The sequence below is a fragment of the Piscinibacter gummiphilus genome (assembly GCF_032681285.1).
GTDB lineage: Bacteria > Pseudomonadota > Gammaproteobacteria > Burkholderiales > Burkholderiaceae_C > Rhizobacter > Rhizobacter gummiphilus_A.
On record NZ_CP136336.1, the window covers coordinates 2,620,485 to 2,851,170 of the forward strand.

Annotated in this window: 200 protein-coding genes and 3 pseudogenes (2 of these 203 only partly in view); 128 read left to right on the forward strand and 75 right to left on the reverse strand. The window is 65.3% G+C overall.

Features of this window, described 5'->3' with window-relative positions; all coding sequences use genetic code 11:
* From tmk to RXV79_RS12405, 17 genes and pseudogenes are all read left to right on the forward strand, one after another.
* Window positions 1–462: the 3' portion of a dTMP kinase gene (tmk, locus tag RXV79_RS12325; RefSeq protein WP_316703707.1), read on the forward strand. Its footprint begins 150 nt before the window's first position; 462 of the gene's 612 nt are visible here — the last part of the coding sequence; its start codon lies beyond the left edge, outside the window; its stop codon occupies window positions 460–462.
* Complete coding sequence (gene holB / locus RXV79_RS12330) at window positions 456–1,493, forward strand: DNA polymerase III subunit delta' (protein WP_316703709.1); 1,038 nt, start codon at window positions 456–458, stop codon at window positions 1,491–1,493. Before tmk ends, holB begins: the two co-directional genes overlap by 7 nt.
* Window positions 1,490–1,882: a PilZ domain-containing protein gene (locus RXV79_RS12335; RefSeq protein WP_316703710.1), complete on the forward strand. Its 393-nt coding sequence runs from the start codon at window positions 1,490–1,492 to the stop codon at window positions 1,880–1,882. Before holB ends, RXV79_RS12335 begins: the two co-directional genes overlap by 4 nt.
* Window positions 1,883–1,910: 28 nt before the next feature.
* Entirely contained in the window at window positions 1,911–2,699 is a 789-nt protein-coding gene (locus RXV79_RS12340; RefSeq protein WP_316703712.1) for a TatD family hydrolase, read from the forward strand.
* 210 nt (window positions 2,700–2,909) lie between these two features.
* Window positions 2,910–3,113: a hypothetical protein gene (locus tag RXV79_RS12345; RefSeq protein WP_316703713.1), complete on the forward strand. Its 204-nt coding sequence runs from the start codon at window positions 2,910–2,912 to the stop codon at window positions 3,111–3,113.
* Between the two features lie 274 nt (window positions 3,114–3,387).
* Complete coding sequence (gene glgB, locus RXV79_RS12350; RefSeq protein ID WP_316703714.1) at window positions 3,388–5,301, forward strand: 1,4-alpha-glucan branching protein GlgB; 1,914 nt, start codon at window positions 3,388–3,390, stop codon at window positions 5,299–5,301.
* Window positions 5,273–7,318: an alpha-1,4-glucan--maltose-1-phosphate maltosyltransferase gene (locus RXV79_RS12355; protein ID WP_413816683.1), complete on the forward strand. Its 2,046-nt coding sequence runs from the start codon at window positions 5,273–5,275 to the stop codon at window positions 7,316–7,318. The genes glgB and RXV79_RS12355 overlap by 29 nt, the downstream gene beginning before the upstream one ends.
* Complete coding sequence (gene treS / locus RXV79_RS12360) at window positions 7,315–10,695, forward strand: maltose alpha-D-glucosyltransferase (RefSeq protein ID WP_316703717.1); 3,381 nt, start codon at window positions 7,315–7,317, stop codon at window positions 10,693–10,695. Before RXV79_RS12355 ends, treS begins: the two co-directional genes overlap by 4 nt.
* 29 nt (window positions 10,696–10,724) lie before the next feature.
* On the forward strand, window positions 10,725–11,417 hold the full coding sequence (locus tag RXV79_RS12365; protein WP_316703719.1) for a mechanosensitive ion channel family protein: 693 nt from the start codon (window positions 10,725–10,727) through the stop codon (window positions 11,415–11,417).
* Window positions 11,418–11,432: 15 nt separating this feature from the next.
* Window positions 11,433–13,577 (forward strand): glycogen debranching protein GlgX, encoded by a 2,145-nt coding sequence (gene glgX / locus RXV79_RS12370; RefSeq protein ID WP_316703721.1) that lies wholly within the window; start codon window positions 11,433–11,435, stop codon window positions 13,575–13,577.
* Window positions 13,574–15,424 (forward strand): malto-oligosyltrehalose trehalohydrolase, encoded by a 1,851-nt coding sequence (gene treZ / locus RXV79_RS12375; RefSeq protein ID WP_316703722.1) that lies wholly within the window; start codon window positions 13,574–13,576, stop codon window positions 15,422–15,424. The genes glgX and treZ overlap by 4 nt, the downstream gene beginning before the upstream one ends.
* On the forward strand, window positions 15,417–20,501 hold the full coding sequence (locus RXV79_RS12380; RefSeq protein ID WP_316703723.1) for a malto-oligosyltrehalose synthase: 5,085 nt from the start codon (window positions 15,417–15,419) through the stop codon (window positions 20,499–20,501). Before treZ ends, RXV79_RS12380 begins: the two co-directional genes overlap by 8 nt.
* 99 nt (window positions 20,502–20,600) lie before the next feature.
* The gene (locus tag RXV79_RS12385; protein WP_316703725.1) at window positions 20,601–20,912 is read left to right on the forward strand and encodes a hypothetical protein; all 312 of its coding nucleotides are present in this window, start codon (window positions 20,601–20,603) and stop codon (window positions 20,910–20,912) included.
* Between the two features lie 121 nt (window positions 20,913–21,033).
* Window positions 21,034–22,248 (forward strand): amylo-alpha-1,6-glucosidase, encoded by a 1,215-nt coding sequence (locus tag RXV79_RS12390; protein WP_316703726.1) that lies wholly within the window; start codon window positions 21,034–21,036, stop codon window positions 22,246–22,248.
* Between the two features lie 73 nt (window positions 22,249–22,321).
* A pseudogene (locus RXV79_RS12395) lies at window positions 22,322–23,530 on the forward strand (glucose-1-phosphate adenylyltransferase); the annotation flags it as partial.
* A 14-nt stretch (window positions 23,531–23,544) separates the two neighbouring features.
* Window positions 23,545–25,005 (forward strand): glycogen synthase GlgA, encoded by a 1,461-nt coding sequence (gene glgA / locus RXV79_RS12400; protein WP_413816684.1) that lies wholly within the window; start codon window positions 23,545–23,547, stop codon window positions 25,003–25,005.
* Window positions 25,006–25,121: 116 nt separating this feature from the next.
* Window positions 25,122–25,652 carry a hypothetical protein gene (locus RXV79_RS12405; protein WP_316703727.1) on the forward strand — a complete coding sequence of 177 codons (531 nt, stop codon included), beginning with the start codon at window positions 25,122–25,124 and terminating at the stop codon, window positions 25,650–25,652.
* Here RXV79_RS12405 and RXV79_RS12410 read toward each other — a convergent pair.
* Window positions 25,649–27,178: a RecQ family ATP-dependent DNA helicase gene (locus RXV79_RS12410; RefSeq protein WP_316703728.1), complete on the reverse strand. Its 1,530-nt coding sequence runs from the start codon at window positions 27,176–27,178 to the stop codon at window positions 25,649–25,651. The genes RXV79_RS12405 and RXV79_RS12410 overlap by 4 nt on opposite strands.
* A gap of 1 nt (window position 27,179) precedes the next feature.
* The gene (locus tag RXV79_RS12415) at window positions 27,180–27,566 is read right to left on the reverse strand and encodes a hypothetical protein (protein ID WP_316703730.1); all 387 of its coding nucleotides are present in this window, start codon (window positions 27,564–27,566) and stop codon (window positions 27,180–27,182) included.
* A 199-nt stretch (window positions 27,567–27,765) separates the two neighbouring features.
* Between RXV79_RS12415 and RXV79_RS12420 the strand changes: the two genes are divergently transcribed.
* From RXV79_RS12420 to RXV79_RS12430, 3 genes are all read left to right on the forward strand, one after another.
* Window positions 27,766–27,993, forward strand: coding sequence for a hypothetical protein (locus RXV79_RS12420; protein WP_316703731.1), 228 nt, complete (start codon window positions 27,766–27,768; stop codon window positions 27,991–27,993).
* A 43-nt stretch (window positions 27,994–28,036) separates the two neighbouring features.
* The gene (locus RXV79_RS12425; RefSeq protein ID WP_316703732.1) at window positions 28,037–28,621 is read left to right on the forward strand and encodes an NAD(P)H-dependent oxidoreductase; all 585 of its coding nucleotides are present in this window, start codon (window positions 28,037–28,039) and stop codon (window positions 28,619–28,621) included.
* 70 nt (window positions 28,622–28,691) lie between these two features.
* Window positions 28,692–28,943, forward strand: coding sequence for a hypothetical protein (locus tag RXV79_RS12430; RefSeq protein WP_316703733.1), 252 nt, complete (start codon window positions 28,692–28,694; stop codon window positions 28,941–28,943).
* 27 nt (window positions 28,944–28,970) lie between these two features.
* Here RXV79_RS12430 and RXV79_RS12435 read toward each other — a convergent pair whose 3' ends face one another.
* Both RXV79_RS12435 and RXV79_RS12440 read right to left on the reverse strand, forming a co-directional pair.
* Window positions 28,971–30,674 (reverse strand): sensor histidine kinase, encoded by a 1,704-nt coding sequence (locus RXV79_RS12435; protein WP_316703734.1) that lies wholly within the window; start codon window positions 30,672–30,674, stop codon window positions 28,971–28,973.
* 117 nt (window positions 30,675–30,791) lie between these two features.
* On the reverse strand, window positions 30,792–31,475 hold the full coding sequence (locus tag RXV79_RS12440; RefSeq protein ID WP_316703735.1) for a response regulator transcription factor: 684 nt from the start codon (window positions 31,473–31,475) through the stop codon (window positions 30,792–30,794).
* 205 nt (window positions 31,476–31,680) lie between these two features.
* On the opposite strand from RXV79_RS12440, the gene RXV79_RS12445 reads away from it, so the two are divergent.
* Both RXV79_RS12445 and RXV79_RS12450 read left to right on the forward strand, forming a co-directional pair.
* Window positions 31,681–33,642, forward strand: coding sequence for a methyl-accepting chemotaxis protein (locus RXV79_RS12445; protein ID WP_316703736.1), 1,962 nt, complete (start codon window positions 31,681–31,683; stop codon window positions 33,640–33,642).
* Window positions 33,643–33,672: 30 nt separating this feature from the next.
* Window positions 33,673–34,902: an HD-GYP domain-containing protein gene (locus tag RXV79_RS12450; RefSeq protein WP_316703737.1), complete on the forward strand. Its 1,230-nt coding sequence runs from the start codon at window positions 33,673–33,675 to the stop codon at window positions 34,900–34,902.
* Window positions 34,903–35,245: 343 nt separating this feature from the next.
* Here RXV79_RS12450 and RXV79_RS12455 read toward each other — a convergent pair whose 3' ends face one another.
* Genes RXV79_RS12455 through RXV79_RS12470 form a run of 4 tightly spaced genes read right to left on the reverse strand, consistent with a single transcriptional unit; the run spans window position 35,246 to window position 39,216 of the window.
* Complete coding sequence (locus tag RXV79_RS12455; RefSeq protein ID WP_316703738.1) at window positions 35,246–36,355, reverse strand: DUF8744 domain-containing protein; 1,110 nt, start codon at window positions 36,353–36,355, stop codon at window positions 35,246–35,248.
* Window positions 36,349–36,684 carry a metal-sulfur cluster assembly factor gene (locus RXV79_RS12460; RefSeq protein WP_316703740.1) on the reverse strand — a complete coding sequence of 112 codons (336 nt, stop codon included), beginning with the start codon at window positions 36,682–36,684 and terminating at the stop codon, window positions 36,349–36,351. Before RXV79_RS12460 ends, RXV79_RS12455 begins: the two co-directional genes overlap by 7 nt.
* A gap of 1 nt (window position 36,685) precedes the next feature.
* The gene (locus RXV79_RS12465; protein ID WP_316704105.1) at window positions 36,686–38,923 is read right to left on the reverse strand and encodes a nitric-oxide reductase large subunit; all 2,238 of its coding nucleotides are present in this window, start codon (window positions 38,921–38,923) and stop codon (window positions 36,686–36,688) included.
* On the reverse strand, window positions 38,923–39,216 hold the full coding sequence (locus RXV79_RS12470; protein WP_316703742.1) for a DUF2249 domain-containing protein: 294 nt from the start codon (window positions 39,214–39,216) through the stop codon (window positions 38,923–38,925). The genes RXV79_RS12465 and RXV79_RS12470 overlap by 1 nt, the downstream gene beginning before the upstream one ends.
* A 240-nt stretch (window positions 39,217–39,456) precedes the next feature.
* On the opposite strand from RXV79_RS12470, the gene RXV79_RS12475 reads away from it, so the two are divergent.
* The 5 genes from RXV79_RS12475 (at window position 39,457) to RXV79_RS12495 (ending at window position 44,648) form a co-directional block, all read left to right on the forward strand.
* Window positions 39,457–39,711, forward strand: a complete 255-nt coding sequence (locus RXV79_RS12475) for a heavy-metal-associated domain-containing protein (RefSeq protein ID WP_316703744.1) — start codon at window positions 39,457–39,459, stop codon at window positions 39,709–39,711.
* Window positions 39,712–39,741: 30 nt separating this feature from the next.
* Window positions 39,742–41,910 (forward strand): copper-transporting P-type ATPase, encoded by a 2,169-nt coding sequence (locus RXV79_RS12480; protein WP_316703746.1) that lies wholly within the window; start codon window positions 39,742–39,744, stop codon window positions 41,908–41,910.
* A gap of 77 nt (window positions 41,911–41,987) precedes the next feature.
* Window positions 41,988–42,239, forward strand: a complete 252-nt coding sequence (locus RXV79_RS12485; RefSeq protein ID WP_316703748.1) for a hypothetical protein — start codon at window positions 41,988–41,990, stop codon at window positions 42,237–42,239.
* 19 nt (window positions 42,240–42,258) lie between these two features.
* Window positions 42,259–43,761, forward strand: coding sequence for a thymidine phosphorylase family protein (locus tag RXV79_RS12490; RefSeq protein WP_316703749.1), 1,503 nt, complete (start codon window positions 42,259–42,261; stop codon window positions 43,759–43,761).
* Window positions 43,758–44,648 (forward strand): ribose-phosphate pyrophosphokinase, encoded by an 891-nt coding sequence (locus tag RXV79_RS12495; protein ID WP_316703750.1) that lies wholly within the window; start codon window positions 43,758–43,760, stop codon window positions 44,646–44,648. The genes RXV79_RS12490 and RXV79_RS12495 overlap by 4 nt, the downstream gene beginning before the upstream one ends.
* A gap of 2 nt (window positions 44,649–44,650) precedes the next feature.
* On the opposite strand, the gene RXV79_RS12500 is transcribed toward RXV79_RS12495, so the two are convergent.
* Window positions 44,651–45,907, reverse strand: a complete 1,257-nt coding sequence (locus RXV79_RS12500) for an MgtC/SapB family protein (protein WP_316703753.1) — start codon at window positions 45,905–45,907, stop codon at window positions 44,651–44,653.
* Window positions 45,908–46,053: 146 nt separating this feature from the next.
* Between RXV79_RS12500 and RXV79_RS12505 the strand changes: the two genes are divergently transcribed.
* The 5 genes from RXV79_RS12505 (at window position 46,054) to RXV79_RS12525 (ending at window position 52,733) form a co-directional block, all read left to right on the forward strand.
* Complete coding sequence (locus RXV79_RS12505) at window positions 46,054–46,464, forward strand: hypothetical protein (protein WP_316703755.1); 411 nt, start codon at window positions 46,054–46,056, stop codon at window positions 46,462–46,464.
* A gap of 81 nt (window positions 46,465–46,545) precedes the next feature.
* The gene (locus RXV79_RS12510) at window positions 46,546–47,820 is read left to right on the forward strand and encodes a TolC family protein (RefSeq protein WP_316703757.1); all 1,275 of its coding nucleotides are present in this window, start codon (window positions 46,546–46,548) and stop codon (window positions 47,818–47,820) included.
* 5 nt (window positions 47,821–47,825) lie between these two features.
* Window positions 47,826–49,277 carry an efflux RND transporter periplasmic adaptor subunit gene (locus RXV79_RS12515; RefSeq protein ID WP_316703759.1) on the forward strand — a complete coding sequence of 484 codons (1,452 nt, stop codon included), beginning with the start codon at window positions 47,826–47,828 and terminating at the stop codon, window positions 49,275–49,277.
* Complete coding sequence (locus RXV79_RS12520; RefSeq protein WP_316703761.1) at window positions 49,274–52,417, forward strand: efflux RND transporter permease subunit; 3,144 nt, start codon at window positions 49,274–49,276, stop codon at window positions 52,415–52,417. The genes RXV79_RS12515 and RXV79_RS12520 overlap by 4 nt, the downstream gene beginning before the upstream one ends.
* Window positions 52,418–52,520: 103 nt before the next feature.
* Window positions 52,521–52,733, forward strand: a complete 213-nt coding sequence (locus RXV79_RS12525) for a hypothetical protein (protein ID WP_316703763.1) — start codon at window positions 52,521–52,523, stop codon at window positions 52,731–52,733.
* A gap of 248 nt (window positions 52,734–52,981) precedes the next feature.
* Here the strand turns inward: RXV79_RS12525 and RXV79_RS12530 are convergent, their stop codons facing one another.
* Window positions 52,982–54,922, reverse strand: a complete 1,941-nt coding sequence (locus RXV79_RS12530) for an FTR1 family protein (protein ID WP_316703764.1) — start codon at window positions 54,920–54,922, stop codon at window positions 52,982–52,984.
* A 734-nt stretch (window positions 54,923–55,656) separates the two neighbouring features.
* A complete protein-coding gene (locus RXV79_RS12535) occupies window positions 55,657–56,565 on the reverse strand; it encodes a hypothetical protein (protein WP_316703766.1) in 909 nt (302 codons plus the stop codon).
* A 158-nt stretch (window positions 56,566–56,723) separates the two neighbouring features.
* Between RXV79_RS12535 and RXV79_RS12540 the strand changes: the two genes are divergently transcribed.
* Entirely contained in the window at window positions 56,724–57,053 is a 330-nt protein-coding gene (locus tag RXV79_RS12540; protein WP_257824300.1) for a helix-turn-helix domain-containing protein, read from the forward strand.
* Window positions 57,054–57,127: 74 nt separating this feature from the next.
* A complete protein-coding gene (locus RXV79_RS12545; RefSeq protein WP_257824297.1) occupies window positions 57,128–57,451 on the forward strand; it encodes a helix-turn-helix domain-containing protein in 324 nt (107 codons plus the stop codon).
* 27 nt (window positions 57,452–57,478) lie between these two features.
* Here RXV79_RS12545 and RXV79_RS12550 read toward each other — a convergent pair whose 3' ends face one another.
* The 3 genes from RXV79_RS12550 to RXV79_RS12560 form a co-directional block, all read right to left on the reverse strand.
* Window positions 57,479–57,811: a CzcE family metal-binding protein gene (locus RXV79_RS12550; RefSeq protein WP_316703771.1), complete on the reverse strand. Its 333-nt coding sequence runs from the start codon at window positions 57,809–57,811 to the stop codon at window positions 57,479–57,481.
* 103 nt (window positions 57,812–57,914) lie between these two features.
* On the reverse strand, window positions 57,915–59,282 hold the full coding sequence (locus RXV79_RS12555) for a heavy metal sensor histidine kinase (RefSeq protein ID WP_316703773.1): 1,368 nt from the start codon (window positions 59,280–59,282) through the stop codon (window positions 57,915–57,917).
* A gap of 14 nt (window positions 59,283–59,296) precedes the next feature.
* On the reverse strand, window positions 59,297–59,974 hold the full coding sequence (locus RXV79_RS12560) for a heavy metal response regulator transcription factor (protein ID WP_257824291.1): 678 nt from the start codon (window positions 59,972–59,974) through the stop codon (window positions 59,297–59,299).
* A gap of 148 nt (window positions 59,975–60,122) precedes the next feature.
* Here RXV79_RS12560 and RXV79_RS12565 point away from each other — a divergent pair, with 148 nt between their 5' ends.
* From RXV79_RS12565 to RXV79_RS12600, 8 genes are all read left to right on the forward strand, one after another.
* The gene (locus tag RXV79_RS12565) at window positions 60,123–60,443 is read left to right on the forward strand and encodes a copper-binding protein (RefSeq protein WP_316703776.1); all 321 of its coding nucleotides are present in this window, start codon (window positions 60,123–60,125) and stop codon (window positions 60,441–60,443) included.
* Between the two features lie 89 nt (window positions 60,444–60,532).
* Window positions 60,533–61,018: a hypothetical protein gene (locus RXV79_RS12570; protein ID WP_316703778.1), complete on the forward strand. Its 486-nt coding sequence runs from the start codon at window positions 60,533–60,535 to the stop codon at window positions 61,016–61,018.
* 108 nt (window positions 61,019–61,126) lie between these two features.
* Window positions 61,127–61,699 (forward strand): hypothetical protein, encoded by a 573-nt coding sequence (locus tag RXV79_RS12575; protein ID WP_257824288.1) that lies wholly within the window; start codon window positions 61,127–61,129, stop codon window positions 61,697–61,699.
* A gap of 10 nt (window positions 61,700–61,709) precedes the next feature.
* A complete protein-coding gene (locus RXV79_RS12580) occupies window positions 61,710–63,155 on the forward strand; it encodes a TolC family protein (RefSeq protein WP_316703780.1) in 1,446 nt (481 codons plus the stop codon).
* A gap of 22 nt (window positions 63,156–63,177) precedes the next feature.
* On the forward strand, window positions 63,178–64,593 hold the full coding sequence (locus tag RXV79_RS12585) for a multicopper oxidase family protein (RefSeq protein WP_257824284.1): 1,416 nt from the start codon (window positions 63,178–63,180) through the stop codon (window positions 64,591–64,593).
* 69 nt (window positions 64,594–64,662) lie between these two features.
* A complete protein-coding gene (locus RXV79_RS12590) occupies window positions 64,663–65,181 on the forward strand; it encodes a cupredoxin domain-containing protein (RefSeq protein ID WP_257824283.1) in 519 nt (172 codons plus the stop codon).
* Between the two features lie 13 nt (window positions 65,182–65,194).
* The gene (locus tag RXV79_RS12595) at window positions 65,195–65,647 is read left to right on the forward strand and encodes a DUF411 domain-containing protein (RefSeq protein WP_257824282.1); all 453 of its coding nucleotides are present in this window, start codon (window positions 65,195–65,197) and stop codon (window positions 65,645–65,647) included.
* Between the two features lie 9 nt (window positions 65,648–65,656).
* The gene (locus RXV79_RS12600) at window positions 65,657–66,016 is read left to right on the forward strand and encodes a copper-binding protein (protein WP_257824281.1); all 360 of its coding nucleotides are present in this window, start codon (window positions 65,657–65,659) and stop codon (window positions 66,014–66,016) included.
* Between the two features lie 30 nt (window positions 66,017–66,046).
* Here RXV79_RS12600 and RXV79_RS12605 read toward each other — a convergent pair whose 3' ends face one another.
* On the reverse strand, window positions 66,047–66,256 hold the full coding sequence (locus tag RXV79_RS12605) for a hypothetical protein (RefSeq protein WP_316703785.1): 210 nt from the start codon (window positions 66,254–66,256) through the stop codon (window positions 66,047–66,049).
* Between RXV79_RS12605 and RXV79_RS12610 the strand changes: the two genes are divergently transcribed.
* The 33 genes and pseudogenes from RXV79_RS12610 (at window position 66,255) to RXV79_RS12770 (ending at window position 99,552) form a co-directional block, all read left to right on the forward strand.
* On the forward strand, window positions 66,255–66,692 hold the full coding sequence (locus RXV79_RS12610; RefSeq protein WP_316703787.1) for a hypothetical protein: 438 nt from the start codon (window positions 66,255–66,257) through the stop codon (window positions 66,690–66,692). The genes RXV79_RS12605 and RXV79_RS12610 overlap by 2 nt on opposite strands.
* 246 nt (window positions 66,693–66,938) lie before the next feature.
* Complete coding sequence (locus RXV79_RS12615; RefSeq protein ID WP_257824278.1) at window positions 66,939–67,316, forward strand: four-helix bundle copper-binding protein; 378 nt, start codon at window positions 66,939–66,941, stop codon at window positions 67,314–67,316.
* 153 nt (window positions 67,317–67,469) lie between these two features.
* The gene (locus tag RXV79_RS12620) at window positions 67,470–68,069 is read left to right on the forward strand and encodes a DUF305 domain-containing protein (RefSeq protein WP_316703790.1); all 600 of its coding nucleotides are present in this window, start codon (window positions 67,470–67,472) and stop codon (window positions 68,067–68,069) included.
* 141 nt (window positions 68,070–68,210) lie between these two features.
* Window positions 68,211–68,468 carry a heavy-metal-associated domain-containing protein gene (locus tag RXV79_RS12625; protein WP_257824276.1) on the forward strand — a complete coding sequence of 86 codons (258 nt, stop codon included), beginning with the start codon at window positions 68,211–68,213 and terminating at the stop codon, window positions 68,466–68,468.
* Window positions 68,469–68,525: 57 nt separating this feature from the next.
* Window positions 68,526–68,771, forward strand: a complete 246-nt coding sequence (locus RXV79_RS12630) for a DUF2933 domain-containing protein (protein WP_316703793.1) — start codon at window positions 68,526–68,528, stop codon at window positions 68,769–68,771.
* Between the two features lie 168 nt (window positions 68,772–68,939).
* Window positions 68,940–71,372 carry a copper-transporting P-type ATPase gene (locus RXV79_RS12635; protein ID WP_316703795.1) on the forward strand — a complete coding sequence of 811 codons (2,433 nt, stop codon included), beginning with the start codon at window positions 68,940–68,942 and terminating at the stop codon, window positions 71,370–71,372.
* Window positions 71,373–71,392: 20 nt separating this feature from the next.
* Entirely contained in the window at window positions 71,393–71,980 is a 588-nt protein-coding gene (locus RXV79_RS12640) for a DUF305 domain-containing protein (RefSeq protein ID WP_257824262.1), read from the forward strand.
* A 156-nt stretch (window positions 71,981–72,136) separates the two neighbouring features.
* The gene (locus tag RXV79_RS12645; protein ID WP_257824261.1) at window positions 72,137–72,460 is read left to right on the forward strand and encodes a hypothetical protein; all 324 of its coding nucleotides are present in this window, start codon (window positions 72,137–72,139) and stop codon (window positions 72,458–72,460) included.
* 194 nt (window positions 72,461–72,654) lie between these two features.
* Complete coding sequence (locus RXV79_RS12650) at window positions 72,655–73,917, forward strand: type II restriction endonuclease (RefSeq protein ID WP_257824258.1); 1,263 nt, start codon at window positions 72,655–72,657, stop codon at window positions 73,915–73,917.
* A gap of 146 nt (window positions 73,918–74,063) precedes the next feature.
* Window positions 74,064–76,484, forward strand: coding sequence for a heavy metal translocating P-type ATPase (locus tag RXV79_RS12655; RefSeq protein WP_316703798.1), 2,421 nt, complete (start codon window positions 74,064–74,066; stop codon window positions 76,482–76,484).
* On the forward strand, window positions 76,481–76,906 hold the full coding sequence (gene cueR / locus RXV79_RS12660; protein WP_257824254.1) for a Cu(I)-responsive transcriptional regulator: 426 nt from the start codon (window positions 76,481–76,483) through the stop codon (window positions 76,904–76,906). Before RXV79_RS12655 ends, cueR begins: the two co-directional genes overlap by 4 nt.
* A gap of 1 nt (window position 76,907) precedes the next feature.
* A complete protein-coding gene (gene fdx, locus RXV79_RS12665) occupies window positions 76,908–77,240 on the forward strand; it encodes an ISC system 2Fe-2S type ferredoxin (RefSeq protein WP_257824252.1) in 333 nt (110 codons plus the stop codon).
* 768 nt (window positions 77,241–78,008) lie between these two features.
* A complete protein-coding gene (locus RXV79_RS12670; RefSeq protein ID WP_316703800.1) occupies window positions 78,009–78,302 on the forward strand; it encodes an alpha/beta fold hydrolase in 294 nt (97 codons plus the stop codon).
* Complete coding sequence (locus RXV79_RS12675) at window positions 78,299–79,561, forward strand: MgtC/SapB family protein (RefSeq protein ID WP_257824249.1); 1,263 nt, start codon at window positions 78,299–78,301, stop codon at window positions 79,559–79,561. Before RXV79_RS12670 ends, RXV79_RS12675 begins: the two co-directional genes overlap by 4 nt.
* Window positions 79,562–79,781: 220 nt before the next feature.
* Window positions 79,782–80,189: a hypothetical protein gene (locus RXV79_RS12680; protein ID WP_257824247.1), complete on the forward strand. Its 408-nt coding sequence runs from the start codon at window positions 79,782–79,784 to the stop codon at window positions 80,187–80,189.
* Between the two features lie 140 nt (window positions 80,190–80,329).
* Window positions 80,330–80,599, forward strand: a complete 270-nt coding sequence (locus RXV79_RS12685) for a hypothetical protein (RefSeq protein WP_316703803.1) — start codon at window positions 80,330–80,332, stop codon at window positions 80,597–80,599.
* A 31-nt stretch (window positions 80,600–80,630) separates the two neighbouring features.
* Window positions 80,631–80,927 (forward strand): DUF2933 domain-containing protein, encoded by a 297-nt coding sequence (locus RXV79_RS12690; protein WP_316703805.1) that lies wholly within the window; start codon window positions 80,631–80,633, stop codon window positions 80,925–80,927.
* Between the two features lie 18 nt (window positions 80,928–80,945).
* Window positions 80,946–81,245 carry a heavy-metal-associated domain-containing protein gene (locus RXV79_RS12695; protein ID WP_316703807.1) on the forward strand — a complete coding sequence of 100 codons (300 nt, stop codon included), beginning with the start codon at window positions 80,946–80,948 and terminating at the stop codon, window positions 81,243–81,245.
* Between the two features lie 54 nt (window positions 81,246–81,299).
* Window positions 81,300–82,922, forward strand: a complete 1,623-nt coding sequence (locus RXV79_RS12700) for a DUF3141 domain-containing protein (RefSeq protein ID WP_316703809.1) — start codon at window positions 81,300–81,302, stop codon at window positions 82,920–82,922.
* Window positions 82,923–82,953: 31 nt separating this feature from the next.
* Entirely contained in the window at window positions 82,954–83,445 is a 492-nt protein-coding gene (locus RXV79_RS12705; RefSeq protein ID WP_316703810.1) for a hypothetical protein, read from the forward strand.
* Window positions 83,446–83,504: 59 nt separating this feature from the next.
* A pseudogene (locus RXV79_RS12710) lies at window positions 83,505–83,618 on the forward strand (enoyl-[acyl-carrier-protein] reductase FabI); the annotation flags it as partial.
* 131 nt (window positions 83,619–83,749) lie between these two features.
* The gene (locus RXV79_RS12715) at window positions 83,750–84,934 is read left to right on the forward strand and encodes a thiolase family protein (protein ID WP_257824233.1); all 1,185 of its coding nucleotides are present in this window, start codon (window positions 83,750–83,752) and stop codon (window positions 84,932–84,934) included.
* A gap of 107 nt (window positions 84,935–85,041) precedes the next feature.
* The gene (locus RXV79_RS12720; RefSeq protein WP_257824231.1) at window positions 85,042–85,506 is read left to right on the forward strand and encodes a MerR family transcriptional regulator; all 465 of its coding nucleotides are present in this window, start codon (window positions 85,042–85,044) and stop codon (window positions 85,504–85,506) included.
* On the forward strand, window positions 85,503–86,663 hold the full coding sequence (locus tag RXV79_RS12725; RefSeq protein ID WP_257824230.1) for a thymidine phosphorylase: 1,161 nt from the start codon (window positions 85,503–85,505) through the stop codon (window positions 86,661–86,663). The genes RXV79_RS12720 and RXV79_RS12725 overlap by 4 nt, the downstream gene beginning before the upstream one ends.
* A 12-nt stretch (window positions 86,664–86,675) precedes the next feature.
* Window positions 86,676–87,995, forward strand: a complete 1,320-nt coding sequence (locus tag RXV79_RS12730; protein WP_257824229.1) for an SAM-dependent methyltransferase — start codon at window positions 86,676–86,678, stop codon at window positions 87,993–87,995.
* Window positions 87,988–89,223 (forward strand): MFS transporter, encoded by a 1,236-nt coding sequence (locus RXV79_RS12735; protein ID WP_316703813.1) that lies wholly within the window; start codon window positions 87,988–87,990, stop codon window positions 89,221–89,223. The genes RXV79_RS12730 and RXV79_RS12735 overlap by 8 nt, the downstream gene beginning before the upstream one ends.
* 316 nt (window positions 89,224–89,539) lie before the next feature.
* Window positions 89,540–91,456, forward strand: a complete 1,917-nt coding sequence (gene ftsH, locus RXV79_RS12740) for an ATP-dependent zinc metalloprotease FtsH (protein ID WP_257824228.1) — start codon at window positions 89,540–89,542, stop codon at window positions 91,454–91,456.
* Window positions 91,453–92,223: an outer membrane lipoprotein-sorting protein gene (locus RXV79_RS12745; RefSeq protein WP_257824227.1), complete on the forward strand. Its 771-nt coding sequence runs from the start codon at window positions 91,453–91,455 to the stop codon at window positions 92,221–92,223. Before ftsH ends, RXV79_RS12745 begins: the two co-directional genes overlap by 4 nt.
* A gap of 60 nt (window positions 92,224–92,283) precedes the next feature.
* Window positions 92,284–92,715: a hypothetical protein gene (locus tag RXV79_RS12750; RefSeq protein ID WP_316703815.1), complete on the forward strand. Its 432-nt coding sequence runs from the start codon at window positions 92,284–92,286 to the stop codon at window positions 92,713–92,715.
* 42 nt (window positions 92,716–92,757) lie between these two features.
* Window positions 92,758–95,187: a phosphoketolase family protein gene (locus RXV79_RS12755; protein ID WP_316703816.1), complete on the forward strand. Its 2,430-nt coding sequence runs from the start codon at window positions 92,758–92,760 to the stop codon at window positions 95,185–95,187.
* The gene (locus RXV79_RS12760) at window positions 95,184–95,897 is read left to right on the forward strand and encodes an ABC transporter ATP-binding protein (RefSeq protein ID WP_316703817.1); all 714 of its coding nucleotides are present in this window, start codon (window positions 95,184–95,186) and stop codon (window positions 95,895–95,897) included. The genes RXV79_RS12755 and RXV79_RS12760 overlap by 4 nt, the downstream gene beginning before the upstream one ends.
* A complete protein-coding gene (locus RXV79_RS12765; RefSeq protein WP_316703818.1) occupies window positions 95,894–98,404 on the forward strand; it encodes an ABC transporter permease in 2,511 nt (836 codons plus the stop codon). Before RXV79_RS12760 ends, RXV79_RS12765 begins: the two co-directional genes overlap by 4 nt.
* Before the next feature lie 11 nt (window positions 98,405–98,415).
* Window positions 98,416–99,552, forward strand: a complete 1,137-nt coding sequence (locus RXV79_RS12770; RefSeq protein WP_316703819.1) for a hypothetical protein — start codon at window positions 98,416–98,418, stop codon at window positions 99,550–99,552.
* Between the two features lie 43 nt (window positions 99,553–99,595).
* Here the strand turns inward: RXV79_RS12770 and RXV79_RS12775 are convergent, their stop codons facing one another.
* The 23 genes from RXV79_RS12775 to RXV79_RS12885 form a co-directional block, all read right to left on the reverse strand.
* Window positions 99,596–100,630, reverse strand: a complete 1,035-nt coding sequence (locus RXV79_RS12775) for a type II glyceraldehyde-3-phosphate dehydrogenase (RefSeq protein ID WP_316703820.1) — start codon at window positions 100,628–100,630, stop codon at window positions 99,596–99,598.
* Between the two features lie 39 nt (window positions 100,631–100,669).
* Entirely contained in the window at window positions 100,670–101,725 is a 1,056-nt protein-coding gene (locus RXV79_RS12780; RefSeq protein ID WP_316703821.1) for an NAD(P)-dependent oxidoreductase, read from the reverse strand.
* Complete coding sequence (locus RXV79_RS12785) at window positions 101,722–102,414, reverse strand: class I SAM-dependent methyltransferase (protein ID WP_316703822.1); 693 nt, start codon at window positions 102,412–102,414, stop codon at window positions 101,722–101,724. Before RXV79_RS12785 ends, RXV79_RS12780 begins: the two co-directional genes overlap by 4 nt.
* Window positions 102,414–103,085 (reverse strand): DUF6629 family protein, encoded by a 672-nt coding sequence (locus RXV79_RS12790; RefSeq protein WP_316703823.1) that lies wholly within the window; start codon window positions 103,083–103,085, stop codon window positions 102,414–102,416. The genes RXV79_RS12785 and RXV79_RS12790 overlap by 1 nt, the downstream gene beginning before the upstream one ends.
* Window positions 103,085–104,014, reverse strand: coding sequence for a carbamate kinase (gene arcC, locus RXV79_RS12795; RefSeq protein ID WP_316703824.1), 930 nt, complete (start codon window positions 104,012–104,014; stop codon window positions 103,085–103,087). Before arcC ends, RXV79_RS12790 begins: the two co-directional genes overlap by 1 nt.
* Window positions 104,015–104,035: 21 nt before the next feature.
* A complete protein-coding gene (gene argF, locus RXV79_RS12800) occupies window positions 104,036–105,034 on the reverse strand; it encodes an ornithine carbamoyltransferase (protein WP_316703826.1) in 999 nt (332 codons plus the stop codon).
* 36 nt (window positions 105,035–105,070) lie between these two features.
* Complete coding sequence (locus tag RXV79_RS12805) at window positions 105,071–106,288, reverse strand: arginine deiminase (RefSeq protein ID WP_316703827.1); 1,218 nt, start codon at window positions 106,286–106,288, stop codon at window positions 105,071–105,073.
* A 43-nt stretch (window positions 106,289–106,331) separates the two neighbouring features.
* Window positions 106,332–107,798 carry an arginine-ornithine antiporter gene (arcD, locus tag RXV79_RS12810; protein WP_316703828.1) on the reverse strand — a complete coding sequence of 489 codons (1,467 nt, stop codon included), beginning with the start codon at window positions 107,796–107,798 and terminating at the stop codon, window positions 106,332–106,334.
* A gap of 60 nt (window positions 107,799–107,858) precedes the next feature.
* Complete coding sequence (locus RXV79_RS12815; protein WP_316703829.1) at window positions 107,859–109,025, reverse strand: S1C family serine protease; 1,167 nt, start codon at window positions 109,023–109,025, stop codon at window positions 107,859–107,861.
* Window positions 109,022–109,921 (reverse strand): ribose-phosphate pyrophosphokinase, encoded by a 900-nt coding sequence (locus RXV79_RS12820; protein ID WP_316703831.1) that lies wholly within the window; start codon window positions 109,919–109,921, stop codon window positions 109,022–109,024. Before RXV79_RS12820 ends, RXV79_RS12815 begins: the two co-directional genes overlap by 4 nt.
* Window positions 109,918–111,441 (reverse strand): thymidine phosphorylase family protein, encoded by a 1,524-nt coding sequence (locus RXV79_RS12825; RefSeq protein WP_316703832.1) that lies wholly within the window; start codon window positions 111,439–111,441, stop codon window positions 109,918–109,920. The genes RXV79_RS12820 and RXV79_RS12825 overlap by 4 nt, the downstream gene beginning before the upstream one ends.
* A gap of 10 nt (window positions 111,442–111,451) precedes the next feature.
* The gene (locus RXV79_RS12830) at window positions 111,452–112,810 is read right to left on the reverse strand and encodes an MBL fold metallo-hydrolase (RefSeq protein WP_316703834.1); all 1,359 of its coding nucleotides are present in this window, start codon (window positions 112,808–112,810) and stop codon (window positions 111,452–111,454) included.
* 21 nt (window positions 112,811–112,831) lie between these two features.
* Entirely contained in the window at window positions 112,832–113,329 is a 498-nt protein-coding gene (locus RXV79_RS12835) for a TPM domain-containing protein (protein ID WP_316703835.1), read from the reverse strand.
* 2 nt (window positions 113,330–113,331) lie between these two features.
* Complete coding sequence (locus tag RXV79_RS12840; protein ID WP_316704106.1) at window positions 113,332–114,177, reverse strand: TPM domain-containing protein; 846 nt, start codon at window positions 114,175–114,177, stop codon at window positions 113,332–113,334.
* 56 nt (window positions 114,178–114,233) lie between these two features.
* On the reverse strand, window positions 114,234–114,848 hold the full coding sequence (locus RXV79_RS12845; protein ID WP_257824189.1) for a LemA family protein: 615 nt from the start codon (window positions 114,846–114,848) through the stop codon (window positions 114,234–114,236).
* 20 nt (window positions 114,849–114,868) lie between these two features.
* On the reverse strand, window positions 114,869–116,170 hold the full coding sequence (locus RXV79_RS12850) for an MFS transporter (RefSeq protein ID WP_316703837.1): 1,302 nt from the start codon (window positions 116,168–116,170) through the stop codon (window positions 114,869–114,871).
* A 20-nt stretch (window positions 116,171–116,190) separates the two neighbouring features.
* Entirely contained in the window at window positions 116,191–116,886 is a 696-nt protein-coding gene (locus RXV79_RS12855; RefSeq protein WP_257824185.1) for a copper resistance protein B, read from the reverse strand.
* Between the two features lie 26 nt (window positions 116,887–116,912).
* Window positions 116,913–118,703 carry a copper resistance system multicopper oxidase gene (locus tag RXV79_RS12860; protein ID WP_316703838.1) on the reverse strand — a complete coding sequence of 597 codons (1,791 nt, stop codon included), beginning with the start codon at window positions 118,701–118,703 and terminating at the stop codon, window positions 116,913–116,915.
* 60 nt (window positions 118,704–118,763) lie between these two features.
* Window positions 118,764–121,244 carry a heavy metal translocating P-type ATPase gene (locus RXV79_RS12865; protein ID WP_257824183.1) on the reverse strand — a complete coding sequence of 827 codons (2,481 nt, stop codon included), beginning with the start codon at window positions 121,242–121,244 and terminating at the stop codon, window positions 118,764–118,766.
* Between the two features lie 77 nt (window positions 121,245–121,321).
* Window positions 121,322–121,972, reverse strand: coding sequence for a methyltransferase family protein (locus RXV79_RS12870; RefSeq protein WP_257824181.1), 651 nt, complete (start codon window positions 121,970–121,972; stop codon window positions 121,322–121,324).
* A gap of 12 nt (window positions 121,973–121,984) precedes the next feature.
* Window positions 121,985–122,284, reverse strand: a complete 300-nt coding sequence (locus tag RXV79_RS12875; RefSeq protein ID WP_257824179.1) for a DUF2933 domain-containing protein — start codon at window positions 122,282–122,284, stop codon at window positions 121,985–121,987.
* Between the two features lie 67 nt (window positions 122,285–122,351).
* Window positions 122,352–122,696: a hypothetical protein gene (locus RXV79_RS12880; RefSeq protein ID WP_316703842.1), complete on the reverse strand. Its 345-nt coding sequence runs from the start codon at window positions 122,694–122,696 to the stop codon at window positions 122,352–122,354.
* A gap of 201 nt (window positions 122,697–122,897) precedes the next feature.
* Entirely contained in the window at window positions 122,898–123,341 is a 444-nt protein-coding gene (locus RXV79_RS12885; RefSeq protein WP_316703844.1) for a hypothetical protein, read from the reverse strand.
* A 127-nt stretch (window positions 123,342–123,468) separates the two neighbouring features.
* Here RXV79_RS12885 and RXV79_RS12890 point away from each other — a divergent pair, with 127 nt between their 5' ends.
* The 6 genes from RXV79_RS12890 (at window position 123,469) to RXV79_RS12915 (ending at window position 131,370) form a co-directional block, all read left to right on the forward strand.
* Window positions 123,469–123,915 (forward strand): MerR family transcriptional regulator, encoded by a 447-nt coding sequence (locus RXV79_RS12890; protein WP_316703846.1) that lies wholly within the window; start codon window positions 123,469–123,471, stop codon window positions 123,913–123,915.
* Window positions 123,916–124,330: 415 nt separating this feature from the next.
* Window positions 124,331–124,843, forward strand: coding sequence for a DUF305 domain-containing protein (locus RXV79_RS12895; RefSeq protein ID WP_316703848.1), 513 nt, complete (start codon window positions 124,331–124,333; stop codon window positions 124,841–124,843).
* 88 nt (window positions 124,844–124,931) lie between these two features.
* Complete coding sequence (locus RXV79_RS12900; RefSeq protein ID WP_316703851.1) at window positions 124,932–125,342, forward strand: hypothetical protein; 411 nt, start codon at window positions 124,932–124,934, stop codon at window positions 125,340–125,342.
* 81 nt (window positions 125,343–125,423) lie between these two features.
* The gene (locus RXV79_RS12905; RefSeq protein ID WP_316703853.1) at window positions 125,424–126,707 is read left to right on the forward strand and encodes a TolC family protein; all 1,284 of its coding nucleotides are present in this window, start codon (window positions 125,424–125,426) and stop codon (window positions 126,705–126,707) included.
* Window positions 126,708–126,712: 5 nt separating this feature from the next.
* Window positions 126,713–128,236, forward strand: coding sequence for an efflux RND transporter periplasmic adaptor subunit (locus tag RXV79_RS12910; protein ID WP_316703855.1), 1,524 nt, complete (start codon window positions 126,713–126,715; stop codon window positions 128,234–128,236).
* Window positions 128,233–131,370, forward strand: a complete 3,138-nt coding sequence (locus RXV79_RS12915; protein WP_316703857.1) for an efflux RND transporter permease subunit — start codon at window positions 128,233–128,235, stop codon at window positions 131,368–131,370. Before RXV79_RS12910 ends, RXV79_RS12915 begins: the two co-directional genes overlap by 4 nt.
* Before the next feature lie 69 nt (window positions 131,371–131,439).
* On the opposite strand, the gene RXV79_RS12920 is transcribed toward RXV79_RS12915, so the two are convergent.
* The 4 genes from RXV79_RS12920 to RXV79_RS12935 form a co-directional block, all read right to left on the reverse strand.
* Window positions 131,440–131,889 (reverse strand): hypothetical protein, encoded by a 450-nt coding sequence (locus RXV79_RS12920; protein ID WP_316703859.1) that lies wholly within the window; start codon window positions 131,887–131,889, stop codon window positions 131,440–131,442.
* 10 nt (window positions 131,890–131,899) lie between these two features.
* Entirely contained in the window at window positions 131,900–132,817 is a 918-nt protein-coding gene (locus RXV79_RS12925) for a permease (RefSeq protein ID WP_316703863.1), read from the reverse strand.
* On the reverse strand, window positions 132,814–133,560 hold the full coding sequence (locus RXV79_RS12930; protein ID WP_316703865.1) for a sterol desaturase family protein: 747 nt from the start codon (window positions 133,558–133,560) through the stop codon (window positions 132,814–132,816). The genes RXV79_RS12925 and RXV79_RS12930 overlap by 4 nt, the downstream gene beginning before the upstream one ends.
* Before the next feature lie 73 nt (window positions 133,561–133,633).
* Window positions 133,634–133,981, reverse strand: coding sequence for an ArsR/SmtB family transcription factor (locus RXV79_RS12935; protein WP_316703867.1), 348 nt, complete (start codon window positions 133,979–133,981; stop codon window positions 133,634–133,636).
* A 572-nt stretch (window positions 133,982–134,553) separates the two neighbouring features.
* On the opposite strand from RXV79_RS12935, the gene czcI reads away from it, so the two are divergent.
* From czcI to RXV79_RS12985, 10 genes are all read left to right on the forward strand, one after another.
* Window positions 134,554–134,919: a cation efflux protein, CzcI family gene (gene czcI, locus RXV79_RS12940; RefSeq protein ID WP_316703869.1), complete on the forward strand. Its 366-nt coding sequence runs from the start codon at window positions 134,554–134,556 to the stop codon at window positions 134,917–134,919.
* Window positions 134,920–135,021: 102 nt separating this feature from the next.
* A complete protein-coding gene (locus tag RXV79_RS12945; RefSeq protein ID WP_316703871.1) occupies window positions 135,022–136,338 on the forward strand; it encodes a TolC family protein in 1,317 nt (438 codons plus the stop codon).
* An 8-nt stretch (window positions 136,339–136,346) separates the two neighbouring features.
* Window positions 136,347–137,954: an efflux RND transporter periplasmic adaptor subunit gene (locus RXV79_RS12950; RefSeq protein ID WP_316703873.1), complete on the forward strand. Its 1,608-nt coding sequence runs from the start codon at window positions 136,347–136,349 to the stop codon at window positions 137,952–137,954.
* A 22-nt stretch (window positions 137,955–137,976) separates the two neighbouring features.
* Complete coding sequence (locus tag RXV79_RS12955) at window positions 137,977–141,156, forward strand: CusA/CzcA family heavy metal efflux RND transporter (RefSeq protein WP_316703875.1); 3,180 nt, start codon at window positions 137,977–137,979, stop codon at window positions 141,154–141,156.
* A 42-nt stretch (window positions 141,157–141,198) separates the two neighbouring features.
* Entirely contained in the window at window positions 141,199–142,176 is a 978-nt protein-coding gene (locus tag RXV79_RS12960; RefSeq protein WP_316703879.1) for a cation diffusion facilitator family transporter, read from the forward strand.
* 50 nt (window positions 142,177–142,226) lie between these two features.
* Complete coding sequence (locus RXV79_RS12965; protein ID WP_316703882.1) at window positions 142,227–142,649, forward strand: hypothetical protein; 423 nt, start codon at window positions 142,227–142,229, stop codon at window positions 142,647–142,649.
* A 211-nt stretch (window positions 142,650–142,860) separates the two neighbouring features.
* Window positions 142,861–143,544, forward strand: a complete 684-nt coding sequence (locus RXV79_RS12970) for a heavy metal response regulator transcription factor (RefSeq protein WP_316703884.1) — start codon at window positions 142,861–142,863, stop codon at window positions 143,542–143,544.
* On the forward strand, window positions 143,541–144,941 hold the full coding sequence (locus tag RXV79_RS12975; protein ID WP_316703886.1) for a heavy metal sensor histidine kinase: 1,401 nt from the start codon (window positions 143,541–143,543) through the stop codon (window positions 144,939–144,941). Before RXV79_RS12970 ends, RXV79_RS12975 begins: the two co-directional genes overlap by 4 nt.
* Window positions 144,938–147,496 carry a heavy metal translocating P-type ATPase gene (locus RXV79_RS12980; protein WP_316703889.1) on the forward strand — a complete coding sequence of 853 codons (2,559 nt, stop codon included), beginning with the start codon at window positions 144,938–144,940 and terminating at the stop codon, window positions 147,494–147,496. Before RXV79_RS12975 ends, RXV79_RS12980 begins: the two co-directional genes overlap by 4 nt.
* 82 nt (window positions 147,497–147,578) lie before the next feature.
* Window positions 147,579–147,959, forward strand: a complete 381-nt coding sequence (locus RXV79_RS12985) for a CzcE family metal-binding protein (protein ID WP_316703891.1) — start codon at window positions 147,579–147,581, stop codon at window positions 147,957–147,959.
* 19 nt (window positions 147,960–147,978) lie between these two features.
* Here the strand turns inward: RXV79_RS12985 and RXV79_RS12990 are convergent, their stop codons facing one another.
* The gene (locus RXV79_RS12990; RefSeq protein ID WP_316703893.1) at window positions 147,979–148,353 is read right to left on the reverse strand and encodes a DUF3703 domain-containing protein; all 375 of its coding nucleotides are present in this window, start codon (window positions 148,351–148,353) and stop codon (window positions 147,979–147,981) included.
* 91 nt (window positions 148,354–148,444) lie between these two features.
* On the opposite strand from RXV79_RS12990, the gene cadR (RXV79_RS12995) reads away from it, so the two are divergent.
* Entirely contained in the window at window positions 148,445–148,912 is a 468-nt protein-coding gene (gene cadR / locus RXV79_RS12995; protein ID WP_316703896.1) for a Cd(II)/Pb(II)-responsive transcriptional regulator, read from the forward strand.
* A gap of 215 nt (window positions 148,913–149,127) precedes the next feature.
* Window positions 149,128–149,466 carry a CzcE family metal-binding protein gene (locus RXV79_RS13000; RefSeq protein ID WP_316703898.1) on the forward strand — a complete coding sequence of 113 codons (339 nt, stop codon included), beginning with the start codon at window positions 149,128–149,130 and terminating at the stop codon, window positions 149,464–149,466.
* A gap of 104 nt (window positions 149,467–149,570) precedes the next feature.
* On the opposite strand, the gene RXV79_RS13005 is transcribed toward RXV79_RS13000, so the two are convergent.
* The 3 genes from RXV79_RS13005 to cadR (RXV79_RS13015) all read right to left on the reverse strand — a co-directional run bounded on the left by RXV79_RS13005 (window position 149,571) and on the right by cadR (RXV79_RS13015) (window position 151,612).
* Window positions 149,571–150,536, reverse strand: coding sequence for a porin (locus RXV79_RS13005; RefSeq protein ID WP_316703901.1), 966 nt, complete (start codon window positions 150,534–150,536; stop codon window positions 149,571–149,573).
* Window positions 150,537–150,804: 268 nt separating this feature from the next.
* Window positions 150,805–151,029 (reverse strand): hypothetical protein, encoded by a 225-nt coding sequence (locus RXV79_RS13010; protein ID WP_316703905.1) that lies wholly within the window; start codon window positions 151,027–151,029, stop codon window positions 150,805–150,807.
* A 112-nt stretch (window positions 151,030–151,141) separates the two neighbouring features.
* Window positions 151,142–151,612, reverse strand: coding sequence for a Cd(II)/Pb(II)-responsive transcriptional regulator (gene cadR / locus RXV79_RS13015; RefSeq protein ID WP_316703907.1), 471 nt, complete (start codon window positions 151,610–151,612; stop codon window positions 151,142–151,144).
* A gap of 83 nt (window positions 151,613–151,695) precedes the next feature.
* Between cadR (RXV79_RS13015) and RXV79_RS13020 the strand changes: the two genes are divergently transcribed.
* The gene (locus RXV79_RS13020; protein ID WP_316703909.1) at window positions 151,696–153,642 is read left to right on the forward strand and encodes a cytochrome c/FTR1 family iron permease; all 1,947 of its coding nucleotides are present in this window, start codon (window positions 151,696–151,698) and stop codon (window positions 153,640–153,642) included.
* On the opposite strand, the gene RXV79_RS13025 is transcribed toward RXV79_RS13020, so the two are convergent.
* Window positions 153,632–154,186 (reverse strand): TlpA family protein disulfide reductase, encoded by a 555-nt coding sequence (locus tag RXV79_RS13025; RefSeq protein WP_316703911.1) that lies wholly within the window; start codon window positions 154,184–154,186, stop codon window positions 153,632–153,634. The two genes, RXV79_RS13020 and RXV79_RS13025, sit on opposite strands and share 11 nt — an antisense overlap.
* A 389-nt stretch (window positions 154,187–154,575) precedes the next feature.
* Here RXV79_RS13025 and RXV79_RS13030 point away from each other — a divergent pair, with 389 nt between their 5' ends.
* Genes RXV79_RS13030 through RXV79_RS13040 form a run of 3 tightly spaced genes read left to right on the forward strand, consistent with a single transcriptional unit; the run spans window position 154,576 to window position 157,922 of the window.
* On the forward strand, window positions 154,576–155,214 hold the full coding sequence (locus tag RXV79_RS13030) for a thiol:disulfide interchange protein DsbA/DsbL (RefSeq protein WP_316703914.1): 639 nt from the start codon (window positions 154,576–154,578) through the stop codon (window positions 155,212–155,214).
* A 39-nt stretch (window positions 155,215–155,253) separates the two neighbouring features.
* Complete coding sequence (locus RXV79_RS13035) at window positions 155,254–157,401, forward strand: protein-disulfide reductase DsbD family protein (RefSeq protein ID WP_316703916.1); 2,148 nt, start codon at window positions 155,254–155,256, stop codon at window positions 157,399–157,401.
* Complete coding sequence (locus tag RXV79_RS13040; RefSeq protein ID WP_316703918.1) at window positions 157,398–157,922, forward strand: DsbE family thiol:disulfide interchange protein; 525 nt, start codon at window positions 157,398–157,400, stop codon at window positions 157,920–157,922. The genes RXV79_RS13035 and RXV79_RS13040 overlap by 4 nt, the downstream gene beginning before the upstream one ends.
* Window positions 157,923–157,947: 25 nt before the next feature.
* Here the strand turns inward: RXV79_RS13040 and RXV79_RS13045 are convergent, their stop codons facing one another.
* From RXV79_RS13045 to RXV79_RS13065, 5 genes are read right to left on the reverse strand one after another with little or no spacing between them, the layout of a single operon-like run.
* Complete coding sequence (locus RXV79_RS13045) at window positions 157,948–158,793, reverse strand: undecaprenyl-diphosphate phosphatase (protein ID WP_316703921.1); 846 nt, start codon at window positions 158,791–158,793, stop codon at window positions 157,948–157,950.
* A gap of 17 nt (window positions 158,794–158,810) precedes the next feature.
* On the reverse strand, window positions 158,811–159,575 hold the full coding sequence (locus tag RXV79_RS13050) for a helix-turn-helix transcriptional regulator (RefSeq protein ID WP_316703923.1): 765 nt from the start codon (window positions 159,573–159,575) through the stop codon (window positions 158,811–158,813).
* The gene (gene lspA, locus RXV79_RS13055; protein WP_316703926.1) at window positions 159,568–160,071 is read right to left on the reverse strand and encodes a signal peptidase II; all 504 of its coding nucleotides are present in this window, start codon (window positions 160,069–160,071) and stop codon (window positions 159,568–159,570) included. Before lspA ends, RXV79_RS13050 begins: the two co-directional genes overlap by 8 nt.
* Window positions 160,052–163,045, reverse strand: a complete 2,994-nt coding sequence (locus RXV79_RS13060; protein WP_316703928.1) for a heavy metal translocating P-type ATPase — start codon at window positions 163,043–163,045, stop codon at window positions 160,052–160,054. The genes lspA and RXV79_RS13060 overlap by 20 nt, the downstream gene beginning before the upstream one ends.
* Window positions 163,046–163,097: 52 nt before the next feature.
* Entirely contained in the window at window positions 163,098–163,736 is a 639-nt protein-coding gene (locus tag RXV79_RS13065; protein WP_316703930.1) for a cation efflux transmembrane domain-containing protein, read from the reverse strand.
* Window positions 163,737–163,941: 205 nt separating this feature from the next.
* On the opposite strand from RXV79_RS13065, the gene RXV79_RS13070 reads away from it, so the two are divergent.
* A complete protein-coding gene (locus RXV79_RS13070; RefSeq protein WP_316703932.1) occupies window positions 163,942–164,754 on the forward strand; it encodes a sterol desaturase family protein in 813 nt (270 codons plus the stop codon).
* A gap of 273 nt (window positions 164,755–165,027) precedes the next feature.
* Here RXV79_RS13070 and RXV79_RS13075 read toward each other — a convergent pair whose 3' ends face one another.
* The 3 genes from RXV79_RS13075 to RXV79_RS13085 are packed head-to-tail and all read right to left on the reverse strand — an operon-like array spanning window position 165,028 to window position 166,191.
* Window positions 165,028–165,243, reverse strand: a complete 216-nt coding sequence (locus tag RXV79_RS13075; protein ID WP_374685009.1) for a GDCCVxC domain-containing (seleno)protein — start codon at window positions 165,241–165,243, stop codon at window positions 165,028–165,030.
* A gap of 27 nt (window positions 165,244–165,270) precedes the next feature.
* Entirely contained in the window at window positions 165,271–165,723 is a 453-nt protein-coding gene (locus RXV79_RS13080; RefSeq protein ID WP_316703937.1) for a MerR family transcriptional regulator, read from the reverse strand.
* Between the two features lie 15 nt (window positions 165,724–165,738).
* On the reverse strand, window positions 165,739–166,191 hold the full coding sequence (locus RXV79_RS13085) for a hypothetical protein (RefSeq protein ID WP_316703940.1): 453 nt from the start codon (window positions 166,189–166,191) through the stop codon (window positions 165,739–165,741).
* A 266-nt stretch (window positions 166,192–166,457) separates the two neighbouring features.
* On the opposite strand from RXV79_RS13085, the gene RXV79_RS13090 reads away from it, so the two are divergent.
* Window positions 166,458–166,793 carry a YnfA family protein gene (locus RXV79_RS13090; RefSeq protein ID WP_316703942.1) on the forward strand — a complete coding sequence of 112 codons (336 nt, stop codon included), beginning with the start codon at window positions 166,458–166,460 and terminating at the stop codon, window positions 166,791–166,793.
* A 94-nt stretch (window positions 166,794–166,887) separates the two neighbouring features.
* Here the strand turns inward: RXV79_RS13090 and RXV79_RS13095 are convergent, their stop codons facing one another.
* The gene (locus tag RXV79_RS13095) at window positions 166,888–168,081 is read right to left on the reverse strand and encodes a tyrosine-type recombinase/integrase (RefSeq protein WP_316703944.1); all 1,194 of its coding nucleotides are present in this window, start codon (window positions 168,079–168,081) and stop codon (window positions 166,888–166,890) included.
* Between the two features lie 110 nt (window positions 168,082–168,191).
* On the opposite strand from RXV79_RS13095, the gene RXV79_RS13100 reads away from it, so the two are divergent.
* Window positions 168,192–169,211 carry a DNA-binding protein gene (locus tag RXV79_RS13100; protein WP_257824100.1) on the forward strand — a complete coding sequence of 340 codons (1,020 nt, stop codon included), beginning with the start codon at window positions 168,192–168,194 and terminating at the stop codon, window positions 169,209–169,211.
* Between the two features lie 123 nt (window positions 169,212–169,334).
* Here RXV79_RS13100 and RXV79_RS13105 read toward each other — a convergent pair whose 3' ends face one another.
* On the reverse strand, window positions 169,335–170,174 hold the full coding sequence (locus RXV79_RS13105; RefSeq protein ID WP_257824099.1) for a hypothetical protein: 840 nt from the start codon (window positions 170,172–170,174) through the stop codon (window positions 169,335–169,337).
* Window positions 170,171–171,241, reverse strand: a complete 1,071-nt coding sequence (locus RXV79_RS13110; RefSeq protein WP_316703948.1) for a ComEC/Rec2 family competence protein — start codon at window positions 171,239–171,241, stop codon at window positions 170,171–170,173. The genes RXV79_RS13105 and RXV79_RS13110 overlap by 4 nt, the downstream gene beginning before the upstream one ends.
* A gap of 231 nt (window positions 171,242–171,472) precedes the next feature.
* On the opposite strand from RXV79_RS13110, the gene RXV79_RS13115 reads away from it, so the two are divergent.
* The 5 genes from RXV79_RS13115 to RXV79_RS13135 all read left to right on the forward strand — a co-directional run bounded on the left by RXV79_RS13115 (window position 171,473) and on the right by RXV79_RS13135 (window position 174,651).
* Window positions 171,473–171,628, forward strand: a complete 156-nt coding sequence (locus RXV79_RS13115; protein WP_257824095.1) for a hypothetical protein — start codon at window positions 171,473–171,475, stop codon at window positions 171,626–171,628.
* 262 nt (window positions 171,629–171,890) lie between these two features.
* A complete protein-coding gene (locus tag RXV79_RS28165; protein ID WP_374685008.1) occupies window positions 171,891–172,046 on the forward strand; it encodes an HD domain-containing protein in 156 nt (51 codons plus the stop codon).
* The gene (dgt, locus tag RXV79_RS13125; RefSeq protein ID WP_257824091.1) at window positions 172,043–173,092 is read left to right on the forward strand and encodes a dGTP triphosphohydrolase; all 1,050 of its coding nucleotides are present in this window, start codon (window positions 172,043–172,045) and stop codon (window positions 173,090–173,092) included. The genes RXV79_RS28165 and dgt overlap by 4 nt, the downstream gene beginning before the upstream one ends.
* A 96-nt stretch (window positions 173,093–173,188) precedes the next feature.
* Window positions 173,189–173,869 carry a DNA adenine methylase gene (locus RXV79_RS13130; RefSeq protein WP_316703950.1) on the forward strand — a complete coding sequence of 227 codons (681 nt, stop codon included), beginning with the start codon at window positions 173,189–173,191 and terminating at the stop codon, window positions 173,867–173,869.
* Window positions 173,866–174,651 (forward strand): 8-oxoguanine DNA glycosylase, encoded by a 786-nt coding sequence (locus RXV79_RS13135; RefSeq protein WP_257824085.1) that lies wholly within the window; start codon window positions 173,866–173,868, stop codon window positions 174,649–174,651. Before RXV79_RS13130 ends, RXV79_RS13135 begins: the two co-directional genes overlap by 4 nt.
* Here RXV79_RS13135 and RXV79_RS13140 read toward each other — a convergent pair.
* The 3 genes from RXV79_RS13140 to RXV79_RS13150 are packed head-to-tail and all read right to left on the reverse strand — an operon-like array spanning window position 174,641 to window position 176,801.
* Window positions 174,641–175,246 (reverse strand): 7-cyano-7-deazaguanine synthase, encoded by a 606-nt coding sequence (locus tag RXV79_RS13140; protein ID WP_257824083.1) that lies wholly within the window; start codon window positions 175,244–175,246, stop codon window positions 174,641–174,643. The two genes, RXV79_RS13135 and RXV79_RS13140, sit on opposite strands and share 11 nt — an antisense overlap.
* A complete protein-coding gene (locus RXV79_RS13145; RefSeq protein WP_316703954.1) occupies window positions 175,243–176,463 on the reverse strand; it encodes a PfkB family carbohydrate kinase in 1,221 nt (406 codons plus the stop codon). The genes RXV79_RS13140 and RXV79_RS13145 overlap by 4 nt, the downstream gene beginning before the upstream one ends.
* Window positions 176,460–176,801, reverse strand: a complete 342-nt coding sequence (locus RXV79_RS13150) for a hypothetical protein (RefSeq protein WP_257824080.1) — start codon at window positions 176,799–176,801, stop codon at window positions 176,460–176,462. The genes RXV79_RS13145 and RXV79_RS13150 overlap by 4 nt, the downstream gene beginning before the upstream one ends.
* Before the next feature lie 393 nt (window positions 176,802–177,194).
* On the opposite strand from RXV79_RS13150, the gene RXV79_RS13155 reads away from it, so the two are divergent.
* The 6 genes from RXV79_RS13155 to RXV79_RS13180 all read left to right on the forward strand — a co-directional run bounded on the left by RXV79_RS13155 (window position 177,195) and on the right by RXV79_RS13180 (window position 184,228).
* On the forward strand, window positions 177,195–178,355 hold the full coding sequence (locus tag RXV79_RS13155) for an AAA family ATPase (protein WP_257824079.1): 1,161 nt from the start codon (window positions 177,195–177,197) through the stop codon (window positions 178,353–178,355).
* On the forward strand, window positions 178,356–180,587 hold the full coding sequence (locus RXV79_RS13160) for a S8 family peptidase (protein WP_316697940.1): 2,232 nt from the start codon (window positions 178,356–178,358) through the stop codon (window positions 180,585–180,587).
* Between the two features lie 23 nt (window positions 180,588–180,610).
* A complete protein-coding gene (locus RXV79_RS13165; protein ID WP_257824076.1) occupies window positions 180,611–182,380 on the forward strand; it encodes a DUF4209 domain-containing protein in 1,770 nt (589 codons plus the stop codon).
* 203 nt (window positions 182,381–182,583) lie between these two features.
* On the forward strand, window positions 182,584–183,255 hold the full coding sequence (locus tag RXV79_RS13170; RefSeq protein ID WP_316697944.1) for a CPBP family intramembrane glutamic endopeptidase: 672 nt from the start codon (window positions 182,584–182,586) through the stop codon (window positions 183,253–183,255).
* Between the two features lie 181 nt (window positions 183,256–183,436).
* Window positions 183,437–183,646: a hypothetical protein gene (locus tag RXV79_RS13175; protein WP_257824074.1), complete on the forward strand. Its 210-nt coding sequence runs from the start codon at window positions 183,437–183,439 to the stop codon at window positions 183,644–183,646.
* 303 nt (window positions 183,647–183,949) lie between these two features.
* Window positions 183,950–184,228, forward strand: coding sequence for a hypothetical protein (locus RXV79_RS13180; RefSeq protein WP_257824073.1), 279 nt, complete (start codon window positions 183,950–183,952; stop codon window positions 184,226–184,228).
* A gap of 31 nt (window positions 184,229–184,259) precedes the next feature.
* Here the strand turns inward: RXV79_RS13180 and RXV79_RS13185 are convergent, their stop codons facing one another.
* The 3 genes from RXV79_RS13185 to RXV79_RS13195 form a co-directional block, all read right to left on the reverse strand.
* The gene (locus RXV79_RS13185) at window positions 184,260–184,550 is read right to left on the reverse strand and encodes a hypothetical protein (protein ID WP_257824072.1); all 291 of its coding nucleotides are present in this window, start codon (window positions 184,548–184,550) and stop codon (window positions 184,260–184,262) included.
* Between the two features lie 126 nt (window positions 184,551–184,676).
* Window positions 184,677–185,048, reverse strand: coding sequence for a hypothetical protein (locus tag RXV79_RS13190; RefSeq protein WP_257824071.1), 372 nt, complete (start codon window positions 185,046–185,048; stop codon window positions 184,677–184,679).
* 141 nt (window positions 185,049–185,189) lie between these two features.
* Window positions 185,190–185,690: a Fur family transcriptional regulator gene (locus RXV79_RS13195; protein ID WP_257824070.1), complete on the reverse strand. Its 501-nt coding sequence runs from the start codon at window positions 185,688–185,690 to the stop codon at window positions 185,190–185,192.
* 567 nt (window positions 185,691–186,257) lie between these two features.
* On the opposite strand from RXV79_RS13195, the gene RXV79_RS13200 reads away from it, so the two are divergent.
* The 7 genes from RXV79_RS13200 to RXV79_RS13230 all read left to right on the forward strand — a co-directional run bounded on the left by RXV79_RS13200 (window position 186,258) and on the right by RXV79_RS13230 (window position 194,377).
* Window positions 186,258–187,025, forward strand: a complete 768-nt coding sequence (locus RXV79_RS13200; protein ID WP_257824069.1) for a hypothetical protein — start codon at window positions 186,258–186,260, stop codon at window positions 187,023–187,025.
* Window positions 187,015–187,458 (forward strand): hypothetical protein, encoded by a 444-nt coding sequence (locus tag RXV79_RS13205; protein WP_257824068.1) that lies wholly within the window; start codon window positions 187,015–187,017, stop codon window positions 187,456–187,458. Before RXV79_RS13200 ends, RXV79_RS13205 begins: the two co-directional genes overlap by 11 nt.
* The gene (locus RXV79_RS13210; protein WP_316697951.1) at window positions 187,455–189,422 is read left to right on the forward strand and encodes a hypothetical protein; all 1,968 of its coding nucleotides are present in this window, start codon (window positions 187,455–187,457) and stop codon (window positions 189,420–189,422) included. The genes RXV79_RS13205 and RXV79_RS13210 overlap by 4 nt, the downstream gene beginning before the upstream one ends.
* A 56-nt stretch (window positions 189,423–189,478) precedes the next feature.
* Window positions 189,479–190,561, forward strand: coding sequence for an ATP-binding protein (locus RXV79_RS13215; RefSeq protein ID WP_316697954.1), 1,083 nt, complete (start codon window positions 189,479–189,481; stop codon window positions 190,559–190,561).
* A gap of 13 nt (window positions 190,562–190,574) precedes the next feature.
* On the forward strand, window positions 190,575–192,128 hold the full coding sequence (locus RXV79_RS13220) for a hypothetical protein (protein WP_316697956.1): 1,554 nt from the start codon (window positions 190,575–190,577) through the stop codon (window positions 192,126–192,128).
* Window positions 192,115–193,350, forward strand: a complete 1,236-nt coding sequence (locus RXV79_RS13225; protein ID WP_316697959.1) for a hypothetical protein — start codon at window positions 192,115–192,117, stop codon at window positions 193,348–193,350. Before RXV79_RS13220 ends, RXV79_RS13225 begins: the two co-directional genes overlap by 14 nt.
* Window positions 193,351–193,462: 112 nt before the next feature.
* Window positions 193,463–194,377 (forward strand): hypothetical protein, encoded by a 915-nt coding sequence (locus tag RXV79_RS13230; protein WP_257824060.1) that lies wholly within the window; start codon window positions 193,463–193,465, stop codon window positions 194,375–194,377.
* Between the two features lie 46 nt (window positions 194,378–194,423).
* Here the strand turns inward: RXV79_RS13230 and RXV79_RS13235 are convergent, their stop codons facing one another.
* Entirely contained in the window at window positions 194,424–195,185 is a 762-nt protein-coding gene (locus RXV79_RS13235) for an ATPase (protein ID WP_316697962.1), read from the reverse strand.
* Between the two features lie 1,553 nt (window positions 195,186–196,738).
* Between RXV79_RS13235 and RXV79_RS13240 the strand changes: the two genes are divergently transcribed.
* From RXV79_RS13240 to RXV79_RS13275, 8 genes are all read left to right on the forward strand, one after another.
* Window positions 196,739–196,945 (forward strand): hypothetical protein, encoded by a 207-nt coding sequence (locus tag RXV79_RS13240; RefSeq protein ID WP_316697964.1) that lies wholly within the window; start codon window positions 196,739–196,741, stop codon window positions 196,943–196,945.
* A gap of 415 nt (window positions 196,946–197,360) precedes the next feature.
* Complete coding sequence (locus RXV79_RS13245) at window positions 197,361–197,942, forward strand: ComF family protein (RefSeq protein ID WP_316697965.1); 582 nt, start codon at window positions 197,361–197,363, stop codon at window positions 197,940–197,942.
* A 4-nt stretch (window positions 197,943–197,946) separates the two neighbouring features.
* Window positions 197,947–198,513, forward strand: coding sequence for a hypothetical protein (locus RXV79_RS13250; RefSeq protein ID WP_316697967.1), 567 nt, complete (start codon window positions 197,947–197,949; stop codon window positions 198,511–198,513).
* A 356-nt stretch (window positions 198,514–198,869) separates the two neighbouring features.
* The gene (locus tag RXV79_RS13255) at window positions 198,870–200,183 is read left to right on the forward strand and encodes a protein kinase domain-containing protein (protein WP_316697969.1); all 1,314 of its coding nucleotides are present in this window, start codon (window positions 198,870–198,872) and stop codon (window positions 200,181–200,183) included.
* A 324-nt stretch (window positions 200,184–200,507) separates the two neighbouring features.
* Window positions 200,508–201,110, forward strand: coding sequence for a hypothetical protein (locus RXV79_RS13260; RefSeq protein ID WP_316697970.1), 603 nt, complete (start codon window positions 200,508–200,510; stop codon window positions 201,108–201,110).
* Between the two features lie 6 nt (window positions 201,111–201,116).
* Window positions 201,117–202,208: a helix-turn-helix domain-containing protein gene (locus tag RXV79_RS13265; protein ID WP_316697972.1), complete on the forward strand. Its 1,092-nt coding sequence runs from the start codon at window positions 201,117–201,119 to the stop codon at window positions 202,206–202,208.
* A 30-nt stretch (window positions 202,209–202,238) separates the two neighbouring features.
* A complete protein-coding gene (locus RXV79_RS13270; RefSeq protein WP_316697973.1) occupies window positions 202,239–202,556 on the forward strand; it encodes a hypothetical protein in 318 nt (105 codons plus the stop codon).
* 131 nt (window positions 202,557–202,687) lie between these two features.
* The gene (locus RXV79_RS13275; protein ID WP_316697975.1) at window positions 202,688–207,274 is read left to right on the forward strand and encodes an NACHT domain-containing protein; all 4,587 of its coding nucleotides are present in this window, start codon (window positions 202,688–202,690) and stop codon (window positions 207,272–207,274) included.
* Window positions 207,275–207,297: 23 nt separating this feature from the next.
* On the opposite strand, the gene RXV79_RS13280 is transcribed toward RXV79_RS13275, so the two are convergent.
* From RXV79_RS13280 to RXV79_RS13325, 10 genes and pseudogenes are all read right to left on the reverse strand, one after another.
* Entirely contained in the window at window positions 207,298–208,989 is a 1,692-nt protein-coding gene (locus RXV79_RS13280; protein ID WP_316697977.1) for a site-specific integrase, read from the reverse strand.
* A 114-nt stretch (window positions 208,990–209,103) separates the two neighbouring features.
* Window positions 209,104–209,535: pseudogene (locus RXV79_RS13285) on the reverse strand (3'-5' exonuclease); the annotation flags it as partial.
* 1,560 nt (window positions 209,536–211,095) lie between these two features.
* Complete coding sequence (locus RXV79_RS13290) at window positions 211,096–218,163, reverse strand: calcium-binding protein (protein WP_316697980.1); 7,068 nt, start codon at window positions 218,161–218,163, stop codon at window positions 211,096–211,098.
* Between the two features lie 360 nt (window positions 218,164–218,523).
* Window positions 218,524–219,969: an HlyD family type I secretion periplasmic adaptor subunit gene (locus RXV79_RS13295; protein ID WP_316697983.1), complete on the reverse strand. Its 1,446-nt coding sequence runs from the start codon at window positions 219,967–219,969 to the stop codon at window positions 218,524–218,526.
* Window positions 219,966–222,119: a type I secretion system permease/ATPase gene (locus RXV79_RS13300; protein ID WP_316704110.1), complete on the reverse strand. Its 2,154-nt coding sequence runs from the start codon at window positions 222,117–222,119 to the stop codon at window positions 219,966–219,968. The genes RXV79_RS13295 and RXV79_RS13300 overlap by 4 nt, the downstream gene beginning before the upstream one ends.
* 285 nt (window positions 222,120–222,404) lie before the next feature.
* Complete coding sequence (locus RXV79_RS13305; RefSeq protein ID WP_316697985.1) at window positions 222,405–223,127, reverse strand: hypothetical protein; 723 nt, start codon at window positions 223,125–223,127, stop codon at window positions 222,405–222,407.
* A gap of 331 nt (window positions 223,128–223,458) precedes the next feature.
* Complete coding sequence (locus RXV79_RS13310; RefSeq protein ID WP_316697986.1) at window positions 223,459–224,121, reverse strand: hypothetical protein; 663 nt, start codon at window positions 224,119–224,121, stop codon at window positions 223,459–223,461.
* Window positions 224,122–224,381: 260 nt separating this feature from the next.
* The gene (locus tag RXV79_RS13315) at window positions 224,382–224,663 is read right to left on the reverse strand and encodes a hypothetical protein (protein ID WP_316697988.1); all 282 of its coding nucleotides are present in this window, start codon (window positions 224,661–224,663) and stop codon (window positions 224,382–224,384) included.
* A gap of 524 nt (window positions 224,664–225,187) precedes the next feature.
* The gene (locus tag RXV79_RS13320) at window positions 225,188–226,309 is read right to left on the reverse strand and encodes an ABC transporter substrate-binding protein (RefSeq protein WP_316697990.1); all 1,122 of its coding nucleotides are present in this window, start codon (window positions 226,307–226,309) and stop codon (window positions 225,188–225,190) included.
* 14 nt (window positions 226,310–226,323) lie between these two features.
* The gene (locus RXV79_RS13325) at window positions 226,324–227,295 is read right to left on the reverse strand and encodes a tripartite tricarboxylate transporter substrate binding protein BugE (RefSeq protein ID WP_316697992.1); all 972 of its coding nucleotides are present in this window, start codon (window positions 227,293–227,295) and stop codon (window positions 226,324–226,326) included.
* 274 nt (window positions 227,296–227,569) lie between these two features.
* Here RXV79_RS13325 and RXV79_RS13330 point away from each other — a divergent pair, with 274 nt between their 5' ends.
* Window positions 227,570–229,417: a sensor histidine kinase gene (locus RXV79_RS13330; RefSeq protein ID WP_316697996.1), complete on the forward strand. Its 1,848-nt coding sequence runs from the start codon at window positions 227,570–227,572 to the stop codon at window positions 229,415–229,417.
* On the forward strand, window positions 229,414–230,686 hold the 5' portion of the coding sequence (locus tag RXV79_RS13335; RefSeq protein ID WP_316697999.1) for a sigma-54-dependent transcriptional regulator. The gene runs 80 nt beyond the window's last position; only the first 1,273 of its 1,353 coding nucleotides appear in the window; it begins with the start codon at window positions 229,414–229,416; its stop codon lies off the right edge, out of view. The genes RXV79_RS13330 and RXV79_RS13335 overlap by 4 nt, the downstream gene beginning before the upstream one ends.

Below are 230,686 nucleotides of genomic sequence, written 5' to 3' on the forward strand. Positions count from 1 at the left end.
GAGCTGGTGCTGCATGCGCCGATGGACGCGCTCACCGAGGCGCTGCTCGTCTTCGCCGCGCGGCGCGACCACCTCCAGCAGGTGATCGCCCCCGCGCTCGCCAGAGGCGCCACCGTGCTCTGCGACCGTTTCACCGACGCCACCTTTGCCTACCAGGGCGCCGGCCGCGGCTTCGACACCGGAGTGCTCGGCGCGCTCGAAACCTGGGTGCAGCAGGGCCTGCAACCCGACCTCACGATCTGGTTCGACCTGCCGGCCGAGACCGCAGCCGAGCGGCGTGCCGCTGCGCGTACCCCAGACCGCTTCGAGCAACTCGACACCGCCTTCTTCAACCGGGTGCGCTCAGGCTATGCCACCCGCTTCGAGCAATCGCCGGAGCGCTTTGCCCGCATCGACGCCTCGCTGCCGCGCGAGCAGGTGTGGGCGCAGGTGGTCGACCACCTGGAGCGACGCGGGTGGTAGGCGCCGACGGCCAATTGCCGCTGCCCTGGCTCGGCAAGCCCTTGCAGGACGCGCTGCGCACCCAGCGCGGCCACGCGCTGCTGGTGCACGGGGCGCAGGGCACCGGGCAGTACGAGCTGTCGCTGTGCCTGGCGCAGGCCTGGCTGTGCGAAGGCGAGGGCGCACAAATGCCCTGCGGCACCTGCGCCAGCTGCCACCTCGTGCAGGCGCGTTCGCACCCCGACCTGCTGGTGCTGGTGCCCGAGGCCTTGCGCGAGTCGCTCGGCTGGGGCGGGGCGGACGATGGCGACGACGAGAAGTCGTCGAAGGCCAAGCCCAGCAAGGAGATCAAGGTCGAAGCCGTGCGTACGGCCGTGAGCTTCGCGCAGAGCACATCGGCACGGGGCCAGGGCAAGGTGGTGGTGATCCACCCCGCCGAGCGCATGAACGCCATCTCGGCCAACACGCTGCTCAAGACGCTGGAAGAGCCGCCCGGCGTTGCCCGCTTCGTGCTCAGCTGCGGGGCGCCCGACGCACTCCTGCCCACCATCCGCAGCCGCTGCCAGGCCGTGGCCCTGGGTCTTCCGCCCGCCGACGTCGCCAGCGGCTGGCTGGCCCAGCACAAGGTGGCGCAGCCCGAGGTGATGCTCGCGGCGGCCGGCGGCCAGCCGCTCGAAGCGCTGGCCTGGGTGCAGGACGGCATCGACGCGGTGAGCTGGACGCGCTTTCCCAAGCAGGTGGCCGGTGGCGAAGCCGCACCCGTGGCCGGCTGGCCGCTGCCGCTGCTGATCGAGGCGCTGCAGAAGCTCTGCCACGACGCCATGTGCGTGGCGAGCGGTGCACCGCCGCGCTACTTCCCGCCGGCCGCGCTGCCCGCCGGCGCCACCTTGCCGGCCCTTGCGGCCTGGTCGAAGGCGCTGCGCGACGCGCAACGCCACGCCGAGCATCCGTGGAATATGCCCGTGATGGCCGAGTCACTCGTGCTGCAGGCCGCGCAGGCACTGAAGTCCCCCTTGGCGGCGAAACCTCCTTCGGTACACTCGGCCAGATGAGCGAAGCGCCTTCAGCCCCCGTTCGAACCGCCGGCAACGCCCCAGCCGGCGCGCGCCCCAGCGTCATCCAGCTGGTGTTCCGCGAGAAGGGCGCGCTCTACGCCGCCTACATCCCGCTCTTCACCGACGGTGGCCTCTTCGTACCGACCACACGCGAGTACAAGCTCGGCGAAGACATCTACCTCCTGCTCTCTCTGCCCGACGACCCGCAGCGCTACCCGGTGGCCGGCAAGGTCGCCTGGATCACGCCGGTCAACGCGTCCGGCGGCCGCACGCAGGGCGTGGGCGTGCGCTTTCCGTCCGACGACAAGACGCGCGTGCTGAAGATCAAGATCGAGGAAATCCTCGGCACCTCGATCCAGTCGGCCAAGCCCACGCAGACCATCTGACGTTTCACGCCGGCCCGACAATGGGCAGATGTACGTCGATTCCCACTGCCACCTCAGCTTCCCCGAGCTGAAAGAAAAGCTCCCCGAGATCCGCGCCGCGATGGCCGCCGCACAGGTCGACCGCGCCCTGTGCATCTGCACCACGCTCGAAGAATTCGACGACGTGCACGCGCTCGCGATGGCCTACGACAACTTCTGGGCCACCGCCGGCGTGCACCCCGACACCGAAGGCCTGCGCGAGCCTTCGCTCGACGATCTGCTGGCCCTTGCCGCAAAACCGCGCGTGATCGGCATCGGCGAGACCGGCCTCGACTACTACCGCTTGAATGGCCGCAGCGTCGCCGACATGGAGTGGCAGCGCGAACGCTTCCGCACCCACATCCGCGCTTCCAAGCAGACCGGCCTGCCGCTCGTCATCCACACGCGCAGCGCCTCCGACGACACCATCGCCATCCTCAAGGAGGAGGGCGGAAACCACGGCGTCTTCCACTGCTTCACCGAAACGATGGACGTGGCCCGCGCCGCGCTCGACCTCGGCTTCTACGTCTCGTTCTCCGGCATCCTCACCTTCAAGAACGCAGCCGACCTGCGCGAGGTTGCGCGCTTCGTGCCCATCGAGCGCTGCCTGATCGAGACCGACAGCCCCTACCTCGCGCCGGTGCCGCACCGTGGGAAGACCAACAACCCGTCGTTCGTGCCCTTCGTGGCCAAGCTGATCGGCGAACTCAAGGGGCTCACCCCCGAGGCGGTGGGCGAACACACGAGCCGCAACTTCGAGCGGCTTTTTCTGCAAGCGAACGTCACCTCGGGCGCGTGAAATAAGCACGACGGGGTTTGCGAGCGATCCGGCCGCAAGCCCTTGTCCGCACAGCGTTTTCGCGCATTCCCAGGCGTCGCTTCGACCCCGCCGCCCTGACAGGCTTGTCAGGGAAATTCCGACCCGCGGTCTGGTGGCGACCTGACTTTCTGCACTCACCCCTTGAGGCCTACATTGGCTCCACTGTCATCGCATTACCTGGAGCACAACATGGCGACCCCCGAAATCCTGTCGAACCCGTTTGCCCTGATGATGAATCCCGCCGAAGTGCTGGAAGCCGTGGCCCGATCCACCCGTCTCGATCACCTGCAGCGCCGCATCTGCCGCCCGCTCGACAAGCCGGTGATCGCGAAGAAGGAGTTCTCGATGGACGACTACGACGTCGCCATCGACAACGAACTCGAAACCGACTGAGACCGAATCCCGTTTGAGCTGCTGCGGGTCCTGGCCCGCAGCGCCCCCGGCGCCGCCAGCAGTACCGCGGCGCCGGACCTTCCTCCCTCCGGCGCCCTGAGCGCGCCGCAGCAGGCACAGCCCTTGCCCATGAAGACTCTCGACGTGAGGGCTTCATGCACCACAGGCAAGGCGCGACACCCAATCCCCCTCCATCAGCGGTAAGGCATGCCGTCAAAGCTGCCTCGGCGACGCACGGCTTTGCCTGCCCATGCGCCTGCGGGGGCGCCGCGTGATGGCCGCTGCAACGCTCGGCGACCACGACGTCTACCTGTTCCGGGAGGGCACCCACGCCCGCCTGTACGACAAGCTCGGCGGCCGGCTCGACGGCGACGGCGCGCGCTTCGCCGTCTGGGCGCCGAATGCGGCCGAGGTCTCCGTCATCGGCGACTGGAACGGCTGGGACCGCAGCATCGACTTCCTCCACCTGCGCCCTGACAGCAGCGGCATCTGGGAGGGCCGGGTGCCCGCTGCGCGCCACGGCCAGGCCTACAAGTTCCACATCGTCTCGCGCCACGGCGGCTACCGTGTCGACAAGGCCGACCCGTATGCGCTCGTCTCGGAGCTGCCGCCGGCCACCGCCTCGCGCCTGTGGTCGCTCGACCACGACTGGCAAGACGCCGAATGGATGGCCACCCGTGCCGCCAAAAACGCCCTCGACGCGCCCGTCAGCATCTACGAGCTGCACCTCGGCTCCTGGCGCCGGCCCGACCCGACGGCGCCGACGCCGTTCTACAACTACCGCGAACTCGCGCACCTCGTGGCCGACCACGTGAGCGAACTCGGCTTCACCCACGTGGAGCTGATGCCGGTCACCGAGCACCCGTTCTACGGCTCCTGGGGCTACCAGACCACCGGCTACTTCGCCCCCACCGCGCGTTACGGCACGCCGCAGGATTTCATGTACTTCGTGGACCACCTGCACCAGCGCGGCATTGGCGTGATCCTCGACTGGGTGCCGTCGCATTTCCCGACCGACGAGCACGGCCTGCAGTACTTCGATGGCACGCACCTCTACGAGCACGCCGACCCGAGGCAGGGCTTCCACCCCGAGTGGAACTCGAGCATCTTCAACTACGGCCGCAACGAGGTGAGGAGCTTCCTGCTCTCGTCGGCGATGTTCTGGCTCGACCAGTACCACCTCGATGGCCTGCGCGTCGACGCCGTGGCCTCGATGCTCTACCTCGACTACGCGCGCAAGGCCGGCGAATGGGTGCCCAACGACAACGGCGGGCGCGAGAACTTCGAGGCCATCACCTTCCTGCGCACGCTCAACGAAGCGGTCTACCGCGAACACCCCGACACGATGAGCGTGGCCGAGGAATCCACCGCCTGGCCGCAGGTCTCGCGGCCCACCTCGGCGGGTGGCCTCGGCTTCGGCATGAAATGGAACATGGGCTGGATGCACGACACGCTCGCGTTCTTCAAGCTCGACCCCATCCACCGCAAGTACCACCACGGCCAGCTGACCTTCTCGCTGGTCTACGCCTTCCACGAGAACTTCGTGCTGCCGCTCTCGCACGACGAGGTGGTCTACGGCAAGGGCTCGCTGATCAACAAGATGCCCGGCGACACCTGGCAGCAGTTCGCCAACCTGCGAGCGCTCTACGGCTACATGTGGACGCACCCGGGCAAGAAGCTGCTCTTCATGGGCGGCGAATTCGGCCAGCGCCGCGAGTGGACGCACGAAGGCCAGCTCGAATGGTTCGTCACGCAGCAGCCGGAACATGGGGGCCTGATGCGCTACGTGCGCGACCTCAACCGCCTGCTGCGCGAGCATCCGGCGCTGTACGAGGTCGACTTCTCGCATGAGGGCTTCGAGTGGGCGGTGTCCGATGACGCCGGTGCCAGCGTGCTCGCCTTCCTGCGCAAGCCGAAGGGGAGGGGCGCCACGCTGCTCGTCGTCTGCAACCTAACGCCGCTGCCGCGCCAGCGCTACCGCATCGGCGTGCCACTGCCGGGCCACTGGCGAGAAGTGCTCAACAGCGACGCTGCCGACTACGGCGGCTCGGGCTGGGGCAACCTCGGCGGCGTTGACGCGCAGACCATCCCGTGGCACGGCCGGCCCTGCTCGGTGAGCCTGACCTTGCCGCCTTTGTCCACCCTCGTGCTGCAGCTGGATGCCCATGGCCCGCGCGAAACTGACTGAGGCGCCGGAAGGCATGCCGCCCGATGGCCGCGTGCGTGCGGTCATCGATGCGGTGCTGCCTTGTGTCGACGGTGGCCGCTTCCCGGCGAAGTGCATCGCCGGCCAGCCTTTCCACGTGACCGTGCACGCCTTCACCGATGGCCACGACGCCCTGCGCGTGATGCTGCTGTGGCACCAGGAGGGCCATGCGGTGCAGGAAGTGGAGATGACGCTCAAGTGGAACGACGAGTGGCATGCGAGCTTCACGCCCTCGGTGCCGGGCCGCTACAACTACGAGGCGGTGGCCTGGGTCGACCACTTCCGCTCGTGGCGCACCGAGCTCGCGCGGCGTGTGGACGCCGACGACATCCGCATCGCCGCACTCGTGGGCGCCGAGCTGGTCGATCAGGCGGCCGCGCGCGTGAATCTCTCGAATGGCGAAGACCGCGAGGCGCTGCTGCGCTTCTCGGCCGCGCTCAAGAAGCCGGCAAACGAGCCGCATGAGGTCGAGGCGCTGAAGGCCCTGGCGCTCGACCCGCTGCAGGCCGCGCTGGTCGACCGCTACCCCGATCGCTCGCTGGGCGTGTCGTCCGGCAAGGTGCTGCCGCTGGTGGCCGACCGCGAGCGCGCCGGCTTCAGCGCCTGGTACGAACTCTTCCCCCGCTCGACGGCAATGGAAGCGGGCGTGCATGGGCGCTTCACTGATGTGGAAAGGCAGCTGCCCCGCATCGCCGAGATGGGCTTCGACGTCGTCTACTTCCCGCCCATCCACCCCATCGGCCGCGACAAGCGCAAGGGCAAGAACAACGCACTCACCACCGAGCCGGGCGACGTGGGCAGCCCGTGGGCCATCGGCGCGGCCGAAGGCGGGCACAAGAGCATCCTGCCGGCGCTCGGCACGCCGGAAGACTTCCGCCGCCTGGTGAAGCGTGCCAGCGAGCTGGGCCTCGAGATCGCGCTCGACATCGCGATGCAGTGCGCCCCCGATCACCCTTACGTGAAGCAGCACCCGCAGTGGTTCCGCTGGCGGCCCGACGGCACGGTGCAGTACGCCGAGAACCCGCCCAAGAAGTACCAGGACATCTACCCCTTCAACTTCGAGACCGAAGACTGGCAGGCGCTGTGGCTCGAACTGAAGAGCATCTTCGACCACTGGATCGGCGAGGGCGTGCGCATCTTCCGCGTCGACAACCCGCACACCAAGGCCTTCGCGTTCTGGGAGTGGTGCATCGGCGAGATCCGCAAGCAGCACCCCGATGTGCTCTTCCTCGCCGAGGCCTTCACCCGGCCGAAGGTGATGCACCGGCTGGCGAAGCTCGGCTACAACCAGTCGTACACCTACTTCACCTGGCGCAACACCGCCGAAGAGCTTACCGAGTACTTCACCGAGCTCAGCCAAGGCCCGGGCCGCCACTACTTCCGCCCCAACGCCTGGCCCAACACGCCCGACATCCTCTCCGAGCACCTGCACGGCCAGGGCCGCCCGGCGTTTGCGATGCGGCTCGTGCTCGCCGCCACGCTGAGCGCGAACTACGGCGTCTACGGCCCGGCCTACGAGCTGATGGAGAACACCCCGCGCAGCGCCGGCAGCGAGGAGTACCTGCACTCCGAGAAGTACCAGTTGCGCCACTGGGAACTGAACCGCCCCGACACCCTGCAGCCGCTGATGACGCGTCTCAACGCCATCCGCCGCGAGAACCGCGCCTTGCAAAGCAACGCCGGCCTGGAGTTCTTCACCACCGACAACGAGCAGCTCCTCGCCTACGCCAAGCGCACCCACGACGGCGAGAACCTCATCCTGTGTGTCGTCAACCTCGACGTGCGTTACCCGCAATCCGGCTGGGTCGAACTCGACCCCACCTGGCTCGGCCTCGCGCAGCCCGGTGATGCCTTCGAACTCGACGACCTGCTCAACCAGCAGAGCTTCATCTGGCGCGGTGCCCGCAACTTCGTAATCCTGCAGCCCGGCCAGGCCCATGTGATGCGGCTGCGCCGCGGCGTGCGCAACGAGCGTGACTCGGAGTCGTTTCAACGATGAACGCGCCGCACACACCCCACCTGCGTGCCGCTGAGAAAGGGCCGACCACGCCGGTCACCAATGCCGCGCTCTGGTACCAGGACGCCGTCATCTACCAGCTCAACGTCAAGGCGTTCGTCGACAGCAACGGCGACGGCGTGGGCGACTTCCAGGGCGTGACCTCGCGGCTCGACTACGTGAAGGACCTGGGCGTCAACACCATCTGGCTGATGCCGTTCTACCCGTCGCCGCTGAAGGATGACGGCTACGACATCGCCGACTACCTCGACGTCAACCCGCAGTACGGCACGCTCGACGACTTCAAGCAGATGCTCGACGAGGCGCACAAGCGCGACTTGAAGGTCATCACCGAGCTCGTCATCAACCACACGAGCGACCAGCACCCGTGGTTCCAGGCTGCGCGCAAGGCACCGCCCGGCTCGCCCGAGCGTGACTTCTACGTCTGGAGCGACACCGACGACAAGTACCGCGGCACCCGCATCATCTTCACCGACACCGAAACGTCGAACTGGACCTGGGACCCGGTCGCCAAGGCCTACTTCTGGCACCGCTTCTTCAGCCACCAGCCCGATCTCAACTTCGACAACCCGCGGGTGCTCGAGGCCATCTTCAAGGTGATGCGCTTCTGGCTCGACATGGGGGTCGATGGTTTCCGGCTCGATGCGATTCCCTACCTGATCGAGCGCGAAGGCACCAACAACGAGAACCTGCCCGAGACGCACGCGATCATCAAGCAGCTGCGGGCGGCCATCGACGCCAACTACCCGAATCGCTTCCTCCTCGCCGAGGCCAACCAGTGGCCCGAAGACGTGCGCGAGTATTTCGGCGAGGGCGACGAGTGCCACATGGCCTACCACTTCCCGCTGATGCCGCGCATGTACATGGCCATCGCGCAGGAAGACCGCTACCCGCTCACCGAGATCATGGCGCAGACGCCCGAGATCCCGCAGAGCTGCCAGTGGGCCATCTTCCTGCGCAACCACGACGAGCTCACGCTCGAGATGGTGACGAGCAAGGAGCGCGACTACATGTACGGCACCTACGCGGCCGACCCACGCGCGCGAATCAACCTCGGCATCAGAAGGCGCCTCGCGCCGCTGATGGACAACGACATCGACCGCATCAAGCTGATGAACAGCCTGCTGCTGTCGATGCGCGGCTCGCCCATCGTCTATTACGGCGACGAGATCGGCATGGGCGACAACATCTTCATCGGCGACCGCAACGGCGTGCGCACCCCGATGCAGTGGAGCCCCGACCGCAACGCCGGCTTCTCGCGCGCCGACCCGCAGCGGCTCTACCTGCCGCCGATCATGGATGCGATCTACGGCTACGAGGCGGTCAACGTCGAGTCGCAACTGCGCGACCCGTCTTCTCTCCTGCACTGGATGCGCCGCATGCTCGCGGTGCGCGGCACGAGTCGCGCCTTTGGCCGCGGCGAACTGCTCTTCCTCAAGCCGGGCAACCGCAAGGTGCTCGCGTACCTGCGCACCTTCGAAGATGAGGTGATCCTCTGCGTGGCCAACATGGCCCGCTCGGCGCAGCCGGCCGAGCTCGACCTCTCGGCCTTCAAGGGCCGCGTGCCCGTCGAGCTGCTCGGCCGCACCGCCTTCCCGCCCATCGGCGACCTGCCGTACATGCTCACGCTGCCCAAGCACGGCTTCTACTGGTTCGAGCTCAGCACCGATGCGGTCGAGCCGAGCTGGCACCAGCCCATGCTGCCCGCCGAAGACCGGCCGGTGCTGGTGCTCTTCGACGGCTGGAACAGCATCTTCCGCGACCAGGTGGTGCCGTGGCGCATCGGCCTGGCGGTGAAGACACGTGCCCAGTTCGAGACCGACACGCTGCCGCGCCACATCGAGCAGCAGCGCTGGTATGGCGCCAAGGGCACGGCCTTGCAGCGCGCGCGACTCGTCGACCACGCGGTGTGGGGCGATGCCGAGCGCGACGCGCTGGGGCGCTCCGACGGCTGGCTGCTGCCGCTGCTCGAACTCGATGGCCCCGCCGAGACTTCGACCTACTTCGTGCCGCTGTCGCTCGCCTGGGAAGACGCCAACCAGGAAGGCGACGAAGAGCGCTACCGGATGCTCGGCACCGCTGCGATTGCCCGAGTGCGCCAGCAGGCGGCCGTGGGCGTGATGGGCGACGCCTTTGCCGACGAGCGCTTCTGCCGCGCCGTGGTCGCGGCCATGGGCCAGCGCCGCGAACTGCGCACCGCCAACGGCACGCTGCGCTTCCTGCCGACCACCGCCTACACCGAACTCGCCGGTGCCGACTTCTACAAGCTGCCCGTCGGCCGCCCGCAGGCCGCGAGCAGCAACACCATCGTCACCTTCGGCGAGCGGCTCTTCCTCAAGGGTTACCGCCGTGTGCGGCCCGGCGTGAATCCGGAGTTCGAGGTCGGGCGCTTCCTCACCGAGGTGGCCAACTTCCCGCACTGCGTGCCGGTCGTCGGCGTGATCGAGTACCGCGGCACCGACGGCGGCCTTATGACGCTCGGCCTGCTGCAGGCCTATGTGTCGAACCAGGGCGATGGCTGGGCCTACACGCTCGCATACCTGCAGCGTGCGCTCGACATGCAACGCACCCATGGCGCGGGGCCCGAAGGCTGGTCGGGCGCGCAAGAAGCCCACGGCGCCTACCTCGCGCTTGCCGAGACCCTGGGCCGGCGCACCGGCGAGCTGCACGTGGCCTTCACCACGCCCAACGCCGACCCGGCCTTCAAGCCCGAGCCGCTCACCGGGAGTGACGTGGTGGCCTGGCGCGACAAGACGCTGGCCGAGGCGCGGCAGACCTTCGCGATGCTCGAGCGCGCGCTGCCCCAGCTCGAAGGCGCGACACTGGCCGACGCGAATACCGTGCTGGCCGCACAGCGCAGCCTGCTCGACCTCATCTCGCAGGCCGCCGCACCCATCGGCCGGGCACTCAAGACGCGCATCCACGGCGACTACCACCTCGCCCAGGTGCTGCTGGTGCGCAACGACTTCGTGGTCATCGACTTCGAAGGCGAACCCGGCCGCAGCTTCGACGAACGCCGCGCCCGCCAGTCGCCGCTGCGCGACGTGGCCGGCATGCTGCGCTCGTTCAGCTACGCCCGTGCCGGCGGGCTGCGCAGCATCACCGCGTCGGCCGACGAGATGGCGCAGCTGGTGCCGTTCGCGGCGCAGTGGGAGTCGGCCGCGCGTTCCGCCTTCCTTCGCGGCTACACGGCGGCGGTGCAGGGTGGGGCGCTCTATGAATCCTTCGACTCGCAACGCGGCCTGCTCGCGCTCTTCGAGCTGGAGAAGGCGCTGTACGAGCTGCGCTACGAACTCAACAACCGGCCCGACTGGGTGGGGATCCCGCTGGCGGGAATCCTGGGGCTCATGCCCCGCTGATGCCTGACGCACCGGACGGAGAAACGACCATGGACCGAGTCGACGTGATGCTGGAGCCCGTGCGGGCCTTCCTCGTGCAGGTGGGAGCCTTCCTGCCCAGCCTGGCAGTGGCGATCGTGGTGCTGCTGGTGGGCTTCCTGCTCGCCAAGGCCGCGCGCTTCGCGGTGCAGCGCGGCCTGCGTGCGATCAACTTCCACATCGTCACCGAGCGCTCGGGGATGGATGGCTTTCTCCAGCGCGGCGGGACGCAGGCCGACACCGCCGCGGTGCTGGCCGCGCTCGTCTACTGGCTCGTGATCTTCGCGGCGCTCGTGATCGCCTTCAACGGCATGGGCCTCGCGCACGTGACCGACCTCTTGAGCAAGGTGATGCTCTTCCTGCCCAAGGTGATCGTGGCGGTGCTGATCATCGCCTTCGGCGCCTACTTCGCGCGCTTCGTCTCCAACGCCGTCGTCACCTACTGCCGCGGCGTGGGCATCCGCGATGCGCAGGCGCTGGGCGTGCTCGCGCGCTACGCCATCCTCGTCTTCGTCGTGATGATCGCCTTCGATCAGCTCGACATCGGTGGCCACATCATCAGTTGGGCCTTCCTCATCGTGCTCGGCGGCCTCGTGCTCGCGCTGGCCCTGGCCTTCGGGCTGGGCGGCCAGGGCTGGGCCGCCGCCCACCTCGAACGCTGGTGGCCCGCGCCCAAGGCCGACGACCGCGACGACCTTCCCTAAGGAGAACCAGAACCCATGGCCCGCGACATGCCCATCACCACCGTCTGGCCGGGCCGGCCGTATCCGCGAGGCGCCACGTGGGACGGCGAAGGCGTGAACTTCGCTCTCTACTCCCAGCACGCCGAGAAGGTCGAGCTCGTCTTCTTCGACGAGCGCGGCCGCCGCGAGCGCCAGCGGGTGAGCTTGCGCGAGCGCACCGACAACGTCTGGCACTGCTACCTGCCGCAGGCGCGGCCCGGCATGGCCTACGGCTACGTGGTGCACGGCCCCTACAAGCCTGAAGAAGGGCATCGCTTCAACCCGCACAAGCTGGTGGCCGACCCCTACGCGCAAGACTTCGTCGGCAAGCTGCGCTGGAGCGATGCGCTCTACGGCTACACCGTCGGCCACCGGCGCGCCGACCTGTCGTTCGACCGCCGCGAGAGCGCGGCCTACATGCCCAAGTGCCGCATCGTCGACCCGGCCTTCACCTGGGACGGCGACCGCCATCCCCAGGTGCCCTGGAGCGACACGGTGATCTACGAGACCCACGTGCGCGGCTTCACCATGCGCCACCCCGGCGTGCCCGAGCAGCTGCGTGGCACCTATGCCGGCCTGGCCAGCGAAGCCTCCATCGACCACCTGCGCCGCCTGGGCGTCACCAGCGTTGAGCTGCTGCCCATCCACTCGTACCTGAACGACCGCCACCTCGACGAGAAAGGCATGCAGAATTACTGGGGCTACAACAGCTTCGGCTTCTTCGCGCCGGAGCCACGCTATGCCTTCAGCGGCGACCCGGTGCGCGAGTTCAAGAGCATGGTCAAGGCGCTGCACAGCGCCGGCATCGAGGTGATCCTCGACGTGGTCTACAACCACACCTGCGAGGGCAACCACCTCGGCCCCACGGTCAGCCTGCGCGGCATCGACAACGCCGTCTACTACGTGCCCGCCGACGACCCGCGCTACTGCGGCGACTACACCGGCTGCGGCAACTCGCTCAACGTGCAGCACCCGCGCGTGCTGCAGCTGGTGATGGACTCGCTGCGCCACTGGGTGGAAGAGATGCACGTCGACGGCTTCCGCTTCGACCTCGCCACCACGCTCGCACGCGAGAACGGCCACGTGGCCCACCGCGGCGCCTTCCTCGCCGCCGTGCGGCAGGACCCGGTGCTCTCGCGCGTGAAGCTCATCGCCGAACCGTGGGACCTGGGCGAAGACGGCTACCAGGTCGGCCGCTTCCCGCCCGGCTGGGCCGAGTGGAATGACAAGTACCGCGACGGCATGCGCAGCTACTGGAAGGGTGACGGCGGCGTGATCGGCGAGTTCGCCAAGCGCCTCACCGGCTCGTCCGACCTCTACGGCTATGCGCGCCGCCGCCCCACGGCCAGCGTCAACTTCATCGCCGCGCACGATGGCTTCACGCTCAACGACGTGGTCTCCTACAACGACAAGCACAACGAGGCCAACGGCGAAGACAACCGCGACGGCCACAACCACAACCTGTCGTGGAACTGCGGCGTCGAAGGCCCGACGGACGACCCCGAGGTGCTCGCCCTGCGCGAGCGCCAGAAGCGCAACCTGCTGGCCACGCTCTTCCTCTCCCAAGGCGTGCCCATGCTGCTGGCGGGCGACGAGATGGGCCGCACGCAAGGCGGCAACAACAACGCCTACGCGCAAGACAACGAGATGAACTGGCTCGACTGGGAGATGACGCCCGAGCGCGAGGCGCTGCTCGGCTTCACCCGCAAGCTCACGGCGCTCCGGCGCGACCACCCGGCCTTCCGCCGGCGCGACTTCTTTGGCGGGCACGAAGTGGGCGAGGGATTGAAAGATCTGGTGTGGCTGCGCCCCGATGGCGAGGAGATGACCGAAGCCGAATGGGCCACCGACTTTGCGCGCTGCCTGGGCATGTACCTCCCCGGCATCGCGCTCACCGGCGACGACCGGCGTGGCCAGCCGCTCTTCGACGACGACTTCCTGCTGCTCTTCAACGCTCATCACGAAGACATGGACTTCCGCATTCCGCCGATTGGCAGCGCGGCGTGGCAGGTGGCGATCGACACCTCGGTGGCATCGGGCACGCCCGAGGCCGCCGCACTCGCCCCCGGCGACACCTACACGATGAAGTGCCGCGCCATGGCCGTCTTCACGCGGCCCGCGCACGGGCGGGAGGCCTCATGAGCCTGCACCGCATGCCGTTCGGCGCCACGCTGCGCGACGACGGCCGCACCGATTTCCGCTTCTGGGCACCGGCCGCGCACGCGGTGGCGCTCGTGTTGGGCGACGGCCGTCGCGTGCCGATGCAGACGCGCCCGAACGGCTGGCACGAAGCCCTCGGCGTGGACGCACCTGCCGGCAGCCGCTACCGCTACGACGTGGGCAACGGCCTGCTCGTGCCCGACCCGGCCTCGCGCCACAACCCCGACGACGTGCATGGCGCGAGCTGTGTGATCGACCCGCGCGCCTACCGCTGGCGCGATGCCGGCTGGCGCGGCCGGCCGTGGCACGAGGCGGTGGTCTACGAGATGCACGTGGGCACCTTCACCCACGAAGGGACTTTCAAGGCCGCCGCGGTGCGCCTGCACGAACTCGCACAACTCGGCATCACCGCCATCGAACTGATGCCGGTGGCCGACTTCCCCGGCCAGCGGGGCTGGGGCTACGACGGCGTGCTGCCGTTCGCCCCCGATGCCGCCTACGGCACGCCCGACGCGCTCAAGGCCTTCGTCGACGCGGCCCACAGCCTGGGCCTCATGGTGCTGCTCGACGTGGTCTACAACCACTTCGGCCCGGAGGGCAACTACCTCCACGCCTACTGCCCGAGTTTCTTCAACGAGGCCAGGCACACGCCCTGGGGCGCAGCAATCAACTTCGACGGCCCGGGCAGCGAGACCGTGCGCGACTTCTTCCGCCACAACGCGCTGTACTGGGTGGAGGAGTTCCACTTCGACGGCCTGCGGCTCGACGCGGTGCACGCCATCCACGACAGCTCGCCGCTGCACATCGCCAGCGAGATCGGCCAGTCGCTGCGCAGCTTCGCCGGCACCCCCGGCGTGGACCGGCAGGTGCACCTGGTGCTCGAGAACGACGCCAACCAGGCCAGCATCCTGCAGCGCGCCGACGACGGCCAGCCGCTCTACGCCACGGCGCAGTGGAACGACGACCTGCACCACGCCGCCCACGTGCTCCTGACCGGCGAGACCGACGGCTACTACGGCGACTATGCCGACGGCCCCATCGGCCGCTTCGCCCGTGCGCTCGCACAAGGCTTCATCTACCAGGGCCAGCCTTCCGCGCACCGCGGCAACGTGCCACACGGCGAGCCGAGCGGCCACCTCCCACCGAGCGCGTTTGTCTCCTTCGTGCAGAACCACGACCAGATCGGCAACCGCGCGCTGGGTGACCGGCTGTCGAACCTCGCCAACCCCGACCGGCTCGATGCCGTCTACGTCTGCCTGCTGCTGTCGCCGCACGTGCCCATGCTCTTCATGGGCGAGGAATTCGCCGCGTCCACGCCGTTCCTCTATTTCTGCGACTTCGGCCCCGAGCTGGCGCAAGCGGTGTCGGACGGGCGCCGCAACGAGTTCGCCCGCTTCGCCGCGTTTGCCGACCCCTCGGCGCGGGCGCGCATTCCCGACCCCAATGACGAGACCACCTTCCGCATGTCCAAGCTGCGCTGGGACGAGCGCGACCAGGGCGCCCACGGCGTGCGCCTCGCCCTCATGCGCCAGCTGCTCGCCGTGCGGCGCGAGCTGCTCATGCCGCACATCGACCCGCGCCTGGGCGATGGTCGCTACCGATTCGACGGCGGGCTGCTGCACGTCGACTGGCCGCTCGCCGACGGCGCGCGCTGGCACCTCGTCGCCAACCTGACCGACACCGAGCTGGTCGGCATCGCAGCGCCCGAAGGGCGGGTGGTGCACCGCCAGCACATCGACGACGCCGGGCGCTGGAAACCCGGGTCAGTGCTCGTGGTGATGGAGGTGGAGACGGAGGCAGCGATGGAGGCCGAGGTGAACCATGGATGATCACCGCCAGGCCGTGGCGCGCTTGTGCGCCGAGCACGGCGTGCTCACCGAGTACCACGACGTGTGGGGCCACCGGCACGAGGCCTCGACCGAAGCCCTGGTGAAGTTGCTGGCCGAGCTGGGCGTCGACGCCAGCAGCGCCGACGCCGCCGCGGTGGCCGAGCGCGAAGCCCGGGCCGCGCGCGAGCGGGAGGTGGTGCCGCCCCTGGTGGCGCTCACCGCGGGCAGCAGCGACTGGTCGGTGCCGGTGCGCCTGCCCAAGCCCATGCGCTCGCTGCAGTGGACGCTGATCGAAGAGGGCGGCCAGGAGCACGCGGGCGAGACGCCGGTCGACGGTGAATCGCGGGACATCCAGCTGCGCATCGCGCGGCCCTTGCCCATGGGCTACCACCACCTGCGCCTGGATGGTCTGGGCGAGGTGGTGCAGCTCGTCTCGGCACCAGCCCATTGCTACCAGCCCCCAGCGCTCGCGGACCTGACCGATGCCGACGCCCCCGGCGCGAGCCGTGGCAACCGCACCTGGGGTCCGGCCGTGCAGCTCTACGCGTTGCGCTCCGAGCGAAACTGGGGCATCGGCGATTTCGGTGACCTCGCCACCGTCATCGAGCAGTGGAGCCGGCATGGCGCCGGCATCGTCGGCGTGAACCCGCTGCACGCGATGTTCAGCCACAACCCGCTGCACACGAGCCCCTACAGCCCATCGTCGAGGCTGCAGCTCAACACGCTCTACCTCGACGTGGAGGCACTGCCCGACCTGCAGGAGTGCGAGCCGGCGCGGCAGTGGATGGCCTCGCCCGAGGTGCAGTCGCGCCGGGCGGCGCTGCGCGCCGCGCCGAGCGTCGACTACGAGGGCGTGGACCGGCTCAAGACGGAGCTTCTGCGCAAGCTCTACCGCAGCTTCCGCCGCCGGCATCTCGCCACGGGCAGCAGCCGCGCCACCGAGTTCCGCCGCTTCCAGGCGGCGCGCTCGCCCGAGCTGCGGCTGCACGCGAGCTTCGAGGCGCTGCAAGCGCACTTCCACGCGCAAGACAGCCTGGTCTGGGGCTGGCCAGTGTGGCCCGAGGCCTACCGTCAGCCCGGGTCGCCCGAGGTGCAGCGCTTCATCGCCGAGCATGAAGACGAGGTCGAGTTCCACGAATACCTGCAGTGGCAGGCCGATCTGCAGCTCGCGCGTCTGTCGCGCCGCTGCCGCGAGCGGGGCATGGCGGTGGGGCTGTACCTCGACCTCGCGGTGTCGGTCGACCGGGCCGGCTCCGATACCTGGGGCCACCAGTCGGCATACGCGAGCGGCGCCACGGTGGGGGCGCCACCCGACGAAGTCAACCCGAACGGGCAGGGCTGGGGCCTGCCACCGCTCAGGCCCGATGGGCTCAAGCGCGACGTGCGCCTCTTCGTTGCCACGCTGCGCGCCGCCATGCGCCACGCGGGCGCAGTGCGCATCGACCATGTGATGGGCCTGATGCGCCTGTACTGGATCCCGCCCGGCGCCTCGGCGCGCGACGGCAGCTACGTGCTGTACCCGCTGCAGGCGCTGCTGGCCATCGTGGCGCTGGAGAGCGAGCGCAACCGCTGCATGGTGATCGGCGAAGACCTCGGCACCGTGGCCGACGAGATGCGCTCGGCCATGCAGCGGCGCGAGCTGCTGTCGTACCGGCTGCTGTACTTCGAACGCGAGCACGGCGGGGGCTTCAAGGCGCCCGAGGCGTACCCGCGCAAGTCGCTCGTGGCGGTGAGCACGCATGACCTCGCAACGCTCGCCGGCTGGTGGCGTGGGCACGACCTCGAGGTGCGGCAGTCGCTCAAGCTCTTCCCCACGCCGCAGATGCACGAGCGGCAGCGCGAGGAGCGTGCCCACGACCGGCTGCGCCTGCTCAACGTGCTGCAGCAGCGCGGCCTGCTGCCGGCCGAAGGTCACATCGACGCGAGCGGCACGCAGCCCATCGCGCCTGCCGTCTCGGAAGCGGTGCACGCCTATGTGGCCAGCACCCCGGCGCAGCTGATGATGGTGCAGCTGGAAGACGCGCTTGGCGTGCCCGACCAGGCCAACCTGCCGGGCACGGTCGACGAGCACCCGAACTGGCGGCGCAAGCTGCCGCTCGGGCTCGAAGCCATGGCGCACAACCCGCGTGTCTCGGCGCTGTGCGCGCGGCTCGCGTCGATCCGCCCATCGCCTGCGCGCACGGCGGCGGCGCGGCCGCAGGGCAGGGCGGTGGCCGTGATTCCGCGCGCCACCTACCGGCTGCAGCTGCACAAGGACTTCAGCTTCGACGACGCCGTGGCTGCGCTGCCCTATCTGGAGCGCCTGGGCGTGAGCCACCTCTACTGCTCGCCGATCTGGCGCGCGCGGCCGGGCAGCCTGCACGGCTACGACGTGGTGGCGCACGACGAGATCAACCCCGAGCTGGGCGGGCGCGATGGTTTCGAGCGCTTCGCCAACGCCGCGCGCGAGCGTGGCATGGGCCTGATCCTCGACATGGTGCCCAACCACATGGGCGTGCTCGGCGCCGAGAACCCCTGGTGGACCGACGTGCTCGAGAACGGCCAGGGCTCGGCCTTCGCCCGCCATTTCGACATCGACTGGCATCCCGTCAACGCCGATCTCGAAGGCAAGGTCCTGCTGCCCGTGCTGGGTGAGCACTACGGCGACGTGCTGGCTGGCGGCCAGCTGAAGCTCGCCTTCGAGCTCGACCGCGGCCGCCTGGTGCTGCGCTACTTCGACCACTGCTTCCCGCTCGCCCTGCGCAGCTACGAGCTGCTGCTCACGCATGCCGCCCAGCGCCTGGGCGACGGCCATGCGCGAGCGCAGGTCGAGGGCCTGGCCGACTCGTTCGCGGCACTGCCTGCACGCATGGGCTTCGACGCCACCGTGGCCCGCACGCGCGAGGAGCTGAAATCGCGCTTCGCCGAGCTGGCCCAGGGCCACGCCGAAGTGGCCGCGGCGGTCGACGCGGCGCTCGCGGCCATCAACGCCGAGGCGAGCCGCGACACGCTGCACGCCCTGCACGAGGGCCAGCACTACCGCCTGGCCTACTGGCGCGTGGCGGCCGACGAGATCAACTACCGCCGGTTCTTCGACATCAACGACCTCGCCGCGCTGCGCATGGAAGAGCCCGCCGTCTTCGAGGCCACCCACTCGATGGCGCTCGACCTCGCGGCGCAAGGCGTGGTCGACGGCCTGCGCATCGACCACCCCGACGGCTTGCACGACCCGGCGCGCTACTTCGCGCAGCTGCAGCAGGGCTACGCCGAGCGTGCCGGCCTCGCGCTGCCCGCGCCGGCGGAGGGCGAGCGGCCGGCCCGGCCGCTCTACGTGGTGGCCGAGAAGATCGCTGCCCCTCACGAAGACGTGCCGGAAGAGTGGGCCATCCACGGCACGACCGGCTACCGTTTCGCGATGGTGGTCAACGGCGTGCTCGTCGACGGCGGCGCCGCCGAGCGCTTCGACCGCATCTGGCAGCGCTTCAGCGGCGAGCGCGAGCCCTTCGCCGAGCTCGTGTACCGCGGCAAGCGCAGCGTGGCGCGCATTGCGCTCGCCTCCGAGCTGACCGTGCTCGCCACTGCGCTCATGCGCATCGCGCGCGCCGACCGCCGCACCCGCGACTACACCTTCAACGCGCTGCGCGATGCGCTGGCCGAGGTGGCGGCGTGCATGCCGGTCTACCGCACCTACATCCTGGGTCGCGCTTCCGCACAGGACATCCGCTTCCTCGACTGGGCCATCGCCCACGCCCGCAAGCGCAGCGAGGCACCCGACCGCTCGGTGTTCGACTTCGTCGGCCGCGTGCTGCGCGGGCAGGGGCCCGACGGTGCGCCGCTGCCGCCCGAGCATGCGGCGTGGCAGTTCGCGGCGCGCTTCCAGCAGTTCTGCGCGCCGGTCGCAGCCAAGGGCGTGGAAGACACCGCCTTCTACCAGTACCACCGGCTGGTGTCGCAAAACGAGGTGGGCGGCGACCCGGGCCCCTTCGGCATGACGGTGCGTGCCTTCCACGGTGCCAGCGGCGACCGCGCGGCGCGCTGGCCGCACACCATCCTCGCCACCTCGACGCACGACAACAAGCGCTCGGAAGACGTGCGCAACCGGCTCAACGTGCTCTCGGAAATGCCGGCCGCGTGGCGGCTCGGCCTGGCGCGCTGGCGCCGGCTCGCGCGCCTGTACAAGACCGAGGTCAATGGCGAGGCCGCACCTTCGCCCGCCGACGAATACCTGCTCTACCAGACCGTGCTCGGCACGCTGCCCGCGGAAGGGCTCGACGAGCAGTCGCTCGGCGACTACCGCGAGCGCATCGTGCAGTACATGCTGAAGGCCGCCCGCGAGGCCAAGCGGCACACGAGCTGGACCACACCCGATGAGGCCTACGAAAACGCGCTCACCGCCTTCGTGCGCAGCCTGCTGGCGCGTGTCTCGCCCAACCCGCTGCTGGGCGACCTGCAGGCCAACGCCACGGCGCTCGCGTGGTTCGGCGCGCTCAACAGCCTGTCGATGGTGCTGATGAAGTTCAGCTCGCCTGGTGTGCCCGATGTCTACCAGGGCAACGAGTTGCTCGACCTGAGCCTCGTCGACCCCGACAACCGCCGCCCGGTCGACTTCGCCCTGCGTGAGCGGCACCTGGCTGCACTGGAGGCGCTGCAGGGCTCGCCCGGCCTTTCAGAACGTCTGCGCGAGCTGGCCGCGCACCCCTTCGACGGACGAGCCAAGCTGTGGCTCACCTGGCGCTTGCTGCAGCTGCGCGCCGAACGGGAGGCCCTCTTTCGCGATGGGCGCTACGTGCCCCTCGCGGTGACCGGCGCCCGGCAGGAGCACCTCGTGGCCTACGCCCGCGAGCATGGCAACGAGGTGCTGGTGGTGCTGGCCGCGCGGCTCTTCTCGCGCTTGCAGCCCGAGCCCGGCGCACTGCCGCTCGGCGAAGCGGTGTGGGGCGACACCGCCGTCGACCTCACGCCGGTGGCACCAGCCGGTGTGCCCTTGAATGCCACCGATGCGCTCACCGGGCGCCCGTTCGATCTCTCGCTTCGCCCGCTGCCCGTGGCACGGGCGTTCGCGAGCTTCCCGGCCGTCGCCCTGCGTTTCACCAAGTGACATGGGCGACACGCGGGCGGCAATCGTTGCGGCAAAAGGGATCCACGGGAACGCCGAATGCCCATTCACAAAGCCCTCGTCGTGTCCGAAGGAGACCCCATGACCAAGGAACGCACCCAGGAACGAACCCGTGACCGGACAGACCGGCCGACCGCCAAGCGCGACCCACGCGCCGTGAAGCAGCCGGAAGAGCGCCTCGAAGGCAAGGCCAGCAAGCCCGCAGAGACCGTGCCCACCTATCAGGAATTGCTCGACGAAGCGCTCGACGAGACCTTCCCCGCGAGCGACCCCATCTCGCCCAGCGCCGCGATGGCCGCCGAGAAGCGCATCAGCACCGAGAAAGACACACACGACTGGACGCTGCGCCCCGGCGCCTGCCAGCCCCCGGAGTGTGACCCGCCGAAAACCTGACACCCCTGCGTGACATCGGTCACGCCGATGTCACCGTTTACGCGACGTAACGCCGGCACGTCGGCAGCAGGGCGGCGTCGCTCCCTACACTGCCCCGCATCGTCTGGATGCAAGGCAGTTCATGAGCAACCACCACGACACCGCGCTGTTGGCCCGCACCTTCTCACACCACGGCACCGACCACGCCACCACGCTGGTCGAGGAATGCAGCGCGCGGTCGCTGCAGTTGCTGCGCGACAACCTCACGCCCCAGGGCATCCTCGCCGCGAGCCGCACCGAAGCGGCCGAGGCCCGCAGCTACACCCGCATCTTCGGCCGCGACGCTGCCATCTGCGTGCTGGCGATGGCCGGCACCGGCGACGAGGCGCTCGAAAACGGGGCCATCGCGAGCATCGAGTCGCTCGCGCTGCTGCAGGCGCCCAACGGGCAGATCCCGAAATACGTCGACCCCGAAGGTCGCGATGCCGACTTCTGGTACCTGGGCTGCATCGACGCCACGCTCTGGTGGCTGATCGCCATCGACCACGTGCGCCGCCACAGCCGCATCGGCGGGCTCGACCAGCGCTGGGGCCCGCAGATCGATCGGGCCTTGCACTGGCTGCTGGCCCAGGAGCACCAGCGCTTCTTCCTTTTGCAGCAAAACGAGGCCAGCGACTGGGCCGACATCATGCCCCGCTCGGGCTTCGTGCTCTACACCAACGCCCTCTGGTACCGGGTGAAGCTGCTCTACGAACTGCCCAACCTGGAGCAGACGCACTACCACTTCAACCACCTCTTCCACCCGTTCAAGAAAGACCTGCCCGAGTACCGACGCGGCCGCCTGCTGGGCCACTATGCCCGCCGCGGCCTGCGCGACCCCGGGCTGTACCTGAGCTTCGTGAACCTGTCGTTCGCGGGCGAGGAGGGCGACGTGTTCGGCAACCTGCTGGCCGTGCTCTACGGCCTGGCCGACGAATCGATGGCGCGCGAGATCATCCAGACCTTCACCGAGGCGCGGGCCTCGGAGCCGTACCCGATCCGCGTGGTCACGCACCCGATCACCCCCGACGACGAGCTGTGGCGCCAGTACATGAACCGCCACCAGCAGAACCAGCCCCACCAGTACCACAACGGCGGCATCTGGCCCTTCGTCGGCGGCTATTGGGCGATGGCCCTGGCGCAGCTCGGCAAGAAAGACGCGGCCCGCCACGAGCTGAGCAAGCTGGCCCAGGTGTTGGCGCTCGACGACTGGCGTTTCACGGAGTGGTTCCACGGCCGTACGCTCATGCCCATGGGAATGGCGGGGCAGAGCTGGAATGCGGCTACGTTCTTGTTGGCGCAAAAAGCCCTCGCCTGAGCGCCGGCAAATCCTCCCGGAGGCTACGGCACGCGGTTTGCCCCTGTTCCGTCATGACGACGAGAACAGACCTATGAAAAACTCCGCCGACAGCGTGCTGGCTTTCGTGATGGCAGGGGGCGAGGGCACGCGGCTGCACGACCTGACGGCCCATCGCTGCAAGCCCGCGGTGCCCTTCAACGGCAAGCACCGCATCGTCGATTTCGTGTTGAGCAACCTGGTCAACAGCGAGATCTACTCGATCTACTTGCTGGTGCAGTACAAGTCGCAGGCGCTGATCGAGCACGTGCGGCAAAGCTGGCAACTGGCGCGCTTTCTTCCCGATCACTTCATCACCGTCGTGCCGCCGCAGATGCGCAACGGCCCGGAGTGGTTCCAGGGCACGGCCGATTCGGTCTACCAGAACCTCCACCTGATGGAGACCTTCAAGCCCGACATCGTGGCCGTCTTCGGCGCCGACCACATCTACCGCATGGACGTGCGGCAGATGATCGCCCACCACAAGGCCAACAACGCCGACGTGACGGTGGCCACGCTGCCGGTGCCGCGCGAGCAGAGCCCGAGCTTCGGCATCGTCGAGACCGACGACAACCTGCGCATCACCGACTTCCAGGAGAAGCCGCAGACCTGCCGCCCCATGCCGGGCAGCAAGACCCACGCACTCGCCTCGATGGGCAACTACATCTTCAACGCCGACGTGCTGATGAAGGAACTGCAGACCGCGCACGACAAGGGCGAGAGCGACTTCGGCAAGCACATCCTCCCGCGCCTGATGAAGACGCACAAGCTGATGGCCTACGACTTCGCGACCAATGTCGTGCCGGGGGTGGCCGACTACGAAGAGCAGGCCTACTGGCGCGACGTGGGCACGATCGACGCCTACTTCTCGGCGCACTTCGACACCCTGGGCGCCACGCCGCGCTTCAAGATGACCAACCCGGAGTGGCCCATCTATGCCAGCGCCGACCAGTCGGAGTCGGCCAAGATCGAATGCGGCGTCATCCGCCGCTCGGTGCTCGGCTCGGGCTGCGTCGTCAACGACGCGCACCTCGACCACGTGATGCTGCGCCGGGCCGTCAGCGTGCAACCCGATGCCGTGCTCGACCACTGCATCGTGATGGACCGCAACGTGATCGGCCGCGGCGCCAAGCTGCGCAACGCCATCGTCGACCTCGACAACTTCATCCCGCCCGGCGAGAGCATCGGCTACGACCTCGAGCGCGACCGCCAACGCTTCCACGTGAGCGAGAACGGCGTCGTCGTCGTGCCGCGCGGCCACTTCCCCGCAGCGCATGCATGAGCGCGCGTGCTGCACTGAAGGTTCTCTTCGTCACTCCTGAATGCGCTCCGTGGGTCAAGACCGGCGGCCTCGGTGACGTGAGCGCGGCGCTGCCCGCCGCACTGGCCGAACTCGGCCACGACGTGCGGGTGTTGATGCCGGCCTACCGCTCGCTCGCGCAACTGGCGAAGGAAGGCACGCAGCGCCTCACGCTCCCCGCCGAAGGCGTGTGGCCTGCGGCTGACCTCGTGCGGGTGAATGCGGAAGGCTTCAGCCTATGGCTGCTCGACTGCCCGGCGCTCTTCGGCCTGCCCGGGGGCCCCTATGGCGACGAGCAGGGCGTGGACCACGCGAGCAACGCCGAACGTTTCGGCCTGCTGAGCCATGTGGCCGCGCGCATTGCCTCGGGGGCGTCACCCTGGGCCGACTGGCAGGCCGACGCGCTGCACGCCAACGACTGGCCCACGGGCCTCGCCGCCGCCTACCTGAGCCGCATGCCCGCACCGCGCGCCCGCAGCCTCTTCACCATCCACAACCTCGCGTTCCAGGGCAACTTCCCGCTCGACCGGCGCGCTGCGCTCGACCTGCCCGACGAGTGGATGCAGGTCGAAGGCGAGGGCCTCCTGCACTGGGACCGCATCTCGATGATGAAGGCGGCGCTGCGCCACGCCGACGTCATCACCACCGTGAGCCCGACCTACGCCCGTGAGATCCAGCAGGAGGCCCTCGGCTTCGGCATGGACGGCATGCTGCGAGCACGCAGCGCCAGCCTGCACGGCATCCTCAACGGCATCGACACCCGTGCGTGGAACCCGGTGAGCGACACGCTGATCCCGGCGCGCTACGGCGCGGGCTGCCTCGACGACAAGGCGGCCAACAAGCGCGCGCTGCAGGCCGAACTCGGGCTGTCGGTGAAGTCGCGCACGCCGCTCTTTGGCGTGGTGAGCCGCCTGACCGACCAGAAGGGCATCGACCTCATCCTCGACAACCTGATGTGGCTCCTCAAGCAGGGCACGCAGCTCGTCGTGCTCGGCAGCGGCGAGCCGCGCTACGAGCAGCGCCTGAACGAGGTGGCGGCCGAGTTCCCGGCGAGCGTGGCGGTGCGCACCGGCTTCGACGAGCGGCTGGCCCACACTATCGAGGCGGGCGCCGATGTGTTTCTGATGCCCTCGCGCTTCGAACCCTGCGGGCTCAACCAGATGTACAGCCAGGCCTACGGCACCTTGCCGGTCGTGCGCGCCACGGGAGGTCTTGCCGACTCGGTGCGAGACGCGTCGGAGCCCGACGGCACCGGCTTCGTCTTCCAGGAAGACAGCGCCCAGGCCCTGCGCGAGACCCTGGTGCGCGTGCTGCGCCTGTACCAGCAGCCCGCCCTCTGGCGCGGCGTGCAGCAGCGCGCGATGGCACAGCCTTTCGGCTGGCTGCAGAGTGCGCAACGTTACGCGGCGCTGTATCGCCAGCGCACGCCCGTGGGTTGAGTGCCGACCATTGGGCGCTGGAGGTCCGGGGAACTACGAGGAGTCGGCCCGTGGTGGCACCGTAGCAAACGATCCGGGGACTCAGAAAGATGGGCCCTTTTCAACGGGTCATTCTGATGAGCCTTCGCGTCAACCTTTTCGCTCATTCGCGCCGAGTGGTTCTCACGGCGTTCATTGCGTTTGCGGCCGCCGGTCTTCCAGCCTGTGGCGGCGGCGACGGAGGCACTGGTGGCGAGGGAAGCGTGACCGACTCGCCCATCGGATCAATCACGCCTTCGGGCGAATTCGGCACACTGACGATTTCGGGTACGGGAACGTCTATCTTCGGCACCACGGTGGCGACACGTTCGCGCGCCACCGCGTCGTCGCCTGACATTTCGCTCACCACGTGGCAAGACACGCCAATGACGTCACCGGCCATTTACCCGGCACGCATCGTGGCTCTGGGGCAAAGCGACGGATCGGTCACTGTCAACGTGGTCTACATCGCCAGCCCGCAGTCCATCCCGGGGTTTTGGGTTGCCTTTGACCCTCCGGCTGGTTCCGTGTTGGTCTCGTCGACCGGCGTGACGTTCGTCAACCTCGTGGTGCTGGATGAAGGTACGTCAGAGACGTCGCTCACGCTGAACGGCACGCTGCGCTTCTAACCCAGCGTTGCCGCCGCAACGACGGAGCCGGTTGACCCCGCTGCCTCGGCCTGCTGGCTGGCCTGGTGCCTGGCCAGTCGCAGGCAGCTGTCGCAATTGCCGCAATCTTCGCGTGGTGCGTCGCCTTCCAGGTGCTCCAGCAGCGCACGCCAGCGGCAATGGCCGCTCTGCGCGTAGGCGACCATCTGTTCGAGCTTGACGCGATCGGCCTCGCGCCGGCCCTGGTACTCGTCGGCCAGGCGGTGCAAGGTCTTGGTGTCCAGTGTGTCCTTCAGCAGGCGAAGGTGGCCCGTGGCATCGGCGCCGACGATGCGCAGGCGGCGCAGCAGGCTCACCGCCACCTGCAGCTTGGTGCGCGGGATGCCAAGGCGTTCCACCAACTGCGAGAGCGACTGGCCCGGCTCGCGCAGCAATGCCGCGTAGAGCGCGTCGAGCTCATCCAGCCCGGGGTAGCGGCCGGCCATGAAGAACTGCTGCACGGCCTTGTCGCGCTGGAGGAAGAGCAGGGTGCAGGTGGCGGGTGAGCCATCGCGCCCGGCGCGGCCCGACTCCTGGTAGTAGGCGTCGAGCCCCGAGGGCATCTGCCAGTGCAGCACGAAGCGGGTGTCGGGCTTGTCGATGCCGAGGCCGAAGGCGTTGGTGGCGACCATCACCCGCGTTTTGCCTTCCATGAAGGCGTCCTGCGCAGCGCGGCGCTCGTCGGCCTTGCGCTTGCCGTGGTAGAGCGCCACCGATTCGCGCGCGAGCAGCAGCGCCTCATAGACCGCCTCGGCCGCCTTGACGGTGGCGCAGTAGACGATGCCCGTGCCTTCCAGGCTGGCCAGCAGCGCCTGCAGTCGCTCGAGCTTGTGCGTGTCGTCGGTGACGAGTTCGACGGTGTAGTGCAGGTTGGGCCGGTAGGCCCCGGTGTTCACGACGCCCGCCGTGGGAATGCCCAGCTGCTGGCGGATGTCTTGCGTCACCTGCTCGGTCGCCGTCGCCGTGAGCGCGAGCAGCGTGGGTTGGCCGAGCGCCTTGGCCGCGTCGGCGATCTCGAGAAAGGCAGGGCGGAAGTCGTGACCCCACTGTGAGATGCAGTGGGCTTCGTCGACCACCAGCAGCCCGATCGGGTGCTGCTGGAGCTGCTCGCGGAAGCCGGGCTGCGCCAGTTGCTCGGGTGTGGTGAAGACGATGCGCGCCGAGCCGTCCGCCACGGCGGCCAGGGCCTCGCGGCTCTCGGCGCCGTCGAGTGCGCTGTTGATCTGCACCGCCGCCACGCCTTGCTCCACGAGCTTGTCGCACTGGTCCTTCATCAGCGCGATCAGCGGCGACACGACCACCGTGCGCCCTTCGATCAGCAGCGCCGGCAGTTGGTAGCACAGCGACTTGCCAGCGCCGGTGGGCATCACGGCCAGCGTGTGCTGGCCGGCGAGCACACGCTCGATGACGGCCTGCTGGCCCTCGCGCAGGCGGGCGATGCCGAAGACCGATTTCAGCGTGCGCGCGAGCCGGCGCGCCGGCGCAGGCTGCTGTGTGCGGCGCGCCACGTCAGTGGCGCAGGTCGTCGGATGCGTCTTCGTCGCCGGCTTCGCCCAGCTCGGGCTCGTCGGCCACCAGCTCGTCGACCTCCAGCCGGTCGGCATCGTCCAGCGCGTCGGCGGTGCGGATCACCCGGTCGGGCAGGATGTCGTCGCCGTCACGCGGCTCGGAGCCGGCTGCCGCGGCGCGCTCGCCGGTGCCGCGGGCATCGGTGTCGCTGTCGAGTTCGGCCGGCACGGCGCCGGTACCGCCGTCGTCGGCGTCGGTGGCGAGGGTGCGTTCGCCCTGCACGTCGCTGCCAGAGTCGGAGCTGTCGCTCGGGCCCAGCAGGTCGGCGCCGGTGCCGCGGGGTCGTTGTGGGGCGGCGCTGCCGCCCAGGATGCTGCTCGTTGCCATGTCGATGTCCTCGATGCGCTGGGTTCAGCGATGAGGCGACTTTCCCGCGCCACGCGGCCGGGGGCCATCGGAGCACAGGGCAAGTGCGTGTCGGGGATGTCCCACGTGGGCCGGGCTTGCGCGAACCCGTGTGAACGGTGCGCGAAGCTTCGGAACGTCACTTGCCAGCCGACAAGCATTGCCACTGAAGGAGTCGCTCATGGATCTCAGCATCGATGAAATCTACGCCCGCCTCACGCGCGGCGTGGGCCGCGAGCTGGTCAACGATGACAACGTATTCGCCCTCATCGAGCGCGCCGAGCGCGACCGCCACGCCATCCTCGCGACCGAGCTGCGCGAGTGGCAGGCGCCGTGCAGCTCGGTGCAGCAGGTGCCCAGCACCATCGCCCCCACGCGGGGCTTCAACCGGGAGAACGTGAAGCATTGAGCCAGCGCAAGGTGGGCTCGCCCGTGCGCTGCAAGCATGGCGCATGGGCAAACGAATCCTCATCCTGCAGGGCCACCCCGACGCGCACGCGCGCCACTTCTGCCACGCGCTGGCCGAGGCCTATGCCGACGCCGCACGCAGCGCGGGCCACACCGTCGAGACCTGCGAGATCGCCCAGATCGATTTCCCCCTCTTGCGCAGCAAGGCCGAGTGGGACGACGGGCCGACACCCGAAAGCCTGAAGCCGGTGCAGGAGGCCATCCTGCGGGCCGAACACCTGGTGCTCTTCTTCCCGCTGTGGTTGGGCGGCATGCCGGCTTTGCTGAAAGGTTTTCTGGAGCAAGTGGCGCGCCCGGGATTCGCGCTGTCGAAGATGGACGGGCAGGGCTTCCCGAAGAAGCTGCTCGCCGGCCGCTCGGCGCGGCTCGTGGTCACGATGGGCATGCCCGCGTTGGCCTACCGCTTCGTCTTCCGCGCGCACAGCCTCAAGGCACTGGAAAGAAACATCCTCGGTTTCGTGGGCATTGCGCCCATCCACGAGACGCTGATCGGCATGATCGAAGGTGACGCGAAGCATCGCGAACGCTGGCTGGTGAAGCTCGGGCGGCTGGGCGCCCGGGGAGACTGAAGGCCTCTGTTCATCCGGAACGTTGCCGACCGGCCGTGATCCCAGGCTGTCCGACGTACAGGAGACCGACATGGACTACAAGCTGCATCTGCTCGACTCGTTTGCCGCACGCGGCGCCGACGGCCAGACGTACAAGGTCTGCGCATACGAGCACCTCGTGCAAGACCGCTCCTTGCCCACCGATGGGCAGGAGCGCTGGGAGCCGAACGGCCAGGTCGAGTACCGGCTGGCCGGAGGAGAAAGCGTCGAGGAACTGCCCGACGGCAGCCTGCGCCTGCGCCACTCGCAGCTGACGCTCACGCCGGTCGGCCTGCGGCACTGACGAATGGACGGCCGCACGCGGTGGCGGCTATTCGTCCGAGTTCTGCTCCAGGGTCAGGCGCATGGTCGTGCCTTGTGCCCCGTTGCGCTCCAGTGTGGCCGTACCGCCGTGAAGTTGCATCACGCGCCGCACGATGTACAGGCCAAGCCCCTGACGGCGGCCCCCGAGGTGGTGCCGCTTGCGCCCCCCGCGATCGAATAGCCGCGGCAACATCTCTGCGTCGATGCCGGGGCCGCTGTCGATCACGTCGAAGATGACCGCGAGCGGGTCGTCCGAATCGGTGATCCGAACGACGACCTCCGAGTTGGGCGGGCTGAACTTGAGTGCATTGGAGAGCAGGTTGCGCAAGGCCAGGCGCAAGAGGTTGGGTTCGCCGGTGGCAGTGCGCGTGCCGCTCAAGCGCTCGATCCGCACACGCGGGGCCTCGCTGGTGGCCATGTCCGCGATGGCCATCGCGACCAGCGCATCGATGTCGAAGTCGACACGACGGATTTGCTTGTCGCCCACCAGTTGCGCTGCGACGGCCAGGGTGTTGTCGATGCTTGCGAGTACCTCGCTGAGCACGCCGTTGGCACGTGACAGCGGAGCGCGAATTTCTGGAGACACGCTGTTCTGGAGCACTCCGTTCGCCTGCTGGAGTGCGGCCGACGCGTTGTTGAGCGGCTGTCGTACTTCGTGCGCCAGCACGTCCAGCATCTCGCCGCGCTGCGCGAGCTGGTCGAGCGCGTCCTGCCGTGCCTCCTCGACCTCGGTAAAGGACTTCGACACCTCGTGGCGAGCGGAGGCCAGAGCCTCCTCGATCTCCCGAACCTCCTTGATGCCGGCGACGGGAGCTCGCCCCGGCGCGCCGCTCACGTGCCAGTCGACCACGCGGCGCAGCTGACGACCGATCGAGCGCGCGGTGTAGATCGCTGCGGCGATGCCCAGCAAGGCGCACAGAGCCCCACCGAGCAGAATGGTCGCCACTGAGTTGCGGACCTGCGCTTCGAGCGCGGCGGCCGGATGGCCGATGACAACGTACCAGCCCGAGCCAGGAACGGGCGCACCATTGGCCACGGTGGCAATGCCATCCTTGGTGATGGCCCGAAACGGCCCCTTGCCTTCGCGCAGGCTTTGCAAGAGACCGGGCGTGGAAGGTTGCCCCACGTACCGTTCGGCGTCGCGCGAGCGCGCGATGATGATGCCTCTCTGGTCGATGATCGCCGCAACGCCGTCGGCAAGCCACTCGACCTCATTGAAGCGGTTGCCGATGGCGTTGAGGCGGATGATGGCGCGCAACGCGAAGACGCCGGCCGGGCCCATGTCGATGCGCCGCGCCACACCAACGACCGGCTGCTGACTGACGGCACCCACGACGAGCGGCGACACGACGCGATCGGCCCGTCCTTCAAACAGCGGTACCAGCATCTCATTGACGTTGGAAGGGGGGAGCTCGGCGCCGAATGGCCGCCATGTGTTGAAGACCTGCCGCCCCGATCGGTCGCTCAGGCTGATCGACGCCAGGCGCGGGTCCGACTTGGTCAGCCGCAGCGCAAGCTCGTAGGTCGCCTTCATGTCACCCTGGCGTGCGTTGTCCGTCAGCGCCAGGGTGTCCAGTGCGATGAGCACGCCATCGAGCTCGTGGCCGATGGCGGCCGCGGTCGTGGCAGCGCGTCGTTCCATCATGGCGAGTTCCCGCTCCTGGCGCTGCGCGATCTCGCGGTACACCATGAAGGCCGAGAACGCCATCATGGGGATCAGCGCGAGAAGGCAAACCCCTGCCACCCAGGTCGTCAGACTCGTGCCGGATCGGGCCGCGCCTAAACCTGAGCCTGAGCCGCGCTCGGTGCGCACCTCTCCTGGCATCGCTCAGATGGCCTTCAGCGAGGCCTTGAAGACATAGCCCACGCCGGACTTCGTCTGCAAGGGGACCGTGACCGGCGTGGCCCGCTCGATGCGGCGGCGCAGCCTGAACACGGTTCCACTGACGCCGTCGGCGCTTGGGTCCTCGGGGCGTCCCAGACGCTGGCGAATGGAATCGCGCGGCACCACCTCACCGCTGGCTTCGAGAAAGCACTCCATCACGACCACGTCGGCCGCACTCAGCTCGACACGTGCGCCATCCGGCGCGATCAGCTGGCCCGCCCGGCGATCGAGCCGCCAGGCGTTCTGCGACTGGTCCGATGCCGAGGCACGCCGATGCACTGCCTTGACCGCCACCACCACCTGTTCGAACTGCACCGGCTTGGAGAGGTACATGTCGGCGCCGGCGTTGACGGCCTGCTCGAAGACGTCCGACGCGACGCGGCCCGACACCACCAGCACGCTTGCGTTGGTGCGCCTGCGCAGGATGTCGATCAGCGCGATGCCGTCGACGCCTGGCAGCATCAGGTCGACCACATAGAAGCCAAACCCGAAGGCATCGCGATGGGCGAGCAACTCGTTGCTGTCGCCGAAGACATCGACCTTCACGCCCAGGGCCTGCAGGTGGCCCGTGAGGGCCTGCGCGTAGTCGTGGTCGTCGTCGATGAGGGCGAGGGTCTTGGGCAGCACGGCGTCAGGGCGGCGGAATGAAGGCGGGACGGAAGGACTCCGCCCGATTCGAGCATGGCAATCGTCAGGTCAATGTCAACAAATGACCTGCCAATTCGTGCTTTATTCGTCACCCGCGAATATTTTCGCTAAAGCCCGGGAATCTTCGTGCCGATGACGCGGGAGTCTCGATTGCGACCTTGTGATGCCCCCCATGACAACTCCCGTGACGCACACGGCGCCTGCACAAGAGCAGAGCATCGCCCCCGGCTTCTTCAAGTTCCACGGGCCTTGGGCCCCAGGCGTGAGGCTCTTCCGCCGGCTCAGCTTCCAGGCGAAGGCGGCGTTGGTGTCCATCGGGTTCCTGTTGCCCCTGCTGATGCTGCTCGGGGCCTATCTAAAGAACGTACAGGACTCCATCGACTTCACCACGCGCGAACGGGCCGGACTGACGTTGCTGGCCAAGATCGAACCGTGGCTGATCGAGGTCCAGAAGCAGCGGCGGCTGGTTTTGTCGGGGATGAGCCCGAAGGTCGACGTTGCCGCGATCGACGCGACGCTGCGGTCGGTGCAGGTGGCGATCGCCGGTCGGCCCGAAGGTGTCGACGTGACCGGCGCGCTGGCGGACGTATTGAAAGTCCATGCGTCGGTGGCCGATGCAGTCGCCGCAGGTGCTGACGCGCGCAGAGGCGGCGTGCCGATTCAGGCCTATGTGGATGCAGTGCGCGCGATGCGCCAGACGGTGCTAGACCGCTCGGGCCTCGCCCTCGACCCGGAGCAGGCCACCTATTACCTGATGCTCGTGTCGACCACGGTCGTATCAGATGTCATCGAATCGGTGTCGCGCAGCCGCGGCCTGGCCGGTGCCGCCGAGCCGGACGGCAGCAACGCACAACAGCTCCGCGAACTCTACGGGGTATGGCACAGCGGAGAGCAGCAATTGCACTCGACCCGTGACGCCCTCGACCGCGCGCAGCAGGCCGAGGCTTCGCTTGCGTCTCGTGTGCCGCACACACAGGCGCTCGGCGCTGCCAGGACCTTCTTCGACCAGAGCCGCGCCGCGTGGTTCGGGCCTGGCTTCCGGCCCGACGTACAGGCACTGAATGGCCCTGGCCAGGTGGCGGTGGACGAACTGCGCGCCTTGTCCGCCAAGGGGCTCGCGGTGCTCGACGACCTGCTCGACCATCGGATCGCAGAGGCACAGCGCTTGCGCAATCTCACGCTGATGGGAACCTTCGTCTCGCTCGCGGCGGTGGGGTATCTCTTCTACTGCTTCTACCTCGTGATGAACGGGGGACTTCGCGAAGTCGAGCGCCACCTCCTGGCCATGACGCAGGGCGACCTCACGACCACGCCGCAGCCCTGGGGTCGCGACGAGGCGGCTGCACTGATGTTGACCCTGTCGGATATGCAGACTGCCCTGCGTGCCATCGTCTCGGAGGTTCGCACGACGGCCAACGGGCTCGTCTTCGCCAGCAACGAGATTTCGAGCGCCTCGATGGACCTGAGCCACCGCAGCGAACAGGCCGCCGCGAATCTGGAGGAATCGGCCTCGGCGATGGAACAGATCTCGGTCACCGTGTCGAACACCGCGCAGTCCACTGAGTCCGCGAGCCAGCTCGCAGCCGACAACGCCAAGGTGGCGTCTGTGGGCGGGCAGACCATTTCGGAGGTCATTGACACCATGTCTGGCGTTCAGGCGGCATCGGGCCGGATCGCCGACATCATCGGCGTGATCGATGGCATTGCTTTTCAGACGAACATCCTGGCGCTCAACGCGGCGGTAGAAGCTGCGCGTGCTGGCGAGCAGGGTCGGGGCTTCGCGGTGGTGGCCAGCGAGGTGCGCGCCCTGGCGCAGCGCTCGGCCAATGCGGCCAAGGAGATCAAGACCCTGATCACCGAAAGCGTGGAGCGGGTGGACAGCGGCAGCCGCATCGTCGCGCAGGCCGGCCAACAGATGGGCCAGCTCGTGGCGACCGCCGACCGCATGAAGTCGCTCATGGTCGATGTGCTGTCGGGCACCACCGAGCAGAGCTCAGGCGTGCGCCTGGTGAGCGACGCGCTGCAGACCCTCGACCAGCAGACGCAGCAGAATGCCGCGCTCGTCGAGCAGACCGCTTCGGCAGCGAGTAGCCTGCACTCGCAGGCCAATGCACTCGCGACGAGCGTGGCGCGCTTTCGCCTCTGAGCGGGGTCGACATCCACCAGGAGCAGCGGCATGCTCAAGAGAATCGCGACCGAGCAGCTGAAGGTCGGCATGTACGTCCACGAGTTCTGCGGCTCGTGGATGGACCACCCTTTCTGGCGCGCGAAGTTCGCTCTCTCGGACGAGGCCGACCTGCGGCGTATCCACTCGAGCAGCATCCGGGAAGTCTGGATCAACACCGCGAAAGGCCTCGATGTGGAGGGTGGGGTGAGCGCAGCCCATGCCAGGGCGGAGGTGGAGCGTGAACTCGAGTTCGCCGCCTCGCAACCGATGGTGTGGTTGCAGAACCCTTCGTCCCTCGTCGAGGAGATCCACCGCGCAAAGGCCATCTGCAGGAAGTCGAAGGCGGCGGTGACGTCGCTTTTTTCCGAAGCTCGGCTGGGCAAGGCGCTCGATGTCGACGAGTGCCTGCCCCTGGTGGAGGAGATCTCGGACTCGGTGCTGCGCAACCCCGCGGCGCTCATCAGCGTGGCGCGGCTGAAAAGCCGGGACGAATACACCTACATGCACTCGGTGGCGGTGTGTGCGCTGATGGTGGCGCTCGGGCGCAATCTCGGGCTCGACGCCGAGCTGTTGCGCGAGGCGGGGCTTGCCGGAATGCTGCATGACGTCGGCAAGACGCAGGTTCCGCTGTCGGTGCTCAACAAGCCGGGCAAGCTCACCGATGAGGAGTTCGGCTTGATGAAGAGCCACCCGGAGCGCGGCCACGAGCTTCTGGGGCACACGAAGATCCTCCCCGCGACGGTGCTCGACGTCTGCCTGCACCACCACGAACGGGTCGACGGCGGCGGGTATCCGCACCGGCTCAAGGGCGACCAGATTTCACTGCTCGCCAAGATGGGCGCCGTGTGCGACGTCTATGACGCCGTGACCTCCAACCGGCCGTACAAGGCCGGCTGGGACCCAGGCGAGTCGCTGCGTCAGATGGCGCAATGGAAGGGGCATTTCGATCCGGTGGTCTTCCAGGCGTTCGTGAAGACCGTCGGGATCTACCCGACGGGCTCGCTGGTGCGCCTGAAGTCGGGCCGTCTGGCCGTGGTGATCGAGCAGAACCCACAGGCACTGCTCACGCCCAAGGTCAAGGTGTTCTTCAGCACGAAGTCCAACCAGCGCATCCCGCCGGAAGAGATCAACCTTGGCGGCCCGTGGGTGCAGGACAAGATCGTGGCGTGCGAGTCGCCATCCGATTGGCCGTTCACCGACCTCGAATTGCTCTGGGGCGGAGATTCGCAGCGCCGCTGAGGCCAGGCCGCCCGATCATGTGCAGCGTCGTCGCCCTTGCGCGCGGCGACCATGACGGCGAAGCGCATCACGGCCAACGTCCACCCCAGCGCGACGGCGCAGAGGCCGATGGCGCCGACGACCTGCGCGAAGGCCGGGTCTCGTGCTTGCACCGAGAGCAGGAAGACGAGCCAGCCCACCAACTGGGGCATCAGGCAGGGCAGGAGCGTGCGTGCGTCGACGGCCGGTCGCTGCAACCACTTCGGGCCGGCGGTGAAGCGCAGTCCGATGAAGAAGATGGGCCGCAGAGGCTAGGGCCGCGCGGGGGTTGGCGCCTTGATCGAAGGCAAGAGGGTGCGTCTTCTCATGGACGCGTGCGCTCGGTTGCGAACTTCGACTTCCACGCAATGGCCGATGCGGCCACCGTCAGCACAAAGGCCACGATCGCCAGCGCATTGAGCGCCGAGCCCATGCGCACCAGCGATGGCTCGGCGTGCGACAGCAGCAGCCTCGCCACCAGCGAGCCGTGCAGCAAGGCGAGCGGCAGGTAGAAGGCCCACGAGAAGGCGATCTTCACGCGCGTGAGCGCCGGCAGGATCACCGGCGCGTGGCCGAGGATCATGCTGAAGACGAAGCCGAGCGCGAGCCCGTGCAGCGCCGCATCGCGCCAGGGCAGGCCGAGCGAGCTGCCGATCCACGCGAGGCCCGCGACGGCCAACCAGCCGTAGCCGAGCAGCAGGCACACCGCCATGTAGCGGCTGAGGCCGTGCGCGAAGAGCGTCTTGCGGGCGATGTCGAAGCGGAAGAGCCAGCCCGAGAGTGCGAGCAGGGCGGCGCCGTAGAAGAGCCCGCCGGGGACGACGCTGCGCTCGAACAACGACAGGCCGCACCCGACCAGCAGCACCACCAGCCCCGCGAGCAGCGTGGGCTGCGCGCCGGGCCGGCGGCGCATGAGCCGCGTCATCTCGAGCCGCTCGGCCGCGATGGTGAGCACGAGGAACGCCAGCCACCACGAGATCGCGCCCTGCGCCATGCCGCCCAGCGCATGGGTGAGGGCGCCGATCCACCAGGCCACGGCGGCGACGAGCAGGAGCACGGTGTGATCGGCACGCTGTCGGCGGACCACCACCACGTTGACCCACACGAAGGCGCTGGCCGCGAGCACCGCAAGCCATGCGGCGAGGTCTGCGAGGCCGCTCACCAGCAGCACACCGGAGAGGCCGGAGGCCGCCGGCGCGGTGAAGGCCGCGGGATGCTTGAGCGCCACCGCCCGCTCCAGCCCGATCACGGTGCCGAGAAAGGCCGACACCATCAGGAAGGCATGGCCGAGCACGGCGCGGGGCAACCAGCTCGTGCCCGACAGCGCCTCCCACGACACGCCGGCGCGCACCAGGCCGCCGGCGATGCCGGTCACGAGCGCAGTGGCCACCAAGGCCAGGAATGCAAAACGCAGCGCCAGGCGCTGCGTCACCATCCCATGAAGGCCTTGGCCCTGGCGCTCATGCGCTCGGGTGTCCACGGTGGTTCCCACACCAGCTCCAGGTCGATGGCCGTGCCGCTGGGGGCGACACGGCTGAGTTCTTCTTCCGCTTCGTCGAGGATGAGGTCGGTGACCGGACAGGCCGCCGAGGTCATCGTCATCACGACGTGCCAGCGGCCGGGTTCGACGTGGACCGAGTACACCAGGCCCACGTCGACGATGGTCATCGCCACCTCCGGATCGACCACGCGCCTGAGCGCGTTGTCGACCGGGGCCAACCACTCGGGCGGGCCGTCGTAGGTGAACGAAGGTTGCACGCTCATCTCACGCCTGCTTGACCTGCACTTGCGGCAGGGCCTGGCGGCCGCGGCGCAAGAGCTTCAGGGCATACACCGCGAGCCACACGCTGCCGGCAGAAAAGACGATGTCTCCTGGCACGCGCAGCCACACCAGCGTCTCCATCACGCTGGAGTGAATGATCTCCGGCGAGCGGGCGTACCACAGCCCTTTGGTGATGCTGGCCCAGGCCTGGTAGATGCCGGCCGGCAGCAGCGACATGAAGACCATCATGCCGAGACCGATGTTGAGGCACCAGAAGGCGGGCTTCAGGAACTGGTCGGCATGCAGCTGGCGCTCGTAGAGGCCGCGCAGGCAGAAGAGCATGAGGCCGATGCCCAGCATGCCGTACACCCCGAAGAGCGCAGCGTGCCCGTGGGCGGCGGTCATGTTCAGGCCCTGCACGTAGTACAGCGAGGCCGGCGGGTTGATCGCGAAGCCGAGCAGGCCGGCCCCCACGGTGTTCCAGAAGCCCACGGCCACGAACGAGAGGATGACCCACTTGTACGCACCGAGCCATTCCACGTTGCGGGCACGGCGCCAGGTTTGCAGCGCTTCAAGACCGATCAGCGTGAGCGGCACCACTTCGAGGGCCGAGAACACCGCGCCCACGGCGATCACCGAGGTGGGCGTGCCCGTCCAGTACAGGTGGTGCAGCGTGCCGAGGATGCCGCCGAAGAGGAACACGATGGTCTCGGCGACGATGGCACGGTTGGCCGAGGCGGCCCGCACCAGGCCCAGGTTGGTGAAGATCAGCGCAACCACGGCGGTGGCGAACACTTCGAAGAAACCTTCCACCCACAGGTGCACCAGCCACCAGCGCCAGTACTCGATCATCGAGTAGTGCGTGTGCTGGCCCCAGGTGAGCGAGGTGGCGTAGAAGCCGCCGATGCAGGTGGCCGAGAGGAAGACCATCGCGATCAGGCCGCGCGTCTCCGAAGCCTTCTTGAGCGCAGGCCACAGCGCACGCCCGAGCAGGAACACCCAGAACAAGAGCCCGATGAAGAGCAGGATCTGCCAGACGCGGCCCATGCTCGTGAATTCCAGACCCTGATTGCCGAGCCAGAAGCTGAAGTCCACGCCACGGCGTTGCATCGTGCCGAGCCAGCCGGTGATCACCGAGCCGAGCACGACCACGATGAGCGCCCAGAAGAGCACATCCACGCCGAGCTTCTGCAGCTTCGGCTCCTTGCCCGAGAGCAGCGGCGCGACGTAGAGGCCGGTGGCCAGCCATGCGGTGGCGATCCAGAAGATGCCGACCTGCGTGTGGATGGTGCGGCTCGTCACGTAGGGCAGGATGTCGGCGAGCGGGAACCCGAAGAACGACTGGCCCTCGACCGCGTAGTGCGCGGTGATCACGCCCATGCCGATCTGCAAGAGCATCAGCCCGATGACCACGAAGAAGTACTTGCGCGTGGCCTTCATCGACGGCGTGGCCTTGGCACCGGCCAGCGGGTCGGTCTTGGGCACCTGCGCTTCTTCTTCATGCTCGCCGCGGCCGTGCAGCCACAGCATGGCGGCGATGCCGGCGATGAGCAGGATGATGCTCACCATCGACCACATCGCGGCCGAGGTCGACATCGTGTTGCCCACCAGCGGCTCGTGCGGCCAGTTGCTGGTGTAGCTCAGGTTCTCTTCGTTCGGCCGGTTGGTGGCCGCGGCCCACGACGACCAGAAGAAGAACGCGGTGAGCGCCTGGCGGTCGGCCTGGTCGGGCAGGGTGCCGTCGGTCATCGCGTACTGCTCGCGCAGCTTGGCGAGCTCGGGGTCGCTGCCGAAGAGGGCGGTGTAGTGGCTGGCGACCTGCTTGATCGCCTGTGCCCGCTCGGGCGAGACCTTCACCGCGCCGCTCAAATCGTCATACGTGTTGCGGCGCATCTCCTCGCGCACGCGCACGGCGACGACGTCCTTGTCGTTCAGTTGCGCGGTGCGGATGGCTTGCAGCGCCAGCGCTTCACGGTGCAGCCAGTCGGCCGACCAGTCGGGCGCCACATAGCTGCCGTGGCCCCACACCGTGCCGAGCTGCTGGCCGCCAGCGGCCAGCCAGGCCTGCTGGCCGCGCTGGATCTGCTCGCCAGTGAAGATCACGTCGCCCTCGGTCGTCACGACCTGCTTCGGGATCGGCGGCGCGTAGAGATAGATCTGCCATCCGAGGTAGCCGAGCGCCCCGAACGACAGCACACAGATCAGCCCCAGCCATCGCCAGAGCCTCGCAGTCTTGTTCATCATGCACCTCCGCACATGCCGCAGCACGGGCCCTTGGCGGGCGACTTGCTGCTCGTCTTGATGATCCGCACGCGCCAGACGTCGGGGCCACCTTGCAGGTAGTCCCAGCGGAACTGGCCTTCCAGCTCGTGGAGGAACTGGTAGTACAGCGGCTTCGGGTTGTGGTCGTTGATCAGCTCCATCGACTCGTTCACGCCGAGGCCGTGGAAGGTCGAGAAGATCAACGGGTGTCGGTCGCGGGGCGCGATCTCGCGCACGTCGACCTGGGTGTGATGGGTGCTTGTCACCGTCATCTGGGGCTCCTTTTCTGGAGGTTCACAAAAGCTGCATTGCAGATGCACCTATGCTAGGAACGAGCCCTCGTGCGCAACTTGATCGACGTCAAGAACGCGTGGATCAGTCGCAACCTCTTGCATTCCGACCGGCGCGGCAAGGCAGCACAGTCAGCAGGGGCAAATGAAGAAAGTGCTGGACTCTCCCATCGTGGGAAGCTTCACAGTCACATCACACCACCACTTCCGATGGAGTTTTCGATGATCGTCTTCAATGTCAACGACATGACCTGCGGCCACTGCGTGGGCGCCGTGACCAAGGCCGTGAAGTCCGTGGCGCCGAGCGCCACGGTGTCGGTCGACCTCGGCACGAAGCGCGTGCAGATCGACGGCCGCGACAGCGACGCGCCGGCGTTCAAGGCAGCGATTGCCGACGCGGGCTACACGCCTGTCGAAGCGGCGCCTGCCGTCGACCCAGTCGCCGCGCGTGGCGGCTGCTGCGGCAGCTGCCACTGAGATCGGCACCACCTGCACGGGTCACAAGGCATGGAACACCACCACCATCACCATCACGCCGCGCACCACCCCGCGCCGGATGTCGAACCCACGCCCGTCGCAGGCGCCATCTACACCTGCCCGATGCACCCCGAGATCCGGCAGGACCACCCCGGCACCTGCCCCAAGTGCGGCATGACGCTGGAGCCGCTGATCCCCGAGGCGGCGGCCGACGACGACAACCCCGAGCTGCGCGACTTCACGCGCCGCTTCTGGTGGACCCTGCCGCTCACCGTTGTCGTCACCGTGCTCGCAATGGGGGGGCACCGCCTCGGCTGGATGCCGCCCGCCACGCAGAGCTGGCTGGAACTGGTGCTGTCGCTGCCCATCGTGCTGTGGGCCGGCTGGCCGTTCTTCGTGCGCTGTGCGCAGTCCTTCGTGCACCGCAGCCCCAACATGTGGACGTTGATCGGCATCGGCACCGGCGCGGCTTTCGTCTACAGCGTGGTCGCCACCGTGGCGCCGCAAGCGTTCCCGCAGAGCTTCGTGGCGCACGGGCGCATCGGCGTGTACTTCGAAGCGGCGGTGGTCATCATCTCGCTCACCTTGCTCGGGCAGATGCTGGAGCTGCAGGCGCGCTCGCAGACCTCGGCCGCCATCAAGTCGCTGCTGGGCCTGGCACCGAAGACTGCGCGCCGCATCGAGGCCGACGGCTCCGAGGCCGACGTGCCGCTGACGCACGTGCACGTGGGCGACCGCCTGCGCATCCGCCCGGGCGAGAAGGTGCCGGTCGACGGCGTGGTGCTCGAAGGCTCCAGTGCCATCGACGAAGCCATGCTCACCGGAGAGCCGGTGCCCGTCACCAAGCGCCCGGGTGACAAGGTCATCGGTGCCACGCTCAACACCTCGGGCACGCTCGTGATGCGCTCCGAGAAGGTCGGCTCGCAGACCATGCTGTCGCAGATCGTGCAGATGGTTGCCCAGGCGCAGCGCTCCAAGGCGCCGATGCAGCGCATGGCCGACCGGGTGGCCGGCTATTTCGTGCTGGTGGTCGTGGCCATCGCGCTCCTGTCGTTCTTCGCCTGGGGCGTCTTCGGCGGCGAGCAGGGCTGGCAATACGGCCTCATAAACGCCGTCTCGGTGCTCATCATCGCGTGCCCGTGTGCGCTCGGGCTGGCCACGCCGATGTCGATCATGGTGGCCACCGGGCGCGCTGCCACGCAGGGTGTGCTGTTCCGCGATGCCTCGGCGATCGAGAACTTCCGTAAGCTCGACACGATGATCGTCGACAAGACCGGCACGCTCACCGAGGGCAAGCCGGCCTTCGAGAAGGCGGTGGCAGTGGGTGGCGGCCGTGACGACGAGGTGCTGCGCCTGGCGGCCAGCCTCGACCAGGGCAGCGAGCATCCGCTCGCGCAGGCCATCGTCGACGCGGCCCGGCAGCGCCGGCTGACCCTGGCCCAGGCGGTCGATTTCGAATCGTCGAGCGGCATCGGCGTGCGAGGCACGGTGGAGGGCCATCGCCTGGCACTCGGCAACACCGCGCTCATGCAGCAGGAGGGCGTCGACGTCTCGCCGCTGCGCGAGCAGGCGGAGCAGCTGCGCCTGCGTGGCAGCAGCGTGATGTTCCTCGCCCGCGACGGGCTGGCGCTCGGCCTGCTGGCGGTGGCCGACCCGATCAAGGCCAGCACCCCCGAGGCGCTGCAGAGCCTGCACCAGGCCGGCATGCGGGTGGTCATGGCCACCGGCGACGGCCTGACCACCGCGCGCTCGGTGGCGCGCGAGCTGGGCATCGACGAAGTGCACGGCGAGGTCAAGCCCGCCGACAAGCTGGCGCTGGTCGACAGGCTGCAGCGCGAGGGGCGTGTGGTCGGCATGGCCGGCGACGGCATCAACGACGCACCAGCTCTCGCCAAGGCCGACGTCGGCGTGGCGATGGGCACCGGCACCGACGTGGCCATGAACAGCGCCCAGGTGACGCTCGTGAAGGGCGACCTGCGCGGCATCGCCCGCGCCCGCGAGATCTCGCAGAGCACCGTGGCCAACATGCGGCAGAACCTGGGGTTCGCCTTCGTCTACAACGCGCTCGGCGTGCCGCTCGCGGCCGGTGTGCTGTACCCGTTCACCGGCTGGCTGCTGTCGCCGATGATCGCGGCGCTCGCGATGAGCTTGTCGTCGTTCAGCGTCGTGACCAACTCGCTGCGCCTGCGTCGCGGTTGATGCGCGTCAAGCGGGGTCTTGCGCAGGCTTCTAAGCTGGCCGTCGGCCCATTTCGGCCGCTTTTCCGGGAGCCCGCCATGAGACCCACTCTCCACCTGCTGCTCGGCGCCGGCCTGGCGGCAACGCTGGCGGGCGGCTGCGCCACGACCGAGCCCACGCCCGCGGCGCCCGGCGCGATGGGGCCGGCCTCCATGTCGCACGACTGCATGGCGATGCCGATGCACGCCTCCGGTGACGACAAGCCCATGCCGATGATGAAGCCGATGCAATGCGCGGCGAAGGCCGCCGACCCGGCCTCTGCCGCTTCGCGCGATGACCACAAGCACTGACCGGCCGAGGAGCGACAGGATGCCGCTGGTCCCCCGGCGCATGGGCATCGACACGCAGCAGGAGTTCGTCGTCTACATGGACCGCGAATGCGTGGTCTGCCGCTCCGAGGGCTTCGACGCGCAGACCCGCGTGCTGGTGCACAACGGCGGTCACCGCATCCTGGCCACGCTCAACGTCACCGACCCTGGGCTGCTCTCACCCGGCGAGGCTGGCTTGTCCAACAGCGCATGGCTCGCCTTGGGCATACGCGCCTCGGACCACGTCCACGTGACGCATGCGCCGACGCTCGATTCGATGAGCGACGTGCGCGCCAAGATCTACGGCCACCGCCTGTCTGCACCGGCTCTCGACGCCATCGTGCAAGACATCGCCAAGGGGCGCTACCCCGACGCGCACATCGCGGCCTTCCTCGCCGCCTGCGCCGGAGGCCGCATGGACCGGCAGGAGACGATCGACCTCACGCGCGCGATGGTCTCGGCCGGGCAGCGCCTGGCCTGGGGCCGAGCGCCCATCGCCGACAAGCATTGCGTGGGCGGACTGCCCGGCAACCGCACGACGCCCATCGTGGTGGCGATCGTCACCGCCGCCGGCCTGACCATGCCCAAGACGTCCTCGAGGGCGATCACCTCGCCGGCCGGCACCGCCGACGTGATGGAAACCATGACGCACGTGGGGCTCGACGTGCCCGCCATGCGGCGCGTGGTCGAACGCGAAGGCGGCTGCTTCGTCTGGGGCGGCGCGCTCGACCTGAGCCCGGCCGACGACGTGATGATCCGCGTCGAGCGGCCGCTCGACATCGACAGCGACGCGCAACTGGTGGCCTCGGTGCTGTCGAAGAAGATCGCCGCCGGCTCGACCCATGTGGTGATCGACGTGCCCGTCGGCCCCACCGCGAAGGTGCGCTCCGACGCCGACTACCTGGCGCTCAAGGCCTTGCTGGAAGACGTGGCCAGTGCGTGCGGGCTCGAGTTGCGCATCGTGCGCACCCTCGGCACGCAACCGGTGGGCCGCGGCATCGGCCCGGCCCTGGAAGCGCACGACGTGCTCGCGGTGCTGCGCGGAGCCACGCACGCTCCCAACGACCTGCGCATGCGCGCGGTGGCGCTGGCCGGGCACCTGCTCGAGTTCTGCGGCCACAGCCGCGCGGGGGAGGGCCACGACCGGGCCTGCCAGCTGCTCGACACCGGCGCCGCATGGGCCAAGTTCCAGGCCATCTGCGAAAGGCAAGGCGGCCTGCGCGAACCGGCCGTGGCCGACATCCGGCACCCCATCCTCGCCGAGACGACCGGGCTGGTGCATGCGATCGACAGCCGCCGCCTGTCGCGGGTGGCGAAGCTGGCCGGGGCACCGGCCGACGCGGTGGCGGGCCTCGAGATGCACGTCAAGCTCGGTGAACACGTGGAGCGCGGCGCGCCGCTCTTCACCTTGCACACCGAAACGCCGGGCGAACTGGCCTATGCGATGGACTACCTGGCCTCGCACCCGCTGGTGACGATCGGCAAACCCGGGGCCGACGCATGAGCGTCGTCGTGCTGGCGCTGCCCGGCAACGAGGCGATGGCCGAGCGTCTTGCAACAGGGCTCGGCGCGCAGCGGGGCAATGCGTCGGTGCGGCGCTTCCCGGACGGAGAGTCGAGCGTTCGGGTGGTGTCGAGCGTCGAAGGCTGCCACGTCGTGATCGTGTGCACGCTCGACCGGCCCGACGACAAGCTCGTGCCCCTCTTGCTGCTGGCAGCGGCCGCTCGCGAAGCGGGCGCGGCATCGGTCGGCCTGGTCGCGCCGTACCTCGCCTACATGCGGCAGGACGTGCGATTCCAGCCCGGCGAAACCATCAGTGCGAAGCATGTCGCCAGCTGGCTCTCGCAAGGGTTCGACTGGCTCGCGACCGTCGACCCGCACCTGCATCGCATTGCCGATCTCGCCGAGGTCTACTCGGTGCCCACTCGCAACGTGCACGCCGCGCAGGCCATCGCCGACTGGTTGCGCGCCAACGTCGGGCGGCCGGTGCTGATCGGCCCTGACGAGGAAAGCCGGCAGTGGGTGGACGACGTGGCGCAGCGGGCCGGCGTGCCATCGCTGGTGTTGCGCAAGACCCGGCGCGGCGACCGCGAGGTCGAGGTGTCGGTGCCCGACGTGGCGCGCTGGCGCGGCCACACGCCGGTGCTGGTGGACGACATCGTCTCCACCGGCCGCACGATGATCGAGACCGTCGGCCACCTGAAGTCGCTCGAGATGCCGGCCCCGGTGTGCGTGGCGCTGCACGCCGTGTTCGCCGGCACGGCTTTCGACGACCTGCTGGCGGCGGGAGCAGCGCAGGTGGTGAGTAGCGACACGATCGCCCACCCGTCGAACCGGATCTCGATGGCCGACGAACTGGCCCGCGCGGTGCGCGAGCTGCTGCCGCGCTGACCTCAGCGCAGGCCGAGGCCGAGAAGCACGCCTGCCACCACCATCGACGCCACGTAGCCGACCCCCAGCGCGCGGCCGAGCAGCCGGCCGCCGGTGGTCCATGCCATCGCGGCCTTGAGCACCATGTTCGACAGCGCCGCCAGGGCGATGGCGACCGCGGCCACCGACGTCGGGACTGACGATGCCGCGTCCATGCGGGCGGCCGAGATGCTGATCGCGTCCACGTCCACCAGGCCCGACAGAAGGGCGAGGCCGTAGAGGCCACCGAACCCGAACCACTGCTTGCTCGCTTCGGTGAGCAGGGCCATCACGCCGAGGAAGGCGCCGAAGCCGAGCGCGGTGCCGAGGTCGAAGACCGGCAGGTCGGTCGCGGGTGCGGGTTGCGCGCCGCGTGGCCGGCGCCGCCAGTGCAGCGCCGCGAACACCATCAGCATGCCCGCCGCCCCGAGCATCGGCAACGGCAAGAGGCGGCCAAGCGCCGGCGACAGGAGCAGCACGATGACCGCCATGCGCAGGAACATGACCGCGCAGGCGGCGAGCGCACCCGCCGCCGTGGGTTCGATGAGTTCCTCGCGGCCCCGCAGCTGACGCGCGAGCGAGAGCGTCGCGGCCGTCGATGACGCCAGCCCGCCCAGCAGGCCGGTCAGCAGCGTGCCGCGCTGCGCTCCGGCGAACCGCATCGCCACATGGCCCGACAGCGACAGCCCGGCGATCAGCACCACCGCCCACCACAGCCGGTAGGGGTTCAAGGCGCCGTAGGGTCCGTAGGGCTGGTCGGGCACCAGGGGCAGGATCACCGCCGACAGCACCAGCATCTGCAGCGCCGCGGTCAGCTCGCGGTGTTCCATGAGCCGCAGCCAGTGGTGCAGGGTGGCGCGCAGGTTGAGCAGCGTTGCCACGATGACGGCGGCGCTCACGGCGAGCAGCGGCTGCCCGGTCGCCGCCAGCGCGCCGAGCCCGAAGGTGAGCAGCTGCGCGATGGCCGAGGTGGCGCTCAGCTTTCCGGAGAGCTTCACCGACTGCCTGTAGCCCACGCTCACCAGGACTGCCAGGCCGAGGCATCCCGCCGTGAGCAGCCACGGGTCAACGAGCGCCAGCACGCCGCCCAGCAGGCCGGTGAGGGCGAAGGTGCGCAGGCCGGCCACGCGCGTGCCGTCGGCAGCCTCACGCTCGCGCCAGCCGCGTTCGAGGCCGACGATGAGGCCCACGGCCAGCGCGGCGAGGATGGGGCCGAAGGCGAAGGGGTCGAGAGCGGTCAAGATGAAGTGAAGGGACAGGGCAACGTGTCGCGGTGCCCGCATATTCGACCATGCGCACACCGCCATGTTGAAGCGGAGGTGCGGGACTTGACCAGGCTCAACCCCGCTGGCCCGCAGCCATGCGCGCCGCCGGCTAGACTGAGCGCATGTCACGCGACAGGACCCACCGCCGCTGGATCGCAACCCTGCTTGCGGCCGTGCTGGTGTGCCTGCAGCTGGCGACGGCGGCCTACGCCTGTGCCACGCCGGGCAAGCCGGCCACCGTCGTCGTGGCCATGCCCGACATGCCCGACTGCCCGGGCATGACCGCGCTCGATGAGCAGTCGCCCCAGCTGTGCAAGGCGCATTGCGACCGCGACAAGCAGTCGGTCAACACCGCGCCCGCGGCCGATCCTGCACCGGGGCTGGCGGTCGACTGGCTGCTCAGCCGCCTCATGGTCTCGCTGCCCGAGGCTGCGGCGCAGACCCACGTGCTTCCGGCCGTGATGGCCGCGCACACCGGCCCGCCGCAGGGCGCGCCACCCGTCTACATCGCCTACCTCGTTCTCCGCCATTGACCCGTCGATCGATGGGGCCCGCTGCTGCACGCAGCGGTGAGCCCCTGTGCGTTCGAGTCACGGGTTCTCTGGAGAAACGACATGGTGATGTTGCGCAAGGCCGGGCAGGGTGCCCGGCCGCATCGGACCGGCACGGGCCCCTCGCGTGTGGCCGCCTTCCTCGTCGCCGGCGCGTTGTGGTCGCCTGCCTGGGCGGCCCCGCTCACATTCGAGCAGGCGCTGTCGCTGGCCGAACAGCAGGCGCCAGTGCTCAAGGCCCGGCAGGCCGCCACCGAGGAGGCGCTGCACAGCCGCACGGCCGCCGGCCAGCTACCCTACCCGAAGCTGGCGGTGGGGGTCGAGAACTACCCCGTCAGCGGCATGGATCGGTTCAGCTGGAACCGCGAATCGATGACGATGCGCCGCGTTGGCGTGATGCAGGAGGTGCCCAACGCCGCCAAGCGCGCCGCGCAGCGTGAAGGCGCGCAGGCGCGGGCCGAGCGAGAGCGGGCGATGCTCGACGCCGAGCGCCTGGCCGTGCGGCGGGAAGCCGCGCTCGCTTGGCTCGCCCAGCACTATGCAGAGCGCAAGCTGAAGACCTTCGCCGCCTTCGAGCACGAGAACCAGCTGCTGCGCGACACGCTGGCCGCCCGCATCGCCGGCGGCAAGGCCATGCCGGCCGACGCGCTGATGGCCCGCCAGGAAGCGCTGATGCTGGCCGAGCGGCGCGACGAGCTGCAGGCCGGGTTCGAACAGGCCCGAGCGGGTCTTGCGCGCTGGACGGGCGCGCCAGCCGAGACAGATGCCGCGGCACCCGTGATCCCGTTCGACGCGCCGACGTTGCTGCCGCGCTTGGAGCGCCACGCCGAGCTGCTGGCGTCGACGCCGATGCTCGCGATGGCGCGCGCCGAGGTGGCCGAAGCGCAGGCCTCGCGCCGCGGCGACTGGGGCTGGGAGCTGGCCTACGGCAACCGCAACCGTGCGTACGGCGACTTGCTGTCGTTCCAGCTCACGTTCGACCTGCCGGTGTCGCCGTCGACACGGCAGGAGCCGCAGGTGATCGCCAAGCAGAAGCAGCTGAGCCGGCTCGAGGCCGAGCGCGACGATGCCCTGAGACGCCTGCGCGCCGACCTGGAAAACCAGCTCACGGAACTGCAGCGGCTCGAGCGCGCGCTCGACCGGCAGACGGCCTCGGCCCTGCCGCTGGCCGCGGAGCGAGTGCAGCTGAGCCTGGCCGGCTACGAGGCCGGCCGCGCCGACCTGGCCAGCGTGCTCGCGGCACGCAAGGACGCCGCGGAGGCCCGCTTCCGCGCGCTCGACCTCGAAGCGCAGCTCATGGGCCAGCGCGCGAAGCTCGCCTACCTGATCGCGGAGTGAACACGATGAACACGATCCTCAAGACCACGATCGCCGCCGCCACGCTGATCGCCCTCGGCGCCGGGCTGGGCTACGGCCTAAGCACCTGGCGCGGCACCCGCACTGATCACCCGGCCCCAACGGCCGGCGCATCGGCCCCGGCGGAAGGGCGCAAGGTCCTCTACTGGTACGACCCCATGATGCCGCAGCACAAGTTCGACAAGCCCGGCAAGTCGCCCTTCATGGACATGCAGCTCGTGCCCCGTTATGCCGACGAAACGCCGGCCGGTGGCGTGGCCGTCGACCCGCGCTTGTCGCAGACGCTCGGCTGGCGCGCGGCCACCGTCGAGAAGCAGCGTGTGGGCGAGGGGGTGGACTCGGTCGCCACCGTGCAGCTCAACGAGCGCGACGTGGTCACGGTGCAGGCGCGCAGCGCGGGCTTCGTGCAGCAGGTGGGCCGCATGGCGCCGGGCGATGTGGTGGCGGCCGGCGCCTTGATCGCCGAGCTGCTGGTGCCGGAATGGACGGCGGCGCAGCAGGAGTTCCTGGCCGTGCGTGCCACCGGCGATGCGGCGCTCACCGCCGCGGCGCGGCAGCGCCTGGTGCTGCTGGGCGTGCCGGCGGCCACGATCCAAGAGGTGGAGCAGAGCGGTCGCCCGCAGGCGCTGATGGCCGTGCACGCGCCCATCGGCGGCGTGGTGCAGGAACTCGGCGTGCGCGCCGGCATGACGGTGGCTCAAGGCATGACGCTCGTGCGCATCAACGGGCTCGCGACCGTCTGGCTGGAAGCGGCCCTGCCTGAGGCGCAGGCCGCGGTCGCGCGGCAGGGCCAGCCGGTCGAGGTGCGCTTCAGCGCGTTTCCCGGCGAGACGCGGCAAGGCCGGGTGACCGCCGTGCTGCCGCAGGCCAATGCCGACACCCGCACGCTCAAGGTGCGCATCGAGCTGCCCAACCCGCAAGGCCGTCTGCGCGCCGGCATGTTCGCGCAGGTGCGCCTGGGGGGCCGCGAGCAGGAGGTGCTGGTCGTTCCGAGCGACGCCGTGATCCGCACCGGCCAGCGATCGCTCGTGTACGTCGTCACCGCGCCCGGCCGCTACCAGCCGGTGGAAGTGCGCGTGGGGCGCGAGTTCGGCAACAGGACCGAGGTGCTGCAAGGCTTGCAGGCGGGGCAGGAGGTGGTGGTCTCGGGCCAGTTCCTGATCGACTCCGAGGCGAGCATGCGAGGCGTCGCCCCGCTCGCGGCTGCCGCCACGCATGAAGGCAAGGGCAGGGTGATCGAGGTTTCCGACAAGGAGATCACGCTCGACCACGACCCCATCGCGTCGATGAAGTGGCCAGCGATGCAGATGCCCTTCAAGCTCGCGTCGCCGGCGCTCGCGCGTCGGGTGAAGGCGGGCGATGCGGTGCAGTTCGGCTTCACCCAGTCGGGTGACGACTACGTCATCCAGCGCATCGAGCGGACCGGAGCCGCCAAATGATCGCCGCGCTCATCCGCTGGTCGGTCGGCAACCGATTCCTGGTGCTGCTGGCCACGCTCTTCCTGGCCGCGGCTGGCGTGCTCTCGCTGCGCTCGACGCCCATCGACGCGTTGCCCGACCTGTCGGACGTGCAGGTCATCATCCGCACCAGCTACGCCGGCCAGGCGCCGCAGATCGTGGAGAACCAGGTCACCTACCCGCTGGCGACCACCATGCTGTCGGTGCCGGGCGCCAAGACGGTTCGCGGCTATTCGTTCTTCGGCGACTCGTTCGTCTACGTGCTGTTCGACGACCACACCGACCTCTACTGGGCGCGGTCGCGGGTGCTCGAATACCTGAGCCAGATGCAAAGCCGCCTGCCGGCCACGGCCAAGCCCTCGCTCGGCCCCGACGCCACCGGCGTGGGCTGGGTCTTCCAGTACGCGCTCGTCGACAAGACCGGCCCGCATGACCTGGCACAGCTGCGTGCGCTGCAGGACTGGTTCCTCAAGTTCGAGCTGAAGTCGGTGGCCAACGTGGCCGAGGTCGCCACGATGGGGGGCATGGTCAAGCAGTACCAGGTGGTGCTCGACCCGGCGCGGCTCGCCGCCTATGGCATCACCCACGCGCAGGTGCGCGAGGCCTTGATGAACGGCAACCAGGAGACGGGCGGCTCGGTGCTGGAGATCGCCGAAGCCGAATACATGGTGCGGGCGAGCGGCTTTCTGAAGACGCTCGCAGATTTCAAGGCGGTGCCGCTCGCCGCGCGCGGCGGTGTGCCGGTGCTGCTGGGTGACGTGGCCACCGTGCAGACCGGCCCCGAAATGCGCCGCGGCATCAGCGAACTCGACGGCGCAGGAGAAGCGGTGGGCGGCGTGGTGATCCTGCGCAGCGGCAAGAACGCGCAGGCCACCATCGCGGCGGTCAAGGAAAAGCTCTCGCAGCTGCAGGCCAGCTTGCCCAAAGGCGTGGAGATCGTCACCACCTACGACCGCAGCGCGCTCATCGAGCGGGCCATCGACAACCTGTCGATGAAGCTGCTGGAGGAGTTCGCGGTCGTGGCCGCGGTGTGTGCGGTGTTCCTCTGGCACCTGCGGTCGGCGCTCGTGGCCATCATCTCGCTGCCGCTGGGCGTGATGGCGGCGTTTCTCGTGATGCAGTGGCAGGGGCTGAACGCCAACATCATGTCGCTCGGCGGCATTGCCATCGCCATCGGCGCGATGGTCGACGCCGCGGTCGTGATGATCGAGAACGCACACAAGAAGCTCGAAGCCTGGCAGCACGGGCATCCGGGCGACGAGCTCAAGGGCGAGGCACGCTGGGAGGTCATCACCCAGGCGGCCATCGAGGTCGGGCCGGCGCTCTTTTTCTCGTTGCTGATCATCACGCTGTCGTTCGTGCCGGTGTTCACGCTCGAAGCGCAGGAAGGGCGGCTCTTCGGCCCGCTCGCCTTCACCAAGACCTATGCGATGGCGGCGGCGGCAGGGTTGTCGGTGACCTTGATCCCGGTGCTCATGGGCTACTGGATCCGCGGGCGCATTCCCGACGAGCAGCGCAACCCGCTGACGCGCGGCCTGATCGCGCTCTACCAGCCGGCGCTCGACTGGGTGCTGCGCTGGCCGAAGGTGACGCTCGTCATCGCCGGCCTGGCCCTGGCCACCACGCTGTGGCCGCTGGCGCGGCTGGGCGGCGAGTTCCTGCCGCCGCTCGACGAAGGCGACCTGCTGTACATGCCGACTGCCTTGCCGGGCCTGTCGGCGCAGAAGGCGTCGGAGCTGCTGCAATTGAGCGACCGGATGATCAAGACCGTGCCCGAAGTGGCCCGTGTCTTCGGCAAGGCCGGCCGCGCCGAGACGGCCACCGACCCCGCGCCGCTGGAGATGTTCGAGACCACGGTGCAACTGAAGCCGCGCAGTGAATGGCGGCCCGGCATGACGCCCGAGAAGCTCGTCGAAGCGCTCGACCAGGCCGTGAGGATTCCCGGGCTCACCAACATCTGGATCCCGCCGATCCGCAACCGCATCGACATGCTGGCCACCGGCATCAAGAGCCCGATCGGCGTGAAGGTGTCGGGCGTCGACCTGCTCGCGATCGATCGTGTGACCGCGCAAGTGGAGCGTGCCGCCAAGGAAGTGCCCGGCGTCAGCTCCGCGCTCGCCGAGCGCCTGACCGGCGGGCGTTACATCGACGTGCAGATCGACCGCGCCGCCGCTGCGCGCTTCGGCCTCAATGTGAGCGACGTGCAGGCGGTGGTGGCCGGTGCCATCGGCGGCGAGAACATCGGCGAGACGGTCGAGGGCCTGGCGCGCTTTCCGATCAACCTGCGCTACCCGCGCGAGTTGCGCGACAGCCCCGACAAGCTGCGTGTGCTGCCGGTGCTCACGCCGGGTGGGCAGCAGATCACGCTCGGCAGCGTGGCGAAGGTGACCCTCGCCGACGGCCCGCCCATGCTCAAGAGCGAGAACGCGCGGCCGTCCGGCTGGGTGTATGTCGACGTGCGTGGCCGTGACATCGCCTCGGTGGTGGCCGACCTGCGCCAAGCCGTGGCGACTCAAGTGAAGCTCGAGCCCGGCATAAGCCTCGCGTATTCCGGCCAGTTCGAATTCCTGGAGCGCGCGAACGCGCGCCTCAAGGTGGTGGTGCCGGCCACGCTGGCCATCATCTTCGTGCTGCTGTACCTGACCTTTCGGCGCCTCGAAGAAGCGGCGCTGATCATGGCCACGCTGCCGCTCGCGCTCACGGGTGGCGTGTGGTTCCTGTATGCGCTGGGCTACCACCTCTCGGTGGCCACCGGGGTGGGCTTCATTGCGCTGGCGGGCGTAGCGGCCGAGTTCGGCGTGGTGATGCTGCTGTACCTGCGGCATGCGCTGGAAGACCGTCTGCGCGATGGCGGGCCGCTCGATGCGGCCATGTTGATCGACGCCATCCGCGAAGGCGCAGTGCTGCGCGTGCGGCCCAAGGCGATGACGGTGGCAGTGATCCTGGCCGGCCTGCTGCCCATCGTGTGGGGCAGCGGCACCGGCTCCGAAGTGATGAGCCGGATCGCGGCGCCCATGCTGGGCGGCATGGTCACCGCGCCGCTGCTGTCGCTCTTCGTCGTGCCGGCGGCCTTCCTGCTGCTGCGGCGACGTGGTCTGGGTGGGCGAGGGGAGTCGCGCTAATCGGCTGATCGAAGTACCGCGGTGCGTCGTGGGCCGGGCTTGACCTTCCCACGCAGGCAAGGCTTTAAATCACGCCAGCCCACGATCCACAAGAGGACTTCTCATGCAGCATGCACTTCCGTTTCGCCTGGAACCCGGCGCCCGCCGGATGGCGCTCGCGGCCTTCAACACCCGCCAAGAGATCGTCTGGTTCGGTTTCAAGGGGGTGTTCGAGGAGCCGTGGGCCGCGGCGATCCATTTCGTTCCGACGCAAGCGGGCATGCTGGGCGGAGGCGGCACCGCAGTTGGGCGACAGAATCTCCCGTACTCGCCTTGACCCGCCTTTCCCAGGTAAGAGCTCGGGCTGGTACGGGGAATGGTGGCGCAGATCTGCGACAACATTGGCCGACCACAGGAGGCTAAGACAGAATTAGCCGACTGTGAGTGGCCAGCCGCGACGCAACCTACCGACTCGGGTGGTCAGCGAAGGCAGGCGGAGCTACACACAGCCGATGTCGGCGCCGCCCTCGCCGATCTGCCTCGTCGAAGTGACGACGCATCGGCGCCCCGCCGCTTAAACACCGGTCAAGCGGGTGCCGCTCGACGAGCTTGCATCGCGTTCAGGCCAAAGCCGAGCAACGCCGCCAACAGCACCGCAACCTGTGCAAGGCTGGTCTGAAGCGTGGGGAAGATGCCCAAGACCGGCACGCGCAGGCTGCCTACCGGCGTTGCGCTGAGCCAGCCGGCCTCCTGCAGACCTGAGACGCCCTTGCCGGCCAGCACTACCGCCAGTACCGCCACCAGGATCGAGCTGAGCGAGAAGAACGTTCCGAGAGGCATGCGGGCGCTCGTGCACAGGAACACGGCAGCGATGATGGCGAGCAGGATCAGGCCGACGGCCAGTCCGGCCAACAGCGCTGAGCCGTGGCCATCGGCTGCCAGCGCCGAGAAGAAGAGAACCGTCTCAAAAACCTCGCGGTACACGGCGACAAACGCCAGCAGGAACAAGGCCCAGGCAGAACGGCGGGTCATGGCGGCCGACAGCTTGTCGCGCAGATAAGCCTGCCAGCGCCCGGCGCTGCTCTTCTGGTGCATCCACAGGCCGACCGACAGCAGCACTGCAGCGGCAAAGAGTGATGACAGCCCTTCGGTGACTTCCCGGCTGGCTCCGCTGACGCCCACCACATAGGTGGCGATCCACCACGTGACACCACCGGCGGCGAGGGCGGTCACCCAGCCGCCGTGGACATAGCGCAGTGCTTGACCCTGGTTGGCCTTTCGGAGGAAGGCAATCATGGCGACTACGATCAGCAGTGCCTCGACGCCTTCTCGCAGCAGGATGGTGAGAGCGGCAATGAAGCTGGTCGTGGCGTCGGCGCGGCCGGCGCTCAGCTCGCCATCCACGCGGGAGAACAGCAGATCAAGTTCGTGGGCCTTGGCCACGACGACATCGGCCTGTTTTGCGGCGATCGCGGAACGGTACAGCTGCATGGTGCGCTCCACCTCGACCAGCAGGTCCTTGTTGCGCGACTCCAGGGCTGCTTCCAGCGGCTCGAACCCGTCGAGGTAGGCTGACAACGCCAGACGGATGGCCTCGGTACCGTTTCCCGTCTCGAAGGCCTTCAAACTCGCTTGCATCTGTGATCGTGCGAGAGGAATGCCGGCCAACTGGTTGCCTGTGATGGCCTGGGGCTGGCTGCGCGCAAAGGCCAGCAGGTCAGTGGCCTGGGCACCCAGGCGCTGCACCAACAAGCTCTCGCTGGCCGTGGTGAGCGCCGCCAGGTCCGGCAGCGCGGCACGCGCCTTGGGGTCGTTCTGAAGCATCGCCGCGCCGCGCTCACGGGCGGCCGCATCGAACGAGAGCGTCCCGACATAGAACGCGAGCGCCCAGCGGTCCTGGTCCGGCAGCGCCTTAAACGACGGCATCGACGTGCCTTCGACGCCCTGCGATGTCACCTGGTAGAGGGCAAGGATCGAGCGCGCACGGGCGCGTCCCTTGTCCGTGAAATCGACGGGCTTGGGGTCGAGCGACTTGGCCGCTGGACCGTCCCCCCCGCCCGTGGGCCCGTGACAGGCCGCGCAATGCACTTGGTACAGCCGCTGTCCCTGTGCCAGATCCGGGGCCACGCGCGGTGCGACCGGGATCGGGTACGCCGTCAGCAAGAGGCCGTTGGCCTGCTGCGCAAGGTCAGCGACGCGGTCCGCAGGCGCCTTCTGCAGGACGGCATTGCGCAGCTGTTCGGCAAGTGACACCAATTGGCCATGTGAACCATGCGGTGGCAAGGCCTTCGCCTGCGCAACGGCGTTGTCGCTGAATTCCCGCATCTCCTGGTACTCACCTTCGCTGGTCACCACCCCATTGGCCACGGCGCCCGGGTAGTCCACCGCCACGTAGTCCAAGAGCTGCCAGAGTTGGCGAACCTGCTGGTCGTTGTCGACCGGCGTGTCGGCGGCCCAGGCAGGAGCGAGGGATGCGCCGAGGCCGACGGCGATCGCCATGAGGCAGCGTCCGAGGAATGCGGTCATGTTGAGTTCAGGATAATGATTCTCTTTCGCATTTGACATCCTTCCCCCATGGGAAGGTCAAGAGCCATGACACCAACATGACGGAGTTGTCATCTTGGCGTTCGGTCTCGGTTAGAAACCGGTTCGTACAGTGGCTCTCGCTGTCGAAACAGACCAGGGGTCGCTTATGAGCGTGGAGAGGTTGCCGCCGGACAACTATGGCGTCCGGGTCATGTGCAAAGACGATCGCGTACGACTCCTCTGGCTGGCCAACCAAGTCGGCGAAGACGCCTTGCGAAACAGCGTGCGCCGGTACCAGCACCGGTTCATTGGCAGCATGCCCTTTGTGTCGAAGATGATTCGCTGGCACAGGCTGGAAGCGTCCCCTGAGTTGTGCGCGTTGCACCGGCCTTAGCCCAGGTTTTGCGCTCCTCGCCGGGGGGAGCGCAATGCAACCGGCCACAGCCCGCGACCAACGGGTCGGAGTGCGTCTCAGACGCTCAACGACGCATCCATGGTCGCAAGCTGTGCTCCGGCAGACGAGCTGACTTGAAGTTTGCGGTGCAGCGCCAACCCGGGAGGACCAGGGCAAGAGACTGAACCAGGTCCGGCGGGCCTTCCACGAGGAATGTGCCTGCAGTGCACCTGAGCACGTTGCCACCTGCGCCCTTGATCTTCAAGCGGGCGCGGCGCAGCTCCCGCGCATCGGGTTCATGAGCTGTTCGCAAGACGAATATGCAATGCCGGCGCACTGCCTACCAGCCTGAGGTGGCGGCAACGTAGGCTCGAGCCGCATCCAAGACGTATTCGAAGCGTGCCTCGGGATCGGCGGCAATGATGCTAGCCGCCACTGGCTCGAAGCCACGTTGTTTGATCGCGGCTCCCAGCAGCACTTCCACTGGCGATAGCAGTCCAAGTTCCGGACACTCCCCGGCAAAGAACAACTGGGGGTGGCCGTCGGACTGCGCGAGCACGGCGAGCAGCTGTCCGAGTTTGTCCCCGGCCAGTGCAGGCAACGATTGATAGCTCGGAAAGCGCTGTTCGCCAGACACGGCCGGCCCGACGGCGAAGAGCTCGCCCGCGGCGGCGCGATGCCGCACCTCCTCGACTGTTATCCGGAGTTGGGCGGCCAGCTGCGCGGCGCTCACCGCCGCGAACGGATCGGCCTCGCCATCGAACAGCGGCAACTTGGTCCGCGGCTCAGGCCTGCTGGACGTCCTTCTGCCACGCGGCATGGCCGGCAGTGCACCGAATAGAAGGGTTCGTTCACCCTTGGGTTCTTCCGCCTTCTGGTCGAGTGTGTTGGTGAACTCGTTGCCTTCGAAGTCCTGGAAGACCAGCACGCTGTGTCCGACCGATTGTTCGACCGTCCATACCCGTTCGATCTGCCGCGCTTCCCATCGGCCGTCGCCTTCGTGTGACGGCGTCATCTGCTGCACGCTGACTGGCCGGCGCCCCCCGTCGACTCTCAGGAGCTCTCTGAGGTCCACGTCCCATGAGCAACACACCGAACGCAGCATCTCCACGTCGTCGCCAGAGACCAGGCACGTGACGATGAACCACGGTGCGCGAATCGACAAGTGCATCGCCCGAAAGCAATGCTCACCGTCGCCGGCCAGGGCCGACATCATCGGGTCTTCGAAACTCTCATGGGCAACGAACATGGCGGATCATGCGCTCCTGCGGTATATAAAGCCGACAGTGTGATCATAAAGACCGTCGCCCGCAGCGGTCGCCTGAGATTCGCAGGGGCCGGCCTCGGGGTTAGATGCTCATTCGGCATACGGTGGCGACGCCGCTAGGCTGGCGCGGAAAGGTTGCCATGCCCAAGTCCCTGTACAGCCGACACAACGAAATCTTCCTCACGCTGCTGCGTGACAGCCGCGAGTCGGTGCAGTTGCGCCAAGCCGACTTGGCGCTCTTGGTCGGCAGGGATCAAACCACCGTGAGTCGTGTGGAAACCGGCGAGCGCCGGCTTGACGTCCTGCAGTTGCGGCAGTGGCTGCGCGCCCTTGGCGTGGACTTCCTCGCCTTTATGAACGAGCTGGAACGGCGCCTGGGCGAGTCGCCCATCCTGGAGACCGTTCACCGCCTGCCCCCCGCCACACCCCTCGTGGAATTGACCTCCGTGGAGCGACGCCGCAAACGCTGAAACAGACAAGCGCTATGTAGATCCACCTTTATATAGCGTGGATCAATTTGGGCAGATGCCGGACCCTCCGGCGCATGTCCACCCGTGTCGCAAAACCGAAGACTGGCAGGCCGCGCGGCGCGGGAAGCTTCGACTCCGAGGTGGCGACGGTCGTGGGCGACGTTATCCGCAAAAACCGGCTCGCGGCCGGGATCTCCCAGGAGACGCTGGCGGACATGGCCAATGTCGGGCGGTCCTACTGCGGCAGCGTCGAGCGCGGCGAAAGCCAGCCGACGCTGTTCGTCGTCCTGAAGATGGCGGCCGCACTTGAGATCGAAGGGCACACGCTCGTGCGCCAGGTCGAGCACGCGCTCGCCAGGCGCCGCTTCAAAGGCGCGACCAAGCCCAAGCGAAGCTGAGAGCCTGCTCGGGCGACTTCGCGGCAGTCAATTGCGGTTCAGCGGATCCTGGTCCACGTAGACGACGGTACTCGCGAAGTCGTGCGGCGCGATCTTCGTCAGCGGCACGCCGCGGTTGTCCATGCCGTTGAAGGTCCAGGCGAACTGTTCCGCGCCCTTCACGAACTTGACCGTCTCACCGTAGTTGACGCGCACGACGCGGGTGGTGGTCACGTCGACCGTGCGGGTGGCCACCTTGCCGTCGGCGGGTTGTCCGTAGAAGGAGGCGCCGTTGCGGAAGTTGCCGCCGTCGTTGGCGAACGCGATCAGGGGTGCGGCGATGGCGGCAAGGGTGAGGGTGCGGGCAAAGGTCTTGATCATGGTGAGACTCCGTTGAGTGGCAGCGATCGACCTCTTCGATCGCCTGGAGCTCACTGTAGAAATCAGCCCCGAACGTCACGCCCACGACGGCATGACAGTTTGGTCATGTGGGAGACGGCTGTGGCAGAGAGGGCAGGGCGGCGAGGCTGAAACCGATCTCGGTCCAGCCGTCCGAGCTTTGGGCGTGGGTACTGCCCCCGTGCATGAGGGCGATCGCACGCACGATGGCCAGGCCGAGCCCGTGGTGGCCGCTGCTGCGCTCGCGCGCGGCATCGGCCCGGAAGAATCGGTCGAAGAGCCTTGGCAGGACAGCCGGATCGATGGGGGCGCCGGGGTTTCGAACCGTGACGTTCACATGCTTGGGTCCACGACTGAGACGGATCGTGATCACACCGCCTCGGGGTGTGTATCGAGTGGCATTGGCGACGAGGTTCAACGTCGCGCGGCGCACGAGTGTCGGGTTGCACACTGCCGTCGCATCCCCCTCGACCTGCACCCGCTGCTGGCGGTCCTCCAGCAGTGGCTCCAGGTACTCGTTGACCCGTTGCGCTTCGAGGCGCAGATCGGTAGGCTTGAGGCTGTCCGCGAGCTGCCCTTGGTCGGCCCGCGCGAGGAACAGCATGTCGTTGACCAGGCCCGCCTGCTCACGCAGCACTTCCAGGTTGAGCTCGAGCGTCTCGCGCAGTTCTGCCACGGCCCGTGGACGTTGCAATGCCACTTCCGTGGCGTTGATCATGGTGGCCAGCGGTGTGCGCAGTTCGTGCGCCACGTCCGCGCTGAAGGCCTCCAGCTGGCTGTAGGCGGCTTCCACACGCGCCAGCGCCCGGTTGAAGCTCTCCACCAGTTCCTGGAGCTCGGAGGTCTCCACCGGCGACAGGCGTGCCGACAGCGCGGAAGGGCTCAGGGCCGCGGCCTCCCGCGACAGCCGGCGCACAGGCTGCAGCGAGCGGCGGGTGATCCAGGCGGTCAGCAGGACGGTCAGTGCAACACCGATCCCGCACAGGATGCCGATGGTGGTCCGGTAGCGCTGCAGCAGGGCTTGCTGCCCTCGCACGTCGATGGCGACGATGAGCTCCGCGTTCGGCAGCACATCATGCGCCGGCAACTTGATGCGCAGCCCCTCCAGGGCCAGGCCGTCTTCGCGCCGCACCTCGACCCGTCCGAAGGCATCGGGCGTCACGGCAGGGCGGCGCTTCCCCCCGTACAACACCTCACCGGCATCGGTGACCAGCCACAGCCGCATGAGCCCGTCACCGATCAGCACGTCGTCCAGCCGATGGCTGAGGTGAGGCAGGTCCTCCGGTGTTTCCAGCTCTTCCAGGAAGTGGCGCACCACGTCCACCTTGCCGGCGAGCTCCTGCTCCCGCGCGCGCATGAACTCGGCTTCCAGCGCGCGCTGCAACAGCACCGCAACGACGGTGAAAACCAGCACGGCCAGGACGCACAGGGTCACGGTCAGGCGTGCCGCCATGGACCGTGCAGGGCTCACTCGCGCATCTCCAGGACGTAGCCCACACCGCGCACCGTGTGCAGCAGCGGTTTGTCGAAGCCGTCGTCGAGCTTGGCACGCAGCCGGCGCACCGCCACGTCGATGACGTTGGTCTCGCTGTCGAAGTGCATGTCCCAGACCTGCTCGGCGAGCACCGTGCGCGACAGCACTTCACCCGTGCGGCGCAGCAGCAGCGTGAGCAGGCCGAACTCCTTGGGCGTGAGATCGAGCCGCTTGTCGCCTCGGGTGGCCTTGCGACGGGCGAGGTCAACCTCCAGGTCGGCCAGTCGCAGCTGCATGAGCGGCTGGGGATTCTTGCTGCCGCGGCGTAGCAGCGCTTCCACGCGTGCCAGCAGTTCGCTGAACGCAAAGGGTTTGACGAGGTAGTCGTCGGCGCCGCCCTTGAGGCCGCTGACCCGGTCCTCCACCTTGTCGCGGGCGGTGAGCATCAGCACCGGCGTGTCCTTGCGCTCGCGCAGCCCGCGCAGCACGCCGAAACCGTCGATGCCCGGCAGCATGACGTCTAGCAGCACCAGGTCGTATTCGCCTTCTGTGGCCAGGTGCCGCCCGTCGATGCCATCGTGCGCCACGTCGACCACGTAGCCGTTTTCGGTCAAGCCCTTCTTGAGGTAGGCGGCCAGCCGCACCTCGTCTTCCACCACCAGGATCCTCATGGCGCGAGTGTGGCCCAAGGCCGCCCGGCTTTGCATTACGAAACCGTAATGTGGGGGTTCGGCTGGCGTCCGCAGCCGATCCCTAGAGTGGCGTTCATGGGTGCTTCGGATCGGCCGGAGCCCCGAGTTCAACCACTGGAGTTTGAGGATGAACGTCAAAGCACTGATCCTGTCTGCGGCCCTCGCGTCGCTTGCCCCCTGGGCCGCCATCGCCGCCACGGACGCCCCGGCTGCAGGCGCCACCGCCAGCGTCGGCTACACCACCGGCGAGGTGAAGAAGGTCGACGCCGAGCAGGGCAAGATCACGCTCAAGCACGGCCCGATCGACAACCTGGGGATGCCCGGCATGACGATGGTCTTCCGCGCCGATGCGGCCGTTCTGGCCAAGGTCAAGCCCGGCGACAACGTGCGCTTCAAGGCCGACAAGGTCGATGGCGCGATCAAGGTGACCGAGCTGGTGAGCCAGTAAGGGACCTGGGCCCGGGGATGCCATCCGCGCTCCCCTGACCCGGCATCGGATATTCAACTTCCACCGATCGATCGCCTAGACTTCCGCCCATGTGGCTCATTGTCCGAACCGCGCTGATCTGGCTGCTGGCCGTCGCTTTGCCCGTGCAAGGCGCGGCCGCGGCCACCATGCTGTCGTGCGGACCCGGCCACCACGGCGCAGCCGCGGGTGCCCACGCACATGCCGACGGTCCTGCCGGGGTGTCAAGCCACCACACGCACAACGGCGACGAGGCCGGTGACCACGCCTCTGGCCATGCCCATCCCCACGGGTCGACTGCCGGCCATCACGGCGGCGACGCGGCCACTTCGCAGGACCTGTCGGCCGACCCGTCTCCGGACGGCAGCCCGGTTCACAAGACCGCTGGCAAGTGCAGCGCTTGCGCTTCCTGCTGCACGGTCGCCGTGCTTCCGACCTCGGTATGGCCGATGGGATCCTCCCAAGCGGTCGACCGTGTGGTGCCCCAACTCGTGGCCCAGACTGCCGTCTTCATGACGGGCGGTCCCGAACGGCCGCCTCGAACCTTCCTCGCCTGACCGCCGTCGCCGCGTGTGACGGACGCTGACGCGTCCGCCGCGTCGGCCTGTACGACCACGCCAGGGCCTGACCGGGCCGATGCCTGATGCCCTGGCCGCGAGGAATCCATGTCATTGCACAAAAACGTCTGCCTGCTGGCAGCACTGCTGGCCGCGTCCTGGGGCGCCAATGCCCAGCCGGCACGGGCGGCTGCGCCAGGCGCTTCATCGGCCAGTACACCGGCGCCATCCACAGCTGCCGCCAGCCTCCCGGTAAACAGCGGGGGCACAGGGGCCGCCTCTGACAGCCTGCGATATCGCTCGGCGTTCGAAGGCTACCGGCGCTACGCCGACGAGCCGGTCACGCCCTGGAAGGCTGCCAACGATCAGGTCGGCCGCATCGGCGGCTGGAAAACCTATGCCAAGGAAGCCGCCGGCGACACCCCGGGCGGGGCCCACGGCGAGCATGGCGCATCGCCCGCACCGGGCGCCGCGCCAGCTGAGGCCACGCGGCCGGCTGCATCGGGTCCCACGCCGCCGCGCGCCGGGACGGCCACGACCGACAAGCCGTTCGGCCAGAGCGATACCGCGACGCCGCCCAAGGCCGCCCCGCGTCCCACGCAGGCCGGCTCACAGCCGGCTGCACCGGCGTCCAGCGCGACCCCTCCGGCCAAACCGGCCGACCACACCAAACACCACTGAGGAGCCCCGCATGAGATTCAGGGCCGTACCAAGCCCCCGGCGCACCACGGTCGCCATCGCGGCCGTTGCCGCGGCACTGCTGCTGGGCGGATGCGCCAGCACGGCGATCGACAAGAACTTCCAGGACGTGCAGAGCCTGACCCAGAGCCGGCTCGGCGCCGAGGTCAAGTGGCTCAACAGCGACGCCGCACGGCGGCAAGCGCAGTCCGATGTGGACGCCTTGCTGGCCAAGCCGCTGTCCGCCGACGATGCCGTGCGCGTAGCGCTCGCCTACAGCCCGGCGCTGCAGAGTGCGCTCTTCGAGAGCGCCGCGGCCTCGGCCGGTGCCACCCAGTCGGCCCGCCTGCCCAACCCGATCTTCACTTTCGAGCGGCTGGTGCGGCGCTCGGGTGGTGATGTCGATGTGGACATCGGGCGCATGCTGGGCATCTCGGTGTTCGACCTGCTGCTCCTGCCGCAGCGCCTGCGCCTGGCCGACTTCCAGCAGCAGCAACTGCAGATGCGGCTGGCGAGCGACGTCGTGCAGGCGGCCACCGATGCGCGCCAGAACTGGGTGCGCGCGGTGGCGGCTCAGCAGTCGGTGCAGTACTTCGAGCAGGTCAAGCGCACCGCCGACGTGAGTGCCGAGCTGGCCCGCAGGATGCAGGCGGTGGGCAACTTCAACCGGCTGCAACGGGCTCGCGAGCAGGCCTTCGCGGCCGATGCAGTGGCCGAACTGGCACGGGCGCGTCAGGCGGCATTGAGCGCGCGCGAAGCGCTGGTGCGCTCGCTCGGCCTCACGGCCGCGCAAGCGCAGCAGCTCAAGTTGCCGGACCGGCTGCCGGACCTGCCCAAGACGGTGCGCTCCGAAGAATCGGTCGCGCAGCAGGCGATCGACCAGCGGCTGGACGTGCGCCTGGCGCGTGCCGACCTCGAGTTCACCGCGAGAGAGCAGGGGCTGTCGAGGATCACGAGCGTGGTCAACGGCTTCCACGTCGCGGCAGTGCGCAACAGCGAGACCGGCTCCCCCCCGCAGAAGGGCTACGAGCTCGAGCTCCCACTGCCGATCTTCGATTTCGGGGACGCGGGACGCGCCCGTGCCCAGGCCACCTACATGGCCGCGCTCAACCGCACCGCGCAGATCGGCGTGGAGGCCACGTCGCAGGTACGCGAGACCTATGGCGGCTACCGCACCTCGTACGACATTGCCCGCCACTACCTTGACGAGGTCGTCCCCCTGCGCAAGACGATCGCCGAAGAGAACCAGCTTCGCTACAACGGGATGCTGATCGGCGTCTTCGAGTTGCTCGCCGATGCGCGCGAGCAGATCGGCAGCGTCGTGCAGGCCATCGACGCCCAACGCGACTTCTGGCTAGCGGACGCGGCCCTGCAGGCCTCGCTGATCGGCAAGCCCTCTGGCGGCGTGTCCATGGAGGCACGCCCGGCGGGCGGCTCCGGCGGCGCGGCAGCCCACTGAACTTCTACGGAGACCCCATTCCATGACTACAAGTCGACGCGGCTTTTTGACCGGCACCGCAGCAGCGGGTGCCGCCGTCGCGGCCTCCACGGTAAGCAAGGTGGCCATGGCGGCCTTGCCTGAGCCGGTCATCCAGACCAACCCCCTGACCGCCCCGCCGCTGGTGCCCAACACCGGCCGTCCCTACAACCCGATGGTGACGCTGAACGGCTGGAGCCTGCCCTGGCGCATGAACAACGGCGTAAAGGAGTTCCACCTGGTGGCCGAGCCGGTCGTGCGCGAGTTCGCGCCCGGCATGAAGGCGCACCTGTGGGGCTACAACGGCACGTCGCCCGGGCCGACCATCGAGGTGGTCGAGGGCGACCGGGTGCGTCTGTTCGTCACCAACAAGCTGCCCGAGCACACCACCATCCATTGGCACGGCCTGCGCCTGCCCAACGGCATGGACGGCGTGGGCGGCCTGACCCAGCCGCACATCCAGCCCGGCAAGACCTACGTCTACGAATTCGTCGTGCGGCGCAGCGGCACCTTCAAGTACCACCCGCACGCCGACGAGATGGTGCAGATGGCCATGGGCATGTACGGGATGTTCATCGTGCACCCCAAGGACCCGAAGTTCATGCCGGTCGAGCGCGACTACGGCTTCATCCTGACCGCCTTCGACATCGAGCCGGGCAGTTTCACGCCTCGCGTGAGCGAGATGACGAATTTCAACCTGTGGACCTTCAACTCGCGGGTCTTCCCCGGCATCGACCCGATGGTGGCCAAGCTTGGCGAACGGGTGCGAATTCGCATCGGCAACCTGACGATGACCAACCACCCGATCCACCTGCACGGCTACGAGTTCATGGTGACCGGCACCGACGGTGGCTGGACCCGTGAGAGCGCCCGTTGGAACGAGGTCACGACGGACGTGGCCGTCGGGCAGATGCGAGCCGTGGAGTTTCTGGCGGACGAGCCCGGCGACTGGGCGTTCCACTGCCACAAGAGCCACCACACGATGAACGCCATGGGGCACGAACTGGCCACCATGATCGGCGTGGACCACACCGGCATCGCCAAGGAGGTCAACAAGCTCATCCCCGACTACATGGTGATGGGCGAGCGCGGCATGGCCGACATGGCGGAGATGGAGATGCCCATTCCCGACAACACGCTGCCGATGATGACCGGGCAGGGTCCGTTCGGTCCGGTCGAGATGGGCGGCATGTTCACCGTCATGAAGGTGCGCGCCGACCAGAAGCGCGGCGACTTCAAGGATCCGGGCTGGTACCAGCACCCCAAGGGCGAGGTGGCCTACGAGTTCACCGGAACGCTCCCCGAGCCCGCCCGTTCGTTCTCCGCGGGTGGCCAATCGATGCCACTCGCCAAGAAGGGCAAGAGCGTCGAGATGCGCGTGCGCAAGCCCACCGGCAACGGCGGGCACAACGGCCATTGATTCCCGATGAAGCCTGGCCAACTCCAATTCATTCATCCACGTCACCACTCTGATTCACCGAGGACTCCCATGAAATCCAAATCCATTGCCCTTGCCATCGCGCTTGCCCTGAGCGCCTCCGTCGCCTTTGCGGGCGGCACCCACGCTGGCGGTCACGGCGACGAGAGCGCCATCGGGGTGCCGGGCGTGGCCGCCAAGGTCACCCGCACGGTCGAAGTCAACATGACCGACAACATGCGCTTCACGCCCGCCAGCATCGATGTCAAGCAGGGCGAGACGGTTCGCTTCAAGGTGAAGAACTCCGGCCAGGTGAAGCACGAGTTCGTGCTCGGCACCGAGAAGGAGCTCAAGGAGCACTACCAGGTGATGCTCAAGAACCCGGAGATGGAGCACGAGGAACCCAACATGATCACGTTGGCCGGCGGCAAGACGGGTGAGGTCATCTGGCAATTCACCAAGGCCGGCAAGGTCGACTTCGGCTGCCTGCAACCGGGGCACTGGGACGCCGGCATGAAGGGCGCGGTGACGGTCGCTAAGGGCAAGGCGCCGGCGGCGAAGGCGGCCGACGGCCACAACCACAAGCATTGAAAGGGGTGACGCGATGAAGCGCCGCGAGATGCTGGTCGCCGGTCTGGCCGCCGCCACGATGGGCGCCCAGGCCAATGCCGCCAAGCCGTCGCTTGAGGTGTGGAAGTCGCCCGAGTGCGGCTGCTGCAAGGGGTGGATGACCCACATGGAGAAGAACGGCTTCTCGATTGGCAAGGTCCACAACGATGGCAACACCGACGCCCGCAAAACCTTGGGCCTGCCACTTCAGGTTGGCTCCTGCCACACGGCGAAGGTCGGACCGTACGCCCTCGAGGGGCACGTTCCCGCGCGCGAGGTGCGGCGGCTTCTGGCCGAGCGCCCGGCGGCCGTCGGCCTGGCGGTCCCGGCAATGCCGCTCGGAAGCCCCGGCATGGACGGCCCCGATTTCGACAACCAGACCCAACCGTACGACGTGCTGCTGGTTCTTAAGGACGGCAGCACCCGTGTTTTCCAGTCCTACCGCTAAGGAGTCACCATGAAGAACGCCATTTCTCTGCTCTCAGTCGCCCTCGTCTTCGCCACCGGCAGCGCCTTCGCCGGCGGTGACCACGGCGGCGGCCACGGCCACGACAAGTCCACGAACACCACTGTGGCCCAGGCGGCTGCCGGTGCCGACATGGTGGACGGCGAGGTGCGCAAGGTCGACGCTGACAACAAGAAGATCACCGTCAAGCACGGCGAGATCAAGAACCTGCAGATGCCGGGCATGACCATGGTATTCCAGGTCAAGGACCCGGCGATGCTCAGCAACCTCAAGGTGGGCGACAAGATCCGCTTCGCGGCTGAAAAGTCGAGTGGCGCCATCGTCATCACCCAGCTCGAAGCGGCGAAGTAAGAACTGCCGGGTGGGGCGCCATACCGCGCCTCACCCCTGAAGCGAGGCATCGACATGCCACACGAGCTGCGCGGAATCGAGCACCAGTCCGCCGAGTTCTACACACAGCTGTTCACGGCCGGGCTGGTGTTCGCGGTGGTAGTCGTCGCCTTCGCTTACTACCTGCACCGCAAGCACGGACACCTGCTCAAACGCCCCCCGCATGACGGCAAGGCGGTGCCACGCAAGCGCAAGCGTCATGGCCGACGACCACGATCCTGACCTTTCCATGGAGTCCAGCTTGAAACACCTGTCATCACGTCCCCATTCTGTCGCGGCGCTTGTTGCAGCCGCCATGGTGGGCACTCCCGCACGGGCAGAGCTCATCAACGTGCAGTGGGACGGGCAGGGCGCTTATGAACGTTCGGTGCAAATCGGGGCCGGCAAGCTCGTCGAGGTCTGCACGCGTCTCACGCGGGGCCAGACGATCGCCTGGTCCTTCAAGAGCCTGACGGCGCTCAACTTCAACGTCCACTACCACGAAGGGCAGAAGGTGGTGTTCCCAGAAAAGCGCGATGCAGTGGCCGAGCTGAGCGGCGAACTCAAGGTACCCGTGGACCAAGACTACTGCTGGATGTGGTCCAACAAGGCGGGCGTTGCGACTTCCCTCTCCGTGCGTTTGCAGCGTCAGCCTTGATGGCGTGAACCACGAGCACCCCCTTCAAAGACCTAACGAAATAAATGCGCATGTAGATTCAGCCGCACCGTCTACACGTCTTGCAACGCATTCACACGATGCCGACCTCACTGAGCCGGCAGGGTTGGATGCGTTTTGCGTTTCGTCTGTTTTGGGTGTTGAGCGCGGTGAAGTGCCAAGCGTGTTCGGGCCTTTCGCTTGCCCAAGGTTCTAGCCGAATCCGCGGCATCTGAGAAGGAGTACGAGATGGCCCACCAACAGTACACATCGTGTATCGACGCCTGCGACGCGTGCGCAACCGCCTGCAGTCATTGCGCAACGGCTTGCCTGCAGGAACCAGATGTCAAGGCCATGGCTCGGTGCATCGCGCTTGACATCGACTGCGCCGAGATCTGCAGACTCGCCTCGGCCGCGATGGCGCGTGACAGTGAACATGCGCAAGCGATTTGCCGCCTGTGCGCCGACATCTGCGAAGCCTGCGGTGAAGAGTGCGGCAAGCACCAGATGGACCATTGCCAAGCCTGCGCGCAGGCGTGCCGCCGTTGCGCGCAGGAATGCCTTCGCATGGCGCAGGCAGCCCGGACCACGTCGCCAACGGCCCGCTCGGCCGGGCACGCGCACTGACCCGGCCAACAGGAGCAATCTTCCATGAAGCACATCCACCACCATCTGGTTCGACTCGCCTTCGCGAGTGCGATGGCATTCGCCGCCTCGGCGTCTCAGGCTGTTTCACAAGCGCCTGGTGTCGGCCTCACGGCCGGCTACGAGATCGAGTTCATGCAGCTCGCGATCGACCACCACTACACCGCATTGCGCGCCACCGAGCTCGCCGCCGGCACCGACACTCAGCGCAATGGGGAGATTTCGCCCATGGAGGGCACATCTCCGACGCCGGGCTTCGCCGCCACCCCGGCGAAGGCCGCGCTCGACGACCTCAAGTCGCTGGCCCGGCGCAACAACCGGATGCAGCGCGAAGAGATCATGACCCTCAAGACGTTCCTGCGCGAGTGGTACGGCATCGACTACCAGCCGCGCGTCCGCCCGGACGGCCGCAAGATGCTTGCCTTGCTCGATCAGGCGAAGCCGGGCGCTGACTTCAACCACGTGTTCCTTGAGGTGCTCAGCCGCCACCACTACACCTTGATGGAGCCGGTGAACGGCTGCATCACCGGAAGCGACTTGCGACATGAAGCCTTGCGCCGCGAATGCTCGAGCATGTGGCACAGCCAGACGGCCGACATCCAGATGATGCGAGAAGAGTTGCACAAGCATTTCGGCATCGCGGACTACCAGCCGTTCAAGGGCCGCGACCCGCTGCGCGAGCCGATGGACACGCCGCGCGGGCAGCACACGGGCAGTTCCCAGGAAGCTCAATGAAAGGCTGGTGTGCCCAAGCTCGACGCACTCGCCGTGGCAATGCACCCACAGACTGCGTGGATAACGCGAAGAATGCTGGACTTTGCCACGGTGGGAAGCTTCACAGTTCCATCACACCAACACTTCCTGATGGAGCTTCAAATGATTGTGTTCAACGTCAACGACATGACCTGCGGCCACTGCGTGGGTGCGGTCACCAAAGCGGTCAAGGCGGTCGAGCCCGGCGCGACCGTCTCGGTCAACCTTGCCAACAAGCGCGTGGAAATCGAGGCGACCAGCGCCGACACGCAGACGCTCAAGTTGGCGATCGAGGAGGCCGGCTACACCCCAGTGGAAGTGGCCGGTGCGTCGCAGCCAGCGGCGGCCCGCGGGGGCAGCTGCTGCGGCACCTGCCACTGAGGCGTGGCTTGACGCCGGTCAAGCAAGCAGGAATGGCAGGGCGCGACGATGGTGGCCATGGCAACCTCCACAACACCCGCCGTGACCACCACATCGCGTTCTCGCTGGTTCCTGCCCGTTGTCGCCGCGGCCTGGCTCGCCGGCGCCGCGGGAGCGTATTTCCTGCTGACCCGGCATTTCGACCATGCCCTGCAGGCACTGCCGTATTTCATCCTGCTGGCCTGTCCGTTGATGCATCTCTTCATGCACCGGCGCCACGGTCACGGGCGGCAGCCACAAGACCCACAACAACACGACCGGTGACAACTGGGCGAGTCGCTCGCCCCATCGGCGGCCTGCAAGACCTGCAGGATTCAGGAGCACGAGATGGACGAGCGAAACACCCCCTCGCGGGGCGCAGCCCCTGCGCCCGCGTCAGGTCCGGCCGTTGATCCCCACGCGGGCCACCGCCACGGTCATGTACATCCGCAGATGAATCCCCACGGGGGAATGGGTACGCCGGACGCGGCATCTGAGGGCTACTACGTGTGCCCTATGCACCCCGAGGTGCGCTCCGACGCGCCCGGTCGTTGTCCCAAGTGCGGCATGAACCTCGTGCGTGACACAGGCGAAGGCCCAAGCGGCGTGGCCCATGGTGCGCAGCCGGCCTCTCAAGCTGTTTCCCATACGCACGCGCACCAGCACGCGCATCACGGCCAGAGCGAGGCGCTTGCGGTGCCGTCAATGGCAGTTCCCGCTTCCGCCCCTGCCTCGCCGTACGTGCCACCCGTCGATCGTGGATCACAGCCGGTGGAGCCCCAAGGGGCGACGGTGTACACCTGCCCAATGCATCCGGAGATCCGGCAGGACCGTCCGGGCAATTGCCCGAAATGCGGCATGACGCTGGAGCCGCTGATTCCGGAGGCGACGGCCGACGACGACAACCCCGAGCTGCGCGATTTCTCGCGCCGATTCTGGTGGACGCTCCCGCTGACCGTGGTCGTCACGGTGTTAGCGATGGCCGGACACCGTCTGGGCTGGATGGATCCCGCGCGGCAGAGCTGGCTCGAGCTGGTGCTCTCCTTGCCGATCGTGTTGTGGGCAGGGTGGCCGTTCTTCGCCCGCTGCGCCCAGTCCTTCCGCCACCGCAGCCCCAACATGTGGACGCTGATCGGCATTGGCACCGGCGCCGCATTCCTGTACAGCGTGGTGGCGACCGTGGCGCCGCAGGTGTTTCCTGCAAGTTTTGCGGCGCACGGGCGCATCGGCGTCTACTTCGAAGCCGCGGCGGTCATCATCTCGCTGACTTTGCTCGGCCAGATGCTCGAGTTGCGTGCGCGCTCGCAGACGTCGGCGGCCATCAAGTCTTTGCTGGGCCTGTCGCCCAAGACCGCGCGGCGCATCGAGGACGACGGCTCTGAAGCCGATGTGCCGCTGACCCATGTCCACGTGGGTGACCGGCTGCGCATCCGCCCGGGCGAGAAGGTTCCGGTCGACGGCGTGGTGCTGGAGGGTTCCAGCGCGATCGACGAAGCGATGCTCACCGGGGAGCCAGTGCCCGTCACCAAACGCCCCGGTGACAACGTGATCGGCGCGACGATCAACACCTCCGGCACGCTCGTCATGCGCTCCGAGAAAGTCGGCTCGCAGACGATGCTGTCTCAGATCGTGCAGATGGTCGCTCAGGCGCAGCGCTCCAAGGCGCCGATGCAGCGCATGGCCGATCAGGTGGCCGGATACTTCGTGTTGGTGGTGGTGGGGATCGCCTTGCTGTCGTTCTTCGCCTGGGGCATCTTCGGCGGAGAGCAGGGCTGGCAGTACGGCCTCATCAACGCAGTGTCGGTGCTCATCATCGCCTGTCCCTGTGCCCTGGGTCTGGCCACACCCATGTCCATCATGGTGGCCACCGGGCGTGCCGCGACGCAAGGCGTTCTCTTCCGTGACGCCTCTGCGATCGAGAACTTCCGCAAGGTCGACACGATGATCGTCGACAAGACTGGCACGCTCACGGAGGGCAAGCCAGCCTTCGAGCGGGCGCTCGCCGCGGCGGGGACGACCGACGAGGAAGTGCTTCGCCTGGCTGCCAGCCTCGACCAGGGCAGCGAACATCCCTTGGCGCAGGCGATCGTCGATGCGGCGAGGAGCCGCCAGCTCCCGCTCGCCGCCGCTGTCGATTTCGAATCGTCCACCGGCATCGGTGTGCGCGGCACGGTGGAAGGCCGCCGGCTGTCACTCGGCAACACCGCGCTGATGGAGCAAGATGGCGTCGACGTGTCGGTGCTGCGCTCGCAGGCGGAGCAGTTGCGAGAACACGGCAGCAGCGTGATGTTCCTCGCCCGTGACCGTCAGCTGCTCGGGCTGCTCGCCGTGGCGGATCCGATCAAGGCGAGCACCCCGGAAGCGCTGCAAAGCCTGCACGACGCGGGCATGCGGGTGGTAATGGCCACCGGCGACGGCCTGACAACCGCGCGCTCGGTCGCCCAGAAGCTGGGCATCGACGAGGTGCATGGCGAGGTCAAGCCCGCTGACAAGCTGGCGCTGGTCGATCGGCTGCAGCGCGAAGGACGCGTCGTCGGCATGGCTGGCGACGGCATCAACGACGCACCGGCGCTGGCCAAGGCCGACGTCGGCGTGGCGATGGGAACCGGCACCGACGTGGCGATGAACAGTGCCCAGGTGACGCTCGTCAAGGGCGACCTGCGTGGCATCGCTCGTGCTCGGGAGATTTCCGAGAGCACCGTCGCCAACATGCGGCAGAACCTCGGCTTCGCGTTCATCTACAACGCGTTGGGCGTGCCGCTTGCGGCCGGCGTGCTGTACCCGTTCACGGGCTGGTTGCTGTCGCCCATGATCGCAGCGCTGGCCATGAGCCTGTCGTCATTCAGCGTGGTGACGAACTCGCTTCGCTTGCGCTCAAAGCGTTGATTTGAGCCACGGTAAACGCCTTGCCCCGCGACCGCGGCACCCCAAGGAACCGTATCCAAACCAGCAAGAAGGAGTTCGACATGGACCACAAAGCTCATGCCCACGCCGAGCACGGTGAAGCCGCAGGCGCCGGGACTGCCCATGGCGGTTCGTCCAGCCAGGCATATTGGATGTTCGCGCTCAATCTGGCCTTGAGCCTGATTCCGATGTACCTCGCCATGTTCACCATGATCGACGGGTGGAGCGACTTTCGGAACAACGTGAACATGCTCTACATGGCGCTGACCATGCTGGCCCCGATGGGCATCATCATGCTGGCAACCATGGGCACGATGTATGGCAACAAGCGGCTCAACGTGGCGCTCTATGTCGGCTTGGCGGTCCTGTTCGCCGCTTCGCTGTTGGCAACACGCCGCCAGGCGCTGGTCGACAACCAGCAGTTCGTCGACTCGATGATCCCGCATCACTCGGGCGCCATCCTCATGTGCCGAGAGGCCAAGCTCACCGACCCGGAGCTTCGCAAACTTTGCGATGACATCGTCAAGGCGCAACGCGCAGAGATCACCCAGATGGAGGCGATCGCCGCGCGCCTGCGTTCAGGCAAATAGCCCAACGTGGACGGCCTCTGAGGCGCTTCTCACTAGCGCAGGTGCCCATCGCATGACCGGATTGTCACGTAGCCGACAGCGTCCCGTGGGGAGCGACTCCCTAGAGTAACTGGCATGGTGGCCCGTCGGCCGCTGCACGTCATCAAGGAGCGCTCCATGTCCAAGCACTTTCACTTTCTCGCCACGGCCGTTGTTGCCTTCGCGTCCATCACCGGGTCGGCTTACGCTGCTCATCCCAACGTGGATAGCTTCGACGGCATGAATCGGCTTCCCGCAACACATTCGCAGTTGCCACAGCGTCAGAGCGACAGCGACGCGGCGACGCACGCCAACTCCTCGGGCATCGATCGGTACGACGGGATGAACCGTCGCGAGGCCGCGAACACGGCGTCAAGCCACGGGGACGACGAATCGCACATTCACGTCAGCCCAACGAAGCGTGATCGCCGCGACGGCATGATGCCGGCCAAGCAGCGCTGAGCCTAGCGAGACAGTCGGTCGGCGTGCGGCGAGACGACAGGCCGATTCCCTTGGCCGGGGCGGAATCGCGCTATAACGGCGTCAGGACGCGGACGCCACATCGGCCGACCGCATGATGGATCGGCTCGTTGGCCACGCATGGATTCAGGCGTGCGAGACGATCGCCAGATCGTTTGCCACGGGACCGGGGGACCATGTCGCAGCCACTTTCATTGCTCATCGATCGCTGGAAGGCGGACGAACACGCCACGCATCGCACCTGGTTCCTGTGGGAAGAACGACTGAAGAACTTTCGGTCGATTCGACGTGGTATCGGTCAGGTAGTGCGTGAGGTCGAGGCAGGAACATTCGGGAACGCCTACCGGGGCTCCTCTTTGGAGACGGTCGTCGGATCCATCGCCGAGCAGCGGCAGATCTTCAAGGGCGCAGACCATGCTTTTCTGTGGAAGCCGAAACTGCGCATTCCCGACATCTACGAAAACCCGGTGAATCAGCGTGCGTTCGGCCAGTTGCTCCATGCATGCGACTGTTGCGACAACGCAGAGGCACTCGTGGAGGCGGTAAACCGCATCGATGCACTCAAGATCAAGGGGCTCGGTCCGGCCGTAGCGAACCTGCTGTACTTCATCCATCCGACCTTCGTGTTGCCGTTCAACACCGCCATCGTCAACGGCTACAACGCCGTGACGGGCAGCAATGTCAAGCTCGGACGCTGGGACCACTACCTGTCGATGCGCGAAGGCGCGATGAGGCTGAACGCCACCTACCGGCATCAGTTGTCCAACGATTTGGGCGCCATCGCCGGCCTGCTGTTCGACATTGGCAGTGGCCGCTACTCGGCGCCACCACGTGGAGACGATGCCCAAGGACTGGCAGCGTGGGAAGAGGACCTGTCGCGGGTGCGAGAAGAGTCCGCCGCGGCGGCGAAGCAGTGGGCTGCGGCGCGCGAGAGCGACACCACCCACACCCAGATCCAAGGGTGGCTGCGCGATCTGGGCAAACGCCTGGGATTCTCCGTGTGGATCGCATCGAACGACCGCGGGCGGGCGCATGAGGGCGGGCAGTTGGGTGACGGTTGCCTGACCGAGTTGCTCCCGGGCGCCATGGGAAGCGCCGACGCGGTGCGGCTGATCGACGTGGTGTGGGTCGAGCCGTCGACGCGGAAAGTGGCTGCGGCCTTCGAGGTGGAACACTCCACGTCCATCTATTCTGGGATCGTGCGCATGCTGGACCTGGCACTCGGAACCGAGGTCGGCGCGGCCAGCACCTTGTTCCTGGTCGCCCCCGATAACCGGCGTGACGATGTGGCAGCCCAGCTTCGTCGCCCGGCGTTCTCTCGAGTGTCGGAGCTCGGCATCCGCTATCTGCCGTACAGCCAGCTCCAGCAGCACCGGGACGCCATTGCCCGGTTCGGCAGCGGCCTCAAACCGGTCCTGGAGATCTCCCAGTTGCTGTGAGCGCGGGAGAGGCGAGAAATGTCTGGCCGTCTCCCGTGCCTGTGACCCTTGCGCGGTAAGGCGTTTTATTTGGATGCTTGACTCTCCCATTGTGGGAAGCTTAAGACTTCGTTTCATGCCGACAAGACGGCCATGAAAGGACTCCGATGAACACCGCCACCTTGCTGCACCCAGCCGTGCCCACACGCGAATGGTCTTTCCCTGTGGAAGGCATGACCTGCGCCTCCTGCGTGCTGCGCGTCGAGAAATCGCTCGCCGCCGTGCCCGGAGTCGCAGATGTGACGGTGAACCTGGCCACCGAGGCTGCGACGGTGCAGGCCGACGCATCGGTCAAGCCCGAGGCGCTACAGGCGGCCATCGAGAAGGCCGGCTACAGCGTGGCCGCGCAGACGCTGGAGTTGCAGATCGAGGGCATGACCTGCGCTTCCTGCGTTGGCCGCGTCGAAAAGGCATTGAAGCGTGTGCCCGGTGTCGTGAACGCCGAAGTCAATTTGGCCACCGAGCGAGCCCAAGTGAGGATGGCTGGCAGCGCGGACGCGGCAGCCCTCATCGCGGCCGTCGAAAAAGCCGGTTACACCGCCAAGCCTGCCATTGAAGCAGATCAGCCGTCTTCTGGCCTGGCGTCTTCGCCAAAGCTTCCCGACTGGTGGCAGGTGGCCGTCGCCGCCGTGCTGTCGTTCCCACTGGTCGTCCCGATGGTCGCCGACCTGTTCGGCCTCGACTGGATGCTGCCGGGATGGCTTCAGCTCGCTTTGGCGACTCCGGTGCAGTTCTGGCTGGGCGCGCGCTTCTACAAGGCGGGCTGGAAGGCGCTGCGCGCCGGCGCCGGCAACATGGACCTGCTGGTGGCACTCGGCACGAGCGCCGGTTACGGCCTGAGCGTGTACCAGTTGTGGGTGCACAGCGGCCACGGCATGACGCACCTCTATTTCGAGGCGTCTGCGGTGGTGATCACCCTGGTGCTGCTGGGCAAGTGGCTCGAAGGCCGCGCCAAGCGACAGACCACGGAAGCGATCCGTGCGCTCAACGCGCTGCGTCCGGAGCATGCCCGTGTGCGTCGCGCTGGCGTCGATGTCGACGTGCCTGTCGCCGCCGTCAAGGTGGGTGACCTGGTGGTCATCCGACCCGGCGAGCGGGTGCCGGTGGATGCCGAGGTGGTGGAAGGCGCAAGCCAGGTCGACGAGTCGCTGATCACGGGCGAGAGCCTCCCGGTGGCCAAGCACGTCGGTGACAAGCTGACCGGCGGCTCGGTCAACGCCGAAGGCCTTCTCATCGCCAGGACGATCGCGGTGGGCGCCGAGTCGACGCTGTCGCGCATCGTGCGCCTGGTGGAGTCGGCGCAGGCCAAGAAGGCGCCGATCCAACGCCTGGTGGACCGGGTGAGTGGCGTCTTCGTGCCGGTGGTGATCGGTATCGCGGCCATCACCCTGCTGGGCTGGGGGCTCGCCACGGGCGACTGGGAGGCGGCCATCCTGAACGCGGTCGCGGTGCTCGTCATTGCCTGCCCGTGTGCCCTGGGCCTTGCCACGCCGACAGCCATCATGGCCGGTACCGGTGTCGCCGCCCGTCACGGCATCCTCATCAAGGACGCCGAAGCCCTCGAAGTCGCGCACAGTGTGAAGGTGGTCGCATTCGACAAGACCGGCACGCTGACCGAGGGCAAGCCGGAGTTGGTGGCCTTCGAAGCCGCCGATGGTCAGCATGCCGCGCTGCTCGGCACCGCTGCGGCAATCCAGGCGAACAGCGAGCATCCGTTGGCCCGTGCCGTGATGGATGCAGCACGCCGTGACCAGGTCGGTGTGCCGATGGCGAGCGACGTGCGCGCCGTGGCAGGGCGAGGCATGGCCGCCACGGTGCGAGGCCGGGCGCTGCGGCTCGGCAGCACACGCTTCATGGAAGAGCTGCGCGTTGACCTCTCGCCGCTGAAGTCACGCGCGATCGAACTCGAATCGCAAGGCCGGACCGTGTCCTGGCTCGCTGAGGCGGGAGATCGACCGAGGCTGCTCGGCTTGCTCGCCTTCGGCGACGCGGTCAAACCCAGCGCTGCGAAGGCGGTTCGGCGACTGCGTGATCTGGGCGTGAAGACAGTGCTCGTGACCGGCGACAACCGCGGCAGCGCCCGCATGGTGGGCGAGCAACTGGGGATGGACGAGATCGAGTCCGAAGTGCTGCCCGAGGACAAGGCCAACATCGTCGGCCGCTTGAAGCTCGGAGGCGACCGGGTGGCCATGGTGGGCGACGGCATCAACGATGCGCCGGCGCTGGCCGCCGCCGACGTGGGCATCGCCATGTCCACCGGCACGGACGTCGCCATGCATGCGGCAGGCATCACGCTCATGCGTGGCAACCCGGCGCTCGTGGCCGATGCAATCGACATTTCACGCCGCAGCTACGCCAAGATCCGTCAGAACCTCTTCTGGGCGTTCGTCTACAACGTGGTCGGCATCCCGCTTGCAGCCTTTGGCTTGTTGAGCCCCGTGATCGCCGGCGCGGCGATGGCATTCAGCAGCGTGAGCGTCGTCACCAACGCCTTGATGCTGCGCCGTTGGAAAGGAAGCGAAGAATGAAGCACGCCGCGACAGACACCGTGGCCTCCGGTCCCTACAACATCGGGGAGGCCGCCAGCCGCTCGGGCGTCACCGCCAAGATGGTCCGACACTACGAGTCGCTCGGCTTGCTGCCCAAGGTCGGCCGGACCGACTCCGGCTACCGCCAGTACACGGACAAGGAGGTGCACACCCTGCGCTTCATCCGTCGCGGCCGCAGCCTCGGCTTCAGCATGTCGGAGATCTCCGAGCTGCTCAAGCTGTACCAGGACCGGCGCCGCGCGAGCGCGAACGTCAAGAAGATCGCACTCGCCCATGTCGAGGACCTGAACCGCCGCATGGAAGAAATGGCCGCCATGAAGCGCACGCTGGAGCGCCTGGCCGAGTGCTGTCACGGCGACCATCGGCCCGACTGTCCCATCCTCGACGAACTGGCAGATTGACATGCCCGTGATCAAGATCCTGCCGCACCCGGACTACGCGCCCCAGGGTTCCACCATCCAGGCTTTACCGGGCACCTCGATCTGCGAGGCGCTGCTCGAGAACGGGATCGACATCGAGCATGCCTGCGAGATGTCATCGGCCTGCACAACGTGCCACGTGGTCGTTCGCCAGGGGTTCGAGTCGCTCAACGAGATCGAGGAAGGTGAGGAGGACCTCCTGGACCGCGCCTGGGGACTCGAGGCGCAGTCCCGGCTGTCGTGCCAGGCCGTGCTCGCCGATCAGGACGTCACCATCGACATTCCCCGATACACCATCAACCACGCCCGCGAATGAGCCACGAACCCGAGAAGCCTCCTGCAGAGTCAAAGTCGCACTGGGAGGAGGTCTACAACACACGAGCACCGGAGGCCGTCAGTTGGTACGCCCCGCACCTCATGACCTCGCTTGCCTATCTGAAGCGCACGGGAATGCCGCACACCGTGGCCATCGTTGATATCGGCGGGGGCCAGTGCGTGGGTAGGTCAAAGAGGCGGTCAAGTCCGTCGAGCCTGGCACGACCGTCTGGGATCAACTTCGTCAACAAGCACGTCGCACCGAGGCGGCCAGCGGCAATACGCAGGCGCTGAAGTCGGCATCAACGAGGCCGGCTACACCCCATTGGCGGCCGCCCGTGTGGTCCAGCTGGCCCAACCCGCAGCGAAAGTTGCTGCGCCAGCTCCGATCGAGCCGTAGCTTGATGCGCGTCAAACGGCAGGAACGACGAGGCGCGACGATGGACGGGCCATGAGACCCGTACCAACCCAGAGATGCCACCACTTCCCATTCGCGCCGGTCTTTGTATCTGGTGGTGAGGCCGGGCGTCATGTCGACCGATGAAGGGAAGGGTTTTTGAGATTGAGGCGATTTGCCGTCGGTCAGGGAGAATAGGGCTTGTTGGTACTGCTACACGGATTGGGGGAACCCACCGGTACTGGGCCGGTGGGCCGGTGCCCTCGTCTATGCTGCCCGACGAACATGTGGGCCACTGCGCTGTCACGTCGCGTCGTCGGACACCCGCTCCCACGTCTCCTTCGCAACATCCCGCGCGAGGTGGCCGAAGACTTGGTCGCGCACACCATGGTGCCGTCGACCTCGTCGCTGTGGAAAGTTCTGTATCACCACGACTGGCACGGCGAGGCCGAGGCGACAGCGCAGACTCTCCCCGTACTGATGCTGCACGGCAGTGCCGACCTGACGGCGCCCCTGACTGAGGCTCAGAATCTGGCGAAGGGGCGCGCCACCAGGGAGCTGCATGTTCGCGGCGGTGTGGATCACCATCCCTGGCTGCGCGCACCGCGTGACTGCCTGGAACACATCGAGCAGTGGCTTTCGAATTTCAGGGAGCAGCCGCCATGAACGACGTGTCCTTGCCGGAACTGACGGGTATTGGCATGGCCCTAGCTGCAGGCCTGCTCATCGGACTGGAGCGCGGCTGGCATCAGCGTGACCTGCCTGACGGGCACCGAGTGGCCGGTTTGCGCACGTTTGCGCTGATCGGCTTGCTTGGCGGCTTGAGTGGTTTGCTGGCGCAACGATGGGGCGCAAGCATTTTGGTAGGCGTGTTGGCGGTGGTGGCCCTTCTGATCTTGAGCGGCTACATCGTGACGTCACGCATGCACGGCGTCATGGGTTTGACCACGGCCATGGCAGCTATCACCACGTTCCTCATCGGTGTGTTGGCGGCGGGTGGCAGCACGCTGCTCGCCGCTGCCGTCGCGGTGGTGACGGTCACGCTGCTGCAACTCAAGCGACCGATGCACAGTGGTATCGGCAAGCTCACGGAAGGTGAGTTGACCAGTGGCATTCAATTGCTGCTGATCAGTGTCGTCATTCTCCCGGTTCTCCCCGATCGAGGGTTTGGTCCGTTCGCGGCACTGAATCCCTACAAGCTCTGGTGGGCGGTCGTGCTGCTCGCGTCGTTCTCGTTCCTCGGATTCGTCCTGATGCGATGGTTTGGCGCCAAGCGTGGTCTGACTCTCACGGCACTGCTCGGCGGACTGGTGTCCAGCACCGCGACCACGGCGACGCTGGCGCGCTGGTCCAAGGAAGCTCCGCAGTGGCGGCCACTGGCTGCCGGGGGAGCCACGCTCGCTTGCGCGGCGATGTTCGGCCGAATGGCGGTGCTTGTTGGCGTCGCAGCACCAGCGCTCGGCACGGCGACGATCGGAACCCTTGGGGCCATGGCTGTCGCCGGGGCTGCATTCGGAGCGTACTTGACCACTCGCGAGCATGCGAAGGACCTTCCAAACCTCTCGACGCAGAACCCGTTGAAGCTGACCGCGGCCGTGCAGTTCGCGCTGTTCCTCGCAGCGGTGCTGCTTGTCGGCCGGTTCCTTGCAGACCGGTTCGGTGATGCCGGGTTGCTGGTCACTGCGGCAATCTCCGGGCTGGTGGATGTTGATGCCATCACCCTTTCGGTAGGCCGCATGGTTGGTGACAGCGTGGTGGGCCCAGCCGTTGCCGGCCTGGCCGTCTTTCTCGCGGCTGCCGTCAATCAGCTTTCCAAGCTGGGGCTGTTATGGGTGCTCGACAGTCGGTCGCTGGCGCTTAAGGTGCTGCCGGCGTATGTACTGATGGCGCTCGTCGGTGTCGCGACGGCGCTCACACTGCGCTGAGGGGGCCTGCTTTTGAACGTCGACGGCACGGCAAAGCGTCGGCGTAGAACGCACTCACTTTGTCGGTTAGAGCGCTTGCGTTCCCGCTCCGCGCGCAAACGGGCCGAACCGGAGTCCGTAGTGGGCTACGGAGGCATCGTTGATGCAGATCAAGCTGGATGTGAGACCCCGAAGCTATTCTGAGTTCAAAGAACCCGCAGTGTCTCAATAGCACTTCATCATGTTCAGCGATCGCCGACGTCTCCGCCGATGGGCAGCCCAGGTGCTGCTGGTGTGGCTGTTTGGCCTCGCGATGGGTGTTGCAAACGCCTGCACCCTGGAAGAGTCAACGCACCACCACGCCAACGCGGAAGCTGCGGTCAGTTTGGCGGAACACCACCACGGTGACGAGCAGGATGATTCTGGCAAGGCCAACTGCTTGAACTTCTGCGAGAAGTCGTCAATCGCTGCTCCGCAGCTGAAGGTTGTCGACGACGGCTTGGCTGCGTTCGGCTTAGCACTGACGGCCTTCGACACACTTGCGATATCCGGCCAGTCCCAGCCAACCGTTGACCGGCTGATGGTCAACTCGCCACACCTGCCCGGCGGGCCCCCGCCGCGCATCGCGTTCCAGCGCCTCGCGCTGTGACACGCCCGGGCGCGACGCGGACTTGATCCGCGCTGCGTCTTGCCTTCCGTCCACCCCGCCCCCGTCGCGGCGCTCTTGGTGGCGGTGTCGTCCGTTCCTGTTTCCTTTCCATGTTGTCCTCCCTCATCAGGAGTCTTGCCATGCGCACCACCCTCGTTCTGCTTTCGTCCTTTGTCGCCCTTGCGCTCGGTGCCGCCACCGCGATCGCGCAGGAGCGTCCCGCCGCCGCCCCTGCGGCGTCTATGCCGATGGACTGCAGTTCTGGCGGAATGACGCACCACGACCACGGCGCCGAGCGAAACGCGCCGTCGACGAAGGCGATGTCATGCATGCCGCAGGCTGCTGCCTCCGGTGTCAAGAGCAAGGCCAAGCCGACCCATGACCACGCAAAGATCCACAAAAACCAGTGACGGCCTCGTCAAACCAACCAGGAGTCTCGCTATGAACCACTCGCAAGAACACAGCAATGGCCGCCCTTCCGGCCCCAATTGGTCCCGCATCAACCAATGGGTGCTGTGGATCGGTCTGGCCTCGGCTGTGGTTTGGATGTTCTACCGCCACAACGCGCACCTTGGGCAATTGCTGCCGTTTTTGATCTTGCTGGCCTGCCCGCTGATGCACCTCTTCGGTCACGGCGGGCATGGTGGCCACGGCGGGCACGGTGGTGGCACGGACGCCAAGCCCAAGGATGAAACCCGACAGCGCCCCCCCGGTGACCACGGCGGCCACCAACATTGAAACCAAAGGAGTCTCGAAATGGAAACCACTGAACTCAAAGTCAACGGCATGACCTGCGGGTCCTGCGTCGCATCGGTCACCAAGGCACTCAAGCGTGTGCCGGGCGTGCAGGAGGTCGAAGTCAATCTCGGCAGCGGCATCGCGCGTATCAGCGGCGAGCATGCCGCCAATCAGGTGCCGGCGTTTGTCGCGGCCCTGGGAGATGCTGGCTATGAGGCTGGGCCCGCGACGGGCGCGCCGGCAGCGCACCCGCACCCGACCGGTGGCTGTGGAGCAGGCTCTGCCACCAAGGGCCGCGGCGGCTGCTGCTGCGGTTGAAACGTCATGGCGACATCGAACGTTGCAGCTGCGGCCTCTCCTACGCCAGGTCGCATGGTGACCCGCTACTGGTTTGATGCGCTCTGGCGCGCCACCGCGACGGCCGACACGCTGCGCGAGCGTGCGGCCAACATGACAGCTCACGAGGCCGCGGGCATGCCGCCGCTGCTCCACTTCGAGTCCGAGCAGATTGCAGATGGGCGGGATCTCGACCCGCCGTCGAACTACCGCCTGCTGCGCGTCACGCGCTGCGGCACCGACGCGCTCGAGAAGCACCTGCGCAAGGGCGCCGCCCCGGTGATCGTGGTCGATCCGCGCGCCGGTCACGGCCCGGGCATCGGTGGTTTCAAGCGCGACTCGGAAGTCGGTATGGCGCTGCTCGAAGGCCACCCGGTTTACTTCGTGGTCTTCGATCCGGAGCCGGTCGATGGGCAAACGATGGGAGCCGTCGTGCAGACGCTGGCGTCCTTCATTGACATCGTCGCCAAGCGTCATCGCGGCAAGGCGCCGATCGTCTACGGCAATTGCCAGGGCGGGTGGGCGATCGCGCTTGCGCTTTCGCATTGCGAGCACCGGGCGGCAATGGCGGTGCTGAACGGCTCGCCGCTGTCGTACTGGGCCGGCGAGCGCGGCATCAACCCGATGCGCCTGCTCGGTGGCTTCACCGGCGGCGTCTGGCCCGCGCACTGGATGTCGGACCTGGGCAACGGTCACTTCGACGGCGCCTGGTTGGTGCAGAACTTCGAGGCGTTGCGCCCCGAAGGCGTATTCAGGAAATACGACACGCTCTTTGCGCAGCCGGAGGCCGAGCACGATCGCTTCCTGGAGTTCGAGCGCTGGTGGAACGGCTTCTACCAGTTGGCACGTGAGGAGATGCTGACCATCGCCGGGGATCTGTTCGTCGGCAACCGCCTCGAGGACGGCGAGATCGTGGTCGACGAGCATTGCCGTGCAGACCTCAAGCGCATCGGGGCGCCCCTGGTGATCTTCAGCTCCTACGGCGACAACATCACGCCACCGCACCAGGCGCTGGGCTGGCTCAAGGAGGTATATGCGACCACCGAGGAATTGGTGGCTGCTGGCCAGCGCGTCGTCTACCTGCTGCACAAGCAGGTGGGCCACCTCGGCATTTTCGTGTCGGCAGGCGTCGCGCGGCGCGAGCACCGTGCCATCCTCCACCACACCGGAACGATCCAGGATCTCGCACCCGGCCTCTACGAGATGGTCCTAAATGAGGAGGGCGTCTCCGGCGACGCTGCCACCGGCGCTTGCTTTGAGCCGCGCCGCCTCGAGGATCTGCCGTTCGATGCCAACCCGGCTGGGTTCCACATGGTGCAGGCGATGTCGGAGGCGAGCGAGCGTGCCTATGCGCAATGGGTTTCGCCGTGGGTTCGCATGGCGGTCACGCCTGAATCGGCGCGCCAGTTGCGCGAGCTTCATCCAATGCGAATCAGTCGGCAGGTCTGGTCCGAGAAATCGACTCCAACCCTTGCCTGGTTGCCATGGACGCAGCACTGGCTCGAACACTGGGGCGCGCACGACGCGGATCGCACTGCCAACCCCTGGTACCAGTTGGAACGCGTCGGCGCGGATGCGTACGCCCAAGCCTTGGAGTCGTGGCGCACAAGCCGCGACCTGTTTGCCGAAGTTGTATTCCAGCAGCTCTATGCGAGTTGACTGGTCGACCAAACGCCACGAGGAGCCCACCATGAGAACCATCTTGTTGCAGGCTCAGTGCTGGCGTTTCGCGGCCACGACGTGGCTGTTGCTGCTGCTGATCACCATGCTGAGCCCGGCGCTGGCACAGAGCCGACTGGAGCGCTCCGGCGTCACCCTCTACTGGGGGTTGGTACCTGCCGCCGTCGTGGCGGACACGCACGCGCTCGCGGAACTCCACGGCGGTTCGCCCAAAGGCGGCGGTCAGATTCACCACCTCGTTGTTGCGCTCTACGACAGCGCAAGTGGCCGTCGAATCGAGGACGCGGTTGTGCGCGCGCAGATCAGCGAAGCCGGCATCGTCGACGAGCCCGCGAAGTACCTGGTGCCGATGAAAGTCAACGACCAGGCCAGCTACGGACAGGTCTTCGGCGTCGCCAAGGACGGACCGTACCGGTTCCGACTTTGGATGCGGCTGCCACCGCGGACCGAGGAGATCGAGTTCAAGTTCGAGGCCTGGTCGCCGCACCGCTCCGAGCGGTGAGGCAACCCGCGTTGATCGCCAGTCAGCCGGCTCTCGCAAAGAAGTCGGAAGGTTGCCCCGTGGAAATCATCGATCTTTCCGGCCGCAGAGGCCTCGTGGTCGGAGTGGCCAACGCCGACAGCCTGGCTTGGTCCGCGGCGCAGCACTTCCGCAATGCCGGCGCTGAGCTGGCGGGCCGCCGCCGATTGCGCGGAACCGGTGACAACGTTCTGCAGCGATGCGATGGCCGGCCTCGCATCCGATGCGCGACCGACCCCCAAACCCACGCGTCCTGCGAGACGCATTGACCGACAGGAGAAAAACCATGGCCATTAAGGAAGTTGTGCTCTGCGGCGCCGTCCGCACCCCCATCGGCACCTACGGCGGCGCGATCAAGGATGTCTCCGCCAGCGACCTCGGTGCCGCCGTGATCCGCGAGACCTTGCTTCGCAGCGGGCTGGCCGGGTCGCAGGTGCAGTCCCTCGTGATGGGCAACGTTATCCAGGCCGGCAATCGAATGAACCCGGCTCGCCAGGCGGGCCTTGCGGCGGGGCTGCCGGTCGAGGTTCCCGCCTTGACGGTCAACCGAGTGTGCGGATCGGGGGCGCAGGCCGTCGTGAGTGCCGCTCTCGAGGTGACGGCTGGTCTGGTCGACTGCGCGGTGGCGGGCGGCATGGAAAACATGGACCGCGCACCCTATCTGCTGCCTCAGGGGCGCTGGGGCGCGCGCATGGGCGACGTGACGCTCTTCGACAGCATGCTGCTTGACGGGCTGCACGACGCCGTCAGCGGGCAGCATTCCGGCTGGCACACCGAGGATCTGGTGACTCGGTTCGGCATCTCGCGCGAGGACCAGGACCGCTGGGCGCTACGCTCGCAGCAGGCGTTCTCGACGGCGCAAGCAGCCGGCAGGTTCGACGCCGAAATCGTCTCCTTGCAAGTGCCTGGCCGCAAAGGCCCGGTGCCGTTCGCGCGCGACGAGCACAACCGGCCGGACACGACGATGGAGTCGCTTGCGCGGCTCAAGCCCGCGTTCCGCAAGGAGGGCACCATCACCGCGGGCAATGCGCCCGGTCTCAACAGTGGTGCGGCGGCCATGGTTGTGGCCGAGCGGGGCTGGGCCGAGCGCCAGGGGCTCCAGCCCCAGGCGCGTCTGGCGGCCTTCGGCATCGGTGCTGTTGACCCGAATTTCTTCGGGCTCGGGCCGCTACCGGCTGTGCGCCAAGCGCTTGAGCGTGCCGGCTGGGCAATCGGAGACGTCGACCGGGTGGAGATCAACGAGGCCTTCGCAGCCATCGCGCTCGCCTGCCAGCGCGAACTCGGCTTCGCCGAGAACATGGTCAATGTCGAGGGCGGTGCCATTGCCCACGGGCACCCGATCGGAGCGACCGGAGCGGTGCTCACCACGCGGCTGCTGCACGCGATGCAGCGCGACGGCCTGCGCCGCGGCATCGTGACGCTGTGCATCGGCGGCGGGCAGGCCGTGGCGCTGGCGCTCGAGCGGATCTGAGCAATGCCCGCCAGCCTGATCACGCAGGAGCTTGACCCATGTGCAGCACCCGGGTTGAGACTTGTGGCTCGGGAGTCGACGCGGCCCTGCGCCGCCGGAGAACTGCGATGCGATTGATCGACTGTGCGCGACAGGCTGGCGTGACGACGGACACGCTGCGCCACTACCTGCGGGTCGGCTTGGTGGAGGTCGAGGACCGTACAGACAACGGCTATCGAACATTCTCGGAGCGCAGCGTCGCGCGCGTGCGCTTCATCCGCGGCGCGCTGGCCTTGGGTTTCACACTCAAGGACGCTGGCGAACTCATCGAGATGGGGCAGCGCGGCGAACTGCCATGCTCGCGGGCACGCACGTTGCTCGACCAACGCCTCGCAGAGCAGGGGCGACAGCTGGACGACATCGTGCGCCTGCATCGGCGCATGCAGCGGGCGGTAGCCGACTGGAAGAGGCGCCCCGACGGCGTGCCGGACGGCCACTCGGTATGTGGCCTCATCGAGGGTTTCGCGGCGAACCCGGTTTTGGCCGCGCGACGCGACCGCGGGGCCGCCGCTCCGAAGAGGGGCGAGGGATGAGCCACGTCGCCGATACGGCTCACCCGCTCCGGACGCCGGAGCCCGACCGCGAACCGTTGGTTCGGCAGGCCATCGCGCTCTTGCAGGCCTGGACGGCGGAAGCAACTCCGGCCCTCGTCTGGGACGCGACGTCCGTGGTCGACCGGCATGGCCTCGACCATCTCCCCGGGCACCGCACGACGCCAATCGTTGCGGCGATCATGGCTGCTGCGGGCGCGACGATGCCGCACTTCTCGCTGCCAGCCGGCTCGGAGGCTTGGAGCACCGCCGACGCCATGGCGACGCTCACCGGGGTGGAGCACGATCGTGCGGCCGCGGCCGGTATTGCCTCGCGCCTGGGCGCCTGCATCGTCCGTGCGGCCCCAGCCGGCGTGGAAGCGAACCTGTCTTGGAGTTCCGGTGCGGATGACGCCCATCTGGTGGCGTCGGTGCTGGCGCGCAGGATCGCTGCTGGCGTGGGGCACCTGCTCGTCAACGTGGCCGTGGGACGAGGTGCCAGGGTGCTCGACGACGCGCGTTTCCATCGACTGCAGACCGCGTTCATGGCTACCGGCTCGGCGGTCGGCCTGCAGGTCCATGTCACCCGTTCCGTCGGGTCACAGCCGGTGGGTCTGGGCGTCGGCCCGGCGCCCGAGGCGCTGGACGTTTTGGCCGTGCTGCGGGGCGCCGCGGCGGCGCCGGTTGATCTGCGCATGCACGCCCTTGTCGAAGCCGGTCAACTGCTCGAGCTGAGCGGCGTGAGCTGCCCTGGGCACGGTGAGCTCGACGCCTGGCGACTGCTCGACAGCGGCGCCGCGTGGGGGCGCTTCCAGACCCTGTGCGAAGCCCAGGGCGGGCTGCGCACGCCAATCCTCGCGCCCGTCGCTGAAACCATCGCAGCCGAACGTACGGGCCACGTGAGGTCGCTGGACGGCGCACACGTGCAGCGCGTCGCGGTGCTGGCCGGTGCACCGCGCGGGAGCGGTGCCGGCGTCGTGCTGCACACACGGATCGGCGAGCACGTCGACCAGGGGCAACCGCTGTTCACCGTCCACGCTGCGAGCCAGACATGCCTCGCGGCAGTTATGAGCGAGCTGCGACGCGCACCGTTGATCGTCGTCGGTGAAGACTCGACAGCGGCCTTCGCCGACTCACAAGACTCGCACCTGAAGACCTGAAGGGACAAACCGATGGAACACTTGACAACGCTCCCTCGGCCCGCGCCTGCCGACCTGCATGCCCCGGCGCTGCGCATTCTGCGCCGCTTGCTGGCCGGGATCGAGCGACCACCGGGGCTGAGGCTGGGCGATGCGCTGTTGCACGAACTCGAGTCCCATCCCGAGTACACGCTCGTGATTCGCGACCCGGCGCTGCTGCGTCGTCTCGTGCTCCGGCCGGATCCTCTGCTGCTGGCCGACGCCTACTTCCGAGGCGTCATCGATGTCGAGGGTGACCTGTACAGCGCTCTGGGTCTGAAGACCCACTTCGAGACGGTCTCGCTGTCGTGGCGCGACAAGCTTGCGCTGGTACGTGACGCGTTGATGTTGCGGGTCTCCGACCAGAACGGCTTGAAGCCGGTCGGGGGGCTGGCTTCGCGCGTGGCCCGGCGATTCGCGTATCGCCATTCACGCAAAACCGACCAGGCGGCGATATCGTTCCACTACGACGTGTCCAATGCGTTCTACGGCCTGTGGCTGGATGCCGAGCGGGTCTATTCCTGCGCGTACTTCGAGACGCCCGGGGACTCACTCGAGCAGGCCCAGCGCAACAAGCTGGAGCACATCTGCCGCAAGCTGCGCCTGCAGCCCGGCGATCGGCTGCTCGACATCGGTTGCGGCTGGGGCGCGCTGGTGTGCTGGGCGGCGCGCCATCACGGCGTTCGCGCACACGGCATCACACTGAGCCAACGGCAGCTCGAATACGCACGCGAGCGCATTCAGGCCGAGGGTCTGCAGGACCTTGTCACGGTCGAGCTTCGCGACTACCGCGATCTCGACGGCACGGCAATCTACGACAAGGTGTCCAGCGTCGGCATGTTCGAGCATGTCGGCCTGGCGAACTTGCCGGACTACTACGCCGCGGTCCAACGCGTGCTGCGGCCGGGCGGGCTGTTCCTCAACCACGGCATTACCCACGATGAGGAGGGCTGGAACAGGACTCTCGCGAGCGATTTCATCAATCGCTACGTGTTCCCGGACGGCGAACTCGACTGCGTCAGCAACATCCAGCTTGGCATGGAGCGCGCCGGCTTCGAGATCCACGATCTCGAGGGTCTGCGCCCCCACTACGCGTTGACGCTACGGCACTGGGTGCAACGGCTGGAGGCGCGCCGTGACGAAGCGCTGCGGGAAGTCGACGAGGTGACCTACCGCATCTGGCGTTTGTACATGGCGGCTTGTGCGCTCGAGTTCGAGGCGGGAGGTACGGGCATCTATCAGATCGTCGCCTCGAAGCGCGCTGGCGGAGCGTGGCCCGTCCCCCTGACACGCCGCGATCTCTACCGTGGATGAGAAGCCATGGTCGTCTCCTTCTCCGCCGGTGACAGGTGGCTCGCAATCGGACCTCTCGACCGGGGCCTTTGCAGCCCTGCTTGCGGCGGGGGCGGCGGTGTCGATGGCCTACGGCGTCACGCTGCCGCTGCTGCCCGCGCTGGTGGAGCGCACGGGGGGCCTCTCGGCAGCCGACGTGGAGAACCACACGGGCTGGATCACCGGCGTGTACACGCTGGTGCTGTTCCTGTTCGCACCCGCCTGGGGAGCGCTCGCGGATCGGATCGACCGACGCTGGGTGCTTGCCGCCGGACTGGCCGGCTCGAGCGTGGCGCTGTGGATCTTGACCATGCCCCTCTCGATGCGCGGGCTCTATGGGATGCGTGCGGTTGCCGGCCTGACGTCGGCGGCGGTGCTCCCGGCGGTGTTCGCCTACGTCGTCACCGCGTCTGCGCCGTCTCGCTTGCAGCGCCGCTTCGCTTGGGTCGCGTCGGCCACTGCACTGGGTTTCCTGGTGGGACCGGCACTCGGCGACGGGCTGACCGTTCCGATACGCGCCGCCCGCGGCGATGCCGCGTTCACCGCGCTACCGTTGGACGTTGTCGCCATTGTCGGATTGCTGGCTGCGGTGGGGGCGCTCGGCCTACCCCCCACCCGCACCATGGTGCCAGCGCCCGGCAGTGCGCGGCCCGGCGACGAGCGGCGCATCGTCCGCTCACTGCTGCTGACGGCCGTCGTCGTGCTGGCGATCACGGTGGCGGAGGTCGGCGTGACGTTGGCGGCGCGCCGCGCGCCGGCCGCCGGTGCGATGCCCGTGTCGGTGTACTTCGCGCTGTGCAGCGCCGTGATGATCGCCGTGCAATTCTGGGCCTTGCCGCGTCTGGAGCGAAGAATGGGCGAGCCGCGTCTGGTCGTCGCCGCGCTCGCGGTGCTCTCGGCAGGTGTCAGCTTGCTGGCTGTCTCAAGCGGGGGCTTCGTTACCGCCACCGCCTTCGTGCTGGCGGCTGCCGGGATTGGCGTGCTCATTCCGTCGCTGGCCGTGCGTATCTCGAGCGCAGCCGGTGTGCGGCAAGGCTGGGCCATGGGCCGGCAGGCCGCGGCGGCCAACCTGGGGCAGGCCATCGGCGCAGCGGCCACGGGCAGCCTGTTTGCGCTGGCTCCACCACTGCCGTTCCTTGTTGCGGGTGGGCTGGCCGTTCTCGCAGCCGGCGCGGCAGCATGGGAGGGCGCCGCGCGCCCCGCGCCGTGAACCCCACTCCACACCCTTTCAACGGCCTGGCACACGACGGCAGGGCACGTTTCCATTCATCGATCGGGGACGGGAGGACCCACCTGTTTTGTTCGGGGCACTGCCTGAGCGAGTTCCAGCTCAATCCGGTGCGATACGTCGGGGCGTCCGATGCGGCGCCAATTTCCACGCTTTATTCCACGCCAATTTCCACGGTGGTACGCGCTGCACCGACAGGGCTGGGCGGAACTACTAGTTCTGCAACGCCGGCTGCCAGCGCACCTTCGAATCGACGGCGCCCTCGGGCCAGATCCCGATTCCGTGGAGGAGTGTTTTTATGAACAAGAAGCAGATGTTCTCGCTTTGGTACGTGCTGGCTGCCCTTGTGGGCATGCTCCTGTTGCAGGAGTTCTTCGTTCCCCGGCACACGCAGACGCTGGCCTATAGCGAGTTCAAGCAGGCGCTGCTAGCGGGCAAGCTCGACGACGTGGTGATCGCCGACGGCATCGTGACCGGCAAGCTGCGTGCAGAAGGGCTGGACCAGATCCTGCCGAAGGACAAGCTCGAAGCGCTTAAGCGCGCAGGAGGCGAACACGGCTTCGCGACGGTGCTGGTCAACGATCCGGGCCTGGTGGCGCAGCTCGATGCCGCCAAGGTGCGCTACGGCGGCGTGCGTGAGAGCAAGTGGCTCGGCGCGCTGATCTCCTGGGTCGCACCGGCGCTGGTGTTCTTCGGCGTCTGGTGGTTCCTGATGAAGCGCGTGGGCGGCGGGATGGGCGGTATGGGCCACGGCATGTTGGAGATCGGCAAGAGCAAGGCCAAGGTCTACATGCAAACGCAGACAGGTGTCACGTTCAAGGACGTCGCCGGCATCGACGAGGCGCGCGAGGAACTCATGGAGATCGCCGAGTTCCTTAAGAACCCGGATCGGTACAAGCGCCTGGGCGGCAAGATCCCCAAGGGTGTGCTGATCGTGGGTGCGCCCGGCACCGGCAAGACGCTGCTGGCCAAGGCGGTCGCCGGCGAGGCCGGCGTGCCCTTCCTGTCGCTAAGTGGTTCGGAGTTCGTCGAGATGTTCGTCGGCGTCGGCGCGGCGCGCGTGCGCGACCTGTTCGAGCAGGCGGCGGCCAAGGCCCCATGCATCGTCTTCATCGACGAGATCGACGCACTCGGCAAGGCGCGCGGCGTCGGCCTCTCCGGCGGCCACGAGGAGCACGAGCAGACGCTCAACCAGCTGCTCGCCGAGATGGACGGCTTCGACACCAACCGCGGCGTGATCATCCTCGCCGCGACGAACCGGCCCGAGGTGCTCGACCCGGCGCTGCTGCGGCCGGGCCGTTTCGACAGGCACGTCGCGATCGACCGGCCCGACCTGATCGGACGGCGGCAGATCCTGGAAGTGCACGTGAAGAACGTCAAGCTGGCGCCGTCCGTCGACCTCGCCGTGCTCGCGGCGCGCACGCCCGGCTTCGCCGGCGCCGACCTGGCCAACCTCGTCAACGAGGCGACGCTGCGCGCCGCCAAGCGCGACAAGGACGCGGTAGACATGCAGGACTTCGAGGAAGCGCTGGACCGGATCGTCGCCGGTCTCGAGAAGAAGAACCGGGTGATGAACCCGACCGAGCGCAAGTTCGTCGCCTACCACGAGGCCGGACACGCCCTGGTAGCCGAGATGCGCAAGAACGCAGACCGCGTGACCAAGGTGTCGATCATCCCGCGCGGCATCGCGGCGCTCGGCTACACGCAGCAGTCGCCGACCGAGGACCGCTACCTGTTGCGCCGCAGCGAGCTGCTGGATCGGCTTGACGTGCTGCTTGCCGGGCGCGTGGCCGAGCAGCTGGTGTTCGAGGACGTCTCGACCGGCGCGGAGAACGACCTGCAGCGTGCCACCGACATGGCGCGCCACATGGTGACGCACTACGGCATGAGCGATGCACTCGGCCTGGCAACCTACGACGCGCGGCCCGCGCCGCTGTTCCTGAACGGCCCGACACTGCCCGAGCCGCGCACCTTCAGCGAGCGCACCGCCGAAGCGATCGACGGCGAGGTACGCCGGCTGCTCGACGAGGCGCGCGATCGAGTGACGCAGACACTGCGGGCGAACCGCGAGACGCTCGAAGCGCTGGCCGCTCTGCTGCTGGAGAAGGAGGTCGTGGACCGGACGATGCTGGACGGCCTGATGGCGTCGACGGCTGCTCCGGCTCAGCTGCGCGTGGCTGCCGTGGCACTGTCGCCGGCGGACGGTGCATCGTGAGCACGCGCCGCGAGCTTCTCCGTCTGGCTGCCGCAGCGGTTCCACTGGCCGCGCTCGCCGTGCCGGGTGTTCGTGCCCAACCGTCGGAGGGGCGCGAGATCCTCGACAAGGTCGAGAAGCTGCTGTGGGGCAGCACGGTGCAGGGCGAGTACGAGATGACGATCACCACGCCACGCTGGCAGCGCACGCTCGGCCTGCGCCTGTGGATGGATCGGCCGCGGCGCTCGTTCGTGCGCATCCTGTCGCCGGCAAAGGAGGCGGGGATCGGCTCGCTGCGCATTGGTACCGAGATGTGGAACTACCTGCCCAACGTCGAGCGCATCGTCAAGATTCCGCCGTCGATGATGCTGCAGCCATGGATGGGCTCGGACTTCACGAACGACGACCTCGTGAAGGAAAGCAGCATCCTTGAGGACTACACCCACAAGGTGCTCGCCACGGTGCAGCTCGACGGCGAGGCGGTCGTGCAGGTAGAGGCCGTGCCGAAACCCGACGCGGCGGTGGTGTGGGGTCGCATCGTCTACTGGGTGCGGCGCGCCGACACGATGCCGTTGAAGCAGGAGTTCTTCAGCGAGCGCGGCGAGCGCGTGCGGGTTTTGTCGTTCACCGACGTGCGCAAGGTCGGCGGGCGGGTCATGCCGACCCGCTGGGACATGCGGCCCGATGCCAAGCCCGGCAACTCGACCGCGGTGGTGCTGAAAGACGCCGTGTTCGACCGGCCGGTGGACGACGAGATATTCAGCCAGCGCAACCTGCAGAAGCGATAGGTTCAAAGTCTTCCCCGGCAACCAACCCGGGCGCCAAACCGCGTACTCACCTACATCGTCATGACCTTACCCACCTCGACATCCAGAACCTCCACGTGGTTGCTGACGGCCTGCGGCGCATGGCTGATCGCCCTGGGTGCGTATTTCGTTTTCGTGCGTCCCGCACTGTTGCCGGAGGACCCTCGCTTCATCGGCACGCCACTGGAGCGGCTGCGTGAGGCGGCACCAGGCCTGGAGGCCTGGTTGCGCATCGTGTTCACGGTGATGGGCGGCTTCATGGCGGGCGCGGGCGTGCTGACCGTGTTCCTGGCGCGAACCGCCGTGCCCGCGCGGCTGCGCGGCACCGGGTGGGCCATCGCGCTGGCAGGGTTGCCCACGGTCGTCTTGATGAGCGCGATGAACTTCGCCCTGCACTCGGACTTCCGCTGGGTCCTGCTGCTGCCGGCGCTGCTCTGGGTGGCGGCCGTGATCGCGTACGCGCGAAAGACCTGACGTTGATCGTTCGATGACCTGCCACTCCAACCGACACACACCATGAACCACAAGCTTCCCTGGGTCGCCGAGCGCGTGCGGCTGTTCCGTGAAAGCGATGCCGACTTCGCTCGCTGGGCGCGCGGGTTCGGACCCATCGTGCACAACGACCAGACTCAACTGCGCGTGCACGATCTCGCACAGGTGCTGGTCGCCGGCGGCAAGGCGGGCGACACGGCCAGCGTCTACCGCACGCTGTGGGCGGCGGACCGTCTCGCGGCGGCCGGCATGTGGCTGACCGTGCACATGACTTACGCCGACAAGGTCCATCCGGACGGGAGAGAGATGGCGCCCGAGGACTTCAAGGGAACGCCCGAAGGCCACACGGGCGGCTCGCTGAACATCGTGCCGGCCTACGTCGGCTACCTGGCCGCGAACGCGCTCAGCGGCCTGACGCGCGGCTGGCTGATGGGGCAGGGTCACTGCGTGGCGGGGATCGACGCCTGCAATCTGCTCGTCGGCAACATGACGCCGCGGCACGCCGAACGCTACGACCGAAGCGAGAGCGGGCTGACGCGCTTTGCCCGCGACTTCTACAGCTACGCGATCGACGCGGCCGGGCGGCCGGCCTCGCCGCTGGGCAGCCACGTCGGGCCGAACACCGCCGGGGGCCTGTCCGAGGGCGGGTACCTCGGCTTCGCGGAGCTGCAGTACGTGCACATGCCGCTGCCGGGCGAGCGGCTGGTGGTGTTCCTCAGCGACGGTGCCTTCGAAGAGCAGCGCGGCAGCGATTGGGCACCGCGCTGGTGGCGCGCCGAGGACTGCGGCTTCGTCGCCCCCTTCATGATCCTCAACGGACGCCGCATCGAGCAACGCAGCACGATGCAGCAGCAGGGCGGTCAGGAGTGGTTCCAACAGCACCTGCGCCTGAACGGCTTCGACCCGATGGAGATCGACGGCACCGACCCGGCCGCGTTCGCGTGGGCCGTGCATGCGATGGAGGAGCGGCTCGCGGCCTGCGCGGCAGCTGTCGCCACCGGCAGCATCCAGTACCCGGTGCCGCTGCACTACACCGTCGCCGAGGCACCGAAGGGCTTCGGCTTTCCCGGTGCGGGGATGAACGCCGCCCACAATCTGCCGCTGGCCGGCAATCCACGCATCGACGCATTCGCGCGGCAGCAGTTCAACGAGGGCGCGCGTGCGTTGTTCGTGCCAGCTGGCGAACTCGACGAGGCGGTAGCCGTGCTCTGCCGTCATCGGGACCAGCAGCGCCCGCTCGAGCGCGACCACGCGCTGGCGCACCGGCAGGTCGACGCACCCGCGTTGCCTGCGGCGCAATGGCACGCCGTCGGCGCGGGCCAAGTGTCCCCGATGGGCGCGCTGGACGGGGCCTTTGCCGCCATCGTGCAGGCAAACCCCCAGTTGCGCCCGCGTGTCGGCAACCCGGACGAACTGCGCAGCAACCGGATGGGCCAGACCCTGGACCTGCTGAAGCACCGTGTCTTCGCGCCCGAGCCCGGCCTGGCGGAGGCGGTGGACGGCGCGGTGATCACCGCGCTCAACGAGGAGGCGGTGGTCAGCGCGGCCCTCGGCAACAAGGGTGGCATCAACCTCGTGGTCTCCTATGAGGCCTTCGCCGTCAAGATGCTCGGCGCGCTGCGCCAGGAGATCCTGTTCGCCCGCCACCAGGCGGAGGCGGGCAGTCCGCAGGGGTGGCTGTCGATCGTCACGGTGGCCACCTCGCACACATGGGAGAACGGCAAGAACGAGCAGTCGCACCAGGACCCGACCTTGGCCGAAGCGCTGCTGGGCGAGATGTCGGACACCGCGCGCGTGCTGTTCCCCGTCGATGCGAACAGCGCGGCAGCCGCGCTGCGTGCTGCCTACGGCACCCATGGGCAGTTCTGGACCCTTGTCGTGCCCAAGCGGCCGATGGCCAACCGCCTGACCGGCGAGCAGGCGCAGCGCCTGGTCGAAGAGGGGGCCTGCGTGGTCAAGGCCTGCGAGGCTCCCCAGGTGCTGCTGATCGCCATCGGCGCGTACCAGCTGCAGCAGGCGCTGCTGGCAGCGCACCGGCTCGATGCCGCCGGGCATCGCACTGCGGTCACCTGCGTTGTCGAGCCCGGCCGCTTCCGGCTGCCGCGCGACGCGCGCGAGCGCGCGTTCGTGGTCGGCGATTCGGCACTGGGGCAACTCTTCCCTGCCGCAGCCGCGGCGCGCGTCATCGTCTCGCACATGCGGCCCGAACCCACGCTCGGCGTACTCCGCCGCGTTGACACCGGGCCGCAGCAGACCCGCGCGCTGGGCTATATCGCCCGGGGCGGCACGCTCGATGTCGCCGGCATGCTGTTCGCGAACCGCTGCACATGGGCTCACGTGGTGGCCGAGGCCGCTTCCGCGCTTGGCATCGATCCGGCGCAAGTGCTCAGCACCGACGAATGGGCGGCCGTGCGCGGGCTCGGCGATCCGCACATCGTGATGACTTCGGAATGAAGCCCATGTCGATGCCCTGCGCCATCGTCCGTGTCGACAAGGCTACGAAGATCTACCAGCGCGACAGCATCCCGGTGCCGGCGCTGCACGAGACCAGCGTCGAGATCCTGGAGGGCGACTTCGTGGCCCTGGTCGGGCCCTCCGGCTCCGGCAAGACGACGCTGCTGAACCTCATCGGTGGGCTCGACCGCCCGACGAGCGGTCGCATCTGGGTCGGCGATCAGGAGATCACGTCCCTGGGCCGCAAGGCGCTCGCCGAGGTTCGCCTGCGCCACATCGGCTTCGTGTTCCAGGAATACAACCTGGTGCCGGTGCTCTCCGCGCTCGAGAACGTCGAGTACGTGATGCTGCTGCAAGGTGTCGACGAGGAACGCCGCCGCCAGGAGGCGATGCGCCTGCTGCACGAGCTCGGCCTGGAGGGTCTCGAGAACCGCCGGCCCAATGAACTGTCAGGCGGCCAGCAGCAGCGTGTGGCGGTGGCGCGCGCCATCGCCGCGCGGCCGATGATCGTGCTGCCCGACGAGCCGACCGCCAACCTCGACTCGCAGTCGGGCTCGGCGCTGATGGACATGATGCGCCGCCTGAACGAAGAGCAGGGCACCACATTCGTCTTCTCGACGCACGACCCGATGGTGGTCGAGCGCGCCCGCCGCGTGATCCGCCTGCGCGACGGCCGCATCGAGGCCGACGAGCGAAAGGCAGCGTCATGATCTGGAAGCTGGCGCTGCGCAACGTCATGCGCAACCGCCGCCGCTCCGGCATCACGGTGCTGTCGATCGCGGTCGGACTCGCCGCGTTGACCTTTCTCTGGGGGTTCATAGACGGCCAGAACCGCCAGATGGTGAACAACACCACGCGCTACTTCGCCACCGATGCGCAGGTGCACCTGAAGGGCTACCACGACGACCCGAGCCTGGACCGCGCCATCGAGGCCGGCGATCGCGTGCTCGCGGCGGTACGTGCCGACCCCGCTGTGGCCGCGGCAACGGTCCGGCTCGAAACGACCGTGCTCGCGAGCCGCGCGGACCGCTCGCGCGGCATCATGGCCTTCGGCGTCGATCCGGCGGGTGAGTCTGCGGTCAGTGATCTGTCCAAGGCCATCGTCGACGGCCGCGACCTCGACGGGCCGGGCGACAGCGGCATCCTGATCGGCGCGGATCTGGCCGGGGCCCTGGCCCTGCGCGCCGGAGACGACCTGGTCCTGGTAGGCCAGGCCTACGACGGCTCGGTGGCGAGCGCTCGGGTGCCCGTCCGCGGCGTGTTCCGCACGAAGATCGACGATCTGGACGGCTATGTCGCCGTGATGCCGATGGCGGTGATGCGCGACTTCCTTGCCGCGCCGAGTGCCGTGACGGCCGTCGCGGTGCGCTTGCGCGACCGGGGCGCGCTGGCTGCGGCCACCGAGAGCCTGTCCATCCGTGTCGGTTCCGACCACGAGGTGGTGGGCTGGCCGGTGCTGCTGCCGATGGTGGCGGTCAGCACACGATTCCACGAAGTGATGGGCATCGTGGTGCTGACGATCTTCTTTGTGATGGTGGCCGCCGGCGTGGCCAACCCGGTGTTGATGGCGGTGCTCGAGCGCACGCGCGAGTTCGGCATCATGCTCGCGCTGGGCACCAGCCAGTCGCTGCTGTTCCGGCTCGTGCTCGCGGAGGCGGCGCTGCTCGGCGCGGCCGGGCTGCTGCTCGGCAACGCGGTCGGGCTGGGCGCCACGGCGGCGTTCGGCCGGATCGGCATTGATCTCGGCGCGTTCGCGGCCGGCCTTCGAACCATGCCCGGACTGGAGGATGTCATCTATCCGGCGGTGCGCGCCGAACGCAGCCTGTTCATCTCGGCGATGGTGTTCTTGATCGCGCTCCTGATGGCGCTCTACCCAGCGTTCCGGGCCGCCACGCTGGAGCCGGTCGCCGCGATCCGCGGCATCGGCGACCGCGGCAAGGCGCGCATGGGGGGACGGGCCGAACCAGCACCGGCCCGGCGCAGCCGGTGGCCCGTCTTCGTGTTGATCGCCACGCGCAACCTGCTGCGCAATCGCAAGCGCAGCGCCATCACGGCCTTCGCCGCTGCCTTCGCGATCGTGGCCTACGTCTTCCTGTACGGCTTTTTCGACGGCTTCGCCGAGCAGATCGTCGGCAACTCGACCGGCTACCTCACGGGCCACCTGCAGATCGAGCGCCAGGGCCTGCGACGAGACTTGGCACCCGAGCTGGCCTTCGAGGACGCCGCCGGCGTCCTGAAGGCGGCGCAGACCATGCCTGGCGTCGCTGCGGCGGCGCCACGCGTGCAGGCGCAGGCGCTGGTCAGCAGCGCAACGAAGTCGGTGGGGGTGATGCTCTATGGCGTCGACCCTGATCTCGAGCCGAGCATCACCATCCTGCACCGAACCTTCGTCGAGGGCACGCCACTCGCGCGCGGTGCCGAACGCGACATCGTCATCGGCCGGCGGCTGGCCGAGAAGATCGGCGCAAGGCTTGGCGAGAAGATCGTCATCATGGCACCGGGGCTGGCCGGCGAACTCGGAACGGCTGCATTCCGCGTGCGCGGCATCTTCGCCACCGAGAGCAGTTCGTTCGACGGTGCCATGGTCTTCGTCACCTTGCCGGCAGCGCAACGCATGCTCGGCCTCGGCGACCGGGTCTCATCGGTCAACCTGAGGCTCGTGGACCGATCCCAGGTAGACGCCGTGGCCCGCCAACTGGCGCCGGTGGTGGCGAGCCGTGGCCTCGTGGCCTCGACCTGGCCGGAGTTGCTGACACGCGTGGCGGACATGGTGGGCTTGGTGCGTGCCATCCGCACCGTCATCGTTGCGGTCTTCTTCCTCGTCGTGGCGCTGGCGGTGATGAACACCGTTTTCATGGCCGTGGCCGAGCGGACTCGCGAGTTCGGCGTGATGATGGCGCTCGGCACACCACCCGATGCAATCGTTCGCATGGTCGTCTACGAAACGGTGGCGCTGATGCTGCTGGCCTCGGTCGTGGGTTATGCGGTGGGCGCGGCCATCGTGTCGGCGTTCGGCAGCGTGGGCCTGGACCTGTCGCGCTTCTACAAGGACTACAGCGCGATTCCCGGGCTCACCGGCATCGTCTACCCGCGGCTCGAATGGGCGAGCCTTGTCGGACCCGGCATCGGCCTGTTCCTGGCTAGCGTCGCGGTGTCGCTCTACCCGGCGTCACGGGCCGCACGGCTCGACCCGACTGCCGCTATCCGCCATACGTGATGCGCTGCGCGATGCTGCCCGCGCAGTTTGCCGGCTTGATCATGCTGGTGGCGGCGCTCTTCGTCGGCGCGCCTGCGCAGGCCGAGGGGTTGGGGTTAACGGGTAGCGCGAAGAGCCTGTTCGTGCGCTCACGTACCGTGAATGGCGAAGCGTATGGGCTGAGCCTGAACCGGCTGCGCGTCGAGGCCAAGGGTGACGTCGCCCCGGGCTTCGCACTTGACCTGCAGTACGACAACGAACTTCTGTTCGGCAGCTACCTGGATACGGCGGAGTTCCAAGCCACCAAGGGCATTGCGCCGCCGCAATATTGGCGCGCCGACGCGAACTATCTGGACCGAGGCGATGCCTATGGTCGCCATCGCCTCTACCGGGCCGCTGTCACCGCGACAGCCGGCAATGTGGACGTTCGGGTTGGGCGCCAGCGGATCGCTTGGGGCACCGGACGCTTCTGGAGTCCGCTGGACATCCTCAACCCGATCAATCCACTGGCGCTGGAACGGGACGAGCGTGTCGGCCTCGACGCCGTGCTTGTCGAGGCCAAGCTCGGGCCGCTGTCAAGGGCGTCTCTGGTCTACGCACCAGCCCCTGACCGGGGGCCTGCGAGCCGAGCGTTGCAGTGGCACGGCAATGCGGTCGGAGCGGACGTTTCGCTGGTCGTTGGCAGATTGCTCGGGCTCGAAGTGATCGGCATGGATCTGGCCGGCCAGATCGGCACGGCGGGCATTCGCGGGGAGGTGGCGCGCCTGCGGCCGCCCTCCGGGGCCATGTTCAACCGCTTGGTGGTGGGCATCGACTATGCATTCACGAACGGCCTCACGCTCAGCGCCGAGGGCTACTACAACGGCGCCGGCGCGCGCGACCCTTCCGCCTACGACCGGGCCAGTCTGAGGGCAGGCCGCGTCTCCAGTCTGGCGACCCGCTATGTCGGGTTGATCGCGTCGTACGAGGTGACGCCGCTGCTGAAGTGGGTGACGTACGCCGTGTTCAACGCCGATGACCGCAGCCGGGTCGTGGACAGCCGCCTGGTGTGGTCGGTTCGCCCAGACCTCGACCTGACCGTGGGTGCGCAGGGCTTCCGAGGAGGAAGGAACAGTGAATTCGGTGTCACTCCGGCCGCGTGGCAAGGGCAAGCCCAGTGGTTCTTCTGACCGGCAACGAGGCGTACTCAAGGGACGCTTCCAGCCTGCCGCGTCAGCGCAGGAAGTCGCGCCGCATTCCCAGTGACGCGTCGGTCTTCGCGATCGACTTCACCGGGTCCATCTCGAGACCCGTCAGAGCCCGGATCGCATCGATGGTTTCGGGGACCACGATCGCCTGGTTGAAGACCTGGTAGGTGTAATACGCCTGGTCGCCATCGACGGCCAGCACATCCTCCCACAGCGCTACCTCCCACATATCGCCGCGCGGGCGGCCAAGGTCGGCCATCAGCTCGACCGTGCTGTTCAGTGCCACGATCCCGTCCGACGAACGCACGAACGCAATACGTGGCACCGCGCGGAATGCACCGAGCACCTCGTCACGCGTTGCAGGCCGAGTCAATTCCACCCACCAGGTGTGCAGGTGGCTGGAGTTGTGTGCGGCCTTCACGGCGATCGTCACGACGTCGAGATCCGGGATGACGGTGCGGGCGTCCGGACCCTGATGACTCGGAATGACTTTCTCGGGGACCACCGTGTTGACGATGCCGTCGGCATGCGCTTCCCAGGGGTCGGAGGCGCGCCGGATCAGCGTACCGCGCGCACGTTTCAGCAGTCCTGCCGTTCGCAGCGCTCCGAGGGTGCGAACGATCGATGTCGTGTTGCACGACACGACGCGCGTCGACGAGCGCCCGAAGGCAGACGCGTAGTTCGCCTGGGCGACGAAGGAATGACCGGTGAGCGCATGCGATTCTCCGCCATGGAAGATGGCCTTGACGCCGGCTTCCTCGTACACCCTCTTGTTGACTGCGGCCACCTTCTTCGGCGTGCAGTCGACGACGGCGTCGGATTTTGCGAGCAGTTCGGCGAGGCCGCCCACAACCGCGATGCCGGCCGCGCGCATGGGTGCGTCGGCCTGCGGCGTGGCCGCGTGCACCGGCAGTCCGGCCTGGGCTGCCACCTGTATGCGGTAGTCGTTGGCGACGTCGGCCACACCGGCGAGCGCCATGTCATCCTGCAAGCAAACTGCGTCGGCCACGCGCTTTCCGATCACCCCGTAGCCGTTGATGGCAACCCTGATCCTGTCCATGAATACTCCTTTGCAGTGGTCTCGCTGCGGTCGCCCATGTCAGGGCACGCGGTGTCGCGTCTGGCCGGCTTGCCACGCCGCAATGTTGTCGATGGTCTCGTGCAGGATGCGCGCGACCGCCTCGCGGGTGTTGAAGCCGACGTGGGGTGTTGCGAGCACGCGAGGGTGACTCAGCAGCGGATGCGACGTTTCCCAGCCGCGGTCGCAGCCCAGGCCTTCGCAGCCCATCGGCGCTTCAGGCGAGGTGCCGCCTTCGTGCTCAAGCACGTCGAGGCCGGCCGCAGAAACGGCGCCGCGGTCGAGCGCGCGCAGCAACGCTTCTTCGTCGATCAAACCGCCCCGCGCGGTGTTGAGCAGCACGACACCGGGTTTGATGCGGGCGAAGGCGTTGTCGTCCAGCAGGTGGTGCGTTTCCGGGGTCAGCGGCACGTGGAGACTCAGGATGTCACTGCGTTCGAGCAGTTCGGACCATCCGACCAAGTCGATGCCGAGGCTGATCGCGACTTCCGGACGCGGGTCAAAGGCCAGGACTTTCATCCCGAAGCCCCGGGCGATACGTGCCACATGTGTTCCGATACGACCGCAGCCGACGACCCCCAGCACCTTGCCTTCCAGCTCGAAGCCGGTGAGGCCGCGGTACGAGAAGCTGCCCCTGAGAGCCCGGGCGCGTGCCTCGAACAGGTGGCGGGCGAGCGCCAGCAACAGCGCGAATGTGTGCTCCGCTACCGTGGCGGCCCCATAGTCGGGCACATGGACGACCGCGATGTTGCGTTCGCGGCAGGCGTCGAGGTCGACGTGGTCGACGCCGGCGGAACGCGTCGCCACCAGCTGCAACGCCGGCATGCGCTGCAGCAACTCGCGTGTTACCGGTGTGCGGACGAACACGCACAGCACCTGGGCCAGCGCCGCGGCGCCGTCGTTCTCGTCAACCTGAGTGTCGTGCGCGAAGCGCGACCACCACAAGCGCGGGCACAGCGCTTCGAGCATGGCCTGGTCATCGGCGGCGACGTCCAAGAAGAGCACGCGCAAGGCCCCGGGCGGACTGCCTGCGGCCGGCGGCTCAGGCGACACGGACTCGCCGGGCGTAGCGTTCATGCCATGTCCCCGGCCGAACGTTGGGCCCGGGCGGCGGCGCCTTTGACCGCCCGGTACAGCGAGACGATGCCAAGAGCGGTGGGAATGCGGCGCGTTTCCTCAACCTGGTGGAAGCCCGCGGAGGCGAACAGCACCGGCAGCATTCCGGCGACGTTGTCGCTCGTGGTGTCGAAGCCATCTAGCAACTGGACCGCCAGGAACGCGGTCCGGCTGAACGGGCCGCCCGCGCGACCCCAGTCGGCGACGTGGAGTTCTCCGCCGGGACGCAGCACGCGAAGCATCTCGCGCGCGGTCAGCAGCTTGCCACCCCATGACAAATGGTGGAAGAAGAGGCTCGACACGACGCGGTCGAATCGTTCGTCAGCGTAGGGCAGGGCGGACGAGCGGCCCAGGTCGAACACGATCTCCGCGCCGGCACGCCGTGCCTTGCGCCTTGCGATGTCGAGGACCGTTCGATCTGCATCGAGCGCCGACATCTGCACGCCCGGCTGTCGGTGCTGCGCCTCGATGGCCAGCGTGCCGGTGCCGCAGCCCACATCCAGCACCTGGTGGCCGGGCTCGATGGTTGCCTGGTCAAGCAGCGCCTGCTTGAAGGTACGCTCGCGCGTCGTCAGTGCCACCACGCGGTCGTACAGCGGCGTGAGGGCGTGAAAGCCGAGCGCGGGCGTGAAGCCCTTCGTCCCGCCCATCAACGCGCCTCCAGTTCCCGGCTCGCAACGGGAACCCGCGCGGTTCGGCGCCCATCGGTGAAGTACAGAAGCACGACGACGCTGAGCACCCCGGCGAAGAAGCACCACACCGAGATGAACCAGGTGGCGTAGAAGGCGTAGGCCGCCACCGCGGAGACGAACGCAGCCACGCCGAAAGCAAGGACCCGCACGTGGCTGGAGAACATCAGGCTTGCGCAGGTGCCCAGCAGGTACAGCGACATCGCCGCCAGCGCATAGAAGTGCGGCGACTCATAGGCGATGTGCTGGCCGGTTACGGTCGCCACGATCGGCAGCGTGAACAGCGTGGCCAGCAGGTACAGGCCCACGGCGCTGCCCGCGATGGCAAAGGCGATCAGAACCCGCCGCCGCCAAGGCACGGTCTCCAGCGCCAGTCCGGCCAGCGGCACGTAGATCGGCCATAGCACATGCGAGAAGAACGAGTAGGCGTGCGTCAGCACGGTGTTGAGAAGCGGCGCGCGGTCCGGGAAGGTCAGCCACAGAGCGCCTTCAAGCAGCTGCTGAATGCCAAAGAGGACGGGGATCCAGGCGTACGGCAACTCCGAGCGCGTCCGCGCTCGCCGCACGGTGACCGTACCGACGATCAGCAGCACGACGCCGGCGGTGAAACTGGCTTCGGCAGAGAAGCACATCAGGCGCTCCTTTCGCGGCTGCCCGCTGGAACGACTTCGGTGCCCGCACGGCCCTGCACCATGGCCTCGATGTGATCCAGCGAACCGATGACGGCGCGGCGCCCGGTGTTCGCCACAAAGGCGCGGGCCGCCTCGACCTTCGGGCCCATGGAGCCAGCAGGGAACCGCATCTCGGCAAGCGCTTCGACGTCCACTTGGCGCAACGCGCGTTGGGTCGGTGTACCGAAATCCAGGTAGACAGCATCGACGTCGGTCGCGATCACGAGACAGTCAGCCCCTAGCTGGCGTGCCAGCAGACTGCTGCAAAGATCTTTGTCGATCACCGCCTCGACTCCTCGCAGTGCCCGGCCGTCCCCCATCGCCGCGACCGGAATGCCACCGCCGCCGGCTGCGATCACCAGCGTCCCGTGTGAAAGCAACCACTGGATCGGCTGCAGGCCGAGCACACGCTGTGGCGATGGCGATGCGACCACACGGCGGACACCCTTGCCGTCCGGTGCCATCGCCCACCCGTGCTGGTGGCCGATGCGTTCAGCATCGGCGGCCGTGTAGACAGGGCCAATGGGCTTGGTCGGGGAGGTGAACGCCGGATCGGAAGGATCGACCTCAACACGAGTCAGGAGCGTTGCGATCACCTGCGACGGGAGGATGTTGCTCAGCTCCTGCTCCAGCAGGTAGCCGATCATCCCGTCGGTTTGCGCGCCCAGCACGTCCAACGGAAACCCTTCCCCTGTTGCTTGCTCGGCTGCCTGCAGCGCGAGCAGGCCGACCTGCGGGCCGTTGCCGTGGGTCAGCACAAGCTCGTTTCCTTCCACGATCCGGGCCAGCTGTCCCGCCGCGCGGCGGATGTTGGCGAGCTGATTCTCCGAGGTCAGCGGCTCCCCTCGGCGCAGCAGCGCGTTGCCTCCCAGGGCGACGACGATTCTCATGTGGTATCCCTCTGCGGCATTTCAGCCGAGTGTCGCGACGAGCACGGCCTTGATGGTGTGCATGCGGTTTTCGGCCTGGGTGAAGACGATCGAGGCGTCTGACTCGAAAACCTCGTCCGTCACCTCAAGCTCCCTGAGGCCGAATTGCTCATGAACCCAGCGGCCGACTTCGGTGTCGAGGTTGTGCAACGCCGGCAGACAGTGCATGAAGCGGGTTCGCGGATTGCCAGTGGCGGCCAAGAGGTCGCTGTTCACCTGGTACGGCAGCAGCTGGTCGATGCGGTCTTTCCAGACCTCCTGCGGCTCGCCCATGGAAACCCACACGTCGGTGTAGAGGAAATCCGCTCCTGATACTGCGAGTCGTGGTTCGGATTCGATCGTCACTCGGGCTCCGGTCCTTTGGGCCAGCGCACGCATCCTGGCTACCAACTCCTCTGGAGGGCGCAGCGCTTCAGGGGCGGCGATTCGCACGTCCATGCCCATCTGGACACCACCGACCAGGAGGGAGCAGCCCATGTTGAATCGGGCGTCGCCGAGGTAGCAGAAGGACATCTGGTGAAGCGGCTGTTGGCCGAACTCTTCCATCGTCAACAGGTCCGCCAGAATCTGCGTCGGATGCGCTTCGTCGGTGAGACCGTTCCACACCGGAACGTGGGAGAAGCGGGCGAGTTCCTCAACGACGCTCTGGTGGAAGCCGCGGTACTCGATGCCGTCGTACATGCGTCCGAGCACGCGGGCCGTGTCCTTCAACGACTCCTTGTGACCCAGCTGCGAGCCCGCCGGGTCGATGTAGGTGACGTGCCCACCCTGATCGTGAACCGCGACCTCGAACGCGCAACGCGTTCGCGTCGACGCCTTCTCGAAAACGAGGGCGATGTTCTTGCCCTTCAGGCGTTGGTGTTCGTTGCCGACGTACTTGGTGCGCTTCAGCTCCGCCGACAGGTCGAGCAGGAAGCGGATGTCTCGTGGCTCGAAATCCTCGAGGTCAAGCAAGCTGCGATTGCGCAGATTGAAGCTCATGGGTGTTCCTTGGTGTTGATGGGTAGCGGTGATAGCTCAGACGGGGTCTCGCTCGATCGGACAGGACATGCAGTGGCTGCCTCCACGACCGCGGCCCAGTTCCGCGCTGGGGATCGTGATGACCTCGACGCCTGCTTTGCGCAGCAACGTGTTGGTGTAAACATTGCGGTTGTAGGCAACCACCACGCCGGGGGAGAGAGCGAGCAGGTTGTTGCCGTCATCCCACTGTTCACGTTCGGCTTCGTAAGCATCTCCCCCTGTCGTGACCACCCGCAGGCGTTTCAGTTTCAACGCTTGCGAGATGACATCAAGGAACGGCCCGGGTTCGGCTCGGACGTCCAGGCTTCCCTCTTTGTCACCCGGCCTCAGGCTGTGCGCCCTGATTTCGGAGACGACCCCTGGAAATGTGGTCACGAGATCGACGTCGCAGAATGTCAGCACAGTGTCCAGGTGCATCGCGCCACGAGACTTGGGCATGCGGGCGGCTATGAGATGCGTGGCCGCTCCGCTTTGAAATAGGCGGCGTGCCAGTTGACTGACCGCCTGTGGCGAGGTGCGTTCCCCCATCCCGACCAGCACGATGCCGTTCCCGAGCGGAGCCACATCCCCACCTTCCAGCGAGGCCATCCCGTGGCCGCGGTCGGGGTCGCCCCACCACTCGACCACCTGACCCTGGAATGCCGAATGGAAGCGGTAAATCGCAGTCAGCAGCAGCGTCTCCTGGCGCCGCGCCGGCCAGAACATCGGGCTCAGCACGACGCCGCCGTAGACCCAGCAACTGGAGTCGCGGGTGAACAACGTGTTCGGCAGCGGCGGGAGCAGGAAGTCTGAGGGCGACAGGCAATGCGCGGCCAGTCCTTCCAGTGCGACGGGGACCTCGCCTCGAAGGAGCCCTCCTATCAGATGTTCGGCCAGGCGATTGGGTGGCAGCGACTCAAGCCAGGGGCGCAATCCAGCCGCCGCCTCGGGATCGATGAAATCCTCGCCGAGCTTGCGATCGAGCAACCATGCGCGTGCGGTTGGTTGGGCCACAACGCTGGCCAGCAGGTCGTGCAGCTCGAGCACCTCGACGCCTCGCTCGGTCATCACGTTGGTGAAGGCGTGGTGATCGTTCTTCGCCTGGGAGACCCAGAGCACGTCGTCAAAAAGCAGCTCGCGACAGTTGGCGGGTGTCAGCCTGGCCTGGGCGAGCCCTGGCCTGCAGACAAGCACCTTGCGCAATTGACCTACCTCAGAAAATGCTCCGAGTGTCATGTGAAAGCTCCTGTCGGATCAAAGGTTGCGAAAGGGAATTGGTTCACAGGCTGAGACCGCCACTGGCTAACAAGTAGGCGGCCACTGCTGCCAGCAGCAACAAGATGGCGGCAAGCCCGAGTTCGAAGCCTTTGAAGGGGCGCGCGCGCTGCTCACGCCTGCCCAGCACGTACAACACCGCGCCTGGCACATACAGCAACGAGCTCAACAGCAGGTACTTTGGACCCGCGGCGTACAACAGCCAGACGCAGTAGAGAGCGGCCAGAGCTGAGACGGCCAGGTCCGACCGGTGGATGCTGCCGGCAGCCCCCTCTCTCCTGACTGCGAGCATCACGCCGTAGACCGCGCTGAACAGGTACGGCAGCAGGATCATCGCCGTTGACAGCGAGATCAGTGCCAGGTACGAGGCTTTGGAGAACAGGGCCACAAGCAGGAAAACTTGCACCATCGCGCTGGTCAACCACAGTGCATTCGCGGGCACGCCTTGGGCGTTCTGGCGCGCGAGACCGCTGGGCATCACGCCGTCGGTGGCGGGCGAGAACAAGGATTCTGCGGCCAGCAGGGTCCACGCCAGGAAGCCGCCTCCGACGGAGACGATCAGACCGCCGTAGATGAGCACGGCGCCCCACGTGCCGACAGCCTTCTCAAGTACGCCAGCCATCGAAGGATTTTTCAGGCCGGCAAGTTCGGGCTGCTGCAGCACGCCCAGCGACAGAAGCGAGACGGCCATCAACAAGACCAGCGTCACGATGAAGCCGAGGACGGTGGCTCGACCGACGTCCTCACGGCGGCGCGCGCGGGCAGAGTAGACACTGGCCCCTTCGATTCCGATGAAGACCCAGACGGTGACAAGCATCGTGCTCTTGACCTGATCGAAGGTGCTGCCGAGCTTCGCGCTGCCCCAGAACTCCATGTTGAAGGTCTCCAAGCGGAAGGCGGTCGCAACAAGAGCAATGAACAACAGAAGTGGCAGCACCTTGGCGAGCGTCACCACTGCGTTGAGGACCGCCGCGCCGCGAATGCCTCGAAGCACCATGAAGTGCACGAGCCAGAGCACGATCGACGCACCCGCCACGGCGGCCGCCGTGTTTCCGTCGCCGAAGGACGGGAAAAAGTAGCCGAGCGCTCCAAAGGCGGCGACGAGGTAGCCTACGTTGCCAATCCATGCACTGACCCAGTAACCCCATGCCGAGTTGAAACCGACGTAGTGGCCCGCGGACTCGCGTGCATACACATAGATGCCATTGTTCAGTTGCGGCTTGCGCAGCGCGAGCATCTGGTAGACCCGGGCGAGTGCGAGCATGCCGATGCCAGTGATGAGCCAGCCGATCAGAATCGCTCCCGCTGACGCTCCGGAGGCCATGTTCTGCGGGAGTCCGAAAATGCCGCTGCCAAGGATGGATCCAACGACGAGGGCGGTCAGCAATCCGAGGCCGAGTCGGTCGTTGGTGCGAGCCGCCTGCCGAGATGGCAAGGCCGCGTCGGCTGCTTCAGGGGTGTATGTGCTCATAGGGGTCTCTCTCGTAGTTTGCGGGTGATGGAACGAATTGCACAGCAGGCGGTGTTTGCATCACTGCCTGCGCACAACGGGGCGCTGACCCAGCTCGACGGCCAGCGACACCGCCTCCGGACCTCGCAGCACCTTGAACTGCGCCGTGCTCCCGGGGCTGAGCGATGCCGTTTCGTTGACCAGGGATGCGGTGTCACCGATCGGCTTGCCGTTGATGGAGACGACGGTGTCGCCGGCACGCAAGCCCGCGCGTTCGGCCGGGCCGCCGCGCTGCACGGCGACGAGCGCAGCGCCGACCGCCGCACCAGTCGTCTCGTGGATCACGTCGCGGGCGCTCACGCCGAGCCAGCCGCGGCTGACGCGGCCGGTGGCGATGATCTGTTCCATCACCTGCCGCGCCAGGCTGACCGGGATCGCGAAGCCGATGCCTTGCGATCCGCCGCTGCGCGAATAGATCGCGGTGTTGATGCCCACCAGGTGGCCGGATGTGTCGACCAGCGCGCCGCCCGAATTGCCGGGGTTGATTGCTGCGTCGGTCTGGATGAAGTTCTCGAAGGTGTTGATGCCGAGCCGGTTGCGGCCCGTCGCGCTGACGATGCCCTGCGTCACCGTCTGGCCCACGCCGAACGGATCGCCAACGGCCAGCACGATGTCACCGATCTGCACCGAGGCCGGATCGGCGAATGTGATCGGCTGCAAGCCCTTGGCCTCGACACGCAGCACCGCGAGGTCGGTGTCGGGGTCGGTGCCGACGACGCGTGCCTCGGCCACCTTGCCGCCCGGCAACATCACGGCGATCTCATCGGCGCCGTCGACAACGTGGTTGTTGGTCAGGATGAAACCCTGGGTGGCGACGATGACCCCGGAGCCCAGGCTGGATTGGCCCTGCGCCGCCTCTTCGTCGGCGCCGCCATAGGGTCTCAGCCATTCGGGCGGCTGTCGTGGTGGGGCCTTGCGCGTGTAGATGTTGACGACCGAGGCCGAGGCCTTGGCAGCCGCCGCGCGGAAGCCCCCTTCAAGGCGCGTCATGACGGTCTTGCCGTTTGGCCCCGACGCCGAGGTGTCGGCGTGCGGCGCCTCTCGCAGCGCCACGACATCGGTGCGTGTCGGCGTCATGGGCTCGGGCCCGAAAGCCTTCCAGGCGATCAGCAGCCCGGCCGACACCGCGATCACCTGCGCGATGAGCAGCCACAGCCGCCATGCAAGGGACGGTCGGCTGTTGTTCACGATGCGATTTCCCCCATCAACTCCTCCAAGGCGTGTGCCAACGGTTCGACGACGCTGATCTCGTTGGATGCGTGAGGAACCGTGTCGCAGGTGAGCACGCGGGCCGGCCGGCTGGCCAGCAGTTCCTCGTACGCAGCCGGTGCGAACAGGGCATGCACGCCGATGCACACCGGCGCCGGCAATCCGACGCGGCGCACGCTGGCCACGGCCTGGATCATGGTGCGTGCGCTCGAGACGATGTCGTCCACCAGCACCGGCTGGCGGTCCCGCCAGGCCGACACATCCGGCAGGCTGACCTCGACATCGCGGTCACCGCGGCGGATCTTCTGCAGCACGATCCAGGGCGCGCCCGCGGCGGCGGCGACTTCCGCGACCCATTGCTCGCTCTCCGAGTCGGGGCCGATCAGCAGCGGGCGCTCGACGTGTGTCGCGACCCAGCGGGCGATGAGCGGCGCCGTGTGCACGACGCGCGTCGGGATGCGGTAGATCTCGTCGAGTGCGTGGTAGCGGTGCAGGTGCGGATCGGCCGTCACGAGTCCATCGAAAGCGGTCGACAGCAGCGCCGCGTAGGAGCGCGACGTCACGGCCTCGCCGGCATGGAAGCGCCGATCCTGCCGCAGGTAGGCGAGGTAGGGCGCTGCGAGCAGCACCTTCGCGGCGCCAAGGTCTCGCGCGGCGTCGGCCGCGAACAGCAGCGGCAGCGTCTTCTCGTCGGGCCGCGCTAGGCTGCAGGTGAGCACGACGGTCCGGCCCGTGACGTCCGCATCCAGGCGGACCAACGACTCGCCGTCCGGAAAGCGGTGCAGTTCCAGCCCGGCCGGCTCGGCCTGAAGCGTGCTCACCAACCGGTTGGCAAAGGCCTCGTCGCCGGGCAGATGAAAGACGATCGGTTTCAAGACACCTCCGAGATTTGAAAGATGGGGGGCCGGGTTTCGATGTACTGCCGCGCGTAAGCCAGTTCCCCCGGAGCCTGCGCATGCAGCGTGAAGAGTGGTTGTCCGGGCCGCACGATGTCGCCGAGCCGGGCATGCACGTCGACACCCGCGGCCGCTGCCTTCGGCGCGCCGGCGAGCTTGGCGGCGCGCGACAGCACGCGGTTGTCGATCGCCGTGATGCGCCCCCCTGATGGGGCCTCGATGACCCGCCGGTGCGATGCCAGCGGCACCTCGCGCAGGCCCCCTTGGGCTTCGCAGATGGCGGCGAACTTCGCCCAGGCCCGTCCGTCGGCGAGCACTTCGGTTGCCAGATCCAGGCCGGTACCCGCTGGCGCGGCACCGCCCAGCTCGAGAATGTCGCCGGCCAGACGCAACGCGCGCTGCCGCAGATCGTCCGGTGCGTCAGCTTGGCGACGCAGAACGGCCAGCACGTCGCGCGCTTCCAGCGCGGGGCCGATGCCGCGCCCGACGGGCTGCAGACCGTCGGTGACGCGCAATGCCACCTCCAATCCGATGGCCCGGCCGACCTCGACGAGCCGGCGCCCGAGTGTCTGCGCGGCCTCGGCGCTGCGAACCTTGGCTGTCGGCCCCACCGGCAGGTCGATCAGCACGTGAGTTGAGCCAGCGGCCGCCTTCTTGGACAGCACGGAGGCGACCAGCTGTCCCTCGCTGTCGAGATCGAGCGGGCGCTCGACACGGATCAGGATGTCGTCGGCCGGGCTCAACCGGACCGATCCGCCCCAGACGATGCAGGCACCGGTTCGTTCCACCGTGCGGCGCATCGCGGCAATGTCGAGGTCGACCGGTGCCAGCACCTCCATCGTGTCGGCCGTGCCGGCAGGGGAGGTGATCGCACGCGACGAGGTCTTGGGCATCGTCAGACCGCAGGCCGCGACGATGGGCACGACGAGCAGCGTCGTGCGGTTGCCTGGCAGGCCACCGACGCAATGTTTGTCGACGACCCTGCCGCGGCCCCAGTCCAGCCGGTCGCCCACGTCGATCATCGCTCGCGTCAACGAGACAGTCTCTGCAAGGTCGAGGTGGTCGCCAGCGCACGCGGTGATGAAAGTTGCCAGGTGCAGGTCGGAGTAGCGGCCGGCGGTGATGTCGCCGACAACGGCGCGGAAAGCGTCGCCACCGAGGCGGTGGCCATAGACCTTCGCGCGAACATGGCTCAGCGAATCAAGGCTCGGTGCATGCGACACAAGCAGCGACGCGCCCTCTGTCGGCTGCAGAGCAGCCCAGGCCGATTCCGATAGCCCCGCCTGGCCTTCGGCCAGCCAGTCGTCGACTACGTTGAGCGTCGCAATGATTCGGCGCGGGCCGCAGTCGAGCTGGACCCGGGCCTGCGCGGTGAAACCCTCGGAGCGGCACACCGCGCAGTCGCGCCGCATGTAGACCACCAGTTCCTGGTAGGTGTCGACACCCACGCGGCGTGCGCTCATGGTGACGGAGGCGTGACTGATATGTTCGTGCGTCATGCTCGCTCCGTCAGGTCAGGTCGACGGTTTCCAGATAGTCGGGCACGCGACACGGCCAGCCCAGCTCTCGCTCAATGCGCGAGCGCATGGCATCGGCTGGCCCTGGCTCTCCATGCGTGACAAAGGTCTGCGTCGGGGGCCGTTCAAAGCCGCTGAGCCACTGCAGGATTTCGCCGGCGTCAGCATGCGCGGACAGGCTGTCCAGCGCTGCCACTTCGGCGTTGATCGGAACGTCCTCTCCGTGAATGCGCACCGAGGAGGCGCCCTGCAGGATGGCGGCGCCGCGGGTACCGCCAGCCTGGTAGCCCGCGAACAAGATCGTGTTGCGACGGTCGGGCGCAAAGGCCTTGAGGTGGTGAACGACGCGCCCGCCTGTGGCCATGCCGCTAGCGGAGATGATGACCATCGGCCCACGCCGTGCGCTCAGCGCCCGCGAGTCATCGGGCTTGTTGACGATGGTTGCCGCATGGCACATCGCCTCGCACTGTTCGGGGCTCAGGCGGTGCTCGTCGCGGTGCGCGTGGTAGATACGTGTCGCATCGGTGGCCATCGGGCTATCGAGATAGACCGGCAGGTGGTGGATGACGCCGCGCTCCTTGAGCAAGTGGATGCAGTACATCAGGTTCTGCGCCCGCCCCACGGCGAACGCCGGGATCACCACGGTGCCGCCGCGGGCCGCCGTGCGGTTGATCACCTCGCCGAGCTTGAGCAGCGGGTCGCTTGCCTCGTGTTGGCGGTCGCCGTAGGTTGATTCGACCACCGCGTAGTCGGCCCCCGGGACGCGTGCCGGCGCCACCAGCACAAGATCATTGGGTCGTCCGATGTCGCCGGAAAACAGGATCGAGCGACGACCGTCGTCGATTTTCACAAAGGCCGAGCCCAGCATGTGCCCAGACGGATCCAGACGTCCCTGGAGCCCGGGAGCAGGGCTCCATGGGGTGCCGTAGGGCCGGGGCACGAACTGTTTCAGGCAGCGCTCGGCATCCTCGCGGGTGTAGAGCGGCAGCGCAGGCTTGTGTTTGGAGTAGCCACGCCGGTTGGCGTACTCGGCTTCTTCTTCCTGCAAATGGCCGCTGTCGGGCAGCAGGATGCGACACAGCTCGTAGGTTGCCTCCGTGCAATAAACCTTGCCCTTGAAACCTTGCCGCGCAAGCAGCGGCAAGTAGCCGCTGTGGTCGATGTGGGCGTGGGTCAGAACGATCGCGTCGATGTCCGCGGCCGTCACGGGCATCGGCGCCCAGTTGCGCAGGCGCAATTGCTTGTAGCCCTGGAAAAGACCGCAGTCGACGAGCACGGTCGCACCCTCGTGGCGCAGCAGGTACTTCGACCCGGTGACGGTGCCGGTGGCACCGAGGAATTGCAGTTGCATGGGTTGTCCTTGTGATGGTGTTCAGAGCACGAGCGGCGCGTCGGGCAGCTCGTTGCGGTCGCCAGGTTGAAGTGGGAAATGGCGCGTCAACAACGAAGTGACGGCTTTGATGCCATGGACCGCGCCGCTGCCAAATTCGCCTGCGGAGAATTGGCTTTCCATGCCACGGCAGATCGCAGACCAGGCCTCGGCACCGGCCTTGGCGTGGATGCCTCGGTCGGCGACGATCTCGACGCGGTGGTCCGCGAGCAATACGTAGATCAGCACGCCGGTGTTGCAGGCGGTGTCCCAGACGTGCAGTTGGGCGAAGAGTTCGATGGCGCGTTGGGGCGCCGTCTGGCCACGAAGCAGCGGCAGCGTGTCGAGCGCGCCTTCGACCACGAAACGCAGTTCGCCCGCGTGTGAGGCTTCGCTCGCGGCGATCGCTTGCTCGATAGAGCGCAGCGCGGAGGCGGGGAAGGCTCGGTGCGTGCCAATCGATGTCGTTGCCAAATGGCGGAGGAGTCGTGTGATATTCATGCTCACCACCTTCCGGAGGCACCGCCGCCGCCAAAACCGCCGCCGCCTCCGCCAAAACCGCCGCCGCCTCCGCCAAAGCCGCCTCCGCCTCCACCAAAGCCACCGCCCCGACGCCCGCCGTGCCCGTGCATGCCGCCGTGGCCACCCATGCCGATCCCCAGCAGCGTGACGAAGAAGCCGGTCAGCCCCGCAGCCGCGGCGACCGCCAGGGTGCCGAGCGCGAACCAAGCGACCACTCCAAGCACGCCACCGGCCGCCAGCGCCCCGGGGATGCGGCCTATCGCCCGCCGCAATACGCCACCGAGCACCAGCGCGCCGATGAAGAGCAGGGGCCATATCTGCCCAATGGCGTTGTCGCCCTGCGGCGTTCCCAGCCCCGTCGCGGCAGGCAACGGCTCGCCATCGAGGACACGCACCATCGATTCGACTGCTGCGCTGATGCCGCCGTAGTAGTCACCTTGTTTGAACCGCGGAGTGATGGCTTCGCTGATGATTCGCGCGGCAGTCGCGTCATTGAGTGCACCCTCAATGCCGTAGCCAACCTCCAGACGCACCGCGCGATCTTCCTTTGCGACGAGCAGCAGCGCACCGTCATCGACCTTGCGGCGCCCCAGCTTCCACTGCTCAACGACCCGCAGGGCGAACGGCTCGATCGCCTCGGGTCGCGTGGTGGGAACGATGAGCACCGCGATCTGTGTTCCCTTGCGCTCCTCGAAGGCGCGCAGCGACTGCTCAAGCGCGGTGTTCTGCTGCGGCGTCAGCGTGGCGGTGAGGTCGGTCACACGTGCCTTCAGCGGCGGCACTGGGAGCAGATCCTGAGCCGCCGCGCCGAGCCCCGCCGCGCACATGAACAGGAGCGCGGCGAGCCGACGCACGTAGCGTCCGACCGGAGCAACGGCGTTTGTCACTTCTTGGCACCCGAGGCACCGATGCCGCCCAGATCGACCTTCGGCGGAACCGCGAGCGTCGCCTCGTCGGTGACGCTGAAATTGGCTTTGGCGCCATAGCCGAACACCATCGCCGTCAGGTTGCTCGGGAAGGTGCGGACGGCCACGTTGTAGTCCTGCACAGCCTTCACGTAGCGGCCACGGGCCACGGTGATGCGGTTCTCGGTGCCCTCGAGCTGCACACGAAGATCCTGGAAGCCCTGGTTGGCCTTCAGGTTGGGGTAGTTCTCGCTGACGACCAGGAGCCGCGACAGCGCACTCGTCAGTTGACCCTGCGCAGCCTGGAACTTGCCGAAGGCCTCGGGGTTGTTGACCAACTCGGGCGTGGCCTGGATTGAGGTGGCTTTGGCACGCGCCTCGACCACCTTGGTCAGCGTCTCCTGTTCGAAGTTCGCCTCGCCTTTGACGGTGGCAACAATGTTGGGGATCAGGTCGGCGCGGCGCTGGTACTGATTGAGCACTTCGGACCAGCTGGCCTTGATCTGCTCGTCTGTCGATTGGAAGGTGTTGTAGCCACAGCCGGACAGCGCGAGCGTCAGCGCGGCAAGAAGGGCGACGAAGAAGTGGTGCATGGTTCGGGCTCCTGGTGTTGTCATTTGGGAAGGGGGGCGGGAGAAACACGTGGCGAATGCGGTGGCTGACTCTCGGTCGACCACCATGCGGGGCGCACGATCAGGGTGCCCAGCGTCGCCAGCAGCGGCAGGGCGAGCCAGGCGAAGCTGAACTGGGCCACCGCACCGAAGAGCCAGCCGGCGGCCGCCGAGCCGAGCGTCTGGCCGAAGCCCGCTGCCGCGGCCAGCCCGCCCATCGTGGCGCCCAGCCGCCGTCGCCGGGAGGCTCCGGCCGCGAGGTAGGAGATGGTCGGCAGCACGAGCCCGGTGCCGGCCGCGGTGAGGCTGACGCCGATGTACATCCAGCCGTCGCTGCGGTGCTGCGCCAGCATCGCCAAGCCGGCGATGGCTAGCACGAGCCCGGCCGCCATCACACCGCGTCCGGCGGCCCGCTCGAGCAGCCCGGTGAAAAACAGCAGCGCGTTGACGCCGAGCATCACGAGGCTGCACTCGGCGAACATCAGTGAGATCTCGCGCGACGACAGCGTCGGATGCTGTTGACCCTGCAGCACGATGCCGAGCTCGAAGCCGGACAGCACGAACATGACCGCACCGTTCAGCCCCCACAACGCCATCGTGCGCCTCCGGTCGCCAGACTGGGGTTGGATGTTGTCATCGACGGCGGCTGGTGCGACGCGGGGCAGGGTGGTTGCCAGCCCCAGCATCATCAGCGCGCCCAGGGCCGCCGACGTCACGATGACTAGATTCGTTGGATCGAAGGTGCCGGCGCCGACGCTCGCGAGCGTGGTGGACATCTGCGCGGCTGCGGCGTTGAGGCCCGGGCCGAACAGGAAGCCCAGCAACGACATCGCTCCGAGCCACGCGAAGCGCCGCGCGCGCTGGTCTTGCGGCGTGTGTTCGGCGACCAGTGCAGGCACCACGGGGACGACTGCCGCCACGAAGAAGCCGGTGGCCCCTCGGGATGCGTAGATGCCGGCGAGCCCGATCCAGTCGGGCCACAAAAGGGGAAGCAGGCTGGTGACGTAACCGACCAGACCGATCACCAGAATGCGGCCCCGTCCCCAGCGGTCGGAGACCAGGCCCCACAGCGGTGCACCGACCAGCACCCCAGCAGCGTAAAGGCCGCTGAGCAGTCCGACGTGGCGCGCCACTTCGGCTTGGCCATCCGCGGCCATCAGCGGTGCGAGCCAGGCCGGCAATAAGGGCATCAACGCCCCGTAGCCTGCAGAGACGACGAAGACAGCAGCCGCCAACCACGCGAGTTGCCACGCTCCCAGCCCGAGCGAGGTCGGCTGCCGTTCGATGCGGGGCGGGTTCGTCATCGAGTCAATCTCGCCGTGGGTCAGAGCACCAGCCGCAGCCCGCCGCGCACCGAGTTCAAGCCCGCACCGGCATCAGGGCCGCGCTGCCAGTGGCGGCCGATCTCGACGTAGGGGGCCACGGCGCGAGTGATCTCGTAGCGCAGGTTGACGCCCCATTCGGACGAAGTCGCACCGGCCTTGATGCTGTCCGACGGGATCGAGCGGGCCGCCCAGTCGATGCCGATGAAGGGCTTAGCGATGAGGCGGTTCGTGAACAGCAGGTCGTACTCGACGCGAGTGCGCGCGAACAACCGCCCATCGCTGCGTACGAACGCGGCCACGTCGACATCGAAGGCATAGGGCGCCAGGCCGCGCGCGCCGATCACGGCGTAGTTGCGCGCCGCGGGTTTGAGTTCGCGCCGCAGACCGAGCTGCAAGTCCCAGAAGGGCGCGACATAGCGGCTGTACAGCCCCTGTACCTCAGCGTCCTCGAGGCGGCCGTCGCTGCGCGTGCCTTCAACGCGCCACGCGAAACGGTTGTAGTCGGTGCCGATCCAGCCGTCGGCGCGCCAGGCCGCGATGCTCTTCGAGTCACTGCGGCCCGCATCGACCTCGATGCGGGTGGTCTGGAAGATCGCGTCGTCCTCCATTGCACGGGCGGGGCCGGCCAAGCCGGCCAGTGTCGAGGCGAGCGCGAGGCACAACAGGCGCCCCGGGTGGATGTTCTTGGTGTTCATGCGTGTGTGTTCCATGGCCGGGCGGTTCACTTGACGACGATGGCCTGGATCATTCCGGCGGCCGCGTGATAGAAGAGGTGGCAGTGGAAGACCCAGGGCCCCGCCTCGTCAAAGCTGGTGTGCACCGTGATGGTCTCGCCGGGCTTGACAATGACGGTGTGCTTCAGCGGCGCGCGCTCCCCTTTGCCGTTCTCGACCACGAAAAACGCGCCATGCATGTGCATCGGGTGTTCCATCATGGTTTCGTTGATCAGGCGGATCTCCAGACGCTCGCCGACGCGTGCCTCGAAGAATGTGGCCTGCGAAAGTTTTTTGTCGTTGATCGACCAGATGTAGCGGGTCATGTCTCCTGTGAGTCGCATGTCGATCTTCTTAGCCGGGCCCGCGGGCAACCGCAATGGCGTCAGGGCTTCAAGATCGGCGTAGGCGAGGCGGTCTTTCACCCCGACGGCGGTCGCGTCGGTCGCTGTCTCGCCTGCCATTGGCGTACTCCCCATGCCGGGCATCACCTCCATGCCTTTCATGCCGCCGTGCATCGCGTGCGGGGCGGCCTGCGCCGGGACCGGGACGGGCACAGCGCCGTGTCCGGCATGCGGATCGGCCGCTCTAGCGGTCTGGGGAGCCGACGCGCTCGCATGGCCACCACCGTGTGTGCCGGCCATCTCGTCCATGGTGCGCACCGGCCGCTGACCCATCGGCGGGATTTCGCCCTCCATGCCGAGTTCGGGCGCAAGCGTGCCGCGCGCGAAGCCGATGCGCCCCGAGGTCGCGGCGAACAGTGTGTAGGCCTTGCGCTCGGTGGGCTGCACGATGACGTCGTAGGTTTCACCGTTGCCCATGCGCAATTCGCGAACCCGTACCGGGCGCACATTCTGCCCGTCGGCCTGCACGACGGTCAGCTCCAAGCCCGGGATCGAGACATCGAAGAAGTTCATGGCCGACGCATTGATGAGACGTAAGCGGATCCGCTCGCCTGGTGCGAACAGCGCTGTCCAGTTGTCCTCGACGCGCTGGCCCTGCATGAGGAACTGCCACTGGCTTCCGCCGTCGGTGGCATCGGTGGGATCCATGCGCATGCGCGCCCAGGCCATACGCTCGCTCCAGATCGCCTCGCGCTTTTGCGGACTGCCCGCCGCCTTCAGTTCGGCATAGAGGTCAGGCAGGGTTTGGCGGCGGTCGTTGTAGTAGCCCTCCACCTTCTTGAGGTTTGCCAGCACCTTCGCCGGCGGCGTGTCGACCCACTCGGACAGCATCACGACGTACTCGCGGTCGTAGCCGAACGGCTCGCGGCTCTGCGGGTCGATGATCAGCGGCGCGTAGAAGCCCGCGGGCTCCTGCAGGATCGCGTGGCTGTGGTACCAATAGGTGCCACTCTGGCGCAGATTGAATCGGTAGTTGAAAGTCTCACCGGCCTTGATACCCGGGAAGGTGACGCCCGGCACACCGTCCATGTTGTTCGGCACTTTGAGTCCGTGCCAGTGCGCTGCGGTCACCTCGTCGAGCCGATTGGTCAGGGCGATTGCGACTTCGTGACCTTCCTGCATGCGCAGCAACGGACCCGGTACCGTGCCGTTGAGGGTGATGGCCGACGTCGGCGTGCCGGTGAAGTTGACCTGGGTGCGCGCCAGGGTCAAGTCGAACTTGGTGTCGACGCGTGAGGACGACAGCGGCAAGGCGAGGTGCGATTTCTTCACGACGGCATCGGCGCCGAGAGGCCAGACCAGCATGGCGGCCATGCTGGCGGCGCCCTGCAGGAAGCGGCGCCTGGGCTGTGCGTGGCCTGGCGCGGCCCCCCGGGCGGAGTGGTGGTGGTTCATCAAAGGGTTCCTGTTGATTCGACCGAACGGGTCGTGGATGCGCGTGACTGCCGCTGTTGCTCAGGCCGCCGCGCCTTGCGCGACAGTAGAAGGCGCGTTCGACGAAGGTTGGGGGCGGCGGATGCCAGCGAGCTTGGTGCGCTTGAGCATCAGCGCGTTGATCGCGACGATGGCCGAACTGCCCGACATCGACAGCGCAGCGACCTCGGGCGACAGCGTGAACGGATAGAACACGCCGGCCGCGAGCGGGAAGGCGATCACGTTGTAGCCCACCGCCCACCACAGGTTCTGGTGCATCTTGCGCAGCGTCGCGCGCGACAGCTCGATCGCACCGACGACGTCGTAGGGGTCGCTCTTCATTAGCACCACCTGGGCGCTTTCCATGGCCACGTCGGTGCCCGCGCCGATGGCGAAACCGACATCGGCTTGCGTCAGGGCCGGCGCATCGTTAATGCCGTCGCCGACCATGGCGACTTTGTGACCCTGGGCCTGCAGTTCCTTGATCTTCGAGGCCTTCTGACCGGGCAGCACGTCGGCGAGCACGATGTCGATGCCGAGTTCCTTGCCGATGCGCTCGGCCGTGGCCTGGTTGTCGCCGGTGATCATGGCGACCTTCACGCCGCGCTCTTGAAGCTTGGCGATCGTGGCCTCGGAAGTTGGGCGCACGGCATCGGCGATCGCGATCAGGCCGATCAGGCGGCCTCCGCGGGCCACGTGAACAACCGTGCGGCCGCCGCCTTGCAGCCGTGCCGCCTCGGCGGCGAGTTCTGCGAGGTCGATTCGCTCGGCTTCCATCAGCTTGCGGTTTCCGAGCAGCACGTCGTCGCCGCCGATGGTCGCGCGCGCGCCTTGGCCGTCAATGTTGGTGAAGGCGGTCGCTGTCTCCGGCGTGTCCGGGCCGGCGCGCTTGAGCACCGCCAGCGCGAGGGGATGCTCGGAGAACTTCTCCACCGCGGCCGCGGTGGACAGCAGCAGTGATTCCGTTACACCAGGCGCCGGCACCATCTCGACCACGTCCGGCTGGCCCAGAGTCAACGTGCCGGTCTTGTCGAACACGACCACCGTGAGCTTGGTCGCGTTCTCCAGTGCCGCGGCGTTCTTGAACAAGATGCCGTTCATCGCACCGAGGCCGGTGCCGACCATGATCGCCATCGGTGTTGCCAGCCCGAGCGCGTCGGGGCAGGCGATCACGAAGACGGTGATGGTGAGCGTCAGGGCGAACAGCAATGGCTGGCCGAGCACCCAGAACCAGACCGCAAAGGTGAGCAGGCCGACGAGGATGGCCGCGAGCACCAACCATTGCGACGCCTGATCGGCCAGCAACTGGCCCGGTGCCTTCGAGTTCTGCGCCTCCTGGACCAATTTGACGATCTGCGCGAGCGCCGTGTCGGCGCCGACCTTGGTGGCCTCGTAGCGGAAGCTGCCGCTCTTGTTGATGGTCGCGCCGATCACGGCATTGCCGACCACCTTCTTCACCGGCATCGACTCGCCGGTCAGCATCGACTCGTCGACTTGCGACGCGCCGTCGATGATCTTGCCATCCACCGGGATCTTGTCGCCCGGCTTGATGACCACCGTCTCGCCGACCAGCACCTCGGAAGTCGGCACCTTGGTCTCGACGTTGTTGCGCAGCACGGTAGCCATCGGTGGCGCCAGATCCATCAGCGCGCGGATCGCATCGGAAGCGCCGGCACGGGCACGCATCTCCAGCCAGTGGCCGAGCAGGATGAACACCAGCAGCACGGAAGCGGCCTCGTAGAAAACTTCGCCTTCGTAGAAGAAGGTGGCGCCAAGGCTGAACACGTAGCCGGTGCCGACCGACAGCACGACCAGCGTGGCCATGTTCGCCACCTTGTTGCGCGCAGCACGAAAGCCGGCAACGAAGAATGGCCAGCCGGGATAGGCGATGGCACCGGTGGCAGCGATGAACAGGAAGAGGTTCCGGTCCATGCCGAATGGTGTCGCGAAGTCGCCGAACATCTCACCCATGGGCGAGTAGAGGAATACCGGAATCGAAAACAGCAGCGCGACCAGGAAGCGGTTGCGCATGTCGTTGGCCATGTCCTGCATTGACATGCCGGGCGAATGGCCCATGTCGTGCATCATGTCGCTCATCTGGTGCGCGCCTTCGCCGCCGTGGCCCCCATGGGCCGCGTGCCCCTCATGCGAAGCAGCCTTGGCGGTGAGTGGTGCCGAGGCGGCAGCCGTCGCGGCGCCGTGCGTCGCGTGATCATGAGCGGCATGGCCGCCGTGCGCGGCGTGGTCTTCATGTCCGGCGTGCCCAGCGTGCCCAGCGTGCCCCTCCGGCGGGCAGATGTGCGCGGGCAGCATCTCGCCGCGGCAGTGGTAGCCGCACTCGACGATGCGCTTTCGGATGGCCTCAAGCGAGGTCTTCGTTTCGTCGTAGTGCACGGTGGCGCTGCCGGCGACGTAGTTGACGTCGACGTGGTGGACGCCCGGCAGCGCCGCAATCTGGCGCTGTACGCCGGCGGCACTCAGGCTGGAGACCAGTTCGCCGACTTCTACGGTGCTTGTCTTCATGAAAGATCCTTTGGATGGGATGTCAGCGGGCCAGGCGATTGGCCTCGAGGCAATTGGGAGGGAACGGGAACCCGGCCTCAGGCAGCCGAGGCGCGGCCGCGCAAGTCGGGAAAGAAGCGCGGCGTGCGCGCGGCGTAAGCGTCGAACTCGGCGCCAAAACGCTTGCGCATCTCGCGTTCCTCCGTGATGGCAAGTCGCCCATACATGGCGACGAGGATCGGGAACATCACCAGCGTCAGCAGCGTGGGCCACTGGAAGAGGAAGCCCAGCAGGATCGCCACGAAGGCAACGTACTGCGGGTGTCGGATGCGGGCATAGGGTCCGGTCGTCGCCAACCGATTGGCACGCTGCGCCTGGTACAGCACGTTCCAGGCCGCGGACAGCAGGTAGAAACCGAGCCCGAGGAAGACGTAGCTCGCGATGTGCAGCACCCCGAAATGGGGGTCGCCCTTCTCGCCGAGCAGCGTTGACCAGAGGTGCCCGGTGTTGTGCGACATCAGGTCCAGGCTCGGGAACTTTGTCTGCAACCAGCCCGACATCAGGTAGATGGTGAGCGGAAATCCGTACATCTCGACGAATAGCGCGACAACGAAAGCTGCGAATGCGCCGAAGGTGCGCCAGTCGCGGCCGGTCTGCGGCTTGAAGAAGCTGAACGCGAACATCAGGAAGATGGCCGAATTGAGGATGACGAGCATCCACAACCCGTAGCCCGGTTGGTCGTGATTCATTTGCAGTTCTCCTTAGTGGTGGCGATGTGTCGCCTTGGAGCGCCCGTCAGGCTTGTTGGTGTCGGCGGTGTGATCGCTGGTTGTGCCCTCACCCTCATCGGCTCCACCGTGCCCGTGGCCGCGGTGCATGAAGATGTGCATCAGCGGGCAAGCCGCCAGCAGCAGGTAGGGCAAAACACCCAGGGTGTGGGCGCGGTGTTCAGTGAGCAGGAAGAAGAGGGCAATCGCAGCAAAGATCAGCAGTCCGATGCCGTAGCGACTGCTCCAGAAACTGCGCGCGGGGCGGTTTGGCTCGTGCGTGTCATGGTTCATGAAGGAACTCCTATGCGTTGTCCACGCGGTAGATCGATAGGTGGGGCCGGGGCTGCACAAAAGTGGTTCACTTGCCCGTCGTAGACGATGACATGGGCATGTGGTCCATCATCATTTGCATCATCGACATGCCCTCTTTCATGAGCTTCATGTGCTCGGCCATCAGGGCTTCGCGCTGTGCTGGAGTCTTCGCTCCGGCCATCTTTTCGTGCATCGCCTGCATGGCTTTCATGTGCTTGTCCATCATGGCCATGTCGGGCATGCCCATTGGTTTGCCGGCAACTGGCGGGGGCACTACCGCAGAGGCCGCATCGGCAGGGTGATGGGCTTTGTGCTGGTCGTCCTGAGCGAACGAAGTTGCGCATGCGGCTGCCACGGTGGCGGCGACGGCGAGGGAATGGAAACGGGTCATGGGAAGTCTCCTGGAAGGATGGGCACGCCCGGGCGTGCGTATGGCCGGCTGGGGGCCGATAGTGGATGTGTCGACGAGCCAAACGTCCGATGATGCAGTCCGTAGTCACCTACGGAGTCAATGCGGAGTCAGCGAATCGCAGCTACTCGGCGCACGTCGCAGCGTGTTGGAGCTACCCGCGACGGCTCGGGGAGCCGTGCGCTACAGCGCGAGACGGGAAAACCAAACCCTTGGAGGGGGCGAGGGCGGCGGAACCGCTGCGACGTGAGTGCGCCCCGGAGTGTCCGAAGCGCAGAGAAGATCGACAATCCACGCCTGGCTTGGCAGTGCGACAGCCTGCAGATCAGGCGTGTCAAGCTTGGGCTGTTGTTTCAGCAGGGTCTGCGAAGACTCGTCGCACGATCTTTGGCATGGGGCCTTGTCGAGGTGCGAGTCGTGATGATCCTGGTCGGCCGCGTGGGGATGCGGAGCGTCCAGTGCCGAATGATCAACCTGTGAAACGGTCGCGCCGCCATGGGCCTTGTCATCATGCGGCTCCGTCAGACACGCATTCGCCACACCTGACAGCAGCGCGAACACCCACACGAACAGCATCGTGAAGGCGATGCTGCGCTTGCGGTGGCGGCTGGCAATGAGGATGATCATGAATTGGGCTGGGTGTGGAAATCGCAGATTCCGTAGAGAAAGTTTCGTCGGATATTGCAGATAAGAGGTTGATTTGCATCAAGTCTGCTCTGGGGTCAACTACGGAATGCGGGGGTAGCATTCCTTCATGAAAAAAAAGACGGTCGTTGGCCTTCAGCCGTTGTACGGTCATTCTTCCTTGACCATTGGGCGACTCGCAAAGGCGGCGGGAGTGGGCGTGGAGACAGTCCGCTACTACCAGTCGCGCGGGCTTCTCCGCGTGCCGCCTGCCAGCGGCGCATTTCGCATCTATCCCTTGGCAGCAATCGACCGCATCGCGTTCATCAAGCGTGCGCAGTCGTTGGGCTTCTCTCTAGATGAGGTGCACAGCCTGCTGGACCTAGAGGACGGGCGCAATCGCCGTGCCATCCAATCGGTTACCCAAGCGCGGCTGGCGCAGATCGACGATAAGCTGGGGGAATTGAATCGCATGCGCGGAGTTCTGTCCGACTTGCTGAACCGCTGCAGACAGACCGGGCAGATGCATGTCTGCCCGATCATCGAGACACTCGCCGGCGCGAGGCCACCTACCTGATCGCGCCGACTCGCACGAGCAACCCTTGAAGTCGCTTGGGATGCGCCGGTTGAAAACCCTACACATTTGCGCGCGCCCCGCGCGTTATCGCAGCCAGTCGCCGCGCGCCTTGAGCGACGGTTGCTTCACGCAATGGACGAACAGATTGCCGCACTAGGCCGGGCACTGCTAGCAAGAGCGCGACAGTTCTCTGTCGATGTTGCGTCTTCGAAATCTGCTTCCCAGGGGTGGCAGCGACGTGTCTCCTGCGTTGACACGTGGGCACGCTTGCCAACCGGAGCAGTCGACGGAGGACCGTCGCCGGGATCGACCGGCCTTCGCAGCGGGCACTGGAAAGCAACTGAACAATGACTCAAGCCACCCTCAATTCAGGTGAACCTCGGTGAGGTCGCTGCAGGAGCGCGGGAGCGCCGCCGTGACAGCACCCCACCGCACGTTTCGTGGCGGCTATTCCTTGCATGCACCGATGCAATTCTTCGGCGTGGGCCAATGCGATGTTCTCACGTTGGCCTGCGGACAACTTTTGGCGCTTCTGGGAGCGTTGTTTGCTGAGCATGACCACCCTCGTCAACACAAAGGAACTCCCATGACCCACATTTCCGCTTCCGCCAAAACCGCGTCGATCCTCCTGGCCATCGCGCTGGGCCCTGGCATGGTCTTCGCCCAGACAGCCGGCCACGGTTCCGATCAGATGAAGAAATCGATGGAGTCGGGTATGAAGAGCATGCAGTCGATGTCCATGAGCGGCGACACCGACAAGGACTTCGCCATGATGATGAAGATGCACCACCAACAAGCCTTGGAGATGGCCAAGGTAGAGGCCGAGCACGGCAAGTCGCCCGAGCTCAAGACGATGGCCGCCAAGATCATCAAGGACCAGACCAAAGAGATCGAGCAGCTCGACAAGTGGATGATGAAGAACAAGTGACCCTTGGAGGGCGGCCGTCCGTCCAATCCTTGACGGCGCTCAATCTCGTGGGCAGCAAAGAGAACGTGCCGCCCGTTAGACTGACGGCATGACGCAGAACCGGGCACATCGGCGCTGGATCGCAAGCTTGCTTGCGGCCGTGCTGGTGTGCCTGCAGCTGGCCACTGCCGTCTATGCATGTGCGACTCCCGGCAGTGCCACCCAGAAGGTCGCCGTGATGCCCGAGATGCCGAACTGCCCCGGCATGACGGAGCTCGACGACCAGTCGCCCCAGCTCTGCAAGGCGCACTGCGACCGCGACAAGCTTTCGGTCAACACCTCCCCAGCGCTCGATCTCACCCCCACGCTCGCCGTCGACTGGCTGCTCAGCCAGCTGGTGGTGTGGCTCCCCGGTGCCTCCATCGAGGCGGACACGCTTCCGGCCGTGATGGCCGCTCACACCGGTCCTCCTCTTGGAGCGCCACCGGTGTATCTCGCCTTCCTCGTCCTCCGCAATTGATCCTTGAAGGACCGGATGTCGCTGCTCGCGCAGCGGCGCCCATTCATGCCTTCATGTCGTTGGATCTTGTGGAGAACCGAGATGTTGAACTTCGAAATGGTCGGGCGAGTGGCTCGGCCGAATGGCGCCGCCGATTTCCGTTGGCGAGTGGGTTTGCGTCTGGTCGCTGCCGCTGCCTTGGGGCTCACAACGAGCGCGTGGGCAACACCGCTCACGTTCCAAGACGCTTTGACCCTGGCGGAGCAGCGCTCGCCAATGCTGCAGGCCCGGCGCGCCGCCCTCGAGGGTGCGCAACAGAGCCGAACTGCGGCGGGACAGTTGCCAGATCCCAAGCTCGCCGTGGGCGTTGAGAACTACCCCGTGAGTGGTGCGGATCGATTCAGGTGGAACCGGGAGTCAATGACCATGCGGCGCATCGGTGTGATGCAGGAGGTGCCGAACGCGGCCAAACGCGCAGCTCAACGTGAGAGCGCCGACGCCAAAGCCGAGCGTGAGCGGGCCATGCTGGAGGCCGAGCGCTTGGCCGTGCAGCGCGAGACGGCTGTCGCATGGCTTGCCCAGCACCACGCCGAGCGCAAGCTCAAGCTCTTCGCTGCGCTGGAACGAGAGAACCAGGTTCTGCAGGACACGCTCGCCGCCCGCATCGCCGGTGGCAAGGCCATGCCGGCCGACGCGTTGATGGCCAGGCAGGAAGCGCTGGGTCTGGCCGAACGGCGCGACGAGTTGCAAGCCGCCGTCGATCAGGCGAGTGCTGCGCTCCAGAGGTGGACCGGCAGCGCGGGCGAAACAAGCGGGTCATCGCCCGTCATCCCGCTCGACACCACCAGCCTGCTGCAGCGCCTGGCTCGCCACGGTGAGCTGCTTCCCTCGACATCGATGCTGGAGATGGCCAAGGCGGAGATCGCCGAGGCACAAGCCTCACGCCGCGGCGACTGGGGCTGGGAGCTGGCCTACGCGAACAGGCACCGCGCCTATGGCGACATGGTGTCGTTCCAGCTGAGCTTCGACCTGCCGGTCTCGCCGGCGACACGCCAGGATCCGCAGATCGCCGCCAAGCGCAAAGAACTTGATCGCCTCGAGGCAGAGCGCGACGACGCGTTGAGGCGGGTGCGCGCAGAGCTGCAAAGCCAGATCTCGGAGCTGCAGCGACTGGAGCGTGCGTTGGAACGCCAGGTGTCCTCCGTCCTTCCTCTGCTGGGCGAACGCGTCCAGCTGACGCTGGTGAGCTACGAAGGCGGACGCACCGACCTCTCAAGCGTGCTGACGGCTCGCAAGGACGCTGCCGAAGCCCAGTGGCGTGCTTTGGATCTCGAAGCACAACTCATGAGCCAGCGCGCTCGACTTGCCTACCTGATCGCGGAGTGACCGCCATGAACAAGACCCTCAAGACCTCGCTCGTTGTGGCGATCCTGCTTTTGCTCGGCGCGGGGCTTGGCTACGCCATCGCCACTTGGCGCGGAACACAAGACCCGGCGGCCAACGGCGGCGCAACCCTATCGGCGGTGGGCGATGGCCGCAAGGTCCTCTACTGGTACGACCCCATGGTGCCGCAGCACAAGTTCGACAAGCCGGGCAAGTCGCCATTCATGGAGATGCAGCTCGTGCCCAAGTACGCCGACGAAGCGTCTGCGGGCGGCGTGGCAGTCGACCCGCGCGTTGCGCAAACGCTTGGCTGGCGCACCGCCACCGTGGAGAAACAGCGCATCGGTAGCAACACGGAGGCCGTCGCCACCGTGCAGCTCAACGACCGCGACGTGGCGGCTGTGCAAGCGCGCAGCGCCGGCTTCGTCCAGCAGGTAGGCCGCATCGCCCCGGGCGACGTGATCGCCCAGGGTGCGCTGATCGCGGAGCTCCTGGTGCCGGAATGGGTCGCAGCTCAGCAGGAGTTCCTGGCCGTACGCGCAACCGGTGATGCCGCGCTGACCAACGCTGCCCGGCAACGCCTGTCGCTGCTCGGAATGCCCGCGGCGACCATCCAGCAGGTGGAGCAAAGTGGCCGGGTGCAGTCGGCGGCGACGGTGCACGCGCCGATTGCAGGTTTAGTGCAGGAGCTCATGGTGCGGCCGGGCATGACCGTTTCCCAGGGTATGACGCTTGTTCGCATCAACGGGCTGGCCACGGTGTGGCTGGAGGCGGCGCTGCCGGAGACGCAGGCAGCGGCAGCCAAGCCGGGACAGCCAGTCGAAGTGCGGATGTCTGCGTTTCCCGGTGAGGCCTGGCAAGGCAAGGTGACGTCGATCCTTGCGCAGACCAATACCGACACGCGCACGCTCAAGGTCCGCATCGAGTTGCCAAACCCGAAAGGGCGGTTGCGCGCAGGCATGTTTGCCCAGGTCCGGTTTGCTGTCGATGAACAGGAAGCCCTTGTCGTCCCGAGCGACGCCGTAATCCGCACCGGGCAGAGAGCGGTGGTCTACGTGGTCAGCGCACCGGGGCGCTACCAGCCGGTCGAAGTGCGTGTGGGACGCGAGTTCGGCGACAAGCTAGAAGTGCTGCAGGGGCTGCAGCCTGGCCAGCAGGTGGTGGTGTCGGGCCAGTTCCTGATCGACTCAGAGGCCAGCATGCAGGGCGTGCTTCAGCGCCAGGCACCCGCCGCGTCTGCTGCCAGTCCTGCGAGCACTGCAGCAAGCAGCCAAGCGGCGTCCGCGTCATCTCCTGCCCAAACCACGCACGAGGGCACGGGCAAGGTGATTGCGGTGTCGACACAGGAGGTGACGCTGGACCATGGCCCCATCGCCTCGATACAGTGGCCGGCGATGCAGATGCCGTTCAAGCTGGCACGGCCCGAGCTGGGTCGTGGGCTCAAAGCCGGCGACCCGGTGCGCTTCAACTTCACGCAGTCGGGCGATGCTTATGTGGTCCAAAGCATTGAACGCGCAGGAGCCGCCAAATGATCGCCGCGCTGATCCGCTGGTCGGTGGGCAACCGGTTCCTGGTCCTGTTGGCCACGGTCTTTCTCGCGGTGGCCGGTGTGCTCTCGCTGCGCGCCACGCCAATTGATGCGCTGCCGGATCTGTCGGACGTGCAGGTGATCATCCGCACCAGCTACCCCGGCCAGGCGCCGCAGATCGTCGAGAACCAGGTCACCTATCCGCTGGCCACCACCATGCTGTCGGTGCCTGGTGCGAAGACGGTGCGTGCCTATTCGTTCTTCGGTGATTCGTTCGTCTACGTGCTGTTCGACGACAGCACCGACCTGTACTGGGCGCGCTCACGTGTGCTCGAGTACCTGAGCCAGGTGCAAAGCCGCCTGCCGGCGACCGCCAAGCCGTCACTCGGCCCTGATGCGTCGGGCGTCGGCTGGGTGTTCCAGTACGCGCTGGTGGACCGCAGCGGCCAGCATGACCTGGCGCAGCTTCGCGCGCTGCAGGACTGGTTCCTCAAGTTCGAACTGAAGTCGGTCGCCAACGTGGCCGAGGTGGCCACCGTGGGCGGCATGGTCAAGCAGTACCAGGTGGTGCTCGACCCGGCCAAGCTGACGGCGTATGGCATCACCCACGGCCAGGTGCGCGAGGCCTTGATGAACGCAAACCAGGAGACAGGCGGTGCGGTGCTGGAGATGGCCGAGGCCGAGTACATGGTGCGGGCGAGTGGATTCCTGAAGTCGTTGGCGGATTTCAAGGCGGTGCCGCTCGCCGTGCGTGGAGGTGTGCCGGTGCTGCTGGGTGATGTGGCCACCGTGCAGCTGGGCCCGGAGATGCGCCGCGGCATCACCGAACTCGATGGTGTCGGTGAAGCGGTGGGCGGCGTGGTGGTCCTGCGCAGCGGCAAGAATGCGCAGACCACGATCGCGGCCGTCAAGGAAAAGCTCGCGCAGCTTCAGTCCAGCCTGCCCAAGGGCGTGGAGATCATCCCCACCTACGACCGCAGCGCCTTGATCGAACGCGCCATCGAGAATCTCTCGATGAAGCTGCTGGAAGAGTTTGCGGTGGTGGCCGCCGTGTGTGCCATCTTCTTGTGGCACCTGCGCTCGGCCCTGGTGGCCATCATCTCGTTGCCGCTGGGCGTGATGGCGGCCTTCCTCGTGATGCAGTGGCAAGGGTTGAACGCCAACATCATGTCGCTCGGCGGTATTGCCATCGCCATCGGCGCGATGGTCGACGCAGCCGTGGTCATGATCGAAAACGCCCACAAGAAGATCGAGGCGTGGCAGCACGCCCACCCCTCCGACGAGCTGAAGGGAGAGGAGCGGTGGGAGGTGATCACGCAGGCGGCCATCGAAGTGGGACCGGCGCTGTTCTTCTCGCTGTTGATCATCACGCTTTCGTTCGTGCCGGTCTTCACGCTCGAAGCCCAGGAAGGCCGGCTCTTCGGGCCGCTGGCCTACACCAAGACCTACGCGATGGCGGCCGCGGCGGGGCTGTCGGTCACGCTGATCCCGGTGCTGATGGGCTACTGGATACGAGGCCGCATTCCGGATGAGCAGCGCAACCCATTGACCCGCGGCTTGATCGCCGTCTACCAGCCCGCGCTGAACTGGGTGCTGCGCTGGCCGAAGCTGACGCTCGTGGTTTCAGGCCTGGTGCTGGCGACGACGGTGTGGCCACTGATGCGGCTGGGTGGCGAGTTCCTGCCACCTCTGGACGAAGGTGATCTGCTGTACATGCCGACCGCACTGCCGGGCTTGTCGGCGCAGAAGGCGTCTGAGCTGCTGCAGCTGAGCGACCGCATGATCAAGACCGTGCCCGAGGTCGAGCGTGTGTTCGGCAAGGCCGGCCGTGCCGAGACGGCGACCGACCCGGCACCGCTGGAGATGTTCGAGACCACGGTGCAGCTCAAACCTCGCAGCCAGTGGCGACCGGGTATGACGCCGGAGAAGCTGGTCGAGGAGCTGGACCAGACCGTCAAGATCCCGGGGCTCACGAACATCTGGATCCCACCGATCCGCAACCGAATCGACATGCTCGCGACCGGCATCAAGAGCCCCATTGGGGTGAAGGTGTCAGGTGCCGACTTGCTGGCGATCGACCGGGCGACCGCGCAGGTGGAGCAAGCTGCCAAAGGTGTGCCGGGTGTCAGCTCGGCGCTGGCCGAGCGACTGACAGGCGGCCGTTACGTCGACGTCCAGATCGACCGCGCGGCAGCGGCGCGGTTCGGCCTGAACGTGAGCGACGTGCAGGCCGTGGTGGCCGGCGCCATCGGCGGTGAAAACATCGGCGAGACCGTCGAAGGCCTGGCGCGGTTCCCGATCAACCTGCGCTACCCGCGCGAGCTGCGCGACAGCCCTGAGAAGCTGCGCATGCTGCCGGTTCTGACGCCAGGCGGCCAGCAGATCACCCTCGGTACCGTCGCACGCATCTCGCTCACCGATGGACCGCCGATGCTCAAGAGCGAGAACGCACGCCCGTCAGGGTGGGTGTATGTGGACGTGCGCGACCGCGACATTGCCTCGGTGGTCGCCGACCTGCGGCAGGCAGTCGCCACGCAGGTCAAGCTCGAGCCCGGCATGAGCCTTGCCTATTCGGGGCAGTTCGAGTTCCTGGAACGCGCCAATGCGCGGCTCAAAGTGGTGGTGCCGGCCACGCTCGGCATCATCTTCGTGCTGCTGTACCTGACCTTCCGGCGAATTGAAGAAGCGGCCCTCATCATGGCCACGCTGCCTTTGGCCCTGACGGGCGGCGTGTGGTTCCTGTACGCGCTGGGCTACAACCTTTCGATCGCCACGGGGGTCGGCTTCATTGCCTTGGCAGGCGTTGCGGCCGAATTCGGCGTGGTGATGCTGCTGTACCTGAAGCATGCGCTGGAGGACCGCGTTCGCGCTGGTCAGCACCTGGACGTGGGCACGCTGCTCGATGCCATCCGCGAGGGCGCGGTGCTGCGGGTGCGACCGAAGGCAATGACGGTGGCGGTGATCCTGGCCGGCTTACTGCCGATCGTCTGGGGGAGCGGCACGGGTTCCGAAGTGATGAGCCGTATTGCCGCGCCCATGCTTGGCGGCATGGTCACGGCGCCTCTGCTGTCGCTCTTCGTGGTGCCCGCCGCCTTCCTGCTCATGCGACGGCGTACGGTGAATGTCGGCAGAACTTGAGGATTTCGTGCCGAAGCGTAGAGGTCTCCGTGCTCAGCCAAACGGAGAACTGTTCGGGGCTCAAGCCGTCTACTCGGTAGCGGCGGCTTCGCTCCCGAGTGTTGAGCTGAGCTTTTCGGCAATGGCATCGATGCTCGGAACGCCGCCGTAGAAAGCAATCCTGCCGTCGACCAGGAGCAGCGGGAAAGCTGCCAAGCCTTGGTTCTGGAACAGCGCGCCCAGCTGATTGCGGAAGTCGAGGGCGACGGCATTGATCGCGGCACCGGCATCTCGCAGTTGCTGGCGGGTACCGGTCAAGGTGCCAAAGGCGACCGGGCGTTGGAGGTTTGTACGCTCCAGTGCGCTGCCGAGATTGGCCGCCAGCTCCTCGTCTTTCGGTGTGCTCGTCGCATCACAGCAGGCTGCCGAGACGACGGCAACCGAGCCTCTGCTCAGCAATTCCTCCAGGCGGGCGCTGTCGCACCTCGTGGATGCAGAAGTCGGATTGAACAGTTGTTGCAATGCTTGCAGGCCAAACATGGGGGTCTCCTCAAAGTAGACGGGAAGCAACATCCAGCACGAGGCCGATCACCGTCGCGGACACGACGATGGCGACGACATGCCAGACGACCAAAGGCGCCCGGAAGAGCCGGACGAGAAGAATCATTTCGGGAATGCTGGTGCCAGCCGCCGACACGAGGAACGCTGCCACTGGCCCGATGCCCAGTCCCTTGTCCAACAAAGCGACCGCGATGGGCACCACCATGGCGGGGCTGACATAGAACGGCACGCCGACCAGCGCCATGGCTAGGACCAGCGCCCCGCCGGGCAGATTTGCCTGCAACTGGGCCAGCACCTCGTGCGGCATGTAGCCGTAGATGGCTGCGCCCGCCAGCACGCCGACGGCGAGGTACGGTGCTGAGGCCTTGAATTCAGCCCATGCGGATCGCGCAGCGAACTTCACCTTGGCGGCCAGAGGAACGCGGATGGGCTTGCCGTCAGCCACCTTCACCGCCCCGCCGACGCCCGGGTCAGGGAGTGCCTTTACGTAGCGACCCATTCCGATGCGGTCGAGCGCCACACCGAACGCGACGGAGAGGGCGAACGCCGTGACCCCGAACACTGCAGCCTGCGCGAAAGATTGATGGCGCAGCAGGACCAACAGCACCCCTTCGTTGATGACCGGCGAGGCGATGAGGAATGTGAAGCACACACCAAACCGCACGCGCGCCTGCAGCATTCCCGATAGAACGGGAACCGTTGAGCAAGAGCAGAAGGGCGTCACCGCGCCGGCCATGGCGGCCATCGCGGAGCCCGTCTCCAGTGAGGTCTTGCCCAATGCATTCGTCAGCCGTTGGCCGGCCGATTGCTGGATCATCGCGATGACGAATGCCACCGCGAAGAACAACACGGCTAGCAGCGCGCCTTCCCTGAAGACGAAACCCAGGGCGATGTCGAGCGCGCTCACCGTGCTTCCTTCGGCAAGATAGTGCTGCGCATTAGGAGCATGTCTTTGAGCTGGGGGCGGGCTCCATCCCGGAGGCCAACTTCTCCGCTGAACGCCAACGGATTGCTGAAGGTGCCGAACAGCATGTCCCAGAGCGGCAGCTCAGAGAAGTTATGGCCTTCGTCGTTGACGGCGTGGTGAACGCAGTGCGACTCGGGGCGCTGCACGAAGTAGCCCAACACCCGCGGAGTCTGGACATTCCAATGCTGGAAGAGGCTCAACATCGCCACGATGGTGTTGACCAGACTCGCTGCAAGCGGCGTCAAGCCGAGCAGGAAGGAGGCGACCACCGTGCTCATGGCCACCTTGAGCAGCACCTCCAATGGGTGGGCAAAGTAGGCGCCGGCCATGTCCACCCGGGCGGGGCTGTGGTGAAGCTGGTGGGTAGCGCGCCATAGCCAGCCGTAGCGGTGTTCGGCCCGGTGCAGCCAGTACCCCGCGAAGGTCGTGGTCAGCAACCCGAGTGGTGTCGCCCACAGACCGAGAGTGCGCAGGTCGAGCAGGCTGTGCGCGGAAAGCGTTCCTGCGGGAATGAGCAGCGGAGCCAGCCCGCCGATCAGCAAGGTCAGAATGAAAAAGGCCGCACCCAGCCATTTCCATCTGTGCACGTGGGTGAACTGCCGTGCGGGCCTGGCGGCTTCGATGATGAGCATGGCGACAAAGAGCAAAGGGACGCTGAGCCCCAGCAAGGATTCGGTTTTCATGGCTACTTGTGTATAGGTGCACCCATATGCACATAAAGGGGAAACGATTGACCCACGCATCACACCTTACGGTTCAGCGCCCTCGCCCGGGGCAGCACATGGGAACGATGGCTTCGAGCGCAGAGGTCACTTGCGACATCCGGTCGACAACGGCAGGCCCATCAATTTCGTAGAAGGTGTGGCGCCCCTCCACTTGCGAAGTCAGCAGGCCAGCACGCTCCATGAGCTGCAGATGCCGAGCAATCACCGAGCGGTCTTGCGGCATCTCTTCAGCAATGGTGTTCACGTCGGCTCGCCCTTTGAGGATGAGCTGGCGCAGGATCTCAACCCTCACCGGTTCGCAAAGTGCTCGGAAGAAGCCGGTGTCCAGCATGGCGACGCATGCATCAGCAATCTGTTCCCGCGATTTCGACTTGACCATGCTAGAAGCATATGTGCGCTGATATGCACATGTCAATGTGTTTGTGGCCCCTCACTGAGGACTGTTTCCCTCACTCCCGCCAGAAAAGCACTCTGACCGAACATGGATGTGCATCTGCTGGGGGCTCGGTCGTGACGCGTGCCTGCGTGGACCTCGTCTCAAGCTTCTTCATCTGTCAGGGTCTGCCGTACAGCGCACCGACGGTTGATCGGTAGCTGCCCATGCGGGTGACGACAGTACGACTGCGCTCACCACGGCGGCTGTGACTTTTGCGTACATCATGAAGGCTCTATCTGTTGATGGAGACTTCTCGGTGGCGAGGCGATGCTTTCCGAAAGAGAACGCCTACATGACAACTCTGTCACTCAGCCCAGGATGTGCACGAGGCTTGTTCGGGCAACAAACGCACCGCACTCATCCGGCACGAAATCGCACGTTGCCGCTTGACCCTATAGCGGGTTCAGGGTTTCCAATGCCAACAACCCAAGCCGTTACTTGGCCGTGACCGATGTCCCAGCTTTGCAACGGGTGAGCCCCACAACTTCAAAGTTCGACCTCTATACTCCGCCGCCATGCGTCGCTGGTTGACCATCCTGCTGCTTATCATGTTGCCGTTCCAGTTCACCTGGGCTGCGGCTGCGTCGTATTGCCAGCACGAAACGGCGCCCGAGACGCAACACATCGGTCACCACCAGCACGAGCACAAGACTGCGTCGGATGCCGGCAAGGTCGAGACCGATGCGCAGGACGCCAAGAGCGCCAAGCTCATGGCCGACAACGACTGCGGCTACTGCCACTTGAACGCCGCCAAGTCGGTGCAACTGCAAGCCCTCGAGGTTCCTGCCTTGAAGGGTCCCGCAGTTCAGCACGCCGCGGTCCAGCCGCTGCCCACGCGCGATCCGGAGCGTCACGAACGCCCCAATTGGCGCCTCGCCTGATTCGGCGAGCGCACCAATTTCCAGGCAAGACTTTCTCCTGACCTGATCACCGCTGCTCTCGTCGAATCCTTCCGGCTGCCTTAGCAACCTCTGGAGTATTCGATGCGCAGAACCTGCGTGCCGCTTCTGTGTGCGGCACTGATCACCCCCATTGCACATGGCCAGGCCACGACGCCTGCGACCAGTCCATCCCTTCAACCTTCCCCGGCCGCGAGCGCTCCAGCCGCGGCGGCCTCCACCGCCAGTGCCGGCCTTTCGCTGGACGCTGCGGTGCAAACCGCGCTGCGCCAGAACCCGTTGCTGCGCGCTGCCGAAGCCGATGTCGCGGCGAGTCGCGGTGCGATCGACCAAGCCGGTGTGCTGCCCAATCCGTCGCTTGGGGTCGACCAAGAAGACACCCGTCGCGAGACGCGCACAACCACCGTCATGCTGAGCCAGGCCTTCGAACTGGGAGGCAAACGCGCTGCTCGGGTCGAACTGGCTCGCAGCGGCCGCGACTTGGCCATGGCCGACCTCGCAGCCCGCCAGGCCGACGTCCGAGCCGGCACCATCCAGGCCTTTTTCGACGCGCTGATCGCGCAGGAACGGGTCAAGGTCGCCGAGGAATCCTTGGGCATCGCCGCAAGCGGCAGTGCCGCCGCGTCCCGTCGGGTCACCGCTGGCAAGGTCTCACCCATCGAAGAGACGCGCGCTCGGGTGGCCGAGGCCACGTCGCGCATCGAGCTCCGCCAGGCGCAGGCCGACCGCCAGTCTGCGCTGCGTGCCTTGAGCCTGGTGATGGGCGTCGCTGAAGGCGCCGTGAGCCAGTTGGACGGTCGCGCAGACACCTTGCCGACGCCACCCACTGCTGAGGCGGTCGCTCAGCGTCTGTCGCAGGCACCAGCGGTGCGTCGTGCGCAGAGTGAAGTGCAGCGTGCCAACGCGGCCTACGAGCTGGAGCGAGCACGCCGCGTGCCCGATGTCACCGTCAGTTTGGGCGCCAAACGCGCCGCCGAGATCGGTCGCAACCAGCCCATGATCGGCGTGTCGATTCCGCTGCCGCTCTTCGACTCCAACAAGGGTGCACAGCTCGAGACGCTTCGCCGCCGAGACGCCGCGCAGGCGCTGGCGGAATCCGAAGAAAGGCGCATCCGCTCCGAAGTGCTGCAGACCGTCGACCAGTTGCAGGCACGCGCCAGCGAGGCGCAGACGCTGCGCCAAGACGTACTGCCTGGCGCCCAGAGCGCCTACGAGGCGGCCAGCCGCGGCTTCGAGCTCGGCAAGTTCAGCTTCCTGGAGGTGCTGGACGCCCAGCGCACTTGGCTGCAAGCCCGCACGCAGTACCTGCAGTCGCTTGCTGAAGTGCATCGCGCCACCGCAGAGCTCGAGCGCCGCCTTGGCAGCCCCAACGATCGCCCGAGCACGGGCACCCAACAGTGAGATTGAAGATGGACACCAAGACGAATCTGGTCGAGCGCATGCGTGACAGCGTGGGCAAGAAGCAGCTAATCGCGATTGCGGCGGTGCTGGCGTTGGGCGGCCTGGGCGCCGTGGCGATCCTCAACACCGATCGCGCCAAACCAGCCGCCGAAGAAGGCCATGGGCATGGCCACAATGAGGCCAAAGGCCACGGCGACGGCGAGCACCACGGCGAGAAGGCCAAGGATGGGCACGATCACTCCTCTGGCCATGCCGACAACGAGCACCACGAGGAAGCCAAGAAGGGGTCACACGGCGGCGAGATGCTGACCGAGGGTGACTTCGGGGTCGAACTGCTGCTTGCCGAGGAAGGCGGCGTGCCTCGCATGAAGCTGTGGCTCTACCAGGGTGGCAAGGCCACGGCTCCGACCGCCGGCACCGTCACTGGTGAGCTGACGCGCCCGGGCGGCGAAGTGGAAAAAGTCACCTTCAAAGTCGAGAAGGACGCGCTGGTCAGCACCCAGCCGGTCGCTGAGCCCCACATGTTCGAAGGCACGCTGGCCGTGCAGACGCCCAAGGAACCGTTCCTCTTCACTTTCTCTCAGCGCGAAGGTGTGATTGCCTTGTCGCCCGAGCAGTTGAAGGCCGCCGGCGTGGGCATGGACGCCGCAGCACCCGCCACGATCCGCTCAACGCTGCAGCTCCCCGGCGAGATCCGCTTCAACGAAGACCGCACCGCGCACGTTGTGCCGCGTGTGGCTGGGGTCGTCGAGGCCGTGCCGGTCTCGCTCGGCCAGCAGGTCCGCAAAGGCCAGGTGATGGCCGTGGTGAGCAGCCCGGCGATCTCCGAGCAACGTTCTGAGCTGCAAGCGGCAATGACCCGCGAGAAGCTCGCGCGATCGACCTACGAGCGCGAGAAGAAGCTCTTCGAGGAAAAGATCTCTCCGCAGCAGGATGTGCTGCAGGCCGAGAACGCGCTGCGCGAAGCCGAGATCGCGGTCAATAACGCACGCCAGAAGCTGCAGGCCGTCGGTGCCGGGCCCGGCACAGGCAGCCTGAACCGCTTCGAACTGCGTGCGCCGTTCGACGGCACCGTGGTCGAAAAGCACATCTCGCTCGGCGAGCAGGTCAAGGAAGACGCACAGGTCTTCACCATCTCCGACCTGCGTGTGGTCTGGGCACAGATCAACGTGCCCGCCAAGGATCTGCCGCAGGTGCGTGTCGGCGAGCGTGTGACCATCCGCTCGACGGCCTTCGACCAGACGGCCAGCGGCACGGTCGCCTACGTCGGCTCACTCCTCGGTGAACAGACCCGCACGGCGCAGGCGCGTGTCGCGGTCCAGAACCCCAGCGCAATCTGGCGCCCAGGACTCTTTGTCAACGTGGAGATGAGCGCCAGCGAAGCCGCCGCGCCCATCACCGTCTCGGCTGACGCCATCCAGACCATGGGAGACAAGACCGTCGTCTTCCTGCAGACGCAAGGTGGCTTCTTCGCCCAGCCGGTGCAGACCGGTCGCAGCGACGGCAAGCGCGTCGAGATCCTCAAGGGGTTGAAGCCGGGTGCCCGCTACGCCAGCACTGGCAGCTTCGTCGTCAAGTCCGAAGCCGGCAAGTCGTCGGCGACGCACACCCACTGAACGGCAATGACGAGGCTCCTTCATGTTTGAACGAATCATTCGCTTTGCCATCGAGCACCGATGGTTGGTCATGCTCGCCGTGCTAGGAATGGCGGCACTCGGTGTCTTCAGCTATCAGAAGCTGCCGATCGACGCCGTGCCCGACATCACCAACGTGCAGGTGCAGATCAACACCGGCGCACCGGGCTACTCGCCGCTCGAGACCGAGCAGCGCGTCACGTTCCCGATCGAGACCGTGATGGCCGGCCTGCCGGGCCTGCAGCAGACCCGTTCGCTGTCGCGCTACGGCCTGTCGCAGGTGACGGTGATCTTCAAGGACGGCACCGACATCTACTTCGCACGCCAACTGGTCAACGAACGCATCCAGACGGCACGTGACCAGCTGCCGCAAGGCGTGACACCGGCGATCGGCCCGATCTCCACCGGCCTCGGCGAGATCTACCAGTGGACAGTCGAAGCCCAGGACGGCGCCAAGAAGCCGGACGGCAACCCCTACACGCCGACCGACCTGCGCGAGATCCAGGACTGGATCATCAAGCCGCAGCTGCGCACCGTCCCGGGCGTGACCGAGATCAACTCCATCGGCGGGTTCGCCAAGGAGTACCACGTCGCGCCAGACCCGACCAAGCTCTCGTCGTACGGGCTGACACTCGCGGACCTGGTCAACGCACTCGACCGGAACAACACCAACGTCGGTGCCGGCTACATCGAGCGCAAAGGCGAGCAGTACCTCATTCGCGCGCCCGGCCAGGTTCGTTCGGTCGACGACATCCGCAACGTCATCCTGCGCAACGACGCCGGCGTGCCGGTGCGCATCCGCGATGTCTCCACGGTCGAAATCGGCAAGGAACTGCGCACGGGTGCGGCGACCGACAACGGCCGAGAGGTGGTGCTCGGCACCGTCTTCATGCTGATTGGCGAGAACAGCCGCACCGTCTCCGAAGCAGTGGACAAGCGGATGGTCGAGATCAACAAGAACCTGCCCGCAGGCATTCACGCTGTGACGGTCTACAACCGCACCGTCCTGGTCGACAAGGCCATCAACACCGTCAAGAAGAACCTCCTCGAGGGTGCGGTACTCGTCATCGCGATCCTGTTCCTTTTCCTCGGCAACATCCGGGCGGCCATCTTGACGGCGATGGTGATCCCGCTGTCCATGCTCTTTACCTTCACGGGCATGGTGAACCAGAAGGTCAGCGCCAACCTGATGAGCCTGGGGGCACTCGACTTCGGGATCATCATCGACGGCGCGGTCGTGATCGTCGAAAACTGCGTGCGGCGCCTGGCGCATGCGCAGGCGCACCACGGGCGACCGCTGACGCGATCCGAACGATTCCACGAGGTGTTCCTCGCGTCGCAGGAAGCACGCCGGCCGCTGATCTTCGGGCAGCTGATCATCATGATCGTCTACCTGCCGATCTTTGCGCTGGCGGGCGTCGAGGCGAAGATGTTCCACCCGATGGCGTTCACGGTCGTGATCGCGCTGATCGGCGCCATGATCCTCTCGGTGACCTTCGTGCCGGCGGCGGTCGCGCTCTTCATCGGCGACAAGGTGGCCGAAAAAGAGAACCGTTTGATGGGCTGGGCAAAGCGTGCCTACGAGCCGCTTCTGGACCGCGTGATGCAGGCCAAGCCACTGGTGCTGACGGTTGCCGCCATCACCGTCGTGCTCTCCGGCCTGCTCGCCACCCGCCTGGGCAGCGAGTTCGTGCCGAGCCTGAACGAAGGTGACTTCGCGGTCCAGGCCTTGCGCATCCCGGGCACCAGCCTGTCGCAGTCGGTCGCGATGCAGCAGCAGCTCGAGAGCACGCTCAAGGCCAAGTTCCCCGAGATCGAGCGGGTCTTCGCCCGCACGGGCACGGCCGAGATTGCGGCGGACCCAATGCCGCCCAACATCTCGGACAGCTACGTGATGCTCAAGCCTGCGAAAGACTGGCCGGAGCCGCGCAAGACCCGCGAGGAACTCGTGGCAGCCGTCAAGGCGGAGGTGGCCAAGCTGCCGGGCCAGAACTACGAGTTCTCCCAGCCGATCCAGCTGCGCTTCAACGAGCTGATCTCGGGCGTGCGAGCCGACGTGGCCGTCAAGGTGTTTGGCGACGACATGGACGTGCTCAACGACACGGCCACCCGCATCGCCGGGGTGCTGCAGGGCATCTCCGGTGCCGCGGAGGTCAACGTCGAGCAGACCACCGGCCTGCCGATGCTCACGGTGCAGATCGACCGCGAGAAGACCGCGCGCTACGGCCTCAACGTCCAGGATGTGCAGGACACGCTCGGTACCGCGATCGGCGGCCGCGAAGCCGGCACGCTGTTCGAAGGTGATCGCCGCTTCGACATCCTCGTTCGCCTGCCGGAGCACCTGCGCTCGGATCAGGAGGCGATCCGTCGCCTGCCCATCGCCTTGCCCAAGGGCGCGGACAACGCACAGCGCTTCATTCCCTTGAGCGAAGTCGCGACGCTGTCGCTGGCACCCGGGCCGAACCAGGTCAGCCGAGAGGATGGCAAGCGCCGCATCGTGGTCAGCTCGAATGTGCGTGACCGCGACATCGGCAGCTTCGTGGCTGAGGCCGAGCAGGCCATCCAGCAACAGGTCAAGCTGCCAAGCGGCTACTGGATGACCTGGGGCGGCCAGTTCGAGAACCTGCAGTCGGCCACCAACCGCCTCAAGGTCGTCGTGCCGGTGTCGTTGCTGCTGGTTTTCACGCTGCTCTTCGCCATGTTCGGCAACATCAAGGACGGCCTGCTGGTCTTCACCGGCATTCCGTTCGCATTGACCGGCGGGATCATCGCGCTGTGGTTGCGCGACATCCCGCTGTCGATCTCGGCGGCGGTGGGTTTCATCGCACTGTCCGGCGTGGCGGTGCTGAACGGCCTGGTGATGCTGTCCTTCATCCGCAACCTGCGCGAAGGTGGCCAGCCGTTGGATGCGGCCATCCATGAAGGGGCGCTGACCCGGCTGCGCCCGGTGCTCATGACCGCGCTCGTGGCCTCGCTCGGCTTCGTGCCGATGGCGCTGGCCACCGGCACCGGCGCCGAGGTGCAGCGCCCATTGGCCACCGTGGTGATCGGCGGGATCCTGTCCTCGACCGCGTTGACGCTGCTGGTGCTGCCCGTTCTGTACCGGATCGCCCACCGGCGCGACGACGAAGAGGATGAGGTGGCGGAGCGCCCACCTGCAGCGGCGGCGGACATGCCCGCATGACAGCCAATGGCGTGACCTCACCGGTCACGCCAGGAGCACACCATGGGATCGAACCATCAACACACATCGTCCGCCCCGAACAACGAGAAAGCCTTGTGGCTGGCCTTCGGCCTGACGTTTGGCTTCCTCGTCGCCGAGGTCGTCGCCGGCGTCCTCACCCGAAGCTTGGCGTTGATCTCGGATGCTGCGCACATGTTCACGGATGCTGCAGCGCTGGCGATTGCGCTGGCCGCGATCCGGGTGGCCAGGCGACCGGCTGATCTCAAGCGCAGCTTCGGCTATCACCGCTTCGAAATCCTGGCGGCGGCCTTCAACGCACTGCTGCTGTTCGGCGTAGCGATCTACATCCTCGTCGAAGCCTGGCAGCGCTTCAAGCAACCGGCCGCGGTCGAGTCGACCGGCATGCTAGTGGTCGCGACGCTCGGCATGGTGGTCAACCTGATCAGCATGCGGCTGCTGGCAGGCGGCAAGGACGCGAGCCTGAACATCAAGGGCGCCTACCTCGAGGTCTGGAGCGACCTGCTGGGCTCGATCGGCGTTATCGTGGCGGCCGTGGTCATCCGCTACACAGGTTGGTCCTGGGTCGACAGTCTCGTGGCCGTGGCCATCGGGTTGTGGGTGCTGCCGCGGACCTGGGTGCTGCTCAAGGAAAGCCTGAACATCCTGCTGGAAGGTGTCCCTGAGGGCATCGATGCGCAGGCGGTGTCGCAAGCGATCCAGGGCGTGCCGGGGGTAACCGGGATCCACGACCTTCATATCTGGGCTCTGACCAGCGGCAAGACCAGCTTGAGCGCACACGTCGTGCACGAGACGGCGTTTGCACCCGGGGAGCTGATCGCGATCCTGCGCGCGCTGCTGCACGACCGCTACTCGATCGAGCACGTGACCTTGCAGTGCGAAACCACGCCCTGTGCGGACGCACTCGACAACTCCCACTGGACAGAACCTCGCACCGCCTTGGCGGCGCGCGCAGAAGCGGTGAATGCAGCGACTGTCAGCCCTTCAGCACCTCGCCCGTGATCGCGGGCATTTCTCTCAACCAACGATTTTCAACCCACGAAAGGCAACTCATGAACTTCCGTCTCATCTCCATGCTCGCTGTCTCCCTCGCCGTCGGCAGCACCCCCGCACTCGCCGCCGATGACCACAAGGGCCACGACCACGGCGGCAAGGCCGGCGGTCATGCCCACGAAGCCAAGCCGGTGCACGGCGGCGTGGTCAGCGTCGTGAAAGACGTCAATTACGAGCTGGTCGCCAAGGCTGACACCTTGACCCTCTACGTCAGCGACCACGGCAAGCCTGTGGATCTCAAGGGCGCAAGCGCCAAGCTCACGCTGTTGTCGTCAACCGGCAAGGCCGATGTGACGCTTGCCCCCGCCGGCGACCGCCTGGAAGCCAAGGGCAGCTTCAAGGTTGGCGCAGGCACCAAGGTGGCCGGCCAGGTCACCTTGGCTGGCGGTGCCGTCACGAGCGTTCGCTTCACGCTGAAGTGACCCGAATGTGTGTGGCTTCGCCGGAATGCCAACGACATGAGTCCCGCAGAGGAGACTGCGCACGCCTATTTCTGGGTGTCGGGCATCGTCGGGCTGGTCGTGGCTGTTGTGCTTGCCGTGGTGCTGGCGGTTCGCGACCGCAGGCGTCGAGCCGCCCGTCGGGAAGCGCGCCGCGCAAGTCGCCGGCGCAAATGAGCGAGACCCACTTCCGATGAGGGTCCTGCTGGTGGAAGACGAGGCCAAGCTCGCCGCCTACCTCCACAAGGGGTTGAGTGAGGAAGGCTTCGTCGTCGACGTCGTGCACAACGGCATCGACGGCCTGCACCTCGCGACGGAGTGCGACTACGACGTCCTGTTGCTGGATCGCATGCTGCCCGGCCTCGATGGCCTATCGCTGCTGGCGGCTCTGCGCAAAGTCAAGACGACGCCGGTGATGATGCTCAGCGCTCGCCAGCACACCGACGACCGTGTCGAAGGCCTGCGTGCTGGCGCCGATGACTACCTCGTCAAACCCTTCGCGTTTTCCGAGCTGGTGGCCCGCTTGCATGCGCTTCTCAGGCGAGCTCGCCCGGCGCAGGCCCCTGGCGTCGAAACCCTGCTGCGCCTCGCCGACCTGGAGCTCGACCTGCTCAAGCGGCGAGCGGTGCGTGCCGGTCAGCGCCTCGACCTGACGGCCAAGGAACTGCAGCTGCTGGAGCTGCTGTTGCGTCGCCAGGGTGAAGTGCTGTCGCGCACCGAGATCGCCGAGCGCGTGTGGGACATGAACTTCGACAGCGGCACCAACGTGATCGATGTCGCCGTGAGGCGCTTGCGCCACAAGCTGGACGCGCCGTTTGAACGACCGATGTTGCATACCGTGCGTGGCTTCGGCTATGTGTTGGAGGATCGGGGGTGAACTCCGTGGCGCCCGGGTCGCTCACCCGGCGGCTGTCGGTCGGGCTCGCGCTGCTCAGCCTGACCGTCCTGGCGATGGTCTGTTCCGCCGCGTTCGGGTGGGCCTACCTGGGCCTGAGCGAACAGCAGGTCGAGCGCCTGGACCGTACGCGGGTTCAGCTCGAGCACCTGTTCAAGGAAGCCCGCGAAACCGGGGATGAACGCCTTTTGACCCACAAGCTCGGGGACGTGCTGGTCGGGCAGACCTTGCTGTCGGTCGAGATCCTCAGAAACGATGGCAGCTTGTTTTTCCGGTGGTCGGGAAACAGTCCGGGAGAGGCGCAGCGGTTGCTCCGCTTGGCGTTGCCAGCGCCGGACGCGAGTGGCAGTCTGTGGCAGACCCGCCTCGCGTTGGACGTGAGCGCGGATGCCGCCACGCTCAGCCTGTTGGCGGCGTCTCTGTCCGCTGCGGCGGCAGTGGGTGCGCTACTCATCGCCGCAGGCGGCTCGGTACTCGTTCGGCGAGGGCTGCAGCCTGTGAGGCGTCTGGTCGTCCAGACCCGTGCGCTGTCGGCGGAAACGCGGGACCGCCGGTTGGACGGCTCAGCACAGCCCGATGAGCTGGCGCCCTTGGTGCTGCAGTTCAACCAGTTGCTGGGGCGTTTGCAAAGCGCCTTCGACCGGCTGGAGGCCTTCAACGCCGATGTCGCACACGAGCTGGCCACGCCACTCTCTACCCTGATCGGCAGCACCGAGATCGCGCTGCGGCGCGATCGATCGAACGAGGAGTTGCGGGTGGTGCTCGAATGCAACCTAGAAGAGTTGCAGCGGCTTGCCCGGATCGTGCAAGACATGCTCTTCCTGGCGCATGCCGACCATGGCACCCAGGCACGCCGCCAGCCCGTCGCGAGCTTGGCGCAGTTGCTTTGGCGCGTGGCGTCCTTCCACGAGGCGGCGCTGGCGGAGCACTCGCTGATGGTCCAGGTGCAAGGCGATGCCGCGGCGGACATCGACAGCTCGCTGATCGAGCGCGCTGCCTCGAACCTCCTGTCCAACGCCGCGCGGTACGCGCGTCGGGGCTCCATCGTGCAACTGGTCGTGAGAACCGACCGGGAGGAGGTTCAGCTGCAGGTCGAGAACGAAGGCGAAACCATCGCGGCAGACCGGGTCGGCCGCGTCTTCGACCGCTTCTACCGAGCGGAAACCTCTCGCAAGAACGCAGACCGACACCACGGCCTGGGCCTGTCGATCGTCGCTGCCATTGCACAGATGCACGGCGGGAGCCCGTTTGCCCACTCCTCGCAGGGCCGCACCACGGTCGGTTTCACCCTGCGGCGAACGGCTTCATCCGAGGCCGTTTCCGCCCCGTTGCCCACCGAGCCATCCGAATCTCACAAGACCAAGGAGGTCACCCCATGAGCAATCCGCAGCGACTGAACCTGGAGCTTTCCATCGTGCTGCCGTCCGTGGCAGACGAGCGAGATGGCTGCGTGCAGCGACTGACCAAGGCCTTGGAAGAGCAACCCGGTGTCGACAAAGCGCACATCAAGACCGACGGAGATCACCCGCAGCTGTGCATCCACTTTGATCCCGATCAGGTGCCGCTGCGCAAAGTACGTGAACTTGCATTCGCCACCGGCGCCCAGCTGACCGAGCGCTACGGCCACCTGGTGGCCAGGCAAGAACCAACACACGCCCGCGCGGCTCGGCGGCTGACAGAGCAGTTGCGTGCCATCCCTGGGGTACTGGAGGCCGACGCCTCGGCATCGGGGGTTGCGCGGATCGAGTACGACCGGCAGGTCTTGCCGGACAACCAGTTGCTCGGCCGGTTGAAGGCGCTCGACCTGCGTGTGGACGATGCCACCAAACCGGCAAGTCCCGCCACCGACGCGACGGCTCATCAACACGCTGATGAGGCAGGCGCCGAAGCGCACAAACACGAGCACGAGCACAACCACGGTCAAGGCCACACCAGTAAGCAGGGTCACCAGGACCATGATCACAGCCATGGCGGCATCTTCGGCGCCAACTCGGAACTCATCTTTTCGCTGCTGTCTGGCGGCTTCTTGTTGGTGGGGTGGTTGCTCTGGCGAGCCCAGGTGATCTCCAACCCGGTCGCACTGGGGTTCTTCTTTGCCGCCTACATCTTTGGCGGGTACTACACCTTTCGCGAAGCGGTCGAAAACCTCCGCGCCCGCCGGTTTGAGATCGACACGCTCATGCTGGTGGCAGCCTTCGGCGCTGCCTGTCTCGGTGAGTGGGAGGAAGGCGCCTTGCTGCTGTTCCTGTTCAGCCTCGGCCACTCGCTGGAGCGCTACGCGATGGGCCGCGCCAAGCGCGCCATCGAAGCGCTGGCGAAACTCGCTCCCGAACGTGCGCTTGTGCGCCGCGACGGCCAGGTGGTAGAGGTCGACGTCGGCGCCCTGAACCTGGGTGACGTGGTGCTGGTGAAGCCGAACGAGCGACTGCCAGCCGACGGCATCGTCGTCCTCGGCACCAGCAGCGTCAACCAGGCACCCGTGACTGGCGAAAGCGTGCCGGTGGACAAGCAGCCGGTGTCCGATCCTCAGGCTGCATTGGCGTCGTTCGACCGTCTGCCGCCCGAGCACCGGGTCTTCGCGGGCACGATCAACGGCTCCGGCGCCCTGGAGATGATGGTCGCCAAACGCGCCAGCGAGTCGACGATGGCGCGCGTGGTGCGGCTGGTGACGGAGGCACAAGCGCAGCGCTCACCGACTCAGAACTTCACCGACAAGTTCGAGAAGATCTTCGTTCCGTCGATCCTCATCCTGGTCGCGCTGTTGATGGGCGCTGGCCTGGTGATCGACGAGCCCTTCAGCGCCACGTTCTACCGGGCGATGGCGGTTCTGGTGGCTGCGAGCCCCTGTGCGCTCGCGATCTCCGTGCCGAGCGCGGTTCTGAGCGGCGTTGCACGGGCGGCGCGCAGCGGCGTCTTGGTCAAGGGCGGCGCACCGCTGGAAAACCTCGGCACGCTGACCGCCATCGCTTTCGACAAGACCGGAACGCTCACCGAAGGCAAGCCGCGCCTGACCGACGTGGTCCCAGCCAGGGGAGCGAGCGAGGCAGAGCTGCTGTCTGTGGCACTGGCGGTTGAGCACCACAGCGACCATCCGCTGGCCACAGCGATCGTGGCGGGTGCACGCGTCAAGCTCGGCGGGAATCACCCTGCGCTGGAGGTGAGCGACGTGCAGAGCGTGACTGGGCGCGGCGTCCAGGCCAAGCTCGGCAACGACGCCGTCCACATCGGCAAAGCCGTGCTATTCAAGGAGATTCCAGGGACACAGCTCCCGCCCGAGGTGGTGGTCGAAAACGATCGCCTGGTCTCCCAGGGTCGAACGACCATGCTCGTGCGCCACGGTTACCGCTACCTGGGAATCCTAGGCGTGATAGACACGCCGCGGCCGTCCGCGCCGGCAGTCATGCAGTCGTTGAAGGCGCTCGGGATCGAGCGACTGATCATGATCTCCGGGGACAACCAGCGCGTGGCCGATGCGGTGGCGCAGTCGGTCGGGCTCACCGAGGCCCAAGGGGACTTGATGCCCGATGACAAGGTGGAGGCGATCAAGAAGTTGCGCGGCGACACGGGCAAAGTGGCCATGGTCGGAGACGGTGTCAATGACGCACCGGCGATGGCGAACGCGACGGTCGGCATCGCCATGGGTGCTGCAGGCTCCGACGTGGCCCTGGAGACCGCCGACGTCGCGCTGATGGCCGACGACTTGGCGCAACTTCCGCTTGCGGTGGGGCTGTCACGTGCCACCAGCCGCGTGATCAAGCAGAACCTGTGGGTGAGCCTCGGAGTGGTCGCGATGCTGATTCCCGCCACCATCCTCGGCCTCAACATCGGTGTCGCGGTGCTCTTCCACGAGGGGTCCACGCTGCTCGTGGTCATCAATGCGCTGCGACTGCTGGCCTTCAAGCAGCGAGGGGTCGAGCCGACGACGACCGCGTAGATGACGCAAGTGTCATCTGCCCGTTCCCGTGTGGTCAGCGCTTGATTTCTACATTTCCTTTTGCGTGATCAACGTGGGCTTGATGAGCGAGCCCCGCACTCAAAGGAACACCATGAACCCCTCTCGCGTTTTTCGCATCGCCGCACTGACCATCGCCACTGCCGTTCCGCTGCACGCGATGGCGACCGGCAAGGATGTCTTCCGCAACGGCGAGTCGATATTTGGTCAACCGGCAGCTGCCGGTGCCACGTCATCGCTGGTCGTCGACGTCGCCACGACCAAACATGTGACGGTGCCGTATGGTGAGACCGTCACCTTCCAGGCGCCCAACGGCAAGCAGTTCGCCTGGACCTTCAATGGTTTGGATCGCAAGGCCGTGCCGGTGGCGAAGATCGCGCCGGCTGACTTCCCGGCGACTCAAGGCCAGGTCTACGTGCAACAGAACCCGCTGACCCGCAACTGAGCGGACAGCCGCTCAAGCCTCAACGCAAACCCGAGTCTCGGGTGGCTCTTGCCGCGGCGATGAGGCGAGCGAGATCGTCCGGGATGGGCATCGGCTTGAACGGGCTGACGTTCGCGCCACCGGTGTTGCCCACCGGGATCCAACACCCCGTTTTGGTGGCAGCACCGACGATTCGCATCACCTGTCCACAAACCTCCTTGACACGGCGGTGGCGTACTGCCCACACCAGCATGTGAAGGTGCGCTCTGACGTGCTCCACGGTCGAGGCCTGCCCCAACACATGCGCACGCTCCAGACGGCGAAACGACTCCTCCGGCCGGCCTGCAGCGTCAGCCGCCTCGGCCGCTTGCAGTTCCTGGGTGACAGAAGGACGAATGCGTTCGGAAAAGCCCATTGAAGGTCTCCTGAGTAGATGCTGTCCAGGGATTGGAAACTCTATAGCCCATGTAGAGTCAACAGCACCGCAATACCCCGTGGGAGCCATCATGAAGATCGGAGAACTGGCCGACGCGACGGGAACACCCGTCGTCACCGTGCGCTTCTACGAGCAGCAGGGGCTGTTGCCGATTCCGGCACGCACCAGCAGCAACTACCGGATCTACGGAGGCGAGCATGTGGATCGGCTGGCCTTCATTCGCCATTGCCGAACCTTGGACATGACGCTCGAAGAGATTCGCCTGCTGCTTGAGTTCAAGGACGCCCCCCAGGCGGACTGTGGGGCGGTCAACGCGCTGCTGGATGCACACATCGACCATGTGGCCGAACGGATCGCGGAACTCAAGAGCCTGGAGAAGCAGTTGAAGGCGTTGCGCTCCCAATGCGAAGACATCCAGGCGGGCAAGGATTGCGGCATCTTGTCCACACTGGTGGTGTCGGCCAGGACGCCAGCGGCGAAGCGCGTGCACGAGCATGTGCACGGTGCTCACCCGAAGACGCCTCGCGCGGCCAAGTGATCACACCCGGCCTTCGCCGCTTCAGTGGTGCTTGCGCTTCTATCAGTTTGTCTGGGTGAGCCATCGTCACATCACGCCGGGTGAGATGACACCTTTGTCATCTGAACGTTCGGCCCTCGACAGGGGCGGATTTCTAGACTTCTTCTCAATGCCTCAGTAGTTGGCATCTCCGCGCGAACAGCAGTTGCGCGGACATCTTGAGAAGGAGATCTGTCATGCGTTCGACCTCAACCCTCATCGCCGCCCTCGTGCTCGGCGCAGCGTCATTGCCTGCATCGGCGAATGACGTCTTCCGAAACGGCCAGTCCTTCTGGGGCCAGCCGGCGGATCAAAGCACAAGCGCGAGCGCGCGTGCGGTTGACCTCGGAACGGCACGCCACGTCAGGGTGGCCTATGGCGAAACGATCAAGTTTCGTAGCGAAGGCAAGGAGTTCTCCTGGACCTTCAACGGCCTGGATCGACGGGCGGTCGACCTCGCCCGATTCGCACCGGCTGGCTTCAGCAGCCAGCCTTTGATGGTGCACGTGGCGCAAAACCCGCTCAATCGCCGCTGACGCCAGCACGGCGTGTCGTCGCCGGGCGGTGGGATCGCCTGGTTTTCAACAGAGGTGCGGCCAGTCTCGCGACCGGCCGCTTGTCCTTTCGCCAATCGAGGCGATCAAAAATTGTGGCGAACGCCCAAGGCGAGCGAGCTGTAGTCGGCGACGTAGCCGGTGGCGGCCTCGGCGTTGATCTTGGTGAAGTACGTGTAGACCTTGGTGCGCTTGCTTAGGTTGTAGTTGTAGCCCACGGTGAACTGCTGGGCATCGCTGTCGGCAATGCCGTCGCGTTTGCCAGCCAAGCCGGCATTGGCGTGGAACTCAGAAGCGCCCAGTGTGTACATCCCGGCCAGGCGGAAAATGTTGGCCTTGCCACCCGTTGCGTAGATGTCCTTGAAGCCGGTGCGCTGGTAGTAGCCACCGAGCGTGAAGGCGCCAATCGTGTACTGGCCACGCACCGCGACTTGCTTGTCTTCGCCGTCTTTGGTGAAACCCAGGCCAAGCGCGAGGTCGCCGACGTTGTAGTTGGCGGCGAGTTCGAAGCCATTGCTGTTCCGGTCGGAAGCCGGAGCTACGCCGGTTTCGCGCAGGCCGTACTGGAGCTCCACGGTGGCGCCAGCCAGCGACGGAGTTTTGTACGCGATCTTGTTCTTCGTATACCAACTCTGGAAGCCAAGGTTGTACAGAGCATCAGACGAAGAGCCGGTGTCGTGGTTGTGATAGCTGACGTAGTCGGCCGTTGCAAAGTAGGCGGTGCTGATCATGCGGCCCAGGCGCAGGTCACCGTAGTTGCTCGACAGCCCAACCCAGCTGTCGCCAGACCAAAAGTCACCGGCGGCTGTGCCGGTGTCAGGGCGAAAGCGGTGCTCGATCAGGAAATTGGCCTTCAGGCCGCCCCCGAGGTCTTCTGAGCCCTTGAACCCCAAACGAGAAGCGTTGTCGTTGACCACGGTGCGACTGTTTCCAGCGACCTTTTCGCGCTCAACGGTCTCGTTGAGACGACCATAGATGGTGACGTTGCTTTGTGCGAGCGTTGAACCCGCTGCAAGGGTTGAAAGAGCGGCGATGAATAGAGAGCGCTTCATGTGAGCATCCTTGTTGAGTGGTTGAAATTGTGGCCACCACAGGTGCCACCTGTGGTGGCCCGACGGCTGAGTCTGACGTTGCTATCAGTTGCACGTACCCGGCCGACTGAACTGCGCATCAGACCCAGCAGCACTTAACCCGGCCAGCGCACACGCTTCGGGAAGGTCTCTGCTGAGCGGCGCTGAGCGGGTGTAGCTCTTCTGTAGCGGCGGCAATTCGGCTACGTGGGGCGGACCTACACCCGCCGCTGCGTGAAGAGTCGGCTGCCTAACGGACGTACTGCGGCACGCACACTTCCGGCGGTACCTCCAGCCTGTGCCATCGCAGCATCTTGGAGACGTAAGGCATGGTTCCGATGAACCGTTGCTGGTAGTGGCGCGCGCTGTCGCGCAGGCGTTTTTCACCGACCTCGTTCGCCAGCCAGAGCAGGCGCACCCGGTCGTCTCTGCACGTGACCCGAACACCGTAGTTGTCCTCGGGCAATCGATCCACGCTCATTGGAGCCTTTCGTTGTCTTCCCGCAATTCGGGCGACTCTACGAAGCGATTTATGACGCCAGGCGAACATGTAGATGACAAACGTGTCATCTAGGGGCGGGTTTGGCTCAGCGCGCAGCTGTCCCAGGCTTGCGGCCGTGGGTGTCCCCACCGCGCGGCCTGGCACGGTCGGCGCCCGAGCGGTTCGATGCCCGGGTCAGCTCACCCAAGATCCCGCAATCCTTGGCGGGGCGCGCATCACCGCATTGGTCGCGCAGCTGTCTCAGCTCACGTTCAAGGGCCTTGAGTTCGCGGATGCGGTGCCCAACGTGTCCGATGTGCTCATCGAGCAGGCTGTTCACCTCTCCGCAATCCTCGTCGGGCGCGTCGATAAAACCGAGCAGGCGGCGGATCTCGTCCAGCGTCATGTCGAGCACGCGGCACTGCCGGATGAAGGCGAGTCGCTGCACATGGCGCTCCTCGTAGACGCGGTAGTTGCCAGAGCTGCGGCCCGGCGCGGGAAGCAGACCTTCGCGCTCGTAGAAGCGGATCGTCTCCACCTGGGTCCCCGTGTGCGTTGCAAGTTCGCCGATCTTCATACGAGGCTCGTGTTGGAAAGACTTGACTTTATACCGGGTACAGGGTTTCAAATGCGAACGGGAATCATTGTCCTTTACCAAACATGACCGCATACCTCTCGCGCCGATTTCTGGCGTTCGTACTTTCCGCCTGCGCGTTGGTTGCTCCGCTGCGGGCCGCAGACGCGCCTTCGGGGCAAGAACAGCAGATTCGTCAGCTCTGGCAGCTCCTGGACTACGTGGCCGTCGACTATCCCGGCGCGGTCGCGAACGGGAAGGTGACCAGCGAGGTCGAGTACCAGGAAATGCGTGAGTTCAGCGACAGCGCCTTGTCGCAGTCCAAGGTGCTGCCGCCGCATGCGTCCCGTGCCCAGCTGGTGGGACTGGCCGAGCAGTTGCGCGAAGCCGTGCAGCAGAAGGCACCCGCCGAGCGGGTAGCTGCGCTCGCGCAGCAGGCCAGCGGTCTGCTGCTGACGGCTTACCCGATACCGGTCGCACCGCGGGTGGCGCCTGACCTTGTCCAAGGACAGCGTCTGTACCAGGCGCAATGCGCCACCTGTCATGGTGCAACGGGTGCCGGTGACGGGCCAGCCGCCAAGCAGCTTGAACCAGAGCCGATCGACTTCACAGACAAGGAACGGGCCCGTGCCCGTTCGGTACTAGCGCTTTACCAGGTGACATCGCAAGGTGTCGAAGGCACGTCGATGCCGTCGTTCAATGCGCTGCCAGAGCAGGACCGCTGGGCGCTGGCGTTCTACGTCGGCACGCTTTCATTCGACGCAGGCGCCAAGGAGCGCGGCGCGACGCTGATGCAGCAGGATGCGAAGGCACGTGCTGCCTTGCCGGATCTGGCGTCCCTCACCACGGCCACGGAAACCGCGCTTGCTCAGCGACTGGGCGCGCAAGCTGCCGACGTGCTGGCCTTTGCGCGCAGCCAGCCTCAGGCCATCGCGGGCACCCAGGCAACAGGCATCCCGCTCGCGCGTGAACAGATGCGCGCCAGCCTGAAGGCTTTCGAGGCAGGGAATGGTACCGAGGCCACCCGCCTGGCCTTGTCGGCCTATCTGGACGGGTTCGAGCCGCTGGAAGCGGCGCTGGAGTCGCGCAACAAGGACTTGCTGGTCGACGTGGAGCGAAACATGCAGCTGTACCGGGCAGCGATCGCTGCGAAGCAGGCCAACGCGGTGGCGACCAAGGCCCGCGAACTCGACCTGTTGTTCTCGCGCGTGGAAGACGAGTTGAGTGCCGGCCGAGTGGACGCCACGACCAGCTTCGTCGCCGCACTCACCATCCTGCTGCGAGAAGGTGTGGAAGCGCTGCTGATCGTGGTCGCGATGATCGCCTTCCTCCGCAAGGCCAACCAGGCTCAGGCGCTCCGCTATGTCCACGGTGGCTGGATCGCAGCACTGGCCGCCGGGGGAGTCACGTGGGGCATTGCGACTTACGTCGTGGGTATCAGCGGTGCCAGCCGAGAAGTCACGGAAGGTTTGTCGTCGCTCTTTGCGGCGGCGGTGCTGCTGTCGGTCGGTTTGTGGATGCACCAGAAGAGCAGCGCTGGGCGCTGGCAGGCCTATTTGCGCGACAAGCTGTCTGCCGCGATGACTCGGCGCTCTGCGTGGGCCTTGTTCCTCCTGGCATTCGTGGCCGTGTACCGCGAGGTTTTCGAGACGGTGCTCTTCTTCTCCGCGCTCGCCGCCGATGGGCATAGCTCTGCGTTGCTCGCCGGCCTGGCAGTCGGGCTGGTGCTGCTGGCCATCATTGCGGCGATCTTCTTGCGTACCAGCGCCCGGATGCCCATTGGCAAGTTCTTCTCGCTGAGCTCGATCCTGGTGGCGGTGCTCGCCGTGGTGCTGGCCGGCAAGGGCATTTCGGGTCTGCAGGAGGCGGGCTGGCTCACCGCCACGCCGGTGGGAGGTCTGCGCGTGCCGGCCCTGGGCATTTACCCCACGCTGCAAACCACCGCCGCCCAGTTGACGGTACTGCTGGCAGCGCTCTGCGGATTCAGTCTCAACGTGCTGCAGAACAGGAAGCAGATCCGTCTTAGTCCTTGAGAATGTCGCGAATGTGCTTCTCGTAGATGGCCTCGACGCCGGACTCGTATCCAAGGTGGGAAAAGCGTACGCGGCCTTTGCGGTCGACGATCAACGTTGCCGGCATCGCGCCCATGTCGTATAGCCGCGTGACGTTCTTGTCCGTGTCGAACAGAACGGGGAACTTGACGCCTACGCGCTCGGCCATGGCCGCACCGACTTTTCGGTCTTCGTCGATGTTGACCCCAAGCAAGGTGAAGCCGGCTGAACGGTACTTTTCGTGGAGGCGGACCAGGTGCGGCATCTCCAGCCGGCACGGCGCGCACCAACTCGCCCAAAAATTGATCATGACGACACGACCTCGGAGGTCTTGCAGCCGCACTTTGCTGCCGCTCAGCTCGTCGAGCGTGAAGTCCGGGGCTTCGACCCCAACGGGGACCTTTGCTGAGGCGTTGAAGGAGATCGTCGACATGACGACAAACAGCATGCATACCAGACTCATGCAGAGCCCGGTCGCCACAGGCCGCACCGGTGCGAATTCGGTGCCACGGTGGATGATGTTCATGTCTGTCTCCTTGGTAGGTTGAGATCGGGAATCGGCCAGGACGTGGGTGTCGTTTCCCCAGGTCACATCCTTCGTTGCTCTCGGTCAGCCCGTCGCGGGTGTCCTCAACGGATTGCAATCGCTGTACTAGGTCCAGAGTCAAGCACTACGATGAAACAGTCCGTTTTTTGAGCGCCGAACTCAGGCCTTCAACCTGCGCTCAGAGAGTCGGGGGCGACCCTATTGGCGGCGCGTTGCCTCGTCGGCAACACACTGCAACACCGTGTTTCCAGCGCCCCCTCGCGGGGCGACCGGACACAGGTCTTGAATGGCGGGGACTTTCAGCCGCTTGACTCTGTACCGACTCCAGGCCCAAGAATCGCGCGTTGATCCCACTTCCCACGCTCAACATGGACCGCCGTCATTTCTCGAAAGTCGCAATCGCAACACTCGCTTCCACACCGATATTTGCCACTGCTCAGGCACGAGTGATCGAAGGCACGCACTTCGTCGCGATCTCGCCGCGCCAGCCGACTCGCGACCCCAAGCAGATAGAGGTGTTGGAGTTCTTCGCGTATGGCTGCTCGCATTGCAATGCGTTTGAGCCTGCTATAGACGAGTGGCAGAAGAATTTGCCAGCCGATGTACTGTTCCGCCGCATTCCAGTCGCGTTTAGAGAAGTGCCTTTCGTGATGCACCAAAAGCTCTTCTTTGCGATCGAAGCCCTCGGCTTGGTCGAGCAACTGCACCGCAAGGCCTTCACAGCCATCCATGTCGAACGCCAGCGCCTAGAGACACCGAAGGAGATTGGCGACTTTGCGGCCAAGAATGGCGTAGACAGAACTCGCTTTGTGGACATGCTCAACTCGTTCGTGGTCGCCACCAAAGCGAAGCAGGCGACGGCGCTGGCGGCGGGCTACAAGGTCCAAGGCACACCGTCCATTGGTGTTGATGGGAGGTGGCTCACATCGGGGTCGATGGCGGGATCGAACGAACAGTCGTTGGCCGTGGCGGAGCACTTGATCAGCGTTGCAAAGAAGCGTGCTTAAGCGGGGCGCCATGCGGGTGCCATCAAAAACACTGCCCTTATGACGCACAGCTTCCTACACCAAGCGATCAGTGCGATCGTCTTCGGAGTCTGCGCAAGCGTCGCTCAAGCTCAGCTATTGGGAAACGCCGGAGGCTCGAGCGTCGTGACGACCGAGCGAACGCGCGCGGAACTGGTGGCTCACGCCCCAGAGGGGCTGGGGCCGAACAAAAAGGTGTGGCTAGGGTTGCGGCTCGCCCACCAACCTGGCTGGAAGTCGTACTGGTTGAATCCTGGCGACGCTGGGTTGCCGACACGCTTGCAATGGGACCTTCCGCGCGGAATGCTGGCCGACGAGATCAGCTGGCCGATGCCGACCAAGTTCCTGTTGGGCTCGCTCGTCAACTACGGCTACGCGGGCACCGTGTTGCTTCCGGTCCCAGTGCGCTTCTCGCCCGAGTTTTCGCTGGACGACCACATGTCCGCCGGTCTGCAGGTAAGGCTCAAGGCGCAATGGCTTGTATGCAGCGACGTGTGCATACCCGAAGAGGGAGAGTTTGGCCTGCGTATCGCACCCAACAGCAGTCACGTGTCCGATGGGGCAGCGTTTCAGGCAAGCTTGGGCGCGCAACCACGTGTGGTCAGCGGCAGCAGTCGCATCGACATTGACGGCAACTCGCTCGTCGTTCGTGTCGGCGGGCTGACGGCTTCTCTCGTCGGGCAAAAGCTCGACCTCTTTCCTGAGTTACCGGGAGTCATCAATGCTTCCGCGTCGTGGTCCCAAAAGTGGGAGGGGAACGTCTGGACCGCTCGTGTCCCGCTTGCCGTACAGCGCTCGGATAGCCCGGAAACAGTACCGATCGTGCTCACGAGTGCGGAAGGAGGCTGGCGCACGGAAGCCAGAGTCTTCGGCGATTGGCCGGCCGCCATACCGACTGGGGGCATCACCGCCGCACCTTCGCACGGCGAGGCCGAAAGGATGCGGCAACCGGAAGCAACCAGCTTGACCATCTGGCTGGCGCTGCTCGGGGCGTTCATTGGCGGCCTCGTCCTCAACCTGATGCCGTGCGTACTTCCTGTGCTTGCGATCAAGGTGCTAGGGTTCGCCCGGCACGGTACAGACGCTAAGGGACGGCGTGTCGACGGCTTGGCCTACGCTGCCGGTGTCGTGTTGTCATTCGTGGCACTTGGTAGCTTGGTCGTTGGCCTGCGAGCTGCCGGTGAACACGTCGGCTGGGGATTTCAGCTCCAAAGCCCTTCGATGATCGCTGCCCTGGCGCTCCTCTTCACGATCATCGGATTGAATTTCGCCGGCGTGGTCTCGTTCGGACGCCTGATGCCGGCATCGTGGTTGGCGTACCAAGCGCGCCACCCAGTGGTGAACGCGTTCCTTTCCGGTGTGTTGGCGGTGGCCGTTGCATCGCCGTGCACCGCGCCTTTCATGGGGGCGGCACTTGGCTTTGCCGTCACATTGCCAACGCTGCAAGCCACCGCAATCTTTGCCGTCTTGGGGCTTGGGATGGCAACGCCCTATCTGCTCGCCGCTTGGACCCCCGCAGCGGCGAGACTGCTGCCGCGACCTGGTGCCTGGATGGACACGCTGCAGCGACTACTGGCGTTCCCAATGCTCGCAACCGTCGTGTGGCTGCTTTGGGTGTTGGGAACACAGACCGGGCTCGATGCAGTCATCGCCACCCTGTCGCTGTTGGTGGCGACGAGCCTGTTGGGTTGGGCAACGAGTCTGCGTGGTACCGCGCGCGCCGTCATCGGACTGCTGGCCATGGCCGTCTTCGCGGCCACGTCCGCGCTGGCCTTGCGAGAGATCCGAGCGGGCTCGGTCGGTCACCCTGCGGCCAGTCTTGTCGCCGGCTGGGAGCCATGGCACGCTGGCAAGGTCGATTCGATCTTGTCTCAGGGCAAGCCGGTGTTTGTCGATTTCACGGCTTCTTGGTGTGTGACTTGCCAGTACAACAAGAAGTCCACACTGTCCGATCCCGCCGTCTTGGCGTCGTTTCGAGAGAGGAACGTGGTACTGCTGCGGGCAGACTGGACAAGGCGCGATGCGAGCATCACGGCAGCTCTGGCCAGCTTTGGCAGAACCGGCGTTCCCCTGTACGTGCTCTACGCACCTGGAAAGGACCCGCAGGTGCTGTCGGAAGTTCTCACCGACACTGAGTTGATGTCCGCGCTCTCGGGCTTGTCCAAATGAAGCGGTACCTCCTTCCCCTTCTCGTCTTCCTGGTGATGGCCGGTTTCCTCGCGGCGGGCTTGCAGCTCAATCCGCGTAAAGTGCCTTCGCCGCTCGTCAACAAACCAGCGCCCGCGTTCGACCTGCCGCAATTGCATGAGCCGGCATTGCGGGTCACCGCGCAAGAGATGAAGGGGCAGGTCTGGGTGCTGAATGTCTTTGCGTCGTGGTGCACACCGTGCCTCGAAGAGCACCCCTACGTGATGCAACTTGCCAAACAGCCAGGCATTGCGGTGGTCGGACTTAGCTACAAGGACCAGCCCGAGGCTGCCAAGCGTTGGCTGCGCAAGCACGGTGATCCCTATACCAAGATCGCCGTTGACTCGGATGGCCGCGTCGGTATCCACTATGGCGTGTACGGCGTGCCTGAGACCTACCTGATCGACAAGCAGGGCGTGATCCGCCACAAGCAAATCGGTCCGATCACGCCGCGGGAGCTGAAGGACACCATCCTGCCCATGTTGGCCGATCTCAACGGGTGAGTCGGCCCGAGCGGTCGCGTCGAGTTCAGGCCGGCCAGGCGATCCAGCCCGCCTCGGAGGTCAAGAGGATCAACGAACCAAAAACGATTCGGTACCAGCCGAATGGGCTGAAGTCGTGCGTCGACACATAGCGTATGAGCCAGCGGATGCAAACGAGTGCACTGACAAATGCCAAGACGGTACCGGTGGCGAACAGAGGGGCGTCCTCGACCCTCAGTGCATTGCGGTGGTGCCACATCGAATAGCCCGCCGCTGCAAACAGGGTTGGAATGCCAAGGTAGAAGCTGAACTCCGTGGCCACCTGCCTGGGCAAGCCGAGCATCATCGAACCGATGATCGTGGCACCCGAGCGACTGGTACCGGGAACCAGCGCTGCACATTGGACCAGCCCGATGCGCAACGCGTCTTTCGCGGTCAGATCTTCCACGGAGCGGATGTCGGGGCGCCGGGGAGTGCTAGAGAGGCGCCGCCGATGCGAACGTTCCACCACCAGGATCACAACGCCGCCCACGAGGAACGCTGACGCCACCGTGGCCGGGTTGAACAGGTGGCTCTTGATAAGCGAGCCGAACAGCAGGCCCGAAATGGCCGCCGGTATGAAGGCAATCAACAGATTGAGAACGAACCGGCGACGCACTGGATGGGAAGCAAAGCCCAAGGCGGTGGCGAGCAGTTGCGCGCGGTAGTGCCAGACAACAGCGAGCATTGCGCCGGCTTGAATGGTGATTTCGAACACCTGCACTGCGTGGTGATCAAAAGCTAACAACGATGAGGCCAGGATCAGGTGCCCGGTTGAAGAAATGGGAAGAAATTCGGTGAACCCTTCCACGACACCAAGCACAGCGGCCTGCGAGAGCAACAACAAATCCATGATGATGCTGCCTCTCTTCAGGGGGTGCCGCTGAGCGGAAGGCCGTCGGCCGTGAGCGTTGGGTTGAGGCGATCGTCGCAAACGATGCGTGCTCCGCGCAGTAATGCCGGCCGCACGCCGAACGTGGCGATGAAGGTGCGTGTCAGGTGTGCGCTGTCGGCGAAGCCGGCCAGGTGAGCGGCTGCGGTCAGTGTCGACCCGTCGGCGAGCACGCGAACCGCGCGCTGCAACCGCAACCAGCGCACATAGGCTCGAAACGACAGCCCCGACACCTCCGCGAACCAATGCATGAAGCGTGAAGGGGACAGGCCAACCGCTTTGGCTGCGTCGTTTGCTCGCAGCGTGCCATCCAGCCCCGCTTCCATCCAGCTGAGAACACCTTCCCATCGGGGAGTGGCGAAGTGCGCTGGAAGCTGCGCAGTCGGCAACGGCTCGCCTTGCAGCCACGCATGCAACTGGTTCTCGAGATGAGTGGCTTGCATCGTGGTGATGGGAGACACATCCGGCCGAAGCCCCATGGAGGGCGCTCCCGCGGGTTCCTCAAACACCATCCGCACCGGCCGCTGTGCTGACAGCTTGTGAGGAATGCCGGCTCCGATGGCGTGGCCAGATGCCTCCATCGCACCCCAGGCGCCCTCTAGCAGCAGTGTGCCGTGTTCGCACCACGCGAGCTGCGTTGCTTGGTGCCGGTGCGGCCGGCCGGGTTCGAGCGGACCCGCATAGACGGCCCAGCCGCGGCCGATGATCAGCAATGGCCGGCTGGATGTGACCAGTTCATCCATTGGCGTCGTGCAGCGGCGTTTTGCCAAAGAACGCGTGGGCGACCATCGATGCGGCGCCGAGGGTGATGCCAACATCGGCCATGTTGAAGGCCGGCCAGTGATGCGGGCCCCAGTGCACGTCGATCCAGTCCACCACGGCGCCGCGCACGATCCGGTCGAACATGTTGGCCAAAGCACCGCCGAGGATCAGGCCGAAGCAGATTCGCTCCGTGCGCGGCGTTCCGGCACGCCGGATCATGAAGACCAGAAAGATCGATACCACGAACGCGATGACGATGAAGAAGATCCGCTGCCAACCGCCGGCGTCGTGAAGAAAGCTGAATGCCGCGCCGCGGTTGAGCACATGCACGATGTTGAGTATCGGCAACCATTCGATGGCCGTGCCGTACTCGACCCAGGCAACGATGACCGACTTGGAGACCATGTCGATCGACAACACCAACGCCGCCAGCATGAAACCCAGGCGAACGCCGCGCTCAGCCGGCATGGTCACCATCGCGGGGCGCCGGGCGGCCCAACAGACGCAGTCCATTGAAGACGACGACGAGACTTGCTCCCATGTCCGCCAGGATGGCCATCCAAAGGCTGGCGTAACCGGCGAAAGCGAGTCCCATGAAGATCGCCTTCGTGCCAATCGCGAAAGCGATGTTGGCTTTGAGCACGCCGCCCACCCGGCGCGACATCGCGATGAACTCGGGCAGCTTGCGCAAGTCGTCCTGCATCAGCGCCACGTCCGCTGTCTCGATTGCGGTGTCGGTGCCGGCTGCCCCCATGGCGAACCCGATGTTCGACTTGGCCAGTGCGGGTGCGTCATTGACACCGTCGCCCACCATGCCAACCGGACCCTGGGCGGCCAGTTTTTCGATCGCCGCCAGTTTGTCGTGCGGCAGCAGGTCGCCGCGAGCGTCGGTGATCCCAACCTGTGCAGCGACGGCTTCAGCCGTCTTGCGGTTGTCGCCGGTCAGCATCACAGGTTCCACCCCGAGTCGTTTCAGCTGGGCGATGGCCTCCTTGCTGCTGTCGCGCACCGTGTCGGCGACCGCCAGGACGGCCAGCGCCTGCTGGTCGGTAGCGAGCACTACTGCCGTCTTGGCTTGGCTTTCCAGCTTGTCGAGCAGCGCACGCACCGCTTCCGAGGCCACACCCAACTCGACCGCCAGACGCTGATTGCCGATGTAGTAGCGTTGGCCGTCGATGTCGCCCTTGACGCCACGACCTGCCAACGCCTCGAAATTCTGGACGGGCGCATGCGGTTCGTTTCCATACCCCGCCACGATGGCGGTGGCCACTGGATGCTCCGACAGCGCATCCAGGCTCGCGGCGATGCGCAGTACCTGCGCCTGCGTCAGTGATGCCAATGGCACCGTGTCGGTCAGCGCCGGTCGACCGTGGGTCAGCGTACCGGTCTTGTCGAGGGCCACCGCACGAAGGAGACGTCCCTGTTCGAGGTAGAGGCCACCCTTGACCAGGATGCCGCGGCGAGCCGCCGCGGCCAAGCCGCTGACCACGGTCACCGGTGTGGAGATGACCAACGCGCAGGGACAGGCGATCACCAGCATCACCAGCGCTTTGTACGCCCAGTCGAACCACGCGCCGCCAAAGAAGAGTGGCGGGATGACGGCGATGGCCATCGCCAGTGCAAATACGGCAGGGGTGTAGACGCTCGCAAAGCGATCGACGAAGCGTTGGGTCGGCGCGCGTTGGCCCTGCGCTTCCTGCACCGAGCGCGCAATGCGGTCGAGCGTGGTCTCACCCTTGCGCGAGCGCACCTCGAACTCCAGCGTCCCGCGCTCGTTGATCGTGCCCGCAAAAACAGTGTCGCCGCTTTTCTTCTCGACCGGCATGCTCTCGCCGGTGATGGGCGCCTGGTTCACCGAGGACGCCCCTGATGCAACCACACCATCGAGCGCGATGCGTTCGCCCGGACGCACGCGAACCATTGCGCCGAGGGGGACCGACTCTGCCTGGACCTCTTCCCACCGCCCGTCGGCTTGCCGCACAAGCGCCGTCTCTGGCGCCAGATCCATCAGCTTGCGTATGGCGTTGCGCGCTCGATCCAGGCTCAACGCCTCGATCATTTCTGCGATACCGAACAACCAGATCACCACCGCAGCCTCTGGCCATTGGCCGATCAGCGCAGCGCCAATGACGGCGATCGTCATCAGCAAGTTCATGTTCAGCGACAGTGTGCGCAGGGCGATCCATCCCTTCTTCAAGGTCTCCAGGCCGCCCAGCGCAATGGCAGCCAGGGCGGCGGAGACCACCGGCAGCGACGATTCGCCCAGGCCAGAGAACGCCATGACCTCCGCGCCGATCGCAAGCACCCCGGCAGCCGCCATGCGCGCCCACCGAGCTTTCGAGATGCCGGTCCCAAATTCGCTGGTGACTGCAGGTGCTGGCCGATGACTGTCCTGCAGGACTGGCGACATGCCCAGTCGTTCTATCGCTGCGGCGATCGGAGCCTGGTCCGGCAGCGTGTGGCTGACGGTCAGCCGGCGGCCGATCAGGTCGAAATGCAATGCGCTGACGCCAGGCATGTTCTCCAGCGCTTTGCGCAGCAATGCTTCCTCGGTCGGGCAGTCCATCTTCTCGATGAGGTACACCGCCTGTCCGTTCGGACTCGATCCCGCCTCCCGTTCGACAGTCGCCTGCATCCCGATCTCGCGCAAGGCGTCAAGAATGGGCGCCGGATCGCCAAGTCGGTGCTGCACGCCCAGGCGGCGATGGATCAGGTTGAATTCGAGCCGGTCCACCCCGGTCACCTTAGCAAGGTGTTTGCGGATCAGTGCTTCCTCGGTCGGGCAGTCCATGTTCGTGATGACGAACTGGGTCGTGTTGCCGCTGGCTGCCGGCGCGAATGATGGCTCGGGTTTGCCGCACGGACCACAGCCGGCCTGCACGTCGCACGCCGGTGCTGCAGCCTCGGCTTGGTCCGCCAAGCGGGCGTGCATGCCGATCGCGTGCAGGTGCTCGAGGATGGGTTGAGCCGAGGGCAAAGTGTGCTGGACGGACAAGCGGCGAGCTGGGAGGTCGAACGCCAGCGTGCTCACGTCGGGTAGCACTCCAAGCTTTTCCCGGATTGCAGCCTCTTCGTTGCGGCAGTCCATGTTCGGAATCGTGAAGACGTCCGTCGACGGCACTGGCGTTGCGCCGCAACCGCCAGAAGAACAAGCGGAGGAACCGCAGGAGCTCGGCGCAGCGACAGCCACTTCCAGGGCGGCCTCCATCCCGATCTCGGTCAATGCGCTCAGCAGCGACTGGGGCGTTGCCAGCGAATGCTCGATCGTCAAGCGTCGTTGCGGGAGATCAAAGGCCAACGACCGGACCTCGGGCACTTCGGCAAGCCGGGCGCGGATGGCCGCCTCCTCGTGGCGGCAGTCCATGTTAGGGATCCGAAACGCGGTGGACGTGCTGTCGGAGCCTGTGGCGCTCTTGAGCGCACCGGTCGCATGAGACTGATCGAATTTCATTATTTGCCCGTTCCTGTTTTGCAGCATTGCACACCCTGAAGTGGGTACGGAGTCAAGCCACATCTTTGTGTTGAGCAGCCTTCTCATCCGCTTCGGCTGCTTCAGCCAGGATCTCCCTGCCGCCGTTGGCTGCGACCCCCGAAACCACCACACCCAGCACCAAGTCCGGCAGGTTCGACCCCCAAAACATCACAAGCGCGCCGGACAGGACGATGGCTAGGTTCACGATCGAGTCGTTGCCCGTGAAGATCGCGGACGCCTTGAAATTGACGTCCTCCCCACGGTGGTGCTTCAAGAGCCGCAGACAGACGATGTTCAGCCCCGCATTGACGGCGGCCATGGCCATCATGGCAGGCCCAATGGGCGGTTCACCCCCGAAAAACCGGCGTAGCACCTCCACCAGCAGCAGCAACGCCAGGCCGATGAGCAGCCAGCCGGAGAGCCGGGCGGCACGGACCTTGATCGCCGGCGACCGGCCCACGGCATAGAGGCTGACACCGTAGACGGATGCGTCGGCCAGATTGTCGAGCGCCGCACCAATGAGTGCGGTTGAAGATGCCCACACGCCAACACCCACGCCCGCTAGGCATTGCCCGAGATTGATCAACAAGACGAGCGTCAGGATCCGACGGTCAGCCGCTTGGCTTGCGTCCAGGTGGTGTGCTTCGTTGTCGGCGCAGTTGTCGCTCATGGCACGTCCTTCTGATGGTCACACCGCGATGGTGTGTACCCGAAGGATTGCAAGCCCTGTACTCGGTACAGAGTCAAGGCATTGGCGAATAGCCCGTTTGTTCAAGCGTGCTTGGACTGGTTTCGAAACACTCCCAGCGAACAGTCGACAAGGAGTTCTCGTGGCAATACGTTCCCTGGTCCGTTGGGGCGCCTACCCAGCCGTCATGGCCCTGGCGGTCCTCGGTGTGGCACTCGCACCGTCGAAAAGCATTCCGCTTGCGTGGCTCGCCGGCGTCGTGGCGTGCGGCTTGTTGGCGGTGGCTTTGCTTGAACGCGCAGTGCCCTTCGATCTCCAATGGCAGGTGGCGGACTCGGATTTCGCGGCAGACGTCATCCATGCGTTTGTGAACCTGGCCGTGATGCACGCTGCTGTCCTCGGTTTCGTACTGCTGCGATCAACGGCTGGCTGGGAGGGCTTGTGGTGGCCAAGCGACTGGCCCTTCATTGCCCAGGTGTTCCTCGCGGGGCTGCCGTTGGACCTGTCGCTGTATGTCGTTCATCGCATGAGCCACCGCTACGGTGTTCTTTGGCGCCTGCACAGCATCCATCACTCGTCGCGGCGGCTCTACTGGCTCAATGGAGAGCGCCGGCACCCGTTGCACGCCGCCTTGATGGCAGGCCCGGGCTTGGTCGTTCTCGGCATGCTGGGTACCCCGGCCGAAGTGGTGGGGGGGTGGTTTGCGATTCTCGGTGTTCATCTCGCCTTTCAGCACGCCAATGTGGACTACCGCGTTGGTCCTCTGCGCCATCTGCTCGGTGTTGCGGAACTCCACCGGTGGCACCACCGAGAGAGGTTCGAGGACGCTCAGGTGAATTTCGGCGAGTTCTGGCTTGTCTGGGATCGCCTCTTTGGAACCTTCTATCAGCCATCATCTTCTCTTGGTCGAGTCGGCATCGAGGGCGATCCGGTTCCTCACGGCTATGGTCAACAGCTGCGTTACCCCTTTCTCGCGGACCACGAAATCCGGCGGAAATGAAATCGGGTGCGGAGGCTCACGAGCTGCGGCGAGGCGCCTGTAACGTGAAGTCCACGCTTCGCTGATCGTCAGGCGCGACACGCCTCCGGTGTGCATCCAGAATGGTGGGCATGGGGCATGGGACCATTGACGACTACCTGCAGGCTGCAGATCGCGAAAGCACACTGCGCAGCTATGCCGCCTGCATTCGCCACTTCGAGCAAGAATGGAAGGGGCTGCTGCCGGCATCGCGGCTGCGTCCGAGAAGCCACCGCAGGCGACACAACCTAGCGCTCACGCAGGTTTGCAGCAGGTGGTTTGGTTGCTTTGCATAGGAGGGCACTTGCGAGTCCCGAAGGAGCAGAAGACGCAGCAATCGCCGGGCTTGGGCGTCAGTAGCGTCTTGCAGGACTCGCACTCATAGAACCACACGCACGCGTCGACGGGCATCGCCTCATCCTTGGCATGACCGCAGTGGGGACACGTCAGCCTGCTCTGCAGTTCTTTCATTTCGCTCATTTCCTGAGAGACAGTAGGTCAGCAGCACTTAGGACTTTGAACGACTCTCGCGTTTTCCGCCGGGACGGCCAGGTCCTCGAGGATGGTGCAGTCGACCGCTGGGCCGCCAGCACATGCGGCCTCGCAGCTGCATACGAATGCGCTCAGGCTCGCTTCCAGCGCCCTGAGTTCATCCAGCTTGCGACGCACCTGTTCCAAATGCGTGGCAGCGATGTCACGAACCTCCACGCACGGCCTCTCGGGTTGGTCGACCAGGCAAACGAGGTCACGCACCTGGTCAATGGAGAAGCCGAAGTCTCGGCACCGTCTGATGAAGACGAGGCGCGTGACTGTCGCCTCGTCGTAGCTTCGCTGTCCGGCGTCCGTCCGCTTCGCCGGGGGCAGCAAGCCGATTTCCTCGTAGTACCGAACGGTCGGTACCGTTGCGCCCGTACGCCGCGCGACCAAGCCGATGGATAGATTTGCGCTCATGACCACATGTTAGGGTCAGCCACAGGCGCCTGGTGCGCAACCGCAGCGCCTTGACGGCACTGCCCGCGGTAAGAATTGGTCGAACAGCCAGCGGGCGTCCCGTTCCAGCCCTTCAGGCGCCCGGATGGTCAGCGCGACGGTGGCTGGCCCACCTTCGAGGTTGAACTCGAGGAAGCTGCAGCAGTCCTGTTCCCCGGCAACGATGCGTTCCAGTTGTGCCTTGGCGTCATGCTGGTACGTCAGGCGAAGGGCACGCTCGCTCAGGTGGTGCGAGATCAGGTGTTGCTCGGTGACCTGTCGAATCCACGCCAGGCGCTCCGACAGCGCAGCCGTTGGCAAGGTGCATGCGAGGGGTGCGTCAGGCGCTGCGCGCATTGCAAGCTCCTTCACAGCTGGAGGTATTGGCGGTTTGGCGTTGGCTTCGGCGCTTCCACCAAATGAACCCGCCGCCCACAGCAGCCAGGCCAAGCAAGATGGCTCCTGGCACCGCGAATTCATCGGCGCACGCCAGCAACGCAGAACCCGCGGCCGCGAGGGTGCCGGTGCCCACGGTTAGCGCTGCGGCCCCACCAAGAAGTGGGACTGCGCAGCAGGCGGCACAGGCCGCGCCAACGCCCAAAACTGCTTTCCAAGGTCTCATCGCCAAGTCTCCGATGCTTGGGCACAACGCCCACACCAAGACGGTAGGACCTCAAGTGGCTTGAGGGTCAAGCGCTCGACCGAAAATCGCTTCCATGGACCTGCTCAAGACCTTCCTTCTGTTCGTGGCTACGGCTGTCGCGGAAATCGTGGGGTGCTACCTGCCTTACCTGTGGCTCAAACAAGGCAAACCGGTGTGGCTGCTTGTTCCGGCTGCAGGAAGCCTGGCGCTGTTTGCCTGGCTACTGTCGTTGCACCCGACCGCCACCGGGCGTGTCTATGCTGCCTACGGAGGCGTCTATATAGGCGTTGCGGTTCTATGGCTCATGGTGGTCGACAAGGTTCGACCGACAACCACGGATTGGCTGGGCGTTGCCGTCAGCCTCGCTGGCATGGCCATCATCATGTTTGGCCAGCGGCCGGCCGAATAACCAAAAGCTCATGTGCACAGGCGAACCCCACTTCAAACTTCCAGCACTCGTCTGAACCTCATCATCCATCGCCGCTCTACCAGCGGCGGACTCGTCAGCCCGCCGGCGGCGACATAGAGGCTTCCGGCTCCCAGTTGACTCGGTGACCGGCGTTTGTTGCGTCATGTCGCGCGTCATCTTCCGAATGCACGTAGATGCTCGTTGTGGCCAGGTTGGCGTGCCCGAGGTTGTCGCGCACCGCCTTCAAGTCGACCGAGTCGCTCTGGTGGCTGCCAGCCGTGTGGCGCAGCCAGTGCGTGGAGGCGCGCTCGATGTGCGCGGCGGCGGCTTCATGCTCCGGTCCGCGAACCCGCAGGCGGGTGGCGGTCTGGCGTACAACGTCCTTGACGATCTCGTGCACGGCGCTGCGTGCCAATGCCTTTGGCTCGCCGATAAGGGAGCGCAACAACGGAGAGTCGTCGCCGGCCGTCGGTAGATCTGAGAGCCCGCAGCTGCGGCGGTAGCGAATCAGTTCAGCCATCAGTTCGTCGGTGGCAGGCACCAGCCGCGTCTTGCCGCCTTTTCCGGTCACCTCGAGCCACCAGCGTTGCCGGCCATCGGGGCTGCGCCGGCTGAAGAAGCCAATCATCGTGGTGAGGCAGGCCTCGGAGACCCGCAGCCCACCGATGTACAGAAGCGAGAACAGCCAGCGCGTGCGGGCGGCACGCGCGGCGTCGCGCTCTGAATCGGTGGGCATGCCACTGATGGTGGTCTTGACCTCATGCCAGTGCTCGTGCGGCAGGAAGCGGCTCATGCGGGCGGCGCGGGGCGCAGCCTTGCGACGGCTGAGTGCCAAAGGGTTACCAGCGAGATAGCCGGCCTCGACGAGCCAGTTGAAAAGGCCGTTGAGGATCGAAAGCGCTTGGCGCTGCGATCCTGGGCTCAGCGGCCCGGCGAACGGCCGCCACAAGGGCGATGACCTCGGCTGGCGAGCTCCGGCAGCCATCACCCAACGCTCAGCCGGCTGGGGGTTGGCCAGAAAGCGCTGGTACACGAGCAGATCTTCGTGACTGAGATCTGACAGCGCCCGCCCGTGCTGGACCACGCACCAAAGCAACAAGCGTTCGGACTCTTTGCGGTAGTTCGCCAGCGTTGCCGGTGAGTCGGCGAAACGCGCCAGCCAACTTAGGACCGCCGAGCGATCGTCGGCCGCAGCGATTTGGCTTCTACCTCGTGCGCGATTGGCGCCGCTGGCCCCCGAGAGGGTGCAAGGTACTTGGAGACTGTCCAAGGTGACGAGGTCAGACACGAGCGGCGTTTGGAAGCGGCGGCGTAGACATTATGGACATTAGAGTACTTATGTCCATAGATTCGCCGGAAGTGTTAGATAGTCAACGTAATACGTCGTACTATCAACCAATGAGCACCGAGAACGAGATCCTGGCCGAAGTCGAGTCGCTGAAGGCGCGTTTCAGCGAAACGAAATCGCTCTACCGCGAGGTCTGTGCGCTGCTGTTCTTCCGGTACGGCATCACGCCCACGACCAATAAGCTCTACCAGTACGTGCGCAAGGGCACGATGAGCACCCCGGCGGAAGCGCTGAGCAAGTTCTGGGATGAGCTTCGCCGCAAGGCGCGAGTGGAGATCGACCATCCCGATCTGCCCGAGGAGCTCAAGGCGACGGCCGCCGAGGCGATCGCCGGCATCTGGCACCACGCCATCGCGACCGCCCGAGGCGAACTGGAAGTCCTTCGGATCGAAGCTCGCGCGGAACTGGACGAGGCGAAGCGAGAACTTCAGGAGGCCAACGCGGCGGTCGAAGAGGAGCGGGCACGAAACGAGGAACTTGCATCTTCCATGCGTACCGCCAACGAGACGGCGCAATCGGCACGCACCGAGCTTGAGGCCGAGCGCCGTGCACACACGGGAACCGCGGCACGGCTGCAGGAGGTCCAAGCCCAGCTCGGCCAAGCCCGTGAGCAGCAGCAGCGCCTTCAGGACGGCTTCAGCGCGGAGTTGGCTAAGGTGCGCGACGCTGTGACCCAGGCCGACCAGAGGGCTGCGGCGGCCGAGCGCCGCGCTCTGATGGAAGTGGAACAGGAGCGACAGGCGCGTGCCAAAGCCGACAAGCTAGCAGAGGCATTGCGCGGCCAAGTGGCGATGCTGGAAGCACAGGAGCGCCGCGAGGGTCTGGCACACGCTGAGGCCGTGGCCCGCCTCCAAGCGCAGGTCGACTCGCTCAGTTCAGCGGCCCAGCACCAGGGCGCGACGAACGAATCGTTGGAAATCCAAGTCGCGCAGTTGCGTGACCAGCTCCAGGCGAGCCAGCAGGAGACAACCCGGTACCGAGCCGAAGCCGAGACCGTTCAGGCGCTACTGAACCGGCTTACGCCAAGTTCGGCCCCCAAGGCGCCACGTCAGAAGCGGACGACGCCGTAGTAAAGGCTGCGGGTAGTACCGACCGAGTTCGACAGGCAGATCTGGCTGACCGCTGTCCGAAGCAAGCCTGCCGCCGTCACGCCTATCGATTCAGCACGTCGAAGCCGGACTCGCGCTGCTGGATCAGCTTCCGACCTCACCCTCTGGCTTCTTGGACTTCGTGGACGTGCGCTTGCGCGCCGAGGTGGTCTTGGCCGCGGTACCGGCGCCGGGTTCCTTCGGCCCTCCCTGTTGCTTCAAGAGGACCTCTGTCGACAAAATGAGTTGGCGCCCGTAGGTTCTGGCAGCGTCCCAGACCGCATCTTGACGGACGGCCAATAGCATGTAGGCAGCGTGACCTGCCGCGACGATCAACACCACGATGATGCGTTTGCCTTCTGCGGATCGCAGATCCCAGGCCGAGTACCAAAGCATCGCGGTGCAGATGACCACCACGCCGAGGTTCAACAGAAGTGCCAGCCATTTGACGCCGAGCAGATTGCGGCGGAAGCCGTAGGTCACGTTCTCGCCGAACAGCAGCGCAAATTTCTTCGTGTCGCGGGTTTGCTCACGTAGCCAGACGCCGCATTGGTCATAGAACGAATCAGCTGCACCAACGTCCGCTTGCTCCGCTTCAAGGCCGGGAACGGGCTTGCCAAGTTTGGCGGCCAAAAAAGTCCGATAACGTTCCTTGGACCCTTGGTCGATCGTCGGGTCGCTGTACCGGAACATGGTGACTGAAGGCATGCCACCTTTCGAGGCGTACAACTTGCGCTCCACAGCCCGTCCTCGTTCTCTTGCGAAGTCCGCGATGGCGAAGAGAAGGACCACCAACGCCAAAGTTGCAACCGTGTTGGACAGCTCGAGTGACTTCCAGGAAATCAGCATTGCGATGGCGGCCAGGGCGGGCGAGGCGGCAATGCTGGCGGGAAAAAGCCTGGCGCGCATTGAGTAGGCGTCGAAGACCTTGAGCATGCTGATCATGGCGCTTCGACCTTCACCGCGAACTCTTCCGGCACCGCTGGCCTCATCTGGTCGTGTCCCTTGCCCTTGTAGTGAGAGATCCAGCCGTTCTTGTTGGTGTACACCTTGTAGCCCCGACGAATAAAGGCGTTTTTCACTTGTCCGCGCGGATAGTCGTGTTTGCCAGCTCCGATGGAACAGAAGGAGACGCCAACGACGGTGCCTTCAGCCTTGCGGGGTCCGAGCCATCGATCGAGCACCTCGGGGGTGACGTTGTGTCGGCTCCCGTGATGGGGCATCTGCACAAAGCGCGGACGATTCAGGCCGAGTTCGGCTGCGTAGTCCGCCGCTTCTTCCAGACCCTGCGGGCCGACATCAGCGGTTAGCAGCACGTGATCGTCTGGCGCAAGCTCAGCGTATTGCACGACGCAGCTTTCATTTGACGCCGACGTCGGTGGCTGCGGGTTACTGGAAAGTGTCTCGACGCTCCAGTTCTCTTCCAACCATTTCTTGGCGGCCTCGACGAGCGCTTTGAAAATGCCTGAACGCTGTATGCCGGCATCCTCAGTCCGGTACGAGGTGGGTGTTTTCTCGAAATCTGGAATCAGTTCTACGTAGCGCTTGCGCGACGGCGCAAGGACCCTGAACTTGCCGATCTGAGCTCCCTGGAAAACCTCGTGGATCTGCGCTCCCTTCTTGAGTGCGATTTCTTCCAACTCGACAAGGTAGGGATGCCGCTCCTTAATGTCCGCAATCAATCCCTCCAGGGTGAAGTTCCCATGGAAGTGGTGGAGGACCTCGTGCGCGTACAGCCAAGGACGGTTCATCCACAGGTGGTTGACCCTAAAGTGTTCCAGCACGCCCACCAGCCCGCAGGCGTGGTCGTTGTCTGCATGCGAAAGCACCATGTGGTCGATGAAGTAGCCCGGATAGTGCTTCTCGATGTGCTCGATGATGGTGTCGGCTGTGTCAATTCGGCCGCCGTCGACGACATGAAGCGTATTTCGAGTGGTTTCATCGCCATACCGGACGACGATGGCGTCGCCATAACTCTCCCCGACCGGCAGGAAGTCGACTTCGTAAGACATGTGCGCTCCCAGATGAACGCTCACGGCCTCGAGGGCTGAGAGCGGCGGCACCAAATGTTTGTGGTGGAATGTGCCGCGTAGGTAATAAGTCAGGAGCTTATGGCGCAGATGCGGTTCGCAACGTCGGAGCCTTCTCAAACTTCGGGCATCTACTACCCCTCGCTCAAGGGAAGGCCTCGGTGCCACCGGGCATCCGAGTACACTTGTTGCACCGGTCACACAGGAGAAAGCATGAAGCCAACCTCACGCATTCCCGCGGTCCGCGAAGCAGCAAAGGCGGCCACTGGCCACTTGCAGTACTACCAAACCATGATGCAGCAAGCGAAGACGTCCAGTCAGCCGCTGCCGCGTCAGCCGGCGCCGCCGGCGAACGGCAACAAGAAGTAGGACCAAGCACAAGAACGAGCCACCCCCGAGGGTGGCTCTTTTTTTTGGAGGGGCAATGCTCTAGACGAAGCCTGATTCCGCGCGAGTGGTGCCAGAAGAGGGCCGAAACTCTACCGGGGGGCGAACGCCGTTCAGACAGGACTTCGGACGGCTGCTGCACTCACCCTGCTTTCGTCGCCTTCAAGGAAAGACTCAGCTCTTCCCAACCCACGAGTCGGACTTTTTCCGCAACCGACTCACCCACTCGTTGGAGGTGGCGCAGGTGGCCAAGGCCATCGCATTGCACATCAACGCGACGGTCGCTGAGTTTGAAGACGATCCCATTGACACCGACTTGGTCGAAATGGCGGCCCTCGCCCACGACCTCGGCCACCCCCGTTCGGGCACAACGGTGAGGAGGCCCTGGACGATTGCATGAAGCCTTGCGGAGGTTTCGAAGGGAACGCACAGACACTTCGGCTGCTGGCGCGAATCGAGAAGAAGACCTTCCGCGGGAGCGATCCTCACGACAGTCAGGGCACGTATTGCGGCATCGGTCAGGATGGCACCGACTACCGCGCTGGGCTGAACCTGACGTTCAGAAGCCTGGCCGCGGTCCTGAAGTACGACAGGCCGATTCCGTCATGGCGACAGACGGGCGACAAGCTGGCGAAGGGCTACTACCAGTCTGAAGCGCCGCTGGTCGACGAAATCAAGCGAATGGTCGGCGCGCCGCCCGCAGAGGTGCCGTTCAAGACCATCGAGTGCCAGATCATGGACTTGGCCGACGACATCGCCTATTCGACGTACGACCTCGAGGACGCCATGAAAGGCGGCTTCACACACCCGCTGGCGGTGAGAGCCAGTCTGTCGAGCAACCCGGAACTCGTGGGGCGCGTCTATGCCAAGGTGGTCGACGCCGTTCCGGACACCACGGAGGCCGAGGTGTTCGCCACGCTTCAGCATCTCTTCGATCTGAGCGGAAACGGTGACGGAACACCATCCGGCGATCCCGCGGCCGACGCGCTCTACGCGTATCACCAGTCCACGTTGCTGGCGTCACAAGGCAAGCTGCGCGTCGGATTCACATCGCATCTGGTGGGAGACTTCATCAACGGCATTCGCGTTCGACCACGCGCTGGCCGCGCCAGGAAGTTCTCAGCGGTGGAGCTCGAGCGGGGGATCTTGTTGCAGATCGAATCCTTGAAGCACCTCAACTACCAGACGATGATCATGTCGCCGCGCTTGAAGGTGGTGGAGAACCGCGGCTACGACCTGGTGTGCGAGATCTTCAACAGCCTCAGCAAGCCGGATGGGCATCACCTCCTTCCGGAGGACTACCGGCTCATGTACCACCGAGCCGCCAACGACGCGGATCGGCAGCGGTTGTTGTGCGACTTCATCGCGGGCATGACCGATCGATACGCCGCCGAGTTTCACAGCCGAATCTCCGGCACCGGAGCCTCGATCTTCAAACCGCTTTGAGTGGCGCCGCACCGGAGCCACTGGCGAACGAAGTTAGGCTATCGATAGGTATTTCCTAATTGACGCCATCGTCAGCTTTGACGATGCTGCCGGCGCATGAGCTACCCCGGCGGCAAGGGCGGACTGTTTCGCCAACTGATCAACCTCATTCCGGTGCACTCGACCTACATCGAGAGCCACCTGGGCCATGGGGCCGTTCTGCGGCACAAAGCGCCCGCGGCCCGAAGCTTTGGCGTGGAAGTGGACGCTGCAGTGATCGAGCGCTGGGCAGGGGCATCGCTCCCCGGCTTGGAGCTCATCCAGCAAGACGCCACCTGCTTCCTGAGGTCGTTCCCCTTTGTCGGCGACGAATTTGTCTACGCTGACCCGCCGTACCTCCCAGCCTCACGACGGCGCAGTCGCGTCTACCGCCACGAACTTGATGAGCGAGCCCACAGCGAACTGCTCGATGTGCTCGATGCCATCCCGGCCAAGGTCATGTTGTCGGGTTATGGCTCGCCGCTCTACGACCAACGTTTAGCCCACTGGAAACGGATCGAGTTCGACGTCGGCAGCCATGGCCTGCGCCACCGCGAAGTGCTCTGGCTGAACTACGAACCGCCGGCCGTTCCCTGTGACTTGCGCTTCATCGGCTCGACGTTCCGAGAACGCCAGCGCATCCGGCGCAAGCAGGAGCGCATGCAGGCCAAGATCCGCGATTTGCCCGCCTCGGAGCGCGCGCTCTTGATGCAGTGGCTGTCCGCCACCTATGGCGCAGGCGAGGGCAGTGCTGCATGAACGCCTCCGTTACCCGCTACCCGATCCTGCGGCAGCGCCAGATCTTCGAAATCGAGCTGCCATCACCGCAAATCGAAGTGCTGCCAGGGGTGCCTTGCGGTCGACCGGAGGAGTTCCTGTCGCCTGCCTACTGGGCCTATCAGGCCAGCGCGGCGGAAGAGTTGTGGGACGACGGGCACGGGCTGCAGGCCGACGCGTCGCTTTGGCAGCAGATTGCCTTCTGCCTGCTGGGAGGCCATGGCATCACCTTCGAGATGAATCGAATGGCGTTCGAGCACCTGATTGCCAGTGGCGTTTTCGGCAGCGGGGAAGTTCGTGCAGAAGACATCGAGGCCCTGCTGCTCGAGCCGCTGCAGGTCGAAGGGAAGGCTCGTCGGTATCGGTTCCCGCGCGTCAAAGCCAGGTTCCTGGCCGACGCTTATCGACGGCTGAACTCCGTGGCCAGTCCGGCCGAGCCGCGCGAGCTGCGGGACTGGCTACTCGGCTTCAAAGGGATCGGCCCGAAGACCGCGTCCTGGATCGTTCGCAACCACCTGGGCAGCGACGACGTCGCGATCCTCGACATCCATGTGCTGCGCGCGGGTCGGCTGATGGGGCTCTTCACGGCCGAAGACGATGTGGTGCGGCACTACGCATCGATGGAAAACCGTTTCCTGCGGCTGGCCCGCGGCTTGGGCGTCAAGGCCTCGCAACTGGACATCGTGATGTGGCGCCAGATGCGGCGCTCGCCCACAGCCGTTCGAGCAGCATGCGAGCGGGCCGGGATCGCCTTCAACGACTAGCCTGCAAGTCCATCAGGCCGAGCGCATTTAGGACGTCGAGGCGCTTGACGCAGCCTCGACAGGTGCCGCAGGCCAAGTGCGACACCTGGCAGGAATGGGACCACATCAAAATCTCGGGCGGCACGCCGGATGTTCTGACCAGTGCCTCCGTGCTCATGGCCTGCGCCGGCGCGGTGATGCGCGGTGCGTATTCCTGAGCGGCCACCAGCTGGTTGATCGACGCATAGAACGTTGGTGTCCCGTCGGCATGGAGCTCGTCGCCGGCCACGGTGCCAAGCATCAGTTCATCGGCTTGGCTGTTCACCAGGCGCATCAGCGCGAGGGTGATGAGCAACTGGTTGCGGAACGGCCACCACTCGGGCGACGGGCCGTCCAGTACCGGCCGGTCATCGACTAGCGAACCCCGCCCCAAGGCGGAGCAGTCGACCGTGATGACTTCCTGCTGCATGCCGAGCGCCTTGCAGACTTCAGCCGCCGCGGTCAGCTCGGCGCGCGCTGGACGTTGCCCATAGTCTATGGTCACGGCAATCTGAGGCCGCAGCCAGTAGGCGAGGGTGATCGAATCCAGGCCGCCCGAGAGCAGGATGGCTTTCATGTGCAGGCGGTTCCATAGGCCGCCCAGGCGGTCATGTACACCGCCGTCGCAAAGTCGGCCGTGACCTCCGCGCCGGAGCCACCGAGCATGGTCAGGTCACCGTCGTGGCCCGAGCGTGCAAAGCACACGACGGGCTTGCCGCTGCGGGTGGCGTATCCGATCTCGAAGAGGGTCCCCGGGTCGAGGTCTTCCAGCATCGCCACCATCACGTCGGCCTCGTTGAGCCCCTTCAGGTCCAGCTCCACGATCTCCTCTTTCGACCGACCGATTCCGACCTCGTGAAATGGCGAAAACACATCAAGGCCCACGTGGCCGAGTTCCCGCCTGGCTTCTTCGATCAGCCAACGCTGTGCCATGGTAAAGAAGGGGCCTGCGAGGTAGACCCGCGGCCGTGGTGCTAGCGGACGTCGAAGCGTCACCGGCACGAGCGCGGCCGCTTCGGTGGCCATGATGTCCTGGGTCGGAAAGCTCATCGAGCTGCAATAGAGGGCCGTGGCCCGCGACGCGAAGTCCGCGGCTTCCGGTGCCGGTCGACCTTGGGCCATCCAGGCCTGAGCGAAGGCGGCGGTGAACACGTCGCCCGATCCGATGGGGAAGACGGACGCGGTGCGATAGCTGGGGATGACGTTCAAGTGGCCGTCGGACACGACCCAGGCGCCGGCGGCGCCCGCCTTCACCACGGCCACTTTGGCGACCTTGCCCAGGTGGACAGCGCAAGCCTCAGGTCCAAACTGCGCCGTCAGCTGTTCGGCCTCGCCCAGGTTGCACACCACGGCCAACTCCTCGGCCCGAGATCCGTTGGCCGCGAACTGCGCCGGCGACACCGGGGTTTGCGGGTCGTACACGCACTGCCGGGCTTCCACGACGGCGTCACCCTCCAACATGCCGAAACGGATGACCTGGTCGCCCTTCACGTGGATGTGCCGGGTCGGATCTTCCAGGGGCTCGAAGGAGGGCACGTACTGCACCGGTGTGAGGGCGTGGAAATACTCGAACAACACTTCCGGTGCGCCTGTAGTGCAAAGCGCCTCGAAACCGAAGGCATCGGCCAGCGCCTTGCGACGGGAGGTGCTCGCCGCGTCCGCGAAGGTATGCAGGCGCGCTGGCACGCCCAGAGTTGCCAGGACGGCTGCAGCCCGGCCGCCGGACCCGAAGAACTGATGCCAGGCGGGATAGTGGCAAAGCTCTTCGTATGTTCCCCCAGCGACCTCGATCACGACGTCGGCTTTCCTGACTGCACCCAGATGACGCAGCGCGCACCGCTGATCTCGGTCACAACGCCGAAGAAGGGGTACCCCTTCTTCATGCAGTCGATGAGCTTGTCGAGGTCGTTTGCGAACAGGGTCCCAAGGAGCGCCCCGCGGAGCTTGACCTCGACGATGTCACGATTCCCGTGGCTGACCAGTTCCAAGGTAACGACGGACTCTTCCTTCACGAAGGCCATCGCTCTGGGCTGTTGCGAGGCCAGCAAGCCGTCGATGTTGACCGCCTCGCAATTGTTGAACTGGTCAGCGTTGCCCCCGCCACCGGGCCGGCTACCCTTGTTTTTTCCCATGGGCTCCCCTTTGCGCATCAAGTATGAAGCTGATGCCATCCAGGCTGCAAGGCAGCCACGCCATGTGCCGAAACAAGCGTACGGATGCGCTGCGCGAACCGCCGTCGGTTGCGCCGGGCTGCTGCGAAGTTAGCCACTTCGGCGCCAACCTGACACAAGGTTCACCAGTGGCCGAACAGTGTGGGCGATCGACGGTCAACCAAGTGGCACGAGGCTCCGCCTAGCCGAGGCGTGATGCAAGGTCTAAAACTCGCATCAAGCGCGCGGCCTGAAGCCTGAGCTGAGGCCTGCCGGAATAGCTGTATATTTATACAGACTATTCGGGCTGATGGTTCCCAATCCCGCGCTTTCGTCATAAACTTCGTCAATTCTTGAGCCGCTGGCTCCAATGGAATGGATGACGGAAGTACCGCAGTGACACAAGATTTTGACGAGATTTCATCAGACTTCGCCACATTGGCGCGCCTGGCATCTGCCCAGTCGTACGAAGACGTGCGCCTGTTGCTCGCTCGGTTGGTGCGCAAGTACCGAAGCCAGCATCCACAGCTCGCCGCACAACTCGACCAGAGCCTGAAAGCCACCCAAACGCGGGCGGCGGGCGCCTCGCCTTTGCGCCGTGAACTCACCGCTCCACCTGCGCATGCAGGAGACGCCCGACTTGAGCTGATCAAGGTCTTCGACGATCTCGGCGGCATGGAGCCGCCTCTTCTGCCGGCACAGCTGATGCAGCAGATCGAGGCCATCGTGCTGGAGCGCAAGCAACGCGATGCACTGCTCGCCCGGGGCATTTCGCCCACCCGATCCGCCATCCTCGTCGGGGAGCCCGGCTTGGGCAAGACACTCTCGGCGCGCTGGATCGCCCATCAGCTGAACAAGCCTCTTTGGGTGCTAGATCTCACCGCGGTCATGAGTAGCCTGCTGGGCAAGACCGGCAGCAATCTTCGCGCTGCACTGGACCACGCAAAAGCAAGCTCTGCTGTCCTGTTGTTGGACGAAGTCGACGCGATCGCTAAGCGACGCAGCGATGAATCCGACATCGGTGAACTCAAGCGCCTGGTCACCGTGATCCTGCAGGAGGTCGACCAATGGCCGGACACCGGCTTGCTCCTAGCTGCCACCAACCATCCCGAGCTGGTGGACCCGGCACTGTGGCGTCGCTTTGACGCCGTGTTGACCTTCACGGCACCGGAGGCGGCCACCACCGCCGTGGCGATTCGTCGGTACCTTGGCCAGGACCTACATGACCTCGAGTCCTGGGTGGAAACGCTTGCCGCCGGGTTGCAGGGCAAGTCCCTGTCGGACGTAGAGCGCACTGTTGCGTCCCTTCGACGCGCCCACGCGCTGAACCACACGCCACTCGAGGCCCTGGTACGCCAAGCAGTGGGCGAGGGCGCCGGCGAGCTCAGCAAAGCGCAGCGCCTCGAGCTCGCCGTGCAAATGGCCCGCACGGGGCAGCACACCCACCAGGAAATCAGCCGGCTGACCGGTGTGGCGCGCGACACGATTCGAAAGCATGCCGGGCCGTCGCCGCGGCGGGGAAGGGGGATGAAATAAATGGCTACCCGCTACATCATCGCCAAAGGTGAGTTGCTGACCTATCCGATCGGAGCGCCAAAGAAGGAGCCGGGTGAGAAGAACCACCCGTACACGCTCGCACAGGCGAAGGCAGCGCTGTTGCCCCAGATCGATGAGGCGACGCATGAGTTCGATCGCTTGCCGCCGCAGGCATGCCCAGGCGACATCGCAGTGGCGTTGGTGACGTTGCACCCGGCCTACCTTGCCAAGTCATATTTCCCAAGGCAGTTGCTGCAAACGGCGGGGCTTGAGTCGCTCGGCAGTCGCAGCGAGCGCATCCGACCGCGCCGAGTCACGCGCGCCAATGCACCGCCCGAGGCCGATACCACGCAGCTGTTTGTGGCAGGGCGTCGCTCGGCCATGCGCGCGTTCCGTGATTTCGCCGCGCACTTGACGGAGGGTTCGCGCGAGGCGGCGGAGTTTGCGCAGATCGAAGATTTTCAGGCGCTCACAGCGGACAACCGCGTCCGAGGCGCGGCCGACCTTGAACGCATTCCGAGCCGTCAAGGCGTGTTCGAGGTCGGGCTGCACGTGCCGTCGGTGGCAACCACGGATCGACTGCGTGAGGTGTTTGCCGCGTTCGCCAAGACCTGTGGCTTCGAGCTCAACCCGCACTTCCGCTTCGACGCCGGCAGGCTGCTGTTCGTGCCGGTCGAAGGCGACGCTGATCGGCTGCAAGAGCTCGCGCAGTTCTCTCTGATGCGTGTGGTGCGCCCAATGCCCAAGCTGCGCGCGGCTCGACCGATGCTGCGCACGAGCCCCGTGGCCGTACCGTTTCGGCTGCCCGAGGGCGATGTCCTCAGTCGCGAGCCACGGGTCGCCGTCTTGGATGGTGGGCTGCCGCAAACGCACATCCTCGACCGCTTCGTGCGGCGCTATTTCGAAGCCGACGAGGATGCTGATCCGGTCGACGAGTACCTGGCCCACGGCTTGGGCGTGACGTCCGCCTTGCTGTTCGGGCCGATTCCACCCGGTGGCCAGGCACCCCGGCCCTTTGCCGCGGTCGACCACCACCGTGTGCTCGACTCGGTGTCGGACACCGAGGACCCCTACGACCTGTACCGCACCCTCGGTCACATCGAAACCATCCTGATTTCGCGCACCTACCAGTTCGTCAACCTCAGCATGGGTCCTGACCTGTGCGTGGAAGATCACGAGGTGCACGCCTGGACGGCCGTGATCGACGAGATCTTGAGCGACGGCAACACGCTTCTGAGCGTGGCCGTGGGCAACAATGGCACCGCCGATGCGGCGGCCAGGCTCAACCGCATCCAGGTGCCCGCCGACTCGGTGAATGCGCTCGCTGTCGGGGCTGCTGACCGCAGCAGCGCCGGCTGGGAACGTGCCGACTACAGCGCCATTGGTCCGGGTCGCAGCCCGGGGCGACGCAAACCCGATGTCGTCGCGTTTGGGGGATCAGGGCACGAATACTTCCACGTGGTTGCCCCCGGAGCCCGCCCTGATTTGTCGGCGACGCTCGGCACGAGCTTCGCGGCGCCCCTGGCATTGCGAGCCGCCGTGGGCATCCGCGCAGTGCTCGGCAGTGACCTCTTTCCGCTGACGACGAAGGCGCTCCTGATCCACGGCTGCGAGGCGAGCGTTTTCGACGGGACCGAATCCGTCGGCTGGGGCAAAGTGCCCACCGACGTGATGGACCTGATCACAAGCGACGATGGCGCCGCCCGGATCATCTACCAAGGCGAGCTGCGCCCAGGAAAATTTCTTCGAATGCCGGTTCCGTTGCCTCTCGCGCCGCTGGCAGGAATGGTGACGCTCACCGCGACGTTCTGCTACGCCTGCCCCGTGGACCCGCAAGATGCCAGTGCGTACACGAAAGCCGGACTGGCAATCACCTTCCGCCCGCATGCGGACAAGCGCAAGGACGGTGCGGCCCACGCCAACACCTACAGCTTCTTCCCGTCCAACGAGTGGCGGACCGAGGCGGAGCAGCGGGCCGACCTGAACAAATGGGAAACCGTGCTTCACTCGTCCCACACATTCCGCGGCTCGAGCTTGAAGGGGTCGGTGTTCGACGTCCACTACAACGCCAGAGACTCAGGCGCGCCTGCCACCGGCGCAGAACGCATTCCGTATGCGCTGGTGATCACCGTACATGCGCCTCGCCATCTCGACCTTCACCAGCAGATCCTCCAGGCCCATGCAGTGCTGGAAACGCTGCAACCGGCCGTCAATTTGCAACTCGACACCTGAGGTTGCCAAAAGCCAGCTCACACATGTTCGATGTTTCTGCTCTGACACCTGAAAGCATTTCAAGCCTGGACCTGGAGCGCCGTCTTGACGGTGTCGCGGCAAGGGAGTGCCATGCATACGCTATGGCGCTGACAAAGGCGCTGGACGAAGAGAACGATGAGGCGATCAAGTCCACGTTGCGCTTCGTGGTGCAAGTGCTGTCAATGGCGTTTCGGCCGTGGTCACCCAATGAGCCCTTCGGCGCGCTGTGGGAAATCGACGACCATCGGTCAATGATCCCGACGGATCTCCCGAAGGAGTGGCTGAAGTCTCTGACGCCGTGGGCTCTTGCACTGAACGACGCCGAGCTGCGTAGCCGCTTCCTCGACGTGATCTGGCTCCAGGCGCGCGACTTCAAGGCCGCTCAAGCTGCAATCGGCGCCTACGTTGAAGCTGCAGGACAACTCGGCGACGCGGAGGTTTCCGACGTCCTGGTCGCGCAGCGGTACGAGCGCGCGCTCCGCCTGGCAACCAGCCTTGGGCGAGGAGCCCTCGCGGAACGCGCGCAGGTTCTTCAAGCCGTCGACGCACTGCTGCTCAGCCCCGTACCGCCACATCAGCATGTGCTCTGGAAGTTGGTGCCGTTTCTCTTGGACAGCGGGCATGGGGAACCTGCGAGCTACGCCGCCGTGGCCGAAGGACTTGCCGCCCGACACCACAAAGAGGGGAAGTTCTGGATCGCCAAAGACCTGCACGAGCTCGCCGCGCGTTGCTACCAGGCGGCGAACGACGAGGTCAACCGAGAGTCCCAAAATCGTCTGGCTGCCGAGTCGTTGGTCAGTGAAGCAGAGGCCGCGCATCAACAAGGCAGAGGCGCTGCCGCGGCAAGCTCGATCCTCTCGCAAGCCGTGAACATGCTGCGTCAGGCAGGAGGCGGAAGAGACCGGATCGATGCTCTTCATAGCCGAGTGCTTGAACTGCAGAAGTCGTCGGTGGACGAGCTTCAGGGGTTTCGGGTCGAGCAAGACGCTTCGCAGCATGTTCAACGAGCCCTCGCGGCGATCGATGGCAAACCGATGCGCGACGCCATCATCACATTCGCGTTGATGAGCAAGCCGCCTTTGGTAACCGACCTGATATCAGCGGTCCACGAGAGGGCGAAAAAGGAAGTGCTGGGCTCGCTGGCGCCCATGGACATCATCAATGCCAGGGGTCAGGTCGTTGCGAAGCTACCCGCCCTCGAACCGGCATCCACAAACATCGAAGACGCGGGCTTGAGGGGACGGGTCTTCAGGCTGGCTGGCGAGCGCAGGAGCATGCTGGTTCAGGTTGTGATCAATCCGGTTCGGCGCCGAGTCGTGGAGCTACATGCCCCGACCCCACAGGACCTCCTCGCTCTGGTTTCGGCAAGCCCCTGGGTCCCTTCCGATCACACGAGCACCGTCGTGCGCGCCTTGATCGCTGGCTTCTATCTGGACATGGAAGTGGCCGCGACGCTCGTACCGATCCAGATAGAAGCTTTGGTGCGGCACGTTGTGAAGGCCCAAGGCGGTGCAACGACCATGCTGGACGCCGAACGCATTCAGCAGGAGAAGCCCTTGGGTCCACTTTTGGAAATGCCTGAGGCCGTCAAAGCGTTCGGTCAAGCCGGAATACTGGAGATGCAAGACCTACTGACGGAGGCGATAGGAAGCAACCTGCGCAACGAGGCCTCGCACGGCCTTTTGACTGACGAAGGGTGCTATTCGACCCAGCCTCTCTATGCGTGGTGGCTGTTGCTGCGCTATGCGTTGTTGCCCGGGCTTTTGCCTTGACTGCTCGAACATTTGGTGCAACAGGATAGTGTGGACGCTCCAAACTTCTAGCTGGCTCCAGCACTGCCTTATTGCAGCGCGTGACCTCGCGCCTCATCCCGACTACGTACATGTTGAAGTCACGCAACGGCCGGGAGGAAGTCATTCATCGGTTGCTTGCGGGCAACTAGACTGACTTGATCGTTGAGCGGAGGAGAGCAGAGATGGATGCGGCAATATCGAAGGGGAGTTGGCGTGGCCTGCGTGCGGGCATATGCGCCGTTGTTGGTCTATTGCTCGTTTGGTCGGTGGCGTCAGCACTCGTGGGAAACAGCCTCGACAAGCCGGCGCAGCAGGTTGTTTTTCAAGCGGCCGCCGTGCTGATCCTCTTGTCCCTGCACCACTACTTCAACAGCGACACGCCGATTAGCTCAACCGGCGCGTTAGGCAGGGCAGGGCGCATCGCCACGGCTGGAAGTCTCGGTGTCATCGCGATCCACGTCGTTGCATTCGCACATGCAATGTTTTTTGATGTGCCGGTAGAGCCCAAGATGATGGAGATCCGTGCCACCGAAGGCATTGGAGCTTGGTCTCGCTTGCTTCTGTCTGCCGTTGTGCTCGCACCAATTTGGGAAGAGCTCTTCTTTCGTCGCTTCCTACTGGAATTGTTTCCTGTGCAGAGAAGTTGGCTTTGGGCGGCCTTTGGCGGGCTGGCGACCGCAGCCGCGTTCGCCGCCTTTCATTATTCGTACATGTACCCTTCAACGTTTGTGTTGCTTGGCGTACTTGGATTGATATTTGCTTGGGTGCGAATTCGCAGCGGCACTCTATGGGCGCCCATACTTCTCCACGCCGTGGCGGCGGTGACCGGCCTCCTACTCAACTTGCTGCGATAGACCCAGTGTCGGCCGTCCGAATAGCTTGAGGAAAAGCAGTCCGGGACGGATGCGCCGATTGATTTTTGGCCTAGCGCCGGGATCTGGCAGCGGCGATGGGTCTGACGACGAACGCAGAGCAATGTGAGCCTGATCCAGACCCACCCCCGTTTCCATCAACCAACCATAGCTGGCATCCACCATGGACCTGAAGAAGCAAACCCCTCAGCAAGCGGGCAAGGAGCTTGTGCACGCGGTTCGTCAAGCCGCCGGTGGACAGGGCGGCGACGTGATGGTTACTGCTGCAATCAATAGGCTAGAAACTTTCGTTCGGATCAGCGTCGAAGCCATCGAGGAACTGCAGCAAGAGCTTTCCAGGCTACGCGAAGAGGTCAGGCGCTCGAAGATGTAGTGAGGCACTGATCCTTCGCCATTTGGCTCGCTCGCCTTGACACTTCAGTTCCGGGTCTGCCAAGCCTCGATCTCACTCTGCTCGCCGCGGCAGGAATTTCGCGGACATCTGGTCCGGGGCGGCTGCCCATTGACGCCTCAGGGGCACAGAGCTGACACTGACAGCGTGGATCGCGAAGAAGAAGAGCCAATGCAGTTGGCCGAATAGCATTCCAAGCAGCACGAAGCTGCGCCCATCCATCTCACCAGGTCACGAGGCACAGAGGTGTCTTCGTGGATGTTCATGGGCGATAGGAGTGCTTCCATGGCAATCAACTTCGATGGTGCCCCGCTGCAGGTGCTGAACGCGGCGGAGGAATTCCGGCAGGTACTGAACCTGCTTCGAACCCTTGACCTACGGGATAAGACACGCGACCGTCTCGATGCGAGGTCCCGGTTGCTGTCCGAGCGGCTGCACTCGTTCGGGATTGACTCGAACCACCTGTTGCACGACCGGGAATGGGCACGCCGGCCAGTCGCGGGCGCAACCTTCTGGTCGCTCGGGAGTGAATCCCAGCCGCGTGGCAAGATGTTTCCGGGTTAGGCGGAACGCCATTCGTGGCCGAGGCCTGCGATCAGTTCTGATTCTTGCGACACAGGCAGTAGATGAACTTCTGAACGGTGCCAAACGGCGTGTGGTGCTCTTCACGTTCCTGCTCAAGTAGCGTGAACGGAGCACCGAACTGCGCATGAAGTCCGTCGGCGCTGTAGCGCATCACGGGCAGGCCACTGCATTTCTCTGGGCCATCCTCGGCGAACGTCGCCACGATGACGTGACCGCCTGGCTTGACCGCACGCAGCACCGCTTGGACGTAGGCTTCACGCTCTTCGGAGGTTGTCAGGAAATGGAACACCGCACCGTTCACACGTCGTCATGTCGACAACGCCAAGTGACGCGCACACGAGCCCTCCAAGCCAAGCTGAAGTGTGCACCCGTCGTGCTGGCGCGTGTTGCCTCGGCGGATCGACGCCGCTTTAGGCACTAGCCCGGTTTAGTCGGTGCGGAATCGGCCACCTGCCATGCTCATGGACTGCATGAATCTGGCCATGTTGTCGTCGCCCTGCTTACGGAGATCGAGGTATCTTGCAATCTCGACATGTGCTTTGGCGAGCGCACTTTCGGCGCGAGAACGGGAAACCATGATGGACAGCTCAGCCAAACTATTCACCAATGCCGCCGGACACCGAACTTCGTCGTCGAACGCGAGCATGCCAATGTCCAAGGGATTGGCGCCACGAAGTCTCGCGACCAGGGAAACGGCACTGTTCAATGCCTCATCACTGCCTTGATCGACGGCCACGACGTGGAAGCCTGGTGCGCTGACGTAAAGCAGTCCGGAATCCGGGTCACGATGCGGGTCCATGGGCTGATCCTTTACGCACTTCGATGCGCTCGTCGCTCGCTGGCGGAAGAGAAAAAGGGGCTTGATGGCCCGCTTCACGCGCGGTGCTGCCGTTGAACTCTTTGAACAATCGCTGGAGCGCGATTCCCACTCACTGAACGCCTAGCGAGAAGCGCCAGTGTTTCGACGTACCGTGGCAGTCCGAATGCCTTGCAGCCGGAAATGTGACTGCAGATCGCCTGGGAAGTCCCTTGAGTTCTTCTTCCGGCCCGGCTTGCATTGCGAGCACAGGCCATGCAGGGTCACCTCATGGCTTTCCACGCTGTGCTGCCGGACCTTCGAGACATCCAGCTTGCACTCCTTCAGAACATAGGCTCGCTGGCACGATCTGCACAGAAAGTAGTGCCTGGGTCCGATGCGTGGCGCCTCGTAGCGCGCGACCTGACCGGGCAACATCACAAGGTCTATTTCGCCCGCTTCGAGCAAGAGCTTGAGCGTGCGGTAGACCGTCGAAATGCCGAGTTCGGGCACGTCCCGCTGTGCCTCGTCCAGGATCTCGTGAGGGTTGAGGGGGCGTCCAGCTGATTCGATCGCCATGCGGATAGCTCCGCGCTGACGTGTCGACCGCTCTTTGTGAAGGGCAGGGGAGATGGGCGTGTTCACGCCTTCATTGTCGCCGTGATCCGTCAAGTGCCCGCAGACGGGACTAAGCGATCAATTGCAGCAGCACGTCTCGCAAATGCAACGAGATTTGCGACACAACAGGGCGACTGAAGACTACTTTGGACCTAAAACGCCGACTGGCATTGACAGCGCTGTGCGCGCGCCTGTTTACTGGCAATCCACTCTAGCAACCAGTGAGGCTTTAGCGCTGAAACAAACCGGGTAAAGAGGAAGGCCGTTAGCGCGACCCCCTCTTTATTGACCCCGAATCGCCCCTTTTCGCAAAGAACGATGTGTGCAGATTAGGCGTCGCCCGACGCCGTGTCAACACAGCGGAGGGAGTCCTCCGCCCAAAGTTTACGAAATCGTAAGTTTCGCGCCACGTTGAGAACATTGCATCTCAGCGAACGCGAGAACACATGGTGCCAAAAGCGTCATGGGCCCTGTTCGCTCACGCGATGCATTACATGCGCCGCGGCGAACGGCATAAAAATTTGCATGAAGCACATCGAGGGTTTGGTCACCCCGGTTTGACAGCGCGACTCCTCCTTTCATTCGAGGATCGCAATGTCGAAGAAATCTCCCACGAAGTCGGCTGAGGCAAAGGCCGAAGCCAGAAGCTCGGAGAAGCAAGCGCGTCTAGGCACCCAGATGCGCGGAAGGCTCGCCGAAGCCTACGATGCCCGCGGACATTCCCGAGGGACGCTGAACTATCACTACAGCCCCAAGTGCCGACGTGACGTCGTGCTGATGGGGCATGCCGAGCTTGGCCACTTCCTCACGGTCGAGTACAACGCGCGGATCGTCGAGGTGGACTATGCCCCGCGGGACAAGGTCAAGGGAATCGCCGGCGATGAGCTGGGCGAGTTTATTCACGCGAGCATCAAGCTGCGTGATGGCACTAAGGTGTGGCGCCACATAAGCGCAGAGAACCCCGGTGACAAGCACGACGTCATCGAAGCGAACCTCAATCGCCTGATCGCCCACAAGACGCATCCCGACCTGCCGGATCGCTACGAGAAGTGGATATGGGAAGAGAACCGGCTCAAGCCGCAACTCATCCACAACAGCTTGCGAATGGTGTCGTGGCTCGCGCAAGCGAGGGAATGGCCGCTCCTCGAAGAGTCCAAGAAGATTCTGGCGCTGGTGGCCGCCAACGGGGAGATAGCAGCAAGCGATGTGATGGCCCTCGACTCCTCCCCAGCCCAGGCCCTTTATTTGGCTGCGATGAGCAAGCTGGTCTTGAGCGGTCAATTGGACAGCGACCTCACTCATCTGCCTCTGTCGCCCATTTCGCGCCTGTACAAGCTGGAAGGAGTCCGGCATGAGCAATAGCCGCATGAGCCGCCGCGCCACCTCCTTCAAGAGGATCCCGCTCGCCTCGAGGGATCAAAGCACGTGGCTAGCCGCCGACGAGATCCAAATCAGCGATAAGGACAAGGACCGCTTCCAGCGGTTCGTGCCGGCGATTCGCCATTACCTGGACACCGGCAAGCTGGCAGAGAGCGCCGAGCTGGCCGACTGCACCCGACAGACTCTCCTGGACCAGGTCGCGCGTTGCGTCACGCTCAGACCCGACGGCAAGCCGTATGGGTGGGCCGGACTGATCGCAAACCTCAGCGTGTCAACTGAAGAGCGACGGGAGCCGACGTCAGTGCCGAACGGGGATGCAAACAAGGCAGGCGCCGGCGCCTTCCAGAAGTTTCTGCAAGAGCACCCCAAGCTACGCGAGGTACTCCTCGAGCTGATTCGCAAGGGCGGCAAATGAGCAGCGGCTGCCCTAAACGCGGTACCACCAGCTTCAAGAGGATCCCGCTTGCCTTGAAGGATCACAGCACGTGGGAAGCGGCCGACAAGATCCAAATCAGCGATGAGGACAAGGACCGCTTCTGGCGGTTCGTGCCGGCGATTCGCCACTATCTGGACACCGGCAAGCTGGTAGAGAGCGCGAAGCTTGCCGACTGTGCCCGACAGACTCTTCTGGACCAGGTGACGCGGTGCGTCACGCTCAGACCCGATGGCAAGCCGTATGGGTGGGCTGGGCTGATCGCGAACCTCCGCGTGTCCACCTACACGCGACGCGCGCCGCTGCCAGTACCAAACGGCGACGCGAACAAGGGAGGTGCCGGCGCCTTCGAGAAGTTTCTGCAGGAGCACCCCAAGCTTCGCGAGGCACTTCACGATCTCATTCGCAAGGGTGGCGGCAGCGGCAGTGCGATCCCCTCCAAGCCGTCCTTCAAGGGCGTCGCTGCAGCGTTCCTCAAGCTTTGCTACACCATCGGCCACCTCACGGACAACGACTATCCGCTCAACTTCCCGGACAAGGCTCGCCAGTCTGTACGGCGATACGCCCGCAAGTTCCTGGCGCTCGACACCAAGGCGATCAGGGCCTGGTACGGAGAAACCGCAGCGGCCCAGCTGTCGTTGCAAACCGGCCATCACTCATTCGACTTCTTCTCGACCGTCTTCGACGTGGTCGGTGCCGACGCGCACAAGTTCGACTGTGTCGGCGTGTTGATGCTGCAGGGTCCCGTCGGACCACAGATCGTGCCCATCAAGCGCATCTGGTTCTACCCGGTCGTCGAACGCAAAAGCACGGCAGTCTGCGGCTACACCGTGTCCATCACCACGGAGATCTCCTCGGCGGTGGTGGAGGAGGCCGTTGTTGCCTGTTCCACTCGGTGGACGCCCAGGGCGATCCGCATCAAGGGGCTCAAATACATCGACGGAGCGGGTTTTCCGGTGGGCACGATCGAGGGCCTCACCGCGGTTCGCCCGTCCGTCGTGGTGTTCGACAACGCCGCGGTGCACTTCAGCACCCGAGTCACCGAGCGTATGCGCCGCTCGCTCGGTTGCATGGTCAGCTTCGGCGGTGTGGGCTCTTGGTGGAACAACGGCTTTGTCGAGCGCCTGTTCGGTAGTTTGGAGGCGCTTGGCATTCAGGCCTTGCCGTTTGGGACGGGCACCGGCCCGGGCGACCCCATGCGCAAGGATGCGGCCGCCCAGGCGATCAAGCACAAGGCGACTTGGGAGGAGTTGCTCGACTTCTTCGATGTGGCGGTCGCCAACTACAACGCCACGCCCAAGGCTTCGCTCGGCCATCAATCGCCGCTGGACGTCATCCGGCGTCACATGGAGACCCATCAGTGCCTTCCCCGCACAGCGCCGCCTGTCTCAGCCTTGTCGCCGGCACTCGGCATCACGGTGGAAAACCTGCGCGTGGCAGGGCGCCTCAAGCGCGGTAGCGCCGCCGGGGTGTACATCCAGATCGATCATGTGAAATACACGAACGACAACCTGAAGCGCCGCTTCGAGCTCGTCGGTCAGCACTGCAGCGTGCACATCCCCGAGAAGGACATGCGCACGGTGACGGCGTTTGCGCCTGACGGACAGTGCCTTGGCACCCTCACGGTGCTCGACAAGCGATGGGCGCAAACCCCGCACAGCCGCGACTTGCGGCGCACCATCATGCGGCTGGTCCATGCAGGCGAAATCCCGCTGGACGTGCAGTGCTACGTCTCGACCTACATGGAGCACCTGGCCGCGAAGGCCGCCGACGAGGCCCGCAGCCGGCCCAAGAGCGTCTCGCCGTCCGCCACGAAGCTGGCCGACACGGCTCGCCAGACCGGTGCGCCGCTCCCAGCGTTGCCAGCCCCAGCGCCTTCCACGCGCCCGCTGGACCGCGCCACGCGCGCCTCGCTACCCGGCTATATCAAGCCTCCGGCTTGGTGAACTCGACTCAACCCCACCTGATCCACATGACCTCCAAGCAATCCGCACACCCCGCCATGACCGACGCCAACGTGCCCGATTCCGACACCGCTGATCTCGATTACGTCCAGTCCACACCCTCGACAGAACCCAAGACGCAAGGCCCGTCCCGTGCGTCGCTGCGTAAGTCCGCCCTTGATGAAGGGCCTGAGCGCGACCGCTGGTACGCCAAGCACCCCTTCACCAACAACGAACTGCAAATCGCAACACCACAGGTCAAAGCGGTCTACGACAGGATCGTCACCGCGATCATTCACCGAACGCCTGGGACGGTGTTCGTCGGCGAATGGCGAGCCGGCAAGACTTTCGCTACCGAGATGGTTGTGAGACAGCTGGCCAACACGTTCCCGGAGCTTCCCACCGGCCTGGTGGTGGCGCGAGGCTCAAAGACGCCGTCCCGCGGAGGATGGACGACGATGGTCCTTAATGGGCTCAAGCACGCCGGCTCCGGTTCCGGCCGGGTCGCCAAGCTCGAGGATCGGCTCGTGAAGACGCTGGCAGCAATGGCCAAGCGCACCGATAGCAAAGCCTTCCTGCTTTTCATCGATGAGGGGCAGGAATGGCATGAGGAGGAATACGCCTACCTGCGTGATGCGATCAACCTCCTGCGCTCCGATGAACATATCACCCTCATCACCGTCATCTTTGCCTCCGAGGCCATCCAGGCCGTGAAGGACAAGTTCCTGTCCGACCGCCGCGGGGACCTTGTCATGCGATTCATGCGCACCTTGAACCGCTTCGACGGAATTTCGTCGGAAGCCGAAATGGCGGAGATCTTCGCGGCGCTCGACGATCCGTTGAAGCACAGCTTTCCTGAAGGAAGCGGGCTTGCCACCTCGGAGTTCTACGCACCAGGGCCGTTTCGCGATGGCTGGCGACTGGCGCACCATGCCAAGATCGCTTGGGGTGCTTTCTCGTCGGTGGCATCACGCCATCGCAAGACCGTGACGAGCCTGGGCATGACCTGGGTCATGGCTGCGGTTCAGCACGTGCTCTTCACCGCTGCCGCAGACCCGCAACGACTGCTGACCCATGCCGAAGAGCTTTGGGCGGCGGGCGTGCACCTGTCGGAGTTCGAAGACTTTGTGCTGGTCAGCTGAGGGAGCCGCGAAGATGGACCTACCTCTTCAAGACGGCGCGGCATCGGCCTTCGGCGGGCGCATTGAGCGCAAGGGCCCAAACGGTCAGCCTGGCGCCTTGTTCACCCCTCTCGAATCGGGCCTCGTCGGCTGCGAGCGATGGACGCATGCGCTGGAAGGGCCCTTTACCCGCCTAGCCAAGCTCACGCTGATCAACGTGATGCCTCCGTCCGAACTTTGCCCGCTGCTCTTCGGGCGGCGCCTTCGAACCAGCCATGCGCGGCGTGTGCACGGCAACAGCCTGCTGGACACCTCCTGGGTCGCCCACAACGCACCGCCGATTGGCATGTCATTGGTGGAAGCTTCGCTCGATCGCGCGACGGCCAAGTGGTATCAGCATGTCGCATCCGACCAGCGTCTGCGGTTCTGTCAGGAATGCGCAGACGTGGGCTTCCAGAGCGCCCTGCATCAGATCGACGCACTGGAGTGTTGCCCGCTGCATGGAAGCCGGCTCCTCGACGCCTGCCGTCAATGTGCGGCACCCACCCCTCGCTACGCGCTCACGCCAGAGGGCTTCGAGCGTCCCATGTGCTGCAACACCTGTGGTCGGCCGTACGGCAAGGCCTGGGAATGGGGGCTGAACCTGGAACGGTGCTCGTCTCCGATCGACGATGGGCCGTTTCGCGCGCTGTGGTCACAGCTGCAGCGATGCGACAACTTGGATATCAGCTGGCCCGAGGTCAGCCGCTGGCACCAAGATCCACGTTCGCCGGAGCCGGAGCGTGACTTGCGTGCGGCTGTGTTCCTCACCCTCTCTCAGCTGGCTCCAGCCGGCGATGAATCGTCGGCACCGAGCGTGGGTCAACCGTCAACGTGTCCACCTGTCGAGGTGCGTCACTACCCGTGCGAACTCCCGAACCCGAGGGAAGAGTACATCTCGCCTGAGGACGTGCAGGAGCGCGTCGCCGTCTACAAGTCGATTCGCCGTCGATTCACCCGTTTGCATGGTCTGCATCACGAGCTGGAGACGCTCGATCCATCCAAGACGTTCTACAGCGACTGGAACACCGACGCGAAGGTCCCCGTCACGAGTGCATCTCCGGCGGAGCTTCATGCTCTGGTGCTATGGCGGCATCGCTTCGAAGAACAGTTCGTCGCGGAAGCGCTTGAGCGGAGCTGGAGATCCCTCGATCGTGCGAAGAGCAGTTTGAAACTGCGCAAACGTTTGCTTTGCTGGCCCTTGGATTGGCGAGTTGATGCGCGCACTTGGGGTCACTTCGTGCATGCGTGCCTGGTGGAGGACCTGTGGACGGCTCGGCGCTGGCAAGCCTGCACGTCGTCCCTCGGCGACCCGCTCTCCAGTGCCACAGCCCGAGACGATGCGGCGAAGGCACGTCGTGCGACGTATCTCGAGCACTTCACGACCTGGCAGGCACGCATGAGCATCAAGCTGCAAGCCTGGCCTCAAAGCGTCACGCACCTGCTCTTGCGGCCGGAACACAACTCCGAGTGCAGCGGCGATCTTCGGCTGGTGGTGGCGCGAGTGATCCGAAACGAACGGGAGGTCGAGGCCGATGAAGCCGTCTAAAACTCCAACTCCCGATCCGGAGGCGGCCGAACAACTGAAGAAGTGGACCGGCATCGCGCCGCTCGAGCGCTTCGTCTTCCCACCGGGCCTGGACGGTCGCAATGGCAAGTACCGCTGCGAAGAGCCATGCCGTGTCACCGTGCAGACCGATCTCGAGGCGATCGAGCAATGGATCCACCATGACACGGAAAGCCTCGCGACGATCAAGGGCCGCCGCTCCGCAGCGGAGAAGCTGCTCAACTGGTCAGTGTTCCAGATGAAGAAGCCCGTCTCCTCGCTCGAGCGCTACGAGCTAGACGAGTTCGCCCGCTTCCTGTTAGCGCCGATTCCCTACGCCACCTGGGTGACCAGGCTGTCGCCTGAGCGCAGCTCGTCCGACTGGCGCCCGTTCAGGGGACCCCTGAGCATTCCGAGCCTCTACGCCACGATGGCCCATGTGGCATCGCTCGCGTCCTGGATGCGGTTACAGCGTTATGCCGACCTCCTTGTGGGCAGCTACTGGGACGACCGGAACTACCGCATTGCGGGCTCCGCCTCGAAAGCGCAACGCTCTCAGGTGAGAGAGTCGGCAGAACCCATCACGCTCGATGAATGGGTCTGGGTACGGCGAGCCATGGCAGAGATGGATGAGCGTCCTGACGGTTTGAGAGGCCGCCTGGTGGTCGAATTGCTGTACTACGGCGGGCTCTTCGTGCAGGAACTGATTGAACTCGATGAGGCCGATGTGGAGCAGCCAAGTCGAGTCTGCCCGTGCTGGTACTTGAATGTCTGCGGACGGAGTAACGCGCGTGGCGGTTCGATGTTCTTCTTGCCGCCTCCTCTGGCCCAAACCTTGGAAGCGTGGCTCAAGGCCAAGCAGAAAACCGTCGGTCGCCGCCTCTTCGTCGAGCTCGGGTTGAGCAAGGATGGCGCGTCGCTGGTCGGGTGCACAGCCGACGAAGCACTGCGGCATGCCCGCGCCGTCTTGCGCCTCGCCTCTCGCAAGGCTCTGGACGCGGGCAAGACAAGCGTCGGTCGCTTGTTGCAAGAACGCACGGTGCCGTCTTTCAGGCTTGCCTTCGAGCGTCACTGTCGTCGCGCGCCGGAAGACTATCAAGCGTGGAAGCTGACAAGCAATCTCGGGTACCAGACTGACTTGTTGGGCGCGATGAACCTGACGTACAAGCGGCGCAGCCTCTGGGACTGGTCGCTGGCGGAGCACTTGTGGGCGCCTTTGCCCTGATGGGCGTCGTATGGGGCGACCGAAGGGCTTCAGCGAGATCTCGGCAGACGGCGCACGCTTTTGTGATCGCGAGCGCCCGATGTGGGGAGGGGGCGGGTCGGCCGAGCGTGCGATGCACCACGTGTACCACGCTCTGCAGCGACACATCAGCCGCCACGTGGTGCCGCAGGCGAACGCCCGGATCGCCAGGCTCATCGCGCTGCAGGACCCCAGCGCGTTAGGGCAGCAGATCGCAAAGTGCCAGAAAGATCGGCTCGCCTGGGCGTTTCTCCTGTGGTTGTGCTCGATAGAGCCCAACGTCTTGCAACGTCGTTGGGGCAAGCGTGCCGGTCTTCCACAGCGCGGCAGCTTCGCCAGGCAGTCCATCCACCTGGACTTTGGTCAATTGCTGCACCACCTGCCCGTCAGCATCGACCGCGAAGCGAAGTCGAAGGGGCAGGCCCAGTGGCTCCAGTGGCACGCCGCCGAGACGGTCCTGCTCGATCTATGGGGAAGGGCGGTCAGCGCCGCAGAAGACATGGCGGCATGTGGGTTTGCCACCAGGGAATCGCGCATCGAGGCGGACCCACCGATCCTGAGAGGGCAGGTGAGGGCAGACGGCTCTGCCACGTTTCGCAGGCCCACTGGCTCCGTGCCGGGGAGGTTGCCGCCCGCACCACGCTCGAGCAAACATGTGCGTCGGGAGCGGCAGGCGAAGAAACAGTCGGGCCGGTCCGACTCCCTCAAAGCCGTCGCTCGCGGCCCCTGCCTCAGATTCTCTTGGGAGAACGGGTGGCAAGTCATGGACGCCGCAAAGCCACACCGTGGTTTGGATAGTCAGGACATTCGACGGTTTCGCTTGTTCGAGAAGGGCAGACCGCACGCCTACCTGATCAGGACCGCAGAGGGGTTTGTCGGTCGGCTTGCTGCGCCGAGCATAGAAGTGGTCGACACGACCGCCTGGAAGGCAATAGACCTGCTGCGGACGGCCTACCGCCGGCACTGTGAGCAGTTTGCACCGCGCCAGGCGGAGACCGCCTCGCGATGATGTTCAGCTGTGTCGACTTGAGATGGAGCGGCTGGTCCGCACCGAGCTACGACGAAGCCGCATCGCCCTGGAAAGCCTGCCAGAGCGAGCTGGTGGTGAACCACTGGGGAAGTTCGTCGCTATGCAGCGTCAGCTCCTCACCATCCGTGATCTCGGCAAGCCAGACGTGGCGATCCCCCGAGTTGTCGAAGATGTAGGCACGGTTCGTGGCGGCCACAGCGTCTTCCAAGAGTGCGATCGACTCGTAGTAGCGCTTCCTGATCTTCTCCTCACACACCGGGTGCCCGTCCAGTTCCACCCGTTGCTTGACCCGAGCCACATTGATAGCCGGATCGTCTGTCGCGATGAAGTAGAGGTAGGTTCTATAGCCGGACGCTTGAGCCTTGCGCAAGAGCTCTACCTTGCTCGCATGAGACATCACGCTTTCGAAGGTGAACGTCATCCGCAGCTCGAGCAGTTCTTGGCGAATGAAATCCGTCGTGGCGGCTGGGAGGTATGAGTTGACCTTCCCGGGGTCCACGAACAAGGTGGTTCCCTCCACCTTGATCGCGCCCTCCAAGGCTTGCAGCCGTGCAGCGTTCATCAAAGGGGAAGCTTGAAGACTTGGCCACCAGCGTTTGGCCTGTTCCTCGCCGAGCTGATACCTTGCAAGGTCATATGAGCCGGTGCGCTTCCAAGCTCGCTCCAGGTCATCTGCGTTGACGTAGACGCCCAGTTGACTCCGGGTCAGTACTTCGACCACAGTGCTTTTGCCGGAGCCGTTCGGCCCAGCAAATAGCCGCAAGCGCGGCTGATCAGGAGACGTCACTTGGCTCGGCGCTTGAGCACCAAGCCCTTCTTGACCAAGGTCGGCTTAGGCAAGGGCGCGAGGGTCCGAACAGTCCCATCGGCGCTGGCTTCGACGATTTGCCCATTCAGGCTTCGCACAACCTTTCCAAGGCGATTCATGGCTCGGTTATGCGCGTGCCAACCAGCCTCTGCAGCTACCTTCGGGATGTCGTCGCCAGACATCTTGGACTCGCTGAACTCGGGGTACTTCATAAGCTCCCTTTCAGGAGGGCTCGCCGGAAAACCCGGACGATAGCGAACGAACATTAGCGGACTAATGTTAACCAGTATTCGTAACAAGTGTTGCGTTGACGGAATTCGCCCATGTACGAACTAGTGGGCTCCACAAGGGCTAGGCGTACGGGGTACCCGTGAATCGGTTCGGGCTGCCCAAAAAAGACAGCGGCTCGTATGACATTGCAAGGTGATGGCTAGCCTGAACCTTGTGCAGCTGATCCTGGACTACCTAACTGATCAGAAGCTTGCGACCGGAGTAGTCATCCGGGACATCATCCTGCGACTTCGATGGCGCTCGGAGCCTCGTTGCGACGCAAAGGAGCGACCCAAAAAAACTGCGTGCCGTTTGCGCAGTGCATAGATAGGATCTGCTCTTAGCAGACGTGCATCTGTGGTTCAGTTGGTTGGTTAGGCCGTAGCGAAGCAGGATTCAAGTCAGAAGTCTGGTCCGCCCGACCCAGGCACAAGAGTCCGACTCATGGTTCATGCGACAACACTGGGCGACCGGGGTGCAAGCTCAAATGCAGAGAAGGTGCGTGCGATCACAAAACAGCGACCAACGAAAAGTCTGGAAGTTGTTGTCGCAAATCGGCTCAAACGTTATGGAGCTTTATGTCGTCCAACTTCCTGGTTTGAGCCGCCGAGGGGTGGGCGGCATCACGCAGGAGTGGGCAAGCCACGCTCCGTACCTGTTCGAACTTCGCTTCTCGTACTTTACATAATATACATTGTCGCGCTATCGGATGTGGTTAGAACCCGGAACGCGGGCTGGCTCTGGGTGCCGCACAGAAATGTGTTTCCACCCTGACAGCAAATCTGTTGCAAACCGTCGATTTCGGGCTCGGTGGTCGCTGCTGCAACGGAATCTCCGCCAACGCGAATGCCTCGTTGCGGCAAACCCGTTGTCTAGCTGCCCGGCTCCGTGATGAAGAACTCCCACAGCTACGGCTACCGATAGTCGTGAGTTGAGCAGCCTACACACATGGCGATCATCGACTCTACAATTCCGCAAACCCGCCCTAGTTGTGCCATTGAGTTGGTGTCGGCCTGGGAAGAAAAGGCCTCCACATCCCTGGAGGCCTTTTCGCTTCCTAATGGGTGACGCACGCAAGACCCGTTGCGAGCCCGCGCAACAGCGCCCATGGCTTCGCCTACTCGCCTGGCCGACTTGATCACCTACGCGCGTCTAGAACCTTGAGGCGCTCCGTGCCTGCATGACACACCAGGCGATGCTGAGGAGTGCATTTGAGCGTAATGCGCTGGATGGCAGTGCGGCAATCAGGTAGCCTTAGTGCCATGGACTTGAATGTGACGCTGGCTTTAGCGGGCTTACTCAGCCCAAACAAGCTCAATCTGAGTCAGCAGGAAGAGTATCTGGACCAAGTCGAGGCCCGCTTGCTCTTACCCAGCCCACTGGAAGAAGCGTTCTTCGCCGAGCGCCGACGCCGTGGTGTGGGGGTCGGAATGGACGACGACGGTCGAATCGTTTTCCAGCATGCATAGGCCGCGCTATGCATTTCCTTCGGCAGTTGCTCGAAGAGTTCCGTGTGGCAGCGGCGGAGGCGCCCTACATCTTTATCGCGCCGCCGCTTGGAGCGTTGGCCGGGATACGCGCTGAGTACGCAAGGTTGTACAGCAGGCGTCCAAACTGACCCGCCCCGGCACGCGCCGGCGCAGACATTCTGCGCGTAGCCGACTAGCTGCCGAACCCATCGGTTCGATTAGGTGCGGCGGGCTCAACTCCTCTGACCATTGGACGAACCATCACTGCCGGCTAGGTGCGCACTTGAACAACTGCTGATCTGCCGCATATAACAAGTTAGCGTCCCGGCAAGCCAGAACGCCTCAAGCACGACGCTCCCTGTGTAGTACTCATGGGTGTGCCGAATCATCAGTCTCCTTAGCAGGAGGTTCACCCATGGAGGTGACACTCAGAGAAATTCATGGGCCGTGGGACGCCGGCTGGGTGCTTGACAAGCACATGATCAAGAGCACATTTCTTGGCCACGACGCGTTCGGGAATCCGCAGTTTGAAAACCTTCGCACCGAGGCCGGGGAAGCAACCTACCAGCTGAAATACCGGAGCGACTGGAGCCAAGCCAAGCCGCTGGCTCAGGCTGTGGCCGACAACATTTGCCCGAAGCTCCAGAGCATCGGCTTCATCGTGCCGATGCCTGCGTCGCGGTCGCGCAGCCGGCAGCCGGTTACCGAGGTTGCGAAGGAATTGGGCGGGCTGCTGAATGCTCCGATGTTTGACGGAATTCTTCTCAAGGCGCCAAACGGCAAATCACTGAAGGACTTGGCCACGAAGGCTGAGAAAGTTGAGGCGATTGGCAAAAGTCTGAGCGTTAAGGATCAAATCACCAACGATGGCTCTTGGAACGTCCTCTTGATCGACGACCTGTACGACAGCGGGGCTTCTATGGAGGCGGCATGTAAAGTGCTGCGTGGATACCCAAAGGTGCGGAAAATCTACGTGGCCGCGCTCACCTGGAAATAGCTGAATGACAACGAAAGTCTTCATTGCCGGTTCGATGAACATCAAGCACCTGGACCCTAAGGTGAAGGAGCGCATCGACAACATCGTGTCCCAGGACTTTGAAGTGGTCGTAGGTGATGCCGATGGTGCTGATACATCTATCCAGTGGCACTTATTCAACCTCGGCAAAGCTAAGACTACTGTGTTTTGCAGCGGACACCGTCCGCGCAATAACGTGGGCGAATGGCCTGTGGAGTCCGTCGAGACAAAGCATGCAGAGGGTTCACGAGCGTTCTTCACCGCCAAGGATCTACGCATGGCGGAGATTGCCGATTTCGGGCTGATGATTTGGGATGCGAAGAGCACCGGGACTCTCAACAACGTCATTGAGCTATTGAGCCGCAAGAAAAAGTCGGTCGTGTTCGTCAACAAGGCCAAAGCCTTCAAGAACGTGGGCACGGTCGAACAGCTCGAAGAGTTGCTAGGCCTAATGTCCCCTCACGCTAAGCAAAAGGCAGACGAGAAAATCCGACTCTCCGAACGTATCGAGGCGATCAAGCACGACCAGTCGCAGGGCCAGATGTTCGCGTAGCCTCCGTTAGGCGCCCGCCCCGCCTCGAACGACAGACGCGTCCGACTGGTTACTGACTTTGCCGTTGAGTTTCTCGTGGCGCTTCGTTGGGCTCGCGCTTCCGATACCCGCACTTTGCGATCTTGATTCACAAGTGCGAGATTGCCCGCGGTCAACGCATCGACGCCACGTCGAATCGCATATGGCTGCTGCTCAAGTCGTTCTTGCGGGTCGATTTAATGCCCTTAGACGGCGCCAGCATCGAAGACGTCTTCATTGCGCAAGAGCCCCGTTCCTCCTCAAAGTTATGCTTACGCCCAGACGCTAGCTCCCATGATGAAGGGCGAGCGCAATTGGATCGGAGGAGCGGACACATCATGAGCGATTGGCAGACGGAATGGATGGCGTTGGACCCCACCCAAAAGTCGCTTGCGGGCGGTCAAGGCTCCGTGATCCAAGTTCGTCACAAGCATGACGGACGAGTCGGCGCTCTTAAGCGGATGCATGACCAGCACCAGACGTCGACTGAGCGTCGGTATCGAATGCAGCAAGAAGTCAACGCCCTGCTCGCGCTGGATGGAAGAGGCGCTCCCAGGGTTTTCGCCAGCAATGCCGACCAGTGGCAGGACAAGGCCGTCCCGCTCTGGGCAGTCATGGACTGGATCCCGGGCCCCAACTTGCAGAATCACATCAACCAGCACGGCTCCTTGGCACTTGACGAGGCCATCCGAATCACTGAGCAGTTGCTCCTGGTGGTTAGCGAGTGCCACAAGCTGCAGATCCATCATCGTGACGTGAAGCCCGACAACGTCGTTCTGCGGGACGACGATCGCCAACCGATCCTGGTCGATTTCGGCATGTCATGGACCCGTCCGCTCGATGATGAGGAGCCTGACTTCCGAACGCAACTGGACCAGGAGCTCGGCAACCGCTTCTTGAGGTTGCCGGAACACGCTGCCGGCCGCCACACGCATGACAACGTCTCGGATATCACGATGGTGGTCGGCTTGTTGTTCTTCCTGCTGACCAAGTCCGCACCCCGCGTGTTGCAGGACTCCCAAGGGCGCATGCCGCATGAAGTCGCCGAAGAACGCTTCGGTGCGCTCAGGGAGGATCCTCGGTGGCCGCGGTTGCGGCGCCTGTTTGGTGTGGGCTTTCAATTGGTGGCAGAGCATCGCTTCCAGACCGCGCAATCGGCCCTGGACCGGCTGCGAGACCTGAGCCCCCCGGCCCAATTAGGTGCAGACGACGATTGGCGACGTGAAATGGAGCTCATCGAGGACATGCGCAATTCCGAGCTTGGCCGAAGCATCGAAGCCCGCAAGGCGCTCATCCTGACGGCCAGCCAACGCTTCCTCACGTCATTGCAGCTCAAGCTCCACGGCACCGGCTTCGTCACAGGTGGGGGCGGCCCCAATCTGGTGGAAGGCAACCGAGCGGCGGTGCTTGATTTCTTCATCGTTCCTAACGGGGCTTCTCTGCCCACGGTGCGGTATGCACATCGGGTCGAATCCAAGGACGCAGGGGTTGTGGCCATCGTGACCATCGAAGACGAGTTGCCGGACCTCTACTACACCGGCCCCGTGGCAGACGCCGAGACTTTGCAGGAAGCCGCCGAAAAGAAGGTCCCTCAAGTCCTGGGGAAGCTGATCTCGAAGATGAGAGTCAAGCTGGCCGGTTTCTATACCTGACAGCGGCACCATCTGTTTGCAGGCCAAGTGGCGGACCAGTTCCAGCTCGGTTGTTCCACGCGAGGCACCATTCTTCAGCGCTCGATGGACGAACACTCGGACATCAACTACATGGTGGTGTTCTCGTGCAGCCACTTCGCTCAGAAAAGCTACCTCGTCCGACTGCGACATCATGTTCGACCAGATACCCTGCCCCACTGTGGTCCGGCTGCCGCTCCCGATGGGCATGGCGGCTGACAAGCCAAGGGGCCCTGCGCCGGTTGACAAAATGTGAAAATTGCAGGAAAGTTGGTTGACAGATTCGACTTTTTGCAAGGATCGCCAATGCTCGCCACCTCCTCGTCTCATTACTACGCTGAGCTTTCTGACGAGGCGCTGCGTGTGGTTGCTGTGGCCCTCCTTGACATGCGCTACGCGACGCTCAGCGAGATGCACTCCCCCTACGACGACAACTACACCCGCGAGAGCACTGTGTTCGGCCGCTCGCGCAACATGCTGATCGAGCTGGCGACAAGCCGCAAGTACTCGTGGATGACTTTGGCGCACGCCGGGCTGGACGTGACGTTCAACATCGGGCGAGTGCCCTGCCGCTTCTTCCGGGATGATCCTGAAGATCCCGAAAAGGCTGGGTTCTTCCGCCGCAACCTCAGCGACAGCTTGTTCGCCGAAGATGAGGCTGCTCCAGTGATGTGGCGCTTCGTGGTCGAGAAAGCCATGACGGCCGACGACGAGGACCGCGTCCACTTCGTTGGGTATAACGTGTTCCAAGAGAAAGTGGCGCAGTGGATGTACCGGCCCTCGACACCCACGTTGCACAGCGTCGACCGCGAAGTGCCGCCGGCCGTCATCCTGCAGCCCGCCTTGGTCAAGTTGCGCGATGAGTCGGTGGAAGAAGAGGATCAACAGCAAGTCGGGAATGAGCGCTGATTGGGCATGGAGACTGGATTCAATGGGGCGCAGCTGCGCCTGGCCCGCGTATTCAATGGATTTTCGCTGGATGACGTCGCCGAGCGTGTCGGGCGGACCCGGCAATACCTGCATAAGCTCGAGATCAACAATGGGGAGCCCACAGCCGAGCTGAGGGAGCACTTGGCGGATGCGTTGCGTGTCAACGTCGCGTTCTTCTACCAACCCCGCGCCGAAGTTTCTGAAGAGCAGTTCCACTTTAGAAAGCTCTTTACGACGCGGGCAATGGTTAAGCAAATGACCTTGGCCCGCGCTGAGCTGTTTGGCCGGTTGGTGAACTACCTAGACACCTTGCTGTCCCTGCCCAAGGTCAACATTCCAACTGTTGAGGCCAAGAGTCAGGACGACATTGAACGTGCCGCCGAGCATTGTCGGCAGCACTGGAGTCTCGGCCTTGGTCCCATTGAGAACATGACACGCCTGGCGGAGAACGTTGGCGCGATGGTGACGAGCTTCCAGGGCATCTCCACCGAGGTCGACGCCTTGTCGGTGGCACTACGCCGGCCCGTGATCGTGCGCAACGAGGCCAAGCAAAGCGCTTGTCGCCAGCGTTTCGACGTGGCCCATGAGGTCGGCCATTTCGTACTCCATGGCGGGCGCCCTACCGGAGATCGGGCCACAGAAACCGAGGCGAATCGCTTCGGCAGTGCTTTCCTGGTGCCGCGCACCATGATGGCCAAGCTCTTTCCTCGATCGCGTGGCAGCCGCCTCGATTGGGTGGGCCTGCGCGACTTCAAGATGACCTGGAAGATCAGCAAGGCGGCCGCGCTCTACCGTGCCCATCAACTGGACCTTATCAGCGAAGACCAGTTCCGCACTGGGATGATCACCTTGCGCCGCACCGGCGAGGCCACCGGCGAACGGGAAGACGCCTTGATTCCACGGGAGGAGGCCGATCTCCTGCGAAGGTCGCTCGAGTTGCTGGCAGAGCGCAAGCAACTCTACGGAAATGAAATCGCCGCAGCGCTCAAGATTCATGAGAGCACTCTTGCCGACCTGATTGGCTTCAAACCGCCAGCTCGCCCCGGCCACGGCGGCCCTTCCCTTCGCCTGGTGTAGTAGCTAGGCTCAATTCCAACAAGAGCGCCTATGAACGCACCCGTTGATACGAAGTCCGCTGTCACGCAAGAACTCCACCGCATCGAGGAGGATTGCATCCACTCCGGCAAAGCACATTTCAACGCTGCGGCCCGCTGGGCAGCGTTGCACTACTGGCTAGGCATACCCTCGGTGATGTTCTCTGCTGTGGCGGGTGCGGCGTTCCTCAAGAGCGAGCCCCTCACTCGATGGCGCAACGAGAAGATCCACCGCGCCAAAGACATCCTTGAGCAGACCCGCGATTACGAAAGCTCCGGACACGCCGCATTGGCCGAACGCGAGATCGAGAAGCTGATACCGGAGTTCTGACGATTCAGAACCGTGTGGACGGAGTGACGTCACGAGATGCTCAAGCGCTGGGGCACCGACGAACTAGTCGTTGGTGACGTTCGCTGAAGCGCTTTGTTGTATTTCATCGATGAAGTGGGAGAAAGCGTCAAATGAGTCTCGCCGGAACTCGTTCGGATCAAGGCGACGCGTACCAGACCCAGGTTGCAATCTCCTGGGCCATATCCATGCTGAACGACCAGAACATCGTGGCATTGGAGGTGAACTCGACTGCGATCGACGGCGGTGAGCCCGTCCAAGTCGATGACGTTGTTGTGCGTCACGCAAATGGGCCAACGATCTATTGTCAATGCAAGAAGAACGTACAAGAGTTCAAGGCATGGACAGCCGCGTCGCTCAGCGATGAACTCAAGAAGGCGCTGTCTCTGCTTCGATCCATTCCAAGCGCGCTCATCCACTTTTACTCACGTTCTCCGTTCGGTGAGTTGGCCAAGCTCCGCGACTATGCGGATACGCAGCCAAATCCGGCAGCCTATTCGATGTCGTTGTCGGATGAGTTGCGAAAGGTGCATCTTTATGTGCTCGGTCTCGATTCCGCTGCCACTGAAGAGAAGGTTTTTAAGTTGCTGAGGCAGACCACCTTTCATCATTCGCCTGACTTCTCGACTCTAGAGGCTGAACAACTTGAGCGACTGCGGCCTCTAGTCACGTCGGCTCAGACTGTTCATGCCAGTCTCTGGAGTGCGATCGATCGCCTAGGCGCCAAGCTACCAGCTGTTTCGACCTATGCGTCAGAGGCTCAACACTCGATCGATCGACCTCAGCTCCTGAAGTTGGTTCAAGATGCTGGATCGGTGATTGCGCCTATGCGCTCCCTGCAGGAAGCCATGGCGCCGCTGCAGTTGCTGTCCAGCGTCGGGCGGGCCTGGAAAAGAGACGTCGGTGGCGCTCGCCTGACCAGGTCGGCAACGTCTCAGGTTCAAGCGGCACTCGGCGGCGCCACCCGGTCGATTCTGCTAACCGGGGGCCCAGGTACTGGGAAGTCCTGCGTCCTTCTCGATCTTCTCGATGCGGCCGAATCGGACGGATCATGCTTCTGCGTTTACATGCAGTCCCGAAGCTTCGCAGAGTGCCGCACGGCACAGGATCGACAGTCGGCTGGGTGGCCCGCCGACGTCGTCGGATCGATTGCTCGCGTCGCCGAAACCAAACCCGTGTTGGTGCTGATGGACTCTCTCGACGTGCTCTCAGTCGCGCGAGAGCACCAAGCACTCAATTTCTTTCTGTCACTAGTAGATCGCCTTGTGGAGTTGAACGGGGTTACCGTCGTGGCCACGGTCAGGACCTTCGACGCCGCGTACGACGCACGCCTCGCGACACGCAACTGGGATCTAAAGATCAGCCTTAGCGATCTCGATTGGACGATAGATGTCGCTCCACTGGTTCGCTCCTGGGGCATAGACGTGGATTCGCTGGTTGCCGAAGCTCGCGTACTTCTGTGCAATCCAAGACACCTCGCTCTGTTCAAAGATTTGGTGGAACGGGGGACTGTTCCAGTCGAAAAGACACACTTCGCACTGACAAGGAAGTACCTCGAGGTGGTCGTTCGGCAAGACCCGGCGCTGGGCGACGCGGCGCTCCGGTCTCTCGAAGAGTTGGCAGCGCAGATGCTGCGCCGTCGTTCTCTCGCCGTGGCGCCCGTTCGCGCGAACCTGGACCGAAAGGTGGAAGCCGGACTGCTTAGCGTCGGCGTTGTCCAACTGACAGGGCGCGGAACACTAGAGTTCACGCATCAAACGTTGCTTGATGTCCTGGCGATCGGCTCGTGGGAGCGGACAGGTCGAGGTTTGCAGGAGTTCGTCGCATCGCTTCCAGCAGTTCCCTTCGTCCGACCGACGATTCGAGCGTACGTTTTGACCATCGCAGCTATTGATCGGAAGGAACTTAGGACACACGTCAGAGGCATCGCGAGCGCAAACGTCCCTCATCACCTGAGCCGCCTGGTCGTCGAAACGTATGCCGACCTAGAACCGGAAGATGAGGACTGGCCGATGGTGCGCTGGCTGTTGCAAAAGCCGAGTCTCTTCCTCGCACTGTTCGGCAAGGCCAACACGTTGTTGTGGCATCACTTTTGGTTCAAGTATTTGGCACCACTAGCGTGGCAAGACCGGGATGGATCTCGCCTGATTCATCTTGCGCATCGGGCTGAATCTCACATGTTGTCAGATGGCGATCGAATCCTAGCCTTTTGGCTTCGGGTGCTGGAGACCGATTGGATTGATCGTTCGCACTTCGCGATGTGGGTTGCCTACAAGATCGGCGAGTACAGAGGGCCACCAAGGAATGGGATCGGTCCGTTGGTGTTGAAGCTCGTGCAATGGCCAAAGATGGACCATGACTCGGTCGGCGCTGCTGTCATGAACGCCGTGAATCTTGGATGTGTGTCGGACGACGTTTTGTGGCAGTACATCGCAGGCTCGGTAGACGAGGACGCTGTGACGAGCTATGGCATTGACAATGCGCTTCGCTGCGACAGTCATACCTTCGGGGACGATCAGTTGGCCAATCGGATGAGAGCGTCCGATGACTTGCTGAACCTCGCAATCACAACGGTCGAGGAGTGGCGACGATCGATGGAAGCACGTTACCGCTCCGAATCGGCTTGGGAGCAAGGGCAGTTGCGCTCTACAAGTTATGAGACCGATCACAGGGAAGGCCCCCTCCACATCTCCAATGATGACCTGCTCTTCCGGGCGATTGAAGCTGGGGTGTTAGAGCGCGCCAGGGAGAAAGCCCCATGGTGGCAAACAAACAAGAAGCGCCTCGCTGAAAGTAGAGAGGGAGCAATGCGCTTCTGGGTGGTGGAAGCCCTCACGGTGAATCCACTACTCGACCTGGAAATGGCAGCGGAACTGGCCTCGCAAGCGTCGATGTTGGATTCGATGCTCTCGCACGAAATGGGCGAAATGATCCGCGTGAAATCACCGCACTGGAGCGTGGAACAACTCGAGCGTATCCACGCGGCCATCAATGCGATAGAGATCCCGCAAGACCACCGTGACCACTACCGAGCGCAACGGTGCCGGCTGATCAAAGCCATGCCCAGCTGCTATCGATCGCCAGATCTTCAGGCGGAACTGGACCAGGTCGAAGAGAGGCTTGGAACCGTCCACATAAAGCCCGATATTCACTCGTCCGGCGGCTGGGTCACGCCTCCATTTGGGATGGAACGCTTTCTTGAGGCCGATGACGAAGACGTAATTCGCCTGCTCAAGCACTACCAAGAAGGCAAGGCGAGGGACTGGGGGGACTTCGTCGGCGGTAGCGAACACGTGGGCTACCAACTCGCTGACGCGGCCTCCCGTGCCCCGACCCGCTTTCTCAATTTACTTCGCGACCGTTGGCCGGAGATCCCCGACCGATTCAGGTCCCCCATCGTTGATGGCTGCTCCAGCCACCTCGGCCGGCGCTCGGGTGTCCTTCAGGACCCGGGCGGGACTTGGCGAACCGACGACACGACCGGAACAGACGTTCTCTCCGCCGCCCTGTTGGACGAGCTCGAGCGACACCCTTGCTTCTGGGAGGCTTGCCGATCAAAGGCCAAAGCTCTCGAAGCGCTTTCGTACTGCATCGACCTCGCGCTGGCGCCAAGAGTCGCGTTCCAGTTAATGGCGTTCCGAAGTGGCGACGCAGAGTTCAAGCACAAAGACCCAGTGGTGGCTGGGCTTAACTCGAAGACGGGCGAAGCGGCCTCCGCGGCAGCAGCGTTGCTGATCCGGCTCCTTGATGAGGGAAATGAGGTTCCGCCGCTGTTGCTTTCTGCACTTCGTGCATTTAGTGGGCTCGAGGATTCTGGACCGCGAGCAATGATTCTTCGCCGCCTGGCATACATCATCCACAAAGACAGGCCGCTCGGACTGGATCTGTTCGAGCGATGTATGACGCAAGCTTCCCCAGCTCTTTGGAAGGTTGCGGAGCCGTGCCTCTATCACTCGTATCACGCTCACTTTGAGTGGGTAGCACCCTCTCTCAAGCGGCTTCTCTTGTCTGCCTCAAGCGAATCAGACGACGCGTCCGAACAGCCTGGCGCTGACCGCCAAGAAAAGGATCCGAAAGCGATGGCGACATGGAGTCGCATCTCTGCGCTCTCGTCCCTTACCGGCCATATCGAACTCAGGTCCTTTATTGAAACCTTGAGGCGGCTGAACGATGTAGCGGCCTGGCGTGGAGCCGTGGGAGTCTGGAGTTGCAATATGAATATCGTGCAGCATGAAGCTGCCTGCGTGGAAGGCATTGTGGCAGCCCTATCGACTGAGAGCACTCCTCCGAGCGTAGTGACGGAGATCGATCAAATCTTCGATCTCAAACAGGGGCGACTGGCCGTTCCAGACAAGCTGATCGAACTCTTGTTCCGCAAACTTGGCGAAAGCAAGAGTAGTGGCGGCCACTACTTCGCTCACGACTTTGGTGGGTGGCTGGAATCAACCGCGTTGGCGAACCCCGAAGCTGCACTCTCTGCGTTTGAGCATTTGATGCGCTACTTGGAAGGCAGCGGGCGCGCGTTGTACGACCGCGGCCACGCTGTACGCGCACTAACGTCTCTGTACCGAGAGGCGGAAGAACGCGAGCTGGAAGATGGCGGGAGTCTGCTAACCCGCGTAGCTTCGTTGCAAGACCGGCTGTCTCGCTCGATCAGTGACAACTTGGACAAGTGGCTAAATGCAGCGGAGCGGCCATAAAACCATTCCGCACAAACGCATAGCTAGGGCCTTCTCCAAAACGCCTCGCGCATCTGCCTTGCCCGCCGTGCCTTGTCCGTGTGCAGGTAACCCGACGTCGTACTGATGGACGCGTGGCGCAGGTTCTCCTGCACTGTTTTCAGGTCAACTCCGAGCTCCAGCGCATGCGTCGCGTGCGTGTGGCGCAGCCAATGTGGCGTCGCCTCTCGAAGCTTGTGCGCCGCTGTTGCGTTCACTGGTTCCAGCCGATCCGCGGCGAAGAGGAAGAACCGCTCCAGCAGCGCCCGCAGCCGCCCCGTGCTGATGCCAATCTCCGGCTGCTGCAGGCTCGGGATTAGCGGCGTACAGGGGTTCCACCGGCTGCGGGTGGCCGGCAGGCCTCGCTGCACCAGATAGCGCTCGAGCGCACCCATGGCGGAGATGGGCACGGCAACATCGCCCACCCGGCCCCCCTTCCCCACCACCTGAATCCAATCGTCGCCGGCGTCGTCGCGTTGGATCTTGCCCAGGCAGGACTCCGCGAACTCGTGCGGCCGCAGTCCTGTGTCGCGCCAGAAGTCCAGGGTAAAGCGAAGCCGCTGCGCCGCTGGGCTTGTCCACCCCGACTCGTACTCGAGGCCATCGGCAGTGCCCCGGAGCAGCGCCCATTCGTGCTGCGTGAAGACGTGTGAGGCCTCCACCGCCGGTCGTCGGTTTGCACCTCGCACCTTGAGGCCGGCAAAGGGATTAGCAAGCAGGTAGCGCTGCTCAATGAGCCATCGGAACATTGCCCCGATCACCGACAGCGCGTAGGCCACCGACCGTGGAGACAGCTCGCCCTGGAAGGGCCTCCAGTCCGGCGCAGACCGAGGCCTGGCCGGTCCCACCCAGCGTGATGTGGGGGTAGGTTTGCGCAGGAACTGCCGGTAGGCCACGGCGTCTTCGGTCGTCAGCGACGACAGTGCCCTACCCTGCTCGAGGATCGCCCAGAGAATCAACCGCTCGGCCTCCTTGCGGTACGCACGCCGCGTGGCGTCCGAGTCCTGCAGGCCGAGCCAGGTCTGGACGGCCTCGTAGTCGTTGTCCGCGCGCAGGGTGCAGGTCTGGCGTGGGGCGCGGAAGGCGCCGTGCGTGCCGTCCACGTCGGCCGGTACCACCAGCTCTTCCCACGGCCGCGCTTGGCCGGGCTGCTGCTCGACCAGGGCGCGCGCGCGTTCGGTGAGGTCTGGATGCTGTGCGAAAAAGAGCTCGATCCTGGCCGCCTGCACGGCGCCCAGGCCGTCGATGGCTACCCACCAACGCCGCCTACGCGGCACCCGGACCGTCAGGTCGGCCAAGGTTCGGATGGCGTGCCGGTGCAGTGCCGTGACCGCTCTCGTCGGGAACCAACGCGCCACGTCGTCGGTGATCGTGGGCTGGGCCAGCGGCAGGTGGCGGATTGCGTTAACGGCGGCGTTCACCGCCTTCCTGCGCGCGAATCGTTCTGCCGGCGCGTGCAGGAAGACCTCTTCCAGCTCCTCGCGTCCGCGGGACCTAGCGTACTGGGCCAGCTGGCGGCGGACGGCCGTCAGCATGGCGCGCGACGACTGCCCGGTAGCTTTTTTCTCGCCGAGGTAGCGCTCGACGACCTGCCTTGCCGGCAACCCCGCATACCAAGCGCGCAGCGCGGCCAGCTCGTCCGCGCTCGGGAAGCTAGAGACGTTGTGGCTGGAAGCCGGGACTGGAGCGTTTCTCATGGCCCCAGTTTAGACAGTCGAGCTATCTATTGCGATAAGAATAGTTATCGCTATAGCCATGTTTGAATGAACACCGCCAACCCGATTGGCCCGCCATTCGCTCACCGAACTGGCCTAGTCCGACATCGCCCGCAGCTTGGCACCACCGTCGACTGTCGAAGAAATTGTTTGCACACGGCGGTCCACCTGCGCCGAGAACGGCGTCACTTGCTCGAATAGTCTGGCCACCTTACCGGGAATGAATCTCGTCAGCGTCGCGTTGATGTAGCTGTCGCCGCCACGGCGTTGTTGACGAACGTAGAAGCGCTGCGGCGTGATCAGGTCAAGGTGATGCTTGGCGCGGGTCATGGCCACGTACAACAGTCGCCGCTCCTCTTCGATGTCTTCTTCTCGATCGGTCGCCATGTCAGACGGCATGCAACCATCGACAACGTTGAGCACGTAGACGGCGTTTTACCCCTGGCCTTTGGCGGAATGGATGGTCGAAAGAATGAGGTAGTCCTCATCAAGGTGCGGAGCGCCCGATTCGTCACTGCTGGCCTTGGGCCGCGCAAAAGCGCGCGCTGCACCGTCAACCTCTAAGGCCTGCCGCAATGATGTCAGTTCGGCCCGAGCAGCAGCGGTTGGAAACGTCAGGTCGCAGCCGCCAAGAGCAGTTGACCAAGGCGCGGACCGCAGCCGGATGAGGGCCGACCGGCTCATAACGAAAGTGAACCAGTAGTTCGCGGAATCCAGGGTCGAAGTGGGCTTTACGGCGGATGCCGTCACTAGGGCCGGTGCTGGTCGCCGATGTTCGCCGAGGGGGCGATCTGAAGTAGTGCCGCAAGGATGCGTGCGACCGGCAAGCAATACGGTGCAGTTCTGCGCGCCCGGTAGGCGTGGCTACAGCTGACCCAACTGAGCATGCCGCTGGCTGCTGGCCTTCCGCCGTTGCGTCGACTGGTGGCGGTGTCCCGCCGCTCCTGTCAATAGGCCACATCGATCCGTCGTTGCTACCGGCTGTGACGAAGCACAGTTGGATCGAGGCGCACCCGGTAGGCTAGGCAAATCAAAGACTTAGGATCGAGGCGAACCTAACACCTCTGCTTCCGGCGTCCGATGACTTCAGGCAGTGATGCTGTTCCAGAGCGCTGATTTCATCGTCATTGGCTGTCAGCGATCCAACTCTGCGCGCTACTGGCTATGAACGTACCGCCGTTGCTGTCGCGATCACAACGAAACGGCGTTCCTTACGCTGCGTACACAACGCTACAACATTGCTGTCAAGCCACCTCTACGCCACCGCTCCGACCGCCTGCAACGCACACAGTGGGTCCTACGTTGACCAACAACGGGCCCGTCTGCTGGCAGCTCAATTTGCACTAGTCTTGCGCCATCGCCAATCCCACGCCAGATAGGAGCGCGGATGTCCGCCAACAAGCATGAGTTACTGGCCAGCATGACCAACCTGGCCTTGGCTGAGGTCGCGAAGGCGTTGGGCCTGAGTCAAGACGCTGTCCTGCAGGCCGAGAGCGAAACGGCGAACTGTTTTCGGTCGTGTGGCCAGATCGGGACCACGCAAGCGAGTACCCCTGGTTCCAGACCTGGCCGGAGCTTCGAGGGGACGCGGGATCTGCTACCTCACCACTTGCGCGAGTGCTGCGAGCCCTTGGTGCGCCAGTGACCAACGGTTCATCGCTCTATGGGTTCTTCTGTTCGACCAATGACCTGCTGGGTGACAGCACCCCAGTTGAGGTGCTGGCGGGTCGGGTCACTGCAAAGCGAACGTTGGACCCCGAGGCGCTCGAGCTGGTCAATTCGCTTCCCGAGCGCCGGCTCGACCGTTTTGGCTGCGGCCGGGGCGTACGCAGCCGACCTCGCTGCCTAAACTGGATGCTGGCGCCCTGCTCTGCTTGCTGTTTCGCGCACATCGTTCCCTGTCCTTCCACCTGGTCATACGGGCTGATCACAACGCGCCGCCATTGCATCCGTTTGAGCCGTCGACGACCCGGCCCGTGGCATGTACTCGCCACGGGCCGTCTTTCTTCTCGGCCGCGTCCCCTCGACTGCCATCAGCTCCTCTGGGACGTATCGAGTTCCGCCAGATTGAGACCTTCCACCTCTAGCTCAAGGCCCCCAATTCGCCGCAATGACGGGCACCAAAGTCTCCTGATAGTTCGAAGGTAGTGTGGTTTGCCCGGCAGCAGGCGGCGCGAATGAGGCCATGGCATTCACTAGATCCTGTACCTTCGAGTCGAGCAGAGTCAGACCGTCAGAAGACTTGAACTGCTCGACATGGTATTGGTTGCCAAGGTACCAGTTCTGCACCGTCAGCTTGTCCGTCGTGCCGATGATGCTGACCTCCAGATTGTTGCTAACCCTGCGAAACCAAAGTCGGTCGGCGGATACCGCGTCGAGCATTTGCACCACGTCCGTGTTCCCAGCGGTTGCATCAACGTCCGTGATGACGTCTGAACCGCCACCTAAGCCGAAGCGATAAGTGTCGCTGCCAATCCCGCCATCCATGGTGTCGTTGCCTTCGCCACCATCAAGGATGTCATTTCCATTGCGACCATAGAGAAAATCGTTGCCCGCGAGGCCGGTTAGTACGTCATCAGAGACATAGCCGGTGATGGTGTCAACGCCAGCTGTGCCTTGCAGCACCATGGTCTTGACCGTGGCCACGTCCCAGCTGGTCCCGTCTTCGAAGCGGATCTGCTCCAGGGCATAGCCCTGCGTGCCGAAGCCATCGTTGTTGAAGTAGTTCGAGATGATGACCTGGTCGGTGGTGCCGTTGATCCGCACGACCAGGTTGTCGCCGCTGCGGGTGAGCGTGACGTCGCTGGCCAGCACGCCGGCCTTGAACTGCAGCACGTCTTGCTTGCCCACCGTGGGGTCAGCGTACCCGCTGTAGCCGTCGGAGCGGTTGCTGATCGTGTCCTGCCCGTCGCCACGGCCGAACAGGTAGGTGTCGCTGCCGTAACCGCCCACGAGGGTGTCGTTGCCAGCACCACCGTCGAGCACGTCGTTGCCACCGTTGCCGCCGTACATGCCGTCGCCGTACAGGTTGTCGTTGCCCGCCCCACCCATGAGCGTGTCGGCACCAACCCCGCCGGTCAGCGTGTCAGCACCTTCACCACCCAGCAGCACGTCGTTGCCGTTCTCGCCATTGAGCGTGTCGGCGCCGTCACCACCGTCCAGCGTGTCGTTGCCGTCACGGCCGTACAGCGTGTCATTGCCGGCCAGACCCGCAATGGTGTCGTCGGTGGCATAGCCGGTGATGGTGTCAACGCCAGCTGTGCCTTGCAGCACCATGGTCTTGACCGTGGCCACGTCCCAGCTGGTCCCGTCTTCGAAGCGGATCTGCTCCAGGGCATAGCCCTGCGTGCCGAAGCCATCGTTGTTGAAGTAGTTCGAGATGATGACCTGGTCGGTGGTGCCGTTGATCCGCACGACCAGGTTGTCGCCGCTGCGGGTGAGCGTGACGTCGCTGGCCAGCACGCCGGCCTTGAACTGCAGCACGTCTTGCTTGCCCACCGTGGGGTCAGCGTACCCGCTGTAGCCGTCGGAGCGGTTGCTGATCGTGTCCTGCCCGTCGCCACGGCCGAACAGGTAGGTGTCGCTGCCGTAACCGCCCACGAGGGTGTCGTTGCCAGCACCACCGTCGAGCACGTCGTTGCCACCGTTGCCGCCGTACATGCCGTCGCCGTACAGGTTGTCGTTGCCCGCCCCACCCATGAGCGTGTCGGCACCAACCCCGCCGGTCAGCGTGTCAGCACCTTCACCACCCAGCAGCACGTCGTTGCCGTTCTCGCCATTGAGCGTGTCGGCGCCGTCACCACCGTCCAGCGTGTCGTTGCCGTCACGGCCGTACAGCGTGTCATTGCCGGCCAGACCCGCAATGGTGTCGTCGGTGGCATAGCCGGTGATGGTGTCAACGCCAGCTGTGCCTTGCAGCACCATGGTCTTGACCGTGGCCACGTCCCAGCTGGTCCCGTCTTCGAAGCGGATCTGCTCCAGGGCATAGCCCTGCGTGCCGAAGCCATCGTTGTTGAAGTAGTTCGAGATGATGACCTGGTCGGTGGTGCCGTTGATCCGCACGACCAGGTTGTCGCCGCTGCGGGTGAGCGTGACGTCGCTGGCCAGCACGCCGGCCTTGAACTGCAACACGTCTTGCTTGCCCACCGTGGGGTCAGCGTACCCGCTGTAGCCGTCGGAGCGGTTGCTGATCGTGTCCTGCCCGTCGCCACGGCCGAACAGGTAGGTGTCGCTGCCGTAACCGCCCACGAGGGTGTCGTTGCCAGCACCACCGTCGAGCACGTCGTTGCCACCGTTGCCGCCGTACATGCCGTCGCCGTACAGGTTGTCGTTGCCCGCCCCACCCATGAGCGTGTCGGCACCAACCCCGCCGGTCAGCGTGTCAGCACCTTCACCACCCAGCAGCACGTCGTTGCCGTTCTCGCCATTGAGCGTGTCGGCGCCGTCACCACCGTCCAGCGTGTCGTTGCCGTCACGGCCGTACAGCGTGTCATTGCCGGCCAGACCCGCAATGGTGTCGTCGGTGGCATAGCCGGTGATGGTGTCAACGCCAGCTGTGCCTTGCAGCACCATGGTCTTGACCGTGGCCACGTCCCAGCTGGTCCCGTCTTCGAAGCGGATCTGCTCCAGGGCATAGCCCTGCGTGCCGAAGCCATCGTTGTTGAAGTAGTTCGAGATGATGACCTGGTCGGTGGTGCCGTTGATCCGCACGACCAGGTTGTCGCCGCTGCGGGTGAGCGTGACGTCGCTGGCCAGCACGCCGGCCTTGAACTGCAGCACGTCTTGCTTGCCCACGGTGGGGTCGACACTGCCTCCCCATGCATCGGCGTAGTTGCTGATCGTGTCTTGCCCGTCGCCCCGACCGAACAGGTAGGTGTCGCTGCCGAAGCCACCGACAAGGGTGTCGTTGCCGGCGCCTCCGTCGAGCACGTCGTTGCCACCATTGCCTCCGTACATGCCGTCGCCGTACAGGTTGTCGTTGCCAGCCCCACCCATGAGCGTGTCGGCACCAACCCCGCCGGTCAGCGTGTCAGCACCTTCACCACCCAGCAGCACGTCGTTGCCGTTCTCGCCGTTGAGCGTGTCGGCGCCGTCACCACCGTCCAGCGTGTCGTTGCCGTCACGGCCGTACAGCGTGTCGTTGCCACCCAGACCTATCAACACATCGTCTGTGGCATAGCCAATGAGAGTGTCGTTTCCCGCCGTGGCTTGCATCATCGCTTTGACCGTGGCCACGTTCCAACTGGTCCCGTCTTCGAAGCGGATCTGCTCCACGGCGTAGCCTTGCGCGCTGACGCCGTCTCCGACGAAGTAGCTGGAGATCGTGACCTGGTCGGTGGTGCCGTTGATCCGCACGACCAGGTTGTCGCCGCTGCGGGTGAGCGTGACGTCGCTGGCCAGCACGCCGGACTTGAACTGCAACACGTCTTGCTTGCCCACCGTGGGATCGGCACTGCCGCCCCATGCATCGGCGTAGTTGCTGATCGTGTCTTGCCCGTCGCCCCGACCGAACAGGTAGGTGTCGCTGCCGAAGCCGCCCACGAGGGTGTCGTTGCCAGCACCACCGTCGAGCACGTCGTTGCCACCGTTGCCGCCGTACATGCCGTCGCCGTACAGGTTGTCGTTGCCCGCCCCACCCATGAGCGTGTCGGCACCAACCCCGCCGGTCAGCGTGTCAGCACCTTCACCACCCAGCAGCACGTCGTTGCCGTTCTCGCCATTGAGCGTGTCGGCGCCGTCACCACCGTCCAGCGTGTCGTTGCCGTCACGGCCGTACAGCGTGTCATTGCCGGCCAGACCCGCAATGGTGTCGTCGGTGGCATAGCCGGTGATGGTGTCAACGCCAGCTGTGCCTTGCAGCACCATGGTCTTGACCGTGGCCACGTCCCAGCTGGTCCCGTCTTCGAAGCGGATCTGCTCCAGGGCATAGCCCTGCGTGCCGAAGCCATCGTTGTTGAAGTAGTTCGAGATGATGACCTGGTCGGTGGTGCCGTTGATCCGCACGACCAGGTTGTCGCCGCTGCGGGTGAGCGTGACGTCGCTGGCCAGCACGCCGGCCTTGAACTGCAACACGTCTTGCTTGCCCACCGTGGGGTCAGCGTACCCGCTGTAGCCGTCGGAGCGGTTGCTGATCGTGTCCTGCCCGTCGCCACGGCCGAACAGGTAGGTGTCGCTGCCGTAACCGCCCACGAGGGTGTCGTTGCCAGCACCACCGTCGAGCACGTCGTTGCCACCGTTGCCGCCGTACATGCCGTCGCCGTACAGGTTGTCGTTGCCCGCCCCACCCATGAGCGTGTCGGCACCAACCCCGCCGGTCAGCGTGTCAGCACCTTCACCACCCAGCAGCACGTCGTTGCCGTTCTCGCCATTGAGCGTGTCGGCGCCGTCACCACCGTCCAGCGTGTCGTTGCCGTCACGGCCGTACAGCGTGTCATTGCCGGCCAGACCCGCAATGGTGTCGTCGGTGGCATAGCCGGTGATGGTGTCAACGCCAGCTGTGCCTTGCAGCACCATGGTCTTGACCGTGGCCACGTCCCAGCTGGTCCCGTCTTCGAAGCGGATCTGCTCCAGGGCATAGCCCTGCGTGCCGAAGCCATCGTTGTTGAAGTAGTTCGAGATGATGACCTGGTCGGTGGTGCCGTTGATCCGCACGACCAGGTTGTCGCCGCTGCGGGTGAGCGTGACGTCGCTGGCCAGCACGCCGGCCTTGAACTGCAGCACGTCTTGCTTGCCCACGGTGGGGTCGACACTGCCTCCCCATGCATCGGCGTAGTTGCTGATCGTGTCTTGCCCGTCGCCCCGACCGAACAGGTAGGTGTCGCTGCCGAAGCCACCGACAAGGGTGTCGTTGCCGGCGCCTCCGTCGAGCACGTCGTTGCCACCATTGCCTCCGTACATGCCGTCGCCGTACAGGTTGTCGTTGCCAGCCCCACCCATGAGCGTGTCGGCACCAACCCCGCCGGTCAGCGTGTCAGCGCCTTCCCCGCCCAGAAGAACGTCGTTGCCGTTCTCGCCGTTGAGCGTGTCGTTGCCGTCGCCTCCATCGAGCAGATCGTCACCCGATTTAGCACTAAAAACGTTTGAGCTAGCGTCACCAAAATAGATATCGGCGCGGCTACTGCCGACGGAGACTGCCGGGCTATATAGATCAAGTGACAGAAGCTCTGCGCGGAGTGCGGATTCCGCACCCAAAGAATCAACCCATGAACGCAACAGCCCGACAGCATCGAACCCAGTAAGTTCAAGGGCTCCGTTCGCATACTTCGTTAGTTCAATCAGATCAATCAGCGCCTTGCGCTCATCAGCCAATTTTTGGTCATCAAGCTTCCCGCTTAGAGTCGAGGTGTCGAAGTGCAGTCCCGCTTGGTCAACAACAGGAGTGATGCAGTCGAGGTATGGTTTAAGGCGCGTCTGAAGTACCAATGCCTCATAAACTGAACTCGTGAGCGCCTCATACGCTTGGTTAATCGAATGGATCTGTTGCGTAGCAAGCGTGATCCACCAATTGACCTGAAGTCCCGGTGCCAACATGCCGCCACCGCCGCCTCCTCCACCGCCGGACGATGAACTGGCGCTTCCCCCTCCGGTCCCCTGCGTCGCCGTAAAGTTGATAAAGCGTTGGCCATTGAACGCCTCCAAAATCGCGAGCCTGCGAAAGACCTCCAGCCCCGCATCGTTTAACACCTTCGCGGATTGCTGACCTGCCTGAATGTACGTGTAGTACTCATTGCCCTCCAGACCGATGCCAACGCCCTGGGTATACGACGTCGGGCTCATCGTTTCATAGAAGATCGGGTCAACCGTGGAGTAGCGATACGTGGCACTGCTGCTCGTTTGGGATACCAAAGTCGCTTGCACGGCTCTATGCCAACGGTCATCAAAGCGCCCGCTCGTCTTTGCCCATAGTTCAACTAGGGCGTCAACTTCGGCAAGTTGCTCGTCACGACTGCTTGCAGCCGAGTACTGCGCGACCTTGCTTGCAAAGCTGGCGGCCGCCGTGGTGCTTAGGCTCATTGCCTCGCGCAGGTCTCGAAGCCATCCAGAGCCCTGCATTTGGGCAGCCGTTCGCGCCTGGGTGGTCAAGGGAATGACATCCCCAAACTCCCTATAAAACGGGTTGTCGGCTAGGTTCAAATTGCTCGCAGTTAGATCAACACTGTCTATCTCTGTGATGCTCCCGTCGGCGCGGGAAACTGTGGCTTGGCCCGTCACCGTGTTCCCATTGTTGAGATTGATGGTCGTCGTGGTCGCTGTCAGGGCGATCGATGTGATGCCCTGCTCTGCCAATGAAATCAGTTCGCTAGTTTGGCTTATGCCGTCTTGGTTGATGTCTCGCCACAGTCTGACGTTGACGAACTCCGCGTCTCGCTCGTCAAAGACTCCGTCGCCGAAGCCTGCAGAACCTGCACTGCCATCACCTATGTCCAGCGCCCGCAACGCCTCAAAGCCGCTTGTGGCATTGCGTGAGAACGTTGTCGGCTGTGTACTTCCTGGCAGTGTCTCCGTAACCGAAATTTGTGTGTCTGCGCCGAAAAGCTCCCGGCCACTGTCGATCGTGCCGTTGCCGTTGCGGTCAAGCACTAGCCAGGCATCGTCGCCCTGGAGCCAACCGGTACCCGTCTTGATGCCGTCGGCGTTGTGGTCGAAAAGGATCGGAGCGCCGGACGCGGAAATGCCCACTGTTTCAATCCCGTCCCCATCCAAATCGATGGCCAATGGATCCCGTCGGGGCGGTGTTAGCGCCTGTTGCCAGTTGCCGTTTACCGATGGATCAATCTCCGCACCAGGCCACGGCATGCCAGTGGCTGGGTCTCCCGCAATCGGAAAATCTATACCGTCGCGGAAGCGATCCCAAAAGGCCGGGTCTGTAATCATGTCTCGAATGCCCGGGTCCGAGAGAGCACCAGCCGTTATTGCAACAGCAGTCATCCCCAGGACGACCGGTAAGCTCACCGTAGCACCAACGGCCATTCCCGCAAGAGACATCGCGGTGATAATTTTTGAGGCTAGATCTAAACAGCGCGCGTCAATTTGCACGGTGCCGCCGTCGCCGAAGGGCACGAGTCTTGGCTCTCCACCCAGTGCAGATGCAGAAAGTAGCGCATTAATAACAGCGTTCGGTAGCACGACGGCGGGCCCGACGATCGGGGCGGCCACGGCAACCAATAAGCCGTTTCCGGCAGTAACTACCGAAACGCTTCCAGAATCATATATGGACATAGATCACCTAGATTTTTAGGAGCCAGAACAAGAAAATCACCAGCCAAACGAAAGTCAAGGCAGAAATTGCTCTCCACCGATATATCGAAGCTCTGTAAGCGAATCGATCGACGAGCCGCGCAAGTGCTGCGACGATCCCTTTCTTGGTCGCCAGCCTTTGTTGATACTTTTCGTGCACTATCGTTAGTTCTTCTCGTGGCGGATAAAGAAACGAAACGGAGACAGCACAGAATATGACCACAAGCAATACAAAGAGCAGTACCGGCATATTAAAAAACTCCCCAAGGTAATTGGGTTTTATCTTTCTCCAAGACTCTCGCTCACGGTCCTTTGCAGCGGACTCAACAAATAGTCGAACACGCTTCTTCGACCGGTTTTGATCTCCGCAGTGAGATTCATTCCAGGGCTTAGATGGATGCGCTTCCCGTCCACGAGGATGTCGTTGTCCCTGAGCGTCAGCGTGGCCGGGAAGATGGCGCCGCGCTTTTCGTCGTTCACCGCGTCAGCAGTGACGCTGTACACGTTCGCTTCGACCGTACCGTAGCGCGTGAAGGGGAAGGTTTCGAGCTTAATCGCCGCGATCTGCCCCGGATTGACGAAGCCGATGTCCTTGTTGTCGATCACCACCTCGGCGGTCACCTGTGCGTCCTTGGGCACGATGACCATCAGCACCTGGGCCTCGGTGACCACGCCACCCTCGGTGTGCACCGCCACCTGCTGAACCGTGCCGGCCACTGGGGCGGTGAGCTGCGTCAGCCGGGTGCGCTGCTCGGTCTTGCTGCGCTCTTGGGTCAGCTGGATGCGCTTGGTGCTGGCCTGGGCCTGGCGGTCATTGAGGGTGCGCTGGGTTTCGGCGAGGTAGGCGCTTCTGGCGTTGTCGCTCTCGGTCAGCGCGGCCTGAGCTTCGGCCAGGCGGGCTTTCTGGGTGGCGAGGTCACGCTCCTGTTCGATGCGCTCGCGGGTGCGGTCTTGCCGGGCGTGGTCGGAGATGAAGCCTTCGCTGGTCAGGCGCTTGAAGTCGGCTTCGCGCTGCTGGGCCAGCGGCAGTGTGGCGTCGAGCTTGGCGATGGTTTCCTGGACGGTGGCGATCTCGGCTTGGCGCCGTGCGTGTTCGGCCCCCAGCTTGGCGAGCTTGGCGTTGATGTCCTGCCATTCGGCTTGCAGCTGGGCCTGGTCGCGGCCGCTGGCGCCTTTCATGACGGGCGCGTGGCCCGCCTTGAGCGCTGCCAGCAGCGCCGTCGTCCGATCCTCTTCGGAGGCCGCGGAGGCAAGTTGCTCTTGCACGCTGGCACCGTCAGCAGCAGCCATGGTCGGGTCCAACTCCACCAGCACCTGGCCGGCTTTCACGAGATCGCCGTCCTTGACCAGCACGCGCTTGACGACACTTCGCTCCAGGGGCTGCAGCGTCTTGGTGCGGTTGCTGACGACGATGCGGCCGGGGGCCACGGCCACGATGTCGACTTGGCCGAAGATGGACCAGACGAGGGCGATCAGGAAGAGCGCACAGATGACCCAAGCCACGCGCCGCGGTGCGGGGTGAGCGGGGGTCTCCTGCAGGCTTAAAGCGGCTGGCAGGAAGGCGGCCTCGTCGGCCATACGCCTGGGGCCGGTCATCTCATGCCGCAAGGCCCAGGCGGCTTGCAGCACGGCCTTGTAGCGGGCGAGCAGTTCGAAGGCTGGGTGGCGCGGTAGTGGCGCGGCTTCGTTGGCAGCTTCGCTGGCGACGTGGTGGGCGGCGCTCATGGCTGGCTTCCGGCCTGCATGGCCCAGAGGTGGGCGTAGAGGCCCTTCGGGTTCTTGAGCAGCTCATCGTGGGAGCCTTGCTCGACGATGCGTCCCTTGTCCATGGCGATGATGCGGTGGGCCTGGCGAACGCTGCTTAGGCGGTGGGCGATGATGATCACGGTGCGGCCCTGGCAGATGCCAGCCATGTTGCGCTGGAGGATGGCTTCGCTCTCGTAGTCGAGGGCGCTGGTAGCTTCATCCAGGATGAGCACTCGGGGGTTAGTGAAGAGCGCTCTGGCGATCGCGATGCGCTGGCGCTGCCCGCCGGAGAGGCTGCTGCCCTGCTCGCCGACGATGGTGTCGTACCCCTCGGGCAGCTCGCTCACGAAGTCATGCGCCCCAGCTAGCGTGGCGGCGTGCATCACGGCTTCGATGGGGGCTGCCGGGTCGGTGATGGCGATGTTCTCGCGCACGCTGCGGTTGAAGAGCAGGTTCTCCTGCAGCACGACGCCGATCTGCCTTCTGAGCTGGGCGGCATCGATCAGGCTGATGTCGATGCCGTCGACGAGCACCCGGCCCTGCTCGGGGGTGTAGAGGCGCTGAACGAGCTTGGTGAGGGTGCTCTTGCCGGAGCCGCTGCGGCCGACGATGCCGATCACTTCGCCGGGGCGGATCTGCAGGCTCAGGGTGTGCAGGACCGGGGGCGCTTCGGGACGGTAGCGGAAGCTGACCTGGTCGAACTGGATGGCGCCTTTGAGCGGGGGCAGCTGCGCCGCGGCAGCAGGCGGCACTTCAGTGCGTGTGTTCAGGATGTCGCCCAGGCGGGCCATGGAGATGCCGGTCTGCTGGAAGTCGGTCCAGAGCTGCGCCATGCGCATGATGGGCTGCGCGACGCGCTGGGCGAACATGTTGAAGGCGACGAACTGGCCGACGCTCAGCTGCTGGTCCATCACGAGACGGGCGCCGTACCACAGGGTCGCGGCACCGACAAGCTTGCCAATGAGGTTGATGCCTTCGTGGCCGTAGCTGGCCAGCGTGCTGGTCTTGAAGCTGGCTGAGACGTAGGCGGCGAGCTGGTCGTCCCAGCGCTTCGCAGTGGCGGGCTCGAGGGCGCTGGCCTTGACGGTCTGGATGCCGGTCACCGCCTCCACCAGCAGGGCCTGGTTCTCGGCGCCGCGGGCGAATTTCTCGTCGAGGCGGGCGCGCAGGATGGGGACGAGGATGACGCTCAGCGTAACGTACAGCGGCAGGCTGGCCAACACGATCAAGGTGAGCGGGACGCTGTAGAAGAGCATCACCGCGATGAAGATCACCGAGAAGGCGATGTCGAGCACGATGGTGATAGCGTTGCCGGTCAAAAAACTGCGGATGTTCTCTAGCTCGCGCACGCGGGCTACCGAATCACCCACTCTTCGGGCCTGGAAGTAGGCCAAGGGCAGTTGCAGCAGGTGGCGGAAGAGGCGTGCGCCAAGTTCGACGTCGATGCGGCTCGTGGTGTGGCTGAAGACGTAGGTGCGAAGCGTGGTGAGCACGCTTTCGAAGAGGACCACAACGACAAGCCCGATAACCAGCACGTCGAGCGTGGAAACGCCCCGGTGCACAAGTACCTTGTCCATCACGACCTGGAAGAACAAGGGGCTGATGAGGGCGAAGAGCTGCAGGAACAGCGAGACGAGCAGCACTTCGCCGAGCAAGCGCCGGTATTTCACCAAGCTGGGAATGAACCAGCTAAAGTCGAACTTCGCGAGAGCGCCCGTCAGGGAGGCGCGGCTAGCGATGAGGATGAGCTGACCGCTCCACTCCTCGGTAAAGACGCCCACCGGCTCGATCGTCGGCCGGCCGCCGGGCTCTTGCAGAAGCACGCGCTGACCGTCGCACTGGGCAAGGACAACTGCGCGGCCATCGCGCGTCAGCGCGATGGCCGGTAGTGGGGAAAGGCTGAGCCGATCAACGGTGCTGCGGGCGAGTTTGGCCTTGAGGCCGAGGTGCTTTGCAGCCAGCAGCAGGTCAGCCGCTGAAGGGGAGTAGCTTGGTGTCCAGCCGAGCTGATGGGCTATGTGAGCCGGATCAGCGGCCACGTGATGCAGACGGGCCACGAGGCAAAGCGCCCCCAATGACGCCTGCCTCGCTGGCGCATTCCCATTGTCTGCCGCATCTGACTGCGGCAGTGCGCGTTCAACACGCAGCTGCGCTTCGCCCCCCCCTCCCAGTACAGCCACACCGGCCTCCCTTTAAATCTTTGCGGGCATTGTGCCGTGGGATCGCCCCATTGAATGCCCCCTTTGGAGGGCTAAGCTGCCGAGCGATACCCTAGTGACAATCGCATGCAGGGGAAGACAGCAGTCGCGGGACTTCGGTTGAGCGAAGGTCCGGTGTCGCACTCACTGCCGTCCATTAATACGATTGACCAATGACTCTGGCCAGTCGAGGCTGTGTGAAAACCCCCTGAGCGATTAGCGCCCTCCTGCGTAGAGTGAAGACCCGTCGCGGCAAGCTGCCAAGTGGGCTAAGGCGTTGTCGAGATAGAGCAGATCGACTAAGGCGAAGCGGAGCTCTGGAAAAAGGTTGACCGGGTAGTCCGCTTCAGGCTTCGGTGGTGACGGGTAAACCTTCGGGACTTCAGGTGGGCCGCTGATCGCATCCCACAACACGATCAAGACGTCGTTCGCAGCAACCTTCTTGGAGACGACCAGTCGTCGACTGAGTACAGCGCCGGAGCCAACGTCCACAAGGCGCAGCTCGGAGAGTCGATGTAATGGCGCGGAGATCTCCCCGCGCTTCGGCGCAGGAAGCGTGCAACGGGCATTTACGTCGAGGTCAACTTCGTCCAATTGCCAGACTTTGTATGGACCGAGCAGACGTTTTGATTCGCCGTCTCCTTCTGCATAGTCTTGAGCTTGCCCGGCCGCTGGTCCGTAGCTATCGCGCACCCACCTCGAAAGGTGTCTGGGAAGATAGGCCTCCTTCATCCACTTCTTGAAAGCGCGGAAGCCGCGATCGCCGGAGGTGAAGGGGTAGTCCTCTGCGCCCAGACCACAATCTTCTCGACAGGCGTCGAGAAAGTCTTTGTGCGCATTCCTGAACCAGTGCGGTGGCGACCCGAGCTTGTAGCGCGCCCGCAGCAGCAGGCGCTTCTCAAATGTTCTTTCAAGTTCCGAGTGATCGACGAACAGCATCCTGAAGACGCCAGCCCCCGGGTTTCCGTGCTTTGAAGCGGGCTGCTTACGCTTGTATTCACCTACCCTTGAGCCCAACTTCAAAGCGCGAGCTCCCTGGATGCGACCATCGGGATGAGGCGCAATGCAGCGCTTAAAGAGGACACCAAATCGTTGGCGTGACATCTTCGCCTGCGCGACAACCATCGCGATTGGTTGGTCGTTCAGGTAGTGCTCGACTGCTCTTGCCAAGCGCTCATAGCGAAGTTGATCCCTTCCCTTAAGTAACTGGGCATCGACGCCGGGCCAGTCTGCAAAATTGCTGTACTCAGCCCTCCAATCCTCAGAACCGTCAAATCGAGATGATGGTCTTCGTCCCATAGGGCACCTCGGACAGGTTCAGTTTGACGGTTCCATCTGCAAAAAGTCGGAGTAGCGCCGCTTCCACACGGATGCTGACGTCTACAGTCGATTGGGTTTGCGCGCGCGACAGGAGAAGCGCCAGTTTCATTTCCGGCTCTTCCTGCAAGGCGTGCAAGGTCGCGCGTTGCTCGGCCGCCAGGTCAACGTTGACGTGCATCGCCAACGTCTGTCGGACGTGGTCCAGGTTGGCCAGCAACACCTGATTGCTGCGAATGGTGTCCCGTGCTCTCACCGAAACTTGGACCGGATGACTTTTCTCAAATGGGACGACCGCTTCGAGATCGCAAGGCTCTACGCTTCCCTTCGCGACAACCCACTCGACGATGCGTGAGCCTTTCTCGTTGCGGAACGCAAGCGCCGGCTGAGATTCGGTCCGCTTGCCATTTCGCATCTGCGCAAGCCGCTTGGGCCTGATGTCCAAGTCTTGTATGGCCGCGTCGAATCGACGCAGCAACCAGTTGTCGTATTGAAGTTCTGTCTTGAACGCCACGATGTCGGCGCTGACAGGGTCGAGCGCCTCGACCATGCCGTTTGGAAACGCCTTGTACCGTTTGCGCAAGCCGCCGAAACTGCGACCACGGTCAAACCACATGTTCCGCTCCTTTCAGAGCTGGACGGTGGAGTGACAGTGGAATGAAGCGCTGGCTGCTGCGAACGAAATACTTCGCGCAGGCGCCCTCCTTCGGGATGCCGAATGTGCTCAAGACAAACTCCTGGACGGTCCCGCAGCGAGCTGGGGACGAGTTGACCTAGTAGCCGTCTGAAGCCATACTGAGAGTGCTTAGGAGCTCAGTAATGTGCTTCGGGACGGCCACCTTTCCTTCGGGACTGGTGGCTTTCTTTTTTGGCGATTCACATAGTTGACGTCACTCCTGATTCCTTCGCTTGCGAACGCGATTCAGACGCCAATCGTTCGGCAATCTCAGCGATTTCGGAAGTCAACGCGAAGATGCCCGGACGGCCGCCGAGCTTGATCGGCGTGAATGGCAACTGGCCGCGAGCCTTGGCTGCTGCAAGCGCTCCTCTCGTCGGGTAGTACAGAACCTTGCAGATCGCAGCACTGTCAAGGAACGGGCCGTATTGCTTGAGCAGTAGTTCTTCTACGAGGCTGACGCATCCGCTGTCTGTGCTCATGACGTCGAGTCGTTACTAGTCGATCTCCGTCGAAGATATTCCAGCGCAATTGCCTTGTGAAGTGCCGCATCGGCGCGCCGATTTGCACAGACGCAAGGCGCATACGAATCGCAGGCGATTGTGTGAAACGGCGACCTTTAAGAAATTCGCTGTCTAACGCGATAGCGTCTACTTCAGAGGCGGGGCTATGTACCGTTCTAGGTCAATACATTGATATTGACTGCGGCAGGACAAAATATTTTGTAACCACCGCGTCGATTGGTTGTTATGGAAATGGATTCGTCGCATGTGGGCTTCCTGGAAACGAGATCCGTGATTTACGGGAGCGCCGTCAACGGGTTTGCCCCGCCTCGACTAGTAGGAAACCCGGTGCGATCGGTTAGGACATTCCATGTGAATCAAGGACTTACCTTCTGCGATCCGACAACGGATTCGCTGAGGTCACCCAGGCTCGTCGGCCGCCGAGGCGAGACTTGCCCCCGCGCCACCGAGCCTGCCATGCAAAGACTGCCGCGGGAACGCCGCTAGCGCGTGAACCTGCCGTCGGCGGCGATGATGGACAGGTCGACGAAGTCGAAGCCGGTGTGGTCCGTGGGCGAGTAGGAAAGTTCGAGCCCGCCGATGTCGAGCCGCTGCATGCCCTCCAGCGCGCTCAGCAGCGACGCCCGCGTGGGGCTTCGCCCTGCCCGCTTGATCGCCTCGACCAGCACCTTCGCCGCAGCAAACCCTTCCAGCATGGCGGGCGACAGCTCTGTGTTGCCACGCCCTTTGGCCAGCTCGAGCGCGTGCCGCACGAAGCGGGGCCCGGAGGCGCGCTCATACGGGAACACCTGCGTCACGATCGTGCCTCGCGCGTTCTCGCCCATCTGCTTGATGAACGCGCCCGAGGCGTTGTTCGACAGGGTGACGATCTGCGCCGACGAGCCCGCCGTGCGGATGGCCTTCGTCGCATCGACCACCGCTGTCGCCGAGCCGATGATCAGCACCGCCTGCGCGTGCGTGTGCATCACTTTCGACGCCACGCCGGAGAACGCCGGGTTCTCGCGCTCGAACTCGTGCACGACGACCGGGCTCTTGCCGATGTTCTCGAAGCCCTTCAGTGCGCCGAGCACGGCATCGGCGCCGAACGAGTCCTTCACGTGCAGCACCGCCACGCGGCTCAGGCCGATCACGCCCAGGTGCTCGATCGCCCGCATAGCTTCGCGTTGATACGTGGCCCTCACGTTGAACACATACGGGTGCGGCGGCTGGTGCAACACCATGGCGCCCGTGGAAGGCGCGATCAGGGGCACCCGGTGCTTCGCGAGATGCGGCAACACTGCCTGGGTGTGCGGCGTGCCCCGAGTCAGGAAGAGCGCGAGCGCGCCTTCCTTGACGATCAACGCTTCCGCGTTGGCCGCCGCGAGCCGGGGGTCGAACTTGTCGTCCAGCTGAACCAGGCGGATGCGCTGGCCGTTGACACCGCCGCCTGCGTTGACGAAGTCGAGGTACAGCTTGGCGCCGAGCGACAACTCTTCGACGCTGCCTTTCACCTGGCCGGTGAAACCGCTGGTCTGGCCGATCACGATGTCGGCTCTCGCGGCCAGCGCGCACAGGAGCATCGCCAGTGCGGCCGCGGCCTTCAGCACGATCCGTTGGTACAGCATGGGGGCCTCCCGCTTCAGTCGAGCTTGAGCTTTTGCTGCTCGACCACGCGCTTGTAGACCGCGTACTCGGCCTTCGTTTCGGCGGCGAACTGCTCAGGGGTGTTGCCGATGACGATCGAGCCGGTCTCCTCGATGCGCTTGCGCGTGGCCGGGTTCTCCAGCGTCTTCTTGACCGAGGCATGCAGCTTCGCCACCACCGGGCGCGGCAGGTTCTTCGGGCCATGCAGGCCGTAGTACGCCATGCGGTTGACGGGCTCCAGCCCCAGTTCCTTGAAGGTCGGCACGTTGGGCAGCATGGGCAGGCGGTTGGGGGCCGCCACGGCCAGCGCAAGCAGGCGGTTGTCCTTGATGAAGGGCAGCGCCGAGGGCAGGTTGTCGAAGATGATCGGCACCTGCCCCGCGATGGTGTCGGTCAGCGCCGGGCCTGCGCCGCGATAGGGAATGTGGGTGATGAAGGTGTTGGTGATCGACTTGAACAACTCCATCTGCAGGTGCCCGATGCCGCCGGCGCCCGAACTCGCGAACGAGTACTTGCCAGGGTTGGCCTTCACGAGCTGGAGGAAGGCCTTGAAGTCCTTCGCGGGAAACGAGGGGTGCACCGCCAGCACGTTGGGCGTGGCCGCGATGTTGATGATCGACGTGAAGTCGACCGTCGGGTCATAAGGTGTCTTGGGGTTGAGCGACGGCACGGCTGCCGTCGTGGAGACGGTTGCGATCCCGACGGTGTAGCCATCGGCCTGCGACCTGGCGATCTCGGTGGCGCCGAGCATGCCGCCGGCCCCTCCCCTGTTTTCCACGATCATCGGTTGGCCGAGCGACACCTGGATCTGGTCGGCCACGACGCGCGCAATGATGTCGGTGGTGCCGCCGGGCGCGAACGGCACGATCACGCGCACCGGCTTGTCGGGGTAGTCGGCCACCGCCGCCAGAGAGACGCTTGCCAGCGCCGCTGCCAAAAAGATTCTTGTCGTGCTTTTGAGAGTCATCGTTTGTCTCCGAGTGAATGACGCGGCCTCCATTGCATCGGCCGTGCCAAGCGCCGCAAGCGTGAAGCAGCTCGCGCTTTCCCTGGTGAGGTGAGAACTCGTTCGCGTTTTGGCGCGCCGCCCTGGCTGGAAATCCGCACGGCCGGAGCCTGCGATTGCGGATGTCCGGAATGCAAGGCCCGCCCGTTCTTCACGCCGCGTAAGTAGCTTCCACGACGCGCCACCGAACGAACGGCTCAACACTCCCCGTCACCGACACATGCGCTGCAGGCCAATGCTTTCGCATCACATCACCGTGGGCCACGTGAGCCACCCGACCAAGGGCTGGCCTCGCTTCTCGTGGACGGTGCTCGCCTTCATCGGGTGTGTGGCGCTCGGGCTCTTCGCGTATCGCTTCCTCCTCGAAAGCCGCCTGCAGGAGCAGCAGCGCAGCGGCGCCAAGCGGCTCGAGTTCTTCACCCTCACGCTCGATGCGGTGCTCACGCGACACGAGGTGCTGCCTGGCGTGCTGGGGCTCGAGCGCCAGCTGTCGGCGGTGCTCGAGTCACCCGACGACAGCACCCGCAACGCGGCGAACCTCTTTCTGCAGGCGGCCGCCGCGAAGGCGCAGGTGAGCGCCGCATACCTGATCGACGACTCTGGCATCACGCTGGCCGCGAGCAACTGGAACCAGAAGACGAGCTTCGTCGGGCGCGACTATGGCTTTCGCCCTTACTTCCTCGACGCGCTCGACGGCCGCCTCGGCCGCTTCTACGGCGTGGGCGTCACCAGTGGCGAAGCGGGCTACTTTCTCGCCACGCAGATCCGCACGCTGCGCGGCGCGAGCGGCGTGATGGCGGTGAAGGTCACGCTCGAGGGCTTCGAAGAGGCCATGCGCCAGAGCGGTGAGACCGTGCTGCTTGCCGACCAGGAAGGCGTGGTGTTCCTCAGTTCGGCGCCGGAGTGGAAATACCGCGCGCTCGGCCCGCTGTCGGAATCGGTGCGCGAGCGCTTCCGGCAGACGCGCCAGTACGGCGACGCCCCGCTGCAGCCGATTTCCGACCGGAAAGAGGCGCTCTCGCCCTTCGGCACGGTCGCGTTGACGCGTGGCGGCACGACGCGCGATTACAGCGTCATCAACCACCCCATCGGTCCGCTGGGGTGGCAGATGATCCTGCTCATGGACCCACAGGAAGCGCATCGCGCGGCCTTGACCGGCGCGCTCGTCGTGACGCTCAGCGGGGGGCTCGTGCTGGCCCTCGCCGTGCAGTGGGACCTGCGCCGCCGCAGGCGCAGCGAGCGCCGCGCCGCGGAGGCCCGGCTGCATGCCGCCCATGCCGAGCTCGAAGGGCGCATCGCACAGCGCACGCTGGCCCTGTCGGACGCGAACGCGCAGCTCGAGCGCAAGGTGGCCGAACTCAAGAGCGCCGAAGCCATCGTGCGCGAGACACAAGACAAGGCTGTCCAGGCAGGCAAGCTCGCCGTGCTCGGTCAGCTGTCCGCCGGCATGAGCCACGAGCTCAACCAGCCCCTCACCGCCCTGCTGACGCTCTCGGGCAACGGCGCGAAGCTGCTGGGCAAGGGCCGGATTTCCGAAGCGCAGGAGAACCTCGCGCTCATCAGCGAAGTCGCCGCGCGGATGGGGCGGACCATCACACAACTCAAGGCGTTCGCACGCAAGGCGCCCACGTCTGCGCAGCGTGTGGATGTGGCCAACGCGGTGTCGCAGGCGGCGATGCTGGTCGAGCCGAGGCGTGAGGAATTGCGCGCCACCATCGACCAGCACGACGTGCCGCCCGAGCTCTGGGTCAAGGCCGACGAAACGCGGCTGGCGCAGGTGCTGGTCAACCTCTTGCGCAACGGGCTCGATGAAGTGGCGCGTCAGGAAACGCGGCACGTCGCGGTCAGCGCCGAGCGCGCCGGGCCGCGCGTGATCCTGCGCGTGCGCGACTCGGGGCCGGGCATCGCGCCCGACGTGCAGCCCCATCTCTTCGAGCCCTTCTTCACGACGAAGCCTGCCGGCGAAGGGCTGGGCCTGGGGCTCGCGCTGTCGCTCGGCATCGTCGAAAGCATGGGCGGCCGGCTGCGGGCCCACAGCACGCCCTCGGGCGCCGAGTTCTCCATCGAGCTGGAGGCGGCATGAGCCAGCTTGCAGCGTCGGTCATGCTGGTGGAAGACGACGCGGTGGTCCGCAAGGCATGCGAGCAGGCCCTGTCGCTCGCGTCGATGGCGGTGCGCAGCTTCGCCAGTGCCGAGGCCGCGCTGGAGGAGTTCCACCGCGTGCAGCCGACCGTGGTCGTGACCGACGTGCGCCTGCCCGGCATCGATGGCCTGAAGTTCCTGGAGGAACTCCGCGGCCGCGACAAGGGCCTCCCCATCATCGTGGTCACCGGCCACGGTGACGTCGGCATGGCGGTCGAGGCGATGCGCGACGGGGCTTACGACTTCATCGAGAAGCCGTTCTCGTCGGAGCGCCTGGTCGAGTCGGTGCGGCGTGGCCACGAGCGCTACTCGCTCATCGCCGAGAACCGACTGCTGCGCGAGCGGCTGCCGGCGGCGGGAAAGTCGGCCCTCATCGGGCAGAGCAGCGCCATCCTGCAGGTGCGCCGCCTCGTCAGCGCCCTGGCGCCGACTGACGTCGACATCCTCATCGTCGGCGAGACCGGCGCCGGCAAGGAGGTGGTGGCCAAGGCCCTGCATGACGAGAGCCGGCGCACTGGCCACTTCGTCGCCTTGAATTGCGGCGCCCTGCCCGAGTCGGTCATCGAGAGCGAGATCTTCGGCCACGAGGCGGGCTCTTTCACCGGGGCCCACAAGCGGCGCATCGGCAAGATCGAGCACGCCAACCGCGGCACGCTCTTCCTCGACGAGATCGAATCGATGACCCCGGCGATGCAGACACGCCTGCTGCGCGTGCTGCAGGAGCGTGAGATCCAGCGCCTGGGAAGCAACGAGTCCATTCCGGTCGACTGCAGGGTGATCGCCGCCGCCAAGGGCGACCTGAAGCGGCTGTCCGACCAGGGCCAGTTCCGCGCCGACCTGTACTACCGCCTCAACGTGGCGTGCATCGAGATCGCACCGCTGCGCGAGCGCCTGGACGACATCCCCTTGCTGGCTGCGCATTTCATCCAGTGCGCAGCCGAGCGATACCGCGTCGAGCCGCCCGAGCTGACGGTGGAAGTCATCATGCGCTGGCAGCAGCACCATTGGCCCGGCAACGTGCGCGAACTCAAGAACGCTTCGGAACGCTTCTGCCTCGGCATCGACGACGGCGTGGCCGCGGCCAAGAGCACCGGCTACTCGCTGGCCGCCCGGATCGACGTGCTGGAGCGCTCGATGATCAGCGAAGCCTTGCGCAACACGGGTGGCAACGTGGGCAAGGCGGCCGACCTTCTGCAGATGCCGAAGAAGA

Excerpts from the sequence above, each read along its gene's own strand:
- RXV79_RS12460 (WP_316703740.1), bottom strand. The coding sequence starts at position 36,684 with ATGAGCGTGCAACCTTCGTTCACCTACGACGGCCCGCCCGAGTGGTTG.
- RXV79_RS12335 (WP_316703710.1), top strand. The coding sequence starts at position 1,490 with ATGAGCGAAGCGCCTTCAGCCCCCGTTCGAACCGCCGGCAACGCCCCA.
- RXV79_RS12805 (WP_316703827.1), bottom strand. The coding sequence starts at position 106,288 with ATGACACTCGGAGCATTTTCTGAGGTAGGTCAATTGCGCAAGGTGCTT.
- RXV79_RS12785 (WP_316703822.1), bottom strand. The coding sequence starts at position 102,414 with ATGGGCGGGACGAAGGGCTTCACGCCCGCGCTCGGCTTTCACGCCCTC.
- cadR (WP_316703896.1), top strand. The coding sequence starts at position 148,445 with ATGAAGATCGGAGAACTGGCCGACGCGACGGGAACACCCGTCGTCACC.
- RXV79_RS12475 (WP_316703744.1), top strand. The coding sequence starts at position 39,457 with ATGATCGTCTTCAATGTCAACGACATGACCTGCGGCCACTGCGTGGGC.
- RXV79_RS12930 (WP_316703865.1), bottom strand. The coding sequence starts at position 133,560 with ATGAAAACCGAATCCTTGCTGGGGCTCAGCGTCCCTTTGCTCTTTGTC.
- lspA (WP_316703926.1), bottom strand. The coding sequence starts at position 160,071 with ATGGTGACCATGCCGGCTGAGCGCGGCGTTCGCCTGGGTTTCATGCTG.
- RXV79_RS13110 (WP_316703948.1), bottom strand. The coding sequence starts at position 171,241 with ATGTCTTACGAAGTCGACTTCCTGCCGGTCGGGGAGAGTTATGGCGAC.
- RXV79_RS12935 (WP_316703867.1), bottom strand. The coding sequence starts at position 133,981 with ATGGTCAAGTCGAAATCGCGGGAACAGATTGCTGATGCATGCGTCGCC.
- RXV79_RS12980 (WP_316703889.1), top strand. The coding sequence starts at position 144,938 with ATGAGCAATCCGCAGCGACTGAACCTGGAGCTTTCCATCGTGCTGCCG.
- RXV79_RS12675 (WP_257824249.1), top strand. The coding sequence starts at position 78,299 with ATGAACGACGTGTCCTTGCCGGAACTGACGGGTATTGGCATGGCCCTA.
- RXV79_RS12865 (WP_257824183.1), bottom strand. The coding sequence starts at position 121,244 with ATGAAGACAAGCACCGTAGAAGTCGGCGAACTGGTCTCCAGCCTGAGT.
- RXV79_RS12590 (WP_257824283.1), top strand. The coding sequence starts at position 64,663 with ATGAAATCCAAATCCATTGCCCTTGCCATCGCGCTTGCCCTGAGCGCC.
- RXV79_RS12345 (WP_316703713.1), top strand. The coding sequence starts at position 2,910 with ATGGCGACCCCCGAAATCCTGTCGAACCCGTTTGCCCTGATGATGAAT.
- RXV79_RS12835 (WP_316703835.1), bottom strand. The coding sequence starts at position 113,329 with ATGAATATCACACGACTCCTCCGCCATTTGGCAACGACATCGATTGGC.
- RXV79_RS12495 (WP_316703750.1), top strand. The coding sequence starts at position 43,758 with ATGAGCGTCGTCGTGCTGGCGCTGCCCGGCAACGAGGCGATGGCCGAG.
- RXV79_RS12875 (WP_257824179.1), bottom strand. The coding sequence starts at position 122,284 with ATGAACCATGACACGCACGAGCCAAACCGCCCCGCGCGCAGTTTCTGG.
- RXV79_RS13000 (WP_316703898.1), top strand. The coding sequence starts at position 149,128 with ATGCGTTCGACCTCAACCCTCATCGCCGCCCTCGTGCTCGGCGCAGCG.
- RXV79_RS12695 (WP_316703807.1), top strand. The coding sequence starts at position 80,946 with ATGGAAACCACTGAACTCAAAGTCAACGGCATGACCTGCGGGTCCTGC.
- RXV79_RS12720 (WP_257824231.1), top strand. The coding sequence starts at position 85,042 with ATGCGATTGATCGACTGTGCGCGACAGGCTGGCGTGACGACGGACACG.
- RXV79_RS13165 (WP_257824076.1), top strand. The coding sequence starts at position 180,611 with ATGTTCGATGTTTCTGCTCTGACACCTGAAAGCATTTCAAGCCTGGAC.
- RXV79_RS12900 (WP_316703851.1), top strand. The coding sequence starts at position 124,932 with ATGACGCAGAACCGGGCACATCGGCGCTGGATCGCAAGCTTGCTTGCG.
- RXV79_RS12850 (WP_316703837.1), bottom strand. The coding sequence starts at position 116,170 with ATGACGAACCCGCCCCGCATCGAACGGCAGCCGACCTCGCTCGGGCTG.
- RXV79_RS12990 (WP_316703893.1), bottom strand. The coding sequence starts at position 148,353 with ATGGGCTTTTCCGAACGCATTCGTCCTTCTGTCACCCAGGAACTGCAA.
- RXV79_RS12450 (WP_316703737.1), top strand. The coding sequence starts at position 33,673 with ATGCTCAAGAGAATCGCGACCGAGCAGCTGAAGGTCGGCATGTACGTC.
- RXV79_RS13155 (WP_257824079.1), top strand. The coding sequence starts at position 177,195 with ATGGATGACGGAAGTACCGCAGTGACACAAGATTTTGACGAGATTTCA.
- RXV79_RS12615 (WP_257824278.1), top strand. The coding sequence starts at position 66,939 with ATGGCCCACCAACAGTACACATCGTGTATCGACGCCTGCGACGCGTGC.
- RXV79_RS12530 (WP_316703764.1), bottom strand. The coding sequence starts at position 54,922 with ATGACCGCATTCCTCGGACGCTGCCTCATGGCGATCGCCGTCGGCCTC.
- RXV79_RS13200 (WP_257824069.1), top strand. The coding sequence starts at position 186,258 with ATGTCGAAGAAATCTCCCACGAAGTCGGCTGAGGCAAAGGCCGAAGCC.
- RXV79_RS12750 (WP_316703815.1), top strand. The coding sequence starts at position 92,284 with ATGACCTTACCCACCTCGACATCCAGAACCTCCACGTGGTTGCTGACG.
- RXV79_RS12510 (WP_316703757.1), top strand. The coding sequence starts at position 46,546 with ATGGTGATGTTGCGCAAGGCCGGGCAGGGTGCCCGGCCGCATCGGACC.
- RXV79_RS13140 (WP_257824083.1), bottom strand. The coding sequence starts at position 175,246 with ATGAAAGCCATCCTGCTCTCGGGCGGCCTGGATTCGATCACCCTCGCC.
- RXV79_RS12725 (WP_257824230.1), top strand. The coding sequence starts at position 85,503 with ATGAGCCACGTCGCCGATACGGCTCACCCGCTCCGGACGCCGGAGCCC.
- RXV79_RS13100 (WP_257824100.1), top strand. The coding sequence starts at position 168,192 with ATGAGCACCGAGAACGAGATCCTGGCCGAAGTCGAGTCGCTGAAGGCG.
- RXV79_RS12730 (WP_257824229.1), top strand. The coding sequence starts at position 86,676 with ATGGAACACTTGACAACGCTCCCTCGGCCCGCGCCTGCCGACCTGCAT.
- treS (WP_316703717.1), top strand. The coding sequence starts at position 7,315 with ATGAACGCGCCGCACACACCCCACCTGCGTGCCGCTGAGAAAGGGCCG.
- RXV79_RS12970 (WP_316703884.1), top strand. The coding sequence starts at position 142,861 with ATGAGGGTCCTGCTGGTGGAAGACGAGGCCAAGCTCGCCGCCTACCTC.
- RXV79_RS12415 (WP_316703730.1), bottom strand. The coding sequence starts at position 27,566 with ATGGCAACGAGCAGCATCCTGGGCGGCAGCGCCGCCCCACAACGACCC.
- RXV79_RS12550 (WP_316703771.1), bottom strand. The coding sequence starts at position 57,811 with ATGATCAAGACCTTTGCCCGCACCCTCACCCTTGCCGCCATCGCCGCA.
- glgX (WP_316703721.1), top strand. The coding sequence starts at position 11,433 with ATGGCCCGCGACATGCCCATCACCACCGTCTGGCCGGGCCGGCCGTAT.
- RXV79_RS12380 (WP_316703723.1), top strand. The coding sequence starts at position 15,417 with ATGGATGATCACCGCCAGGCCGTGGCGCGCTTGTGCGCCGAGCACGGC.
- RXV79_RS12610 (WP_316703787.1), top strand. The coding sequence starts at position 66,255 with ATGGCCGACGACCACGATCCTGACCTTTCCATGGAGTCCAGCTTGAAA.
- RXV79_RS13260 (WP_316697970.1), top strand. The coding sequence starts at position 200,508 with ATGCTCGCCACCTCCTCGTCTCATTACTACGCTGAGCTTTCTGACGAG.
- RXV79_RS13320 (WP_316697990.1), bottom strand. The coding sequence starts at position 226,309 with ATGCTGTACCAACGGATCGTGCTGAAGGCCGCGGCCGCACTGGCGATG.
- RXV79_RS13170 (WP_316697944.1), top strand. The coding sequence starts at position 182,584 with ATGGATGCGGCAATATCGAAGGGGAGTTGGCGTGGCCTGCGTGCGGGC.
- RXV79_RS12860 (WP_316703838.1), bottom strand. The coding sequence starts at position 118,703 with ATGAACCACCACCACTCCGCCCGGGGGGCCGCGCCAGGCCACGCACAG.
- RXV79_RS12485 (WP_316703748.1), top strand. The coding sequence starts at position 41,988 with ATGAGACCCACTCTCCACCTGCTGCTCGGCGCCGGCCTGGCGGCAACG.
- RXV79_RS13210 (WP_316697951.1), top strand. The coding sequence starts at position 187,455 with ATGAGCAGCGGCTGCCCTAAACGCGGTACCACCAGCTTCAAGAGGATC.
- RXV79_RS12760 (WP_316703817.1), top strand. The coding sequence starts at position 95,184 with ATGAAGCCCATGTCGATGCCCTGCGCCATCGTCCGTGTCGACAAGGCT.
- fdx (WP_257824252.1), top strand. The coding sequence starts at position 76,908 with ATGCCCGTGATCAAGATCCTGCCGCACCCGGACTACGCGCCCCAGGGT.
- RXV79_RS12945 (WP_316703871.1), top strand. The coding sequence starts at position 135,022 with ATGCGCAGAACCTGCGTGCCGCTTCTGTGTGCGGCACTGATCACCCCC.
- RXV79_RS12505 (WP_316703755.1), top strand. The coding sequence starts at position 46,054 with ATGTCACGCGACAGGACCCACCGCCGCTGGATCGCAACCCTGCTTGCG.
- RXV79_RS13130 (WP_316703950.1), top strand. The coding sequence starts at position 173,189 with ATGAGCTACCCCGGCGGCAAGGGCGGACTGTTTCGCCAACTGATCAAC.
- RXV79_RS12525 (WP_316703763.1), top strand. The coding sequence starts at position 52,521 with ATGCAGCATGCACTTCCGTTTCGCCTGGAACCCGGCGCCCGCCGGATG.
- RXV79_RS13240 (WP_316697964.1), top strand. The coding sequence starts at position 196,739 with ATGGACTTGAATGTGACGCTGGCTTTAGCGGGCTTACTCAGCCCAAAC.
- RXV79_RS13050 (WP_316703923.1), bottom strand. The coding sequence starts at position 159,575 with ATGGATGAACTGGTCACATCCAGCCGGCCATTGCTGATCATCGGCCGC.
- RXV79_RS12455 (WP_316703738.1), bottom strand. The coding sequence starts at position 36,355 with ATGGTGACGCAGCGCCTGGCGCTGCGTTTTGCATTCCTGGCCTTGGTG.
- RXV79_RS13060 (WP_316703928.1), bottom strand. The coding sequence starts at position 163,045 with ATGAAATTCGATCAGTCTCATGCGACCGGTGCGCTCAAGAGCGCCACA.
- RXV79_RS12565 (WP_316703776.1), top strand. The coding sequence starts at position 60,123 with ATGAACGTCAAAGCACTGATCCTGTCTGCGGCCCTCGCGTCGCTTGCC.
- RXV79_RS12770 (WP_316703819.1), top strand. The coding sequence starts at position 98,416 with ATGCTGCCCGCGCAGTTTGCCGGCTTGATCATGCTGGTGGCGGCGCTC.
- RXV79_RS13220 (WP_316697956.1), top strand. The coding sequence starts at position 190,575 with ATGGACCTACCTCTTCAAGACGGCGCGGCATCGGCCTTCGGCGGGCGC.
- RXV79_RS12780 (WP_316703821.1), bottom strand. The coding sequence starts at position 101,725 with ATGAACGCTACGCCCGGCGAGTCCGTGTCGCCTGAGCCGCCGGCCGCA.
- dgt (WP_257824091.1), top strand. The coding sequence starts at position 172,043 with ATGAAGCCTTGCGGAGGTTTCGAAGGGAACGCACAGACACTTCGGCTG.
- RXV79_RS13040 (WP_316703918.1), top strand. The coding sequence starts at position 157,398 with ATGAAGCGGTACCTCCTTCCCCTTCTCGTCTTCCTGGTGATGGCCGGT.
- RXV79_RS13265 (WP_316697972.1), top strand. The coding sequence starts at position 201,117 with ATGGAGACTGGATTCAATGGGGCGCAGCTGCGCCTGGCCCGCGTATTC.
- RXV79_RS13080 (WP_316703937.1), bottom strand. The coding sequence starts at position 165,723 with ATGAGCGCAAATCTATCCATCGGCTTGGTCGCGCGGCGTACGGGCGCA.
- RXV79_RS13035 (WP_316703916.1), top strand. The coding sequence starts at position 155,254 with ATGACGCACAGCTTCCTACACCAAGCGATCAGTGCGATCGTCTTCGGA.
- RXV79_RS13315 (WP_316697988.1), bottom strand. The coding sequence starts at position 224,663 with ATGAGCACAGACAGCGGATGCGTCAGCCTCGTAGAAGAACTACTGCTC.
- RXV79_RS12915 (WP_316703857.1), top strand. The coding sequence starts at position 128,233 with ATGATCGCCGCGCTGATCCGCTGGTCGGTGGGCAACCGGTTCCTGGTC.
- RXV79_RS13150 (WP_257824080.1), bottom strand. The coding sequence starts at position 176,801 with ATGGGAAAAAACAAGGGTAGCCGGCCCGGTGGCGGGGGCAACGCTGAC.
- RXV79_RS12630 (WP_316703793.1), top strand. The coding sequence starts at position 68,526 with ATGGCAACCTCCACAACACCCGCCGTGACCACCACATCGCGTTCTCGC.
- RXV79_RS12435 (WP_316703734.1), bottom strand. The coding sequence starts at position 30,674 with ATGATGGCGTTCTCGGCCTTCATGGTGTACCGCGAGATCGCGCAGCGC.
- RXV79_RS12365 (WP_316703719.1), top strand. The coding sequence starts at position 10,725 with ATGGACCGAGTCGACGTGATGCTGGAGCCCGTGCGGGCCTTCCTCGTG.
- RXV79_RS13270 (WP_316697973.1), top strand. The coding sequence starts at position 202,239 with ATGAACGCACCCGTTGATACGAAGTCCGCTGTCACGCAAGAACTCCAC.
- RXV79_RS13005 (WP_316703901.1), bottom strand. The coding sequence starts at position 150,536 with ATGAAGCGCTCTCTATTCATCGCCGCTCTTTCAACCCTTGCAGCGGGT.
- RXV79_RS12355 (WP_413816683.1), top strand. The coding sequence starts at position 5,273 with ATGCCCATGGCCCGCGCGAAACTGACTGAGGCGCCGGAAGGCATGCCG.
- RXV79_RS12405 (WP_316703727.1), top strand. The coding sequence starts at position 25,122 with ATGAGCCTTCGCGTCAACCTTTTCGCTCATTCGCGCCGAGTGGTTCTC.
- RXV79_RS12570 (WP_316703778.1), top strand. The coding sequence starts at position 60,533 with ATGTGGCTCATTGTCCGAACCGCGCTGATCTGGCTGCTGGCCGTCGCT.
- RXV79_RS12465 (WP_316704105.1), bottom strand. The coding sequence starts at position 38,923 with ATGAACAAGACTGCGAGGCTCTGGCGATGGCTGGGGCTGATCTGTGTG.
- RXV79_RS13045 (WP_316703921.1), bottom strand. The coding sequence starts at position 158,793 with ATGGATTTGTTGTTGCTCTCGCAGGCCGCTGTGCTTGGTGTCGTGGAA.
- RXV79_RS12625 (WP_257824276.1), top strand. The coding sequence starts at position 68,211 with ATGATTGTGTTCAACGTCAACGACATGACCTGCGGCCACTGCGTGGGT.
- RXV79_RS12555 (WP_316703773.1), bottom strand. The coding sequence starts at position 59,282 with ATGGCGGCACGCCTGACCGTGACCCTGTGCGTCCTGGCCGTGCTGGTT.
- RXV79_RS13135 (WP_257824085.1), top strand. The coding sequence starts at position 173,866 with ATGAACGCCTCCGTTACCCGCTACCCGATCCTGCGGCAGCGCCAGATC.
- RXV79_RS12680 (WP_257824247.1), top strand. The coding sequence starts at position 79,782 with ATGTTCAGCGATCGCCGACGTCTCCGCCGATGGGCAGCCCAGGTGCTG.
- RXV79_RS12910 (WP_316703855.1), top strand. The coding sequence starts at position 126,713 with ATGAACAAGACCCTCAAGACCTCGCTCGTTGTGGCGATCCTGCTTTTG.
- RXV79_RS13030 (WP_316703914.1), top strand. The coding sequence starts at position 154,576 with ATGGACCGCCGTCATTTCTCGAAAGTCGCAATCGCAACACTCGCTTCC.
- RXV79_RS12585 (WP_257824284.1), top strand. The coding sequence starts at position 63,178 with ATGACTACAAGTCGACGCGGCTTTTTGACCGGCACCGCAGCAGCGGGT.
- RXV79_RS13275 (WP_316697975.1), top strand. The coding sequence starts at position 202,688 with ATGAGTCTCGCCGGAACTCGTTCGGATCAAGGCGACGCGTACCAGACC.
- RXV79_RS13295 (WP_316697983.1), bottom strand. The coding sequence starts at position 219,969 with ATGAGCGCCGCCCACCACGTCGCCAGCGAAGCTGCCAACGAAGCCGCG.
- RXV79_RS13065 (WP_316703930.1), bottom strand. The coding sequence starts at position 163,736 with ATGAGCGACAACTGCGCCGACAACGAAGCACACCACCTGGACGCAAGC.
- RXV79_RS12965 (WP_316703882.1), top strand. The coding sequence starts at position 142,227 with ATGAACTTCCGTCTCATCTCCATGCTCGCTGTCTCCCTCGCCGTCGGC.
- RXV79_RS12535 (WP_316703766.1), bottom strand. The coding sequence starts at position 56,565 with ATGTTCGTTGCCCATGAGAGTTTCGAAGACCCGATGATGTCGGCCCTG.
- RXV79_RS12430 (WP_316703733.1), top strand. The coding sequence starts at position 28,692 with ATGGACTACAAGCTGCATCTGCTCGACTCGTTTGCCGCACGCGGCGCC.
- RXV79_RS13115 (WP_257824095.1), top strand. The coding sequence starts at position 171,473 with ATGAAGCCAACCTCACGCATTCCCGCGGTCCGCGAAGCAGCAAAGGCG.
- RXV79_RS13075 (WP_374685009.1), bottom strand. The coding sequence starts at position 165,243 with ATGAAAGAACTGCAGAGCAGGCTGACGTGTCCCCACTGCGGTCATGCC.
- treZ (WP_316703722.1), top strand. The coding sequence starts at position 13,574 with ATGAGCCTGCACCGCATGCCGTTCGGCGCCACGCTGCGCGACGACGGC.
- RXV79_RS12845 (WP_257824189.1), bottom strand. The coding sequence starts at position 114,848 with ATGCACCACTTCTTCGTCGCCCTTCTTGCCGCGCTGACGCTCGCGCTG.
- RXV79_RS12490 (WP_316703749.1), top strand. The coding sequence starts at position 42,259 with ATGCCGCTGGTCCCCCGGCGCATGGGCATCGACACGCAGCAGGAGTTC.
- ftsH (WP_257824228.1), top strand. The coding sequence starts at position 89,540 with ATGAACAAGAAGCAGATGTTCTCGCTTTGGTACGTGCTGGCTGCCCTT.
- RXV79_RS12540 (WP_257824300.1), top strand. The coding sequence starts at position 56,724 with ATGCCCAAGTCCCTGTACAGCCGACACAACGAAATCTTCCTCACGCTG.
- RXV79_RS13105 (WP_257824099.1), bottom strand. The coding sequence starts at position 170,174 with ATGATCAGCATGCTCAAGGTCTTCGACGCCTACTCAATGCGCGCCAGG.
- RXV79_RS13305 (WP_316697985.1), bottom strand. The coding sequence starts at position 223,127 with ATGCTGTTCGTCGATCACTCGGAACTTGAAAGAACATTTGAGAAGCGC.
- RXV79_RS13215 (WP_316697954.1), top strand. The coding sequence starts at position 189,479 with ATGACCGACGCCAACGTGCCCGATTCCGACACCGCTGATCTCGATTAC.
- RXV79_RS13175 (WP_257824074.1), top strand. The coding sequence starts at position 183,437 with ATGGACCTGAAGAAGCAAACCCCTCAGCAAGCGGGCAAGGAGCTTGTG.
- arcD (WP_316703828.1), bottom strand. The coding sequence starts at position 107,798 with ATGAGCACATACACCCCTGAAGCAGCCGACGCGGCCTTGCCATCTCGG.
- RXV79_RS12605 (WP_316703785.1), bottom strand. The coding sequence starts at position 66,256 with ATGACGCTTGCGCTTGCGTGGCACCGCCTTGCCGTCATGCGGGGGGCG.
- cadR (WP_316703907.1), bottom strand. The coding sequence starts at position 151,612 with ATGAAGATCGGCGAACTTGCAACGCACACGGGGACCCAGGTGGAGACG.
- RXV79_RS13245 (WP_316697965.1), top strand. The coding sequence starts at position 197,361 with ATGGAGGTGACACTCAGAGAAATTCATGGGCCGTGGGACGCCGGCTGG.
- RXV79_RS13160 (WP_316697940.1), top strand. The coding sequence starts at position 178,356 with ATGGCTACCCGCTACATCATCGCCAAAGGTGAGTTGCTGACCTATCCG.
- RXV79_RS12390 (WP_316703726.1), top strand. The coding sequence starts at position 21,034 with ATGAGCAACCACCACGACACCGCGCTGTTGGCCCGCACCTTCTCACAC.
- cueR (WP_257824254.1), top strand. The coding sequence starts at position 76,481 with ATGAAGCACGCCGCGACAGACACCGTGGCCTCCGGTCCCTACAACATC.
- RXV79_RS12575 (WP_257824288.1), top strand. The coding sequence starts at position 61,127 with ATGTCATTGCACAAAAACGTCTGCCTGCTGGCAGCACTGCTGGCCGCG.
- RXV79_RS12880 (WP_316703842.1), bottom strand. The coding sequence starts at position 122,696 with ATGACCCGTTTCCATTCCCTCGCCGTCGCCGCCACCGTGGCAGCCGCA.
- RXV79_RS12985 (WP_316703891.1), top strand. The coding sequence starts at position 147,579 with ATGAGCGAGCCCCGCACTCAAAGGAACACCATGAACCCCTCTCGCGTT.
- glgA (WP_413816684.1), top strand. The coding sequence starts at position 23,545 with ATGAGCGCGCGTGCTGCACTGAAGGTTCTCTTCGTCACTCCTGAATGC.
- RXV79_RS13325 (WP_316697992.1), bottom strand. The coding sequence starts at position 227,295 with ATGACTCTCAAAAGCACGACAAGAATCTTTTTGGCAGCGGCGCTGGCA.
- RXV79_RS12385 (WP_316703725.1), top strand. The coding sequence starts at position 20,601 with ATGACCAAGGAACGCACCCAGGAACGAACCCGTGACCGGACAGACCGG.
- argF (WP_316703826.1), bottom strand. The coding sequence starts at position 105,034 with ATGAGCTTCAATCTGCGCAATCGCAGCTTGCTTGACCTCGAGGATTTC.
- RXV79_RS12420 (WP_316703731.1), top strand. The coding sequence starts at position 27,766 with ATGGATCTCAGCATCGATGAAATCTACGCCCGCCTCACGCGCGGCGTG.
- RXV79_RS12950 (WP_316703873.1), top strand. The coding sequence starts at position 136,347 with ATGGACACCAAGACGAATCTGGTCGAGCGCATGCGTGACAGCGTGGGC.
- RXV79_RS12645 (WP_257824261.1), top strand. The coding sequence starts at position 72,137 with ATGTCCAAGCACTTTCACTTTCTCGCCACGGCCGTTGTTGCCTTCGCG.
- RXV79_RS12700 (WP_316703809.1), top strand. The coding sequence starts at position 81,300 with ATGGTGACCCGCTACTGGTTTGATGCGCTCTGGCGCGCCACCGCGACG.
- RXV79_RS13205 (WP_257824068.1), top strand. The coding sequence starts at position 187,015 with ATGAGCAATAGCCGCATGAGCCGCCGCGCCACCTCCTTCAAGAGGATC.
- RXV79_RS12690 (WP_316703805.1), top strand. The coding sequence starts at position 80,631 with ATGAACCACTCGCAAGAACACAGCAATGGCCGCCCTTCCGGCCCCAAT.
- RXV79_RS12595 (WP_257824282.1), top strand. The coding sequence starts at position 65,195 with ATGAAGCGCCGCGAGATGCTGGTCGCCGGTCTGGCCGCCGCCACGATG.
- RXV79_RS13025 (WP_316703911.1), bottom strand. The coding sequence starts at position 154,186 with ATGAACATCATCCACCGTGGCACCGAATTCGCACCGGTGCGGCCTGTG.
- RXV79_RS13070 (WP_316703932.1), top strand. The coding sequence starts at position 163,942 with ATGGCCCTGGCGGTCCTCGGTGTGGCACTCGCACCGTCGAAAAGCATT.
- RXV79_RS13190 (WP_257824071.1), bottom strand. The coding sequence starts at position 185,048 with ATGGACCCGCATCGTGACCCGGATTCCGGACTGCTTTACGTCAGCGCA.
- RXV79_RS12545 (WP_257824297.1), top strand. The coding sequence starts at position 57,128 with ATGTCCACCCGTGTCGCAAAACCGAAGACTGGCAGGCCGCGCGGCGCG.
- RXV79_RS13280 (WP_316697977.1), bottom strand. The coding sequence starts at position 208,989 with ATGAGAAACGCTCCAGTCCCGGCTTCCAGCCACAACGTCTCTAGCTTC.
- RXV79_RS12920 (WP_316703859.1), bottom strand. The coding sequence starts at position 131,889 with ATGTTTGGCCTGCAAGCATTGCAACAACTGTTCAATCCGACTTCTGCA.
- RXV79_RS12685 (WP_316703803.1), top strand. The coding sequence starts at position 80,330 with ATGCGCACCACCCTCGTTCTGCTTTCGTCCTTTGTCGCCCTTGCGCTC.
- RXV79_RS12705 (WP_316703810.1), top strand. The coding sequence starts at position 82,954 with ATGAGAACCATCTTGTTGCAGGCTCAGTGCTGGCGTTTCGCGGCCACG.
- RXV79_RS12560 (WP_257824291.1), bottom strand. The coding sequence starts at position 59,974 with ATGAGGATCCTGGTGGTGGAAGACGAGGTGCGGCTGGCCGCCTACCTC.
- RXV79_RS13230 (WP_257824060.1), top strand. The coding sequence starts at position 193,463 with ATGCACCACGTGTACCACGCTCTGCAGCGACACATCAGCCGCCACGTG.
- RXV79_RS12765 (WP_316703818.1), top strand. The coding sequence starts at position 95,894 with ATGATCTGGAAGCTGGCGCTGCGCAACGTCATGCGCAACCGCCGCCGC.
- RXV79_RS12635 (WP_316703795.1), top strand. The coding sequence starts at position 68,940 with ATGAATCCCCACGGGGGAATGGGTACGCCGGACGCGGCATCTGAGGGC.
- RXV79_RS13250 (WP_316697967.1), top strand. The coding sequence starts at position 197,947 with ATGACAACGAAAGTCTTCATTGCCGGTTCGATGAACATCAAGCACCTG.
- RXV79_RS12830 (WP_316703834.1), bottom strand. The coding sequence starts at position 112,810 with ATGCAACTGCAATTCCTCGGTGCCACCGGCACCGTCACCGGGTCGAAG.
- RXV79_RS13255 (WP_316697969.1), top strand. The coding sequence starts at position 198,870 with ATGAGCGATTGGCAGACGGAATGGATGGCGTTGGACCCCACCCAAAAG.
- glgB (WP_316703714.1), top strand. The coding sequence starts at position 3,388 with ATGGCCGCTGCAACGCTCGGCGACCACGACGTCTACCTGTTCCGGGAG.
- RXV79_RS13225 (WP_316697959.1), top strand. The coding sequence starts at position 192,115 with ATGAAGCCGTCTAAAACTCCAACTCCCGATCCGGAGGCGGCCGAACAA.
- RXV79_RS12425 (WP_316703732.1), top strand. The coding sequence starts at position 28,037 with ATGGGCAAACGAATCCTCATCCTGCAGGGCCACCCCGACGCGCACGCG.
- RXV79_RS13090 (WP_316703942.1), top strand. The coding sequence starts at position 166,458 with ATGGACCTGCTCAAGACCTTCCTTCTGTTCGTGGCTACGGCTGTCGCG.
- RXV79_RS13330 (WP_316697996.1), top strand. The coding sequence starts at position 227,570 with ATGCTTTCGCATCACATCACCGTGGGCCACGTGAGCCACCCGACCAAG.
- RXV79_RS12470 (WP_316703742.1), bottom strand. The coding sequence starts at position 39,216 with ATGACGGTGACAAGCACCCATCACACCCAGGTCGACGTGCGCGAGATC.
- RXV79_RS12870 (WP_257824181.1), bottom strand. The coding sequence starts at position 121,972 with ATGAATCACGACCAACCGGGCTACGGGTTGTGGATGCTCGTCATCCTC.
- RXV79_RS12840 (WP_316704106.1), bottom strand. The coding sequence starts at position 114,177 with ATGTGCGCGGCGGGGCTCGGCGCGGCGGCTCAGGATCTGCTCCCAGTG.
- RXV79_RS12655 (WP_316703798.1), top strand. The coding sequence starts at position 74,064 with ATGAACACCGCCACCTTGCTGCACCCAGCCGTGCCCACACGCGAATGG.
- RXV79_RS12855 (WP_257824185.1), bottom strand. The coding sequence starts at position 116,886 with ATGAACACCAAGAACATCCACCCGGGGCGCCTGTTGTGCCTCGCGCTC.
- arcC (WP_316703824.1), bottom strand. The coding sequence starts at position 104,014 with ATGAGAATCGTCGTCGCCCTGGGAGGCAACGCGCTGCTGCGCCGAGGG.
- RXV79_RS12825 (WP_316703832.1), bottom strand. The coding sequence starts at position 111,441 with ATGACGCACGAACATATCAGTCACGCCTCCGTCACCATGAGCGCACGC.
- RXV79_RS12650 (WP_257824258.1), top strand. The coding sequence starts at position 72,655 with ATGTCGCAGCCACTTTCATTGCTCATCGATCGCTGGAAGGCGGACGAA.
- RXV79_RS12515 (WP_316703759.1), top strand. The coding sequence starts at position 47,826 with ATGAACACGATCCTCAAGACCACGATCGCCGCCGCCACGCTGATCGCC.
- RXV79_RS12340 (WP_316703712.1), top strand. The coding sequence starts at position 1,911 with ATGTACGTCGATTCCCACTGCCACCTCAGCTTCCCCGAGCTGAAAGAA.
- RXV79_RS12905 (WP_316703853.1), top strand. The coding sequence starts at position 125,424 with ATGTTGAACTTCGAAATGGTCGGGCGAGTGGCTCGGCCGAATGGCGCC.
- RXV79_RS12790 (WP_316703823.1), bottom strand. The coding sequence starts at position 103,085 with ATGTGCTTCTCTGCCGAAGCCAGTTTCACCGCCGGCGTCGTGCTGCTG.
- RXV79_RS12755 (WP_316703816.1), top strand. The coding sequence starts at position 92,758 with ATGAACCACAAGCTTCCCTGGGTCGCCGAGCGCGTGCGGCTGTTCCGT.
- RXV79_RS12520 (WP_316703761.1), top strand. The coding sequence starts at position 49,274 with ATGATCGCCGCGCTCATCCGCTGGTCGGTCGGCAACCGATTCCTGGTG.
- RXV79_RS12715 (WP_257824233.1), top strand. The coding sequence starts at position 83,750 with ATGGCCATTAAGGAAGTTGTGCTCTGCGGCGCCGTCCGCACCCCCATC.
- RXV79_RS12955 (WP_316703875.1), top strand. The coding sequence starts at position 137,977 with ATGTTTGAACGAATCATTCGCTTTGCCATCGAGCACCGATGGTTGGTC.
- RXV79_RS12775 (WP_316703820.1), bottom strand. The coding sequence starts at position 100,630 with ATGGACAGGATCAGGGTTGCCATCAACGGCTACGGGGTGATCGGAAAG.
- RXV79_RS12600 (WP_257824281.1), top strand. The coding sequence starts at position 65,657 with ATGAAGAACGCCATTTCTCTGCTCTCAGTCGCCCTCGTCTTCGCCACC.
- RXV79_RS13180 (WP_257824073.1), top strand. The coding sequence starts at position 183,950 with ATGGCAATCAACTTCGATGGTGCCCCGCTGCAGGTGCTGAACGCGGCG.
- RXV79_RS12580 (WP_316703780.1), top strand. The coding sequence starts at position 61,710 with ATGAGATTCAGGGCCGTACCAAGCCCCCGGCGCACCACGGTCGCCATC.
- czcI (WP_316703869.1), top strand. The coding sequence starts at position 134,554 with ATGCGTCGCTGGTTGACCATCCTGCTGCTTATCATGTTGCCGTTCCAG.
- RXV79_RS12885 (WP_316703844.1), bottom strand. The coding sequence starts at position 123,341 with ATGATCATCCTCATTGCCAGCCGCCACCGCAAGCGCAGCATCGCCTTC.
- RXV79_RS12480 (WP_316703746.1), top strand. The coding sequence starts at position 39,742 with ATGGAACACCACCACCATCACCATCACGCCGCGCACCACCCCGCGCCG.
- RXV79_RS12620 (WP_316703790.1), top strand. The coding sequence starts at position 67,470 with ATGCAGCTCGCGATCGACCACCACTACACCGCATTGCGCGCCACCGAG.
- RXV79_RS13020 (WP_316703909.1), top strand. The coding sequence starts at position 151,696 with ATGACCGCATACCTCTCGCGCCGATTTCTGGCGTTCGTACTTTCCGCC.
- RXV79_RS12960 (WP_316703879.1), top strand. The coding sequence starts at position 141,199 with ATGGGATCGAACCATCAACACACATCGTCCGCCCCGAACAACGAGAAA.
- RXV79_RS13310 (WP_316697986.1), bottom strand. The coding sequence starts at position 224,121 with ATGTGGTTTGACCGTGGTCGCAGTTTCGGCGGCTTGCGCAAACGGTAC.
- RXV79_RS12890 (WP_316703846.1), top strand. The coding sequence starts at position 123,469 with ATGAAAAAAAAGACGGTCGTTGGCCTTCAGCCGTTGTACGGTCATTCT.